The following is a 225,025-nucleotide window of genomic DNA, read 5'->3' on the forward strand; positions in this document are numbered from 1 at the left end:
CAGGCCATGATGATTGGCGTGGGCGCGGCGGTGCTGGCCTTCAATCTGCTGATTTTGCGCAACCCGGCCTGGCACAGCCGCCGCCTGCTGGCCGCGACCCTCCACGATCTGGTGCGCCTGACCCATCGCAGTCTGCGTGGCGCCGAGAGCTGGTTCGGCGGGCGCATGGCCGACCGGCTGTTGCAGTTGGCGCGGCATTACCCCGAATTGCCGGTGCAGGCGCGCAGCCGTTGGGATGATGGTTTGCTTGGGTTGGACATTGGCGATGAACTGTTGCATTTGCGCCTGAGCCTGGCCGTCGCCCAGGTGCCCGATACCCGGGCGCAGCGCCGTTATTTCGAAGCGCTGGAGCAGGTGCTCGAACACGGCCCGACCGGTGACCAGGCCGATGCGCTGGCCCCGGCAAGCGCCGAGCTCCTGAAGGTGTTGTCGAGCCAGCCGCCCGGTGACGCATTGAAGCTGGCCCAGGGCGCGGTGGTGCAATTGCAAAACAGCTGGCGCGCCTGGTGCCACCAGCACGAACCTGAACGACGGGAGCACAGCCATGGGCTTGCGTGAGTGGTCGATTGGCGGGGTGTTGCTCAGCCCGTTCCTGATTTATGTGGTGCTGGCGTTGCTGGTGACCGGTGCGTTGCGCCTGTTGCTCAGCCTGGTGCCGGCCGGGCGCTGGATCTGGCATGAAGCCTTGTTCGACTGCGCCCTGTATGTCTGTGTCCTGACCGTTATTACCGTGGTCCTCGGGCCGCTATAGGAGTTGAACATGCGTACATCCGTACGTGTCGCCGTCACGCTGTGCATGGTGGCCGTGGCGATCTTCGCCGGGTTTCACCTGTGGCAGTACTACATGCTCACACCCTGGACTCGCGATGCGCGGATCCGCGCCGACGTGGTGGTGATTGCACCCGATGTGTCGGGTTGGGTGCGCGAGCTCAAGGCGGTGGATAACCAACAGGTCAAGGCCGGCGATGTGTTGCTGAGTATCGACCGCGAGCGTTTCGAGGCGGCGGTGGAGAAGGCTCGGGCGGTGGTGCAGACGCGCCAGCAGCAACTGAGCCTGCGTGAACACGAAGCCAGCCGCCGTGCGGCCCTTGGACCCCAGGCCATCAGCGCCGAACTGCGGGAAAACGCCCAGATCAACGCCGGCATCGCCCGCGGCGAACTGCGCGAAGCCCAGGCCGAGGCCAAGGTGGCCGAGCTCAACCTGGCCCGCAGCCAGGTCCTGGCCCCACGCAACGGCCACATCACCAACCTGCGCCTGGCCGAAGGCAACTACGTGAATGCCGGGCAGCCAGTGATGGCGTTGATCGACGACTCGACGTTCTATGTGCAGGCCTATTTCGAAGAAACCAAGTTGCCGAGGATCCGCGTGGGCGATCCGGTCAAGATCTGGCTGATGAGCGCCGGCCATGCGCTGGAGGGTCATGTCGAGAGCATCAGCCGTGGCATTACCGACCGCAACACCAATCCCGATGCGCAGTTACTGGCGGAGGTCGAGCCGACCTTCAACTGGGTGCGCCTGGCCCAGCGGATACCGGTGCGGATCAAGTTGGACAAGTTACCGGAGGGGGTGAACCTGAGCGCGGGGATGACGGCGAGCGTGCAGGTGCGCGAAGACCCGCCTTAAATGTGGGAGCAAGGCTTGCCCGCGATGAAGATAACTCAGTCTCTCAGGGAACCGAGGCGCCTGCATCGCGAGCAAGCTCTGCTCCCACACAACGGCTCGCCACAAGTCACTCACCGTAGGCGCCTGTGAATCAACCGACGGTGATCGCCGGCAACGTCGGCAAGGTCACGGTCTGCTGCTTGCGCGGTGCGAGGATTTCGGCTTCGCCGTCCACCACCAGCTCGTCGCGCTGGTTGAACACGCGCGTGGCGATGCGCACACGGAATTTCGGCAGTTTTTCCAGGATCTCCAAGCGCACGGTCAGGGTGTCGCCGATTTTCACCGGCTTCTGGAAGCTCATCTGCTGGCCGATATAGATAGTGCCCGGCCCAGGCAACTCGCAGGCCACCGCGGCGCTGATCAGCGCACCGCTGAACATGCCATGGGCGATGCGCTCCTTGAACATGCTCGCGGCGGCGAACTCGGCGTCCAGGTGCACCGGGTTGTGATCGCCCGACATCGCCGCGAACAGCTGGATGTCACGCTCTTCGACGGTCTTGCTGTAGCTGGCGGTCTGGCCTACTTCGAGGGCTTCGTAAGGAGTGTTGGTAACCTGGGTCATCTGTTTCAAATCCTGTGAAGGAGTAAAGGAAAAATGCTGCAAGCCTACTCGCTGCGTGGCGGCCGCTTGTGGCTCAGGGCCTGGGCAATCCAGGCCAGTACGTCGGCGGTCACTTCATCGCGGTTGGTTTCATTGAACAGTTCGTGCCGGGCCTGCGGGTAAATCGTCAATTGCAGGTGCCGGATGCCGGCGTCACGCAAGGCGTCGGCCAGATCCTTCAGACGCTTGCCTTCGCTCACCGGATCACATTCGCCACCGATCACCAGCACGGGCAGGCCCGGATCGATCTGGGCGAGATTGGACGCTTTGCTGATTTGCTGCAACCCGCCGAGCAGGTCGACCCACAGTTGATTGGTGCAGCGAAAGCCACACAGCGGGTCGTGGACATACTGGTCGACTTCGGCCGGGTCGCGGCTGAGCCAGTCGAAGGGGGTACGCGTGGGTTTGAATTTCTTGTTGAAACTGCCGAACGACAGCCACTCGATCAACGCGCTGCGCCCCGTGGCACCCTGGCGCCGACGTTCGAAGCGGGCGATCAGGCGAGCGCTGCGGTAGAGCGTCACCGGTTGAAAGTTCGATCCGCTGAGAATCGCCCCGTGCAGGCTGGCGCTGTGATGCAACAGGTAACCCTGGGCGATGTAGCTGCCCATGCTGTGGCCCAGCAGCAGGATCGGGGTATCGGGGTATTGCTGGACGATGTGGTGGTTGAGGCTGGCCAGATCGCCCACGACCTTGGCCCAGCCGTCCTCGTCGGCAAAATGGCCGAGAATCGCTTCCTCGCCGGTCTTGCCATGGCCGCGCAGGTCCATGGCGCAGACACCGTAGCCTTCGTCGCACAACGCCTGGGCCAGACGGGCGTAGCGGCCGCTGTGTTCGGCCATGCCGTGGGCCAGCATGATCACCGCCAAAGGGGCGGTTTCGGGCAGCCACTGGTTGACGAACAGGCGGCTATGGTCGGTCGCGGTCAGCCAGAACGTTTGGTGGATCATGGCGATTCCTTTGCACAAAGTCAGACGCAGCGTCGCTGCATTGTATAGCGCATCCGCTGCGTCTCGCCTGATCAGGCCACGCCATGGCAGGAAGATTCACACAATCTATGACGCAGGTTGCCATATTTGCCTGATTGGCCATAGCTGCTAGTGTCCCAGGAGCTCCGCCTCTGCAAGCGATACAGATGCGGCCCGGACATGCTCAGGTAAAGAGGACAAAAACAATGCAGCCTGATTTCTGGAATGACAAACGCCCGACCGGCGTGCCCCTGGATGTTGATCTTGGGGCCTACAAGTCGGTGATCGAGGTGTTCGAACGTTCCTGTAAGAAATTTGCCGACCGTCCGGCGTTCAGCAACATGGGGGTGACCCTCACCTATGCCGAGCTGGAGCGCTACAGCGCGGCTTTCGCCGGCTACCTGCAAGCCCATACCGACCTGGCGCCGGGTGATCGAATCGCGGTGCAGATGCCTAACATCCTGCAGTACCCGATCGCCGTGTTCGGTGCCTTGCGCGCCGGGCTGATCGTAGTCAACACCAACCCGTTGTACACCGCGCGGGAAATGCGTCATCAGTTCAAGGACTCCGGTGCCCGGGCGCTGGTGTACCTGAATATGTTCGGGCAGAAAGTCCAGGAGGTGTTGCCCGATACGGACCTGCAGTACCTGATCGAAGCGAAGATGGGTGACCTGATGCCCACCGCCAAGGGCTGGCTGGTCAACACGATGGTGAGCAAGGTCAAGAAAATGGTCCCGGCCTATTCGCTGCCCCAGGCCATTTCCTTCAAGAGCGCCTTGCGCCTGGGGCGCGGCCAGGGCATCAAGCCGCTGAAAGTCAGCCTCGACGATATTGCGGTGTTGCAATACACCGGCGGCACCACCGGATTGGCAAAGGGCGCGATGCTGACCCACGGCAACCTGGTGGCCAACATGCAACAGGCCCGGGCCTGCCTGGGGCAGCTCGGCGATGACGGCCATCCACTGTTGCGCGAAGGCCAGGAGGTCATGATCGCACCGCTGCCGCTGTACCATATCTATGCGTTCACGGCGAACTGCATGTGCATGATGGTGACCGGCAACCACAACGTGCTGATCACCAATCCGCGGGACATCGGTGGTTTCATCAAGGAACTGAAGAACTGGCGTTTCTCGTTGCTGCTGGGGCTCAACACGTTGTTCGTGGCATTGATGGACCATCCGGATTTCAAGACCCTGGATTTTTCCAGCCTCAAGGTCACCAACTCGGGCGGCACGGCGCTGATCAAGGCCACTGCCGAGCGTTGGGAGCAGATCACCGGTTGTGGCATCACCGAAGGTTATGGCCTGACCGAAACTTCGCCAGTGGCCTGTGCCAACCCTTACGGCGGCAAGTCCCGGTTGGGCACGGTGGGGATGCCGGTGCCAGGCACGCTGATGAAAGTGATCAACGACGATGGCGTCGAGCAGCCCCTGGGCGAGCGCGGTGAGCTGTGCATCAAGGGCCCGCAGATCATGAAAGGCTACTGGAACAAGCCTGAGGCCACGGCCGAAGTGCTGGACCACGAGGGCTGGTTCAAGTCCGGGGATATCGCGGTGATCGACCCGGACGGTTTCGTGCGCATCGTCGATCGCAAGAAGGACATGATCATCGTCTCGGGCTTCAATGTGTACCCCAACGAGATCGAAGACGTGGTGATGGCCCATCCCAAGGTGGCCAACTGCGCGGTAATCGGTGTGCCGGACGAGCGTTCGGGGGAGGCGGTGAAGCTGTTCGTGGTGGCGCGGGAAACCGGCGTCAGCCTTGAAGAACTCAAGGCCTACTGCAAGGAGAACTTCACCGGCTACAAGGTACCCAAGCACATTGTGCTGCGGGAGTCGTTGCCCATGACGCCGGTGGGCAAGATTCTGCGGAGGGAGCTGCGCGATATTGCCTGAGGTCCGCCGGGGTATCTGTCCTGACGAAAACCTGTGGGAGCACAGCTTGCTCGCGATAGCGGTGGAACAGCCTCATTTGTATTGGCTGACATATCCCTATCGCGAGCAAGCTGTGCTCCCACAGTTGTTTGATTCAGAGAGATTTAACAGGCTGTAGATTTTTTACTCTAAAAATGACCATAAAATATTCATGAGTCATGTTTGTGACTGTGGGGGCTGCTTTTGGCTCTAGTCGGCCCCTGGCAAAGCTGCTACTCTCGGCGCGCTTTTGTGACTTCTCGGCCTTGATTCAAGCCAGATTCACCAATAAACACACACCAATAATAATCGCATCAAATGCGGTGAGAATTCGCGTTGCTGAGGAGTGGGCTTCCATGATTGAAGACTTTTGGAAGGATAAGTACCCAGCTGGGATTGCTGCCGACATCAATCCAGACGAGTATCCGAATATTCAGGCGGTGTTGAAGCAGTCCTGCCAACGCTTTGCCAACAAGCCGGCATTCAGCAACCTCGGCAAGACGATCACCTACGGTGAACTCTACGAGTTGTCCGGTGCCTTTGCCGCGTACCTGCAACAGCATACCGATTTACAGCCCGGCGATCGAATCGCCGTGCAACTGCCCAACGTTCTCCAGTACCCGGTGGCCGTGTTCGGGGCGATCCGCGCCGGGCTGATCGTGGTCAACACCAACCCGCTGTATACCGCGCGGGAAATGGAACACCAGTTCAACGACTCCGGGGCCAAGGCGCTGGTGTGCCTGGCGAACATGGCGCACCTGGCCGAGACCGTGGTACCCAAGACGAGCGTCAAGCACGTCATCGTCACCGAAGTCGCCGACCTGCTGCCGCCGCTCAAGCGCCTGTTGATCAACAGCGTGATCAAGTACGTCAAGAAGATGGTCCCGGCCTATCACTTGCCCAAGGCCGTCAAGTTCAACGATGTGCTGAGCAAAGGCCACGGCCAACCCGTGAGCGAAGCGAACCCCACCAGTGACGATGTGGCCGTGCTGCAATACACCGGCGGCACTACTGGCGTGGCCAAGGGCGCGATGCTCACTCATCGCAACCTGGTGGCGAACATGCTGCAGTGCAAGGCGCTGATGGGCTCCAACCTCAATGAAGGTTGCGAGATTCTGATCACGCCGCTGCCGCTGTACCACATCTACGCCTTCACCTTTCATTGCATGGCGATGATGCTGATCGGCAACCACAACATCCTGATCAGCAACCCGCGTGACCTGCCGGCGATGGTCAAGGAGCTGTCGAAGTGGAAGTTCAGCGGTTTCGTCGGCCTCAATACGCTGTTCGTGGCCCTGTGCAACAACGAAGCCTTCCGCAAGCTGGATTTCTCTGCCCTGAAAGTCACCCTGTCTGGCGGCATGGCCCTGCAACTGGCAGCAGCCGAGCGCTGGAAAGCAGTGACCGGTTGCCCGATCTGCGAAGGCTACGGCATGACCGAAACCAGCCCGGTGGCCACCGTCAACCCGATCCAGCACATCCAGATCGGGACTATCGGCATTCCGGTGCCGTCGACGCTGTGCAAGGTGATCAATGACGCGGGTGTCGAACAGCCATTGGGCGAAATCGGCGAATTGTGTGTGAAAGGTCCGCAGGTCATGAAGGGCTACTGGCAGCGCCAGGAAGCCACCGACGAGATCCTCGACAGCGAAGGCTGGCTCAAGACCGGTGACATTGCGTTGATCCAGCCGGACGGCTACATGCGCATCGTCGATCGCAAGAAAGACATGATCCTGATCTCCGGTTTCAACGTGTACCCCAACGAACTGGAAGATGTGCTGGCAACCCTGCCGGGCGTGCTGCAGTGCGCGGCCATCGGCATACCGGACGAGAAGTCCGGCGAGGCGATCAAGATCTTCATCGTCGCCCGGCCGGGTGTCACGTTGACCAAGGAACAGGTGATGGAACACATGCGTGCCAACGTCACCGGCTACAAGGTGCCCAAGGCCGTGGAGTTCCGTGATGCCTTGCCGACTACCAATGTGGGCAAGATCCTGCGGCGCGAGTTGCGGGATGAAGAGCTCAGGAAACTGGGGCTGAAGAAGTAAGACCGTTGCCAATGAAAAGCCCCGCTGATGCGGTGATGCTATTCACTTAAGGAAACGGCGCTTTTCCGAGGGAGGGAAAGCGCCGTTTTCTTTTGGGCTGGATTGGGTACATATCCGTTACCGCAGCAACGGATCTACACACCAAAGCTAGGAAATCGCATTACAACCTGAACTGCGCAAAATCCAGATTGGTACCCCCCGGACGCATGTCCTGCAGGTAGGAATCCTTGTCAGCGCTCAATTCCAGGCTCAGGGCCGCCTTGCGCTTGCCCTGGTTGCGCACTTCCAGGCCTTCCATTTTCTCGCGCAGGAACACGGTCGGCACCTTCAGGTGCAGCAGCTCATCGGTGGCCGGCGTGTGCAGCAGCAGGTGAATCCATTCGTATTGACCAATGGCCAGGCGCCCCACCGGGATATCGAACCAGAAGATGTTGCGGTTACGGTTCAATTCGCTGAAGTGGCAGTTGTTGACGCCCAGTACGGCGCCGCCCAGTTCCTGGTTTCTGCGGGCGATGGCCTGCTTTTTATCGAGTTTCATAACGTTCCTACGGGGTTGGAGCTTCAGGCCGCAGCCTGAATACGTGGGGCATTCTCGGTGGTTGCCGGGCAAACATAAAGCCCCGGCTGTAGGAACAATGAAACTTGGCTTGGCAATCGTCGGTCAATTCAGCGTCGGGCATGAAAGACGAAATTGATCCAACGTCGCCAAACAGGCTACTTTGTTGTGATAACGGCCCCTGAGTCGCCAAGCGACCCCCTTTTTTTGCGGCGAAAGGAGACGCACATGATGTTCCCGGCCTTGAAAGGCTTACCCTTGCATCGTGTGATGATGCGCACCGTGACCGAGTTTCTCGACGACGAGATGTCGACCTACGCCTCGGCATTGGCTTACCAAATGCTGTTTTCGCTGTTTCCTTTCATTCTCTTTTTGATCGCATTGATCGGCTTCCTGCACCTGCCGGACTTCTTCTCCTGGCTGCGCCTGCAATCGGAGCTGGTGCTGCCGCCCCAGGCCCTGGAGCAGGTCAACCCGGTGATCGACCAGCTCCAGCAATCCAAGGGCGGGCTGTTGTCGGTGGGTATCGTCATTGCGTTGTGGACCGCCTCGGCGGGCGTGCGGCTGATGATGAGCGCGATGAACGCCGCCTACGATGTGGTCGAGGGCCGTCCGGCCTGGAAGCGTTTTCCGCTGTCGATTTTCTACACCATCGGCATCGCCGGCATGCTGTTGGCCGCCGCTGCACTGATGGTGCTCGGACCGCAGGTGATGGGCTGGATCGCGGCCCAGGTCGGATTGGAGACGTTCATCGTCACGCTGTGGACGATCGTGCGCTGGCCGGTGATTGTGTTTCTGTTGATGGTGGCCGTGGCGCTGATCTATTACGTGATGCCCGACGTCAAGCAGGAGTTCCGCTTCATCACCCCGGGCTCTGTGCTGGCGGTGGTGGTGTGGATCGTCGCCTCCCTGGGATTCGCCTTCTACGTCAAGACCTTCGCCGACTACAACGCCATGTACGGCAGCATCGGTGCGATCATCGTGTTGTTGCTGTATTTCTATATTTCTTCGGCGGTGCTGCTGCTCGGTGCGGAGATGAATGCGGTGATCGAGCACATGTCCACCGAGGGCAAGAACCCGGGCGAAAAGAGCGCGGGCGAGCACGAAAAACAGCATGTGTCGGGCCTGGGCCGCGACCATTCCATCCCTCATCCCCACCCTGACGAAGCCCGACCATGATCCGTGACATCCTGAAAATGGGCGACGAACGCCTGCTGCGTATCGCCCCACCGGTGCCCGCCGAAATGTTCGACAGCCCAGAGTTGTGGCAACTGATCGACGACATGTTCCAGACCATGGAAAGCGTCGGCGGTGTCGGCCTGGCGGCGCCACAGATCGGCGTGGACCTGCAACTGGTGATCTTCGGCTTCGAGCACAGCGAGCGTTATCCTGACGCCGAGGCGGTGCCCCAGACCATCCTGATCAACCCGCTGATCACCCCACTGGGCCCGCAGATGGAAGAGGGCTTCGAAGGTTGCCTGTCAGTGCCGGGCCTGCGCGGGGCGGTCGAGCGCTACCAGGATATCCGCTACGAAGGCTTCGATCCCAAGGGCGAGCCGATCGTGCGTTACGCCTCGGGCTTTCATGCGCGGGTGGTGCAACATGAATGCGATCACCTGATCGGGCGCTTGTACCCGTCGCGTATCAGTGATTTCAGCAAGTTCGGGTTTACCGAGGTGATGTTCCCGGACCTGGACCCTACGGCCGACGATTGATAACCCACCACAGAACACTGTGGGAGCGAGCTTGCTCGCGATTGCGGTGTGTCAGCCACTATTGATGCAACTGACCTGACGCCATCGCGAGCAAGCTCGCTCCCACAATGGGGTGTGTTGATTTTCAGGATTTTGCAGGCGCAAGCCCCATCGCAATCATCGGCTTGCTACGCGCATACCGGCTCAGGCGTTCGGCCATCGCATAGGGCAGTTCGGGGTCGAAGCTGAAACCACTCCGTTCATAAAAACCGCGCAGATCCGGGTGGCAGAACAGCCACACCGGTTCATTCACGCCGTTCACCGCTTCGGCGATCAACCGTGCGGCGATGCCTTGTACTCGGTACGCCGGGGCGACGAACAACCCTGTCAACCAATGCCCACCCGACACCGGCCGCAGGCACAGGGCGGCGACGATCTCATCGCGCCGCGCCACCCAGAGCTGCGCGTCACGCACCGCTTTCATCGAGGATTGGTGGGCGCGATAGAACTTGTTCATCAGCGGCCAGAGCGACTCTTCGAGCGCTGCATAATGGATTTCGGACATGACAGGGTCGTGGGCGATAAGGGGAGGGCGATTATAAAAGAACGCAGGTGCGGCGATAGGTGTATACCTGACTTCACATCCCGTATGAGTGGAGTACGTATCATGGCCAAAGGCATGGATTCAAAAAAAGCGGCAAAGAAAAAACCGGCGAAAACTGCCGATGAAAAGCGCGCCGACAAAAAAACCAAGAAGGTGAACCTGTTCGGTCATTGAACCGATACTGCTTCGGTTGGCCTCAGGTTTGAGCTGGGGCGCTAACCCCCAGCTCAAATGCTCCGCCATGCGCGAGGCTTAAAGCGAGGCGAGAAACATATCCGTGGCCGAGGCTTTGTCGTCGGTGCGGCTCTGCTGGGCCTTTTCCACCTGTGCGATCGCCGACTTGTCCTGCATGCGCTGGGCAATTTCCTGGCTGACTGCCATCTGCTTCTCGGGCGGCATCGCCTCGAACTCTTCCTCGGTAATGCCCATCTCTTCGAGAATGCTGTCGCGCAGGCGCTCTTCGGGCGTCTTGCTCATGTAGTCCTTGAATTCTGCCGTCGCAGAACCACCCAATGTCGTGGTTTCTTCGGATGCTGGTGAAGCCACGGTCTGCAATTGCACGCGGGTCTTGGCGAACGCCTCGTCGACGTTGTCGCTGATGGCGGTGCTCGCATTGACCTGTTGCGTGGCTCGTTGGGTGAAGGACTCCTGGACCTGGGCAGCGCCCTGGCTGGCCTGGGCCTGGACGTTATCGCGCAAAGCCTGCAACGCGGCACTTTGCAGGCCGCTGGCGGCTTCGGCAGTGGGATCTTCGCCCGGGCGTTTGAGCGGCAAGACCATCGCTTGCTGTTTTGCACTGACCAACATGATGAATACCTGTGGGTAATGACTGAGCGATGGGCAGGAGCAATTCCCATGCCGTCGCCGCGAGGCCCGTATTCCAACGCGATGGGCTGGCGCGGGGCGAGCGGGGCGGCCAATCCTTGCCGTTCGTCGGCATGGATCGACCGCATCGTGCCGGGCTCAGGTGCTTTCGCGGACCTTGAGCTCAAAGCCCATGTCCACCACCGGCTGCGCGATGCGGTTGCCGGCCATTAACGTCAGCATTTGCTCGGCTGCGCGGCGGCCGATGGCTTCCCGTGGGGTGCTGATGCTGCTCAGGCGCGGCACCGTGTGGGCCGAGGCGGGCAGGTCGTTGAAGCCCAGCACCGCAACCTGCTCGGGAATCTTGATGCCGCAGCGAAGGGCCTCGAACAAGGCACCGTGGGCCAGGTCGTCGTTGCCGAAGAAGATCGCATCGACATCGGGGTGGTTGTCCAGCAACTGCAGGAACAATTCGCCGCCCAGGCCTACCGATGACGGGCGCGGGGTCAGCAGTTCCAGGTCCGGGTCATACAGACCGGCTTTCTGCAGGGCGCGGCGAAAACCTTCGCCACGCAGCAGGGTGCGTTGGTCCAGTTGCGCGCCGATGTAGGCCAGGCGCTTGCGGCCCTTGGAGATCAGATGCTCGGCCGCCGTTTCGCCGGCCTTGAGCTGGGAGAAGCCGACGCAATTGAGCCCCGCGCCGGGGTCCAGTTCCATCATGTACACGCAGGGAATATTGCTGGCCTCGATCATGCGTCGGGCGCTTTCGGTGCGGTCGAAACCGGTCAACAGCAAACCACGCGGCTGATAGGCCATGTAGTTGCGCAACAGGTCTTCTTCTTCGTCCCGGGAATAGTGGTAGTTGCCGATCACCACTTCGAAACCCTTGGGTCGCAGGACCCGATGAATGGCTTCCAGGGTGTCGATGAACAACAAGTTGGACAACGACGGCACCAGCACCACCACCGAATGGCTCTGGGCCGAAGCCAGGGCGCGGGCGGCGGGGTTGACGACGTAGTTGAGCTCCACGGCGGCCTGGCGGACTTTTTCCACCAGATCGACGGCTACGGTGCTGACGCCGCGCAGGGCGCGGGAGGCGGTGATCGGGCTGACACCGGCCAGGCGTGCGACTTCGTTGAGCGTAGGGCGACCGGTGGTGCGAGTATTCTTATCGTTTTTAGGGGCGGTCATCAGGGCGGCTTGCCAAACAAAAATCAAGGCACTAAGGTAGCGCTGTCTCGACGCGGCTGCAATTGCGTAAGTGGGGTTTGCCTGATCCCCCGTGTGCTGGTGTCGTGAACGAACATGCTGCAACCACAAAAATGACAAGAAGGCGTCGGCAACTTCTGCTTTTGCTGCGGTGTCATAACTGGCAAAGGTAGCGCTGTCTGCGCGCTGAGGTGTTACATGAATAATCCCATCACCGCCCTGGTCATCATGGGCGTTGCCGGTTGCGGCAAAACTTGCGTCAGCCAGGCGCTATGCGAGCTGAGCGGCGCCACTGCCATTGAAGGCGACACTTTCCACCCAGCGGCCAACATCCAGAAGATGAGCGCCGGTATTCCCTTGAACGACGACGACCGTGCCGGCTGGCTCGACAGCCTGTGCGATGAGTTGCGCCGTGTCGATGCCACGGGCGAGCGCCCGGTGCTGACCTGCTCGGCCCTCAAGCACAGTTATCGCGAGCGTCTGCGCAGTGCCTTGCCTGGCCTGGGCTTCGTATTCCTTGAATTGACCCCCGAAGTGGCCGCCGACCGCGTTTCCCATCGTCCCGGCCATTTCATGCCGTCGACCCTGATCGACAGCCAGTTTGCCACCCTTCAATCCCCTGTCGGCGAGCCCCTGACCCTGGCTCTGGATGCGTCCAGCCACAGCGTTGAAGAGTTGGCGCATCAGGCTTACGTCTGGTGGTTGGACCATGGTTTGAAGCTTGCCGGCTGAGTTTCAAAAAATTTGCGTCAGAAAGATAGCGCTACCCCGACGGCTAACCAATAACTGCTTCAATAACAACAACAAATCAGGAGACACCTCCCATGTTCGGCATGTCCCACGAGACGTTCCTGCTGCTTGATGCAGTGGTCACGGTGATCGGACTCATCATCCTCATCACCAAGTTCAAATTCCACCCGTTCATTGCACTGACCATCGCCGCCGCGTTCCTCGGCCTGACGTCGGGCATGCCGACCGGCACCATCATCAAGGCGTTCCAGGACGGCTTCGGTGGTGTGCTGGGCTTTGTCGGCATCATCCTGGCGCTGGGCACGATGCTCGGCAAAATGATGGCCGAGTCGGGCGGGGCCGATCAGATCGCCCAGACCCTGATCCGCGCCTTCGGCAAGGACAAGGTGCAGTGGGCCATGATGTTCGCCGCGTTCCTGGTGGGCATCCCGCTGTTCTTCGAAATCGGCTTCGTGTTGCTGATCCCGCTGGTGTTCATCGTCGCACGTCGCACCGGCGTGTCGATCATCAAGATCGGTATCCCGCTGCTGGCCGGTCTTTCCGCCGTCCACGGCCTGGTGCCGCCGCACCCGGGGCCGCTGCTGGCGATCGGCGTGTTTGGCGCGGACATCGGCAAGACCATTCTCTATGGCCTGATCGTAGCGCTGCCGACGGCCATCATTGCCGGGCCGATCTTTGGTACGTTCATTGCCAAGCACATCCCCGGCCATCCGAACCAGGAGCTGGTGGACCAACTGGCCCGCGAGACGGACTCCGCCGAACTGCCAAGCTTCAGCATCACCCTGATCACCGTGCTGTCGCCGGTATTCCTGATGTTGCTCAAGACGTTCGCTGACGTAGCGCTGCCCGATGGCAACCTCTTCCGCGCCTGGATGGACATGATCGGCCACCCGATCTCGGCGTTGCTGCTGGCGTTGCTGCTGTCGCTTTACACCTTCGGCTACAAGCAGGGCATCGGTGCCAACCAGATGCTCAAATGGCTGGATGCCAGCCTTGCGCCGACCGCCGCGATCATCCTGATCATCGGTGCCGGTGGTGGCTTCAAGCAGATGCTGGTGACCAGTGGTGTGGGCGACGTGATCGGCCACATGGCGGTGAGTGCGCAGATCTCGCCGATCCTGCTGGCGTGGCTGGTGGCTGCGGTGATCCGCATTGCCACAGGCTCGGCGACGGTGGCGACCATTACCGGTGCCGGGATCGTGGTGCCAGTGGTGGGGATGATGCCGGGTGTGAACCGTGAGCTGCTGGTGCTGGCGACCGGTGCCGGTTCGTTGATCCTGTCCCACGTCAACGACGCGGGCTTCTGGCTGGTCAAGCAGTACTTCAACATGACCGTGGCCGAAACGTTCAAGACCTGGACCGCGATGGAAACCATCCTGTCCGTGGTGGGGTTGATCTTTATCCTGCTGCTGTCGCTGGTGGTCTGAACCAGAGCAATACCCAACTGTGGGAGCGAGCTTGCTCGCGATGGCGGTGTAACAGTCGACAGAGATGCTGACTGTTATGTCGCTATCGCGAGCAAGCTCGCTCCCACACTGGTTTCGGGTGATCAACAGATCCAGGGTGGGAGCAAACTCCCACCGTTGTTTTTGCGTCAGGCGCCAGGTTTGTTTATCAACCCATCCGCCCGGAACATCCCACGTATCCCGCGCACGGCCTGGCGAATCCGGTCCTGGTTTTCGATCAGCGCGAAGCGCACGTGATCATCCCCATATTCCCCGAACCCCACCCCCGGCGAGACGCAGACCTTGGCTTCGGCCAACAGCTTCTTGGCAAATTCCAGTGAGCCCAGATGGGCATAGGCTTCGGGAATCTTGGCCCAGACGTACATCGACGCCTTGGGGTTTTCCACCATCCAGCCCAGTTCATGCAGGCCCTTGACCAGTACGTTGCGGCGCTGGCGGTACTGCTCGGCGATGTCGCGCACGCATTGCTGGTCGCCTTCCAGGGCGGCGATGGCGGCCACTTGCAGCGGGGTGAAGGTGCCGTAGTCGTGGTAGCTCTTGATCCGCGCCAGGGCGTTGACCAGTTCCGGGTTGCCCACCATGAAACCGATGCGCCAGCCGGCCATGTTGTAGCTCTTGGACAGGGTGAAGAACTCCACCGCGATGTCTTTCGCGCCAGGCACCTGCATGATCGACGGGGCTTTCCAGCCGTCGTAGACGATGTCGGCGTAGGCCAGGTCGTGGATCACCAGGACGTCGTACTGCTTGGCCAGGGCGATGACCCGTTCGAAGAAGTCCAGCTCCACGCACTGGGCGGTGGGGTTGGAGGGGAAGCCGAGGATCATCATCTTCGGCTTGGGAATCGAGCCGCGAATGGCCCGCTCCAGTTCAGCGAAGAAATCCACCCCTGGCACCAGCGGTACCGAACGCACCTGGGCGCCGGCGATCACCGCGCCGTAGATGTGGATCGGATAGCTGGGGTTGGGCACCAGCACCGTGTCGCCCTGGTCCAGGGTTGCCAGCATCAGGTGGGCCAGGCCTTCCTTGGAACCGATGGTGACGATGGCTTCGGTTTCCGGGTCGATGTCCACCTCATAGCGGTCCTTGTACCAGCGCGAAATGGCGCGGCGCAGGCGCGGGATGCCTTTGGAGGTGGAATAGCCGTGGGTGTCTTCCCGCTGGGCGACGGTGACCAGCTTTTCCACAATGTGCGGGGGCGTGGCGCCGTCGGGGTTACCCATGCTCAAGTCGATGATATCTTCGCCGCGCCGACGCGCAGCCATCTTCAGCTCGGCAGTGATATTGAATACGTACGGGGGGAGTCGATCGATACGCGCAAAGCGGCGCGGCGAACCTTGTTCGGCCATTGTTGCCTCGAGATACGTGAGCGCCCGGAACCGTCCGAGCGACGTTGGCCACTGCGGTGGCCTGCGGCGCAAGATAATCGGGCGGATGTCGGATTGTCCAGTAGCCGCGCACAACTATTTTCGACGACACTGTCGACCTCGCCACGCAGCCATCAACGCCGGCTGCGGGCAGTTGAATTCGCTGTAGCCCAATCGAACGGAATGAATGATGGAATTTTCCAGCGGTTTCCTGCTGAGTCTCTCCCTGTGCCTGGACATAGGCGTGGCCAATATCGCGATGATCACCCTGGCGATGCAGCGCGGTTACTTCCAGGGTTTCGCCCTGGGCCTGGGCACCTGCGTGGGCGACCTGGTCTACGCCGTCCTGGCCCTGGCGGGCATGACTGTCCTGCTGCAATACGAAGCGGTGCGCTGGGTGCTGTGGCTGGGTGGCTCGGTGCTGTTGCTGTATTTCGCGGCGAAGATGATCCATTCGGCGATCTATCACAGCGCCGTGCTGGCCGAGGCTGGGGAGGTGCAGGGCAACTCCCCGCGCCAGGAGTTCTTTCGCGGGATTTTCCTGGCCATGTCATCGCCCAGTGCCATCCTCTGGTTCGCTGCGGTGGGCGGCACACTGATCGCGCGTTCGGGTGGTGGCACCTTGCTCAGCTCGGCGCTGTTCCTCAGTGGTTTTCTCTGTGCCGGGTTGTTGTGGTGCGCGGCCCTGTGCCTGGCGGCGACCCAGGGCGGCAAATTGTTGGGGGATAAACTGCTGCGTTACTCCTATTGGGCATCCGCCGCGATCTTCTGCTATTTCGCGGTGTACGTGATTGTTTCTGGCTACAACGAGTTTGTCGGAAAAGCCGTCACCAGCGCCTTGCCTGGAATCTGACAAGCGAAACGGCCCTGGCAATCACGGTTTGGCTTCTATACTGCCAAGCCCGACTTCACGTTTGCTGGAGTGTTGCCGCATGGAAAAGCCCAAACGCGATTACATAGCCGAACCACGCTTTGAACAGGGACGTTTTCAGCTTATTGCCGGCTTTGGTGCTCGGTTTACCCAGGACACTGCCCAAGATATTCCTTTGCTCTGGGAAAAGTTCCTGCCCTGGCTCGGCAAGGTGCCAGGGCAGAAAGATGAAGTGACCTACGGCGTGTGTTGCAACCCGGACGGGAAGGGTGGGTTCGAATACATCGCTGGCGTGGAAATCAGCCGGCTCGACGATCTGCCGGAACAATACCGCTGGATCGAAATCCAGCCGGGGTATTACGCCGTCTTCGAACATAAGGGGTCGTTGAAACAACTGCCGGACACGTTCCAATACATCTGGAAGGAGTGGCTGCCGCGTTCCGGTCACACGGCGGCGCAATTGCCGGAGTTCGAGCGCTACAGCGAGGACTTCAACCCCAGGACCGGCGAAGGCACCCTGGAGATCTGGATCCCGCTCAAGCCAAGTTGATCGTCGCTGCTTCAGTACAGGCTGGCCTGCACCCGCGCAGGTGCTTCACGGTCATAAGTCTCGGCATCGAACTGCCCATCATTCAAGCGCTTGTGGATCGCCCCGGCGCTGGGCAGGGCCGAGCGTTCGAGATGGCGAGCCGGATTCCACAGGTCTGAGCGCACGATGGCTTTGGCGCAATGGAAAAACGCCGCTTCGACCGTCACCAGCAGCACCGTGCGAGCCGGCTTGCCGTTGACTGCAAAGCGCTCCAGCAGCGCGGGTTCGGCGCTGATCCGGGCCGTACCGTTGACCCGCAAGGTCTCGCCAATCCCGGGAATGAGGAACAGCAGCGATACCCGCGGATCGTGCAGGACGTTGCGCAGGGTGTCGATGCGGTTGTTGCCGGGACGATCCGGCAAGGCCAGGGTGCACTCGTCGAGGACCTGCACGAAACCCGGCACATCGCCCCGCGGCGAGCTATCAAGGCCGTCGGGCCCTGCCGAACCGATGACCACCAGCGGCGAGGCCCGGACCATCGCCTGGTAATCCTCGTTCAGGAAGGGGATCTGTTTGCGCACTGCCCGTTCGTGGGGCAGGCCATAAAGCGCTTCCAGCTGTTCAATCGACGTCAACATCATCCATTCATCCTGAGTCTATGGGTCAAGGTCCATCAAAACGCCAACCCCATTCGCCGCTCGTAACCGATGCGGCCCTTGTAGGCCTCGCCACTGTCGACCCAGCCCAGCCGGGTGTACAGGCCGATGGCCGAGTCGTTATCGGCGTCAACCGAGAGCTCCAGCCCGCGGATTTCCGGCCAGGCGGCTCGCGCCACGGCGGGCAGCGCCTGCAGGCAGGCCTTGCCATAACCTTTGCCCTGGGCCCGGTGATCGACTTGCAGGGCATGCAGGGTGGCGCTGTGTTCATTGGCCCAGGCGGGCAGTACCGGCGGGCGCTTGAGCAGCAGGAAGGCCACCGGCACCTCTTCAGCCAATAGCGCAAACCCTTTTACCCCGGGGCCGGGCTTGGACAGCAGCGTGTGCAGGGCGCCGTGGATATCGCCGGCGAACTTGATCTGTTCGGGGTGGATTTCGATGGCGCTGACCTGTTCGCGTTGCAGCGGGGTCAGGTCTTCGTAGGGTACGAGCTGAGCGGTCACAAAAACATCCGTTGTTTACCAGCAGAATAGGACCTGGATTCTAGCGAATTTTTTCTTTGAATTATTTTTGTTGGGTTGTCGATTCGCTGTTTCTCCAAACGACAAAGGGTGTCTTCAACAAAAAACCGCGGAGAATCACCATGAATACCCAAGCCACTGAAACCGAAATCCAGGCCCTGATCGACACCTATCGCCAAGCGGTCATGGCCAAGGACGTCGAAAAGGTCATGGCGCTCTATGACGAAGACATCGTCTCGTTCGATGCCATCCAGGCCTTGCAATTCAAGGGCAAGACCGCTTACCGGGCCCATTGGCAAGCCTGCATGGAAATGTGCCCCGGCCCGCACAAGTTCGACTTCCATCAGGTCAAGATTACCCCGGCCGAGAACATCGCCTTCGCCCACTGGCTGGCCTATTGCGGCGGCACCAACGACAAAGGCGAGGAACAAGCCTGCTGGATGCGCGTGACGGCCTGCTACCGGCGTGTAGCCGGGCAATGGCGGATCGTCCATGAACATTGGTCCGCGCCGTTCGACCCGATGGCCGGTACGACGCTGTTCGACCTGCAACCCTGATCGTCGGTTTTTTTGCTGAGCCTCATTCTGCCGTCCATAGTTGATCAGTCCGATCACGGAGCCTTCCATGAAGTACCTATGCTTGGTGTATAGCAACGAACACACGCTGCACAACTCGCCCGACAGCCCGGAGGACGCCGAGTGCATGGCCTATGCCGAATCGATCCAGGGCAGTGGGCGGATGCTGGCCGCCGAGGCCCTGGAGTCGGTGCAGACCGCTACCACGGTGCGCATGCGCGGCGGCAAGCTGTCGATCACCGACGGCCCGTTCGCCGAAACCAAGGAGCAACTGGCGGGCTTCTACCTGATCGATGCCAAGGACCTCAACGAAGCCATCCAGGTCGCCGGCAATATCCCGGCGGCCCGGGTCGGCTGCGTCGAAGTGCGACCGGTACGCCAACTGAACCCCTGAACAACAAATACAAACAGGACTTCATTCATGAACCTTGCAGCTGCCCCTTACGCGTTATCCATCAGCCGAATGATCGACGCTCCGCGTCAGAAGATTTTCCGCGCCTGGACCGAGCCCGCCTTGCTGGTCCAATGGTGGGGCCCCCATGGCATGACCACGCCGGAGTGCGAAATGGACCTGTGGGTCGGCGGTCAGTTTCGCACCCTGATGCGCGCGCCCGACGGCAGTGAATACCCGACCATGGGCGTGTTCCTGGAAATCCTCGCCCCGCAGCGCCTGGTGTTCACTGACGCGTTCGTGCCCGGTTGGATTCCCTCCGGCAAAGCCTTCATGACCGCTGAGGTACTGCTCGAGGAGGTGGACGGCAAAACCCGTTACACCGCCCGTGCGCTGCACTGGAGCGAGGAGGATCGCCAGGCGCACGAAGCCATGGGCTTCCATGAGGGCTGGGGCCAGAGCCTGGACCGGCTTGAAACATTGGTCACCCAAGGCATGCCCGACTGATGTCGGTCGAAGCGGTCAAGGCGCGGGTCGAGCAGGTTTATCGGCAAGACTCGCGGCGGATCCTGGCGACGTTGATTCGCCTGCTGGGGGATTTCGATCTCGCCGAAGAAGCCTTGCACGAGGCCTTCTTCATTGCGGTCGAGCGCTGGCAGCGCGACGGGGTGCCGGACAACCCGCGGGCCTGGCTGGTGTCTGCCGGGCGTTTCAAAGCCATCGACAGTTTGCGCCGGCGCGCGCGTTTCGCCGCGTCCCGGCCGATGTTGATCGCCCAGCTCGAAGAGTTGGAGCAGGGCCAATGGAGTGACGAAGACGTGGAAGACGATCGCCTGCGGCTGATTTTCACCTGTTGCCACCCGGCCCTGGCGGCGGACGCGCAGGTGCCCCTGACGCTGCGGGAAGTCTGCGACCTGACCACCGAGCAAATCGCCCGGGCTTTCCTCGCCGCCCCGGCGGCCATTGCCCAGCGCATCGTACGGGCCAAGGCGAAGATCCGCGATGCCAGGATCCCCTACCAGGTGCCGTCCCGCGCGGAACTGCCGGAACGGCTGGACAGCGTGCTGCGGGTGATCTACCTGGTGTTCAACGAAGGTTATTCGGCCTCGATGGGCGCCGAGCTGACCCGCGAAGACCTGACGCGCGAAGCCATCCGCCTCGGGCGCCTGCTGATGGAATTGCTGCCCGAGGCTGAGGTCTTGGGGTTGCTGGCGTTGATGCTGCTGCACGAATCCCGGCGTCCGGCGCGAACTTCATCGACCGGTGAGCTGATCCTGTTGGATGAACAGGCGCGATCCTTATGGGATGCCGAGCTGATCGCCGAGGGCTGTGCGTTGGTGGAAGCCGCGCTGAAAACTCGCCGGTTCGGGCCGTACTGCCTGCAAGCGGCGATTGCGGCGGTGCATGCCGAAGCGCCGACGGCGCAGGAGACCGACTGGCCGCAGATCGTCGGGCTTTATGATGTGCTGCTGCGCGCCGTGCCATCGCCGGTGATCGAACTCAACCGCGCCGCTGCCCTGGCCAAGCGCGATGGACCGGAAGCCGGCTTGCGCCTAGTCGAGGCGATCCTGGGGCGTGGGGAATTACTCGACTATCACCTGGCCTACTCGGCGCAGGCGGAGTTCTGTCGTCAACTGGGACGCTTGGACGAGGCGAGGTCGGCGTATCGACGCGCGCTTGAGTTGACGCAGCAATTGCCGGAACGGCGGTTTATCGAAGGGCGGCTTGCGGGGTTGCAATGATGAATCACAAGCAACGAAATTCCTGTGGGAGCGAGCTTGCTCGCGATGGCGGTAGACCGGCCAACATGAATGTCGACTGATAGTCCCCAATCGCGAGCAGGATCGCTCCCACAGGTTTGTGGCTTGGCTGGCTGCGTTAACCGTCAGCCAGCCGGCGTTGATCAGAACTCGTGATCAGCGTTGTCCGGGTTCAGGTCGCTGATGCCCAGTTTGCCCGCAGCCTGTTCGATCGAACCGGTCTGCTTGACCAGTGCGGCGATGGCGTCGCGCACGATCTGGTTGCCCGCGGTGTTGCCGGCGGCGATCAGTTGGTCGTAGTGCTCACCTTTGTTGGCGTGATCGACCATGACCTGGATCTTGGCCTCGGTGTCGGCCAGGTCGGCCTTGAGCGCGGTGTCCGCGGCCGGATCGGCCTTGGCGACCAGGGACGACAGGCTCGCGCCGGTCATCTTGGTGCCGTCGACGCGGGTGTATTCGCCCAGGTACACGTTACGTACACCCTTGGCATCGTAGAAATGCGAGTTATGGGTGTTGTCGCTGAAGCAATCCTGCTCGTCTTCTGGCGAGTTGGCTTCCAGGGACACTTTCATGCGTTCGCCCGCCAGTTCCCCCAGGGAAAGGCTGCCCATGCCGAACAGCATCTTGCGCAGGCCGCTTTCGGCGGGCTCGGCTTCCAGGGTGGCGCGGTAGTTGTCAGACACGTTCGGCTTCCAGTTGCCGACCATCTCTTCGAGGTCGTTGACCAGCAATTGGGTCACGGACTTGAGGTAGGCACGACGACGGTCGTTGTGACCGCCGGTGGCGCCAGCGCCTTGCAGGTAGTCCGACGCCGGGCGGTTACCCGCGCCAGGGCCGGTGCCGTTGAGGTCCTGGCCCCACAGCAGGAATTCGATGGCGTGGTAGCCGGTGGCGACGTTGGCCTCGGAACCGCCCAGCTCATTGAGGCTGGCGAGTTTTTCCGGGGTGATGTCCTTCACATCGACCTTGTCTTCGCCGACCTGGACTTCGGTGTTGGCGATGATGTTGGCGGTGGCGCCCGGGTTACCCAAGGCGTGCTCGTAGGATTTGTCGACGTAGTCGATCAGGCCCTCGTCCAGGGGCCAGGCGTTCACCTGGCCTTCCCAGTCGTCGATGATGGTGTTGCCGAAGCGGAACACTTCGCTTTGCAGGTAAGGCACGCGTGCGGCGACCCAGGCAGTCCGGGCGGCCTTCAGGGTCTCGGCGTTCGGCTTGGCCAGGAACGCGTCGACGGCGGTTTGCAGGGTTTTTGCCGTGGATTCGGCATCGCTGTAGACGGCATAGACGATGTCGGCATAGTGCGCGACAACGGCCTTGGCGGCAGCTTCGTCGATTTTGCCGGCGGCAGCAGGGGCGACCGGTGCCGCGGTGCTGGCGGCAGGCGTTGGCGCTTGCGGCGCGGCGGCCTTGTCTTTGCCTTCGCCGCAACCGGCGAGGGAAATAGCGATAGCCAGCAGACTGGCAGTAGCCAGGGGCATACGAATCATGGCAAATCCTGCTTCGATGATGGATGGGACAGGCGCGAGGTGCGCGAAACTGCGACATAATGCGAAAGATTTGCATTATGTGTAAAGGGTTGCAGGTGTAAATATTTCTTATTTAATGATGGGAGATTGCCGCCTTCGGTAGCGTCTGTAGGAGCTGCCGAGCGAAGCGAGGCTGCGATCTTTTCACTGACGCTTGAATCCCAGGCGAACAAACCGAAGATCGCAGCTTCGCCAGCTCCTACAAAGGCTTGGCGCCGGGGGGAGAAATCAGATGATGGAAACCTTGCTGCGCTCGGCCTGCTTCAGGTAAAGGCCCAATTCCCGTGCCGGCAGCGGTTTGCTGTAGTAATACCCCTGACCTTCGTGGCAGCCCTCGGCGATGATGTAGGCTTCCTGTTCGACCGTCTCGACGCCTTCGGCAATGACCTGCATCCCCAGGCTCTTGCCCAACTGGATGATGGCCCGGACGATGGTTGCATCGTCCTCGTCGTCGAGCAGGTCCTGGACGAAGCTCTTGTCGATCTTGATCTTGTCCAGCGGCAGGCTCTTGAGGTAGCTCAGGGACGAATAGCCGGTCCCGAAGTCATCGATGGCAATCAGCGCCCCGGAGCGGCGCAGGCTCAGCAAATGCTGGGCAGCGGTGGTGATGTCTTCCATCAGGCCGGTCTCGGTAACTTCCAGCTCCAGGCTGCGCGGCGGCAGCCGGTACATTTGCAGGAGATTGTTCACCACCCGCGGCAGTTCGGCGTGGTGCAGTTGCACCGTCGACAGGTTGACCGCCATGCGCAGGTCGAGGAAGCCCTGGTCGTGCCATTCGCGCAATTGCCTGCAAGCCTGGTCCAGCACCCATTCACCGATGGCGATAATGGTGCCGTTCTGCTCGGCCAGGGGAATGAACAGATCCGGCGGCACCAGGCCGTGCTCGGGATGGTGCCAGCGGATCAGGGCTTCGGTGCCCACCACCCGCAGGTCGCGGTAGCTGATCTGCGGCTGGTACACCAGGGTGAACTGCTCGCGGGCCAGGGCCTCGCGCAAGTCTTTCTCCAGTTCGCGACGGCGGCGCATCTCGCTGTCGACGCTGGCGATGTAGAACTGGTAGCGATTGCGCGAGCGGCTCTTGGCCAGGGTCATGGTCTGCTCGGCTTTCTGCAACAGTTTCTCGGTGCTGTCGCCGTCTTCGGGGAAGAGGGTGATGCCGATGGTGGCCCGCAGGCGGATTTGTTGATCGTCGATGGCGAACGGCGCTTCCAGGTCATCGAGGATGCTCTGGGCCAGTTCGGCGGCCTCGTAAGGCTGTTCGATGTCGGCCTGGACCAGGGCGAACTGGTCGCCCCCCAGCCGCGCCAGTGCGCCGAGCCGGCCGCTGTGGGCCCGCAGTCGGTCGGCCAGGGCCAGCAGCAACTGGTCGCCGGTCTGATAGCTGAACTGTTCGTTGATGCCCTTGAAGTCATCCAGCCCCACACACAGCACCGCCACCCGGCGTTGCAGGCGCCCGGCGTCCACCAGGATCTTGTCCAGTTGCTGTTGCAGCTGCTGGCGGTTGGGCAGGCCGGTGAGGAAGTCGTACTGGGCCATGCGCAGCAGGCTGTTTTCCGCTTCGTGGCGTAGGTGCGTGTTGCGCTCGATGGATTCGAGCAGTTGGTTGGCCGTATTGATCCACAGGCCCAGCTCGTTTTGTTCGTGACCGCGCAACTGCGGGATTTTGTGCTCGCTGGGGCGATCGGGGTTGATTTCGGTCAGGTGCTGGATGATCCGCGACAATGGTTTGGTCAGCAGCCAGTGATAGACCAGGTACAGCACCAGGCCCATGGCCAGGGCTCGCAGCATCCCGGAAATGAAAATGATCACCGAGTTGACGATGAAGCCTTCGCCGTAGGTGGCGGTGTCGAGGGTAATGCTCAGGTCGCCGTAATATTCGCTATAGGGGCCGCGTCCCACCAGTTGCGTGGTAAAGGTGCGCTCCTTGCCCAGGATCAGGTCGGTCAGCCAGCGGCTTTCGGAGTGCTGCAAGGGCCGGGTTTTTTCGGCGAGCATGGTTTCGCGTGGATGGCCGATGGAAGCCATGCGTACGGCTTCGTCCTGGAACAGGCCCTCGATCACTTGCATGCCCATCTCCCGGTCCAGGCTGTAGACGGCCTGGGTCGAAGGATCACGGAACATGTCGAGGATCCGCTGGGCGTCACTGGCGACGGCCTGGTTGGTTTTGTAGGCATCGTACACGATCTGGGCGCAGCTCAAGACCATGCCAACGATCAATGCCGAGAGGAGCACGACCCGGAGCAACTTCACAGACAAGCTGTTCTTGAGTTCCAGCTTCAAAGAGTGGTTCCTTGTTCCGTGCGGGTAGCGTCAAGTTGCCATGAGTATTGGCAATCCTGTGATGTCAGTCAAAGGGACAATCAAACACAAGGGTTTTCGCTTGAAACCTCACCGATGTACGTTTTTTCCAGAGTGATTGCTCTACGACCATTGTGTCGGTTGGAAGGGGCCGCAACTTGAGGCCTCCAGGGATTTTTTCTTGGGTTCCAGACCCGAGGTATTTTGCCTGCGGTCATTTTTGCCCGGCAAAAAAAACCCGGCACGACGCCGGGTTTTCTTGTCTGGCATCGACGCTTAGGCGGTGAAGGCTTTGCCTTCGAACTGCTCGGCGACGAATTTCCAGTTGACCAGGTTCCAGAACGCTTCGACGTATTTCGGACGAACGTTGCGGTAGTCGATGTAGTAGGCGTGTTCCCACACGTCGCAGGTCAGCAGTGGGGTGTCGCCGCTGGTCAGCGGGTTGCCGGCGCCGATGGTGCTGGCCAGGGCCAGGGAACCGTCAGCCTTTTTCACCAGCCAGCCCCAGCCGGAACCGAAGGTGCCGATGGACGTCTTGCTGAATTCTTCCTTGAATTTGTCGAACGAACCGAAGGCCTTGTTGATGGCTTCAGCCAGCGCGCCGGTTGGTTGACCGCCGGCGTTTGGCGCCAGGCAGTTCCAGTAGAAGGTGTGGTTCCAGACCTGAGCGGCGTTGTTGAAGATACCGCCCGAGGAAGTCTTGACGATTTCTTCCAGGGTCTTGCCTTCGAACTCGGTGCCAGGCACCAGGTTGTTCAGGTTCACGACATAGGTGTTGTGGTGCTTGTCGTGGTGGTATTCCAGAGTCTCTTTGGAGATGTGCGGCTGCAGTGCATCGTGTGGATAGGGCAGCGGCGGCAATTCGAAAGCCATGGTGATTCTCCTAATCAGGTCAGTTGCGGTGAGCGCAAGGCCGATCACGGGCGGCCAGACTAGCGCCGGGGAGTTTGTACTCTTTGCGGCGCAGGAGTCGGATCATAGCACCGGGGGTGCGGCATAACCACGCAACAACTGTGTGGAATAGAGGTTCCAGAGCGGTTTGGAATAATCAGCCGTTCACGATCAATTGCACCGCCACGGTAAACATCATCGTCGCCACGAGCAGGTCGAGGATCCGCCAGGTGCTTGGGCGAGCGAGCCAGGGTGCCAGCCACGCAGCGCCGAAGGCCAGGGTGAAGAACCACAGCAGCGAGGCACTGGCCGCGCCCACGACATAGGCGCCGGGCACGCTCTGCTGGGCACCGAGGGAGCCGATCAGCAGCACGGTGTCGAGGTAGACGTGGGGGTTGAGCAGCGTCACCGCCAGGGCGCTGAGCAGCACCGCCCGCAGCGAGCGCACGGCCTGGTTTCCCCCCTGTTGCAGGCTTTGCTTCGAGCAGGCCCGGCGCAGTGCCAGGCTGCCGTACCAGAGCAGGAAAGCCGCACCGCCCCAGCGGGCTATCGACAGCAGCAACGGACTCTGGGCCAGCAATGTCGCCAAGCCGAAAACCCCGGCGGCGACCAGCAGCGCATCGAATGTGACGCACAGCGCCGCCACGGGCAGATGATGTTCGCGGCGCAGGCTCTGGGCCAGCACAAATGCGTTCTGGGCGCCGATGGCCATGATCAGCCCAAGGGCTACCAGCAGGCCGTTCATATAACTTTGCCACATAGGTTTGATCCCCGGTTTGTGTACGAATGCTGGCCATTCTCCGGGGAAGGGTTGTATAAGAAAAACCAATCCTGCTGATTGCTCATTAGGAAAACTGATGTTCGACTACAAATTGCTTTCTGCCCTGGCTGCCGTGGTCGAGCAGGCCGGTTTCGAACGCGCGGCCCAGGTGTTGGGTTTATCGCAATCGGCCATTTCCCAACGGATCAAACTGTTGGAAGCGCGCATCGGCCAGCCCGTGCTGGTACGTGCCACGCCGCCGGCACCCACGGAGATCGGCCGACGGCTGCTCAATCACGTGCAACAGGTGCGTCTGCTTGAGCGCGACCTGCAAAGCCTGGTGCCGGCCCTGGATGAAGAGGGTCTGCCGGAACGTTTGCGCATCGCCTTGAACGCCGACAGCCTGGCAACCTGGTGGGCGGCGGCCGTGGGCGATTTCTGCGCCGAGCATCACCTGTTGCTCGACCTGGTGGTGGAGGACCAGACCGTTGGCCTCAAGCGCATGCGCGCCGGTGAAGTGGCGGCGTGTGTCTGCGCCAGCGAACGTCCGGTGGCGGGCGCCCGCAGCGTGTTGCTGGGAGCGATGCGCTACCGGGCGCTGGCCAGCCCGGCGTTCATTGCCCGGCATTTCCCCGACGGGGTACGGGCCGATCAACTGGCCCATACGCCGGCATTGGTGTTTGGCCCGGATGACTTCCTGCAGCACCGCTACCTTGCGTCCGTGGGCGTGGAGGGCGGTTTCGAGCACCATCTGTGCCCCTCGTCCGAAGGTTTCATTCGTCTTGCTGAAGTCGGGCTGGGCTGGGGGCTCGTGCCGGAGCTGCAAGTGCGCGAACAGCTGGAGCGAGGCGTGCTGGTGGAATTGCTGGCAGATAAACCGATCGATGTGCCGCTGTACTGGCATCATTGGCGCAATGGCGGGCAGTTGCTCGGCTTGTTGACCGAGCAGTTGATCCGCTCCTCCCGGCAGTGGCTGGTGCCTTGGGAGGCGCAGTAGACGTCAAGCTGCTGGTAAAAGCGGCGCACAGATAAATTTGCAGTTGTAGCGCGAGACTCGTAACCGCATTTCTTAGGAGCATTCATGAAAATTCTGGTCACCGGCGCGAGCGGCTTCATCGGCGGGCGCTTCGCGCGTTTCGCCCTGGAGCAAGGCCTGGATGTACGGGTCAACGGTCGCCGGGCCGAGAGCGTGGAGCACCTGGTGCGTCGCGGTGCACAGTTTGTCCAAGGGGATCTGAGCGACCCGCTGCTGGCCCGGGATTTGTGCCTGGATGTCGAAGCCGTGGTGCATTGCGCCGGCTCCGTGGGGCTCTGGGGCCGCTATCAGGATTTCCACCAGGGCAATGTCCAGGTCACGGAAAATGTCGTCGAGGCCTGCCTCAAGCAAAAGGTTCGCCGGCTGGTTCATCTGTCCTCGCCGTCCATCTACTTCGACGGGCGTGACCACCTCGGGTTGACTGAAGAACAAGTGCCCAAGCGCTTCAAGCACCCTTACGCCGCCACCAAGTACCTGGCTGAGCAGAAAGTCTTCGGCGCCCAGGAGTTCGGCCTCGAAGTGCTGGCCCTGCGCCCGCGTTTCGTGACCGGCGCCGGTGACATGAGCATTTTTCCGCGGCTGTTGAAAATGCAGCGCAAGGGGCGCCTGGCAATTGTCGGCAACGGGCTGAACAAAGTGGATTTCACCAGCGTGCAGAACCTCAACGAAGCGCTGCTCAGCAGCCTGCTGGCGACCGATTCAGCGTTGGGCAAGGCCTATAACATCAGCAATGGGGCACCGGTTCCTCTGTGGGATGTGGTCAATTATGTGATGCGCCAGATGGAAGTCCCACAGGTCCGGCGTTATCGTTCCTACGGCTTGGCTTATAGTGTCGCGGCCCTGAATGAAGGTTTCTGCAAATTGTGGCCGGGCCGCCCCGAACCGACGCTGTCGCGCCTGGGCATGCAGGTCATGAACAAAAATTTCACCCTGGACATCAGCCGGGCCCGGCATTATCTCGATTATGATCCGCAGGTCAGCCTGTGGACCGCCCTCGATGAATTTTGTGCCTGGTGGAAGGTCCAAAGTGCCCGCTGATCGCCCCGTCATGAACCGAGTGCCAGGTTCGGGGTCAATCGGTGCGGCGGGTGAGGGGGTTATACTCACCGCATCAAGCCATCACCGGTTTCCCAAAGGTTGAACCATGCCCATGCGTAACGATGCCAACGACGACTTCGATGATGTACCGAGCCTGCGGATGCGGGCCGACATTCCCGATGACGATGATTTCCTGCCCAACCGCCAGCCTCACGTGCAAGCGCGCCCGGCGCCCGTTGCCGCGGCCAAGGTCAAGGGGCCCAGCACCGGGCCGCTGTGGGCATTGGTCGGCGCGCTGCTGTGTGCGTTCGGTTTCCTGGCCTGGTGGAGCTTCCAGCAGATTTCCCTGATGGAGCAGCAACTGGTGGCCACCCAGGAGAGCTTCGCGCGGATCAGTGAAGATGCGGCGGGACGACTGCAGGAGTTTTCCGGCAAGGTCGTCGCCGGCCAGTCCAACGTGATGAGCGACAGTGAGGCCTTGAAACTGCAGATCAAGCAGTTGGAAAGCAAGCTGCAGGATCAGGGCAAGCAATTCGACAACAAACTGCTGGAGCAGTACAAGCAACAGCAAGCTACCTTCGGTCCGTCTGCCGACCTGGACAAGGAACTGGCCCAGCTCATTGCCCAGGCCACTGAACAGCAGAACACCAACACTCAGTTGCAAGCTTCCAACAAGGAGCTCCAAGCCCAGGTCAAGACGCTGGTGGCTGAAGTTACTGCCCTGAAAAGCCAAGGCGAGGGTGGCGCTCTGGATGCTCAGCTCAAGAGCATCGGTGCCGACATCACCGCCCTGAAAAGAGCCACTTCCAACTCGGCTATCGATCGCCTGGAGCAGGATGTGATCGTGCTCAAGAGCCAGCAGGACAAGGGCGGCAATACCGCCGAGTTCGACGCCTTCCGCGGCCAGGTCACCCGTAATATCAACACCCTGCAGGCGCAGATCCAGAACTTGCAGCAGCAACTCCGCAGTCAATAAGCCTGTTGGCGTTTGTTCGCGATAGTGGCGTGTCAGTGCGCATCATGCTGAATGTGCCGCCGTTATCGCGAGCAAGCTCGCTCCCACAGGGTAAGCACCTCCAGTGTGGGAGCGAGCTTGCTCGCGATGACGTCCTGTCAGTCAGTATCAATACCCACTGATGCACCAGGCCTCCCCAGCAATTCCCTGAATACTCCAACATCACCCCACGCCGTCTACGCTCTTGAAACACCAACAAGAACGAGGGGCGCGCATATGGTTTTTTTTCACAGGATGGCCTGGCTGGGCGCAATGCTTGTGCTGGGGCTGGCACCGGTTCATGCAGCGACACCGGATGACGGCCAGGCGGCCCGCTCGCTGCTGGAAAAGGCCTTGGCCTATTACCACGACAACGGCGACAAAGCCTTTGCCGCTTTCAGTCGCCAGGGGGATTTCGTCGACAAGGATCGCTACGTATTCGTGGTGGATACCCAGGGTGTGATGCTCGCCAGCGGCGGGCCTTCCTCAGCGCTGATCGGGCGAGACGTGTCCGAAGTGCTGGGCCCGGACCTGCGCAAAGCCTTCAAGGACGCCTTGAAAACTCCCGAGGCCAGCGGCATCCAGCAAGCCGAGTACCGTTGGCAGAACTGGGCGGACGGCAAGGTTGAGCGCAAGCATGTGTATTTCCAGCGTGTCGGCGAGCGAATCCTGGCCGTCGGCTACTACCTGCCACGGGCTTCCGCCGAACAGGCCAAGGCGTTGCTGGACAAGGCCTCGAGCGACCTGCTGAAAAACGAGAAAGCCACGCTGACGGCGGTCAACTCCCTCAAGGGCGGTTATCTGCAGGATGACCTGTATGTCTTTGTCGTTGACCTCGATACCCGGCGGTATGTCGGCCATGGCACCAACCTGCGCTTGATCAATACCGATTTTGCCAAGGTCAAGGATCCGGATGGCAAACCGGTGGGGGAGCCGATCCTGACCATGATCGGCAAGCAGGATGTGGGGGAGTATGAGTATCGTTGGAAGAACCCGGTGACTGGCAAGGTTGAGGACAAGCATGCTTACCTGAAGAAGGTTGGGCATTTTCTGGTGGCGGTGGGGTATTACAGTCCTTGAGGGGGGCTTCGTTTGGTGTGTATATCCGTTGCTGCGGTAACGGCGGCTTATGGTTCCGCCCTGACGGCGGGTCACTTTCGAAAAGCCCGGAAGCCGGCCCAGTCGAAAGTAACCAAAGCGCTTCTGCCCCACCACTTGGTGCCTCGCCTAGGCTCGGCATGCCTGAACGAAGGCATTGCTCCGTGGGCCCGCCGCGAAGGGCCATCCATGGCCCAGCGCGGGTATCCCGGCATCCATGCCGGGATACTCACTGCGCAATACCTTCGTTCAGCCAGCGTGGTTAATGGGGCGCCCCAGATCAAAAACAAAACCGAGGCGGCCTGATAGCCGACCTGGTTCTTGGTGAGACCGCGTTTTTCCTGTGGGAGCGGGCTTGCTCGCGAAAGCGGTGGATCAGTTTGCAATGATGTTGGATGGTACCGACGCCTTCGCGAGCAAGCCCACACAGGGTTCTGCGGCGTCTGGGCATCTTGTGACTGCCGAAAATCCATGTGGGAGCGAGCCTGCTCGCTCCCACAGAGGTACTGCGACTCACATGAACTCTGTGACCTCTGAAGATCAAATGTGGGAGCGAGCTTGCTCGCGATGGTGGTGGTTCAGTCACATGGATGTTGAGCTGACTGGCCTCATCGCGAGCAAGCTCGCTCCCACAGGAGAAATGCGGTCCTATCAAGAACCAGGTCGGCTACTAGGCCGCCTCGCGGTGGACGTTGATCTCAGCGCCCCGTTAACCACGCTGGCCGAACGCAGGCATTGCGCAGTGGGCATCCCGGCATGGATGCCGGGATAGCCGCGCTGGGCCATGGATGGCCCTTCGCGGCGGGCCCACGGAGCAATGCCGGAGTGAGGGCATGCCGAGCCTAGGCGAGGCACCAAGTGGTGGGGCTGAAGCGCTTTTGGTTACTTTTGGCGCTCTTCCAAAAGTGACCCGCTGTAAGAGCGGAACCGCCAGCCGCCGTTACCGCAGCAACGGATATACACCCGATAAAACCACCACAGCGGGGACCCATATCGGGCCCCCCCGTCAATCTCAGCCCGCCACCAAAACCCGAATCGCCTCCAAACGCAACGCCGCCTTCTCAAGCATCGCCAGGCCTTGCTCGCGCTGTTGGCGCAGGGCTACCAGTTCGCTGTCGCGCACGGTCGGGTTGACCGCTTGCAGGGCGGTCAGGCGGGCCAGTTCCTCGTCGGTATCGGCGGCCAGGCGACGTTGGGCCTCGGCCACGCGTTCGGCGTGACGCGGGGCGATCTTTTCTTCGCCGGCATTGATCCGTGGCGTGAGCTGGTCGCGCTGGGCCTGGATGAACTTGTTGGCGCTGGCACGGGGCACGCTTTCGAGCTGGTCGTTCAAGGTTTCGAACGAGACCCGGGCGGCGAGGTCGTTGCCGTTGGTGTCCAGCAGGCAGCGCAGGGCGGCCGGCGGCAGGTAGCGGCCCAGTTGCAGCGAGCGTGGGGCCACTACTTCACTGACGTAGAGCAGCTCCAGCAACACGGTGCCGGGCTTGAGGGCCTTGTTCTTGATCAGCGCCACGGCGGTGTTGCCCATGGAACCGGACAGCACCAGGTCCATGCCGCCTTGCACCATCGGGTGCTCCCAGGTGATGAACTGCATGTCTTCGCGCGACAGCGCCTGGTTGCGGTCGTAGGTGATGGTCACGCCTTCGTCGTCGCCCAGCGGGAAGCTGGCGTCGAGCATTTTTTCGCTCGGCTTGAGGATCAGCGCGTTTTCCGAATGATCCTCGCTGTCGATACCAAAGGCGTCGAACAGGGTTTCCATGTAGATCGGCAGGGCGAACTGGTCGTCCTGCTCGAGAATGGCTTCCACCAGCGCATCGCCTTCACCAGCGCCGCCAGAGTTGAGCTCCAGCAAACGGTCGCGACCGGTGTGCAGCTCGGCCTCCAGGCGCTCGCGTTCGGTGCGGGCTTCGTCGATCAGCGCTTGCCACTGGCCATCGTCGGCTTCTTCCAGCAATGGCAGCAGGCGCGGGCCGAACTGATGCTGCAAGGCGTTGCCAGTCGGGCAGGTGTTGAGGAAGGCATTCAGGGCTTCGTGATACCACTGGAACAGCCGCGCTTGCGGGCTGGTTTCCAGGTACGGCGCATGCAGCTCGATGGTGTGCTTCTGGCCGATCCGGTCCAGACGACCGATGCGTTGCTCGAGCAAGTCCGGGTGCGCCGGCAGATCGAATAGCACCAGGTGATGGGCGAACTGGAAGTTGCGGCCCTCGCTGCCGATTTCCGAACAGATCAGCACCTGGGCACCGAACTCTTCGTCGGCGAAATAGGCCGCCGCGCGGTCGCGCTCCAGGATATTCATGCCTTCGTGGAACACCGTGGCCGGGATGCCGGAACGTACGCGCAAGGCGTCTTCCAGGTCCATGGCGGTTTCGGCGTGGGCACAGATCACCAGTACTTTGGTGCGCTTGAGCATCTTCAGGGTGTCGATCAGCCACTCCACCCGCGGGTCGAAACGCCACCAGCGTTCTTCTTCACTGGCGTCCGGCTGGGCCTGGAAGCTGACTTCCGGGTACAGCTCGGGGTGATCGCCCAGGGGCAGCTCGAGGTACTCGTCCGGGCACGGCAGCGGGTAGGCGTGCAGCTTGCGCTCGGGGAAGCCTTGCACCGCTGCGCGGGTGTTGCGAAACAGCACGCGGCCGGTGCCGTGGCGGTCCAGCAGTTCACGCACCAGGCGAGCACTGGCTTCGACATCGCCATCACTGACCGCGGTCAGCAACGCTTCGCCTTCATTGCCCAGGAAGCCTTGGATGGTCTTGTGGGCCTCAGGCGAAAGACGGCCTTTGTCCAACAGCTCCTGCACGGCTTCGGCCACCGGGCGATAGTTTTCGCTCTCGGCGCGGAAGGCCTTGAGGTCGTGGAAGCGATTTGGGTCCAACAGGCGCAGGCGAGCAAAGTGGCTGTCCTGGCCCAGTTGTTCCGGGGTTGCGGTCAGCAGCAGCACGCCCGGGATTGTCTCGGCGAGTTGTTCGACCAGCGCGTACTGCGGGCTGACCTGATCTTCGTGCCACACCAGGTGATGAGCCTCGTCGACCACCATCAGGTCCCAGCCGGCGGCGAACAGCGCGTCCTGGGCCTTCTCGTCGTCCACCAGCCACTCCAGCGCCACCAGGGCCAGTTGAGTGTCTTCGAACGGGTTGCTGGCATCGCTTTCGATGAAGCGTTCTTCGTCGAACAGCGCGACCTGCAGGTTGAAGCGCCGGCGCATTTCCACCAGCCATTGGTGCTGGAGGTTTTCCGGCACCAGGATCAGGACGCGGTTGGCGCGGCCGGACAGCAGTTGACGGTGGATGACCAGGCCGGCCTCGATGGTCTTGCCCAGGCCCACTTCGTCCGCCAGCAATACCCGCGGCGCAATGCGGTCGGCCACTTCACGGGCAATGTGCAATTGGTGGGCGATAGGCTGGGCACGAACGCCGCCCAGGCCCCAAAGCGAAGACTGTAACTGGCGGCTGGTGTGTTCCAGGGTGTGGTAGCGCAGGGAGAACCAGGCCAACGGGTCGATCTGGCCGGCGAACAGACGGTCGCTCGCCAGGCGGAACTGGATAAAGTTCGACAGTTGGGTTTCCGGCAGGGTGACGACTTCGTTCTGCCCGTTGAGGCCGTGATAGACCAGCAACCCGTCGACGTCATCGACTTCGCGCACGGTCATTTTCCAGCCTTCGAAGTGAGTGATCACATCGCCCGGCGAAAACCGTACACGGGTGAGCGGCGCATTCCGTAGCGCGTACTGGCGAGTGTCGCCAGTGGCCGGATAGAGCACGGTCAACAAGCGGCCGTCCTGTGCCAGAACGGTGCCTAAACCCAGCTCGGCTTCGCTGTCACTGATCCAGCGTTGCCCCGGTTGATACTGCTGCGCCATGCTGCCTGACTCCCGCCTTGAAAAAGCCGGTTATCTTAACGGAAGGATCCCTCAGACCAAAGGATTTACGTACGCTGATTAGTTACTGACGGCACGGAACTCAAGCTTGCCCAGCGATCAAACAAGCTCGGCCCTGGGGATCGCTGCAATGCCAACTGGGTCACAAGTTTCAGACCGGCGGTTCAAGCTGCCACTTTCCCAGCCGACAACCTGAAGACAGGAGACCTTTATGTTGCCACCCATGCTCCCTTTGAGCGCCGTACCCATCACCGCTCAACAGGATCCGGTTCGCCAGCGACCGGACATACCGCCCGTGGTCCCGGTGCAGCCAAGCTCCAACGAAAGCACCATCGACCTGCAAAACCGCGACCCGGAAGAGGCCGCGCTGCTGTTGCGCGAGGAACAGCGTCGCCGGCAGGAGCGCGACAAACGCCACCGCGAGGCCAATGAAGACCCTGAAGAACATCTGGCCGTACCGGGGACCGAACTCAACGCCGACAACACCGTGCCGGTGGTGCCGCTGATAGACGAAGAGTCGCGCCAGGGCTTGTGGGTCGATATCCAGATCTGATCCAGGTGTTTGCCGACGTACGCAGGCTGGTCAACTCCGCCAACAGCCCGCATCATGGGCGCATCCGCAATTCACTGCACGATGCCCACACGCCATGAGCCAAGACGACAAGCTGATCGACCTCAGTGCCGAGCGCGCCAAGCGCGTTCACGACCTCAACGAAAAACGCCTCAATGAAGTCCGCCAGGCTTTCGAGCAGGCCATGCCGTTGGGCAAGCCCAAGAAAAAGTCGAAAAACAAACCGAAAAAGCGCTGAACCCCCTCGATCCATTGATGCAGATCAGTTATTTCCCCACCTTTTCGCCCCGTTGCGGGCGTTATTGACCCCGGTCAATTTTCATCCAGGCCTGATTGGTTAACTTGAACCCATCGCAACAGGGGCAAGACCAGGAGGCCAGTCATGTTTTTCGATAATGTGGTGTTTGCCGGGGTGTTGACGGTCGGCCTCATGGTCGTGTTTTTCGCAGGCTTTGGATTATTCATCTGGAAAGACGCGCACAAGCGGAAAAAACCGTAGGTCTTTCCGGCTATAACGAGCACGCAAGGCATTTTGGGCGACTTCGGTCGCCCTTTTTTTTGTTCGTGATTCTCCAGCCAGATACCCAATCAACTGTGGGAGCGAGCTTGCTCGCGATAGCGGTATGTCTGTAGATACATGTGTTGACTGACCCACCGCCATCGTGAGCAAGCCCGCTCCCACAGGTGTCTGGCGTCAGGGCATAAAAAAAGGTGCGAACCGCAAGGATCGCACCTTTTTTTGAGTCGCTGGAATCAGCTACCCAGAGCCTTGGACGCCAGCCAGAACAGCCCGGCCGACAGCGCCACCGTGGCTGGCAGGGTCAGCACCCAGGCCAGCAGGATGTTGCGCACGGTGCCACCTTGCAGGCCGCTCTTGTTCGCGACCATGGTACCGGCCACGCCCGAGGACAGTACGTGGGTGGTGGAAACCGGCAGGCTGAAGATGTTCGCCATGCCGATCATGCACGCGGTGGTGATCTGCGCCGACATGCCCTGGGCGTAGGTCATGCCTTGCTTGCCGATCTTCTCGCCGATGGTCAGTACCACACGCTTCCAGCCGACCATGGTGCCCAGGCCCAGTGCCAGGGCGACCGCCAGGATCACCCAGAACGGGGCGTACTCGGTGGTGCCGGTCAGGTCCTTGCGCAGCTTGTTCAGGTCGTCTTTCTCACGGGCGGCCAGGCCTGGCAGCTTGCCGACCTTCTTCGCCGTGTCGTCCAGGCAGAGCAGGTAGCGACGCACTTCGATACGGCTTTCCGACGGCAGCGAATGGTAGTCGGCGACGCCCTTGAGGGTGTTGAGCAGGGCATCGATGGTGGGTTCGGTCTGCTGCGGGTTGCACCGGAATTTTTCCGGCAGATCGCCTTCCACGCTCTTGCCCAGTGCCAGGAATTCACCCAGGGATTCGCTGTTGCGCTGGTAGAACTGGCTCAGGTGCAGGGTCGCGTCGCGGGTCCGCTCGATCTGATACGTGGTGCTGCTCAGGTCGAGTACGAACTGCGAAGGCACGATACCGATCAGCACCAGCATGATCAGGCCGATGCCTTTCTGGCCATCGTTGGAGCCGTGGACAAAGCTGACGGCCATGGCCGAGATCACCAGTACCAGGCGGTTCCAGAACGGCGGGTGCTTCTTGTCGTCGATCTGGCGGCGCTGTTCCGGTGTCTTGTGCATCTTCGACAGCGGACGCCACCATTTCAGGCCGATCAGCACCAGGGCAGCGATCAGGAAGCCGGCCATGGGCGAGAACACCAGGGAGGCGCCGATATCGATCGCCTTCTGCCAGTTCACTCCGTCGGCCAACGGGATATCGTTGATCAACGCGTTGGCCAGGCCCACGCCGAGGATCGAGCCGATCAACGTGTGGGAACTGGACGCCGGGATACCGAAGTACCAGGTGCCCAGGTTCCAGGTAATGGCCGCTGCGAGCAGCGAAAACACCATGGCCAGTCCATGTCCGGTGTTCACATTGATCAGCAGCTCTACGGGCAGCAAGTGAACGATGGCGTACGCCACCCCCACACCGCCCAGCAGCACACCGAGGAAATTGAACACACCGGAAAAGAACACCGCCAGATGAGGCGGCATGGCTTTGGTGTAGATAACAGTGGCAACCGCGTTAGCGGTGTCATGAAAGCCGTTGATGAACTCGAAGGCGAGGACAAAAGCCAGGGCGAGCAAGAGGCTCACAAGCACCCAAGCATCCAGTCCGCTGAATAAATCGATCATGAAGGTTTTCTGACCCGGTCATAAGGGGGCGCGATTATGCCAGAAAACCATGGCAATCGATGCATTGCCTGCTCGTCGGCAACATTCTTCAACGAAATAATTTGCAGGAATGCCTCTGGCGCGAGGTTTTCCGTGGGGCGCGTAACCCTTTGATTCAGGGGCGCAAAGCGTCCCGGAACCTGATCGCCGCCCGCTGTAGAGCACTTCGAGCGGTTGTATGAAATATCTGAAAAGATGGTCGGCCATGAGCCTTCCCCGGCCGTCGGACGGGAGCGGATGGCGGCCCGCTCATGGCGGGCGTGCGCTGTGGTTTCCGGCCTGGGTGGTGGCCGGAGACCTCCTCACAAGAACATCAGGCCCCGAGCGTCACTGCTCTTCGGCTTTGAGTTCTTTTTCCATTTTCTGGAGTTCCTGGGTGAAGGCCTGGTCCTGAACGGTGGCGCGCTTACGCCAGGGTTTGCGTTCCGGTTCAGGCTGCGCGGCGTAGGTGGTGATTTCCCCGCCGTAAACTTCCTTGTAACGTTGTTCCTGGCGCTCAAGTTCAGCGCGCAGTTCGTCTTTCGTCACAGTTGTACCTAATTAATTGAAATTGAATCTGGTGATACGCACTGCATGTAGACATGCAGACGGCCACGGCACCAGAGCTGACAGCTGACGTAGCATCAGGGCTTCGTGTTGTTGCCAATACAGGGGAAGCGACCCTAAAGGTGCTTCGGGCGCCAGGGTATTAACCAAGGTGCCTGCGTACGGGAGCGGTCGATTGGCCGTACCGTCGCTGAATTGCATTATAGCGGTCCAGCTGAATAACACTATCGGGAAATATTTAAAGGGGCCTGTTGTTGTGTGAAACGATGTTTGTATGTGCAAACTTGTGTCAATCAGGTTTCAGAAGATGCTTGCTAGTGCCGATGTCCTGATGCCATTCAAGGCGACAAGTTCAATATCGCCCACGCCCTCACGTCAAATCGCTTGTTGCTCTCGCTCAACTTGTTATCGAGCGTTCGACGGCTGGCGAACTCATGACACCGGGCAGGATTGCGATTATCGGTTGCCGGTTCGATAATCGAACGCTGTTGGCGGTCCGACCCTTGTCTGTCCGTCGGACAGCCGCTTGTAATAGCCGTCATTCCCGGGGAAGACCAGACATGAACGACCAATTGCGCAATGCTTTCACTTCAGTCGCGCCACCGATCGTCGCCTCGCCGGCCAAGCGGATCCAGGCCCTGACTGGCGATCCTGATTTCATGACGTCCCTGGCCCGCGGATTGGCCGTGGTCCAGGCCTTCCAGGAACGCAAGCGGCACCTGACCATCGCCCAGATCAGCCATCGCACGGAAATCCCTCGCGCCGCCGTCAGACGTTGCCTGCATACCTTGATCAAGCTTGGCTACGCCACCACGGACGGGCGCACTTATTCGCTGCTGCCCAAAGTGCTGACCCTGGGGCACGCCTATCTGTCCTCGACACCCCTGGCCGTTTCTGCCCAGCCGTACCTGGACCGCATGAGCGAGCAACTGCACGAAGCCTGCAACATGGCGACGCTCGAAGGCGACGACATCCTCTATATCGCTCGATCAGCCACCACCCAGCGCCTGATTTCGGTCGATCTGTCGGTCGGCGGGCGTCTGCCAGCCTATTGCACTTCGATGGGCAGGATTCTCCTGGCGGCCCTGGATGATGCTTCGTTGCGCGACTACCTGGACCATGCCGACCTGCAAGCCAAGACCAGCCGCACCTTGCACACCCCCGAGGCGTTGCTTGAATGCCTGCAGCAGGTGCGGCAGCAGGGCTGGTGCATCGTCGACCAGGAACTGGAACAGGGCCTGCGTTCGATTGCCGTGCCGGTGTATGACGCTTCCGGTCAAGTGGTGGCCGCGCTCAACGTCAGTACCCATGCCGGGCGGGTCAGCCGCAATGAGCTGGAACAGCGTTTCCTGCCAGGCCTGCTGGGGGCCAGCCGCGACTTGAGCGCGCAGCTGTTCACTTAAGTTGTTCGATAAACGCACACAGTCGGCGGCGATGAATTGACGGTATTTGCCTGCCCTCATTAATGTCGCGCAGCGTCATCCGGCGTGTTTCGCCGGTCCCTGATCGTTCGCCTGCGTTTATCGCGTGGAATAAAAATAAAATGAATCAGCCCCAGACCTCCGTAGGCAACTGCCTCGATGTGCAGTCCTTCATCAATGCCCAACCCATTTCGCGCTACCAGTGGCGGGTGGTTATTCTTTGTTTCCTGATTGTTTTCCTCGACGGCCTCGATACAGCGGCCATGGGCTTCATCGCCCCGGCGCTGTCCCAGGACTGGGGTATCGATCGCGCCAGCCTTGGCCCGGTGATGAGCGCCGCGCTGATCGGCATGGTGTTTGGCGCATTGGGTTCAGGGCCGCTGGCTGATCGCTTCGGACGAAAAGTCGTACTGGTGGGCGCGGTCCTGCTGTTCGGCGCGTTCAGCCTGGCGTCGGCCTACAGCACCAACGTCGATCAATTGCTGGTACTGCGTTTCCTGACCGGTCTGGGATTGGGCGCCGGGATGCCGAACGCCACCACCTTGCTCTCGGAATACACCCCGGAACGCAAGAAATCCCTGTTGGTGACCAGCATGTTCTGCGGCTTCAACCTGGGCATGGCCGGCGGCGGGTTCATCTCCGCCAAGCTGATACCGGCGTTCGGTTGGCACAGCCTGCTGCTGATTGGCGGGATCCTGCCGTTGATCCTGGCGGTCGTGTTGCTGTTCTGGCTGCCAGAGTCGGCGCGTTATCTGGTGGTGCGCAATCGCGGCACCGACAAGGTGCGCAAGACCCTGGCGCCGATCGAACCGAACACGGTGGCCCAAGCGGCGAGTTTCAGTGTGCCGGAACAGAAAACCGTGAAAGCCCGCAATGTGCTGGCGGTGATCTTCTCTGGCACCTACAGCGCTGGCACCTTGCTGCTGTGGCTGACCTATTTCATGGGCCTGGTGATCGTCTACCTGTTGACCAGTTGGCTGCCGACCCTGATGCGCGACAGCGGCGCGAGCATGGAGCAGGCAGCGTTTATCGGTGCGCTGTTCCAATTCGGCGGCGTGTTGAGCGCCGTCGGGGTGGGTTGGGCGATGGATCGGTTCAATCCGCACAAGGTCATCGGCATTTTCTACCTGATGGCCGGGTTGTTTGCCTACGCAGTGGGGCAGAGCCTGGGCAACATCACTTTGCTCGCCACCCTGGTGCTGGTAGCCGGCATGTGCGTCAACGGTGCGCAATCGGCGATGCCTTCCCTGGCCGCGCGTTTCTACCCGACCCAGGGTAGGGCCACCGGTGTCTCGTGGATGCTGGGCATCGGTCGTTTCGGCGCGATCCTCGGCGCCTGGATGGGCGCGACCCTGTTGGGCCTGGGCTGGAACTTCGAACAAGTCCTGACCGCCCTGGTGATCCCGGCGGCCCTGGCGACCACGGCGGTGGTGATCAAGGGCATGGTCAGCCATGCGGATGCGACCTGAGCCCACGACATAACCCCTGTGGAAGACAAATCTGAGGGCATGCAGGCTCCCACAGGGTCTGCTTCCACAGGGGCTCCGTGTGCTTGGCGAATATAGATAGCCAAACAACAATCTGTTCGATAAACGAACACTCAGTCGATTATCGGATTGTTTGGCTTTTCCCCCAGGCTTAATCTTCAGTCACTCCGGCGCTTAACCTCGCGCCTTTTTCTTCATGTCGGTCTACTGGAACACGGGAGCCTGCCCCATGGCTGAAATCCTTTCGCTGCACGACGCGGTGAAGCAATTCGTCAACGACGGCGATACCGTCGCGCTCGAAGGCTTCACTCACCTGATCCCTACGGCGGCGGGTCATGAAATCATTCGCCAGGGAAAGAAAGACCTGACCCTGGTGCGCATGACACCTGACCTGATCTATGACCAGTTGATCGGCGCCGGTTGTGCTCGCAAGTTGATTTTCTCCTGGGGCGGCAACCCTGGCGTCGGGTCGTTGCACCGCTTGCGCGATGCCGTGGAGAAGCAGTGGCCACACCCGCTGGAGATCGAGGAACACAGCCACGCCGACCTGGCCAACGCCTACGTCGCCGGCGCCTCTGGCCTGCCGTTCGCGGTGCTGCGGGCCTACGCCGGTTCCGACCTGCCGAAGGTCAACCCACTGATCAAGAGCGTGACCTGTCCCTTCACCGGTGAAGTATTGGCCGCTGTACCTTCGGTGCGCCCGGACATCACGGTGATCCACGCCCAGAAAGCCGACCGCAAGGGCAACGTGCTGCTGTGGGGCATTCTCGGCGTGCAGAAAGAAGCGGCCCTGGCCGCCAAGCGTTGCATCGTCACCGTGGAAGAAATCGTCGACGACCTGAACGCGCCGATGAACGCTTGCGTACTGCCGACCTGGGCATTGAGCGCCGTGTGCCTCGTGCCGGGTGGTGCCCATCCGTCCTACGCCCACGGCTACACCGAGCGTGACAACCGTTTCTACCAGGCGTGGGATCCGATCGCCCGGGACCGTGAGACCTTTACCGCATGGATCAACGAATACATCCATGGCACTAAAGACTTCAGTGAATTCCAGGCCAGACTGGCAGCCGCTTCGCAGGTGAAACCATGACTTACTCCACCAACGAAATGATGACCGTCGCCGCGGCGCGTCGCTTGAAGAACAATGCCGTGTGCTTCGTTGGCATCGGCCTGCCGTCGAAAGCGGCCAACCTGGCGCGGCTGACGTCGTCGCCGGACGTCGTGCTGATCTACGAATCCGGCCCGATCGGTGCCAAGCCCAGCGTACTGCCGCTGTCCATCGGCGACGGTGAGCTGGCGGAAACCGCCGATACCGTCGTACCGACCGGTGAGATTTTTCGCTACTGGCTGCAGGGCGGGCGCATTGACGTCGGTTTCCTCGGCGCAGCCCAGGTCGACCGTTTCGGCAACATCAACACCACGGTGGTGGGCGACTACCATCAGCCGAAAGTCCGCCTGCCGGGTGCCGGTGGCGCACCGGAAATCGCCGGTTCGGCCAAGAGCGTGTTGATCATCCTCAAGCAGTCGGCTCGCTCGTTTGTCGACAAGCTGGATTTCATCACTTCGGTCGGCCATGGTGAAGGCGGCGATTCGCGCAAACGTCTGGGCCTGCCCGGCGCCGGTCCCGTGGGCATCATCACCGACCTGTGCATCATGGAACCGGAAGCCGACACCCATGAGTTCGTGGTCACTGCGCTGCACCCCGGCGTGACCCGCGAGCAAGTCATTGCGGCCACCGGGTGGGCGATCCGTTTCGCCGACCAGGTGCAAACCACCGCCGAGCCGACCGAGCTGGAGCTGAGCGCACTGCGCGACCTGGAAGCTCGTACTGCGGCGGCCCACGGTCAGACACCGGGAGAAGCCTGATGCGCGACGTTTATATCTGTGATGCGATTCGAACCCCCATCGGTCGGTTTGGCGGCGGTTTGTCCGCCGTGCGCGCCGACGACCTGGCGGCCGTGCCGATCAAGGCGCTGATGGAGCGCAACCCATCGGTGGACTGGAGCGCAGTGGACGAAGTGTTTCTCGGCTGCGCCAACCAGGCCGGCGAAGACAACCGCAACGTGGCGCGCATGGCGCTGTTGCTGGCGGGCCTGCCGGAAAGCATTCCCGGCGTGACCCTCAACCGCCTTTGCGCCTCGGGCATGGACGCCATCGGTACGGCGTTCCGTGCCATCGCCAGTGGTGAGATGGAGCTGGCCATCGCCGGTGGGGTGGAGTCAATGTCCCGTGCGCCGTTTGTGATGGGCAAGGCCGACGCGGCGTTTTCCCGCAACATGAAGCTGGAAGACACGACCATCGGCTGGCGTTTCATCAACCCATTGATGAAAGCCCAGTACGGTGTGGACGCGATGCCGCAGACCGCTGATAACGTGGCTGATGACTACGCCGTGTCCCGCGCCGACCAGGACGCTTTCGCCTTGCGCAGCCAACAGCGCACGGCAGCGGCCCAGGCGGCAGGTTTTTTCGCCGAAGAAATCGTTCCGGTGCGTATCACCCACAAGAAAGGTGAAACCGTGGTCGAGCAGGATGAGCATCCTCGCGCCGATACCACGCTGGAAACCTTGAGCAAACTCAAACCGGTCAATGGTCCCGACAAAACCGTCACTGCCGGCAACGCCTCGGGTGTCAACGATGGCGCGGCTGCACTGATCCTGGCGTCGGCCGAAGCGGTAAAAAAACACGGCCTGACGCCGCGCGGCAAAGTGCTGGGCATGGCCAGTGCCGGCGTGGCGCCGCGGGTGATGGGCGTCGGGCCGGTGCCGGCGGTGCGCAAGCTCATTGAGCGCCTGGGCCTGGCGGTTGCGGATTTCGATGTGATCGAACTCAACGAAGCTTTTGCCAGCCAGGGCCTGGCGGTGTTGCGCGATTTGGGGCTGGCGGACGATGCGCCCCAGGTCAACCCGAACGGCGGAGCCATCGCCCTCGGCCATCCCCTGGGCATGAGCGGGGCGCGCTTGGTGATGACGGCGCTGCACCACTTGGAAAAGACCGGCGGCAAGAAAGGCTTGGCGACCATGTGCGTCGGCGTCGGCCAAGGGCTGGCGCTGGCGATCGAACGCGTCTGACGCGTCGTTCTACTAATAAGAATCCGAGGAACGCTGCATGACTGACAAGCCTGGTTATCGTCGCCCCCAAGCGGGCACCCAGCCGGAGTATCTGCACCCGCCGTACCAGTCCACCAACCTGCGCTCGCCGTCCAAGCCGTTGGTGTTCCTGCCTCATTCGCTGTCGGAAATTACCGGCCCGACTGTCGGTGCCGACCGCGTGCAAGAGAAGGACCACGACCTGACCGCCCAGCATGCCGGCGAGCCGCTGGGGGAGCGGATCATCATTCACGGGCGCGTGCTGGACGAGCATGGCCAGCCGGTGCCGGGCATCCTGGTGGAGATCTGGCAGGCCAACGCCGCCGGTCGCTACAACCATGACCGCGACAACCATGACGCGCCACTGGACCCGAATTTCACCGGCACCGGTCGCACCGTCACCGACGCCGACGGTTGGTATCAGTTCCAGACCATCAAGCCTGGCGCCTATCCGTGGGGCAACCATCACAATGCCTGGCGCCCGGCGCACATCCATTTCTCACTGTTCGGGCCGAGCATTCTGACGCGCCTGGTGACGCAGATGTATTTTCCGGGCGACCCGTTGCTGGAATACGACCCGATCTACAACTGCGTGCCGGACACCCGCGCCAAGGAACGCTTGATCGCCAGTTTCGACCTGGAAAAAACCGTCCCTCACTACGCCCTCGGTTACCGCTGGGACATCGTCTTGCGCGGCCGCGATGCCACGCCGATGGAGAAATAAGATGACGCTCACCGCCACCACGTCCCACACCGTTGGCCCTTACTACCACATCGGCCTGACCTGGCTGAACCGCGAAGACCTGACCGTCGCACAAACCCTCGGTCAGCGCGTGGCGATCACCGGGCAGGTGGTCGACGGCAATGGCCAGTTCGTCAACGACGCGATGCTGGAAGTCTGGCAGGCCAACGCTGCCGGTAAATACGCCCACCCGGAAGACGACCAGGACAAACCCCTGGACCCGCACTTCGAAGGCTTTGGCCGGGTGCCGGTGGATGCCGAAGGGCGCTTCCGATTCACCACCATCAAGCCGGGCACTGTGCCAGGGTTGAACGGTACGACCCAGGCACCGCATCTGGTGGTGCTGGTGTTCGCTCGCGGGCTGGTCAAGCATTTGCTGACGCGTATCTATTTCGACGGCGAACAGGCCAACGAAACCGACCCGCTGCTGGCCTGCGTACCCGAGGAGCGTCGCGCCACGATCGTGAGCAAGCCCGATGCGTCGGGTGTGTATCAATGGAACGTGATCCTGCAGGGCACGGATGCCGAGACGGTGTTCTTCGATTACTGAGTGAGTCAACACTGGCGCCATCGCGGGCAAGCCTTGCTCCCACAGGGGTACACGACATGCGATGGGCAATGGCAACAACCTCTGTGGGAGCAAGGCTTGCCCGCGATAGCGTCAGTCCAGGCAATGCAATACTGTGGAACGGGACTGTTACTAAGTGTGTCTAGACTTTGTTAAGTCCCCAACGAGCGAGTAACCCATGACCACCCCAACCAGCCACTACACCGGTGAAGAACGCAGCAAGCGCATCTTCGCCATCGTCGGTGCCTCATCCGGCAACCTGGTCGAATGGTTCGACTTCTACGTCTACGCGTTCTGCGCGATTTATTTCGCGCCGGCGTTCTTCCCCTCGGACAACCCTACGGTGCAACTGGTCAACACGGCCGGTGTGTTCGCCGCCGGTTTCCTGATGCGGCCTATCGGCGGCTGGATTTTCGGCCGGGTGGCGGATCGTCACGGGCGCAAGAACTCGATGATGATCTCGGTGCTGATGATGTGCTTCGGCTCGTTGCTCATCGCCTGCCTGCCCACTTACAAGGACATCGGCGTCTGGGCGCCGCTGTTGCTGTTGTTCGCGCGTTTGCTGCAGGGCCTGTCGGTGGGTGGCGAATACGGCACCACCGCCACCTACATGAGCGAAGTCGCCCTCAAGGGCCAACGCGGCTTTTTCGCCTCGTTCCAGTACGTGACGCTGATCGGCGGGCAATTGCTGGCGGTGTCGCTGGTGGTGATCCTGCAACAGTTCCTCAGCGAAGACGAGCTGCGTGCCTATGGCTGGCGGATTCCATTCGTGGTGGGCGCCGTGGCTGCGTTGATTTCCCTGTTCCTGCGGCGCTCCCTGAAGGAAACCAGCAGCAAGGAAATGCGCGAGAACAAGGACGCCGGCAGCATTATGGCGTTGTTTCGCAATCACAAGGCCGCCTTCATCACCGTGCTGGGCTACACCGCCGGTGGTTCGCTGATTTTCTACACCTTCACCACTTACATGCAGAAATACCTGGTGAACACCGCCGGCCTGCACGCCAAGACCGCCAGCTACATCATGACCGGTGCGCTGTTCCTCTATATGTGCATGCAGCCGTTGTTCGGCATGCTGGCGGACAAGATTGGCCGGCGTAATTCCATGCTCTGGTTCGGAGCCCTGGGGGCGTTGTGCACGGTGCCGATCCTGCTGACCCTCAAAAGCATCAGCAGCCCGTTCCTGGCGTTTGTCCTGATTACGTTGGCGCTGGCGATTGTCAGTTTCTACACCTCCATCAGTGGCCTGGTGAAAGCGGAAATGTTTCCACCTGAAGTGCGGGCGCTGGGAGTAGGGTTGGCTTACGCGGTGGCCAATGCGATTTTTGGCGGCTCGGCGGAGTACGTTGCCTTGAGCCTGAAGGCCCAGGGCATGGAGAACACTTTTTACTGGTATGTCACGGTGATGATGGTGGTGGCGTTCCTGTTCAGCCTGCGCCTGCCCAAGCAGCCGGCGTATTTGCACCACGACCTTTGACCCAACCGCGCCGGCCGTGAGGCCGGCGCACCCAAGGACTGTTTATGAGCGAACGACCGGGCAATCAGCTGTTCGATGCCTACTTCACGGCTCGCGACATGCGCGAGGTGTTCTGCGATGCGGGGCGGGTCCAGGCCATGCTGGATGTCGAGGCCGCGCTGGCCCGGGCCGAGGCGCGGGTAGGGTTGATCCCCCAGGATGCGGTGGCGCCGATCGAGAACGCCTGCCGTGCCCAGTTGTACGATTTTTCGGCATTGAGCGAAGCGATTGCCAGTGCCGGCAATTCGGCGATCCCGTTGGTCAAGGCATTGGGCAAGCGCATCGCCACCGAGAGCGCCGAGGCCGAGCGCTATGTGCACCTGGGCGCGACCAGCCAGGACGTGATGGACAGCGGGCTGGTGCTGCAACTGCGCCAGGCGTTGGGCTTGATCGAGGCGGAGCTGGCGCAACTGGCCGGCACCCTGGCCCGCCAAGCCGAACGCTACGCCGCCACGCCGCTGGCCGGGCGCACCTGGTTGCAGCATGCGACGCCGGTGACCCTGGGGATGAAAATCGCCGGTTGGCTGGGGGCGATCACCCGCAGTCGCCAACGTTTGAAAGAACTCAAGCCGCGCTTGCTGGTACTGCAATTCGGCGGCGCCTCCGGAACGCTCGCCGCGTTGGGTGAGCAGGCGCTGCCTGTCGCCGAAGCCCTGGCTGCCGAGTTGCAACTGAACCTGCCGGAACAGCCGTGGCACACCCAGCGCGATCGCCTGGTGGAGTTCGGCGCGGTGCTGGGTTTGATCGCCGGTAGCCTGGGCAAGCTGGGCCGCGACATCAGCCTGTTGATGCAGACCGAAGCCGGCGAAGCGTTCGAGCCGTCGGCGCCGGGCAAGGGCGGTTCGTCGACCATGCCGCACAAACGCAACCCGGTGGGCGCGGCAGTGCTGATCGGCGCAGCGACGCGAGTACCTGGCTTGTTGTCGACGCTGTTCAGCGCCATGCCCCAGGAACACGAGCGCAGCCTGGGCCTGTGGCACGCCGAATGGGAAACCCTGCCGGAGATCTGCTGCCTGGTGTCCGGTGCCTTGCAACAGGCGCGGCTGCTGGCCGAAGGGCTGGAAGTGGACGCGGCGCGCATGGCCCGCAACCTGGAACTGACCCAGGGATTGGTGCTGGCCGAAGCGGTGAGCATCGTCCTGGCCCAGCGTGTGGGGCGCGACACGGCGCACCATCTGCTGGAGCAATGTTGCAAGCGCGCCGTGGCCGAGCAACGGCATTTGCGTGATGTGCTGGGGGATGAACCCCAGGTCACTGCGCAGCTATCCGCGACCGAGCTTGATCATCTGCTCAACCCGGCGCACTACCTCGGACAAGCCCAGACCTGGGTCGCCCGGGCCGTGGCCGAACACCTTTTCTTGAACGCCTGAAAGGAGATTGTTGTGGGATTCGTCAAACTCGCCGAGGGCGATCTGAACTATCGTTTTGATGGGCCGCAAGACGCCCCGGTGTTGGTGCTCTCCAATTCCCTGGGCACCGATCTGCACATGTGGGACGAGCAGGTTGCGGCCTTCAGCGAACACTTTCGCGTGCTGCGCTTCGACACGCGCGGACATGGCCAGTCGCTGGTGACCGAAGGCCCCTACAGCATCGAACAACTGGGCCGCGATGTGCTGGCGATGCTTGATCAGTTGAACCTCGACAAGGTGCATTTCTGTGGCTTGTCCATGGGCGGGTTGATCGGCCAGTGGCTGGGGATCAATGCCGGCGAGCGTCTGCACAAACTGGTGGTGTGCAACACCGCGGCCAAGATCGGCGATCCGTCGGGGTGGAACCCGCGCATCGAAACCGTGCTGCGTGACGGCAAGGCGGCGATGGTGGCGTTGCGCGATGCCTCGATTGCCCGTTGGTTTACCCCTGACTTTGCCGAGGCCCAGCCTGCGACGGCAAAAAAAATCACCGACATGCTCGCCGCCACTTCGCCCCAGGGCTATGCGGCCAACTGTGCGGCGGTGCGTGATGCCGATTTCCGCGAGCAGTTGTCGTCGATTCGCGTCCCGTTGCTGGTGATCGCCGGCACCGAAGATGCCGTGACGCCGCCGTCGGGTGGGCACTTCATCCAGGAGCGGGTCCGTGGGGCCGAGTACGCCGAGTTCTACGCCGCGCACCTGTCCAACGTCCAGGCCGGTGCCGCGTTCAGCGCGCGGGTGTTGGATTTCCTGCTCGATTCTGGCCGTGCCTGAGGAGTTTTTTGTGGACGAGAAACAACGTTACGACGAAGGCATGCAAGTACGCCGCGCGGTCCTGGGCGATGCCCACGTCGATCGCAGCCTCAGTGCCCTGACCGAGTTCAACAGCGAATTCCAGGAGATGATCACCCGCCACGCCTGGGGTGATATCTGGACCCGCCCGGGCCTGCCGCGCCACACCCGCAGCCTGATTACCATTGCCATGCTGATCGGCATGAACCGCAACGAAGAACTCAAGCTGCACCTGCGCGCCGCCGCCAACAACGGCGTGAGCCGCAGCGAGATCAAGGAAGTGATCATGCAGAGCGCCATCTACTGCGGCATCCCGGCGGCCAACGCGACCTTCCACCTGGCCGAATCCGTCTGGGATGAACTGGGCGTCGAATCGCGGGTTTGAGAACCACCGCCGATCCCTGTGGGAGTCAATACTGTGGGAGCAAAGCTTGCTCGCGATGCAATGCCACACTCACCAGAAATGCCACAGACCCACCGCTATCGCGAGCAAGCTTTGCTCCCACACGGGATCTTCAGTGAGCACTGATTTTGTGCTCGGCACCGATTCCTTGTGGGAGCGAGCCTGCTCGCGATGACGGTGGTACTGCCTCCCTCCATGTTGGGTTTTTACAGCAGGCTGATCGGATAGCTGATGATCAACCTGTTCTCATCGAACTCATTGGTGCTGTAATCCCGACGCATCGTCGAGTTGCGCCACTTCACATTGAGGCTCTTCAGCGCGCCGCTCTGCACGGTATAGGCCAGCTCACTTTCACGGCCCCATTCCTTGCCGTCATCAACGGTGGCGGTGTGCACGTTGTCACCGCTGATGTAGCGGTTCATCAGGGTCAGGCCCGGCACGCCGACAGCGGCGAAGTTGAAGTCGTGGCGCACTTGCCAGGATTTTTCCTTGGCGTTGTCGTAGCTGGAGTTGTAGCTGTCGTTGGCCAGGGTGCCGCCGCTGGTGCCGTTGACGCGCATCCAGGCATCATCGCCGCCGACTTTCTGCAGGCCGACGTAGAAAGTGTTGCCGCCGTATTTGGCCGAAAGCATGGCGAACGCGGTTTTGTTGTCCAGGTCGCCGGCCAGGGCGCTGCCGTCTTCCTTGCCGATGAAGTAGCCGAGGTTGGCACCCAGGGTCCAATCGCCGATAGGCTGGCTGTGGGTCAGGTTGAAATATTGTTGCTGGTAGATGTCGGACAGTTCCGAGTACCAGACGCCGACCTGGGTGCGTTTTTCGTTGAAGGCGTATTCACCGCCGCCGAAGTTGAAACGGTCGGAGGTGAACGCACCGCGGCCGTTCATCGACATGTCTTCCATGCTCGCGTCGTTGCGCGGGCTGTTGGCGCGGAACTGGCCGCCGTAGAGAGTCAGGCCGTTGATTTCGGTGGAGGTCACCTGGCCGCCACGGAAGGTTTGCGGCAGGGAACGGCCATCGTCGGAACGCAGGATCGGCAGTACCGGCATCCACTCACCGACTTTCAGTTCGGTCTTCGACACCTTGGCCTTGAGGGCGACACCCAGGCGACCGAAGTCATCGGCGGGGCGCCCGTCATCATGCACCGGCAGCAGTTGCGTACCGGCCGTGCCACGACCGCCGTCGAGCTTGACCGAGTACAGGCCCAGCACGTCCACGCCGAAACCGACCACGCCCTGGGTGAAGCCGGACTTGGCGTCGAGGATGAAACTCTGGGTCCATTCCTCGGCTTTGCCTTGGGCATTGTTCGGGTTGGTGAAGTTGCGGTTGATGTAGAAGTTGCGCAGATTGAGGTTGACCTTGGCATCCTCGACAAACCCCGACTCCGCGGCCAGGACGGGCAGGGCGGCGCTGGTCAGGGCGACGGCGATGAGGCTGGGGAAAAGGTGCTGTGTGGGCTTCATGGGCGTTGTCTCTATTTTTTATGGACGAAGCGAGTTGTTGCCGCACGTTTGAGGTGCAGGCGCTAAGGGTGGAGCCAGGGGCATCAGGGCGATCGGGGATCAGCCGGGTGAGGCGGGGCGTAGGGGCATGGCGTCGAACCTGTTGTTATTGGTTTTGTGCGAGCGATGGTGAAGGGCCGCCCGGGATCGGTTCAATTGCCGTTTGCGGGTTTTGGGCGATTATCGAACGGCAAAACAACTGATTGGATGGACGCATTCCACTGTGGGAGCGAGCTTGCTCGCGATGGCGGCCTAACAGACGACCGGGTTCTGGCAGCTGTACTTCGACCCAACTGTGGGAGCGACCTGCTCGCGAAAGCGGCCTGACAACCGACCTAGCTCTGGCGGCTGTACTTCAATCCAAGTGTGGGAGCGAGCTTGCTCGCGAAGGCGGTATCACAGTCGGTGGAGATGTTGAATTTGCCGGCCTCTTCGCGAGCAAGCCCGCTCCCACAGGAGGAACGCGGTCCCACCAAGAACCAGGTCGGCTACCAGGCCGCCTCGTGGTGGACGTTGATCTCGGGCGCCCCGTTAACCACGATGGCCCTTCGCGGCGGCCCACGGAGCAATGCTTTCGTTCAGGCATGCCGAGCCTAGGCGAGGCACCGAGTGGTGGGGCAGGAGCGTTTTGTTTACTTTTGACTGGGCCGGCTTCCGGGCTTCTCAAAAGTGAGCCGCCGTCAGGGCGGAACCCTAAGCCGCCGTGACCGCAGCAATGGATATGTACCCGATCAACAGAATCTTGGCCAGCCGTAAGGCCGCCATCGCGGGCAAGCCTTGCTCCCACAGGATTTGTGGCCGGTCTGACAGACGCGGCGACTTTTCCGACGAGGTTTTAAGGTTGCTGCTCGGAAGCGGTATCTCTAGCTTGTTCGTGTCGCTGCCCATTCAGCGACCGGGACTGCAAGCCCGCCGAATTCGTTAGGCGCCAGCGCCCGGACCTAATGTCTCGGGCTCCAATTGATGCAGGAGCGCCGTTATGAAAAAACATCATCCTTCTTCGCCATCAGAGAGCACCTTCCCCTACAACGACCCCGATCCAGAAAAGCTCCAAGAGGCCGCAGACCGAGCACTCGATTACCATCTGGGCACCCACCCTGATCCCAAGCCAAAAACCTCAACTCAAGTTTTCACCGTCATCGATACCCTCGACACCGAATGTCTACTGGCGAACCTCAGCGAAACCCTGGCCTCAGCCAGTGCCATGGTCAACGACCTGGCGTTCGATCTGGAAGGCTCGCGGCGGCATGTCGCGCTCGGCGTGGCGCAGATGATTGACTTGAGTGAGTTGTTGGCCAATCGAGCGCTGGATCTCGTCGACCCGCGTTAACCAAGTGTGGCGAGGGGATTTAGCGAAGCGTCGCATCGCCCCGCTGGGCTGTGGGAGCAAAGCTTGCTCGCGAAACAGGCGCCTCGGCTCCTGAAAGCCCGCATCGCCTTCATCGCGGGCAAGCCTTGCTCCCACATAGGCCAGCGTTAAAGCGCACACAAACAAAAAGCCCACCTTTCGGTGGGCTTCGTGTTTCAGTCTTCAGGCATCAAATCAGAACAATTTCATCTTCGGCGCTTCTTCTTTCACCGGTTCGTTCTTGCCCGTCTCGGCATTCCAACCACCGCCCAATGCCTTGTACAGATTGACCTCACTGGTCAGTTGCGCAAGACGGTCAGTGATCAGCGACTGTTGCGCGCTGAACAACTGGCGTTGGGCGTCGAGGAAGGTCAGGTTGCTGTCGACGCCGATACGGTAGCGACGCTCGGCCAGGCGGTAGTAATCCTGGTTGGCGGCGACGAAGTCGGTCTGGGCCTGCAACTGTTCGTTGTAGGTCTGGCGCGCGGCCAGGCCGTCGGAGACTTCCTGGAACGCCGTCTGAATCGATTTCTCGTACTGCGCGACGTTGATGTCTTTCTGGATCTTGGCGTAGTCCAGGCTCGCACGCAGACTGCCGGCGTTGAAGATCGGCAGGTTGATTTGCGGCGCGAAGGTCCAGGTGCCCGAACCACCCTTGAACAGGCCGGACAGGTCCGGGCTCAGGGTGCCGGCGTTGGCCGTCAGGCTGATGCTCGGGAAGAACGCGGCCCGCGCGGCGCCGATGTTGGCGTTGGCGGCCAGCAGGTTGCGTTCGGCCTGGAGGATGTCCGGACGACGTTGCAGCAGGTCCGACGGCAGCCCGGCCGGCACTTCGCTGAGCAGGTCATCGTTCAACGGTTGCGAGCTCAGGTTCGCCGGCAGGCCGGTGCCCAGCAGCAGGGTCAGGCTGTTTTCGTCCTGTGCGACCTGGCGGGTGTAGCGGGCCAGTTGCACACGGGCGTTTTCCACGGCGGTGCGCGCCTGGCTCAGGTCCAGGGCCGAGGACACGCCGACTTCGGCGCTGCGCGAGGTCAGCTTGAAGCTTTGCTCGTAGGCTCCGAGGGTTTCCTGGGTCAGCTTGAGCAGTTCCTTGTCGGCTTGCCAGGTCAGGTAGGCATTGGCGACGTTGGCCACCAGGCTGATCTGGGTGCTGCGACGGGCTTCTTCGGTGGCGAAGTAGCTTTGCAGCGCTTGCTCGCTCAGGCTGCGAACCCGACCGAACAGGTCCAGTTCATAGGCGCTGATGCCCAGGGTGGCCGAGTAGGAGCTGCTGATGGCCGCTTCACCGCTTTGCGAAGCTCGTGCCGGTACCCGCTGGCGGCTGCCGGAGCCGGTGGCCGAGACCGCCGGGAAGAGGTCCGCGCGCTGGATGCGGTATTGCGCGGCATAGGCATCGATGTTCAGTGCCGCGACGCGCAGGTCGCGGTTGTTTTCCAGCGCGACCTGGATCAGCTGTTGCAGGGTCGGATCATGGAAAAACTGCTTCCAGCCTTGCTCGGCGGCGGCCTGGCCGGGCGCATTGGCCGCCTCGTAGGCCGGCCCTTGCGGGTATTGCGCCGCGACCGGTGTTTCGGGCCGCTGATAGTCGGGGATCAGCGAGCAACCGCTGAGCACGACGGCGGCGATGGTCAGGGAGAGTAGCGACTTGCTCATTGGCCAGCCTCTTTAGAAGTTTCAGGAGTGTCGTCCTGGTCGATAGGTTTGCGACGACCCATTGACGACACCGTCACGAAGAACAATGGCACCCAGAAGATTGCCAGGATGGTAGCGGTGAGCATACCGCCAATCACGCCGGTACCGATGGCGTGCTGGCTGCCCGAACCGGCACCGGTGGATATGGCCAACGGGACTACCCCGAGGATGAATGCCAGGGACGTCATGATGATCGGCCGCAGACGCATCCTGCAGGCTTCGATCGCGGCTTCCATCAGCGTGCGGCCCTGCTCATGAAGTTCCTTGGCAAACTCGACGATCAGAATGGCGTTTTTCGCCGCCAAACCGATGGTTGTCAACAAGCCCACCTGGAAGTACACGTCGTTGGACAGGCCGCGCAGGCTGGTCGCCATCAGGGCACCGATGATCCCCAGCGGCACCACGAGCATGACCGCGATCGGAATCGACCAGCTTTCATACAGCGCCGCCAGGCACAGGAACACCATCAGCAGCGACAGGGCGTACAACGCAGGTGCCTGGGAGCCCGACAGGCGCTCCTCGTAGGACAGGCCCGTCCAGGAAATACCAACCCCGGCCGGCAGCTTCTTGGCGATGGCTTCGACTTCGGCCATGGCTTCGCCAGTGGAGTAACCCGGGGCGGGGGCGCCAAGTATTTCCATCGCTTCCACGCCGTTGTATCGGGCCAGTTTCGGCGAGCCATAGACCCACTCGCCCTTGGCGAATGCCGTGAACGGCACCATGGTCCCGGCGCTGTTGCGCACGTACCATTTCTTCAGGTCTTCCGGGCTCATGCGAGCGCCGGGTTGACCCTGTACATACACCTTCTTCACCCGACCACGGTCGATGAAGTCGTTCACGTAGCTACTGCCCAGGGCAATCGACAGGGTGTTGTTGATGTCCGACAAGGTGATGCCCAGCGCGCTGGCCTTCTCGTCATCGATTTCCAGTTGGTATTGCGGCTCGTCGTTCAGGCCGTTTGGACGCACCTGGGACAGGATCTTGCTTTGGGATGCCATTCCCAGGAACTGGTTACGGGCTTGCATCAACTTATCGTGGCCAATGCCGGCACGGTCCTGCAGGAACACGTCGAAACCAGTGGCGTTACCCAGCTCCAGTACCGCTGGCGGAGCAAAGGCGAACACCATCGCATCACGGAACGTGAAGAAGTGCTGCTGGGCGCGGGCCGCGAGTTTGAACACGCTGTTGTCGGCGTTACGCTCTTCCCATGGCTTGAGCATAATGAACGCCATGCCGGAGCTCTGGCCACGACCGGCGAAGTTGAAGCCGGTCACGGTAAATACCGAGGCCACCGCATCGCCTTCACCGCCGTCCTTGCTGGGGCGCAACAGGAACTCGCGCATCTTGTCCACCACCACCTGGGTACGCTCGGCACTGGAGCCCGCCGGCGTTTGTACCTGGGCGAACAGTACGCCCTGGTCTTCTTCGGGCAGGAACGCAGTCGGGATGCGGGTGAACAGCCAGATCATGCCAACCACGATGAGCACGTAGGCCAGCAGGTACGGGGCCTTGTGCTTGAGCATATTGCCCACACCACGCTCGTAGCTGCGCACGCCACGGTCGAAGTTGCGGTTGAACCAGCCGAAGAAGCCGCGTTTCGGCGTGCCGTGCTCACCCTTGGGGATCGCCTTGAGCATGGTGGCGCACAGGGCCGGGGTGAAGATCAAGGCCACCATGACCGACAAGGCCATGGCCGAGACGATGGTGATGGAGAACTGCTTGTAGATCACCCCCGTGGAGCCACTGAAGAACGCCATCGGCAGCAGTACCGCCGAAAGCACCAGGGCGATACCTACCAGGGCGCCCTGGATCTGGCCCATGGATTTCTTGGTGGCTTCCTTGGGTGACAGGCCTTCTTCGCTCATCACCCGTTCGACGTTTTCCACCACGACGATGGCGTCGTCCACCAGCAAGCCGATGGCCAGCACCATGCCGAACATGGTCAGGGTGTTGATGCTGAAGCCGAACGCCGCGAGGATCCCGAAGGTACCCAGCAACACCACCGGCACCGTCATCGTGGTGATGATGGTCGCGCGGAAGTTCTGCAGGAACAGGAACATCACCAGGAACACCAGCACGACCGCTTCGACCAGGGTTTCAACCACACCCTTGATCGATTCGCTCACCACCGGCGTGGTGTCGTACGGGAACACCACTTCCACGCCTTGCGGGAAGAACGGCTTGAGGTCGTCGATGGTCTTGCGCAGGGCCTTGGCCGTGTCGAGGGCGTTGGCACCGTTGGCCAGTTTTACCGCCAGGCCCGACGCCGGGGCGCCGTTGAACTGGGCGCTGACGCTGTAGTTCTCACCACCCAGACCCACTTCGGCAACATCGCCGACGCGCACTTGCGAGCCGTCCGGGTTGACCTTGAGCAGAATCGCCTTGAACTGCTCGGCGGTCTGCAAACGAGTCTTGCCGATGATGGTGGCGTTCAGTTGCTGGCCGGGCAGGGCAGGCAAGCCGCCGAGTTGGCCGGACGAGATCTGGACGTTTTGCGCGGCAATGGCGTTTTTGACGTCCACCGGAGTCAGGTTGAAATTGTTCAGCTTGGCCGGGTCGAGCCAGATGCGCATGGCGTACTGGGCACCGAAGACCTGGAAGTCACCGACACCGGCGGTACGCGAGATAGGGTCTTGCAGGTTGGAAACGATGTAGTTGGCCAAGTCGTCCTTGGTCATGCTGCCGTCGCGCGACACCACGCCGATGACCATCAGGAAGTTCTTCACGGCCTTGGTCACGCGGATACCCTGCTGCTGCACTTCTTGCGGCAGCAGCGGGGTGGCCAGGTTCAGCTTGTTCTGGACCTGGACCTGCGCCGTATCGGAGCTGGTGCCCTGTTCGAAGGTCGCGGTGATGGTCATGCTGCCGTCGGAGTTACTTTCCGAGGACACATAACGCAGGTTGTCGATGCCGTTGAGTTGCTGCTCGATGACCTGCACCACGGTGTCTTGCACGGTTTGCGCGGACGCACCCGGGTAGGTCACCTGGATCGCAATGGCCGGTGGCGCGATACTCGGGTACTGGTTGATCGGCAATTTGAGGATCGATAGAGCCCCGACCAGCATGATCACCAAGGCAATTACCCAGGCGAAAATCGGACGGTCGATAAAAAATTTCGACATGGTTTACTCCCCTTTGCCGCCGGCTGCTTTATCAGCTGCCTGAGCGGGGGCCGGGTTCTTGGCATCGACATTGGTGGCTTCGGTGGCTTTGACTTCCACTCCGGGCCGTACGTATTGCAACCCTTCGGTGATCAGGCGGTCGCCGGCCTTGAGCCCATCTTCGATCAGCCACTGGCTGCCGACGGTGCGACTGGCCTTGAGCTGACGCAGCTCGACCTTGTTGTCCGGGCCCACCACCAGGGCAGTCGGCATGCCTTTGAGGTCGCGGGTCACGCCTTGTTGCGGGGCGAGGATCGCCGCGCTGTTCACGCCGGCCTGCAGTTGTGCATGGACGAACATGCCCGGCAGCAGGGTGTGGTCAGGGTTGGGGAATACGGCGCGCAAGGTCACCGAACCGGTGGTCTGGTCGACCGACACTTCGGAAAATTCCAGCTTGCCTTCGTGTGGGTATTGGCTGCCGTCTTCCAGGGTCAGCTTGACCATGGCTGCATTGTCACCGGCCTTCTGCAAACGACCACTCTGCAGCTCGCGGCGCAGTTGCAGCAGCTCGACCGAGCTCTGCGTCACGTCGACGTAGATCGGGTCCAGTTGCTGGATGGTCGCCAGGGCGTCGGTCTGACCATTGCTTACCAATGCGCCTTCGGTCACCGAGGAACGCCCGATACGGCCGGAGATCGGCGCGTAGACCTTGGTGTAGCGCACATTGATCTGGGCGGTCTGCAGGTTGGCTTCCGACTCCAGGCGGTTGGCCACGGCGGTGTCGTATTCCTGACGGCTCACCGCCTGTTCGTCCACCAGTTGCTTGTAGCGGTCGGCAATCGACTTGGTGGAACGCAGGTTGGCCTCGGCGCTCTTGAGGGTCGCTTCATAGACGGCCGGGTCGATCTGGTACAACTGCTGGCCGGCCTTGACGTCGGCGCCTTCCTTGAACAGGCGCTTGAGAATGATGCCGTTGACCTGCGGACGTACTTCCGCGACGCGGAACGCGCTGGTGCGCCCCGGAAGCTCCGACGTCAGGGTGAAAGGCTGGGTCTTGAGGGTTACGACGCCGACCTGAGGAGGCGGAGGAGCAGGTGCAGCCTCTTCCTTTTTGCATCCGCTGAGCAGCGATGCCAGGGCGATGGCAGTAACCAGGGCAGTAACAGCTGGCTTGAATTGCATGGAAATCCTCGGGTCCAGGCGCGCAACTGGCGCACTCGAAAGGTGGAAAGGTAAAAGGCGCACTATTTCAATTAGTAGGATGCTAAGAAATATACTTACGTACACGGTTGTTTGTAAACAGCCAAATTGCGTAATATCCGGATTTACAAAAGCCTGACAAAGGCCAGCGTAGATCGGGGACGCGTTCCAAGAGACGTCGCCTCATATTTTGTCCAACTGATTCTTACGCATTGCTGACGCATCCTGATTGAGGTGTTTACTGCCATGGTCCGTCGTACCAAAGAGGAAGCCCAGGAGACTCGCAGCCAGATACTCGAAGCCGCCGAAAGGGCGTTTTTCGAGCGAGGCGTGGCGCGTACGACCCTGGCCGACATCGCGACACTGGCCGGAGTGACGCGCGGCGCCATCTATTGGCACTTCAGCAACAAGGCGGACCTGCTCCAGGCCATGCTCGATACCCTGCACGAGCCGCTCGATGAGTTGGCCCGTGCCAGTGAGAATGAAGAGGAGCTTGATCCGCTGGGCTGTATTCGCAAGCTGCTGGTACGGTTGTTCCAGCAGGTGGCCCTGGACCCGAAAACCCGGCGCATTAATGAGATTCTGTTCCATAAGTGTGAATTCACCGATGAAATGTGCGATTTGCGCCAGCAGCGACGCGAGGTCAGCCTCGACTGCAATGTGCGCATCGCCCTGTCGTTGCGCAATGCGATGAAACGCGGCCAGTTGCCGGATGATCTGGATCCCGAAAGGGCGGCAGTTGCCATTCATGCCTACATCGACGGCATCTTGTACCAATGGCTACTGGCCCCCGACAGCTTCGCCCTGGCGGCTGAGGCCGAGCGCTGGGTGGAGATCGGGCTGGACATGCTGCACTTGAGCCCTAGCCTGCGCAAATGAAACAAAATGCGTAATTGCGTCGGTTTGTGTCAATACGTCCACGTAAGGATGCTTTTATAAACCGACACTGGCGCGGTTGATAGGCAATCAGCGGCGAATTTTGTAGGAAATTTGTTTCGCGCCTGTCAAAACGGATGAAAATTCCGCTCAGGCAAGGGCGTCTGAAGCGGTAGGTAGATGCCCCGTCAGACCTATCTGACGGGGTCGCCTGTTCAGCTCAGTGTGATCTCCACGGTAAAACCATACGGTTCCTCATTGGACGAATGAATGATCCGGGTCACGCATTTGATGGGGGTTGTGCCGATAGAGGCCACCTTGTTTGTTCGGACGGGTGTCAGCGTTGGTGAAATAACACCGAAAGAAGTATTGACGCGTAAACCGAAGTCGAAGCGAAAGCCGAGAGCCTGGTCGCCAAATATAATAAAGCGCTTGAATATATCCTTGCTGCGACTGCCCAGTGGTCTGGAATAAAAGAAGTCGAACTTCAGGGCTTGGATATCCCAGGGGAGAATATTCATGAACGCTTGCTCGTCGGCATTCAAGCTGAGATCGTTTTCGCCGACTTCAAGGGGCTGGTCGGTATGATTGATTAACTTCACCAGGAAACGGCTGCGGTTTGGGCGCACGCTTTCCTGTCTCCAGGCTTGAAGCTGCCTGTTGACATCGTCGTTCTGCCTGGCCTTTTCCATCAAGGCCTTGAGCATCTGGGTATAGTCTTGCGTGTCGAGCGACTTGATGTATTCATACAGGATCGTCAGTGGCGCGTAGTTGAATTGGGAGAGTAGGTTTTCGTAAATACTGCTGCTGACCGGTTGAGCGTTTTCAGTGAGGTTGTTCACTTTGAATTCCTTTTCAATATTGGTTGTTAGTGGCTGTGCTGCGACAGCTCGGTTTGTTTTGTTGTTGGCGATAATATGATGAGTTGAACGGTTTTTAGAAAGTTTGGAAGTTTGACCGGATATTTAAAGGTAAATAAAAAGCCCTGGCTCTTTCGAGGCAGGGCTTTTTTTACCGGCTATTAATTAGAGCACAGGGTAATCGATGTACCCCACTGGCCCTTTGCCATAGAAGGTTTCCGGATGTGCTTCGTTCAGTGGTGCATCGGCTTTCAAGCGTGCTGGCAGGTCCGGGTTGGCAATGAACGGCACTCCGAAGGCCACGGCATCGGCCTTGCCCTCGGCCAGCCAGGCATTGGCGCTGTCCTTGGTGAAGCGTTCATTGGCGATGTACGGGCCGCCGAAAGCCTGCTTGAGTTGCGGGCCGATGCTGTCATCGCCTTCCTTTTCACGGGAGCAGATGAAGGCGATGCCACGCTTGCCCAGCTCGCGAGCCACGTAGCTGAAGGTTTCCAGGCGGTTCTCGTCACCCATGTCATGGGAGTCGGCGCGCGGTGCCAGGTGCACGCCAACCCGGCCGGCGCCCCAGACTTCAATGGCCGCGTCGGTCACTTCCAACAGCAGGCGGGCACGATTTTCCAGGGAGCCGCCGTAGCTGTCGGTGCGCTGGTTGGTGCTGCTTTGCAGGAACTGGTCGAGCAGGTAGCCGTTGGCGCCGTGGATTTCCACGCCATCGAAACCGGCAGCCTTGGCATTCTCGGCACCGACGCGGTACGCCTCGACGATGTCGGCGATTTCAGCGGTTTCCAGTGCGCGTGGGGTCGGGTAGTCGGCCAGCGGACGCACCAGGCTCACGTGGCCCTTGGGTTGGATCGCGCTGGGCGCCACCGGGGTTTCGCCGTTCAGGTACGACGGGTGGGAGATCCGGCCCACGTGCCACAGTTGCAGGAAGATCTTGCCGCCAGCGCCGTGGATCGCCTTGGTGACGTTGGACCAGCCGCGCACCTGGTCGTTGGACCAGATGCCCGGGGTGTCCGGGTAGCCCACGCCCATCGGCGTGACCGAAGTTGCTTCGCTGAGGATCAGGCCGGCGGAGGCGCGTTGCACGTAATATTCGGCCATCAGCGCGTTGGGCACGCGACCTGCGTCGGCGCGGCAGCGGGTGAGCGGGGCCATGATGATGCGGTTCTTCAACTCGATGTCGCCGAGTTTGATGGGGTCGAAAATAGTCGCCATGAAATACAACCTCGAAAGTGGAAGGGTTAAAAATCAGTGAGTTGCCGGCACCAGGTCGGCATTACCGCCCTGGCGGAAAGTGATCAGGGTGACCAGCAGCGCCAGCACGGCCAGCGCGCCGGCGGCCAGGGGCACGGAGGTCAGGCCCAGGCCATGGTCGATGACACTGCCGCCGACCCAGGCGCCCAGGGCGTTGCCGATGTTGAAGGCGCCGATGTTCAGGGTGGACACCAGGTTGGGCGCATCTTTGCCGAAGGTCACCACGTTGACTTGCAGGGCCGGCACGGCGGCGAAGCAGGCGGTGGCCCAGAGGAACAGGGTGATTTCGCTGGGGATCAGCGCCACGCTGGTCCAGCTCAATACGGTGGACACCACGGCCATGGTGAGGAAGACGCCCATCAGCGTGTTCGCCAGGCTCTTGTCCGCCAGCTTGCCGCCGATGATGTTGCCCAGGGTCAGGCCCAGGCCGATCAGCACCAGGGTCCAGGTCACGCCGCGGGGCGATACGCCGGTCACTTCACCCAACAGCGGGGCGACATAGGTAAACAGGGTGAACACCGAGGCGGAGAACAGCGCGGTCATGCTCAGGGACAGCCACAGGCCGGCCCCCTTGAGCGCTACCAGTTCCGAGCGCATATCGAGTGTTTCTTCATCGCGCTTGGCCGGCAGGAAGCGGATCAGGCCGATCAGCGCAATTACGCCAATCACAGTCACCGCCCAGAAGGTCGAGCGCCAGCCGGCTTCCTGGCCCAGTGCGGTGCCCAGCGGTACGCCGAGCACGTTGGCCAGGGTCAGGCCGGTGAACATCAAGGCCACGGCCGAGGCGCGCTTGTTGGGTGCCACCAGGCCGGCGGCCACCACCGAACCGATACCGAAGAACGCGCCGTGGCACAGGGCCGTGACGACCCGGGCGAACATCAGCACGTTGTAGTCGCTGGCGATGGCGCAGAGCAGGTTGCCGACGATGAAAATCCCCATCAACACCACCAGGGCGGCCTTGCGCGGCAGCCGGGCGGTGGCCAGGGCCATGAACGGCGCACCGATGGCCACGCCCAGGGCGTAGCCGGTCACCAGCCAGCCGGCGCCAGGAATCGACACGCCCAGGTCGGCCGCCACGTCGGGCAACAGGCCCATTATGACGAACTCGGTGGTGCCGATGGCGAAGGCGCTCAGGGCCAGGATCAGGAGTGAGAGGGGCATGATGAGGTCCTTGTCAGGTCAGAGCTCTTGGCTCATTTGCTTGAGGAACTGCTGGATCACTTCCTCGTTGCGTTTGAAGAAGTGCCATTGACCGACCTTCTGGCTGGTGATCAGCCCCGCCCGTTGCAACACCGCCAAGTGCGCAGACACCGTGGATTGCGACAGGCCGCAACGCTGGTCGATCTGTCCGGCGCAAATGCCGAATTCGTGGTTGTGCAACTGTTCCGGGAACTGGACCTTGGGGTCTTTGAGCCAGTTGAGGATGTCTCGCCGTACTGGGTGCGCCAGGGCTTTTATTATTTCGTCGAGGTCGAGGGTCATGGTTGGCAAGCTCGGGGTTGATAAAACGCTATATCGCGATGGAGCGAACCTTAAATCGTTATTTCGCGATATACAAATATGGATTTGATCTGAATGCCGAACAAATCGCTATATCGGGTTATAACGATATTGGCAGGGTGGTGCTAAGCTGCGGCCATGAACTATCTCGCGCACCTGCACCTCGGCGGCCCTGGCCGGGAACAACTGCTCGGCAGCCTCTACGGTGATTTCGTCAAGGGACCGCTGCAAGGGCTCTACGACCCACGGATCGAAGCGGCGATTGCCCTGCATCGGCGCATTGACATGTACACCGACCGCCATCCCGTGGTGGACATCGCGCTGTCGCGCTTTTCCACCGTGCGACGGCGCTATGCCGGGATCGTGCTCGACGTGTTTTTCGACCACTGCCTGGCCCGGGACTGGACGTTGTACAGCGAAGGGCCGCTGCTGGAGTTCACTTCCCGGGTGTACCAGGTACTCGGCACCGAACCGCAGCTGCCGGGGCGCCTGGCGCACATCGCGCCGCATATGGCGGCGGATGACTGGCTGGGGTCTTATCAAGAGTTCGAGGTGCTTGGGCAGGTGTTGCGGGGAATCTCCCGGCGCCTGTCCCGGCCCGAGGAACTGGCCGGGGCGATGCCGGAGTTGATCAGGCTCTATGAGCCGTTGAGCGAAGATTTTCGGTTGTTCTACCCGCAACTGCAGGATTTTGCTCAAAACCAAGTCACGCTGCAGGACTAATTGTGGGAGCGAGCTTGCTCGCGATAGCGGTGTATCAGCCAGCACATCTGCTGAATGTTAAGCCGCTATCGCGAGCAAGCTCGCTCCCACAAGGGGCTGCGTAGCGATCCGAATCAGGCCGCAATCGCAGCAGGTCGCATCGGCGCTTGCTGTTTCTCTGGAAGCGCCCCGAACAACGCCTTGTGCACCGCCTGCTGCGCCTGGAATGCCAGTGCCGCGCGTTCCTGGCCGTGGCAGGCAATCGGTTCCAGCAGATGGATTTCCACCTCACCCCGATCATTGGCAAACAAGCGCATCAGGTGCGACAGCAAATCATCATCGCCAATGAACGGCGCCAGCGAATCCGGCTCGCCGTTGCGCAGGTAACGGATCGCCACCGGCTGCAACGCGACATCGGCATCGATGGCCGCCGACAACAAGCGGCCGTGGAAGGTGCGCAGGGTGCGGCCATCGGTGGTGGTGCCTTCCGGGAACATCAACAGCGGATGGGCTTGTTCCAGGTGGCGGCTCATTTGCTTGCGAATCAATTGGCTGTCACCCGAACCGCGCCGGATAAACAGGCTGCCGGCCTTGGCTGCCAGCCATCCGGCGACCGGCCAGGTGCGCACTTCGGCCTTGGACAGGAACGACAGCGGCGTGAGCATCCCCAGCAACGGGATGTCGGTCCAGGAAACATGGTTGCTGACCCACAGCATCGGCCGTTGCGGCAGTTGACCGTGGACGGTGACTGAAAAGGGCAGGGCACGGCTCAGCCGTGCCATGAAGAACCGTGACCAGCGCTGGCGACGGACCATCGAGTTGGCGATTCCTGCACGTTCGAACAGGCCGAACACGCTGGCCATGCTCAGGCCCAGCGCCACCACCAGCAATACTCGCGCGATTCGCGCGTACACCCGCAGCCGGCTCATCAGACCGCCGCCTTGAAGTGGCGGGCGTAGCGCGGGCAGAGCTCGTCGCGCTTGAGCAGGATGAACACGTCGGCCACCTGGAAATCCTCGTCCCAGCACGGTTCGCCGCAAATCTTCGCGCCCAGGCGCATGTAGGCCTTGAGCAGCGGTGGCATCTCGGCGATGACGTTGGACGGCACGTCCAGGGTCGGCAAGGGTTTTTTCGGCACGGCTTGCAGGTGTTCGGTGCACAGGTAGCGTTCGCGCAGGCGCTGCATGATCGCCTGGGCCTGGATACCGCCGTCCTGCATCGGAATGCTCGCGCAGCCCATCAGGTAGCTGTAGCCGCCTTCGTTCAGGACTTCGGCCAGTTCGCCCCAGAGCACCGCGATGGTGCCGCCGTTGCGGTAGGCCGGGTCGACGCAGGTACGACCGATTTCCAGGATTGGGCCCTTGAGGTGGACCAGGCCGTGGAGGCTGAATTCTTCTTCGCTGTAGAACCGGCCCAGGCTGCTGGCGGCCTGGTGGTCGAGCAGGCGAGTGGTCGCCACGAGGCGGCCGGTGTTCAGGTCGCGTACGCCGATGTGGGCGCAGTGAACATCATAGTCATCCATGTCCAGACCCATTTCCGCGCCCTTGAGCTTGGCGTTGAATTCGCCGCTGAAGACGTTGAAACGCAGGGCCTGTGCTTCTTGCAAGGCTTGGGCGCCGATCAGGCGTTCGGCTTGCAGGCGGCGTTCATTGCCGGTGTCGCTGATGCGGGCGATCTGGGTCATAGCGAATCTCCGTGCGGGCTGTTCAGTTGCAGCCTGTCGACTTTCTTTATGCAGCCATGTTGTGCAAAGTCAGGCTATGTAGCCCCGGTGTCATCGCCATGAAGCTTTGGTGATGCTTATATGACAGCCCTCGAGGAGCCCCCATGCCCTGGCACACCCTGATCGAACGCGGCGAACGCCTGCCCGCCCATCCGGACCTGGCCGAAGGTTATGCTGCGTTGTTGCAACGCTTGGGGCCGGTGGCGCCGTTCGAACTGGCCGTAACCGGGGCGCGGTTGATGGCGACACCGGGGCTGGCGTTTCTGGTGGGGTATCAGGCGGCGCTGCGGGTGCTTTGGCCCAGCGCGCCCCAGAGCCTCGGCGCCTTGTGTGCCACCGAACAGCGCAGCCTGCGCCCGGCGGACATGCAAACCCGCCTCGACGACTTGCGCCTGAGCGGACGCAAGGATTTCGTCACCGCCGGCGATGCCGCCGAGTGGCTGCTGATTGCCGCTCGCTGCGAAGCACCCGGTGAAACGCCACGGCTGAACCTGGCAGTGGCCTATGCGGGTGAGCCCGGCGTAACCCTGGAAAAACTGCCCGCCATTGCCCTGATGCCGGACATCAGCCATGGCCGGGTCCTGCTCGACGGCGCGTTGTGCGAGTTGCTGGCGGGCGACGGTTGGGACGCCTACGTCAAACCGTTCCGCACCCTGGAAGACCTTTATGTGCTCAGCGCTATGACTGCCTGGTTGTATGGCGTCGGGCAGGAATCTGCCTGGCCCCAGGCACTGCAATTGCGCCTGCTGGCGTTGCTCGCCGGTTGCGCGGAGGTGAGTCGGCATAACCCGTCCAGTGCGGTCGGGCATGTGCTGCTGGGCGGGTTGTTCGCCCAGTTCCAGGGGCTCGACGGCGAACTCAACGCTGCCCTGGCCGCCGGGCCTGCGACGTGGCGCGAGATGTGGACGCGGGATAAAGGCGTGATGGAGATTGGGGCGGGGGCGCGGGCCAAGCGCTTGGCCAAGGCGTTGGGTTAGTCCTTCAAGCGACTGACCCCTGTGGGAGCGAGCTTGCTCGCGATAGCGGAGTGTCAGCTAAGCATATGGCGACTGACAAACAGCTATCGCGAGCAAGCTCGCTCCCACAGGGGGTCACACAAGCCTCGAAACTGTCATCAAGTCTGAATAGGCTCTGAAGGTTCAATCCTGCGAGCCCCAAGCATGTCCAAAGGCTGGTTCCTGATCCCGCTGCTGTTGCTCAACCTGAGCGCCCACGCCGAAGACTGGCCCGGCGAGCAATGGCCAAGTGGCCCGACCCCGAGCGGGCCGGCCATCGAAGCCTTGGAGCGATACGCCTTCCCACCCCGGGACGATGCGAGCCGCGAGGGCATTCGCACCGACGCGCTGCTGGTGATCCAGGACGGTCGGCTGGTCTACGAACGCTATGCCGCTCCGACCACTGCCCAGACCCCGCACCTGACCTGGTCCATCAGCAAAAGCCTGCTGGCGACGGTGTTCGGCGTGGCCTACGGTGAAAAACTGTTTGGCCTGCAAGACCCGGCCGCCAAGTACTACCCGCCACTGAGCCGGCACCCGGGCCTGACCCTGGCCGATCTTTTCCACTGGGCCTCAGGCCTGGACTGGCAGGAAGACTACGAATACGCGCCGCTCAACTCTTCAGTGGTGGCGATGCTTTATACCCGTGGGCGTCATGACATGGCGGCGTTCACTGCGCAGCATGAAAGCGCCAGTCCGCCGGGGCAGGCGTTCCGTTATTCCAGCGGTGACAGCAACTTGCTGGCGGCGGCCTTGAAAACCATCGTCGGCCCGGCGCGCTACCCCGACTACCCCTGGACGGCCTTGTTCGAACCCCTCGGCATCCGCCACGCCACTTGGGAAACCGACGCCAGCGGCACGTTCGTGGGATCGTCCTATGCCTACCTCACCGCACGGGACCTGGCGCGTGTCGGGTTGTTGATGCAGCGGGACGGCCGCTGGGGCGAACGGCAACTGGTACCCATGGCGTGGGTCGCGTTCAATCGCCAGCCTTTTGCCCACTTCCAGGCCGGCCAGGACGAAGCCGTGCCCGGCGGGCATTGGTGGCTCAACCGCGCCGCCGATCCGGCAATCCACCCCTGGCCCGATGCGCCGCCGGATACCTTTGCCGCGCTGGGCCATTGGGGCCAGGCGCTGTATGTCATCCCCAGCGCCAAACTGGTGATTGTGCGCTACGGCGACGACCGCGACGGCAGCTATCGCCATAACGAACTGCTCAAGCGCGCCATGGCGGCGTTCGCCGGGACGGTGCAACCATGAAGCGCAAAGTGTTGCTCACCCTGTTGTCGGTGCTGCTCATCGCCCTGTTCAGTTGGGTCTGGCTGGAGCGGGTGGCATTGCGGGCCTTCCCCGACATCATCAGTGCCTACACCGCCAAGGAATACTGCTCGTGCCGCTACGTGATGGAGCAATCGGCGGACTACTGCCGTGGCTATGTGAAGCAGTCGGTGCCCATCAGCGACTTTCTCGAGACCGCTGAAGCGAAACGCATCACCGTCAGCGGGTTGGGGCGTAGCAACAGCGCGCGGTGGATGGGGGAGCGGCAGGGGTGTCGGTTGGAGCCCTGAACCAACCTTTGGCAAGCCCTGCTCCCATAGATAAACCCCTTCACCCCAGGTTCTCTGTATTCCTGGGCAGTTGTTGAAACAGACAGTTTGCAAGCGCCCTCGGCCCGGTTAAGGTTCGCCACAGGTTTATGTGCCCCTGCGAGTGTGTATGTTCAAGCGGTTTTTCCCTCACGCTGCCGCCAGCTTGCTGCTGGCCTGCGCCGCGCTGCCAGCCCAGGCCGACTGGTACCTGGACGGCGAGTCGTCGCGGCTGTCGTTTATCAGCAGCAAAAACGGCAATGTTTCCGAGGTCCAGCGTTTCCTGGTGCTGCACGGTCAAGTCCAGCCCGAGGGCTTGGCGCGCCTGGAAGTGGAGCTGGAATCCATCAACAGCGGCATTCCTCTGCGCGATGAGCGCATGCGGGCCGAGCTGTTCGAGATCAAACAATTTGCCGAAGCCACCGTCACCGCCAAGATCGACCTGGCGCCGATCCAGGACCTGGCCAGCGGCGCGCAGTTGGAATTGCGCCTGCCGCTGACGGTGAACCTGCACGGCAAGCAGCACGAATACAACGTCGAACTGCTGGCGACGCGCCTGGACGAACGCCGCTTCCAAGTGGTGACCCTGGAACCGGTGGTGCTCAACGCGGCGGATTTCGATCTGGCGCCGGGGCTGGAAAAGCTGCGAAACCTGGCCGGGTTGTCGGCCATCAGCCTCTCGGTGCCGGTGAATGCGGTGCTGATTTTCACGGCGCGCTGACATGAGCGGCGCGGTTTTTCCCTGGCGAGAAGGCAATCGCTTCGAGCTGTTGATCGATGGCCCGCAGTTCTTCCCGCGCATGCTGGTGGAAATCGCCCGTGCCCAGGAACAGGTCGAGCTGGAACTCTATCTGGTGGAGGCGGGTACTTGCGCCGAGGCGATGGTCCAGGCGCTGGTGCAGGCCGCCGAGCGTGGCGTTCGCGTGCGGTGCCTGTTCGATGACTACGGCAGCCTGGCGTTTACCCTGGCCCTGCGCAAGCGTCTGACCGAGGCTGGGGTGGAGTTGCGTTTCTACAATCGCCTGAGCTGGCGCCGCTGGGTGCGCAACCTTTACCGGGATCACCGCAAGCTGTTGTTGGTAGACCAACGCTTGGCGGTGGTTGGCGGCACCGGGGTGACCGATGAATTCTGGAACCCCCTCGACGACCGCAGTGAGTGGCACGAGGTGATGGTGGAAATAGTCGGCCCGCTGGTGCTCGACTGGCAGTTGCTGTTCGACCGCCAGTGGCTCGCCAACCGCCATCGGCGAGCCTGGAAACCGGCGTCCAACTTCGGCTTGCCGCGTCTGCCGCGCGTACCACCGGTGGGTGAGGGCATGGGCCGGGTGGCGTATGCCGACGCCCGCCAGCATCGCGACATCCTGCAATCGCTGTCGCGGGCATTGAACAGCGGCCAGAAACGCATCTGGATGGCGACGCCGTATTTTTTGCCGACCTGGAACGTGCGCCGTTCCTTGCGCAAGGCCGCCGCCCGCGGCATCGACGTGCGCCTGCTGCTGACCGGCCCGCGCACCGATCACCCGTCCGTGCGCTACGCCGGGCACCGTTACTACCCGCGATTGCTCAAGGCTGGCGTGAAAATCTTCGAATACCAGCCGTGTTTCCTGCACCTGAAGATGGTGCTGGTGGACGACTGGGTCAGCATCGGCTCCTGCAATTTCGATCACTGGAACCTGCGCTTCAACCTGGAAGCCAACCTCGAAGCCCTGGATTCCAGGCTCAGCAGTGCAGTGGCGGCCAGTTTCGAGCGGGACTTCACCCAGAGCCTGCAAGTCAGCCTCGACGCCTGGCAGCGCCGGCCATTGTGGAAGCGCTTCAAGCAGCGGGTGTGGGGGTTGGTGGATCGGGTGGTGGTGAACTTGCTGGATCGACGCGGCTAGCCCGAACACCCAGATACAACTGTGGGAGCGAGCTTGCTCGCGATGGCGGTCTGATATTCAACATCTGAGTTGAATGTTAAGCCGCTATCGCGAGCAAGCTCGCTCCCACATGGTTCTTGTGTTGCCTGGGGATCAGAGCAACTCAAAACTCTGCTGCTTCACGTCCTGGGAATCCAGGCCGATCTGCACGTTGAACTTGCCCGGTTCCGCCGCGTACTTGAGTTGGGCATTGAAGAACTTCAGGTCGTCCTCGGTGATGGTGAAGTGGATGACTTTCTTCTCGCCGGCCTTGAGCATCACCTTGCGGAAGTTCTTCAGTTCCTTCACCGGGCGAATGATCGAGCCGGTCACATCCTGGATGTACAGCTGCACCACGGTTTCGCCGTCACGCTTGCCGGTGTTTTCCAATGTCACGCTGGCATCGAGCTTGCCGGTCTTGTTCAGCGTGGTCGACGACAGGGCCATGTCCGACAGGCTGAACTCGGTGTAGCTCAAGCCGTAACCGAACGGATAGAGCGGGCCGGTGGTGTCATCGAAATACTGCGAGGTGTAGTTGCCCGGCTTGCCCGGCGTGAATGGCCGGCCGATGCTCAGGTGGTTGTAGTAGGTCGGAATCTGCCCCACCGAGCGTGGGAAGGTGATCGGCAGTTTGCCCGATGGGTTGTAGTCGCCGAACAGCACGTCGGCGATGGCGTTGCCGCCTTCGGTGCCGCTGAACCAGGTTTCCAGGATCGCATCGGCCTGCTGCTTCTCGTCCAGCAACGCCAGCGGACGGCCATTCATCAGCACCAGCACCAGAGGCTTGCCGGTAGCCTTCAAGGCCTTGATCAGCTCGCGTTGGCTGGCCGGGATGTTCAGGTCGGTACGGCTCGACGATTCATGAGACATGCCACGGGACTCGCCTACGGCGGCCACCACCACATCGGCATCCTTGGCGGCTTTTACCGCTTCGTCGATCAGCACCTGGGCCGGACGCGGGTCGTCTACCACTTCCGGGGCATCGAAGTTGAGGAAGTTCAGGTAGTCGAGCACCTTCTTGTCGCCGGTGATGTTGGCGCCACGGGCGTAGATCAGCTTCGAGTCAGCGCCCAGGGCGCGGGTCATGCCGTCGAACAGGGTGACCGACTGCGCCGGCCGCCCGGCCGCAGCCCAACTGCCCATCATGTCGATCGGTGCCTTGGCCAACGGGCCGACCAGGGCGATTTTCGCCGTCTTCTTCAGGGGCAGGGTCTGGTTGCGGTTTTCCAGCAGGACCAGGCTGCGGCGCGCCACGTCACGGGCATCGGAGCGGTGCAGGCGGCTTTCGGCGTAGGTGTCGGCCGGGTCGTCCTCGGCCTTGCCGATGCGCAGGTACGGGTCCTTGAACAGGCCCATGTCGTATTTGGCCGCGAGCACTTCGCGCACGGCGTTGTCGATGTCGCTCTGCTCGATTTCACCGGCCTTGAGCAAGCCTGGCAGTTCCTTGCCATAGAGCGAGTCGTTCATGCTCATGTCGATGCCGGCCTTGATCGCCAGTTTCGCCGCTTCGCGACCGTCCTTGGCGACGCCGTGCTTGATCAGTTCGAAGATGGCGCCGTGGTCACTGACCGCCAGGCCCTTGAAGCCCCATTCCTTGCGCAGCAGGTCGTTCATCAGCCAGGTGTTGGCCGTGGCCGGCACGCCGTTGATGGAGTTCAGCGCGACCATCACCCCACCGGCACCCGCGTCGATGGCGGCGCGGTAGGGGGGCAGGTAGTCCTGGTACATTTTCAGCGGACTCATGTCCACGGTGTTGTAGTCCCGGCCGCCTTCCACCGCGCCGTACAGGGCGAAGTGCTTGACGCTGGCCATGATGCTGTCGGCCGCGTTGGCGCCGTTGCCCTGGAACGCCTTGACCATCACCCCGGCGATGCGCGACACCAGGTAGGTGTCCTCGCCGAAACCTTCGGAGGTGCGGCCCCAGCGCGGGTCGCGGGAAATATCGACCATCGGCGCGAAGGTGATGTCCAGGCTGTCGGCGGCCGCTTCCTTGGCCGCGATGCGGCCGGAGTGGTAGATCGCGTCCATGTCCCAGCTCGAGGCCAGGGCCAGGGGAATCGGGAAAATCGTGCGGTGGCCGTGGATCACGTCATAGGCGAAGAACATCGGGATCTTCAACCGGCTGCGCATGGCCGCGTCCTGCATCGGACGGTTTTCATCGCGGGTGATGGAGTTGAACGTGCCACCGATGTTGCCGGCGGCGATTTCCTTGCGAATCATCTCCCGGGGCATTTCCGGGCCGATGCTGATCAGGCGCAATTGGCCGATCTTCTCTTCGAGGGTCATCTGCTTCATCAGGTTGCTGATGAAGGCGTCCTTGTTCTCTATGGGGGCTGGCAGGTTGTCGGCAAATACGGGGTGACTGGCCAGACTGACAAACAGGCCCAGCAAACACAGCTTCTTCATGAATAATTTTCTCGCAAGCCTAAAGGGCGGTGATCAGGACACGCCGGTCAGCCAAAATGTGAGGAGCGGCTATTGTTGTTCAGTTAAATGCAGCACACTTTCGAACCCATTGGGCTGAACTTAGTTTCGCACTGCGCATCTTTTAGCCCATCGACCCGTTTCAATCCAGTGCGGCGGCAGATTATGCCCCAGGCGCCGGTGAGATAGGTGGCCGTGTTTTTCCAATGTCATGCAACGGAGAGCTCCACCCGATGAATCCACGACTGAACCACCTTCGCAGCTTGCCGATGCTGGCCCTGATGCTGCTCACTACGTTGCTGGCCGGTTGCGGCATCAATAACATCCCGACCCTGGACGAACAGGCCAAGGCCGCCTGGGGCCAGGTGCAGAACCAGTACCAGCGCCGCGCCGACCTGATTCCCAACCTGGTGGAAACCGTCAAGGGCTACGCCCAGCACGAGCAGGAAACCCTGACCGCAGTGATTGAAGCGCGGGCCAAGGCGACGTCGATCCAGGTCGACGCCAGCACCCTGGACAACCCGGAAAAACTCAAGCAGTTCCAGCAGGCCCAGGACCAGCTGACCGGCGCGTTGAGCCGGCTGATGGTGGTGTCCGAGCGTTACCCGGACCTCAAGGCCAACCAGAACTTCCTGGCGTTGCAATCGCAGCTTGAAGGCACCGAGAACCGCATCGCCGTGGCCCGCCGCGACTTCATCCTGGCTGTGCAGAAGTACAACACCGAGATCCGCACGTTCCCGGGGCGCCTGTGGCACAGCGTGATGTACAGCGACCTGCCGATCCGCGAAACCTTCGAGGCCACCAGCCCCAATGCCGAAAAAGCCCCTGAAGTGAAGTTCTGAAAAAACTGTGGGAGCGAGCCTGTGGGAGCAAAGCTTGCTCGCGATGAACGATAACGCGGTCATTGGAAAGACCGAGGTGCCTTCATCGCGAGCAAGCTCAGCTCCCACACCAGCTCGCTCCCACACAGGAGTTCCAATGCGCGTGTTGAAATTTGGCCTGGTGCTGTTGCTCTGGGTGTTTGCCATCACGGCCCAGGCCGAGCTGAAGTTTCCGGCATTGACCGGGCGGGTGGTGGACGCCGCCCAGATGCTCGAACCGTCGGTGCGCGCACAACTGGAAGCGCAGCTAAAGGCCCATGAACAGGCCACCGGCGAACAGGTGGTGGTGGTCACGCTGGCGGACCTGCAAGGCAGCAGCATCGAAGACTTCGGCTATCAATTGGGGCGCCATTGGGGCATCGGGCAGAAGGATAAAAACAACGGCGCGCTGCTGATCATCGCCCGGGATGACCGTAAACTGCGCATCGAGGTGGGCTACGGCCTGGAGGATCGCCTGACCGACGCGCAGAGTTCGGTGATCATCAACCAGGTGATCACCCCGGCCTTCAAGACCGGCAACTTCAACAAAGGCATCAGCGATGGTGTTGCGGCGATGCTGGTGGTGCTGGGCGGCAGCCCGTTGGACGAGCCGGCGCCGGCATACAGTACGGACGAGCAGCAAGAGCCGAGTGATTTCGTCGAGCGCCATCCCGGGCTGTTCGTCTTCCTGGTGATACTGTTTATTTTGACGATATTGGTCTGCCAGATGCTCGGTATCTTGCCGACCGGAGGCGGTGGCTCCAGCCGTTCGGGCGGTTCCGGTGGAGGCTTCGGCGGCGGAGGCGGCGGGGGCTTCAGCGGTGGCGGTGGCAGTTTCGGGGGCGGCGGTTCGTCGGGCGGCTGGTGACAATAATAATGAGCAGGCACTTTTAACATGGCATTACTGACTGAACACGAACAACGCAAGGTCGCCGAGGCCATCGCCCGGGTCGAGCGGCATACCGACGCCGAGCTGGTCACGGTGCTGGCCGCCCGCGCCGACGACTACGCCTATATCCCGCTGCTGTGGGCCAGCCTGCTGGCCCTGGTGGTGCCCGGCGTGGTCCATTACCTCTCCGGCTGGCTGACGATGCACAGCCTGTTGCTGGTGCAGTGGGTCAGTTTCATTGTGCTGTGCCTGGTGTTTCGCATCCCCAGGATCACCACGCACCTGATCCCCCGTTCCGTGCGTCACTGGCGGGCCTCCAACCTGGCGCGCCGGCAATTCCTCGAACAGAACCTGCACCACACGGTGGGCAGCACGGGGATGCTGATCTTTGTCTGCGAGGCTGAGCGGTACGTGGAAATCCTGGTGGACGAAGGCATTTCCAAGCGCCTGGACAACAAATGCTGGGATGCCATCGTCGCAGCGTTCACCCAGCAGGTTCGCCAGGGACAGACCCTGCAGGGTTTCGTGACCTGCATCGAAGCTTGCGGCGAATTGCTCAAGGAGCACGTGCCGGTGACCCAGGAACGCAATGAACTGCCGAATCGGCTGGTGGTGCTGGGCTGAAAATTTCCTGCCAGCACAAGCCTGTGGGAGCAAAGCTTGCTCGCGATGAACGATAGCTCGGTTTAGCCTGCTGGATCGCGGTGTATTTATCGCGGGCAAGCCTTGCTCCCACCGAGGCTACTGCTCGCCACACGAACTTTTCCGTGCCCTCGCTGCCCATCCCCCCTAAAATACCGCCATTCCCGATTCGCCCCGCCCCGAGGCCGCTTGTCCATGTCTGCCACCGCAACGCCCGTCCGTCCCGCGCCGGATCACCACGCCCAGTTCATCGAGCTGTTGCGCACCAGCCTTGAACAAAACGCTTTCATCAAACTGGTGCTGGCCAAGTACGTGGGTGAAGAAGCGGACCTCCAGCGGCTGATCATCAAGCAGCTGACGGTCAAGGACCAGCCGTGCCTGTCCTTCGTCTACCGCTACAAGACCCGCGACATCACCAAGAATTTCCCGCTGGCCGAAGGGGTGCAAACCATTGCTGCGCTGTTGCCGGCATCGTTCAAGAACGCGCATTTGCTGGCGGTCACCGACGAGGCCCAGCTGGAGTACAGCAAGAAGGGCAAGAGTTCGCTGTTCAAGAGCAAGCCCCAGCAACTGCGGGAAGTGCCATCTGCCGAGCACAACCGTGAGAAAAATCGCTTCCTCGACCTGAACCGGCCATTTCTGGCCGACCTGGGCGTGACCAACCACAAGCACGAGCTGATTCCGGCGATGTCGCGCAAGTGGAAGCAGATCAACAAGTTCATCGAGGTCTTCAGCCATGCGCTGACGTCTTCGCCGCTGGCCCTGGACAAACCGGTGCGGGTTTCGGATTTCGGTTCGGGCAAAGGCTACCTGACGTTCGCCATCCACGATTACCTGCGTAACACCTTGCAGGCTGAAGGCGTGGTGACCGGAGTCGAGCTGCGCGAAGACATGGTCAAGCTGTGCAACGAAGCCGCTGCGCGCCTGGAACACCCGGGCCTGAGCTTCCAGCACGGTGACGTGCGCAGCGTGGCGCCGAGCGCGGTGGATGTGATGATCGCCTTGCACGCCTGCGACATCGCCACCGACTACGCGATCCACATGGGCATTCGCTCGGGCGCCTCGATCATCATGTGCTCGCCGTGCTGCCACAAGCAGATCCGCTTGCAGATCCAGAGCCCGGCCTTGCTCAAGCCGATGCTGCAATACGGCCTGCACCTGGGCCAGCAGGCGGAAATGGTCACCGACAGCTTGCGAGCGCTGTTCCTGGAAGCTTGCGGCTACGAGACCAAGGTCTTCGAGTTCATCTCCCTGGACCACACCAACAAAAACAAGATGATCCTGGCCGTCAAACGCGCCGAACCTGCGGACCCCACCGAGCTGCTGGCCAAGATCCAGGAACTCAAGACCTTCTACCACGTTACCGAGCATTGCCTCGAAACGCTGCTGCGGGCGGATGGTTACCTCGCCTGAAGCAGCTATACCGAACCCTGTGGGAGCAAAGCTTGCTCGCGATGAGGACGACATGGTTTAACTGCTAGAACCGCGCCATCGTTCATCGCGAGCAAGCTTTGCTCCCACAGGACTCGCTCCCACAAGGGGCTGAGGTGCAGCCCGTCAGGTAATGAGCGGTTATCGCTCGCCTGCCAACACTCCGGACTACCTTTAATGCGTTAACCACCCACGCATTCCCAAAGGAGCCCTTCCCATGCCCGCCAAGAAAATCCTCATGCTGGTCGGCGATTACGTCGAAGATTATGAAGTCATGGTGCCGTTCCAGGCCCTGCAGATGGTCGGCCATACCGTGCACGCCGTGTGCCCGGACAAAACCGCCGGACAGACGGTGCGCACGGCGATCCACGATTTCGAAGGCGACCAGACCTACAGTGAAAAACCGGGGCACTTGTTTGCCCTCAACCATGACTTCGCCAACGTCCAGGCCGCCGACTACGACGCGCTGCTGGTGCCGGGTGGGCGAGCGCCGGAGTACCTGCGCTTGAATGAAACCGTCCTGCAACTGGTGCGCGATTTCGATCTGGCGGGCAAGCCGATTGCCGCGGTGTGCCACGGTGCGCAATTGCTGGCGGCGGCAGGCATCCTCGAAGGGCGCGAATGCAGCGCCTACCCGGCGTGTGCCCCGGAAGTCCGACTGGCTGGCGGGACCTATATCGACATTCCCGTGACCCAGGGCCATGTCCAGGGCAACCTCGCAACCGCACCGGCCTGGCCTGCGCACCCGAGCTGGCTGGCGGGTTTCCTGACGCTGCTGGGCACGGCCATTACCTTGTAATGACGCTGCACAGCGGACTGGCGGGGCAAGCGCGGCGGGTCTTTACTCTCGGGGCATGTCTTCATTGCCAGGAGAAAAATCATGTCCGGATGGTACGAAATCAGCAAAAGCAGCAGTGGCCAGTTTCGGTTTGTGCTCAAGGCGGCCAACGCCGAGACAATCTTGACCAGTGAGCTGTACACCACCCGCAGCGGTGTCGACGGTGGCATTGCTTCGGTGCAGAAAAACAGTCCGTTGACCGAGCGCTATGAACTCAAGAACACCAAGGATGGCCATCCGTACTTCAACCTCAAGGCTGCCAACCATGAAGTGATTGGCAGCAGTGAAGCTTATTCATCGGACGCCGCCCGGGACAAGGGCATCGCCAGCGTAAAGGCCAACGGGCCGACGACTGTCATCAAGGACAAGACCGTGGCTGCGCTCTGACGGGACGGCAACAAGGGCGCCTAGCCTGTGGCGGGGGAATTATGTGTGGGGGCAAAGCTTGCTCGCGATGCAGGCGCTGCGGTTGTGCAGGCTAACCGAGTCATCGTTCATCGCGAGCAAGCTTTGCTCCCACACATGGATCCCCTCTCCACACGTGTTTTAAACCTCCACCGGCACCGACAGTTTCGGATCGCCCAGCGGATGGCTCTTGGCATCGAAGAAGCGCAATTGCACTTCCAGTCCCTGGAACACCTTGGCGTAATGCCGCTTCTGATGCTGGATGAACGCCTGGCTACGGGGATAGATTGAAATCGCCACGGTTTTCGGTGCGGCCAGGCGCAAGGCTTGCACAATGTGGTTGTCCTGCTCGCCCAGGGCATGGCCGAACAGGCACAGGTTGTCGCCGTGCTGCAGCAACTGGTCGTAGCAGAACGACAGGTAATCGCTGCTGCGGATGGTCTTGAGCTTGTCCTGGCTTGGGCCTTCATTGACGAACAACGGTACGTCGTCGAGGGTCTTGATCGTGTTGTTGATGGCGAAACTGCCCAGCAGGGTGCCTTCGGTGGACGTGAGCTTGCGTGCCGTGCCGTCCTGGTTGCGCACCAGGTGCAGGCCGCCGTGCAGGTACAGCAGGCGCGGTTTGTCCGTGGTCGCCCGGCTCAGGTCGAAACTGTGGTCTTCGCCGAAGAACAGGTCGCTGATGCTCTCGGGTGCCTGCTGGATCGCCCAGTAGTTGAGCAGGTCGTAGTTGCTGGTGAACACCGTGCGGTAGCGGCTCAGCTCCTGGTTGAGCGTCGCCAGGGTCGACGGTTGCACCAGGCGCCATGGGATGTGCACCGCATGCACGGTGTTGATCAGCGCTTCCTTGATCGCGTAATAGCGGTTACGCGGGGCGGCGGAGCTGACGGCCAGGGCCTTGTTGACCCGACTGGTGGTTTTCAGCGCAGCGAGCACCTGTTCGAAGCTGCGCGTCTGCATCGCATCGAACACGCTCAGTTCCGACGGGCTCAGGGGTTTCTCCTCGACGGTGCGGGCATTTTCGAACAGCGAGTCATAGCCGAAATCATCCCACACTGCGCGGCTGGCCCCATTGCCCACCAACAGGCCGCTGAAGGCGGTGTCGGCGCGCAAGGCCTCCCAGTCTTCGAGCCGGGTGTCGTATTCCTGGAAATCGGTCATCGCAAGGATCATCTCAAAACGTGGCAAAGGCAGGGCGCGACTTTATCACGACCCAGTCTTGAGCCAGATCAAGATGCGTCATGACTACTCGGTCATTCTGTAGGCCCTGCCGATCCGGCCTCAACCAGGAGCGTGACCCCATGAGCAGCACTTTTTTCATTCCCGCCGTGAACATCATGGGGCTCGGCTGCCTCGATGAAGCGATGACCGCTATTCGCAACTACGGCTTTCGCAAAGCTTTGATCGTCACCGACGCGGGGCTGGCCAAGGCCGGCGTCGCCACCAAGGTGGCCGAGTTGTTGGCGATACAGGACATCGACTCGGTGATTTTCGACGGCGCCAAGCCCAACCCAAGCATCGCCAATGTCGAGCTCGGGCTGGGGCTGCTGAAGGAGAGCCAGTGTGATTTCGTCGTATCGCTGGGTGGCGGTTCGCCCCACGATTGCGCCAAGGGCATCGCCCTGTGCGCCACCAACGGCGGGCAGATCCGTGATTATGAAGGCGTCGATCGTTCGAGCAAGCCGCAGTTGCCGCTGATCGCCATCAACACCACGGCGGGCACCGCCAGCGAAATGACCCGTTTTTGCATCATCACCGACGAGACACGCCACGTGAAAATGGCGATTGTCGATCGCAACGTCACCCCATTGATGTCGGTGAACGACCCGGCGCTGATGGTGGCGATGCCCAAGGGCCTGACAGCCGCCACCGGCATGGATGCACTGACCCACGCGATCGAGGCTTATGTCTCCACTGCGGCCAACCCCATCACCGATGCCTGCGCCCTGAAGGCCATCACCCTGATCAGCAACAACCTGCGCCTGGCCGTGCGTGACGGCAATGACCTGGTCGCGCGGGAGAACATGGCCTACGCGCAGTTTCTCGCGGGGATGGCGTTCAACAATGCATCGTTGGGTTTCGTGCACGCGATGGCGCATCAGCTGGGTGGCTTCTACGACCTGCCTCACGGCGTATGCAACGCGGTGCTGTTGCCTCATGTGCAGAGCTTCAACGCTTCGGTGTGTGCCGTTCGCCTGACCGACGTGGCCCATGCCATGGGCGCCGATACGCGCGGCTTCAGCCCGGAAGAGGGCGCCCGCGACGCCATTGCGGCGATCCGTAAACTGGCCCTTGACGTGGATATTCCGGCCGGTTTGCGTGATTTGGGCGTACGCCTCAATGACGTACCGGTGCTGGCCGCCAACGCCTTGAAAGACGCCTGCGGCCTGACCAACCCACGGGCGGCGGACCAGCGGCAGATCGAAGAGATTTTCCGCAGCGCGTTCTAAGCGACCCGGGGCGGCACGAACTTCACACAGAGCATCGCCGCCGCCCCCAACAGTGCGCACAACGCCGCCAGCGGCCAGGCCTGTTGGCTCAACAACAGACTGGCCATGGCACCGATCACCGAGGCCATCAGTTGGTGCAGGAATCCGCTCAACGCCATGGCATACGCGCCGGCCACCGGTGAGCCTTCGTTGGCCAGGGACAGGCTGATGGGGTAGATCAACGACTGGCCAAACACCGCGAAGCAATACGGCAGCCAGAAGAGCAGCGCGATGCTGCTCAGGGTGAGGCTGCCTGCCAGCATGGTCATGCTCCCGCCCAGCACCAGGGCGATGCCCCAACCCATCATTCGCCGTTGACCGGTACGCAGTACAAAAGCGTTCACCACCAGCGCCCCAAGCAAGTACGCGGCACTGACCGGCCAGCCCAGCAGGCCGTATTCAATGGGCGACCAGTGGAAGCTCCCCTGCAGGATCAGCGGCGCGGCGGTGTTGAAGGCGACGATCACGCCGTAACCCAGCCCACCCGCCAAGGCCGGCAGCAGGAACGCGCGTCGACGCAGGATCTGCCCGTAGATGCTCCACGCCGATTGCCCGTTGCCGGCTTGCACCAGCACCGGGAACCTGGCCCGGGACACCGCCGCTGCCATCGCCAGGCTGACGGCGCCCAAGCCCTGGAAAATCGCCTCCCAGCCGAAAGCGGCCTGGATCAGCGAGCCCAGATACTGGCCGATACCGAGGGCAATCACAAAGGCGATCGATATCCAGGACAGCGCCTTGGCCAACAGATCGCCGCTGAAACTGTCCCGAATCAAGACCCGCGCCATCACCGAGATACCGCTGGCGCCGATGCCCTGGATCAACCTGAGCGTCAGGAACGCCTCCACGGTTGTGCCCAGCGGCAGGGCCAGGTTGCCCAAACCGTACAACCCCAAGGCCGCCAGCAAGACCGGCTTGCGCCCCAGCCGCTGGCCCAGGCTGCCCCACAGCAACATCGGCAGCGCCATGCCGATCAGGTACACCGACAAGCCCCAGGAAACCCGGGACGCATCGGCGCCCAGGTTCCGGGCGATATCGGGCAGGGCCGGCAAGTAGATGCTCATGCCCAGTTGGGCCAGGAAAACGGTGGTGCAGGTGACGATCAGGGTTGTACGGTTCTTCATCGAGCGTCCTGTCTCAAGGGCGGATGTCACGCCCGTGGGTCAGCAGCAGTTCGGTGATCTTTTCGCAAAACGAGCGAATCACGTTCGGCTCCATATCGGCGCGCAGGGTAATGCGAATGGCGGCCTTGCCTTGCGGCACCACGGGGAAAAAGACCGCTGAAGTGAAGTACCCCAGTTCGGCCAGTTCGACGGCCAGGCTGTTGGCCAGGGCCGCTTCACCGCAGGGCACCATGCGGATTGCCATGGGATTGCCGCGCTGTTCAGTGCGCACGAGGCTGTCGAAGAAGCGGATATTAGCTTGCAAACGCTCCTGCAGGGCGCTGAATTCTCGACTGCGGTGCAGGCGGATCGACGCCATGCCGGCGCCGATGGCCGCTGCGTTCAGGCTCTGGGACCAATTGCTCGGGCCACCGTAACGCTGCACCAGCGCCTTGTGCCGTTCACTGCCAAACATGACCAGCCCGCCACTGGCGCCGAATGACTTGGCCAATGAAGCAACGATCAGGGTGCGTTCATCCACGGCAGGGACGCGCGAACGGACCAGGCCTGCGCCGGACTCCCCGACCGCAGACAGCGCGTGGGAGTCGTCCAGATAGAGAAACAGGCCATAGCGCTGCTTGAGATACATCAGGCTGTCCAGGTCCGCCAATCCGCCCATGCTATAGGCGCTGTCGGCCACGTACGCCACGCAGCGCTGGCGTTTGCACAGGTCTTCGATGAAATCCATGTCGTTGTGCGGGCAGGTGACGACCTGGGTTTCATCGGCGCAGGCGGCCTTGCTGTGGTTCATCGAGTAATGGGCGTGTTTGTCGAACACCATGACCGGCGAACACTGGTTGGTGAACGCGCCGCTGGCCAGCAGCGGCAGGATACCGGCGCTTGCCGCACTGCACGACAGAGCACTGAGGCAACTGGCGCCAAACAGCTCCGACAATTGGGTTTCGTACTGGTCCAGGATCGCCAGCTTGCAGCGATTCCTTGAGTTGGCGACCCGCAGGGTTCCGGTTTCCCACAGGGCAGTCATGGCGCCGTCCAGCAACGCGGGGTGATAGTCCAGGCCCAGGTAGGACGTGGTACAGAAGTGATGGAAGGTGCGACCGTATTGGTCGACCAGCACATTGGGTGTCTTGACCTCGACATTCAACCCTGAGATTTTTCCGGCTTCGGTGCCCTGCCAGTTCTGGTCTGCGAGGGAAATCACCTTGCGGTAGTGAGTGAAGTGATGGGGCGCTTGAGCAGTCTGGTTCATGGTGCGATTACATTCCTTGATGAGTGGTGCTGTCCGTGGGGTGTTTCGATAGCGGTGTGTTTCCAGACTTTACAGATTGTTGTGCAGGGCTTTGAATCGGCTGTTTCCGGCGTGCTTGAGTGTCACTGGAGAGTTCTGCGTAGGACTTTGCCTAGGGCCTTGGACGGGGAATCCGTCGGCGATGTCGGAGCTTGGAAGTACCCTGGGTTCGCCCCAAGCCCGCTGGGTTATCACTCTTTTCTGAAGGTTGCTTGCTGATGCTCTCAGGCCTCAATCATCTGACCCTTGCCGTCACCGACCTGGATCGCAGTGTGGTTTTTTATGGCGAGCTATTGCAGCTGCGTCTCGAAGCCAAGTGGGACCATGGGGCCTATTTGTCGCTGCCGGGTTTGTGGTTGTGCCTGGCTTTCGACCCGTTGCGCAGGCCTGAGCCGGTGGCGGACTACACCCATTACGCTTTCAGCATCGATGCCGAGAGTTTCCCAGTGCTGGTGGCGCGGCTGAACGCGGCCCAGGTGTCATCGTGGCGCGACAATCGCAGCGAGGGTGATTCGTTCTACTTTCTCGACCCGGACGGGCACAAGCTCGAAGTCCATGTGGGCGACCTGGCGTCCCGGTTGAAGGCCTGCCGGCAGGCACCGTATGCCGGTATGGCGTTTTTTACGGAGTGAAGGGGCTGCGTTGAAGCGAGTAGCTGCATCTCCCGGGCGTTTCGCTCCCTACAGTCGATCCCCTGCGCTATCCTCATCGGTATTGGTGGGGCGCGTCGGTCTCGCTCGTTGTATCGGCGTCACGAACTGACGATCACCCGCTTCGCTCACCGTTGCATTATCCGGATGACCTCCAGCCCCATGGACACTCGAAGTTCCGCGCCGCTGGCCAGCTACATCGACCTTCTGCTGGACGCCGTGTGTGCCGTCGACGGCCAAGGGCGTTTCGTGTTTGTCAGTGCTGCCTGCGAACAGATTTTTGGCTACACCCCGCAGGAGCTGATCGGCCAGCCGATGATCGACCTGGTGCACCCCGCCGACCGTCAGCGGACCCTTGAGGCGGCGCGGGAGATCATGGACGGCGAGCCCAAGCTCAATTTCGAGAACCGTTACCTGCGCAAGGACGGTCGGGTGGTGCACATCCTGTGGTCGGCGCGCTGGTCGCCGGTGGACCAACTGCGCATTGCCGTGGCCCGGGACATCACCGAACGCAAGCAGGCCGAGTCCCGGCAGGCGGCGTTGTATGCGATTTCCGAGGCGGCCCATGCCGCGGCAGACCTGCTGGCGCTGTTCAAGCGCATACACCTGATTATTGGCGAGTGGCTGCCGGCGCTGAATTTTTCGGTGGCGCTGTATGACGAACAATGTTCGCAACTTAACTTCCCCTATCACGTCGACGACCGGGAAGGGCAGCCGGAATTGCCGGGCACGGTCACCGGGCGTTTGTGCGCCGAAGTGATTCGCAGCGGCCAGCCAATCCTGCTGACGCCTGGTTGCAACGACTTGCCGCCGGGGTTCGACGACCTTGTAGCGCGGCCAGATGCGCCGTGTTGGCTGGGCGTGCCGCTGAACTCGCAGAGCGGCACGATTGGCGCGCTGATCGTCAAGAGTGCGCCGCACAACGAGCGCTACACCGAGCAGGACAAGGAACTGCTGCAATACGTCTGCGCACAGATCACCGTCGCCATCGAGCGCAAGCAATTGCACGCCCGGTTGCAGCACATGGCTCAGTACGATCAATTGACCCAGGTGCCCAACCGCGAATTGCTCCGGGAGCGGTTCAAGTGCGCACTGGCAAGCGCGCGCGCGGCGTCCGGGCGCATGGCCTTGCTGTACATCGACCTGGACCGTTTCAAGCAGATCAACGACACCTATGGCCACGGGGTTGGCGACATGCTGTTACAAGCGGTGGCCAATCGTCTCAAGGGCTGTATCCGCGACACCGACACCGTGGCACGTATTGGCGGGGACGAGTTCGTGGTGCTGCTGCACAGCATCCAGGCCTTGGAGGATGCCCAACGCGTGCAGGAAAAAATCCGCCATGCACTGGCCCAGCCGCTGCGTCTGGACGGGCACTGCCTGAGCATCGAACCGAGCATCGGCGTGGCCTGTTTCCCCGACCATGGCACTGAAGATGTTGCCCTGTTCCGCCACGCCGACGAGGCGATGTATGCGGCCAAACGCCAGAATCACAGGGTGTTCGGTATCTGATAGCGTGCCACCGTTCGTCGTGGCACAAGCACCTTTCTCAAACCTTCAGCCCATATCCAATTCGAATACAAGAAGGGCTCTGCGTGCCCTGCATTCGAGAATAGGGAGGGTTGGATCATTCCCGGCCCAAGCGGTATTTATCTGGCAAACATTGCTCATGATCGAACGAAGGTGTCCGAAGCGGGTCGCAGAAGTGGGAGAACCACCATCACGACCGTCGAAAGCCGAGTCGGACATCTCGCTGAGTATTCATGGCTGGTTCTGATTCAACGGTGGATAACCCACCAGAACTTTCATCAGAGGAGGGCGCGACCATGAGCCGTATGGCCAGCTTTTTTCGCACCACCAGTGTTGTCGTGTTGATGGGCCTGGGCGCCAACAGTGCCTGGGCCCAATCGCCTGCCGAATTCATCAACGATGCTTCAGCCAAAGGCATGGCCGACATAGAGACAAGTCGCATGGCCCACGGGAAAGCCGAATCCAGGGAGGTCAAGGACTACACCATCATGGTGATCAACGACCGCACCACGGCCAATCAACACCTGGCGAAGATCGCCAAGAAGCTCGACTTGCCTGTCGCCCCCCGGGAAGAGGTGGCGGACAAGGCCAAGGCCCTGATGCCGCAGGTCAAGGAAGGCGAGTCGTTCGAGGCTGCGTATGCCGCCACCCAGGTCAAGGCCACCGAGGAGGCCATCGCGCAGATCCAGCAAGAGGCCCAGACCACCGAAGTGCCGGAGATCAAGGCCTTCGCCGATGAAACCCTGCCTAAACTGCAGACCCATCTCGAAATGGCCAGGGCCCTGCAAGCCAGCCGCTGATCCGCTGCGTTTTTTGTATTCAGGGCCGGGACGTTCGCGTCCCGGCTGATTTTTGCCCGCCAAAAGGAGAACCTTCCAGCGCGTCTGCGTCAGCACTGGTTCAGGTCTACTTTGTTCTTTTCTTCCAGCCCTTCAAGACTCTTGGCTTCGCCGTGACCCATGGCCTGGTAATGCTTTCTCAGCGCCTCCAGTTGCTTGAGGTCCAGCGACTCAAGGCCGAGCATTGCATTCTGTGCCTCCTTGGTCGCTCGCAATAACTCATCGACCTTGAGGTGCAAGATGTCGGTATCGCGGTTCTGCGTGTTTTGAATCAGGAACACCATCAGGAAGGTAATGATCGTCGTTGATGTATTGATGATCAGTTGCCATGTGTCATTGAAGTCGAAAAGCGGTCCGCTGAGGGCCCAGAGCGCCAACAACACGATGGCCCCCAGAAACGTCTTGGGGCTCCCCGCCCAAAGGGCCAGTTTTTGCGCGATTTTTGCGAAGGTCATTGCTGTGTTCCTTATGGATGCACCTGTCTGGTGTGACAGCAACGAAACGGTGAAAATTCTGCTTACATTTTCAGGCGCCGCTGTTCGGCAGGGTTTTTCGTGCAGCCTGAAAATCATCGCAACCAATTGCCGTGTTGGCGGGTCACTCCTTAAGGCCCTCAGCTTCGGAGTCCACCATGAACCTCGCACGCACTGTTTGCCTTGCCTGCTGTTTGTTTGCCCTGCAAGGCTGCTTCGACAACTCGGGTAACGAGACCAAGGACAACACCGATGGCACCAAGTCCTCGGTGCAGATGCAAGAGTCTGGAGCGGAAAAGAAATAGGCAGCCCGCAACCCCTCGAATGGGCTGTCGCAAAACCCTGTGGGAGCGAGCCTGCTCGCGATGGCGTCGGGTCAGCAACATCAAGGGTGTTGACGTACCGCTATCGCGAGCAGGCTCGCTCCCACAGGCTCTTTTCTCCAGCATTGATTGCTCACCGCCCTTGCTGCAACACCTTGAGCGCTGCCGAAGCCAGGAAGCCGGAACGGCTCTTCTCTTCAGGATGGTGCAACACGTATTCATCAATACGATTGAGCAGATAGCCGGGCAACGTGATGTTGAGTTTCTGCGCCTTGCCCAGGTACTTGGTCACATCGATGTCCACCAGCGCCCAGGTGCAGCCGGCATATGCCGGATTGGCGGCGTGCAAGGTGACGGTGTTGGCCGAAGGAATCGGCGAGCCGTCCTCAGCCAGAACCTCGAAATGCCCCTCGATGGCCTCACGCGCCATCGCCATGGCCTCGTCCAGGTCATCGCCTGCGGAAAAGCATCCGGGAATATCCGGTACTTCAACACCCCAGGCGTGCTTGTCATCGCCCATGGAAATCGCAATCGGGTAAAGCATATTCATCGTCCTCCGGGAACGTCGCGCAACGGGTCGGCTGAAGCAGCGCCTGTTGCAAAATACTGATGGCCGTTTTCTTGAGCAGGTCCTTCTTCGGATGAGGAACCGTGACCAATCCCGGCTTGGTCGGGTGCTTGAAGTGATGGTGGCTGCCCCGAACCCGCACCAGATACCAACCGTCTGCAATGATTTGGCTTATCAAGAATCGGCTATTCACAACACCTCCGTGTGGTGTGCTTGGTGGGTACTATACCTGCTGAAAATGAATGATCAACACTATAACCACCGAAGGTGGCCTCGGCAGGTAAGCGCAGTCATCGCAACGAAGTCTAGAAGCGGCGTCGCACAAGGGCGGCAGAGGGGCAGGGTGGGTTTATTTCGGGATGTGAGACAGGGGGCAAATGCTTGGGTGGCGAGGGAGCTTGCTCCCGCTGGGGTGCGAAGCAGCCCTGGATTTACAGATCAAATAGCAGGAGCCACTTCGCGAAACTACGGTCGCTATGACTGCTGCACAAACGTCAGCCGTACCGCAAAACCAATCAGAAGACTGCCAAACAGCCACTGCTGTACGCGCTGGGCCGAAGGCGAACGCTGAAGCCAGCGACCGAGTGCGACACCCACCAACGCATAGGCGCTATCGAACAGCAGGCCGACGCCGACCAGTACCACGCCCAGGGTCGCGAATTGCCCTAGCACTGGTCCGCCTTGTGGATCGATGAACTGCGGCAACAGCACCGAGCAAAACAGCAAGGCCTTTGGATTGAGCAGATTGGTCAGCAGCCCACGCCGAATCGCCTGGTGCCAACGCCGCTTTCCGGCCTCGACAGCGGCGTTTTCAAAATTCGGCAACAAGGTGGTCCGCAGGCATTGAAAACCGATCCATAACAAGTAGGCCGCCCCGGCCAGACGCACGACATCGAACGTCCACGGCGCGGTCTTGAACAAGGCCGAAAGCCCCAACGCCGCCAATGCAACATGACACCCACGAGCAACCCCCAGGCCCACCGCCGTCGCCAGCGCCGCGCCCCTGCCCTGACGGGCACCGGTTTGCAGCAGCAGAATCATGTCCGGCCCGGGCAACAGATACGCCACCGTCAACGCCATCAAAAACAACCCGAGCTCTGCCATGCCACACCCCTTCATCAACGATTCGCAAGTGCCCAGTCTATGGCTGAGAGGCAGGGCAGGTGGTTGCGAAGTCAGCTTCTAAAGCTTCTCGAATTGGCATAACCTGCCACGTATCTGCATCATCCAATCGGAAAATGCCAACTTATGAAACTGGACGCCTTCGACCGTAAAATCCTCGTCGCGCTGCAACGAGACGGCCGCCTGAGCAACGTGCAACTGGCCGAAGAAATCGGCCTGTCCCCGTCGCCCTGCTTGCGCCGCGTGCGGATGCTTGAAGAAGCCGGTGTCATTCGCGGTTATCAAGCCGTCCTGGACCGCGACGAAGTGGGCCTCGGGCTGACGATCTTCGTCGGCGTCAAGGTCGAACGGCACAACGACGAGCGAGCCGAAGCATTTCGCCAGGCAGTGACGGCATTGCCCGAAGTGATCTCGGCGTTCCTGGTATCGGGCGAGTCGGATTTTCTACTGCAAGTCGTGGTGCCGGACCTGCGGGCTTATGACCGTTTTGTCACGGGGCATTTGTTGAAATTGCCCGGCATCAGCGATATCCGGAGTAACTTTGCGATCAATACGGTGAAGACGCCGGGGGCGTTGCCGTTGGGGCATTTGCCTGGGGCTGAATAGTTTTTACGATGGGGATTTATCCACGTCCTAATAACATTCGCTGTTTGAATGCGTCGGGATTGAATGGGCGAGGGGGCCGCTGGACTCACCGTCTTCAAGGGCCGAGCGGATATCCTTCAGTTCGGCATTACGTTCCTGAGCGCGCTGATTGGCAACGGTTATAGTTTTTCGAACGCTTCCCATGCTTGAGCCTCTAGGGACGTCGGTATTGCTAAGCCCCGCTGCGAAAGAAGCAGGGCTTAGCGCTGCCTATCGGATGGGGTTCCCTATGTCCCCATGCTCAGGACTTACTGTCGATCTACTGCGCCTCGGATTGTTTCTTGGACTCAGCCGCCGGCCTAGGCGTAATGACCTTCACAACGTCATCAATCACCGCCTTGCTCATCTCCAACAAAAAGTGCGCAGCCCAGGCGTATCGGTCGGTGCTCTTTTCAAACGCCGCGTCTTCGGCAAGCCGGTGAGCGAGATGCAAAAGATCTGACGCTCGTTCCAATGCCTCTTGGATGGGGACACCGCCGTTGACACGGAACAGTGCTCGATCAGCGGAATAGTTGAAGGGGGTGTAGCCGATGGTTTTTAGCTCAGTGTTTTCGTTCATGGCCTGCCCCCGTCGATCGAGAAACAGTAGGTTCGAGGCCTGAGCTTTGGCTGGTTTGAATGTGATTTGATTTGCTGCGAGGTACGCATTGTCTAGCTCCCGTGAAGCGCGGTTGCTTGACTCACGGGTTTCCAAGCCCGATCGCCTGATTTGCAGCGACGTCTGGGAGAGTAGCCATCGAAGGACAAGGGCAACAAGGCGAAAACTCGCCGAAAAGCCAATTAAGCGCACCCCCTACGCAGTTTTCGGATTTTGCCTACAAATCTCCCGGGGACATGCGATACGTGGCGAGGGAGCTTGCTCCCGCTGGGTTGCGCAGCAGCCCCTCTTGTGAGCGCTTCGCACTCAAGCGGGAGCAAGCTCCCTCGCCACGGGACTCATTTATTCTCAGTACTATTGTCTATCTTTCCTTCAACGGTCCCGTTGTTGAGGTTGTGCAATGTCTCGTTGGCCGTAGTCAGCTTTCCAAAGCTTGCCGACGAGCCCGTAGGCGCCAGAGCGTGAAAAGCAGGTTAACGACAGAATGAAAAAGCCCGGCGTTAGGCCGGGCAGTTTTGGAATCCAGTAACGTGATCAGGCTTGTTTTGCACGTGCAGCCAACATCACTTCATTCTGTTTTTTGGTAGCTTCGGTCAGCACTTCACTGTAGACGCGTTTTTTTTCTTCCGATTTCGCATTACGAATGAAGTCTGCGAATGGGCTCGTGGACTCCTTTGTGGATCCGAGTTTCATGGTAAACATGGAGTTGCTCCGTCATTTATCCCAAGCATGGCCATCAGCTCGTGTCGCGTATGCTTCTCGGGGATATGGTAGTCGATCTTGTCAACGCCAGCCTTGTAAAGGCGCCCAGAATTATCAATGTGCTTCACAAGCAGATCGACATGTAGATTCTTGCCAAACTCTAGCTTAAGTGTTTACCACGTCACGTGCTGCAAAGTATTGGTCGACGAAATGCTCAGGTCGAATCCTCCGTCCTTCGGCTTCCTCACGGGCCGTTACAAAGGCCCAAGCAAGCCTAGGATCTTGATAGACGTAGAGTATTTGTACAAATCTCCCCTTGTCGAGGCACCGCTGCACATTTTTCCTCGCAATCTCTATATTTGAAAGAGTCCCATCCAGCAGAAAAGACTGCTTTCGATCTAGGGCGAGGTCAATCAGCTTCTCAACAAGAATTGAAACGGCACCTTGGAAAAGCCAGGCATTGCCACCCTGATACGCTTCAAATTCGTTTCTGAGCTCGTCTGGATCAATTCGTAGGATGGGCGTATCACAGAAAAGGTTCAGCAGCGCTAAAGATGCTTCTGTTTTACCCGCGCCCGGCGACCCCGCCATGAAAACCGAAACAGGTTCTTTTTCGGGGGATACTTGGTCTGATCCGTGAGCCGCTTGCCAATAGCCTTCTTGTTTGATCGGGAAAACCTGATCGCGTCATCCCAGATGGCCTGCTCTTCTCCCGTCATTCCAAGCCTTTTGTCTTCTTGCACTGAATGCGGACCCTCTTCGTGTGACTGGTGATTTGCCGTTTGTGCTCCGGGCTTTACCGTACCGCATGCGACAGCTGGGAGGGGGAATTACGACGTAATCCGCCGTGCTTACCTTGTCCAAGTGTTTCTAACCTAGAGGTGGCAAGGCCCCATTGGCCGGTGCGCTTCGCATAGCTAGTAGGTGATGAATCGAGATGTGCGTCACATGACATGACGCAGAGATCCGCCTCAGTCAATGGCTTCACTTTGAGCGTCTCTTGGTGACAACAGATCTGTATTGCGATGAAGAATTTAAAAAGCGCCTGCTGCGCAACGCCTCGCAATAGCCTTCAGCATGCGTCGACGGATAAGCCCGCTGACCGGACGAATCAAATACCAATACGACGTAAAACTTCGCAAGGCATCATCGTCGAGGCAATGCACCCGTGTCTGCGTGGTGACCCTCGTCAAGCCCGGTCGCAGCAACTGGCAGGTGAAGCTAATGACCAGCTTCACATTCCCCGGCTCATTGAACAGCTCGAACGCTTCGGCATCCGCGACAACGACTTGGCCGTAGTCAGCTTTCCACAGCTTGCCGGCGAGCCCGTAGGCGACCTCTACGTCGCCGTTGCGCTGAAGCAACGTGAAATTATCCATGCCGAATGAAGCGCGTTGATCAGCGCCTGGGTGCCGAGATCGACCCAACAGGCGCATGGGGAGTTCGCGAAGCTTGATTGCATACCGAAAAAAACGGTCGTCTTCGGGGCGGTGGGCGAGGATTGCCGCCATGGCATGGGAAGGGTCTGCGGGGATGTCCACGGTATGCAATTCACTGAACTGATACGTAGGCAGATATGAGTCAATCAGGTGCATCCTTGCTCTCCTTCATAGGTACTCGGGCGCCAATCCCACAAAATTCCAGACCAAAAAAAACCGGCCACCAAGAGCCGGTTTTTTTATCCTTCGCCAAAAAACATACAGCGCAGGACCAGAATTCGATTGGAGCGGGTGAAGGGAATCGAACCCTCGTTATCAGCTTGGGAAGCTGGAGTAATGCCATTATACGACACCCGCTCAGAGCGGCTGACTTTGTACCAGATGTGGGCACGGATTTGAAGTTTTTCTTCACACAGCGTGCGGTCAGTCGTCTATGCGAGCCTCAAACCAGAGCGGTCGTTGGCGGGCAAGCCCCGTTGCTGAAGGCGCAGGACGGGGTTTGCTCGCCAGGACTCGGTTTCAGATAGCCAGTGCATGGTAGCCCTGCACGTAGCTATAGCGCGGTCGGCTCTCGTGGTGTTCCGGTGTGAGGAAACCCAGCAAGGCGTTACGGCTGTCGCGACAGGCGGCTTTGTGTTCCATGTCCAGGAAGTGCCCGGTGGCTTGCAGTGTGCTGAAGCTGCTGTGCTGCACGTGATCGGCAAAGAGCCTGGCGTCGTCGGCCGCGGTGTATTCGTCCCATTCGCCGTTCAGGAACAACACCGGTACGTTGATTTTTTTCGCTGCGTTGACGTAGCACAAGCGGTCGCTGTGGAGCACATCGCTGATGTGGAAGTGCATCTGCCCGTACTCATGTTCGGCCAGGCTGCTGACATGACGATAGTTGAAGCGCTTGAACAGCGGCGGCAAATGCTTGCCGATGGTGCTGTTGACCAAGTGCCCGACACGGTCGCCGTCCAGGCTGCCGAGGTAATCCACACCGCGTTCCAGATAGTCGCGCATCGGCGCATTGAGCACCGGCGAGAACGAACTGATCACGGCTTTTTCGATGCGCCGTGGCCGCTGCGCCAAGGCGGTCAGCGTGGCGGCGCCGCCCCAGGAAAACGACAGCACGTGTTCGGCGGCGAAGTGGTCGATCAGTTCCAGGAGAATCTGGCCCTCGATCTCTTTCGTCAGCATTTGCTCATGTCGGTTGTGAGCTTTTGACTTGCCCGCGTAGGGTTGGTCGTACAGCACAACATTGAATTGCGGGTAGAGGTTTTTGGCGGTCTGTGCAAACGACGCGGTAGTGGCCATTGAGCCGTTGACCAGAATGATGGTCTTTTGTGCGGCGTCTGCGCGATAGAACTCCGTGTAAACCCGATACTGACCCTGTATATCCAGCACAGCGATTTCTGGCCTCATGTCATAAGACTCCTGGCAAGCGGGTATGCGCGCAATGAGATTGCACGGGCAATGTGACAGGTAGGCATTCGCCTGGAAGATAAGGCCCATGTCGATCCAAAAAAAACGGTCGACGGGTGTTGTTATAGGCGGGCAGTTCGCCGGCGGGACAAGGCGGAACCTGAGGGTTCCAGCCGGCAAAAGGTTTCTTGGAAGTATGTTGTGACTCATCGGTCACATTTCGGCCGACGGTTTGATTCAAGCAGGGGGGCGACCGTTGCGCAAGTACCTATCGGAAAATTGTTCGACACTTCTGCCCAGCGGTAGCGGGTTCAGATGAGATGGACTTCTTCAGGGCTCAAGGCGCGGTACTGGCCCGGCTCGAGATGGGCGTCCAACGTCAACGGGCCCATGCGCTCGCGGTGCAGGCGCAGCACCTTGTTGTTGAAGTGGCCGAACATGCGCTTGACCTGGTGATAGCGCCCTTCAACGATGCTCAAGCGCGCCGATCTGGGCCCCAGCAGCGTCAGCTCTGCAGGTTGGGTGGTGAGGTCTTCGAAGGCAAAGTACAGGCCCCGGGCGAAGGTATCGGCGTATTCGGCCGTGATGATTTGCTCGGTTTCGACGTAGTAGACCTTGGGCAGTTTGGTCTGCGGTTGGGTCAGGCGCCGCGACCAGCTGCCGTCATTGGTGATCAGCATCAGCCCTGTGGTGTTGAAGTCCAGGCGCCCGGCGATGTGCAGGTCGTTCTTGTCCGGTTCGTCCAGCCAGTCGAGCACCGTGGGGTGTTGCGGATCGCGGGTCGCGCTGACACAGCCGGGTGGCTTGTGCAGCATGAAGTAGCGCGCCGGCCGGCCTGCTTGCAGCACGTCGTCGTCGACTTCTACACGGCTGAATTCACGGACTTGTGCATGGGGGTCGCTGACGGTCTGGCCATCGATCCGCACCCTGCGTTCCACCAGTAGCAGGCGCACTTGTTGGCGATTGAATCGCGGCAGATTACTGAGGAAACGGTCGACGCGCATGGACAGTTCAGGCAAGGCAACGGAGGGCGGGCATCTTACGCGATCGGCTGGGGCTTGGCGCGCAACTGGGCTTCGACCTGGGCGCAGCGTGGGCACAGGCAGGACTGATCACGCAGCTCGGTTGGCAATGCCTCGAGCACGGCCGGGTCGATGCTCACGCTGTAACACCAGCAGGCGCGATCGGCGGTTCGTGGGTCGGCCAGGGTGCAGTCGTTGGCACCGCCGCAGGCCGGGCAAAGGTCGGGTTTATTCATAACTGGAGTGAGGCATTTCCACGCAGGTTCGGTTGCACCCGGTCTGTCGGGCGCGTTGCAGCGCATGATCGGTCCGCGACAGCAGGCTGTGCAAGGTGTCTTCGTCCTGCAAGGTGGTGAGGCCAAGGCTGACGGTGACCAGCAATTGTTTTCCACTGCAGAAATAGCGCTGCTTTTCGATGTGCTGACGAATTTTCTCTGCGATTTTCAGACTGGTCTGTCCATCGGTGTCCTTGAGCAGGACGGCAAAGGCTTCAGTGCTCCAGCGACACACGATGTCCGAATGCCGCAGGCTTTGCGTCAGGTCGCGCGCGAACCCGGTCAGCAGTTGTTCGGTGGCGATATGACCATGGGTGCTGTCCAGCCGCTTGAACTCGTCCAGTTCCACCAGCAGCGCAGTCAAGGGTTTGGGCTCGCGCTGGGCTTCATGCAGGGCTTGCACCGCCAGCAGGTCGAAGCCACGGCGATTCGGCAATTCGGTCAGGCTGTCGAGGGTGGCCTGGGCGTCGATGCGTTGTTGGTAGCTGTTGATCAACCGATAAAGGATTGCCAGGACCGCCAGCGTCACGAGTATGCCGATCAGCAAGTTCAGATACAGCGTCTTGAGGATGTTATCGCGTACCGAGGCATGGGCTGCGTAATAGCCCAGCAACGCAATGATCAGGAAACCAGTACCCAGCAGCGCCACCACGGCCAGGAGCGGCTTGCGCTGGGAATACAACGGCGAACGGAACGACATGGCGATTCCCTTGGCGCAGACCCAATGAAGTCAGTTTAGTGGCCTTGTGGGAAAAGACATTCGGATTTGCAGGTTTGTAGGACCATGGTGAGGGAACAGGCTCCCTCACCACAGATTCGGCTTTATTCCAGGCTACGCAAATAAGCCCGCCATCCCCCCAGATGACTGATGTCCCGTGCGCCTTCCAGGCCGTACGACTCGCAGATGAATCCGCTTTCCCAGCGACCATCGGCCAGTTGCACCTTGCCCAGCCCCAACGGTGCGGGGATGCCGGTCAGGAATGAACCCAGTTCGCTGCTCGGCAGCTCCCAGAGCTCCACCTCGATTGCCACGCCGCCCTCGCTGACCCGAAGCATGCCGGGGCGCAGGGGAGGGCCGCCGGCCAAGGCGTAGAGGCGATAATCCGCTGAGCTTTGGGTGGCCTCGATCAGACGCGCACCGCGTTGCTTGAGCTGCCAGTTCAGCGCCAACCCGTCCAGATGTGCGCCACACACCACCAGCCGTGCCAGGTCGTGGCGCGCCGGGTTGGCGGGCGCTGGCAAAGTCGTGTCCTGTTGACGCTGCAGGGCATCGGCCACGCTCAAGAGGTATTGATCGGTGAAGGCTCGACCGAACAGCGTCACGCCCCAGGGCAAGCCGTTGGCCATGAACGCACTGGGAACGGCGACGGCGGCGTAGTCCAGCAGGTTCATGAAATTGGTGTAATACCCCAGCTCCGAGTTGCGCAGCACTGGTTCGGAGGCCAGTTCGGCGAGGGTCACCGGTCGGCCGATGGTCGGGGTGATTACGCAATCGAGCGCGTCCATGGCCCGGTCGCATTGGGCTTTGAGCGCTTGCAAACGGTAGCGGGCGCGGAAGGTTTGTACGCCATCTACCGTAGGCGCTTTCGCCAGGACGGCGCGGATGACCGGCAGTACAGCCTCCGGCTCACGCTCCATCAAGGGGCCGGCAACGCTGTAGCGTTCGGCCACCCAAGGGCCTTCATAAAGCAGCCGCGCTGCTTCCAGGAACGGCGACAAATCCAGTTCCACGGCTTCGCCGCCCAGGCGTTCGAGTCGCTCGATGGCTTCCAGAAACAGTTGCGGACCTTCCTGGCAGCCGAAAAATGCCAGGTCCTGCTGGCGCGGCACACCGAAGCGAAAGCGCCGGGGCACGCCGAACGCGGCGCCGTCGTTCCACTGCGGGTTGTGGCGGCTGTAGTCGTCACGAGGGTCTGGACGGGCCGTCAGCGCCAAGAGCTGGCTGGCTTCCTTTGCTGTCGCCGTGAAGGTCGTGACGCAGTCCAGCGTGCGACAGGCCGGGACCACGCCCGCCGTGGAGATCAACCCCAGGGTGGCTTTCAATCCCACCAGGTTGTTCAAGGCTGCGGGCACTCGACCGGAGCCGGCGGTGTCGGTGCCCAAGGCAAAACTCGCCACGCCCAGGGCCACGGCCAGCGACGAGCCGGCGCTCGAACCGCCTGCGGGATAGTCGGGCAGCACGCTGTTGCGGCAGGCGCCGTAGGGCGAGCGAGTGCCATTGAGCCCGGTGGCGAATTGGTCGAGGTTGGTCTTGCCCAGGGGGATCGCGCCCAGTGCCAGCAACTGCTCGACAATGGTCGCCGAGCGTGGCGGTACGTAGGCAAATGCCGGGCAGGCGGCGGTGGTCGGAATGCCGGCCAGGTCGATGTTGTCCTTGATGGCAAACGGCACGCCGTACAGCGGCAGGCTCTCCAGGTCGCGGCTTTCCAATGCGGTCAGGTAGGGTTCCAGTTCTTCGGCCGTCAGCAGGTGAATGAACAGGTGATAGTCCGGGTTCAGCGCCGCGGCTTTTTCCCGCAGGCCCAACAGCAATTGGCGTGGCGTCAGTGTGCCGCTGCGGTAGGTGTTGCGCAGGTCGTCCAAGCGAAGAGAGAGGTTCATGGTGTTAATCCTTTGATTGAGTTCAGTCACGGTCCAGCACCACGACGCGCTGTCCGGCGCGCACTGCCGAACCTGGCTGGACGCGCACCTCGCGCACCACGCCGGCCGAGGGTGCAAGCAGCGGGATTTCCATTTTCATCGACTCGAGAATAACCAGCACATCACCGGCGGCGACCCGTGCGCCAACGTCTACCTGCACCTGCCAGAGGTTGCCGGCGATGTGGCTGTCGACACTCAGTTGACCGTCAGTCAGCGGCGAATCTTCGCTCGGTGCGATGGCCGGTTCTTCACTGTCGAAGTGCGCCTGGCCACTGGCGATCCAACGCTCGCGCTCGGCGTCGAAGGCGCCTTGTTGCCGTTGGCGGAACGCGGCGATGCCGTCGGCTTCCTGCACCAGGAAACGCTGGTAGTCAGCGAGGTTGAGCTGGCTGTGCTCGATCTCCAGATCGAAGCGGCCCAGGGGGAAGTCCCGACGGATGCGCAGCAGTTCATCGGCGCTGACCGGATAGAAGCGGATCTGGTCGAAGAACCGCAGCAGCCAGGGCTTGCCGTCGAAGGCGGCGACGTCCCGATAACGGTTCCACATCTGCAACGTGCGCCCGACGAACTGATAGCCGCCAGGACCTTCCATGCCGTACACGCACATATAGGCGCCGCCGATGCCCACCGAGTTTTCCGCGGTCCAGGTGCGGGCCGGGTTGTATTTGGTGGTCACCAGTCGATGGCGCGGGTCGAGCGGCGTGGCGACCGGCGCGCCGAGGTAGACGTCCCCCAGGCCCATCACCAGGTAACTGGCGTCGAACACCGTGCGTTGCACTTCATCGAGGTTGGGCAGGTCGTTGATGCGCCGGATGAACTCCAGGTTGCTCGGGCACCAGGGCGCGTCCTTGCGCACCGTGGTCATGTATTTTTCGATGGCCAACTGACAGGCCGGATCATCCCAGGATAATGGTAGGTGGACGATGCGCGACGGCACTTGCAGGTCCTGCGCGGCGCACACGGCATCCCACTCACCGGCGACGATATTCAGCAGATCGGCCAGGGGCATTTGCTCGGGTTGGTAGTGCACTTGCAGCGAGCGAATGCCCGGCGTCAGGTCGATCACGCCGGGCAGGTATTTGTGTTCCAACGCCTGCATCAAGGCATGGGCGCGAAAGCGCAGCACCAGGTCCAATTCGGGGGCGCCGATTTCCAGCAGCAGGTGGGTGTCGCCGGCCAGGCGCGCGACCAGGCGGGTATCGTCCTGACCGATATCCAACACAACGTGCGACACCATCCCCTGTGGGAGCGAGCTTGCTCGCGATAGCGGCGGGACATCCAGAATCGATGTGACTGACAGATCGCTATCGCGAGCAAGCTCGCTCCCACACTGATCCCATTTCAAGGCCAGAGATCGGGCGGTGGAGATATCCACCGGCACAAACCGCACCTTGTCCCCCGCCTTGAGCTGCCCCAACTGCCAGAGGTCCGCTTCGATCACCGTCACCGGGCAGACGAAACCGCCCAGGCTCGGGCCGTCGGGGCCGAGGATGACGGGCATGTCGCCGGTGAAGTCCACGGCGCCGATGGCGTAGGGGTTGTCATGGATATTGGAAGGGTGCAGCCCAGCCTCGCCGCCGTCGGCGCGGACCCATTCGGGTTTCGGCCCGATCAGGCGGACGCCGGTGCGGCTGGAGTTGAAGTGCACTTCCCAGGCCGTGTCGAAGAACGTCTGGATGTAGCGCTCGGTGAAGTATTCGGGCGCGCCGTGCGGGCCGTAGATCACGCGGATCTGCCGCACGCTTGGCAGTTCCAGGATCGGCGCGCTCGTTGGCGGCAGCATCGCGTGCTCATCCAGCGGTGCCAGGTGCAACACGTCACCGGTACACAACGCCCGTCCGCCATGGCCGCCGAACTGGCCGAGGGTGAAGGTGCTTTTACTGCCCAGGTAATCCGGCACTTGCACGCCGCCTTGCAGGCACAGGTAGCTGCGCGCCCCGGCCCCAGAGATGTTGCCGATGGCGAGGGTGGCGCCGGCAGCAATCGACAACGGCGTGTTCATCGGCACCGGTTCACCGTCGAGCGTGAGGGCAATCACCGCACCGGTCACCGCCACCCGCGCGGCGCAGTTGAAGCGCAGCAGCGGCCCGTTCATGGTGATTTCCAAGGCCGCCGCGCCTTCTGCGTTGCCCAAGAGGCGATTGCCCAGGCGCAACGAACGGCTGTCCATCGGTCCCGACGGCGGCACCCCCACCGCCCAATAACCGAGGCGGCCGGGATAGTCCTGGACGCTGGTCTGGGTGCCGGGGCTGAGCACTTCAACGGTGTTGGCGCGATAGACCAACGCTTCCAGGCAGCGGGTCCAGGGCTGGCCGCTGGCAAACGGTGTGTCGAGGAGAATCTGTTGCAGGTAGTGGCGGTTGGTCTCGACGCCGTACAGCAGGCTTTCGTCCAGCGCTTGATGCAAGCCCAGGCGTGCCTGCTCGCGGGTTGGCGCCCAGCGGATGACCTTGGCGATCATCGGGTCGAAGTAGGGCGGGATCTGGCAACCGGCCTCGACCCAGGTGTCGATGCGCAGTGCCTTGCCGTCGGCCTGGGGAAATCTCACCGCAGTCAGCAGCCCCGGGCTTGGCTGGAAATCCCGGCCTGGGTCCTCGGCATACAAGCGCGCCTGGATCGCGTGGCCCTCGGCTTTCAAACCTTGGCCCAGTTCGCTCAGTGGCGGCAAATCACCGGCCGCCAGTTGCACCATCCAGCGCACCAGGTCCACGCCCCACACCTGCTCGGTGACGCCGTGCTCCACTTGCAGGCGGGTGTTCACTTCGAGGAAATAGAAGCGCCCCGCGTCGCTGTCGAACACGAACTCCACGGTGCCGGCGCTGCGGTAGTTCACGGCCTGGGCCAGTTGGATCGCCGCTGCGCAGAGTTCATCGGCTATGCCCTCGGGCAGGTTCGGCGCCGGGGTCTCTTCGAGGACTTTCTGGTTGCGCCGTTGCACCGAGCAGTCGCGCACGCCCAAGGCGATCACCTGGCCCAGGCCATCGCCGAATACCTGCACTTCCAGATGCCGCGCACGTTCGATGTACTTCTCGATGAACACTCCGGCGTCGCTGAAGTTGTTCTGGCCCAGGCGCTTCACGGTTTCGAAGGATTCGCTCAGGTCGGCGGCGCTGCGGCACACACGCATGCCGATGCCGCCACCGCCCGCGGTACTTTTGAGCATCACCGGATAGCCGAGCTGAGTGCCCGCCAATAGCGCGGCATCGAGGCTGTCGAGCAGTTCGGTGCCTTCGAGCAGTGGCACACCATGTCGGCGCGCCAGGTCGCGGGCGGTGTGCTTGAGGCCGAACACGCGCAGTTGTTCTGGCGTCGGACCGATGAAGGCGATGCCAGCGGCCTCGCACGCTTGCGCGAAGGCGGCGTTTTCCGAGAGAAAGCCGTAGCCGGGATGGATCGCGGTCGCGCCGCTGCTTTTAGCAATCGCCAAAAGCTTGTCCACCGCCAGGTAAGTACCGGCCGCCGCGCCTTCGCCCAGGCAGTGGGCTTCATCGGCCTGCAAGATATGCAAGCTGGCGGCGTCGGCCTGGGAATACACCGCGACGCCTTCGACCTTCAGCTCACGCAAGGTCCGCAAGATGCGGCAGGCGATGGCGCCACGGTTGGCGATCAGGATTTTTTCGAACATGGCATTGCCCCCTCAGGCATGCGTACTGCCTGAACTGGGATGCGGGCCGTCCCGCAGTTTTCGATGGCCAACGGGGTCGTCCCCGTGAGCGAAACCAAAGCCCAGATTCCCCGTGTGGGAGCGAGCTTGCTCGCGATAGCGGCGGTACATCCAACCTTGATGTAACTGACAGATCGCTATCGCGAGCAAGCTCGCTCCCACAGGAGATCAGGGCGTTATTTGATGCACTGCCCCGACCGGCTCTGGCACAACACAAACAACCAGCGGCGCAGGCGGGTGAGTTTCAGTTCCATATCAAGAGCTCCGCTGGCGTGGGGTTGTAGGCGTTGCACGGGTTGTTCAGTTGCGGGCAGTTGGAGATCAACACGATCACGTCCATCTCGGCCCGCAGGTCGACGTATTTGCCTGGCGCCGAGATCCCATCTTCGAAGGTCAGGCCGCCATCGGCGGTGACCGGCACGTTCATGAAGAAGTTGATGTTCGGTCCGATGTCGCCCTTGCCCAGCCGACCGTCGTGGGCGCAGGCCCTCAGGTAGTTGTCGCGGCAGCTGTGCATGTAGCGTTTTTCCAGGGCGTAGCGCACGGTGTTGCTTTCCTGGGCGCAGGCCCCGCCGAGGGTGTCGTGGCGTCCGCAAGTGTCTTCGACGATGGTCAGCATCGGGTGGCCGAGGTTGGAATACAGCACGCTGCCGGTGCTCAGGTAGACGCTGTTCTGCCGGCGCAGGGTGCGCTGCACGTCGTAGCGTTCCTTGGGGTTGGCCAGGCTGTAGAACAACGTGTCGACCGCCTGGTTGCCTTCCAGGTCGAGGATGCGCAGGGTCTGGCCGGCCTTGACCTCTGTCAGCCACGGTTCCCCGGCGGGAATCGTGGCGCGGTAGACGGCGGTATCGGGTTGCTTGTGTGCGGTGGCGATGGTGAGTGACATGGCTACGATCCTCAGGCGAACAGGCGGTCGGTGTTGATGAAGCCGCGCTGGTTTTCCGGGCGCGAATGGCGGCAGTGCTCGGCGACGCTGGCGTCGGCATTCATCCAACTGAGCTTGAGCGGTTGCGGGGCGTATTGCGGGTTCGGGTCCATCGGATGTTGCAGCGCGGTCAGCACCACCAGGGTGTCCATCGGCGCGTACAGCTCGATGTAGTCGCCGGCCTGGGAGTTGCCTTCAACGAAGTGAAAGCCGCCAGCCTCATCGACATCGACCCGGCTGAACAGGTTGAGGGTCATCAGCAGGTCGGACAGGCCCAGACCCCATTTACCCAGCTCCACCAGCAGGTTGTCGGTGCCGTTGCGAAAGAAGCCGTTGCGCAGTTCCTGGTAGCGGCCCTGACCGTATTTTTCAGCGACTTCCTCAGCGCAGAGCACGCCGCCGAGGCTGTCGCTCCAGCCGCAGGTATCGGCGGTGATGGCCGCCAGCACCCGGCCCATGTCGGAGTAGAGGCAATGGCCGGCGGTAAGCTTGGCGGTGTGTTGGCATTTGAGGCTGTCGGGCAGGTTCAGGCGTTCGGTTTTTTCGTTGGCGTTGAGCAGCGTCAGACTCACGTTGGCCCCGCCGCGCAGGTCGGTCAGGCGCAGCAGTTGGCCGCGCTTGAGTACGAAGGAACGGTGGCCGCCGCCGGGCAGCAGTTCTTCGGCGAAGGGTGTAAACAATTGGGTCGAGTCGGTCATGGGGAGAGCTCCTTTCAAGCGATACGCAACGTGCCGGCCAGTTCGGCGGGCAGGGCGTCGACGGCGGCACGGGCGGTGCGGCGGTCGCTGTTCAATGGAATGTCGTAGGTAATGCGTGCGCCATAGGCGCCGGGGGCGTGCGGGTCGCTGCGGACCTTGTCGAACACCAGCAGGCGCGTGCCGAGGCTGAAACCTTCGGACAGGTCATGGGTGACCATGAACACCGTCAGCCGGGTTTCGCGCCACAGCTCAAGCAACAGGACGTGCATGTCTTTGCGAATGCCCGGGTCGAGGGCGCCGAAGGGCTCGTCCAGCAGCAGGACACGCGGCTTCATGATCAGTGCCTGGGCAATCGCCAGCCGCTGTTGCATGCCCCCGGACAGTTGCGCCGGGTATTTATCCAGCGCATGGCCGAGGCCGACCTTGTCCAGCAGTTGCGCGGCTTCTTCGCGGGCCTGGCGCTTGGCGCTGCCGAACAGCCGTCCCAGCAGCGGCGAGCGCGGCAACTCCAGGCCCAGGGCCACGTTGTCCAGCACGCTCAGGTGCGGGAACACCGAATAGCGCTGGAACACCACGCCCCGGCTGGCATCCGGCTCGCCGGCCAAGGGTTCGCCATCCAGGAGAATCTGTCCGCGGCTGGCGCGTTCCTGGCCCAGCAACAGGCGCAGGAAGGTCGACTTGCCACAACCCGAGGCGCCCACCAACGTGCAGAACTCACCCTCAGAGACGCTCAGGTTCAAACGCTCCAGTACCACCTGGTCGGCATACTGTTGCCAGACGTTGTTCACCGTAATGAAGCTCATGCCTTCGCCCCCTCGTACCAGGGGAACGCTTGCCGGGTCAGGCGTTTGAGGCCCCAGTCCATCAGCCAGGCGAGCAGGGTGATCCACACCACGTACGGCAAGATCACGTCCATCGCCAGGTAACGACGCACCAGGAAAATCCGATAGCCCAGTCCATCGGTGGAGGCGATGGCTTCGGCGGCGATCAGAAACAACCAGGCCGAACCGAGCATCAGCCGCAGGGAAATCAACAGGCGCGGCAGCAGTTGCGGCAGCACCACCCGCAGCAGCAGGGTCCAGGTCGACGCACCGAGGGTCTGGGCCTTGATCAGCAGTTCGGGCGGAATTTCCCGGGCGCGCTGTTCCAGGTCGCGAGCCAGGCACGGTGTGATGCCAATCACGATCAGCATCACTTTCGACAGTTCGCCCAGGCCGAAGACGATGAACAGGATCGGCAGGATGGCCAGCGGCGGTACCATCGATACCACGGTGAGCAACGGTGACAGCGGTGCGCCAAACAGTGGCAGCGTACCGGCGGCTATGCCCAGGCATAACCCGGCCAGGGCGCTGATGCCCAGGCCGATGGCCAACCGACTCAGGCTCGACGCGGTGTCTTGCCAGAGCAGGTATTCGCCGCTGCGGGCGTCGGCGGTGAAGGCCAGGCGTTTCACCGCATCGGCCATCTGCACGGCGCTGGGCAGGAGCTTGTCGTTGGGGTTGTCCGTCAACCGTTCGGCCGAGCCCATGAAGTAGGCGGACAACACCAGCGCGAATGGCAGGATCACCAGCAACAAGCGGCTGGGACGATCCGGGTAGCGGTTGATCAGGCGCATGCCAGGTCCTCCGGTTTACAGCTTGGCGTCGGCGGCCAGCTGTACGTAGGTCGGGTCAAAGCGCAGCTTGAGGTTGGCCTTGTCGCCGCGGGTCACGCCATTGGCGAACGTCATGCCGACCGCGTCGGTGCTCTTGGCGCCTTCGCCCAACAAGCCGTGCTGGAACGAAAACTCGGCGACCTTGCCCATGGTCGCGGGCAGTTGTTCGCTGGTGGCGAAGCCCAGGGCTTCCTTGGGGGTGGCGAACAGCTTGGTGGTGTCCAGTTGCGCCTGGAAGCCGGCCAGGTCGGTGCCCGAGGCTTTCGCCATGTGTTCCAGCGCCGTCTTGCTCGCGGCGTTTTTTGCGTTCATCAGCGCCACTACTTCAAACCAGGCGCCGGTCAACGCTTTGCCCAGGGCTGGGTTGTCCTGGAGGGTCTGGGTGTTGACCACCATCATGTCCATGATTTCGCCGGGAACCTGGCTGGAATTGAATACTTCGCTCACGCCTGGCTGGGCCTTGATGTCCGAGAGCATCGGGTTCCAGGTGGTGACGGCCTTGACCTGGTCGGTGTTGAAGGCGGCAGAGATATCAGCGTCGGAGGTGTTGACGACTTTCAGGTCTTTCTCGGCGAGGCCTACCGAATCCAGGGCACGGGCCAGCAGGTAATGGGACACCGACAGTTCCACCAGATTGACGTCCATGCCCTTGAGGTCGGCGACTTTCTTGCCTTCGCCCTTGAGGACGATGCCGTCGTTGCCGTTGGAGAAGTCGCTGACGATCAGCGCGGTGCTGTCCACGCCACCGGCGGCGGGAATGGTCAGGGCGTCCATGTTGGTCATGGTGCAGCCGTCGAACTGACCGGCGGTGTACTGGTTGATGGATTCGACGTAATCGTTGAGCTGCACGACATCGATCTTGATGCCGTATTTTTTTGCCCATTTATCGACGATGCCTTGGCTACCGGCGTATTCCCAGGGCATCCAGCCGGCGTAAATGGTCCAGCAGACGCTGAAGTGGTCTTTTTGGGCGGCGGCGGATGAGAAGCTCGCGAGGGCCGAGAGGGCGGCGAGGAGCAGGGCGGACAGACGAAGCTTGAGCATGGTAGTTCTCCAGTTGATCAAGGGCGGACAGGAGCAACGCGGCACCGCGAACGGTGGCTTGTCTCCCGGGCTTTTGTCCCGCCGTGTAACCTCAACTGGAGGTCGCCAACTCTCGGACCAGCCACTCGCCAGAAGCGAGCCGGAACCCTAGTCAGCCATTGCAAATTGTGGTGCCGCGAACCTGTGATGACTCCTGCACGGAATTTGTTAAAGCGAGAGCCGTGCCAATTCGGGCAAAAGCCCGAGCCAGAGAGGGCAGCTGTTGAGGAGGGATGATTGAGGGCGGGTTTGTGCTTGCTTGTGGTGCCGTCGCGCACCGGAAGAGGGCGACGAACGACATGTTTCTAGTTGTTGCCAGGTCGCACCAGATTCCGATTTTGCTGTCTGAATATGCGTCAGTCACACAAAGTTGGCTGCCGCCCATCAGCGTCGCTGATGTGGCCCATTCGCGGTCCAGGAGGCCGCCATGTATCGACGACTGCTGCTCATTGCGTTTCTCGGTTTGACTCTTTCGGCATGCGTGCCTTATTACGACGGAGACTCGAGCTACTACCGTTCCGATGTCTACACCTCACCGGCGCCGGTCTATTACGGTGGCGGGAGTTATTATTCGGCTCCGCGTGGCTATTACGCACCGCGGTATTACCAACCGGCGCCGCGCTATTACTCGGCACCGCGTTACTATCAACAAGGCCCACGCTACTACTCGCCACCGCGAGCGGCGTACCGGTCTTATCCGAATCGGGGTGGCTGGGACGGCCATAACCGGGGCGGCTGGAATGACGACCGAGGCGGTCGAGGCGGACGTGATCATTGGGGACGCGGCGACCGCGATCGTGGACGTGGCGATCGCGATGGACGCAACAGCCACCGCTGACCTTTGGGCAACAAAAAGCGGCGCATTGAGCGCCGCTTTTTTTGTGCCTGCAATAAACCCGATGGGATAACGCTTGTGGGAGCGAGCTTGCTCGCGATGACAGGGGATCAGACAGCTTCCTGGTGACAGGCATACCGCTATCGCGAGCAAGCTTTGCTCCCACAGATGTCACTTTCACAGAATGTCACTTTCACAGAATGTCACTCTCACAGAATGTCACTCCCACAGGTGTCACCCAGGGCTTTACTCGTTGGACAAATCCGCCAACGGATGCCGCCCCTCCCACGCCTTGTGAAAGTGCGCCTCGACCGCCGCTTCGGGCACATGGTTGATGTCCGGCCAGTGCCAACGGGGCTTGTGGTCCTTGTCGATCAGCCGCGCGCGCACGCCTTCGCTGAATTCCGGATGGCGACAGCAGTTGAGGCTCAAGGTGTATTCCATCCGGAACACGCCGGCCAAGGACAAATGCCGGGCACGGGCGATCTGTTCCCAGACCAGATAAGCGGTCAAGGGCGAACCTTCGGTCATGGTCTTGGCGGCGCGGGCGATCAGCGGGTCCGAGTGGTCCACCAGCAGGCTGAGGGCTTTCCAGGCACAGCGCACATCGCTGACATCCAGCCATTCATCGATTTTCTGCCGACGTGGCAGCCATTGGGCTTCGGGCATTTGGCCGACCGCTTCCTGTTGCAGGGCCTTGAGCAGGCTGTTGAGCTGCATCTCGGTCTGTTCCTGCCAATTGAGTTGCAGCAGGCCTTCGATCAGGTCGTCCTGTTGTTCATCCAGCAAAAAGCGGTCGGCCAGGTCCAGGTCGATGGCGTCCCGGGCATTCATGTGGGCGCCGGTCAGGCCGAGAAACAGGCCGAGCTTGCCGGGCAGGCGCGACAGGAACCAACTGGCGCCGACATCCGGGTACAGGCCGATGCTGATCTCCGGCATGGCCAGGCGACTGCTTGGCGTGACGATGCGGATACTCGCCCCTTGCAACAGCCCCATGCCGCCACCCAGTACATAGCCATGCCCCCAGCACAGCAAGGGTTTGGGGTAGGTGTGCAGGTTGAAGTCCAAGCGGTATTCCGCCGCGAAGAATTGCGCAGCCAGCGGCGGCACTTCGCCGGGATGGGCGCGGCAGGCCTCCACCAGGCTGCGCACTTCACCGCCGGCGCAAAATGCCTTGGCGCCATTGCCGCGCAATAACACACAAACGACCTGCGACTCCCGGGCCCAGGCATCGAGACGTTCACGCAAGGCGTTGATCATCGGCAGGGACAAGGCGTTCAGGGATTTTTCGGCGTCCAGGGTGGCGATGCCGATACGGGCACCGTCGATGCCGGTGAGCTCTTCGAAGTGCAGATTCATCGTGACCTCGATCAGAAATTTGAATAATCAGTATGACCGCTACGCAGGAAAGTGCTGGTTCTGCGTCAGATCAATTGACAAGCCATGTAGGCTTTCCTAGGGTGCGCCCATTGTTTTTACCGGATGCAACCATGACTGCCGACGACCGTATCAAACTCGAACCGAGCTGGAAGCAGGCACTGCGTGCCGAGTTCGACCAGCCCTACATGGCAGAGTTGCGCGAATTCCTGCGTCGGGAATACGCCGCCGGCAAGGAGATTTATCCACCGGCCCCGCTGATTTTCAATGCCCTCAATTCCACGCCGCTGGACAAGGTCAAGGTGGTGATTCTCGGCCAGGACCCGTACCACGGCCCGGGCCAGGCCCATGGCTTGTGCTTCTCGGTACAGCCGGGTGTGCCAGCGCCGCCGTCGCTGGTAAACATCTTCAAGGAATTGAAGCGCGACCTGAACATCGATATTCCCAACCATGGCTATCTGCAAAGCTGGGCCGACCAGGGCGTGTTGCTGCTCAACACTACCATGACCGTGGAGCGCGCCAACGCCAACGCCCACGCAGGCAAGGGCTGGCAGCACTTCACCGACCGAGTCATCGAAGTGGTCAGCGAACACCAGCAGAACCTGGTCTTCCTGCTATGGGGCGCCCATGCCCAGGGCAAGCAGAAGCTGATCGACGCCACCAAGCACCTGGTGCTGACCTCGGTCCACCCGTCGCCGTTGTCGGCTTATCGTGGTTTTCTGGGGTGCGGGCATTTCAGTCGGGCCAACAAGTTCCTCGAACAACATGGCGAGGCGCCTATTGATTGGCGATTGCCGCCGGTTTGATGCGCTAATTGGACAGCCCCTTCGCGAGCAGGCTCGCTCCCACAGGGTTTCAGGACAACCCAAGTCCAATGTGGGAGCGAGCTTGCTCGCGATGGGGGCAACTCGGTCTACAAGTCCGAAGCCGGCTTGCGCATCCAATACCTGAACAACGGCTCCGCCAGAAACAGCACGAACAACAACCGCATCACCTGCAACGCCGTCACCAATGGCACCGACAGTTGCAACGTCTCGGCCGTCAGGCTCATTTCCGCGATACCTCCGGGCATCATGCCCAGGGTCAGTGAACGCAGGTCCAGCTGGGTCAGGGTGCTCAGGCCCAACGCCGCGAGAGTGGCGATCAGCATCGTCAACACCGTGCCGATCAGGGTACGCCCCATGAACGACGGCGCCCGACGAAAGAACTGCCGGTTGAAATGACAACCCAATCCGCTGCCGATCAACCACTGGCCGACCTGGCTGGCGCCGTTGGGCAGGCCGATGTGCAGGTCCCAACCGACGCTCACCGCCGCACTCACCAGCAATGGTCCGAACAACCAGGGATTGGGTTGGCGCAAGCGCTCCCAGACCCAGGCGAGCAGGGCGCCCGCCGGGAACAGCACCGCCAGCCACAGCCAGTCCACCGTCGTGGCGTGTTGCACCGGTGCGCCTTCACCCAACAGGTACTTGAAGGCCGCCGGCACGCACAGCACCACCACCAGCACTCGCAGGCTCTGGCCCGCCGCAACACGACTGAGGTCCGCGCCGTTGCGGGCGCCGAGGTTGACCATTTCGCCGGAACCGCCCGGCATGCTCGAGAAGAATGCGGTGGCGCGGTCCTCGCCGGTGCGACGCATCAGCCAGACACTCACCACGCTGGACACGCTGGTGATCAGCGCGCCGAAGAAGATCAGGCCGAAGTGGCTCAGGACCTGCTCCATCACCACCGGAGTGAAGTGCAGGCCGATACCGATGCCCACCACCCATTGGCCGCATTTACGGCCGCCGGGGATTTCCATCAGTTGCCACGGCGTAAGACAGCGCACCAGGATGATCGCCAGCAACGAGCCGACCATCCAGGGCAAAGGCCAGCCGATCAGGCTGGCCAGGTAACCGCCGGCCAGGCCGACCAGCGGTGTTCCCCACCATTGTCTGAATATCGCCTCAGACATTGGCCAGGGCGCGACGTTGTGCGGCGCGGCGACGCCAGATCCGCACCAGTGGCATGAACAGCATGATCGCCGTCAGCACCCAGCAGCCGAAGGTGATCGGGCTCGACCAGAGGATTTCCAGCGCACCGTTGGAAATCGACAGCGCGCGCCGCAGGTTCTGCTCCATCAGGCCACCGAGGATGAAGCCCAGCAGCACCGGCGACAGCGGGAAGTCCAGCTTGCGCAGGATATAGCCGAAGATACCGATACCGATCATCAGGAACAGGTCGAACGTGGTGGCATGCACCGCATAGACACCGATGCCGGTGATGATTGCGATGACCGGCACCAGCGCCCAGTTCGGCACGGCCAGGATGCGGGTGAAGATGCGGATCATCGGGATGTTGAGGATCACCAGCATGACGTTGGCGACGAACAACGACGCGATCAGGCCCCAGACGATGTCCGGTTGTTGCTGGAACAGCAGCGGGCCAGGGGTGATGTTGTACAGCGACAACGCACCGATCATCACCGCAGTGGTGCCCGAGCCGGGAACGCCGAGGGTCAGCATCGGTACCAACGCACCGCAGGCCGCGCCGCCAATGGCGGTTTCCGGGGCGGCGAGGCCGCGCTTGTCACCCTGACCGAACGTGCCACCAGCGCCGGCAATGCGTTTTTCAGTCATGTAGGCCACGGCACTGGCCAGGGTCGCACCAGCACCCGGCAGCACGCCCATGATGAAACCAAGTACGCCGCAGCGCAGGTTCACGGTGAAGACCGACGCGGCTTCCTTGAAGTTGAACATCATCCGCCCGGTAGCTTTCACTGCCTCCTGGCCGCGATGGGTTTTTTCCAGCAGCAACAGGATTTCGCTGATGGAGAACAGGCCCAGCACCAGCACGACGAACTGGATGCCGTCGGTCAGGTGGATGTTGTCACCGGTGAAGCGGTACACGCCGCTGTTGGCATCGATCCCGACACTGGACAGGAACAGGCCGATCAGCGCCGCGATGAAGGTCTTGAGCGGTCGGTCGCCGGCCATGCCGCCGAGGCAGACAATGGCAAACACCATCAGGACGAAATATTCCGCCGGCCCGAAGGCAATCGCCCATTTGGCCAGCAAGGGTGCGAACAACACCATGCCGCAGGTGGCGATGAACGCGCCGATGAACGAACTCCACGCCGACAGCGACAACGCCACGCCGGCCAGGCCTTGGCGGGCCATCGGGTAGCCGTCGAGGGTGGTCATCACGGTGGAGGCTTCACCCGGGATGTTGAGCAGGATCGAGCTGATACGTCCGCCATATTCGCAACCCAGGTACACCGCGGCCAGCAGGATCAGCGCCGATTCCGGCGGCAGCCCCAGGGCAAAGGCAATCGGGATCAGTAGCGCCACGCCGTTGATCGGGCCCAGGCCCGGCAGCAGGCCGACCACGGTGCCGATCAGGGTGCCGGTCAGTGCCGTGACGAGGTTGTAGGGGGTCAGTGCAACGCCAAAACCCTGGCCGAGATAATTCAGGGTATCCATATCAATTCTCCAGGACGTCGAGCAGGCCCAGGGGCAGCGGCACGTCCATCAGCTTGTCGAACAACAGATAAAGACCGATGGCCATCAGGCTGATGATCACCACGCTCGGCACCCAGCGACCGCCGTAAAGGCGCGCCATCGGCACGCCGATCAGGATGCTGGCAAGGATGAAGCCCAAGGGTTCGAAGGTCCCGGCGAAGACCAGCAGCAGCACCACGCAGATACCGATTTTCTGCAAGGTTTCGCGGTCCAGGTGCGGGTCTTCGTCGCTGTGCACGATGGGCGTAGGGCGAAACAGCATGTACAGCAATGCCAGCCCCATCAGCCCGAGCATCAGCAAGGGAAAGGCGCGGGGGCCGACCGGTTCGTAGGAAAAGGCGGCTTGATAGGGCCAAGCCATCAGCGTCAGGCCGATACAGACCAGTAGCAGCACCGCGGCAAAAATACGTTGGATGGTGAGCATGACTAACTCCTGGGCGGCGCCGACAGTGCCAGCGCCGCCGCGAGAACAGAGACGGTTACTGGATCAGGCCGAACTCTTTGGCCAGCACCTTGTAATCAGCCACTTGTTTCTTCACATAGGCGTCCAGTTCCGGGCCGGTCATGGCGAACGGGAACAGCTCGCGCTGGTCGCGCAACTTGGCGAACTCTTCGGAAGCCAGCAGTTTGTCGAACGCGTCTTTCCACCAGGCGTAGTCTTCATCGCTGACCTTTGGCCCGAGGTAGAAGCCACGGACCACTGGCCAGAGGATGTCGTAGCCTTGTTCGCGAGCGGTCGGGATGTCTTTCATTTCCGGCTCGTCCAGGCGTTTATCGGAGAACACCGCCAACAGACGCATGTCACCACTCTGGATGTGCGGCATGGAGTCGGAAATGTCCGTACTGCCGACCTGAATATGACCGCCGAGCAGGGCAGTGGCGATTTCACCGCCGCCTTCGAGTGCCACGTAGCGCAGTTTGCGCGGGTCGATACCGGCAGCCTTGGCGATCAGGGCGGTTTGCATCCAGTCCTGGCTGCCGACGGTGCCGCCGGAGCCGATCACCACCGAGCCTGGATCTTTCTTCAGGGCCTGTACCAGATCGTCGAGGTTCTTGTAGGGCGAATCGCTCTTCACTGCGATGGCGCCGTAGCTGGTACCAACGGCCGCTAGCCAGCGCACGGCGTTTTCATCGAAACGACCGAACTTGCCTTGCGCCAGGTTCAACAGCGAACCGCTGGACCAGGCCACCAGCGTACCGGCGTCGGCCGGACGCTGGGCGACCACTGCGTTGTAGGCCACCGCGCCGACACCGCCGGGCATGTAGGTCACCCGCATGGGCTTGGTCAGCAGTTTCTGGTTGACCAGCGCGCTTTGCGCCAGTTTGCACGTCAGGTCGAAACCGCCGCCCGGTGCCGCCGGGGCGATGCATTCGGGGCGCTTGGGCTCTTTGGATGGATCAGCGGCGAGCAACTGCCCGGCAAACATCAGGCATCCGGCGGCCAGGGCTACTTTACGCAGTGATAGGTTCATTGTTGTCTCCACAGGATTGTTGTTATGTGTGGTGAAAATGTGTCGTTGACGGATTCCGTCCAGGTCATCGCTGACGGGGTGCGCAGGTCGTTACCGGGATTGAATACAGGGCGACACCGCCCAGGGCGGTCTGGTTGAAGCGAGAAGGGCGAGCAGGCGCTGGGGCCTGGAGCTGCATGGACAGCATGGTGAATACTCCGCTTTTATTCTTCTTATTTAGGACGAAAACGCTTCGTGGCATTTTTCGATTCGCGATCGGGCGTCGCGGCGGTCAGTCGAAACTATCCGTAAAGGGACTCTAACGGCCCAACCTTTCGCTAACCTTTCAAAAGCTTTCAGCGTGTTTTTTGCCTTCACAGTGGCGGATGCGGCTGTAAACTCCGCGCCAAAGAATGGCGTCGGCCATCCCTGAATCGAGGAATAACCCATGCGTGTCCTGCTCGTAGAAGACCATCTGCAGCTCGCCGAAAGCGTTGCCCAGGCGCTCAAGAGCACCGGTTTGACCGTGGACGTGTTGCACGACGGCGTCGCGGCTGACCTGGCCTTGAGCAGCGAGGAATACGCGGTGGCGGTCCTGGATGTCGGGCTGCCGCGCATGGACGGTTTCGAGGTGTTGGCGCGTCTGCGGGCCCGTGGCAAGACCTTGCCGGTGCTGATGCTGACCGCTCGCAGCGACGTCAAGGACCGCGTCCATGGCCTGAACCTCGGCGCCGACGATTACCTGGCCAAGCCATTCGAGCTCACTGAGCTGGAGGCCCGGGTCAAGGCGCTGTTGCGCCGTAGCGTGCTGGGTGGCGAACGCCAGCAGCGCTGTGGCGGGCTGGTCTATGACCTGGACACCCGCCGCTTTACCCTCGACGATGAACTGTTGACCCTGACGTCCCGCGAGCAAGCCGTGCTGGAGGCGTTGATCGCCCGGCCGGGGCGGGTGATGAGCAAGGAGCAACTGGCGGCCCAAGTGTTCGGCCTGGACGAAGAGGCCAGCCCCGACGCCATCGAAATCTACGTCCATCGCTTGCGCAAGAAGCTCGATGGTCATGCGGTGGCGATCGTAACGTTCCGCGGCCTGGGCTACCTGCTGGAAAATCGCAATGCATAAGCCCGACAGTCTGCGCTGGCGGCTGCTTCGCAACCTCGCACTGCTGCTGGTGGTATTGATGCTCGCCAGCGGCTTGAGCGCCTACTGGAACGGTCGCGAGGCTGCCGACACCGCCTACGATCGGACCCTGCTGGCCTCGGCCCGGACCATCGCCGCGGGCCTTTCGGCGCGTGACGGCAGCCTCAGCGCGGATGTGCCCTACGTGGCCCTGGATACTTTCGCCTACGACAGCGCCGGACGCATTTATTATCAGGTCAATGACATCGACAAGAAGCTGATTTCCGGCTACGAAAACCTCCCCGGCCCGCCGCCCGGCACGCCGCGCACGGACGATTATCCAGCCCTGGCGCGCTTTTACAACGCTCGCTATCAGGGGCAGAACGTGCGGGTGGTCAGCCTGCTCAAGGCCGTGAGCGAGCCGAACATGAACGGCATGGCGGAAATTCGTGTAGCGGAGACTGAAGAGGCGCGGGTCAGCATGGCCCGTGGGCTGATGGCCGACACGCTGTTGCGCCTGGGCATGCTGGCCGTGGGCGCGCTGCTGTTGGTGTGGTTTGCGGTCAGCGCGGCGTTGCGCCCGCTGGAGCGCTTGCGCACGGCGGTGGAGGAGCGCCAGTCGGACGATCTGCGGCCGTTGCCGTTGGTGGAAGTGCAGCACGAATTATGGCCGCTGGTGCGGGCCCTCAACCATTTCACCGAGCGCCTGCGGGGGCAATTCGAGCGTCAGGCGCAGTTCATCGCCGATGCCGCCCATGAGCTGCGCACGCCCTTGGCCGCGCTCAAGGCGCGTCTTGAGCTGGGCTTGCGTGCCAGTGAACCGGCGACCTGGCGTGAAACCCTGGAAACGGCGGCCCAGGGCACTGACCGGCTAACCCATCTGGCTAATCAGCTGCTGTCCTTGGCGCGTGTGGAAAACGGTGCCCGGGCCATTGCCGAGGGCGGCGCGCAGTTGCTTGATCTCAGTCAGTTGGCCCGTGAGTTGGGCATGGCCATGGCCCCGCTGGCCCATGCCCGAGGGGTGGCGCTGGCCCTGGAAGCCGACGAACCGGTATGGCTGCGGGGCGAGCCGACCTTGTTGAACGAGTTGTTGAGCAACCTGGTGGACAACGCCCTGGCCCATACCCCGTCGGGTGGCAATGTAATCCTGCGGGTTTCTGCGCCGGCCGTGCTGGAGGTCGAGGACGATGGCCCCGGCATTCCGCTGCACGAGCGGGACCGGGTGTTCGAGCGCTTCTATCGACGCAACCAGCAAGTGGCGGGTTCGGGGCTGGGATTGGCGATCGTCGGCGAAATCTGCCGTGCGCACCTGGCGCAGATCACCTTGCACGACGGGCAGGAGCGCGGGTTGAAGGTGCGGGTGAGTTTTATCCCAGGCGCAGACTGATCCTGTGGGAGCAAGGCTTGCCCGCGATGATGGCGACACGGTCTTTATATAAAACGAGGCGCCTGTTTCGCGAGCAAGCTTTGCTCCCACAAATCCTGTTGCCACAGGTCACAGATTCAGGCTTGACTACGCGTTCGTAGGTGTCCGACCTGCTTAATAGAACATCGACCGCGCTTCTTCGATATCCGCACACCGTGCCTTGTTCTCCGGGTCGATGCCCAGTTTCTTGAAGGCGGGAACCCCGAACACGTCAACCTTGCTCAGGGGATGGTCGGTGTCCTTGTAGCAATACAGCGCCGCGACCTGCACCAAGTCGACATAATCGATTTGCTTGGAGTCCCGGGTGAAATCCAGATACAGCCCTGGCAGCTTCACCAACCGCTCCGGAAACTCCCAGACGCTGAGTAGTTTGTCCCCCAGCACCGGGTGAATCGTTTCGATGACGTGGTTGAGGCTGACCGGGTCCGACAGCAATTCATTGTTGTCTTGCGCATACGTCAGGATCGGCAGCACGCCGATCTGGTGCACCAGCCCACCCAGCGCGGCCTGGTCGGGCTTGAGTTGGGTGTAACCGCGACACAGCGCATAGCTGACGCCGGCGATCTCCAGGCTCTTGCGCCAGACTTCGCGCATCTTCAGCTCCACCACTTCGGAGCGGGCGTGGAAAATCTGCTCCATGACCAGGCCGATGGCCAGGTTGCTGCTGTAGTTGACGCCCAATCGAGTGATGGCCGTGTGCAGGTCAGTGACTTCCTGGGTGGCGCGCAGGAGTGGGCTGTTGACCACCTTTATCAGGCGTGCCGAGAGAGCCGTATCGCGGCCGATCACTTTGCTCAGGTTGCTGACGCTGATTTCCGGGTCTTCGGCGGCCCGGCGAATCTGCAGGGCCACTTCCGGTAATGTTGGCAGAACCAAGTCATCGTTATCGATGGCTTGCACCAAATCCCGTTGGACCTTATCCGCCAAATCGCTCATTTCGGTTCTCTAGGGTATTGCGGCAAATGCTGCGATCAGCGCTGGATTTCGCGGTCGCGATCCAGTTCGTAAGGCAGGTCCAACAATTGAAGGCGTGGGCCTTCCAGGCTACCGAGGTGCAAATTGTCGTCTTCTGCTGCTTCGGCCTGCAATACCGCAAGCAGTTCAATATTCCCCTCGCCGCGGGCGGCAATCACCACTTCGCCGATGGAGCTGCCATGCGTGGGGGAGAACAGCGCGGTGCCAGGCTCTGGCAGTTCGCTGGCGTCCAACTGCAGGCGGTACAGGCGTCGCTTGAGCTTGCCCAGGTATTGCATGCGGGCGACGATTTCCTGGCCGGTGTAGCAGCCTTTCTTGAAACTGACGCCGCCGATGGCTTGCAGGTTGAGCATCTGTGGGATGAACAGCTCGCGGGTGGCCGGCATGACCTGGCCGATTCCGGCGCGGACCTGGCCCAACAGCCAGGGGTTCAGATCCGCTTCGGCCAGTTCTGTGCCCAGGCGGGTTCGCAGCGTTTGCGCTTGTTCGGCGGGCGCCCACAGTTCAGCGCGACCGGGAGATACGCGGATGGCGATCAAGGCTTCATGGCGAGCCACGCTGTCGGTGTCGTCCGGTAGTTCGAGGCCCAGGCCGGCCAGCGCCTTGTCGGCGTTTTCCAGGCCGAAGCGAACCCAGGCCGAGCTTTCGTCGGTGAGCTTGGATTTGGAGAACACGGCATATTTTTTCAGGTCGGCCAGTTGCGGTTCGAGCAGTTCGGCGGCCATGGCCATCAACACGCCGTCGCTTTCGAGCAGGATGCGGAAGCTCGATTGCATCCGGCCTTTCTGGGTGCAGCGGGCGCCGAGGCTGGCCCGGCTGTCACTCAGGTAGTCGAGGTTGCAGGTCAATTGGCCTTGCAGGAATTTGCCGGCATCCACGCCGCGGACCGCAAGGACGCCTTCGTGGGACAGGGTGCAGAAAAAAGCGGAATCAGCCATGGGTCATCGCAGGGTAAAAGGTCTGGTAGACATCATAAGGGGGCGCCCTTGAAATGGGTAGTTCACAAAGGATCGATGGTGCCCTGCCAAAGCTGTCTGTTCCGCTGCGGCGGGGCCTGTATACTTGCGCTCTATTTGAGGAGCGCTCCATGGTCGAAGATGTTGAACTGAATCGCCTCTACTGGCACAGCCGCCGCGGCATGCTTGAGCTGGACGTGTTGCTGGTGCCATTCGTCAAAGAGGTTTATCCCCATCTCAATGAAGTGGACCGCGCGTGTTATGTCCGCCTGCTCGAATGCGAGGATCAGGACATGTTCGGCTGGTTCATGGAGCGCAGCGAATCCGAAGACCCTGAGTTGCAGCGCATGGTCCGGATGATTCTGGACCGTGTCCAACCCAAGTAATCGCTTCGAATGCCGCTGGCAGGCCTCCGGGCAACTGCTGGCGGCCTATCTGCTGGCCCAGGTGTTCGCCCTGGGGTCGTTGTTCCTGTTGTCCGTCCCATCCTGGTTCGCGGCGCTTGGCGTCGTATTGTGCCTGGCCCATGGCGCCTGGGTGATCCCCCGACATCTATTGCTGACTCATCGCCGGGCCATTTCCCGGTTGCGTCGTAATGCCGCTGGCTGGCAACTCTGGAGTCGGGCCGACGGGTGGAGGGCTGTGCAGCTGCGCCCCGATAGCCTGGCGCTGCCGATGATCGTCGTGCTGCGCTTTCGCGTGCAGGGTGAACGGCGGGTCCGCTCGCTGTGTGTGCCGCGCGACGCGCTGGCGCCGGATATCCATCGGCGCCTGCGGGTACAGCTCAGGTTCAGTCGGCGTAGGTGGGCGGCACCAGGATAGTGTCCAGTGCCTCGGGCAGCAGGTTCGGGTAGTCCAGCGTGTAATGCAGCCCCCGGCTTTCCTTGCGCTCCATGGCCGAGCGAATCATCAGTTCGGCCACCTGGGCCAGGTTGCGCAACTCGATCAGGTCGCGGCTGACTTTGTAGTTGCTGTAGAACTCGTCGATTTCATCCAGCAGCAAGCGCACCCGATGTTGTGCCCGTTGCAGGCGCTTGTTGGTGCGCACGATGCCCACGTAGTCCCACATGAATCGCCGCAGTTCGTCCCAGTTGTGCGCGATGATCACGTCTTCGTCCGAATCGGTGACCTGGCTGGCGTCCCACGAGGGCAGGGCGGCAGGAACGGCAATCTGCGGCAATTGCGCCAGGATGTCTGCCGCCGCCGAGCGGGCGTAGACGAAGCATTCCAGCAGCGAGTTGCTGGCCATGCGGTTGGCGCCGTGCAGGCCGGTGAAGCTGGTTTCGCCAATGGCGTACAGGCCAGGCACGTCGGTACGGCCCTGTTGGTCGACCATCACACCGCCGCAGGTGTAATGCGCCGCCGGCACCACCGGGATCGGCTGCTTGGTGATGTCGATGGAAAACTCCAGGCAGCGTTCGTACACCGTCGGGAAGTGACTCTTGATGAACGCTTCGGGCTTGTGGCTGATGTCCAGGTAAACGCAATCGATACCCAGGCGCTTCATTTCGTGGTCGATGGCCCGGGCGACGATGTCGCGCGGTGCCAGTTCGGCGCGCGGATCGAAGCGCTGCATGAAGCGTTCGCCGTTGGGCAGCTTCAGGTGGGCACCTTCGCCACGCAAGGCTTCGGTGATCAGGAAACTCTTGGCCAGCGGGTGATAGAGGCAGGTGGGGTGGAACTGGTTGAACTCCAGGTTCGCCACCCGGCAACCCGAACGCCAGGCCATGGCGATGCCATCGCCGCAGGCGCCGTCGGGGTTGCTGGTATACAGATAGACTTTCGCTGCGCCGCCGGACGCCAGGATGACGAAACGCGCGCCGTAGGTGTCGACTTCACCGGTGCCGCGATTGAGCACGTAGGCACCGAGGCAGCGATCACCGTCCAGGCCCAGGCGTTTTTCGGTGATCAGGTCGACCGCGACGCGCTGTTCCAGCAGTTCGATGTTCGGCCGCAGTCGCGCCTGGGCGAGCAGGGTCTTGAAGATCGCGGCACCAGTGGCGTCGGCCGCATGGATGATGCGCCGATGGCTGTGACCGCCTTCGCGCGTCAGGTGGAACTCGAAACCGCCGTCTTCGGTGCCCGATTGTTCGTCACGGGTAAACGGTACACCCTGATCGATCAGCCACTGGATGGCTTCCCTGCTGTGTTCCACGGTGAAACGCACCGCTTTTGGATTGCAAAGGCCACCGCCGGCGTTGAGGGTGTCCTCGACATGGGATTCAATGGTGTCGGTATCGTCCAGCACGGCTGCGACACCGCCCTGGGCCCAGAAGGTCGAACCGTTGGCCAGGTCGCCCTTGCTCAGTACTGCAATGCGCAAATGCGCAGGCAAAGTCAGTGCAAGGCTCAATCCGGCGGCTCCGCTGCCGATTACCAGAACATCGTGTTGAAACTGTTGGCTCATTCGAATGGTTTCCGCTCAAGGCGACCCGGGTCGGGGTTGGCGCAAGACACCGCTTCAACGGGTCAGGCAGCCACGCAGCCCACTAGTATATAGAGGGGGGGATCGGCACAATAGCCGGGCATTCATGGCAATGTGAAACCAGCGTGACAGAAAAGCGACACGCTTCGTCGGATCGCCGTTTTTGGTACAACGTCGATAAGGCCGCCGTTTCGAGGACAGAACGCTGTTTATCTCGTCACGGTTGCCTGATATTCAGTGTACAGCGCTATAAATAGTGGGAACTTTTGCCAAGCGCCTACGTTCAATAGACGGTTGTCTGCAAAAGGGAGCAGCGTCGGGTTGGTGCAAGATTTCGATTGGAGTCTCTGCCGTCAGGCCCGGTGACAGATTATTCGCGCAGCCGGGGAATCTCCTGCTGCGTTTTTCGTGCGTGCCGAGATCAGAGCGCGCCGGAAACTTGCTTGGAAGGGGGAGAACTTTTGCGAAAAGCCCGAGTCTATGTTTGCAAGCCCGGTCAATTAGTAATGCAAGCCTCCTTCGAGCTTATCGAGGAGTGTTCATGCTAACCCAGGAAGAGGATCAGCAGCTGGTCGAGCGCGTCCAACGCGGCGACAAGCGAGCTTTCGATCTGCTAGTGCTTAAATACCAGCACAAAATTCTCGGGTTGATCGTGCGTTTCGTGCACGACACCCATGAAGCGCAGGATGTCGCTCAGGAAGCCTTCATCAAGGCCTACCGCGCACTTGGAAATTTTCGCGGGGACAGCGCGTTTTATACGTGGCTTTACCGCATCGCCATCAACACGGCGAAAAACTATCTGGTTTCACGCGGCCGTCGGCCGCCGGATAGCGATGTAAGTTCTGAAGATGCCGAGTTCTATGATGGCGATCATGGCCTCAAGGATCTCGAATCACCGGAACGTGCGTTGCTGCGGGATGAGATTGAAGGCACCGTCCATCGAACCATCCAGCAACTGCCCGAAGATTTGCGTACGGCTTTAACTTTACGTGAGTTCGACGGTCTGAGTTACGAAGACATTGCGAGCGTCATGCAATGTCCTGTAGGCACCGTGCGCTCCCGGATCTTCCGCGCCCGGGAGGCCATTGATAAAGCCCTGCAACCTTTGTTGCAGGAAAACTAGAGACAGCGGCGACAGCCAAGAGAGGAACGCCATGAGTCGTGAAGCCCTGCAGGAATCGCTGTCCGCAGTGATGGATAACGAAGCGGACGAACTGGAATTGCGTCGGGTATTGAATGCCTTCGACGATGTTGAAACCCGTGAGACCTGGGCTCGTTACCAGATCGCCCGGGCCGTGATGCACAAGGACTTGTTGCTTCCACGCCTGGACATCGCTGCGGCCGTTTCCGCTGCATTGGCTGACGAAGCCGTACCGGCAAAAGCTTCTCGCGGACCATGGCGCAGCCTGGGTCGCCTGGCAGTAGCCGCTTCGGTCACCGTGGCCGTACTGGCCGGTGTGCGCCTGTACAACCAGGATGAGATTGCTGGCGTGCAGATGGCGCAGCAGTCCAACCAGCCAGGCCTGAGCGCTCCACAGGTCAAGGGTCCAGCGGTACTGGCCGGCTACAGCGAAGGCTCGGAAACCGCAGGCCCAATGGTCAATGGTGTTCTGCAAGGCCAACCTGGCTGGCATGATCAGCGTCTGCCCAACTACCTGCGTCAGCATGCTCAGCAAGCTGCCCTGAAAGGTACTGAAAGCGCGCTGCCTTACGCCCGTGCAGCCAGCATGGAAAACCGTTAATTAAGGAAAACCATTGCGCGCCATACCTCTATTCATGCTTCTGCTTGGTGGCTGGTGTGCGATTCCAGCCCATGCCGATGAGGCTCAGGATTGGTTGAACCGCCTGAGTCAAGCCGAGCAGCAGCAGAGCTTCCAGGGCACTTTCGTTTACGAGCGCAACGGTAGTTTTTCTACCCATAACATCTGGCATCGCGTCCAGGATGGCAAAGTCCGCGAGCGGTTACTCCAGCTTGACGGCTCGGCACAGGAAGTCCTGCGCATTGATGGGCATACTCAATGCGTCAGTGGCTCCTTGATCGCAGGGCTGGGCAATACGCCTGACGGCACCTCACGTACGCTCGATCCGCAAAAACTGAAGAATTGGTATGACCTGGCCGTCATTGGCAAGTCGCGCGTGGCCGGGCGTCAAGCGGTCATTGTGGCGTTGACGCCCAAGGACCAGCATCGCTATGGCTTCGAGCTGCATCTGGACAAAGAGACCGGCTTGCCGCTCAAGTCCCTGTTGCTCAACGACAAGGGCCAGTTGCTCGAACGTTTCCAGTTCACCCGCTTGAATGTCGCCGCGCCGACAGACGGTGATCTGCAAGCCAGCGCCGAATGCAAGGCTGTCGCGCAGGATCCCGCCAAGGTCGTCGCGGTGAAAGCCGCCTGGCACTCGGACTGGCTTCCGCCTGGTTTCGAACTGTCCAGCAGTGTCGTGCGCAAGGACCCGGACACCCAGGTCCAGGTCAACAGCTTGATGTACGACGATGGCCTGGCGCGCTTCTCGGTGTTCCTGGAGCCGCTGAACGGTGCCAACGCCACCGATACCCGTACTCAGCTCGGCCCGACGGCTGCCGTCTCCCGCAGGCTCACGACGCCCCAGGGCGAAATGATGGTCACGGTGGTCGGCGAGATTCCTATAGGCACGGCGGAACGGATTGCGCTTTCCATGCGCTCCGACGTCACGGCGACTCAATAACCTGCTGGCTGCATGGGTGGTTCGATTGCGCGAGAGGCTGATGATGCCAGGGCTTGATCGAAATGCCGAAACTTCCTGTCAGTATTTTCATTTGCAAAAACTCAGCTTTTTTTCTATAGGTCAGAGCCGCTCGGCCCTGGCCTTGTCTGTTTCCGGAACAAAAATACCGGCGTATCTTTTCCTGGTATGCCTTGTTCCATATCGCTTAACCATGCTCGTCGTAACGGGAGCCGTATGTCGATACCACGCTTGAAAACCTATTTTTCTATCCTTGCCACCGTGCTTGTGCTCGGCCAGGCCGTTCCTGCCGTGGCGGTCGAGTTGCCCGACTTTACGCAATTGGTCGAGCAGGCTTCGCCCGCTGTAGTGAACATCAGCACGACCCAGAAGCTGCCGGATCGCCGCGTCTCGGACCAGCAGATGCCGGACCTGGAAGGTTTGCCGCCGATGCTGCGTGAGTTCTTCGAGCGTGGCATGCCGCAACAACCCCGTTCGCCCGGTGGCGGTCGCCAGCGCGAAGCGCAATCCCTGGGTTCGGGCTTCATCATTTCGCCTGATGGCTACATCCTGACCAACAACCATGTGATCGCCGATGCCGACGAAATCCTGGTACGCCTGGCCGATCGCAGCGAGCTCAAGGCCAAGCTGATCGGCACCGATCCACGTTCCGACGTGGCGCTGTTGAAAATCGAAGGCAAGGACCTGCCCGTGCTCAAGCTGGGCAAATCCCAGGACCTGAAAGCCGGCCAATGGGTCGTGGCCATCGGTTCGCCGTTCGGCTTCGACCACACCGTGACCCAGGGTATTGTCAGCGCCATCGGTCGCAGCCTGCCGAACGAAAACTACGTGCCGTTCATCCAGACCGACGTGCCGATCAACCCGGGTAACTCCGGTGGCCCGCTGTTCAACCTCGCGGGTGAAGTCGTCGGCATCAACTCCCAGATCTATACCCGTTCGGGCGGCTTCATGGGCGTGTCCTTCGCGATTCCGATCGACGTTGCCATGGACGTGTCCAACCAACTTAAAAGCGAAGGCAAGGTCAGCCGTGGCTGGTTGGGCGTGGTCATCCAGGAAGTGAACAAGGACCTGGCCGAGTCGTTCGGGCTGGAAAAACCGGCCGGTGCGCTGGTGGCGCAGATCCAGGAAGGTGGCCCGGCTGCCAAGGGCGGCCTGCAAGTGGGGGACGTGATCCTGAGCATGAATGGTCAGCCGATCGTTATGTCCGCCGACCTGCCGCACTTGGTGGGTGCCCTCAAGGCTGGTGCCAAGGCCAATCTGGAAGTGATTCGTGAGGGCAAGCGCAAGAACGTCGAATTGACCGTCGGCGCCATTCCTGAAGAAGGCAAGGAGTTGGATTCGCTGCCCAAGTCTGGCGTCGAGCGCAGCAGCAACCGTCTGGGTGTGGCTGTGGCCGAGCTGACCGAAGAGCAGAAGCGCACCCTGGAGCTTCAGGGCGGTGTGGTGATCAAGGAGGTGCAGGATGGTCCTGCCGCCCTGATCGGCCTTCAGCCGGGCGATATCATTACGCACCTGAACAACCAGGCCATCGGTTCCGCCAAGGAGTTCACCGACATCGCCAAGGCGTTGCCGAAGAATCGTTCGGTCTCGATGCGTGTCCTGCGCCAGGGACGTGCAAGCTTCATCACCTTCAAGCTGGCCGAATGACCGGTTAGCGGCTGAAAAAAACCGCCTCGAGAGAGGCGGTTTTTTATTGCCTGGCAAATACTCAGCCCATCATGTCCTTGACCATGCGTTCCTGCTCCATGAGTTCCCGCTGCCGGGCGTCGATGCGCGACGACAGGGGGAAATTGGTGCCGGCGCGCCGTTTGGCGAAGTCCAGCTGCTGAATGGCCTGACGGTAGTCGCCCACCAGTGCGAAGTACTCGGCACGAGCCTGATGCAGGCCGATGATGTTGCCCGACAGCCCGCGGGTCTCGGCCACCATGTACCAGACGTCCGGATCGTCCGGGCGGGTCTTGAGCAGGTTCTCCAGGGCCTTCTCGGCATCGGCGGGGCGGTTCTGCTTGAGCAGCAGGTCGACGCGTACCTGGTTGAGCGGATAGTTGCCCGGGTATTGGCTCAGCATCCGGTCGACGCGCGATTGAGCGTCGGCCAGTTTGTTGCTGGTGATGTCCAGGTCCACCTGGGCGAGGTTATAGATGATCTCGTTGGGCGATTTGGCCAGCAACGGCTTGAGGTTCTCCCGTGCTTCATTCAACTGGCCACCCTTGATCTGCGCGATCGCCAGGCCGTAGCGCGCCACGTCGTTCTTCGGATTCTCATCCAGCTGTGCCCGGAAACGCTTGGCGCCCAGGCCCGGGGTTTCTTCATAGATCAACTGGACCCGTGCGCGGATCAGTTGATAGCGCACACTGTCCTCGATGCCACCCTGCTTGGCCTGTTCGGCGCGGTTGCGGGTGTCGGCGATCCGGGATTCGGTCACCGGGTGAGTCAGCAGGAATTCCGGGGGCTTGGCGTCGAACCGGTATTGGCGCATCAGGCGTTCGAACATGGTCGGCATGGACCGCGGGTCGTAGCCGGCCTTTTCCAGGTTCTGGATGCCGATGCGGTCGGCTTCCTGTTCGTTCTGGCGCGAGAAACGCCGCTGTTCCTGGATGGCGGCGGCCTGGGTCCCGGCGATGGCCGCGATCCCGGCGTCACCGCCACCGGCGGCGGCAATCACGATGCCGGCCAGCAGTGCGGCCATCATTGGCACCTGCATGCGCTGCTGGGCTTCGACGCCGCGGGCGAAGTGGCGTTGTGACAAATGCGCCAGTTCGTGGGCCATGACCGAGGCGTATTCGCCTTCGGTCTGTGCATTGAGGAACAGGCCGCCGTTGACCCCGACGATTCCACCAGGTGCGGCGAAGGCGTTGAGCTGCGGGCTGTTGATCAGGATGAACTCCAGGCGTCGGTCGTTGACCTGGCTGGTTTCCACCAGTTTATAGACGCTGGATTCGACGTAGTCCTTGAGCTGTGGGTCGTTGAGCTGTGAAACCTGGCTGCGCAGCAGGGCCAGCCAGGCGCGGCCCAGTTGGTGCTCCTGTTCTGGCGAGACGATGGCAGAACTGGCGTCGCCAAGTGACGGCAGGTCGTCGGCGAAGCCCGGTGAGGCAAGCAGGCAAGCGAGCGTCAGCAGGGTGGGGCGCAGAAATGTCATGCACGAAGCCTTAGTCGACAAAGACCTTACTGTAGCCGGACACCGGGCCCGGGACCAGATATTCTAGGCCGCTCAACGATCTGCCGCGGAGTGAACCCATGACTGATGCTGTAGCCCACGATGCCGAACTGGACGCCAGCGGCCTGAACTGTCCGTTGCCGTTGCTCAAGGCCAAGCTGGAACTCAATCGCCTGGCCAGCGGCAGTGTGCTCAAGGTGATCGCCACGGATGCGGGCTCCCAGCGTGATTTTCGCACCTTCGCCCGATTGGCCGGTCATACGCTGCTGCGTGAAGAAGACGATAACGGCGTCTACCGTTACTGGCTGAAAAAGGCCTGAAAACCGACAGCGTCTCTTAAGGATTTTTAATGTTCAAAGTGTTACGCGACTGGATTCAGCGCTACTTCTCCGATGAAGAGGCTGTGGTCCTGGCAGTGCTGCTATTCCTGGCGTTTACCGCCGTGCTCACCCTGGGCGGCATGCTGGCGCCGGTGCTGGCGGGGATGGTGCTGGCGTACCTGATGCAAGGGTTGGTCACGACCCTGGAGCGCTTGCGGTTGCCGGGTGCGGTGGCGGTGGGCTTGGTGTTCGCCCTGTTCATGGGCTTGTTGTTGGTGTTCATAATCGTGATCGTGCCGCTGCTCTGGCACCAGTTGGTGACGCTCTTCAACGAGTTGCCGGGGATGCTTGCCAAATGGCAGTCCGTGCTGTTGCTGTTGCCCGAGCGTTATCCGCATCTGGTCTCCGACGAGCAGGTGTTGCAAGCCATTGAAGTCGTGCGCGGCCAGATCGGCAAGTTCGGCCAGTGGGCGCTGACGTTTTCGCTGTCCAGCCTGCCGCTTTTGGTCAATATCATGATCTACCTGGTACTGGTGCCGATCCTGGTGTTTTTCTTCCTCAAGGACCGGGAAATGATCGGCCGTTGGGTCCGTGGCTACCTGCCTCGTGAGCGGGCGCTGATTACCCGGGTGGCCCAGGAGATGAATCGCCAGATCGCCAACTACATTCGCGGCAAAGTCATCGAGATTTTTATCTGCGGTGGCGTGACCTACATCGGCTTCGTCGCCCTGGGACTCAATTACGCCGCCTTGCTGGCGCTGCTGGTGGGCATCTCAGTGGTGGTGCCTTATGTCGGCACCGTGGTGGTGACAGTGCCGGTGGCCTTGATTGCGCTGTTCCAGTGGGGTTGGAGCGATCAGTTCATCTATCTGATGGCGGTCTACGGGATCATCCAGACGCTGGACGGCAACGTGCTGGTCCCGCTGCTGTTCTCCGAGGCGGTGAACCTGCATCCGGTGGCGATCATCTGTGCGGTGCTGCTGTTTGGTGGGCTGTGGGGGTTCTGGGGGGTGTTCTTCGCGATTCCCCTGGCGACGCTGTTCAAGGCGGTGCTGGATGCGTGGCCGAGCAAGGAGCCGGTGGTGGCGCCGTTGTTGTAGTTTGAGTATGGGGTGGGGCTTATGGCCCCATCGTCGGAACGCCGCCCGGAGCAAGCTCGCTCCCACATTGGATTGAGGGTGTTAATCAAATCCCTGTGGGAGCGAGCTTGCTCGCGAAGGGGCCAGGACAGGCAGTGAAAGATTCAGGCCTTGTTGAGTGCCTGAGCCGCCGCCAACACCGCATCCACATGCCCCGGCACCTTCACGCCACGCCATTCCTGGCGCAGCACGCCGTTCTTGTCGATCAGGAATGTACTGCGATCAACGCCCAGGTATTCCTTGCCATAGAGCTTTTTCAGCTTGATCACGTCGAACAGCTGGCAGACGGCCTCGTCCTTGTCACTGATCAGCTCGAACGGGAACTCCTGTTTGCACTTGAAGTTCTCGTGGGACTTGAGGCTGTCCCGGGAGACGCCGAACACTTCGGTGTTGGCGGCCTGGAACTGTGCATACTGGTCCCGAAAACCCTGGCCTTCGGTGGTGCAGCCCGGGGTGCTGTCCTTGGGGTAGAAGTAGATCACCACCTGCTTGCCCTTGAGGGCGGCGAGGCTGACGGTCTGCCCGCTGGTGGCGGGTGCCTGGAAATCGGTAACCGGCTGGTCGACTGCAACGGCCATGAACGCTTCCTTACATTGGGTTTTGTGGGCGCCACGGTTCGATCAGGGCATCCAGGTTCATCGCATCGGCGAAATCCAGGAACTGATCGCGCAGCCAACTGATCTGGGTGCCGGCGGGCAGGGTCACGGTGAACGTGGCATTGAGCATGGTGCCGCCGGTCTGCGGGGCCTGGTAGGTGTCGCAGGTCAGGTTTTCCAGCTCGACGTGGTGGTCCATGAAGAACTGGCACAGCTCGTTGATGATGTCCGGACGGTAGGCCGAGCTCACATAGGCCACGTAGGGCAGGGCCTGGGGACGGTTCTCCAGCGCGGCGCTACGCACCACGTTGACGGTGAAGGCATGCTTCTTGGCCAGCACCGGCAGGCTGCCTTCCAGGCGAGCCAGGGCGTCCCAGCTGCCGGAGATCTCGAGCACGAGCGCACTGCATTCGCCATGACGGGTCAGGCGTGAGGTCACGACGGCGCAGCGATTTTCATGGCTGGCGCGGCACAGGACGTTAGTCAGCTCCATGGGGTTGGCGCCAAGGGCACTGATAACAAGGAATTGTTCGCGGACTGTGGGGGTGGACATGCAGCATTCCTAAAGCGATGAGCGGTCGGTACTTTTGCCGCTCGACACAGCGCCAGGCCCGGAAAAACGAACGGCTCAAGCCTTGTGCCCAGGGTTGCGCTGCATTCCGCGACAGCAGGAACGCACCAGGACAAACCCGGGATCGGGGCTTGCGGCGACGAAAACGGAGGCTGGAAACCGGCGTATGAGCTTGTCGGTACCGATCAAAGCCTGAAGGGTAGCGAAAACCATCGCCAAGGGGAATGGTAGTTCGCTTGTACAAGCATCTTGGCGCCAGTACCATTACCGCTCTCTTTTTCCGGCAGGAGCGGTTTCATGATTGCGGGCAGTATGGTGGCACTGGTCACACCCATGGATGCACAAGGGCATCTTGACTGGGCCAGCCTCAGCAAACTCGTGGACTTCCACCTTGAGAACGGCACCCATGCCATTGTCGCCGTCGGTACCACCGGCGAGTCGGCAACCCTCGACGTCAATGAGCACATCGAAGTCATCCGTGCCGTGGTCAAGCAGGTCAACGGTCGCATTCCCGTCATCGCCGGCACCGGCGCCAACTCGACCCGCGAAGCCGTCGAGCTGACCCGCAACGCCAAGGAAGCCGGTGCCGACGCCTGCCTGCTGGTCGTCCCGTACTACAACAGGCCGACCCAGGAAGGCTTGTACCAGCACTTCAAGCACATTGCCGAAGCCGTCGACATCCCGCAGATCCTCTATAACGTTCCCGGTCGTACCTCCTGCGACATGCTGGCCGAGACCGTGATCCGTCTGTCCACGGTGCCGAACATCATCGGTATCAAGGAAGCCACCGGCGACATGAAGCGCGCCAAGGCCATTCTCGATGGCGTGAGCAAGGACTTCATCGTGCTGTCTGGCGATGATCCGACAGCGGTCGAGCTGATCCTGATGGGCGGCAAGGGCAACATCTCCGTCACCGCCAACGTTGCCCCACGTGAAATGGCCGACCTGTGCGAGGCCGCGCTCAAGGGCGACGCCGAGACTGCACGGGCAATCAACGAAAAACTGATGCCGTTGCACAAGGACCTGTTCATCGAGGCCAACCCGATTCCGGTGAAGTGGGCCTTGGTTGAAATGGGCCTGATGCACGAAGGCATCCGCCTGCCACTGACCTGGCTGAGCGCCCCCTGTCAAGAACCGCTGCGGCAGGCCATGCGCCAGTCCGGCGTCCTGGTTTAATTGAGGAAGTACAACGCATGAAGCGAATGGCCGGACTTTCCGCACTTGCCTTGATTATCTCCAGCACCAGCGGCTGCGGATGGATCTGGGGACCGGAAGGTTACTTCCGCGACCGTGGTAGCGATTACCTGCAGGCGCAACAGACTGCACCGATGCAAATGCCGCAAGACGTCAACGTTGCCAAGCGTCTGGATCCGCTGCTGCCGATCCCGCGCAACGTAGCCGACGACAGCGTCAAGGGCGAATACATCGTCCCACGTCCACAGCCGCTGTCGGCCGTGGCCGATGCCAGCGACTACACCCTGCAGAAGAGTGGCGACTCCAGCTGGGTCATGGGCCAGCATCCACCGGCCGAAGTCTGGCCTGTGGCGATCCAGTTCTTCCAGGACAACGGTTTCCGCCTGGACGAACAGCGCCCGCAAACTGGCGAGTTCACCACCACCTGGCAGCGTTCGGATGAACTGTCCGCCAGCATGGCCAAGCGCATGAGCGCCGCCGGTGTCGCGGCCGACAGCGAAACCCGCGTGCGGGTGCGTATCGAGCCGGGCGTGCAGCGCAACACCAGTGAAGTCTATGTGGTCAGCGCCGAGCGACCTGCCGGCAGCACCGCCGACGTGGCCTTCACCAACCGTTCGGTCAATACCGGCCTCGACGCTGCACTGGTGGACGACATGCTTGCCAGCATGAGTCGTACCGCGGAGCAGGGCGGTTCGGTCTCGATGCTGGCGTCCAAGGAGTTCGATGCGCCGAGCCGCGTCAGCCTGAGCGAAGACGGCAGCGGCAACCCGGTGCTCAACGTCGGCTCCGACCTGGACCGTGCCTGGTCGAGCGTTGGCCGTGCGCTGGAGCAGGGCGAATGGCGCGTTGAAGACATCAACCGCAGCCTGGGCCTGTACTACATCAACCTCGCTGAAAAGGCCGAGAAGAAAGACGAGAAGCCTGGCTTCTTCAGTGGCCTGTTCGGCAGCAAGCCGGACAAGGAAGAAATCGAAGCCCGCGCCGAGCGTTACCAGGTTCGCCTGAGCAAGGTCGGCGACAGCGTCCAGGTCACCGTCGAGAAGAACATCAACACCGTGGCGCCGGCCGATGTGGCCCGCAAGGTGTTGAGCGTGATTCAGGACAACCTGGGCTGATCCGATGCGTTTTGCCGTTCTCGGCAGCGGTAGCCAGGGGAACGGCACGCTGGTAGCCAGCGCCAGCACGTATGTGTTGGTCGATTGTGGGTTCTCCCTGCGGGAAACCGAGAAGCGCCTGTTGCGCCTGGGTGTGCACCCGGCGCAATTGAGCGCGATACTCGTGACCCACGAACATGCCGACCACGTGCATGGCGTGGGTTTGCTGTCTCGGCGCTACAATCTGCCGGTGTACCTGAGCCGTGGGACACTGGAAGGCCTGCGCAAGCCCATCGAGCCGGCCGGGTTCGTGGCCGGTGGCGAGCAACTGCGCATCGGTTGCCTGGATATCAGCGTGGTCAGCGTGGCGCACGATGCCCGGGAACCGACGCAATATGTGTTCAGTGACGGCGAGCGGCGCTTTGGGCTGCTGACCGACCTGGGGTCGTATTGCGACAGGGTGATGGACAGTTACCGGGACCTCGATGCGTTGATGATCGAGTCCAACCACTGCCGCGACATGTTGGCGCGTGGTTACTACCCGTACTTCCTCAAGCAGCGGGTAGGCGGGGAACACGGACATTTGAACAACCACCAGGCAGCGTTCCTGGTGGCCGAGTTGGGCTGGCAAGGCCTGCAACACCTGGTCCTGGCCCATCTGAGCAGCAAGAACAACCTGCCGCAGCTGGCCCGGCAATGTTTTGTCGACACCCTCGGGTGCGACCCGGACTGGCTGCAACTGGCCGATCAAGATTCAGGGCTCGACTGGCGACATATCGCCTAGCCCACTACTTAGCAAGCGGAGCCCATCATGGAAAAACGTGAAGAACTCTACCGCGGCAAAGCCAAGTCGGTTTACAAGACCGACGACGCTGACCGCTTGATCCTGCTGTTTCGCAACGACACCTCGGCGTTCGACGGCAAGCGCATCGAACAGTTGGACCGCAAAGGCATGGTGAACAACAAGTTCAACGCCTTCATCATGCAGAAACTCGAAGCCGCCGGCGTGCCGACCCAGTTCGACAAGCTGCTGGGCGACAACGAATGCCTGGTCAAGAAGCTGGACATGATCCCGGTCGAATGCGTCGTGCGTAACTACGCCGCCGGCAGCCTGGTCAAACGCCTGGGCGTGGAAGAGGGCTTGAAGCTCAACCCTTACACCTTCGAACTGTTCCTGAAGGACGACGCCAAGGGCGACCCGTTCATCAACGAATCCCACGTCGTGGCATTCGGTTGGGGCACCACCGAGCAACTGGCCCGCATGAAGGAATTGTCCCTCAAGGTCAACGAAGTGCTGACCAAGCTGTTCGACGACGCCGGCCTGCTGCTGGTGGACTTCAAGCTTGAATTCGGTGTGTTCAGTGACGGCTCCATCGTCCTGGGCGACGAATTCAGCCCGGACGGCTGCCGCCTCTGGGACAAGGACACCAAGAAGAAGATGGACAAGGACCGCTTCCGCCAGGGCCTCGGTGACGTCATCGAAGCCTACGAAGAAGTCGCCCAGCGTCTGGGTGTGCCGCTGTAATCGACGCAAGCATCTGATAGCACGGAAAAAATTTCGCTCGGGGGTTCGCTTCCGGCGAATGTGCTGGTATGATGCGCGCCACTGGAGAGATGCCGGAGTGGCCGAACGGGACGGATTCGAAATCCGTTGTACTGGCGACAGTACCTAGGGTTCAAATCCCTATCTCTCCGCCATTATTGTGCATGACTAAGCCCCTGAAATGGTTGAACATTTCAGGGGCTTTTTCGTTTCTGGCGTTTCGTTTGGTTTTTTGGGGGGGCATAACGGAAGCCCATAGCTGCTCAGGGAACTGTGCCAGCCAAATGTGAAATGGAGGCTTGATCCCGTTACGAGATCAAGGTCTTGCATCGTTTGTATTAAAAAACGTAAGGCATCCCCATGCCAAACTCCAACGGGGTAAACTCGGTCAGCGCACGTGCATAACGCCCCACTCCGCAGGAGAATCCGTGAAACTCAGTCATCTATCTTTGCGCGATTACCGCTGTTTTGATGCGCTCGAAATCGATTTTCAGCCGGACCTTACCGTTTTGGTCGCGGCCAACGGTGCAGGCAAAACGTCGATTCTCGACGCTATCGCGATAGCGTTTGGGCCTTACGTTGGTGCCTTTGATGAGGCCGTGGGCAAGCACTTTGAGCCTAGTGATATTCGCCAGTTTCGAGCGAGAGCCACGCTTACCCATGAGATGGAGTACGCCTCCAAGGGAGTCAGACTTGAAGCGAAGGGTGTGATCCCTGGCAGCATCGCGGAGCAACTTGGTGATTTACCCTCCGTCTGGCGTCGAAGCCTCGCAGGTCCGACCAAAACCAAGACGTCGGTCAAAGACGCCAAGGAGTTGAGAGATTACGGCAAGCGTATGCAGGAAGCTGTTCGTACGCCTGGCAGCGATGTGATCTTGCCTCTGCTCGCTTACTATGGCACTGGCCGTTTGTGGCAACAAAAAAATCAGAAGAAGCAGTCGTGGTCCGAGAAAATTGTACGGACGTCTCGTACTGTGGGGTATACCGACTGCCTGGACCCTGCCTCCAAATACAAAGCATTCGTGGAGTGGTTTCGGTACTGGAACTTCAATGCCAAAGAGCTACGCATCAAGGCTCTGGAGTCGGGGGAGACGGCTGGTGTAAGTGAGTTTGATGGGTATATCAAATCAGTCGGTACAGCCGTTAACGCGTGCCTCGAACCCGCCGGTTGGAAGAATATCGAGTACTCGTTCTCACGTGATGCTCTAGTTGCCCACCATGAAGAGTTCGGTGAACTTCCTGTTGAGCTCTTGAGTGATGGTATTCGTAATATGATTGGCATGGTTGCAGATATTGGATTTCGGGCAACCAAACTCAACGGCCATCTAGGACCACACGCTGCGAAATCTACGCCGGGAATTGTGCTCATTGATGAGGTGGATATGCACCTTCATCCTCGATGGCAGCAAACGATTCTTACGCAGCTTAGAGATGCATTTCCCAAGCTTCAGTTCATCGTGACCACTCACAGCCCACAGGTCTTAACGACCGTACCTTCCGAGTGCATTCGTATCCTTCGGGGGAATACGGTTTATTCAGCTCCACCTGGAACGGAGGGGGCGGAACCAGAGCGAATGCTCAAGCAGGTGCTGGGGCTGGAGGAGGTGCGTCCGCCTGATAACCTAGCTACACAAGAGTTAAAGGAATACTTAGCGCTAGTTGACCGGGATCAGTGGAGTAGTGCGCGGGCAAAAACGCTACGCGAACGATTGGATCGGCGCTACCAAGGGCAGGAACCTGCGTTGCTAGATGCAGATTTGCAAATTGAAAACCGTAAATGGGAGTTGGGCGATTGAAGCGGGTGGCAGGGACAGCCGAACCTGATGAACTAAAAAACTATCGTGAGGCCAATCCAACGTGTGGTTGGGAGGCGATGCGCCAGGATGCACACGGGCGTGCGGTCTATGACGTGATTCGCCCACGGCTGATCGAAGGGCAAGGAGGTATTTGCGCCTTCTGTGAAATCGAGATAAATAATGATGATCCGACGCACTGCCGCGTCGAGCATTTTCATCCTAAGTCAGACAGAGCGACACCTCATAACTGGGCGCTGGATTGGAACAACATGATCGCTGTCTGCATGGGAGGGTCACAACGACACCACGCCGAACCATATACGAAGGAGCCTTTACCTGAGAATCTCAGCTGCGATGCGCATAAGGATAAAATGATCCAGAGCCATCGATTAGAGGAGCGCTGCGAGGGATGGATTGTCAATCCGCTAGCTTTACCGGCTTTCCCCAGGCTTTTTTTCTTGGAAAAAAGTACCGGAGAATTATTGGCGGATGAGGCCTGTTGCGCGGAAGTCAGCCTGGAGGGGAATAAACATCCCACTACCCAGGCGCTGGTAGAGCACACGATCAGCATGCTGAATCTAAATTGTGATCGTTTGTGTGAAGCTCGGAAGCGCATACTTTGGCATATCGAGCGTAACAAAAAGCAGCTGCGCGATGCTGCGAAAACACCCCAGCAAGGTATGGATGAGTTGGCTCACCGTTTTTTACGTCAACGGTGGCCGAGCTTCTTCACTACTATCCGTTTCTGCTTGGGGGCAGCAGCGGAACAATATCTACAAAACAACGGGTATCGCGGGTAATAGTATTATCCGTGCGACAAAAGCACTTCATTGTCTAACTGCATGACAGTAGGGCCCGGAAGGTTTCCACCAAGGGTGGCGTTGCCGACGTTGATGCGGATGGTCACCAGCCATGCTGCTCCGGCGTATGCGGGCATGAACGCTGGCATGGTCAATTCGACGCTGCAGGTCGGTAACGCACTCAGCTTCGAGGTAATTGGGTGGGGGCTTCTACACGATCCTCGACGCAAGCATCGATCCGATCGCGATCACCCGTGATACATATCGCTCAGATTGAGCTTTTCATCTCTGCCAAAGATAGCCGGAAGTTTGTCGCACACTTTGTAGTTATAAAAGTGTGCGGCAATATTTTTCCAGTTCTGTGTTTCCTCAAAAAAGTGCGGACATTTTAACGGCTGGCATCCACGCTTACTTTGTAATAGGAAGCTCGCCAGTGATTACAAATTTATCGAACACTTTCTGACCATCACGTGCAGCTTGTCGAACGTCAAGAAATGTCAGCTCTTCGTGAGTGACTTTTCTGCGCGCTTTCTCGACTTTTTTTGTGGTAGCTATCGGAGCCTCCGAGGTGTGTATTTATGCTGATTGGTTATGTGACTAATCGAGTCCGGGTAACCCGGAGGGTTTCGGTGTCATCGAACCATGTTCGTTTGACGAAATGAGCTCCTAGGGTCAACGCCAATCAGTTAAGCAGCAAAGCTTTGCTCCCACAGACTTTATCTCTAGCTGACAAGTATTATCCCTAGGCAGGTTCCGCATCCAAGCGTCGCGCTATGACATCGAGCACGTCGCAGCCATCTCTCAAGGGAATGCAGCACAGCTGTGCAAAGTCCTGGAGGACCACTGAGTCACTCGGAATGTCCCCCCGCATGGCGAGGTTCTCTAAAAGCTGAGTGACCGCGCGAATTCTATAGCCTGCCGTGTCAAGCAAGATGTGCAAAGGCGCAGAAGTATCGACGAAGAGGGGTTGATCGTCGGCATTACTGGTAAGAGCCATGTATCTATTCATTTTTAAATTCCATTTGATTAAGGACCTTCTTAGTCGTCGCCAAACGAATAAGGTGGTAGCTATACGCGGGTTGGCGAACCGGACAAATAGAAAAACCGGCAGATCCGAAGATCTCCCACGCACAGCTACCGAAAAGCAGCATATTGCGCACGGTAGCGTTCCGCAATCCGTGAGAGGTTCCTGCATATTTGTCATGGGTCGCCAAACCCACGCCGCTCTTACGAACGGCACTTGGACTATAGAGCCCTTCTGGAGAAATCATCAATCAGATGATGAGTGAGAAAATTCCCTAAATTATGTGGGCGGGAAATGTCAGAAAATTCCCCGCAGCTATTGCCTCCACCCACCTTTTTTATCCCGCTCAACCCCCTCCGCGACCTGCATAACCCCGGTGTCCGCCAGACCCAAAGCTTTGTAACAATTGGACTAATGGTCTATAGCTCAAGGCAAGGCTGCCGATAGGCAGGTATTCCCCCGTGTAAGGAGTGACACCATGCCGCGGTTTTTTGCCGATCTGGGCTTTCGCTGGAAAATCACCCTGCCCATTGGGTTCCTGGCACTGCTGTTGGTGCTGATGGGGTGGTCGGGCATGCGTGGCATCGGTCAGGTGACGGAGTCCAGCACGCAGTTGACCAAGCGCTACCTGCCGGCCATCAGCCTGTTGCTCAACGCTGATCGTGATCTCTACCAGGCCTTTGTCGCCGAGCGCAGCCTGCTTGGGGGCAATGCGGGCAGTCATGCCGAGGCGCTGCGTGCCAGTCATCGGGACAATCTGAAGCAAGCTTATGATCGTGTGCAGAAATATGCCGCGATGCAGCCAAGTGCCGAGGCGTTGGCGCTGGTCAGTCAGTTCAATGACCGTTTCGCACAGTGGTCGCAGGTTTCGCGGCAGGTGGTCGAGCAGGCCGCGAGCAATCCCCAGGCGGCCAGTGCGCTGAGTTTTGGTGACGGTGAAAGTAAGTTCGACACCATGCGCGATGCCATCGACAAGCTCGGTGAACTGGAAGACGAAGCGTCTCTGCGCGAGGGGCAAGCGGCGATTGACCATGGCCAGGCGGTTGGGGTGCAGCAGGGCGGTATCTTGTTGGTGGGTCTGCTGGGTTGCATCCTGCTGATTGTGGCCTTGCCAATGGTCGTGCTGCGTCCGATGCGTCGGCTGCTGCACCGTGTCGAACAGATCGCCGAGGGCGGTGGGGATCTGAAGGGCCGTCTCGAGGTGCGTTCGGCTGACGAGCTGGGCCAGCTTGGCAGTGCGTTCAACCGTTTTCTCGATAAGCTGCAGCCGTTGATTGCCGAAGTGGGCCGCGTGACCGGGGAGGTGGATGCCGCCGCGCGGGCCATGGCCAATATGGCCGCGACCAATGACAAGTTGATCAGCAGCGAACACGCGGCGCTTGACCAGGTCAGTACGGCGGCGACCCAGATGAGTGCCGCAGTGCATGAGGTGGCACACAATGCCGTGAACGCGTCGGACGCCGCCCAGCAAGCCAGCAGTCAGTCTCGCGACGGCACCGCGGTTGTCAACAGCACCATCGAATCGATCCGTCAGTTGGCCCAGGAAGTGGAGAGCGCTTCGGGCACCATCGAGGCATTGGCCCTGGAAACCTCCAGCATCGGTGCCGTGCTTGAGGTCATCCGGGGCATTGCCGAACAGACCAACCTGCTCGCACTGAACGCTGCCATCGAGGCGGCCCGGGCGGGCGAGCAAGGCCGCGGTTTTGCTGTCGTGGCCGATGAAGTCAGGGCCCTGGCGGCGCGCACCCAGGATTCGACCAAGGACATTCAGGTGCGTATCGAACGGCTGCAAAGCGGTGTCGCCAAGGCCGTGCAAGCCATGCAGGTCGGCAGCAGCAAGGCCCGTGACAGTGTCGAACGTGCGGCGGGGGTCGATCAGGTGCTCAGTGGCACCAGCGGCTCGATTCTGCGGATCAACGACATGGCTGCGCAGATCGCCAACGCCTGCGAGGAGCAAAGCAGCGTCACCGAAGAGATCGCCCGCAACATCTCCGACATCCGCGACTTGTCCAACGAAGCGGCAGCGAACTCTGCCCAGAGCATGCAGGCTAGCCAACAGCTGTCCAGCCTGTCGAGAAACCTGGCAGAACTGACCGGCCGCTTCCGCACCTGAAACAGGGGGTGTCGTGTCTACTGACGAGCAGCTGCAAGCCCTGCATCAGGACGGTTTCGTCCTGATGCCCGGTGTGTTGGATGCCCGGCAGATCGCCGACCTGCGCCATGCCATCGACCAGTTGAAGCCCCAGCATTGGGACTACAGCGGCGTCATTGATCATTACAAATGCGTGTTCAATCGCAAGCCGTTCTGGCTGCCGTTCCTGGATGTGGCCGGGGTGATCGAGCTGGCCGAGGCGGCCCTGGGTGATGATTGCCATGTCATTGGCCAGACAGCCTGGCGCTGCCATCCCGGTTTTACCGGGGCGCCGTTGCACCTGGATTATCTGGCGATGCAATTGCCGCCAGGGCTGTTGGCCGACCCTGCCTTTGAACTGCCGATGCAGGTTTTTACCGCGCAGTTTTACCTGGATGACATCGACGCCGACTTGAGTCCGACCCAGGTCATTGCGGGCAGTCACAAGGCCGGCCGGGCGCCGGTGAAGGGCGAAACGCAGTGGCAAGGGCGCTCTGCGCAGCCGGTGCTGTGCCGGGCGGGCGATGTGTTGATACTGCGCAGTGAGTTATGGCACGCCGGTAGCGACAACCGCACCGCCGACCGCACGCGCTACATGCTCCAGGTGCACTACGGCCGGCGGATGGTCGCGCAGAAGTTCTCACCTTATCTGCACTGGCAGTTCAACCCTGTGGTCTTGGCCGCCGCGACACCTCGTCAGCGGCGGTTATTGGGCGATCACCAGGAAGCTGAATACGATTGAGCCTGGCTCAGTCAGATCCACACATCATTGACCGCCGTTCGCTCGTTGGTTTCCTCGCCGGTATTGAGGACACCACGGGGTTCGATCAGCAGCAGTTTCACTTCGTGTGCGGCGCTGGGCTTGTGCTCGACACCTTTTTTGACCACGTACATTTCGCCCGGCCCTATGGTTACCGCACCGTCGCGAAAGTCGATACGCAACTCGCCCTCCAGCACGATGAAGGTTTCATCGGTGTCGGCGTGGGTGTGCCAGATGAATTCGCCTTCGAGCCGGACGATCTTGAATTGGTAGTCATTCATTTCGGCCACGACTTTCGGTGCCCATTGTTCGTGGAACAGTGCGTATTTCTGAGCGAAGTTGATGGGGGCGTAGCGGGTCATCGAGGCATGCTCCTCAGGTGGGTGGTGAGCTGTACCTTACTGTCGGAGCCTGGGTGCGTATTGGATGATCGTGCAGCTTTTTGCCGTGCGCAGCCTCAGCCTTCAGCGCAGCATTTTCAGCCAGCGTGCCGGTGAAATACCGAAGGCCTGGGTGTGCAGTCGGGTCATGTGGCTCTGATCGAAAAAACCACAGGCCAGGGCTGCTTCGCTCAACGGCATGCCATGCAATACCAGGCGCCGGGCTTCGTTCAAGCGGCGCTGGGTGATGTAGCGATAGGGGCTGGTGCCGTACAGTGCCCGGAAATCCCGGGACAGGCTCCATCGATCCCGGCCGCTGGCCTGCACCAGGTCGTCCAGTGTGATCGCCTGGTGGAGGGCATCGTGGATGAACAGGCGGGCACGCTCCGCTGCCGGGTAGTCGATCAGCCGCCGCCCACGGCGGCTGCCGGCCGCGATGTCGAGCGCCTGGGCCACATCGTAGATGGCGTCCTCTTCCTCCAGCGGATCGAGGGGATGATCCAGGCCGTTCAATAGTCGACGGGTCGCGATGTTGAGGCGAGGGTCGTTGGACAATCCTCCTTCGATGAAGGGCAATGGCTTGCCCCCCAGCACTTGCTGGATCACCGACGGTTCTATGTAGAGCATCCGGTAGCGAAAACCCTCGCTCGTCCCGGCTTCGCCATCGTGCACCTCGTCTGGGTGCAGGACGACGGTGCCGCCGGGCTGGCTGTGGCGTTTGCTGTGGCGATAGTTGAAGCTCTGCACGCCGGAAAGTGTGATTCCGATGGCGTAGGTGTCGTGGCGATGGGTGGTGTAGCCATGCCCGCTGAAATAGGCCTCGATGCGTTCCATTTTCCTCGAATCGGGCGCTCGTACCAGCCAGTCGCGATTATGGATTGATCGAGTCATTGCACCAGCCTCCTGCTTTTGTCCGCATACCCTACCGCAAAAAAAGCTGAACCGGTGTAGGAGCTGTCGAGTGCAACGAGGCTGCGATCTTTCCCCAGACACTTGAATCTCAAGCGAAAGATCAAGACCAAAAGATCGCAGGCTTCGCCAGCTCCTACAGAGCCCTCGTGGCGCTGTTAGATCTCCTTTACAGGCGTTTCACCCTGGACATTCTTGATCAGCCCGATGACATGAAGGCAGTCACTCTTGTTCACATAGGATTCGCCGCTGGCGATCGTTTCGTGGTTGCCGGCTCTCAAGCGCCAGCGCCACTGGCCTTTGCCGGTGCTCTGGGTGCCTCGGGTCTGTCGATAGATTTCAAAATACATCGGTTCGCTCCCTGCGATTCATTCAGTCAAGACATGCGTTGGGCATGTGGCTGCCAGCCTAGCCAAGTGGGTGGTTTTGGCTACGGGAAATTCGTTTCCATTGGTTATCAAATATTGCTGGGGCATGAGCCCGGAGAGGCTGTTCGACTTTCTGTTGGAAAAAAGTCATGTTGCGAACATGCAGTCCGCTGAAGTTCCGGTTTGATCCTTGCGTTGCCCTGCCCGGTCCTGCTTAATACGTTTCGACGCCTAGGGCCGCAAGCCAATGGGACTGAAAACACTATAAGAAAAAGAGCCATCAAGTGACTGAATATCCAGGAACGGATCTGCAGGGTCATCTAGCGCTTTCGCTTGTCATTCCGGTCTACAACGAAGTCCAGTCCATCGATGTGTTCATGGCCAGGATCGACCAGGTCTTTGCCCATGAAGCGCTGGTGAGCCTGGAACTGGTGTTCGTCAACGATGGCAGCGTGGACGACACATTGGTGCTGCTGCTGGAACGGCAGAAGACCGATCCGCGCATCCGGGTCGTCGACCTGAGTCGCAACTTCGGCAAGGAGGCGGCGTTGAGTGCCGGCCTGCAAGCCGCCCGTGGCCAGGCGGTGGTGCCGATCGATGTCGATTTGCAAGACCCTCCCGAAGTGATCCTGGAAATGATTGCCCACTGGCGCAACGGTGCCGAAGTGGTGCTGGGCCATCGCATCAACCGCGACTCCGACTCCTGGGCCAAGCAGGTTTCCGCCAACGGGTTCTACCGGCTGCACAATAAAATCGCCGACCACAAGCTGCCGGAGAATGTCGGCGATTTTCGCTTGATGGATCGCTGCGTGGTCGATGCCCTGCAAACCCTGCCCGAATCGCGCCGCTTCATGAAAGGGCTGTTTGCCTGGGTAGGATTCCGCACCACCTACGTGGATTACGTCAGGCCTGAACGGGCCGCCGGTGAAAGCAAGTTCAATGGCTGGCGCCTGTGGAATTTCGCCCTTGAAGGCATCACCAGCTTCAGCACCGAACCGCTGCGTATCTGGACGTACCTGGGGCTTTGCGTCTCGCTAGTGTCCTTTGCGTTCGCCATCTTTATCGTGCTGCGAACGCTGATTTCCGGGGTGGACCTGCCGGGCTATGCCTCGCTGATGGTGGCGGTCACGTTCCTGGGCGGGTTGCAACTGATCGGTATCGGCGTGCTGGGCGAATACCTGGGCCGCACCTACATCGAATCCAAGCGCCGACCGGTTTTCCTGGTGCGGCGCATCTATGACGCCAAGGACTGACCATGGACCTCAAGGAAACCGATATCCTCGGTCCCGATATCGAGCAGCATTGGTACTACCGGTCGAAAGCACGCGCCATGCTGCACATGCTCAAGGGTTTCTCGGCCAGTACGCTACTGGACGTGGGGGCTGGGTCGGGCTTTTTTTCCCATCACCTGCTGACCCATACCGCAACGGCCCAGGCCTGGTGCGTGGACATCAGTTATCCGGCCGACTCCGACGCCAGCACCGCCGGTAAACCGGTCCGCTACCGCCGTGCCATCGACACGCTGGACGCGGACCTGGTGTTGCTGATGGACGTGCTGGAGCATGTGGACGATGACGTGGGGCTGCTCAAGGCCTACGTCGACAAAGTGCCGTCGGGCAGCCGCTTCCTGATCACCGTGCCGGCGTTCCAGTTTCTCTGGAGCGGGCATGATGATTTTCTCGAGCACAAGCGCCGCTACACCCTCAAGCAGCTGGAAAGTGTCGTGGCGCAGGCCGGTCTGCAGGTCCAGCAAGGTGCGTATTACTTCGGCCTGGTATTTCCGATTGCCGCCGGTCTGCGACTGTTGCAGCGCAAGGCGTCCGGAGCCCCGGCCAAGTCGCAGCTGGCGCGGCATCATCCGCTGGTCAATGGCGTGTTGAAGTCTCTGTGCAGCCTGGAGCGTCCGTTCATGGGCGCCAATCGTATGGCCGGCCTGACGGTGTTCTGCCTGGCGCAGAAGCCGTGATCTGGACGCACTCGCCGTTGCTGCGACGTGCCCTGCGCTTTGCCATGACAGGCCTGCTCGTCACGGCGGTGCATGTGCTGGCTGCGGTGCTGTTCGTGCACCTGATCTTGGCAAACCCGCCACTGGCCAATGGTTTCGCCTTTGTCGTGGCGACCGTGGTGTCGTACCTGGTCAACACCCTCTGGAGCTTTTCCAGCCGCTTGCATGGCCGCACCCTCGGCCGTTTCGTGGTGGTCTCGATCGGCGGGTTGGGGCTGGCGATGCTGGTGGCCTGGGTGGCCCAGCGTGTCGGCCTGGATTACCTGGCGGGCATCGCGGCCGTGGCACTGATTATCCCGGTGTTTACCTTCATCCTGCATAATTTCTGGACGTATCGATGACCGTTCGTGGTGAGCGTTATTGGGTTTGCTTGTTGCCCATACTGTTGGGCGCGCTGGCGTTCCTGCTGGTGATCGGCCCGCGGGTCCTGGATCCGACGAACATCGGCTGGTTGGGGGAGGGCGATGCGGCGACCCACTACATGGGCTGGGCGTTTTTCCGCAATTCACCCTGGACCTTTCCGTTGGGCATGAACCCTTCCTATGGTTTGGAGTTGGGCAACGGCATCATTTTTTCCGACTCCAACCCGCTGCTGGCGTTCCTGTTCAAACCCTTCAGCGCCTGGCTGCCCGAGACGTTCCAGTATTTTGGCCTGTGGTTGCTGGCCTGTTTCATCCTGCAAGCCTGGTTCGCCTGGAAATTGGTCGGCCTGTTGACGCCGTCGCTGTGGATCAGGCTGTTGGGGACAGGGTTGTTTGTGTTTTCGCCGCCGATGTTTCTGCGCATGGGTGGGCATCTGTCGTTGTCCGGGCATTTCCTGATCCTGGCGGCCCTGTACCTGGCGCTGCGGCCGGACTTGCAGAAGCGGCGGCTGGCCTGGGGCGTGCTGCTGGCCGTGACGGCACTGGTGCATGCCTACCTGTTGGCCATGGTGGCGCTGATCTGGCTGGCTGACCTTGCCAGTCAGGCCATCAAGGGCCGGTTGTCCCGGCGCGATGCCTTGATCGAGCTGGGTGGCTTGTTTTTGCTGGTTGCGTTCTGCTGCTGGCAGGCGGGTTATTTCAGCGTGGGCGGCGGGACCGTGGCGGGCGGTTATGGGTTGTATCGCCTGAACGTGATGTCGCTGGTCAACCCCAGCGGCTGGTCACACACCTTGCGCGACATGCCCCAGGGCCCCGGGGACTACGAAGGTTTCAATTACCTGGGATTGGGCATCCTCATGCTGGCAATCTGCGCCGGCGTGGCGTTGCTGCAAGGCAACACCGGTTTGGCGAATGCCGTACGCCACAGGCGACTGTTGCTGTTGGCATTGATCGGGCTGACGCTGTTTTCGCTGACCAACAACCTCGGCATCGGCATGCTGAATCTGCATTACTGGCTGCCCAGGCCCCTTGAGCTGCTGGCGAACGTCTTTCGCGCGGCTGGCCGGATGTTCTGGCCGGTGTTCTACGCCATCGTATTTGCCGTCATTTTCCTGGTGATCCGCGGCAATAAACCACGGGCGGCGGTGTATCTGCTGGCCATTGCCCTGCTGGTGCAAGTCCTGGATACCCGCGCTGGATGGGCAGGCCTGCGCCAGAGCCGGATGATGCCGGCCGCCTCCAGTTGGCCCACGTCCATGACGGATCCGTTCTGGGCCAGTGCGGCCAGCCATTATTCGAAAGTCCGGACGCTGCTGCCGCAGAACCAGCCGGAAAATTGGCTGCTGACCAGCCAATACGCTCTGACGCATGGGTTGCAAACCGATGGCGTCTACCTGGGACGCATGGGCACCCGGGAGATCGAACAAGCCCAGCGACGCGCCGCGCAGATGCTTGCCAGCGGCGAGTATGCAGCGGATTCGTTGTACATCCTCGACCCTGGCACCGCGCTTCAGGCAGCGAAGACCGTCAAGCGCCAGACCGACCTGTTGACCCGTATCGATGGCCTCGTGGTGCTGGCGCCGGGTTGGAAGTCATGTGCCCAATGCCCACCGTTTGCCGATGAGACGCTGGATGTGCAGATGAAGCTCGGCGAGCGCCAGGTGTTCAGCCGAATCAACCCGATGTTGGCCGACGGCTGGGGACGCGTCGAGGGGTGGGGCACCTGGTCGGAAGGGACCGAGGCTGAGATTGTCTTGCGCATACCGCCAGAGGCGCGCGCCCTTTCGATCGAAGCGGCGGCGTTCGTGCAGCCCCAGCACGCGCGCCAGCGAGTGGACGTCTCGATCAACGGTGTGGCGGCGTTGTCGACGCAGTTCACGCGCCTGCAGGACAACACCTTTGAACTGCCCCTGACACCGGCCATTCGTGAAGCGATGGGCGTGGATGGGCCGTTGCGCGTGCATTTCCATTTACCCGATGCCATCAGTCCCAAGGCGCTGGGGTTGGGGGGGATGAGCGCGTCATGGCGCTGGGGTTGAAATCATTGACCGTGAAGTAAGTTTTTATAGGGGCGCCTGAAACCGCTTGCAGGCGCAATGACTATTGTGGCGAGGGGATGAATCCCTCGCCACAAAAGCAGGGGCGCATAGACGCGCAGCCCCTGGCGTTTCTACACTGCATCCAATCAAGGATCGAGGGCAGTGGATGAACCGCAACGAATTGCGCAAGGCCGACATCAACCTGATGGTGGTTTTCGAAACGCTGATGCTTGAGCGTAACGTGACACGGGTGGCGGAAAAACTGTTCCTGGGCCAACCGACCATCAGCTCGGCCCTCAATCGTTTGCGCAAGATGTTCAACGACCCGTTGTTCATTCGCGTCGGCCACCGCATGGAACCGACGGCCCGGGCTGAAGAAATCATCCGGCATCTATCTCCGGCGCTCGATTCGCTGTCTGTGGCCTTGAGCCTGACCCACGATTTCGATCCCACCAACAGCACCATGACGTTTCGCATCGGCCTGTCGGATGACGTCGAGTTCGGCCTGTTGCCGCCCCTGTTGAGCAGCCTGCGGCAAGAAGCGCCGCAAATCGTGTTCGTGGTGCAGCACGTCGATTACTGGCGCATCCCCGATTTGCTGGCATCGGGCGACATCACCGTGGGCATCAGCCAGACGCGCGGTCTGCCGGCCAACGCCAAGCGCAAATTGTTGCGACACATCCAGCCCCGGGTGTTGCGCGCCGATGCCTCGGACACGCCGCTGACCCTGGACGAGTATTGCGCGCGACCCCATGTGCTGGTGTCCCATACCGCGAACGTTGCCGGGTTTGCCGATGAATGGCTGGCCGAGATCGGACGCACGCGCCAGGTCGTGCTATCGGTGCCGCAATACAGCGCATTGCCGGCGTTGCTGGCCGGCACGGACCTGATCGCCAGCCTGCCGGACTATACCGCCGCCGCCATGGCGGCTTCGGGGCAACTGTTCAACGAACCCTTTCCTTTCAAGACCCCAACCCTGGATTTGTCCATGGTCTGGCTGAGCCATGTCGACAGTGACCCGGCCGAGCGCTGGTTGCGGTCGCGGTTGGAGGCCTTCATGGGCGAGCGTGGGGTCTTGGCGCAACCCTGACCCGGCCCGCAGCGAAACAAAACCTGCCCCAACGTTTAAAGTCGAGGTAAGGTTGTGACGGCTGAAATCCCCTTGTCATATTTTCGAATCGGAGTCGAACACATGCCTCACCTGCACATGGAGTACACCGCCAACCTGCCCGAGCTGAAGGCCGATGTCGCATTGCTGCGCCTGAACAATGCGCTGGTGGCCTCTGGCCAATTCGCCGCCGAGCTGGACATCAAGAGCCGGGCCGTGAAACTCGAGACTTTCCGGGTGGGCACGGGGCTGGGCGAGCGGGGTTTCGTCCACGTGAAGCTGGCCTTGCTGAGCGGTCGCTCGCCGGAAATCAAGAAGCAACTGGCCGATAGCCTGCTGGCCGTGATCCAGGAACTGGGGCCATGGCCGGCCGACGTTAGCGTGCAACTGTGCGTGGAAATCCTCGACATCGATCGAGGCCCGTATGCCAAGGCCTTGATCGGTCAATGACGATCAAGTGTCGCGGGCGCCGCAGGCCTTGATGATCTGTTCGCGCAGCCAGGCGTTGGCACTGTCCTGATCGACGGCCAGGCTCCACTGCATGTTCAGGGTGAACCCCGGCAGGCCTTGGGGCACTTCGTGATGATTGAAGATCGCCTCGTTGGCCAGCAGTTTCTGGATACGACGGGGCAGGGTCAGGATGAAGTCGGTGCCGGTGATCATCTTCAGTGCGGCACTGTAGCTGTTGGCGCGAGCGGCAATCTGGCGTTGATGCGCCTGCTGCGACAGCCAGCCGTCCACCATGTTGGTCGCTGACGACCAGGGCGTCGGAAACACGTGTCGACGCCGTACGAAAGACTGAAGGCTCAGTTGCGGCTCAAGTGGCGTCGCCCGTTTATCCACGACACAAACCAGGTCTTCCTCCAGCAACTGCCGGGATTTGAAATCGGCATGGTTGCTGTGGAAGTTCGGGCCGAAGCAGATCACCAGGTCCAGGCTGCCGTCGCGCAACTCTTCGGCGGGAATGTCGGCTTCAAGCTTGTGCACGTTCACCACCACCGGCAGATTGGCGTAATCGAAGCCTTGCAGCAGTTGCGGCAGGATCAACTGCTCGAAGTATTCCGGCGCGCAGATATTGAAGGTAATGGCCTGCCGGGTCGGATCGAAGGTGGGTGTACCGGCATGGCACAGGTTGATGCTTTGCAAAATGGCGCGCACATGGTCGTACATGCCTTCGGCCTTATAGGTAGGGCGCATGCCGGTGCGGGTGTTGATGAATAGCTCGTCTTCGAAACAGGTTCGCAGTTTCTTGAGGCAATAACTGACGGTTGACTGACTGACGCACAATGCCTCGGACACGCCGGTGACACTGCTTTGCTCGTACACGGCGCTAAACACCATGAGGTCTTGCATGTCGAGCTTTCTGAGGGAGTTACTGTTCAGCATCCGTTCTGTCTCTCGCTGTGCTCCTTGCGCGATTTTGCGCAAACCAGGCTGACGATCCTAACGGAACGATGGTGCCAAGAGAATGCCGGGCAGGCGCTTTCATGGTCGGGAACGGGACAGATAATGTAGGGAACACGACGTGTCGATCAACGACTGTTTGGTTTGCCTATGTTTAGTTCGCTGCGATCCAAGCTCCATCAAATCCAGGTTTAACCTCCCAGGGTGCCGTGGGACGCTTGCTCGATGTGTTTTCTGTGATGCGCTCATGGACGGTTGGCTCCTGGCATTCCAATACCCTTCATCTGCCGCGGTCGATCCGGTCGGCCGGTTCACGCCTGCCATGGCCCCAACTCTTAGTGCGTTGCCTTCCGAGCTAGCCTTTTGGGCGCTCTGGCATTGCCGTCACGCCCGTCCTCCAGATACTCGTATTACCTGTTGATCATTCGCAGTGTTCGCTCAATGGCGAGCACAGACTGACGGTGCCTTGTCGCCCGTCCGACATGGAAATACGAGCCTTCTCATGAGCCTTGCCAAGATTTCTTTCGCACCCGTGCAACACGCCCAGGCGTTTCTTGCGCAGAACCCCGATATCGAACTGTTCGAGCTGTTCATTCTCGACAACAACGGCGTGCCCCGGGGCAAGTTGTTGCATCGGGACGAGTTGCTGGCGGTCTTCGAAAGTGGCCGGCCACTGCCCAGTACGATTCTCGGGCTGACGGTCAATGGCGATGATGTGGAAAATTCCGGGCTGGTGTGGGACGTCGGTGACATCGATTGCCGTGCCTATCCCCTCAGCGGCAGCTTGCAGCGCATGCCGTGGCGATTGATTCCCACGGCCGCCGTGCAGGTCAGCATGCATCCCCAGGAAGGAATGCCGGCGACCATCGCCGATCCACGTTATCTGCTCAGCCAGGTGATCGAAGCCTTGCAGGCCGATGGTTATTACCCGGTGATGGCGGCGGAGCTGGAGTTTTATCTGCTGGACGCGCAACGCGACAGCCAAGGCCGGCCACAACCGGCGCGCGATGCCGACGGTGGCCGACCGCGTGCTACCCAGGTCTACGGTTTGCGCGAGCTGGAGCAGATCGAGCCGTTCCTGGCCGATCTGTACGCTGCGTGCAAGGTGCAAGGCATTCCGGCCCGGACCGCCATTTCCGAATACGCACCGGGACAAGTGGAGATCACCCTCGAGCACCGCAGCGATGCCTTGCAAGCCATGGATGAAGCGGTGCGCTACAAGCGACTGGTCAAGGGCGTGGCCCACAAGCACGGCATGCAGGCCTGCTTCATGGCCAAGCCGTTCGATCACTTGGCGGGCTCCGGCATGCACATGCATGTCAGCCTGGCGGACCGCGATGGCCACAATTTGTTTGCCAGTGAAGCCGCCGACGGCACGCCGCTGTTGCGCCAGGCAGTAGGTGGGATGCTCGACACCTTGCTCGATTCGCTGTTGATGTTTTGTCCGAACGCCAACTCCTACCGGCGCTTCCAAAGCAACAGCTACGCACCGCTGGCGGCGACCTGGGGCGTAGACAACCGCACGGTGAGCCTGAGGGTGCCGGGCGGCCCGGCGTTCTCGCGGCACATCGAGCATCGTATCTGCGGCGCCGATGCCAACCCTTACCTGGCTGCGGCGGCGATATTGGCCGGCATTCATCGCGGCCTGCGTGAACAGTGCGATCCCGGGAAGCCTGTCGAAGGCAACGGCTACGCCCAGGCGACCGAGCTGTTGCCCACCGACTGGCTCACCACCCTGCGTGCCCTTGAGGCATCGGCCTGGGCCCGGGAAGCGTTTGGCGATGAGTTTCTTGGCGTTTATCTGGCGGTCAAGCGCGCCGAATACCGTCAATTCATGGGGGAAGTCGGAGAGCAGGACTGGCGCTGGTATCTGAATCAGGCGTGAAATCGGCTGGCCAGTGGTTTCTTAAATAATTATTTAGTAGCAAGTTTTTCACGAAAAATTGATGGTGAGCTACCTAAAGTTTGTGCTGCCGTAGGAAATGAAATTTTCACATTTTCTACGGCACTTCTTTTTCAAAGAGCAACTTTCAGGAAGCCGTCAACCATCATGCTGACCATTAAAGCCGTGCGCCCCGAGTGGGTGACACTGGTCGCCAGTGCCTTTTTATTAGTGGGCTTCAACATCGTTCTCTGGCAACACTTGCTAGCGATCACCACGGCTGATGCTCGTGGCCTGCTGATGTGCCTGGCGTTTGGCCTGATGATTTTCAGCGCGTTCAACCTGGTGTTGACGCTCGTGGCTTTCCGTCCGCTGCTCAAGCCCGTGCTGATGCTGTTGTTCCTGATCAGCGCTGGCGTGGCATATTTCATGGCCCAATACGGCGTATTGATCGACGCTGGCATGTTGCGCAACTTTGCTGAAACCAATGCCACGGAAGTTCGTGATCTGTTGTCGCTGAAGTTGTTTGTTTATATCGGGTTGTTGGGGGTGTTGCCTTGCTGGTTATTGTTCAAGACCCCGATCAACTACCGTCGTTGGCCCAAGGAATTATTAAGTAAGTTGCTGGTCGGCGTGGCGTCGGCCGCGGTGATTGGCGTGGTCGCCCTGGCCAACTACCAAGGCCTGTCTTCGTTGTTTCGCAACCACCACGAGTTGCGCTTGATGGTCGTGCCGAGCAATTACATCGGTGCTTCGTTCGGCTACTTGCGTGAGCAGGTCGCGTCGGCCAAGCAGCCGTTCATCACCCTGGGCGAGGACGCGAGCCGCAACCCCGCCTGGCAAACCCACGGCCGCAAATCCCTGACCGTGCTGGTGGTGGGCGAGAGTGCCCGGGCCGAGAACTTCGGCATCCTCGGCTATAACCGCGACACCACACCGACACTGGACAAAGAGGCCGGCCTGATCGCCTTCACCGACGTGCAGTCCTGCGGCACTGAAACCGCCGTGTCGGTGCCTTGCATGTTTTCCAACATGGGGCGCAAGAACTACGACGCCAGCGTCGCCAAGAATGAAGAGGGGTTGCTGGATGTGCTCAAGCGCGCCGGGCTGGAGGTGATCTGGCGGGACAACCAGTCTGGCTGCAAGGGCACCTGCGACCGGGTCACCGTGCAGGATGTGAGCAATCTGAAGGATCCAACCCTGTGTGCGAGCAGCGAATGTCGTGATGAAATCCTGCTCCAGGGGCTGCAGCATTTCATCGACACGCTCGACAAGGACACGGTGCTGGTGCTGCACCAGATGGGCAGCCACGGGCCGGAATACTTCAAGCGCTATCCCAAGGAGTACGAGCATTTCACCCCGGTCTGCGAAAGCAACGCGCTGGACAATTGCAGTCGCGAGAGCATCGTCAACGGCTACGACAACACGCTGGTGTACACCGACCATGTGCTCTCGACCCTGATCGATCTGCTGCGGGCCAACCAGGACAAGGTCGACACGGCCATGCTGTACCTGTCGGACCATGGTGAATCCCTGGGCGAATACAACCTGTTTCTCCATGGCACACCCTACATGCTTGCCCCGGAGCAACAGAAACACGTGGCGATGCTTGCGTGGTTTTCCGACAGCTATCAGAAGTCTTTCTCGGTCGACACCCATTGCCTGCAACTGAGTCGGCAAAAGCCCTTGAGCCAGGACAACCTGTTTCACTCGATGATCGGGTTGCTGGAAGTCAACAGCCAGGTCTACAACCGGGACCTGGATCTGTTCGCCAACTGCCGCGGTGCGGTGATTGACGGTGTCCTGGCGCGAGAGTGATGGCCTGGACCTTTTTTTCACGCAGCGTTGTTTAACCTGTCATCCATCCAATCCCAAGAGCCGTTCGTATGTCCGGGCTACCCCCATCCACCGTCGAGCTTGAGTTCGCCAGGCAGCATGACCAGGAACATGCACAGGTCTGCTGTCGGCCGGCGCCTCGTCGGTTGCGCCTGGCGTTCTGGCGCGACGAACACATGGTGCGCAACGCCCTGAAGGTGGCGGGCGAACCCGGGTTGGTGCTGGATGTAGCCTGTGGCGCGGGGCGGTTCTGGCCGGTGCTGGCCGAGCACGCCAACCGGGTGATCCTGGCGGCGGACCCGTCGCCGGACATGCTCGAACATGCGCTCACCCACCATGGCGGCGCGTTGCTCCAACGGGTCAAGACGTTCCCGAGTTCGGCGTTCACCATCGGGCTGTCGGCCAACGCGGTGGATTGTATTTGTTGTCTGCAACTGTTTCGCCACGTCAGCGCCAGCGAGCATCGCCTGGCGCTGTTGCGCGAATTTCATCGGGTCAGTCGCGACACGGTGATCGTTTCGGTGCAAATCGAAGGACGCTTCAAGATCGGCCAGGCGCCGCAACGGAGCCTGGCCGATAAGGCCAATCTCGAAGCCGAGTTTCGCCAGGCCGGTTTTAACGTGCTCTGGTATCAGGATTTCCTGCCCGGTTTCGCGCTGACGCGTGTTTATGTATTGCGTAAGACCGGTTAAGTCCTGATGTAGGACTATTCTTGCTTTTTCGCAGGCGATTTCTCTTAGGCTGCTGCTCTATGGATGCTCGCAATCGCCGGCGGCGATATATACTGCGCGCCATTCTTCAAGGGAGAGCCGTGTGGCCATCGATATTCACTGGATTCGCGACAACGATAGCCTCGGTCAGTTTTGCGCCGAGTGGCAGCAGTTGCCATTCGTCGCCCTCGACACCGAATTCATGCGGGTCGACACTTTTTACCCGATTGCCGGTTTATTGCAGATCGGCGACGGCAAGCGCGCCTACCTGATCGACCCCTTGACCATCGACAATTGGCAACCCTTGGCCGCACTGCTGGAAAACCCGGCGGTGCTCAAGGTGTTGCACGCCTGCAGCGAAGACCTTGAAGTGCTGCTGCGCCTGACCGGCAGCCTGCCTGCGCCGCTGTTCGATACTCAATTGGCCGCTGCCTACCTGAACCTGGGTTTCTCCATGGGCTATTCGCGGCTGGTGCAGGAAGTGCTGGGTATCGAGTTGCCCAAGGGCGAGACCCGTTCCGACTGGCTGCAACGGCCCCTGTCCGAGACACAGATCAGCTACGCGGCAGAGGATGCCGTGCACCTGGCAGAAGTTTTCGTACTGCTGCGCCCGAAACTTTCCGACGAAAAATACCGTTGGGTCCTGGAAGACGGCGCCGAACTGGTGGCCAACCTGCGTCGCGAAGTCGACCCGTACGAGGTCTACCGCGAGGCCAAGCTCGCCTGGAAACTGTCCCGCGCCCAATTGGCCGTGCTGCGCGAGCTGTGCGCCTGGCGCGAACGCGAGGCGCGGGCCCGTGACCTGCCGCGCAATCGCATCATTCGTGAGCATTCGCTGTGGCCCCTGGCCCGTACCCAGCCGGACAACCTCGGCGCGTTGGCGAAGATCGAAGACATGCACCCGCGCACCGTGCGCCAGGACGGCCAGTTTCTGCTGGACCTGATCCAGCGCGCCGCCAGCGTGCCGCCCGAGCAATGGCCGCCGGCCGTGGCCGAGCCCTTGCCCATCGAGGCCTCGGCCCTGGTCAAGCGTCTGCGGGCGCTGGGGCAGGCAGAAGCCGAGCGCCTGGAAATTGCCCCGGAGCTGATGCTGCGCAAGAAAACCCTCGAAGCGCTGATCAAGAGCGGCTTCCCCGAGGGCCCTTACCAATTGCCCGATTCGTTGCGTGGCTGGCGCCGCGAATTGATGGGCCAGGCGCTGCTCGACAGCCTGGCCACTGCCGGAGAACAGCCTTGAAACGTATCTGCTCCATCTACCGAAGCTCGAAGAAAAACGAGATGTACCTGTATGTGCTCAAGAGCGATGCCTTGGAGCGTGTACCTGAGCCGTTGATGGCCGCCTTTGGCAAGGCGATCCATGCCTTCGACCTGGTGCTTAGCCCTGAGCGGGCGCTGTCCCGGGAAGACATCAACAAAGTGCTGGAAAACCTCGACACCCAGGGCTATCACTTGCAGATGCCGCCGGCCGAAGACGAGTACATCGAGCATTTGCCCGAAGAGTTGCTGCGCCGCAACGACCCGGTCTGACGGTATTGGAGGCATCTGTCCTGGGTGCCTCCTTGAACACACTGGAATGGTTTATTGACGACGATCGCAGGGATGGAGCGACACTCTGTCGGCGATTGTCTGCACTGTTTTTGAAAGGTTTGATTCATGCGCGTTCTGATTGCCGAACACGACCACCCGGTGTACGCCCAGCTTTTGCGTCAGGCGGCACCCGATATTGAAGTCCTGACCAGCGGCGACTCCGCCGAACTGTCGCGACTGGCCACCGATTGCCCGGTCTGGCTCGGCCAGCCTGATCTGTTGGCCACCCTGTTGCGTCAGGGCCATAGACCCAGCTGGCTGCAATCGACCTGGGCAGGCATCACGCCGTTGCTGGCCGAGGGTTTGACGCGCAATTACCGCCTGACCCGTGCGGTGGGCATTTTCGGCCAGGTGATGGCCGAGTACGTGCTGACCTACATGCTTGGCCATGAGCGCGAGGTGCTGGCACGTCTGGTCAGCCAGGTCGAGCGCAAGTGGGACAACCGCCAGGGGCAAGGGCTGGCCGGGCGCAAGGTGTTGATCGTCGGGACAGGGGATATCGGCCAGCGTGTGGCGCAGTTCCTCGTGCCGTTCGGTGTGCAGCTGTATGGCGTTGCCCGCGAAGCCCGGGCGTTGGCGCCGTTCATCGAGGTCGGGGCGCTGAAGGATCTGCCACGTCTGGTGGGCGAGGCGGATTACGTGATCAATCTGCTGCCCAACACACCCGATACCCATGATGTGTACGACGCGGCGCTGTTCAAGCAATTCAAGCCGACCGGCTTGTTCATCAACGTCGGCCGTGGCGTGGCGGTGGTGGATGCGGACCTGGTGCAAGCCCTGAAGGAAGGGCACCTGGCCGGTGCGGTGATCGACGTCTGCCGCCAGGAGCCGCTGCCGCAGCGCCACCCCTTCTGGACCGCCTGGGGCCTGCTGTTGACTGGCCACAGCTCGGCACCGACCTCGCCACCGATGATGGTGCAGTTGTTCCTGGAAAACCTGCGGGCCTACCAGGCGGGCGACGCGCTGCGCGGTGAAGTGGACTTCACCCGGGGCTACTGAAGCTAACCCCTATCAAACTGTGGGAGCGAGCTTGCTCGCGATAGCGGTGCATCAGTCGACATCAATGTTGGCTGACCTGACGCCATCGCGAGCAAGCTCGCTCCCACAGTGGTTATTTCAGTGATCACAAAACAGGGTTACAGGCTGAAATCGCCTTCTGCCACCAGTTCGCTTAACGGCCGGCGCGGGCTTGGGGTTTCGCGGGCCTGGAGGTATTCGGCCAGTGTCGATTTGTCCCCCAGCTTGCCAATCGCCACGGCGGCGTGCAGGGCGTAGCCTTTCGGGATCTTCAGTTCCTTGCGGGTCAACTCCTGGTCGAAACCGGCCATGCCGTGGGTATGCCAGCCGCTGAGGCTGGCTTGCAGCGCCAGGTGGCCCCAGGCCGCGCCCGTATCGAAGGTATGGGACTGCGCTGGGGTTTCTTCGGTGGCGCCGGGCACGGCGAAGGTGGTTTTCGAAACAATGATCACCAATGCCGAGGCGTGTTGGGCCCAGCCGCGGTTGAATTCATTGAGCAGGCCCAGGAAACGCTCCCAATTCGGCGTGTCGCGACGTGCATACAGGAAACGCCACGGCTGGGAGTTGTACGCCGACGGCGCCCAGCGTGCGGCCTCGAAGAAGCCCAGCAGGGTTTCTTCGGCAATGGTTTCGCCGGTAAAGGCGCGGGGCGACCAGCGCTCGATGAATTGAGGGTGAATCGCGTAATCGGCAATGCGGGGATTGGCACTCATGGGCTTACCTGGCTGGGGTTTGGAAACTCAATGACGCAACCTACGTCCCGCCGCCCGGCCTGACAAGCCCCGGCCTACCGACAGTCGCCAATGCTTGGCCTGAAGAGGCCCGGGCACTAGACTGTCGGCCTTTTCACCACCTGATGTTGATGCTTGAGCCATGGCCGCCAAAGTCGAACCGTTCTGGAAACGCAAAACCCTCGATCAGCTCGATCCGCAGGAGTGGGAATCGCTGTGCGATGGCTGTGGCCTGTGCTGCCTGCAAAAACTCGAAGACGAAGACGACAACAGCGTCTATTACACGCGCATCGCCTGCAAACTGCTGGACCTGAAAACCTGCCAGTGCACCGACTACCCCAACCGCCGCGACTTTGTCCCCGACTGCATCCAGCTCACGCCGGGCAAGGCCGATGAGTTCAAATGGCTGCCGCCGACCTGCGGTTATCGGCTGGTCAGCGAGGGCAAGGACTTGCCGTTGTGGCACCACCTGGTCTGCGGTGATCGCGATGCCGTGCACCACGAACGCATTTCCCAGTCCGGGCGTATGCTGGCCGAAGGCAGCGTGCCGGAAGACGATTGGGAAGATCATCTGATTTTCCGCGCCGGCTGAGCCGTCGGGTGGCGCGCCCCAGGGAGAACCCATGGCTGCAGGATTGAAACGGATGCTGGCCGCCGGGCTGCTGGCGATGTGCGGGCCGCTGTGGGCGGCGCAGAAAGTCGATCTGGATTATCACGTGCACCTGTTGCCCCAGAGCGATCAGGCCGAAGTACGCCTGACACTGGCCCGGGGAGCGGCGGTGCGCAGCCTGGATTTTGACCTCGGCGACGGCAGTCGCTACAGCGATTTCAAGGCCGACGGCCAGTGGCAACTCACCCCCGGCAAAGAGGCGCGAGGTGTCTGGCGGCCGGCAGCCGACAAGGCCAGCCTGAGCTACCGCGTGCGCATCAGCCATGCGCGCAAGAACGCCACCTTCGAAACCCGCATGACCCCGACGTGGGCGTTACTGCGCGGCGACGACCTGGTCCCGTCGGCCAAGCTCGACCAGCAGGACGGCGTCGAACTGGTAGCCCGTCTTGAAGTTGAATTGCCCAATGGCTGGAAAAGCATCGAGACGCCCTGGCCGCGCATCGGCAAGCAACGTTTTCGCATCGACAATCCCTCGCGCCTGTTCGACCGCCCCACGGGCTGGATGCTCGCCGGCAAACTGGGCAGCCGCCGCACCCGCCTGGGCGAAACGGAGGTGACGGTGGCCTCGCCCCAAGGCCAGGGCATGCGCCGGATGGATGTGCTGACGCTGCTGACATTCGTCTGGCCGCAGGTACAAGCGCTGGTGCCGCGCCATCCGGCCAAGTTGCTGATTGTCGGTGCCGGTGATCCGTTGTGGCGTGGCGCCCAGGCCGGTCACGACTCGATCTACCTGCACAGCCGTCCGCCGCTGGTCAGCGAGCGGGGCAGTAGCCCGTTGTTGCGGGAGTTGGTGCAGGCGCTGGCTCGGGTCAATGATCATGATCGCAGCGACTGGATCAGCGAGGGGCTGACCGAGTACTACGCCATCGAACTGCTGCGCCGCGCCGGTGGCCTGAGTGATGAGCGCTATCAGACCCTCAATGACCGGCTCGCCCGCGACAGCAAGGGCGTCACCACCTTGCGCGGCGAACAGATCAGCCCCGGGGCAGTGGCCAAGGCGGTGTTGCTATTGCAGGAACTGGACCGCGAGATTCGCCTGAAAACCCGTAACAAGCGTTCGCTGGATGATGTGTTGCAGGGGGCGATGCGGCTGGAGACAGTGGATACCAAGGAGTTCGTTCAGCTCAGTGAAAGTGTCCTGGATGGGAGCTCTACTGTGCTGGATACCAAGTTAATTCAGTAATACCGCTATCGCGGGCAAGTCTTGCTCTCACAGGATTGAGTCGTACCAAATATCTCATCCGGCGAAGATCCAGTGTGGGAGCAAGGCTTGCCCGCGATGAGGCCATCAGCCTCACCACAAAAAATCAGAGCCCAACCTTCGGCGAATCCAGCGAATCATTCCCCGTCACCGTAGCCGTACCAGTCGCCGCTTCGGCATTGGCCTTCAGGCGACTCAGCTCATCACCGGCCTGTTCGATGCGAGCGCGGGCGTTGCTGAGGTTCTGCCGGTTCTTTTCCAACAAGGCCTTGGCCGAGCAATGCCCGGTGATCCCCCGCGCCAGCGCCATGCCGCCGATCGCCAGTTGAGCCAGGCCGAGCACACCGCCACGGCGCAAGCCCTTGCCCATCATCAGCACACCGCCAGCCAGTGAGCCAATGCGTTCCCAGCCATGCACGTTTTGTGGCGGATGGGATTGGAAAGGGGTGGTCTCAATCGGCTCGAACGGATTGTTATCGCTCATGATCTGTCTCCAGTGTGGGAATTGGTATAAAACTGACTGCCCGAGCGATTGCCTTGTTCAATCGAATGTTGCACCGATCAGCGGAATTGCGGCCCCGAACGGGTGTTGTTGCCTTTGGCCATGCGGTCATACAGCACGACGTTGACGGTGGCGGCCAGGTTCATGCAGCCGGTGGTGGGGATGTACACCACGTCTTCGCACCAGTCGCGAATGTCCTTGTCCAGCGAGCCGTCTTCCGGGCCGAAGATATACAGCGCCCGGTCCGGGTGTGTGTATTCGGGCAGTGGGCGAGCGCCCTCCACCAGTTCCACGGCCACTGGCACACAGCCCAGGGGCAGGATTTTCTTCAGGTCGTCGATACCGATCAGCGGGATGTCATAGTGGACTTTCTTGGTGTCGGTGACGAAGTCGGCGGCACGCTCATAGCGCTTGCCGGTGTAGAACACCGACGCCACGCCGTAGCAGCCGGCGGCACGCATGACCGAACCGACGTTTTCCGGTGACTTGGGGTTGAACAGACCGATGCAGCTATAGCGTTTGTTGGCCACGGGCGGGGTGCCTTTGGGGAAAAGGCGCGATTATACGGGGAATGGGGCTGCGTGTTCAGTTTGTGAGTGGGGGCTGATGGTCGGTTACCCATTCACGAACCTGACCAATCGGTAACGTCCCCGCCAGCGTCGTGAAAGGCACCAGTCGTTATGGTTTGCCTGACAAATGACTGCCGGAGTTCCTCATGAAGACCCTTGATGCCTTGCTCGCCGTTTCGATCCTGTCTCTTTCTTCCCTTGCCTTGGCGGAAGGCGGAGGTGACCGGGTTTATGGCCAGATGATCCAGAACAATCAACTGGCCATGGCGCGATACGCCGCCGAAAACGGCAAAGCCGTCGCCGAAATCGTTCATTACGAATACGGCATGAACCTCGATGTAAAAAAAGTAGTGAGCATTACGCCGGCCAATAAAGGCTGTGGTGTCGGACCGTCGCGCATGACTTACGAAGACTCGAACGGCAAGCTCAATACTGTGGAATATAGGCTCCTGGGTGATAACTGTCCGAATGGCGGCTGATTACCGTCTCGTTTGTTCTCCTTTGGTTTTGAGACGGTCAGGCGCCCTGGTGGCGCCTGTTTTTGGCGCGGATTATTGTGCTGGCGTGTTACGCAACCTCAAGGCATTGAACACCACCGACGCCGAACTCACGCTCATGGCGATCGCGGCAACCATGGGCGAGAGCAAGTGACCGGTCAGGGGATACAGCAGGCCGGCAGCCAACGGAATACCCATCGAGTTGTAGAGGAAGGCAAAACCGAGGTTCTGGCGCATGTTTCTAACGGTTGCAACCGAAAGGGTGCGGGCCCGCAAGATCCCCATCAAATCGCCTTTTACCAAGGTCAGTTGGGCGCTGTTCATCGCCACGTCCGTACCTGTCCCCATGGCAATGCCTACGTTCGCCCGAGCCAGGGCGGGAGCATCGTTTATTCCGTCACCCGCCATCGCGACCTGGCGGCCATCGCGCTGCAGGTCCGCCACCAGACGCTCCTTGTCCTCGGGTTTGACTTCGCCGTGGACCTCTTCAATGCCCATCTCCCTGGCCACGGCGCGTGCAGTGGTGAGGCCGTCGCCGGTGGCCATGATGATTTTTATGTCGTGAGCCTTGAGCCGGCTGACCGCTTCTCTGGAGGTCGGCTTGATCGGGTCCGAGACGGCCAGCAACCCGGCCAGTACACCGTCGACTGCTATGTAGATAATGCTGATGCCTTGCGCGCGTAGCTGCTCGGCCTGTTGTTGCAGTGGGCTGACGCTGATGCTGGCGGCTTTCATCAGGGCGGTATTGCCCAAGTGGACCTGCTTGCCGTCCACCTGGCCACTGACACCGATGCCGCTGCCGGACTCAAATGAAGCCGGCTTGATCAATTCAAGATGCTCGGCTCGTGCGTGATCGACGATGGCGTGGGCCAGGGGATGCTCGCTGCCCTGGTCGAGGCTGGCGGCCAACAGCAGCACCTGGCGGTCGTCGAAGCCCTGGATGGCTTTCACGCTGTGAAAGGCCGGGCGCCCTTCGGTCAGGGTGCCGGTCTTATCGACGATCAGCGTGTCGATCCTGCACAAGTTCTCGATGGCGCTGGCGTCCCGGAAAAGCACGCCCAGGCTGGCAGCCTTGCCGGTGGACACCATGATCGACATGGGGGTTGCGAGCCCCAGCGCACAGGGGCAGGCGATGATCAGCACGGCGACGGCATTGATCAGCCCGAAGACCCAGCCGGGTTCGGGACCTAACAGCCCCCAGCCGAAAAAGGTCAGTACGGCGATGGCAATCACGCCCATGACGAAATAGCCAGCGATCACGTCGGCCATGCGCTGCATAGGAGCTTTCGAGCGCTGGGCCCGGGCGACCATCTGGACAATTTGCGCCAGGACGGTCTCGGCGCCGACCTTCTGCGCCGTCATCACCAAGCTGCCGTGGGTGTTGATCGTGGCGCCGATCAGGCTGTCCCCGGCGCGTTTGATCACCGGAACCGGCTCGCCAGTGAGCATCGACTCGTCAACGGCACTTTCACCTTCGAGCACCGCACCGTCGACCGGGACCTTTTCACCGGGCCTGATCCGCAGGCGGTCACCCTGATGGACGTGGGTCAGGGGGATGTCCTGTTCCTGGCCGTCGGCATTGATCCGGCGCGCGGTTTTGGGGGATAGCCCCAGCAGCGACTTGATGGCGGCCGACATCTGCGAGCGTGCCTTGAGCTCCAGCATCTGCCCCAGCAAGGTAAGAGAGATGATCACCGCGGCGGCTTCAAAGTAGACGCCGATCCGCCCCTCCTGCATGAACGTGGCGGGAAAAGCTCCGGGCCAAAACGTGGCTGCGACACTGTAGAGATAGGCCGCCGCGGTGCCCAGGCCAATCAGGGTCCACATGTTCGGGCTACGCTGGCGAACAGAGGCCACTGCCCGCACAAAGAACGGCCAGCCTGCCCACAGGACCACGGGTGTCGCCAGGAAAAACTCGACGAAATTTTGTGTTGCACCGTGAAACAGCGACAAGGCGTGCCCCGCCATGGCGAGCACGGTGACGATGACCGTCAACGGCAGGGACCACCAGAAGCGGCGGGTGAAGTCCTTGAGTTCTGGATTGTCCTCTTCTTCCAGCGCGGGCATCACCGGCTCCAGCGTCATGCCGCACTTGGGGCAGATGCCGGGGCTGGGTTGGCGTATTTCCGGGTGCATGGGACAGGTGTATTCAGTCGCCATGTCGCCGCTGGGCGCTGAAGCACTGTGGTGAACGTGCACTGGAGTGTCGGGCATGGCTAGGAACCTTCCTGATCCCTGCGGTTGACGGGTGGTTCGCCATGTCGTCCATGACCGCCATGGCCGTGTCCGTGTCCGAAGATATGCATCAAGGGACATATCAGGAGAATCAAGTACGGCCAATTCGCCGCGATGTGGCTGAAGTGTTCTCGCGCCAGATAGAAGAGGCCAATGGCCAACAACATGATCAAGACAATGCCGGTCTTGCCCCGCCAGAATGACGTTGCGCCAGTCGGGGGTTGATGAGTGTTCATGGTGTCGCTCCTTCAGGCCGGGCGAGCCACCGCCACCGATAACCCCAGCATAGGCAGGGAGGGCTTTGGCAGATTGATATTCATCAACCTTGGCTTACTTCACCTGCAAATGAGGGAAGTAGCGGGCATGCTAAAGGTGCGAAGCTGTCAGCGACCTGACGGGGGCATTGCAGATTTGTCAGCGAGGCCATGAAAGCGGCCCAGGCAGCCGCTCCACAGTCGAGTGAGGGGACTGGATCTGTGGAGCAACACTTTGCAGCGCAAGATAAACCGGTTCGCCACAACGGCCAGTTACTCGTCCTTCTTCATCAACCCGGCCAGTGCGGCGAAGGGGTTGTGGGTCGCCTTGGCGATTTTCGGGGTGCTCAGGGAGCCGTCGCCGAAATATTGCTGGTCGGTGTAGCGCGAGTGTTCGTTGTCGTGGCAGTACAGGCACAGCAGTTCCCAGTTGGAACCGTCCTGCGGGTTGTTGTCGTGGTTGTGGTCGCGGTGGTGAACGGTCAGTTCGCTCAGGCGCTTGCCGGAAAACTCACGGGCGCAGCGGCCACAGACATGGGGGTACATTTTCAGGGCTTTGTCGCGGTAGCCCATCTCCCGGTCGCGCTGGGCATCGGCGAGGATGCGGTCCAGCTTGGCGGTGTTGGACGGTGGCGTTGACGAACTCATGGGTTCACCTTTGTAGACAGGACGGATGACGGTTGGACAGAGTTTAGCTCAGCCCTTGAGCTTCTCGGCAATCCAGATGGTGTGGCGGGTGCCTTTGTTGCCATGGGCGAACACTTGCACCTCTTCGGCCTTGAAGCCGGCCTTCTTCAGCTTGTCGGAAAACTGCCGGTCAGCGCTGGCCGACCAGACCGCCAGCACGCCCTTGGGCCGCAGGGCCTTGGCGCAGGCGGCCAGGCCTCCCGCCGAATACAGCCAACTGTTGGCTTTCTGGGTCAGGCCTTCCGGGCCGTTGTCGACATCGAGCATGATCGCGTCGAAACCCTGGGGTTCGGCTTGCAGCACCTTGGCCACGTCTTCCATGCGGATCACCGTGCGCGGGTCCGACAGCGGCCGCCCGGCTTTTTCACCCAGTGGGCCACGGTTCCACTCCACCACGCCGGGCACCAGTTCGGCCACCACCACTTCGGCGGTCTTGCCCAGGTGCTTGAGGGCCGAGGCGAGGGTGAACCCCATGCCGAGGCCGCCGATCAGCACGCGCGAGCCAGGACGACCGGCGACCTTGCGGCAGGGGATCTCTGCCAGGGCGTCTTCGGAACCGTGCATGCGAGTGTTCATCAACTGCCCGCCGTCGCCGCCCTGGATCTTGATGACGAAGTCTTCGCCGTACTCGAACAGGCACAGGGCACCGCCGTTATCAGGGATGGGTGTGGTGTCGAGCAGAACGAAACGTTTCATGGAAATCTCGTAGGAGGGCAAACCGCGCGGTAACGACTAGCCTTAAAGCAGACAATAGCCACGGAGCCATTGATGAAGTGCATCATTCTAACGGCCATTGCCCTGGCGGCGCTCTCAATTAGTTGCGCCCAGGCTCAACAACCGACGATTCCGGTCAACCCGCCCAGCATCCCCGGGTCGCCTGGCACCGCCACTCCCATGCCCTATCCGCCGGTGACGCCCAACGGTGTGCCCAAGGCTGGCCCCGGAAGCGGCGGGCCGCCCTTGCTGCCACCCATCGAAATGCCCAAGCCGCCCAAGGACCAGCCGATACCGGGCATGGAGCCCAAGCCGGTGAAGGCCAAGTCGCCGGGGGGTAGACCTGAAGCCCGTCGGTGAAACAACTGAATGGTAAAAACCTGTGAGTTCGGGCATTGAGGTGGACTCTGTGGGAGCAAAGCTTGCTCGCGATGACGTCGACATATGCAACACCGCTATCGCGAGCAAGCTTTGCTCCCACAGGCTCCCCACAGGTTCTGTGTTTCAACTGACAGAGGGAGGTCAGACCTGCTGCGACAACAACTGCCCATCAGCCATGCGCAGGCGCTTGGACAGGGAGACGGCGAGGGCGCGGATGATCTTGGCGGCGATCTTGGGGGCGTCGTTGAGCATTTTTTCCAGGGAGTCCTTGCCCAGGTTCAGCAACTGGCAATCGCTGGCGGCGATGCAACTGGCCGAGCGCCGTTCGCCGTCGAGCACGGCCATTTCGCCGAATGCCCGGCCGCTGCGCAGCGTGGCGATGGTCACGGGCTGGCCGTCGGGGCCGGTTTTCTGCACGGCCACCTGGCCGGTGTGGATGATGCACATGAAGCTGCCGGCATCGCCCTCGCGGAAAATCGCTTCACCCGCGGCGATGGCGCTGATGCTGAAATAGCCCGACGCCGCGGCGAAGTCGACAGGCAGCAACTGGTCGAACAGACCGCAGTCCATCAACCAGTCGCGGATTTCTTTGTTCAGTAAGGTCGGTTCTGACATGTTGGCACGGTCTTTTTCTTGTGTTTGTTGCAGGTTCAGTTTGGCCCGGGTGTAAGCAGACCTCTGGGACAGACTCTTGCTCCCACAAAGTCTTGCTCCTACATTGGACTGGGGTTTATCTGGGCCCGGCGCATGGAGCTAAGACCCGGCCATCCCACAGAGTTCCTCAGGCCACCCTCAAAACCTTCAAGACAAATGCATATTCGAGCGCTACGTCACGCAATCCCTGGTAGCGCCCACTCATTCCGCCATGGCCTGCGCCCAGTTCGGTCTTGAGCAGCAGGGGGCTGTCGTCGGTTTTGGTGGCACGCAATTTTGCCACCCACTTGGCCGCTTCCCAGTACTGCACACGGCTGTCGTTGTAACCGGCGATCACCAGCAGCGCCGGGTAGGCCTGGGCGCTGACGTTTTCGTACGGGGCGTAGGCCCGGATCCGATCATAAACGTCCGGCTCCTCCGGATTGCCCCATTCGTCGTATTCGGTGACGGTCAGCGGCAAGTCCGGGTCGAGCATGGTGTTGAGCACGTCGACGAACGGCACCTCGGCAATCGCAACCTTGAACAGCTCCGGGCGTTGATTGAGCACCGCACCGATCAGCAGGCCACCGGCGCTGCCGCCGCTGATTGCCAGTTGCTCGGCGGTGGTGAAACCGTTGCTGATCAAATGTTCGGCGCAGGCGATGAAGTCGCTGAACGTGTTGTGCTTGTGTTCCTGCTTGCCGGCGCGATACCAGGCTTCCCCCAACTCGCCGCCGCCACGCACATGGGCGATGGCAAATGCTACGCCGCGGTCAAGCAGGCTCAGCCGCGAATGGGAAAACCACGGGTCGAGGCTTTCGCCATAGGCACCGTAGCCGTACAGGTACAACGGTACCGGCTGGCCGAGGGCTTCGCGCTTGACCACCAGGCTGATGGGCACCTGGGTGCCGTCCGGCGCTGTAGCCCAAAGCCGCTGGCTGACGTAGGCATCGGCGTCGAACGGGCCCAGCACCGGGGTTTGCTTGAGCACGACCTGTGCGCCGCTGGCCAGGTCCAACTGGCGGATCTGCGCCGGACGGTTCAGGGCCTCGTAGCGCAGGCGGATGCGATCGCTGACGAACTCCAGGCTGTTCTGCACATGCAGGCTGTAGGCCGCGTCCGGCAGTTGCACCCGATAGGCCGGCAAGCCCTGTGGGTGAACCTCGATGATCGGCAGGCCGCCTTCGCGCAGGCTCAAGGTCATGGCTCCGGCGTTCAGGCTCAGGCCGTCGATCATCACCGTGTCGCTGTGGGGGATCAGGTTCTGCCAGTCGGCCCCGGTCGGCGCCACACCCGTGTCGGCGGCCTGGTACAGGGCGAAGTTGATCCCGTCGCGGTTGCTGCGGATCAACCAGGTCCATTGGCCATCGAGCAGGCCGTGGTCGACGTCGTATTCATGGTTTTCCACGCGGGGCGCCAGGCAGGTAAAGGGGCGCTGCGGTTGCGCGGCGTCCAGTACCCAGACTTCACTGGTGGTCTTGCTGCCCAGGGACAGGATCAACTGCTTTTCCGAGCTTGAACGGTAGCAGTGCAGGAAGAAACGCCCGTCCGGCTCATGGAACACTTCCTCGGCGGCAGTGCCGTCCAGGCGATAGCGCCAGAGTTTGTGGGGGCGGTGGGTGTCGTCCAACTCGCCGAAAAACAGCGTCAGGCTGTCATTGGCCCAGGTCATGCTGCCGTCGCAATCGGCGAAGGACAGTTCGCTGACCTTGTCGTTGGACAATTCCTTCACGAACAGCGTGTAGATCTCGTCGCCCGTGGTGTCCAGGCTGTAGGCCAGGCGCTGGTGGTCGGGGCTGATGCTGAAGGCGCCCAGGGAAAAGAAGCCGCCGCCAGCCAGCACGTTCGGGTCCAGCAGCAGTTGTTCGCGGCTTTCATCCACGCTCAGGCTGTCATCGGCCGGACGCGGGCAGCGGTAGTGGCGCGGGTATTCGTCACCGGCTGTGGTACGGGTGTAATACAGGTACGGGCCCCAGGGCGAGGGCAGCGACAGGTCGGTCTCGAGGATCCGGCCCTTGATCTCCTGGAACAGGGTTTCGCGCAGTTCGGCCTGGTCGGCGAGTTGCGCTTCCTGATAGCTGTTTTCCGCCTTGAGGTAGTCGAGCACGGCGTCGGTGTCGCGTTCCTGCAGCCAGGCGTATGGGTCAACACCGGGGTCCCTGCGGGCAATCGGGGCGTTGGAAACGTGGGCAGATAGGGACATGAAAGGCTCTCGAACGTTGTACGAAAAGGGACACATGGCCCGGACAGAATCAACCACGCGGGCCATTCGCCAGACGCCGGGGCAGCCTGACGAGCGAAAAGCCGTTACTATAAGCGTCTCTTTGCCTGCCTTGCCATGGACACCATGACCGAGAATGACTATCTGATCGCCTGGGGCCTCTACGCCTTTGCCGCCCTGGGCTGCCTGCTGGTGTGGATGCGCATGACCCGCTGGATGTGGCGCTGGTTGCGCGAACCGCTGCGGTTGCTGATGGCGGTGCTGCTGTTTTGCCCGACCATCGTTGATCCGGTGAAGGACAGGGTCGCCCCGGCCTTGGCCATTGTTGCCCTGGACGTGCTGTTCAAAGTCGGCAACAACGTCTGGCGGGCGGCCTCCGATCTGCTCATGTACGGCATGATCGCCTTCGGCCTCTACTTCATTTTGGTGCTGATCCGCTTCCCTATCGAGCGGGCCGCCAACGCTCGCAAGGAACGGGCCGCCGCCGCAAAAGCCGCCGCCGCGGCCGATGAGCCGGAGGACGAGCCACCGTTTGGCGTGGCCGGTGATGACCGTTACGGTCGCCCGCCCGTGCCGAGCAACCCCCAGCGTTCGCGTATCGAACCGCGCCTGTAACCGGGCCTGCCCCTTGAAGCGAGAGTTCGAGCATGTGTGAGTTATTGGGCATGAGCGCCAATGTGCCGACCGACATCGTGTTCAGCTTCACCGGGCTGATGCAGCGCGGCGGCAAGACCGGGCCGCACCGGGACGGCTGGGGCATCGCCTTCTATGAGGGCCGTGGCCTGCGCCTGTTCCAGGACCCGGCCGCCAGCAGCGAATCGGAAGTGGCGAACCTGGTGCAGCGCTATCCGATCAAGAGCGAAGTGGTGATCGGACATATTCGCCAGGCCAACGTCGGCAAGGTCTGCCTGTCCAACACGCACCCGTTCGTGCGTGAGTTGTGGGGCCGCAACTGGTGTTTTGCCCACAACGGCCAGCTCGCCGATTTCCAGCCGGGCGTGAGCTTCTACCGCCCGGTGGGCGATACCGACAGCGAAGCGGCTTTCTGCGATCTGCTCAACCGCGTGCGCCAGGCCTTCCCCGAACCGGTGGAGGTGGAACAATTGCTCCCGTCGCTGATCGAGGCCTGCGCCGAATACCGTAGCAAAGGCGTGTTCAACTGCTTGCTCAGCGATGGCGACTGGCTGTTCTGCTATTGCTCGACCAAACTGGCCCAGATCACCCGTCGCGCGCCGTTCGGCCCGGCGCGGCTCAAGGATGTGGATGTGATTGTCGATTTCCAGGCTGAAACCACGCCCAACGACGTGGTCACGGTGATCGCCACCGAACCGTTGACCGAAAACGAAACCTGGACCCGCTACGAACCTGGTCAATGGAGCCTGTGGCGACGCGGTGAATGCGTCAGCCACGGCCGGACCGAATAAGGACGTCACGTTATGTTGCTCAGTTATCTACGGCTGGTGTTGTTCGCGGTGGGCCTGTTGGTTGGGGTCCAGGTGCCGGGCTTCATCAATGATTACGCCAAGCGGGTCGAGGCGCACCTGATCGAGGCGCAGACCGGCCTGCAAGGGTTCCAGGGCACCGCCAACCAGTTCTTCAAGGGCGACATGCAAGCCCTGGTGGCCCATTACCGCGCCAGCGAAGACCCGATCTTTCGCAGCGACGCCGACAGCCTGAACACCTTGCTCGTGCGCCAGCAGGCCCTGGACAAGCAATTCCAGGCGATGCAAGGCCCGTGGTACATCCGCATGCTGCAAGTGGCACTGGCCGCCGATCCGGACATCCGCAAGGAAACCTGGAATGGCTACAGCTACCAGATCCTGTTGACCCCCGAGGCCATGATCTGGGGCATCAGCGGTGCGTTGTTGCTGTCGTTCGGCCTGGAATGCCTGTTCCGCCTGATCGACTGGGTGGTGCTGGGCGGCAAGCGCCTGCGCCAGGGCCGGCCGATTGAAGAGCGCGACCTGCGCGGGCTGTAGCGCCGCAGCGAGCCTCTGTGGCGAGGGGATAAATCCCCTCGCCACAACTGTGTTCATTCAGTTCCGGCAATGTCGTTTCTTTATCTCTGTTCCCCCAATCAAGTTTTTCTTATGACCCAGCCAAGGTTTTATTCGTTGGACGGGATCGGCCGCGCGCTCAAGAATCGACGCATCGGTCTCCACGTCAGCGTCGTCGAGACTTACAACAATAAAACTGCGGAGAACCACCATGAGTGCACCCGACACGCTCGGCGTCCCCCAACCCCAGGCCCGTTCCGGCCCATTTGACTGGTATCGCAACATCAACCAGCAGGAACGTCGCACCTTCTGGAGCTGCAAGATCGGCTACGCCCTGGACGGCATGGACACGCAGATGCTCAGTTTCGTGGTGCCGACCCTGATCGCGATGTGGGGTATCACCACTGGCCAGGCAGGCCTGATCCACACCAGTACCTTGATCGCTTCGGCCATTGGCGGCTGGGTGGCGGGCATTCTCTCGGACCGCATCGGTCGGGTGCGCACCCTGCAACTGACGGTGCTGTGGTTCGCCTTCTTCACCTTCCTGTGCGGCTTTGCCCAGAATTACGAACAACTGTTGATCTCCCGCACACTGATGGGCTTTGGCTTCGGCGGCGAATGGACTGCTGGCGCGGTGTTGATGGGCGAGGTGATCCGCGCCAAGGACCGCGGCAAGGCGGTGGGCATGGTGCAGTCGGGGTGGGCCCTGGGCTGGGGCATGACAGCGATCCTGTATGCGCTGCTGTTCTCGGTATTACCGCCGGAAGACGCCTGGCGCGCCTTGTTTATCCTGGGTATTGTCCCGGCGATATTCGTGATATTCGTCCGGCGCCTGGTCAAGGACCCGGAAGTCTATAGCCAGGCCAAGGCCCGGCAAACGCCGAGCAATCCGGCGAAGTTCTACGAGATCTTCGCCCCCGGCATCCTCTTCACCACCTTTCGTGCCTCGTTGCTGACCACCGGTGCCTTGGGCGGTTACTACGCCATCACCTCCTGGTTGCCAACGTTCCTCAAGAATGAGCGTGGCTTGAGCGTGTTGAGCACCGGTGGCTACCTGGCGATGGTGATCGTCGGTTCCTACGTCGGTTACGTCGTCAGCGCGTACCTGTCGGACATCCTGGGTCGGAAAAAGAACTTCGTCCTGTATGCCGTCGGCTCTTTCACCATCGTGCTGCTGTATACCCAACTGCACGTGAGCAATAACGTGATGCTCTGGCTGGGCTTTCCCCTGGGGTTCTTCGCTTCGGGTATGTTCAGCGGCATGGGCTCGTTCCTCACCGAGCTGTTCCCTACGCGCATCCGTGGTTCGGGACAGGGTTTCTGCTACAACATTGGCCGGGCGGTGGCAGCATTGTTCCCGCTGTTGATTGGCCTGCTGAGCCAGAAAGTGCCGCTGAGCGTGGGTATCGGAGCGTTCGCCGCAGTGTCCTATGGCGTGGTGATCCTCGCGGCGTTGAGCCTGCCGGAAACCCAAGGCAAGCAGTTGGAAGCCGAGTAACTGATAACTTGTGGGGCCTGGGCTTCATGGCTTGGCCCCATGATCAAAAGAAAGAACCTACAGGAGCGTTCACCGTGAGCCGCCTGCTATTGAACTGCGACATTGGCGAAAGCTTCGGCAGCTGGACCATGGGTCTGGACGCCGAGGTGATGCCCTTCATCGATTGCGCCAACATCGCCTGCGGCTTTCATGCCGGCGACCCGAGCATCATGCGCAAGACCGTCAGCCTGGCCCTGAGCCACGGCGTACGAATCGGCGCGCACCCGGCTTATCAGGACCTGGCTGGCTTCGGCCGGCGTTCCATGGCCTACGGTGCCCAGGAATTGCAGGACTTGCTGCACTACCAGATCGGCGCCCTCGACGGCATCTGCCGGGCGCAAGGCGGGCGGGTCAGCTACGTCAAGCCCCATGGCGCGATGTACAACGACATGATGTCCAATCCGGCGCAACTGCGCGCGGTGATCCAAGCCGTCGCGGCCTATGATCGGCAACTGCCGCTGATGCTCATGGCGACCCGGGACAACAGCGCCGCCCAGGCCCTGGGCGACGAGTACGGCCTGACCTTGTGGTTCGAAGCCTTTGCCGACCGCGCCTATGACAGTGCCGGTCGCCTGGTTTCGCGGCAAGCGCCGGGTGCGGTGCACCACGATCCCGAGGTGATTATCGGGCAGGCCCTGACCATCGCCCGCGGCGATGCGTTGACCGCCAGTGACGGCAGCGCCTTGAACCTTATGGCCAACACCTTGTGCGTACACGGCGACAACGCCAGCTCCGTGGCGGCCGTGCAACGCATCCGCGAAGCCCTGGACCGGCAGAGTGCGCCATGAGACCACGCTTGGAAGTGGTGGCAGTGGACTGCTTGATGGTGCGCCTGTTCGATGAGATCGCCGAGGCCAACATGCCCTGGATGCTCGCCGCCAGCGAGCGTCTGCGAGCGGTGTTTGCCGAGCATCTGATTGACCTGGTGCCGTCCTATACCACGTTGATGGTGCACTACGATTTGCTCGCCCTGAACCCGGTGCAGGCTCGTGAATTGATCGACGAGGCGTTGAATAACCTTTCACCGGATGCCCGGTCCGCCGGCCAATGCCACGTGCTGCCGGTGTGGTACGACCTCCGTGTCGGGCCGGAGCTGGAGCTGCTGGCGAGCCGCAGCGGGTTGACGGTCGCCCAGGTGATCCGCCGCCACAGCGAACGCGAGTACCAGGTGTTTGCCCTGGGCTTCGCTCCCGGCTTTGCCTTCATGGGGCTGGTGGACGAGGAACTGGCCGCACCGCGCCTCGACACGCCGCGCAAGCGCGTGGCAGCGGGCAGCGTTGGTATCGCCGAGCGCCAGACCGCGGCGTATCCGGTGGTATCGCCCGGTGGCTGGAACCTGATCGGTCGCACCCCGACCAAACTGTTTGATCGCGAGCGCGATGGCTACAGCCTGATGCAGCCGGGGGACACGGTGCGTTTTGCTCCCGTGGACCATGCCGAATTCATCGCGCTGGGTGGCGACGATACACCGTTGGAGGCCCAGGCATGAGCCGATTGTTGATCGAGGCCAGCACCCCGCTGTGCCTGTTGCAGGACGCCGGCCGTTTCGGCGTGAGGCATCTGGGCGTGACCCAGGGTGGCGCGGCGGACTGGTTGTCGATGGCCTGGGCCAACTGGATGCTCGGCAATGCCCTGGGGGCCGCGGTGGTGGAGATTACCCTCGGCGGTTTCACCGTGGTGGCCGAAGAGGATTGCGTGCTGGCGCTGGCCGGGGCGGACCTGGGCGCACGGATAGACGGCCAGGGGGTGGCGTCGTGGCGCTTCTTCAGCTTGCGCAAAGGTCAGGTGCTGGCGCTCACCCAGCCCGTGCTCGGTGCCCGGGCCTACCTGGCAGCTCCGGGCGGTTTCAATGCGCCTGCGGTGCTGGGCAGTCGGGCGACGGTAGTGCGTGAGGAACTCGGTGGCCTGGATGGGCGAGGGCGGGCGCTGAGTCGCGGCGAGCACCTGAGCTATTCAGGCGCGGTGACGCCTCGGCCCATGCCGCACACACGGATTCCGGACTTCCAGCAAGCGCAGCCGCTGGACTTGATCCTGGGAGCACAGAACGGTGCGTTCAGCGGGCAGAGTCTGTTCGACGCGTTCAACACCCCATGGACGCTGGACAGTCGCGCCGACCGCATGGGTATGCGCTTGCTGGGCACGGCGTTGGAGTATCAGGGGGCGGCGATGATTTCCGAGGGCATCCCGCTCGGTGCCGTGCAGGTGCCGCCGGATGGCCAGCCGATTGTGCTGCTCAACGACCGGCAAACCATTGGTGGTTATCCACGCCTGGGCGCCTTGACTCCGTTGGCCCTGGCCCGGCTGGCGCAATGCCTGCCGGGGGCGCAGGTGCGGTTGCGGCCGGTGGTGCAGGAGGTGGCGCATCGGCTGCAGGTGGAGTGCCTGCACGTTTTTCTCGACTGCTAAAAGCATCGCGAGCAGGCTCGCTCCCACACTGGATCTTCGTCATACACAAGATCCCTGTGGGAGCGAGCTTGCTCGCGATGAGGCCCTAAAGGGCACCAAAGATCACTTGGAAAGAAACCGCATTCCTTCCTCCAACCCCCGCAAGGTCAGCGGGTACATCCGGTCCTCCACCAACTCGCGCACGATGTTGGTCGAGGCGGTATAGCCCCAGGTGTCCTTGGGGTACGGATTGATCCAGATGAGCTTCTTGTACTTCTCCATGAAGCGCTGCATCCACACATAACCGGCTTCTTCGTTCCAGTGTTCGACGCTGCCGCCGGCCTGGGTGATTTCATAGGGCGCCATGGCGGCATCGCCGATGAAGATCACTTTGTAGTCGGCGCCGTACTTGTGCAGCAAGTCCTGGGTCGAGGTGCGCTCCGAGGTGCGGCGCAGGTTGTTCTTCCACACCGATTCATAGACGAAGTTGTGGAAGTAGAAATACTCCAGGTGCTTGAACTCGGTCTTGCAGGCCGAGAACAGTTCTTCGCAGATCTTCACGTGGGCATCCATCGAGCCACCGATGTCGAACAGCAGCAACAACTTGACGGTGTTGCGTCGTTCCGGGCGCATCTGGATGTTCAGAAGACCGGCATCGCGGGCGGTGTGGTCGATGGTGCCGTCGATGTCCAGCTCTTCGGCCGCACCCTGGCGAGCGAACTTGCGCAGGCGGCGCAGGGCGATCTTGATGTTGCGGGTGCCCAATTCCACCTGGTCGTCGAGGTTCTTGTACTCGCGCTGGTCCCAGACCTTCACGGCCTTGCCCTGGCGCTTGCCGGCGTCGCCGACCCGGATACCTTCGGGGTTGAAGCCGCCGGAGCCGAACGGGCTGGTCCCGCCGGTGCCGATCCACTTGTTGCCGCCGGCATGGCGTTCCTTCTGCTCTTCCAGGCGCTTCTTGAACTCTTCGATCAGCTTGTCCAAGCCACCGAGGGACTGGATCTGTGCCCGCTCTTCGTCGGTCAGCGAACGCTCGAATTCCTTGCGCAGCCAGTCCTCTGGAATCAGCGCCTGGAGGTGATCGTCGAGTTTCTCCAGGCCGTTGAAGTAGGCGGCGAACGCCCGGTCGAACTTGTCGAAATGCCGTTCGTCCTTTACCAGGATCGCCCGGGACAGGTAATAGAACTCGTCCATGTCGGCGAAGATCACCCGCTGTTTCAGCGCGTTGATCAGGTCCAGCAGTTCGCGCACCGACACGGGCACCTTGGCGGCGCGCATCTCATTGAACAGGTTAAGCAGCATGGCAATCGCCCTCGCTCTTGTTAGACGAAGAGGATCAGCGAGTGCCGCGACGGCTCATGAACGCCAGGCGCTCGAGCAATTGCACGTCCTGTTCGTTCTTGACCAGGGCGCCGGCCAGCGGCGGGATGGCCTTGGTCGGATCACGTTCGCGCAGCACCGCTTCGCCGATGTTGTCGGCCATCAGCAGCTTGAGCCAGTCCACCAGTTCGGAAGTGGAAGGCTTTTTCTTCAGGCCCGGCACCTTGCGCACGTCGAAGAACACGTCCAGCGCTTCGCTGACCAGGTCCTTCTTGATGTCCGGGTAATGCACGTCGACAATTTTCTGCAGGGTGACGCGGTCGGGGAAGGCGATGTAGTGGAAGAAGCAGCGGCGCAGAAACGCGTCCGGCAGTTCCTTTTCGTTGTTGGAGGTAATGATGATGATCGGCCGTTGCTTGGCCTTGATGGTTTCGTCGGTCTCGTAGACGTAGAACTCCATCTTGTCGAGTTCCTGCAGCAGGTCGTTGGGGAACTCGATGTCGGCCTTGTCGATTTCGTCGATCAGCAGGATCACCCGCTCCTCGGACTCGAACGCTTCCCAGAGCTTGCCCTTCTTCAGGTAGTTGCGCACGTCGTGGACCTTGTCCACGCCCAGCTGCGAGTCCCGCAGACGGCTGACCGCGTCGTACTCGTAGAGGCCCTGGTGGGCCTTGGTGGTGGACTTGATGTGCCAGGTAATCAGGCGCGCGCCAAAGGACTCGGCCAGTTGTTCGGCCAGCATGGTCTTGCCGGTGCCCGGTTCGCCCTTGACCAGCAATGGTCGCTCCAGGGTGATGGCGGCGTTCACGGCCAGTTTCAGGTCATCGGTGGCCACGTAGGCGCTGGTGCCTTCGAACTTCATCTGCAATTCCTCGAACGGTGTCGCCGGCCTGGCGAGGCGGGGCGCGCTAAATAAATATCGTGCCCGACTATAACGCGGCGCCCCGCCGACTGTGAACGCAGACGCTGTATTCAGTCTCTGAATGGGGCGTCACATGTTGACTCGGTTTCGGCGCCTTGCCAGTATTGCGTATCGCCAATTTGGCGATACGCTTCCGGGTTCATGTTTTTACTTACGGTCAGCCGCTCTTGTGGCGAGGGAGCTTGCTCCCGCTCGAGTGCGCAGCGCTCGCAGACTTTTGGGGCCGCTTCAGCCCAGCGGGAGCAAGCTCCCTCGCCACAGGGGTACCACATTCGAAGTGATGACGGGCCGGGCGCTGCCATTGATCATCAAGGAAGCGCTGGACTGGGTCAGCGCCCATCAAGCGCAACTGCTGGAGGATTGGCAACGATGCTACCCATGAAACGGCCGCGGCTGTCGGCTGTGCAGGTCTTATTACCGTTCAGTCTCGAATTGACGTTCATTGATGGGCAGCGGCTGACACTGGACATGAGCGCCGATGTGCAACGTTATCCGGGCTTGCAGCCTTTGCTTGAAGAGGGCGCGTTTGGAGGCGCGAGTCTGGGGGACGATGGCTGGAGCGTGGAATGGCCCGAACCGGATATCCAGATCGGTGCCGATACCCTTTATCTGGATGCACTGGCGCAGAACGCCGTGGATGAAAATACCCGCATTTTCATCAATTGGCGCGCCCGCACCGGCTTGTCTTTGAACAAGGCCGCCGAAGCGCTTGGGGTCAGCGCTCGCAGCATCACTCGCTACAGCAGCGGTCGCGAGGCTGTGCCGCGTTCGCTGGCCTTGGCATGCCTGGGCTGGGACTCATTGCAGCATGGAGTGGGAATAGCGGCAGCAGAAGCGCCCGGCCGCTACACCGTCACGCGCAAGCCCTAGTCGGTCGACGGCGGCGGTTGTTCATAACGGGCATTGAAGGCCTCGACGAAACCATTGCGCAGGATCTGCAGGAAGGCTTCGAAGGCGCTGATGTCCTGCTGGTGAACATTGCCGCTGAGTTCCACCCGGGTGGCGAACTGGTTCTTGCGCTGGTTCTTGAGGGCCGTTTCGCCCGTGCCGACCAAGGCTTCCCAGACCGAGCGGAAGATGTTCTTGTTCTGGTTTTCCACGTCCTGCTGCCAGTCGAACACATCGACATCGCGCAGCAGTGGCTTGATGTAGCCGCTGAGCTTGCCGTTGTCGGCTTGCGCCTCGATCACCAGGTCGCCGTGGCCGGCATTGAAATCGAACTTGCCATAAGCCCCGGCGAAGTCGTTCAGGCGCTTGAGTTCGATGTTCCTGGCACGCAGGCGGAAATCGAACTCCTCGAAGTTGCTCAAGGGGTCGAAGGTGGCCTGCATTTCCAATGGCGCGTGTTCGGCCACCAGGGCCTTGCCCTCGAAACGGGCGTCGCGCTTGCCTTTGGTGTCGACCACGTTGGTCAGGTTGTAGAAGCTGGCGTTGACCTCGGTGGCCCGCAGGTTGACCGGCGGCTTGGAGTTGAAATTGCGAAAGGTGACCTTGCCATCCCGGATGCGCACTTCGTTGAGGGTAATGGGCAGCAATTTGCTCAATTGTTCGCGCCAGTTGGTGCCCTGGCCGGTCTGGGAGTTCTGGCGGTTGGCGCCGCCGTCGACGAAGTTCACTTCGGCGCGGGCGAATTCAACCTCGGCGACCACCGCATGGTCGTACCACAGCGAGTGCCAGCTCACAGACAGGTCCACCCGCGGTGCGCTGACGAACGGCACCGGGACCTTGCCGTCGACCTTGACGATTTCCAGGCCATTGATCCGGTAGGCACCGCGCCACAGGGCCAGGTCCACGTCGGTGATCCGGCCGCGATAATCGCCCATGTCGGCCAGTTTGTCGTTCAGGTAGTCGCGTACCAGATAAGGCAAGGTGAAATGCAGGGCCACCAGCACCGCGGCGATGGCGGCGAAAACCCACAATGGCCAACGGTATCGACGCTTCATGTCAGTCAGTCTCCAGCGTTTGTTGAGGGAGCGCCTTCTAATGCCATTGACTGCTGCAACAACGGGAACGTTCGGTGCAACTGGACGCCCATGGGCAACAGGCATACCTTTAAAGGCTTACATTCCCGCTGCATCAAGGACCCAGCCATGAGCCGTATATTCGCTGACAATGCCCATTCCATCGGTAATACGCCGCTGGTGCAGATCAACCGCATTGCCCCGCGCGGTGTGACCATCCTGGCCAAGATCGAGGGGCGTAACCCAGGGTATTCGGTCAAGTGCCGGATCGGCGCGAACATGATCTGGGACGCTGAAAGCTCGGGCAAACTCAAGCCGGGCATGACCATCGTCGAACCAACTTCTGGCAACACCGGGATCGGCTTGGCGTTCGTCGCCGCCGCCCGTGGCTACAAGCTGATGCTGACCATGCCCGCCTCCATGAGCATTGAGCGACGCAAGGTGCTCAAGGCCCTGGGAGCGGAACTGGTGCTCACCGAGCCGGCGAAGGGCATGAAAGGGGCCATCGACAAAGCCACCGAGATCATGGCCAGCGATCCAGCCAAATACTTCATGCCGCAGCAGTTCGATAACCCGGCGAACCCGGCGATCCACGAAAAAACCACCGGCCCGGAAATCTGGAACGACACCGACGGCGCGGTGGACGTGCTGGTGGCCGGCGTGGGCACCGGCGGCACCATCACCGGCGTTTCGCGGTACATCAAGAACACCTGTGGCAAACCGATCCTGTCGGTGGCAGTCGAACCCGAGGTTTCGCCGGTAATTACCCAGGCGATGGCGGGCCAGGAGATCAAGCCCAGCCCCCACAAGATCCAGGGGATCGGCGCCGGGTTCGTGCCGAAGAACCTTGACCTGTCGATCGTTGACCTGGTCGAGCGGGTCTCTGACGACGAGTCCAAGGCCATGGCCCTGCGCTTGATGCAGGAGGAGGGCATCCTCTGCGGGATCTCTTGTGGCGCGGCGATGGCCGTGGCCGTGCGCCTGGCGGAAAAACCGGAGATGCAGGGCAAGACCATCGTCGTGATCCTGCCGGATTCGGGCGAGCGGTACTTGTCGAGCATGTTGTTCAGTGATCTGTTTACCGAGCAGGAGATCCAGCAGTAACTGTCTGCAGGATGTGGCCGGCGGTTAAATCGCATTTGGAAAGGGTGTTGACGGGCGTCAGCCACAGTTCAGGTCACGCATGGTAAGAAGGAAATTATTGCGTGATCCTCAACAGTGAATGTTGCGCCAGACGGTTTCCTGGCCAGGCCATGATCTATAACATGGCCGGCCGCTGCGCTGGGCTGGTGGTGTTGCGTAAGGTGTTTTTGGACAAGGAGTTATAAAATGACCGTTTCGTTCGTCGCCAAGGCCTCGGTGTTGCTGCTGTTTTTGGGCAGTACGCTGTATGTGCATTTGCGTGGCAAGGCGCGTTTGCCGGTGTTGCGTCAGTTCGTCAACCACTCGGCGCTGTTCGCCCCCTATAACACCTTGATGTACCTGTTCTCCGGCGTGCCCTCGAGACCTTACCTGGACCGCAGCAAGTTCCCCGAACTGGATGTGCTCAAGGACAACTGGCAAGTCATCCGCGATGAGGCCATGCACCTGTTCGACGAGGGCTACATTCGCGCTGCCGAGAAGAACAACGACGCGGGTTTCGGCTCGTTCTTCAAGAAGGGCTGGAAACGTTTTTACCTCAAGTGGTACGACAAACCGCTGCCGTCGGCCGAGCTGCTGTGCCCCAGGACGGTCGCGCTGGTCAGCCAGATCCCCAATGTCCGGGGCGCCATGTTTGCCCTGCTGCCGGGTGACAGCCATCTGAATCCCCACCGAGACCCTTTCGCCGGTTCGTTGCGTTATCACCTGGGGCTGTCCACTCCCAATTCCGACGACTGCCGGATCTTCGTCGATGGTCAGATCTACGCCTGGCGCGACGGCGAAGACGTCATGTTCGATGAAACCTATGTGCACTGGGTCAAGAACGAAACCCCGCAGACCCGCGTGATTCTGTTCTGTGATGTCGAGCGACCCTTGAAAAGCCGGTTGATGACCCGTCTCAACCGCACCATCAGCGCGTTCCTCGGCCGCGCCACCGCGCCACAGAACCTGGATGATGAACACGTCGGTGGCATCAACCGGGCCTATGCCTGGAGCAAATCGTTCAGCGACGGCATCAGTGGCCGGGTCAAGCAATTCAAACGCAAGCATCCCAAGGCCTACCGGGTGATGCGGCCCGTGTTGGCAGTGGTGGTGCTGACGGCGCTTGGCTATTGGTTGTTCGGTTAAATATTGCGTTGTCCATCGGGCGCTGGTTATAGTCAGCGCTCTTCGGGTTTTCGAACCCGCTCCTTCAAGAGATCGGCTCATGCCTGCATCCCCTGTCATCGCGGTCGTGGTTCCAGCGTTCAACGCTGGCGTCGTGCCGTGTGGGAGCCAGCAGCCTGCGCAGATCGGTCAATACCCTCCACCTGTCCGTAGCTCATCGGTGTACGCCGTCGTATCACCGCCGGGTGTTGGCATTCAGGGCTGATCGGCAACGGTTGCCTATCCCCTGTGCCCGCCTGAAAAAAACTACTGGACTTCAGCCTCGGCTGAGTTGGCTTTTTGCCTGACTACAGGTGGTATCCATGTTTTCCCTTTCCAAAAACGCCTTGTTGGCGGCGGCTTCCACGAGCCTGTTCGTTTTGCTGTGGAGCAGTGGGGCGATCTTTTCCAAGCTGGGCCTGGCCCACGCTTCTCCCTTCGCCTTTTTGCTGATCCGTTTTGCCATTGCGCTGTCGGCGCTGGTGCTGTTGATTCCGTTGCTCAAGTTCAAGCTGCCCAAGACCGGCAAGCCGATGCTGTACGCGGCGACCACCGGGTTGGTGCTGCTGGGCGCCTATCAGATTTTTTATCTGCTGGCGCTGCAAATGAGTGTCACGCCGGGGGTCATGGCAACCCTGATGGGCGTGCAACCGATCCTGACCGTGGTGCTAATGGAACGGCAGCGTTCCTGGTCGCGGATGTTCGGCCTGATGCTGGGGTTGGTCGGGTTGATCATGGTGGTGTACCAGGGCATCGGCCTGGCCGGCATGTCCCTGGCCGGGATGATCTGCGGGTTGCTGGCACTGGTGAGCATGACGGCCGGTTCGATCATGCAGAAGCGCATCACCGACAACCCCCTGGGCACGCTGCCGGTGCAGTACCTGGCCGGGCTGGTGCTGTGCGCGGTGTTCGTGCCGTTCCAACCGTTCCATTTCGAGTACAGCACGGGGTTTTTCGTGCCGGTGTTGTGGATGGGGCTGGTGGTCTCGGTGCTGGCGACATTGCTGCTGTACCGACTGATCGCCCGCGGCAACCTGGTGAATGTCACCAGCCTGTTCTACCTGGTGCCGGCGGTGACGGCGATCATGGATTACCTGGTGTTTGGCAACCGGCTGGCGTTGTTGAGCTTGCTGGGGATGGTGCTGATCATCGTGGGGTTGGTGTTTGTGTTTCGTAAAAGTCGCTGAGCTTTGGCTGCTCGTTGACTGAGCAACCGCCATCGCGGGTAAGCCTTGCTCCCACAGGTTATGTGTAGTCCTTGTGGGAGCAAGGCTTGCCTGCGATGGCATCTTGCGCCGCGCCGATGAATTACCGGGCAGACACCTCAGCCGGTTTCACCACCCCAGGCTTGAGCACCAACCACAACGCCGCCGCAATCAACACCCCGCCATACAGATGCGCCATCCCCAACGGCTCATCCAGCAACAACGCCCCCCACAGCACGCCGAACGGCGGAATCAGGAAGGTCACGGTCATGGATTTGACCGGGCCGATGGAACTGAGCAGGCGGAAATAAAGGATGTACGCCAGCGCAGTACACACCAGACCCAGCCCCAGCAGCGACAACCAGACGCTCCAGCCACCCCAGCTGGCCGGTGGTTGGCTGATGACGCTGTAGCCAAACAGCGGCAGCAAGAACACCGTGGCGCCGAACATGCTGCCCAGGGCCGAGAGACGACTGTCCAAGCCACCTTGCTGATCGAGCCAGCGCCGGGTGAGGAAACCGGCAAAGCCGTAGCAGGTCGTGGCCAGCAGGCAGGCAAGGGCGCCCATCAGCAGTTGCAGGTCGAACGCTACCGGGCCGGCGCGGGTCAGGATGCCGACGCCGAACAGGCCCAGGCAGACACCGCTGACCTTGGCTGGGGTGAGTTTTTCGCTGAAGAACAAGCCGCCGATCAACACCCCCATCAACGGCGTGGTGGCGTTGAAGATCGCCGAGTAACCGGCCGGCAGCACCTGGGCCGCCAACGAATAGAACGTGGCCGGAATGCCCGAGTTGATCAGGCCCAGCCCCATCACGACTTTGAGCTTGCCGCGAAAATTCCAGTCGACGCGCATCAGGGCCAGGATCACCAACAGCCCGACGAAGGCGATGGACACGCGAAAAAAAGCAGTGGGGATTGTGCCAATGACGGGGGCGATAATGCGCATGAACAGGAAACTGGCGCCCCAGATAGCGGCCAGTGACAGTAAACGCAGGATATCGACGAGGTTCACGAGTCATTCCTTCCTTGATTGGGCGGCAAGTGTCGCCGCCCTGAATAGCGATGGCAATGGTTGCGTTGCCGCGTGATTGGCCTCTAAGCTCAGTCGCCAATAACAAGCATGACCCGCCGAGGTTTACCCTATGCCGCAGCCATGGCCCGCCATCGAAATCGCCCGTTCGATCCTCGACGGCTTCGACGATTATCGTGAGCATTTCCGGCAGATCACCGACGGCGCCCGCGCCCGGTTCGAGCAGGCGCTGTGGCTGGAGGCGCAAGCGGCTTCGGCGGCGCGCATCAACTTGTATGAAGAAAAAGTCTTCGAAACCGTTGCCAGGCTGCACAAGGCCTTCGATGACGAAACCCTGATGGACGTGAGCTGCTGGCCGCTGGTCAAGAGCGCCTACATCAGCCTGATCGACCTGCGCTTCGACGATGAGCTGTCGGAAACCTGGTACAACTCGATCTTCTGCGGGTTGTTCAGCCACGACCTGATCAGCGACGGCACCATGTTCATCCATACCACCCGGCCCAGCCTGCGCCGGGCCCGTGCCGCCCAGACCCGCACCTACAAACCCCAGGGGCAGTTGGATCGGATGCTGGCGAGCGTGTTCGCCGATTACCGTTTCAGCGAGGACTACGCCGACTTGCCGGGTGACCTGCGGCGCCTCGAAGCGCAGTTGCGCGAGAACCTGCCGGACTGGGTCTGCAAGGACCCTGAGCTGACGGTTGAGTTGTTTTCTTCAGTGCTCTATCGCAACAAGGGCGCCTACCTGGTGGGTCGGATCTACACCCGTGAGGACCAATGGCCGTTGGTGATTCCGCTGTTGCACCGCGAGGGCCGGGGTATCCAGATCGATGCGCTGATTACCGACGAGGCGCAGGTGTCGATCATCTTCTCGTTCACCCGCTCATACTTCATGGTGGACGTGCCGGTGCCGGCGGAATTCATCGGCTTTCTCAAGCGCATCCTGCCGGGCAAGCACATCGCCGAGTTGTACACCTCCATCGGTTTCTACAAGCATGGCAAGTCCGAGTTCTACCGAGCGTTGATCAACCACCTGGCGAACACCGACGACCAATTCATCATGGCCCCGGGTGTGCGCGGCATGGTCATGAGCGTGTTCACCCTGCCGGGCTTCAACACGGTGTTCAAGATCATCAAGGACCGTTTCTCGCCGTCGAAAAACGTCGACCGGGCCACTGTGATCGAGAAGTACCGCCTGGTGAAAAGCGTCGACCGGGTCGGGCGCATGGCCGATACCCAGGAATTCGCCGATTTTCGTTTTCCCCTGAGCAAGTTCGAGCCGGCGTGCCTGGAGGAACTGCTGGAAGTGGCGCCGTCCACGGTGTCGGTGGAAGGCGACACGGTGCTGATTCGTCACTGCTGGACCGAACGACGCATGACGCCGCTGAACCTGTACCTGGAAAACGCCAACCAGGACCAGGTGCGCGAGGCGCTGGAAGACTATGGCCTGGCCATCAAGCAACTGGCGGCGGCCAATATCTTCCCCGGCGACATGCTGCTCAAGAACTTCGGCGTGACCCGCCACGGCCGCGTGGTGTTCTACGACTACGATGAAATCTGCTTCCTGACCGAAGCCAACTTCCGCCACATCCCCCAACCCCGCACACCGGAAGACGAAATGGCCTCCGAGCCCTGGTATTCCATCGGCCCGCTGGACGTCTTCCCCGAAGAGTTCCCGCCGTTCCTGTTCGCCGACGCCGGGCAGCGCAAGCTGTTCGACCAGTTGCACGGCGAGTTGTACAACGCCGACTATTGGAAAGGCCTGCAAGAGGCGATCCGGGCGGGGAAGGTGATCGATGTGTTCCCGTATCGGCGCAAGGACCTGGACAACGAATAACCCTTTGGGACGCTCCGCGTCCCAAAGGGCCGAACGCAGAGCGTCCGTTGAGGCATTCCCACGCGGAGCGTGGGAACGAGCCAAAACCTGTGGGAGCAAAGCTTGCTCGCGATACAGGCGCCTCGGTCCCCCGGGAGACCGCGTCATCTTCATCGCGGGCAAGCCTTGCTCCCACATGTACGCAAATCTGCGACAATCGCCCCCTGCTCAAACCGACGACCCTTGCGTACCTGATGACTGACCAAGCCCCCGCTATCGACAAGCTGCTGAAAAACCTCGACCACGCCATGCTCGCCGACCGTCACCGGTTGCGGCGCCAGTTGCTCGAGCTGCGCAAGAAGCCCGACGAGGCCAAGCTGGCCCAGTGGGTGACGCGCATGCAGGCGTCGTGCGATCAGGTGTTGGCGCGCAAGGCGAGCCTGCCGCTGATTCGCTACGACGATAATTTGCCGATTGCCGCCAAGCGCGACGAAATCAAGGACGCGCTGCTCAAGCACCAGGTGCTGATCATTGCCGGCGAAACCGGCTCGGGCAAAACCACGCAGTTGCCGAAGATCTGCCTGGAAATCGGTCGTGGCCAGCATGGCTTGATCGGCCACACCCAGCCGCGGCGGATCGCCGCGCGCAGTGTGGCGAGCCGGGTGGCCGAGGAACTGGCCACGCCGTTGGGCGCGCTGGTGGGTTATCAGGTGCGGTTCGAGGACCAGAGCGACGCCAACACCCTGATCAAGCTGATGACCGACGGCATCCTGCTGGCCGAGACCCAGAACGACCGCTACCTCGAGCGCTACGACACGATCATCGTCGACGAAGCCCACGAACGCAGCCTGAACATCGACTTCCTGCTCGGCTACCTCAAGACCCTGCTGCCGCGCCGTCCGGACCTGAAAGTCATCATCACCTCGGCGACCATCGACCTGGAGCGCTTCTCCAAGCATTTCGATGACGCGCCGATTGTGGAAGTCTCGGGCCGCACCTTCCCGGTGGAAACCTGGTATCGCCCGCTGACCCTGGAGCAAGACGAGGAAGGCAACCGGGTCGAAGACGACTTGACCGTCGACCAGGCAATCCTCGCCACCCTCGACGAAATCGCCGCCTACGAGCGCAGCGAGCGGCGCAGCCCTGGGGACGTGCTGGTGTTCCTGCCGGGCGAGCGGGAAATTCGCGACGCGGCGGAGATGCTGCGCAAGGCCCAGCTCAAGCACACCGAGATTCTGCCCCTGTATGCGCGCCTGTCGCCGGCTGAACAGCAGCGGATCTTTCAGTCCCATCCGGGCCGTCGCGTGGTGCTGGCGACCAACGTCGCCGAAACCTCGCTGACCGTGCCGGGCATCCGCTACGTGATCGACAGCGGCACCGCGCGCATCAGCCGCTACAGCTATCGGGCCAAGGTCCAGCGCTTGCCCATCGAAGCCATTTCCCAGGCCAGCGCCAACCAGCGCAAGGGCCGCTGCGGGCGGGTCGAGCCGGGGATCTGCGTGCGGTTGTACAGCGAAGAAGATTTTCTTGGACGGCCGGAATTCACCGACCCGGAAATCCTGCGCACCAACTTGGCGGCGGTGATCCTGCAGATGCTGCACCTGCGTCTCGGCGAGATCACCGATTTCCCGTTCATCGAGCCGCCGGATGGCAAGGCCATCAGTGACGGTTTCAACCTGCTGCAAGAATTGTCGGCGGTGGACCGCAACAGCCAGTTGACCCCGCTCGGTCGCCAGTTGGCGCGCCTGCCGGTGGACCCGCGCATGGGCCGCATGCTGTTGGAAGCGGCGAAGCTGGGCAGTTTGCAGGAAGTGCTGATCGTCGCCAGCGCCATGTCGATCCAGGACCCGCGCGAGCGTCCGCCGGAGCGCCAACAGGCGGCGGACCAGGCCCACGCCCAGTGGAAGGACGCGGATTCGGACTTCGCCGGGCTGGTCAACCTGTGGCGCGGTTTCGAAGAGCAGCGCCAGGCCCTGACCGCCAGCCCGCTGCGCAACTGGTGCCGCAAGAACTTCCTCAATTACCTGCGCCTGCGCGAGTGGCGTGATTCCCATCGGCAGTTGAGCCTGATCTGCCGCGACATGCAGCTGAGCCTCAACAAAGAACCGGCCGACTTCCCGAAATTGCACAAGGCGGTGCTCTCGGGCCTGTTGAGCCAGATCGGCCAGAAAACCGAAGATGGCGACTACCTCGGTGCTCGCCAGCGGCGGTTCTGGGTCCACCCCTCGTCGGGCCTGGGCAAGAAGCGTCCGCAATGGCTGATGACCGCCGAGTTGGTGGAAACCACCAAGCTGTATGCGCGCATGGTCGCCAAGATCGAACCGGACTGGATCGAACCGCTGGCCGGGCACCTGATCAAGAAAAACCACTTCGAACCCCATTGGGAGAAGAAGCGCGGGCAGGTGGTGGCCTATGAGCAAATCACTCTGTTCGGGCTCATCGTCGTTGGTCGTCGACCGGTGCACTATGGGCCGGTGGACCCGGTGGTCTCCCGTGAACTGTTCATCCGCGAGGCGTTGGTGCGCGGCGAGATCCAGTCCAGGGCCAAGTGCCTGAGTGCCAATACCAAACTGCTGGAACAACTCGACGAGCTGGAAGCCAAGGCCCGTCGCCGCGACATCCTGGCGGACGAGGAAACCCTGTTTGCCTTCTACGACGCGCGCTTGCCGGCCGAGATCCATCAGACCGCGACGTTCGACAGCTGGTACCGGATCAACAGCCAGAAAGACCCGCAACTGCTGATCATGCGCGAAGAAGACGTGCTGGCCCGCGAAGCCAGCGAAGTCACCGCCGCGCATTACCCGGACACCTTGCGCGTCGGCGACCTGACCTTGCCGCTGAGTTATCACTTCGAGCCCAACCATCCCCGCGATGGCGTGACCCTGCGAGTGCCGGCGCCACTGCTGCCGATGCTGCCGCCGGAACGCCTGGAATGGCTGGTGCCGGGGGTGATCGAAGCCAAGTGCATCGCCCTGGTGCGCAACCTGCCCAAGGCCTTGCGCAAGAACTTCGTGCCGGTGCCGGATTTCGTCAAGGCGGCGCTGCAGCGCATCACCTTCGCCGAGGGCTCTTTGCCGCAGTCCCTGGGCCGTGAGCTGCTGCGCATGACCGGGGCGCGGGTCAGTGACGAAGCCTGGACCGAAGCGGCCCAGCAGGTGGAAAGCCACCTGCGCATGAACCTGGAAATCGTCGACGGCCAAGGCAAGTTCCTCGGCGAGGGTCGTGACCTGGCCGAGCTGACGGCGCGTTTTGCCGAAGCCAGCCAGGCCGCCCTGGCCGTACCGCAAACGGCGAAAAGCCAGGCACCGGTGGAGGCGAAGGTCTTCGCCCCGGTGGCCGAGAAAACCCAACAGAAGATCGCCGGGCTGTCGATGACGGTCTACCCGGCGCTGGTGGAAGAGGGCGGCGTGGTCAAGGAAGGGCGTTTCCCAACCCCGGCCGAAGCCGAGTTCCAGCATCGCCGCGCCTTGCAGCGCTTGTTGATGCAGCAATTGGCCGAGTCGGCCAAGTTCCTGCGCGGCAAGCTGCCCGGGCTGACGGAGCTGGGCCTGCTGTACCGCGACCTGGGCCGCATCGACAGCCTGGTGGAAGACATCCTGCTCGCCAGCCTCGACAGTTGTGTGCTTGAAGGCGAAGCGAGCCTGCCTCGTGACGGCGCCGCGCTGGCCACCCTGGCCGAGCGCAAGCGCGGCGGCTGGACCGAGCACGCCGAACGCCTGGCGAAGCTGACCCTGGACATCCTCAAGCTCTGGCATGGCCTGCAAAAACGCTTCAAGGGCAAGATCGACCTGGCCCAGGCCGTGGCGCTGAACGACATCAAGCAGCAACTCAGCCACCTGGTGTACCCGGGCTTTGTCCGCGAAACCCCACATCAATGGCTCAAGGAACTGCCGCGCTACCTCAAGGCCATCGAGCAACGCTTCGAGAAGCTCGGTAGCCAGGTGCAGAAGGACCGGGTCTGGAGCGGCGAGCTGTCGAACCTCTGGGCCCAATACCAGGCCCGCGCCAGCAAACACGCCCAGGAAGGCAAGCGCGATCCGCAACTGGAGCTGTACCGCTGGTGGCTGGAGGAATACCGGGTGTCGCTGTTCGCCCAGCAACTGGGGACCAAGGTGCCGATTTCGGACAAGCGCCTGGGCAAGCAGTGGGGGCAGGTGGAGGGTTGATGGCAAAACCCGTCAACTCCTGTGAAACCCCTGTGGGAGCGAGCTTGCTCGCGATAGCGGTGTATCAGTCAACATCAATGCTGGCTGAACCAGCGCTATCGCGAGCAAGCTCGCTCCCACAGGGTATGGTGTTGTAGTGAAGGGAGAATGGGCCAAACGCCAGCGTTTATGGCAAACTTCGCGGCTATAAATGCCGGTCCCGTGGTTTTGAGCTTCAATGCCCCGGGCGGATCGGAATAAAGCGATGCCAGGGCTGCTTCCCCGGATGGGAAAAGTCCCTTTGTGTATTGGTACGTCGGTGCCAATGCTTTCTGCCTGAACAGATCAGAGACACGACCATGCATAACGTCGTCATCAGCGGCACCGGCCTGTACACCCCGGCCAACAGCATCTCCAACGAAGAGCTGGTGCAATCTTTCAATACCTATGTCGCGCAATTCAACGCCGACAACGCCGACGCCATCGCGCGCGGTGAAGTCGAGGCCTTGACCGAATCCAACGCGGCGTTCATCGAAAAGGCCTCCGGCATCAAGAGCCGCTTTGTCATGGACAAGGACGGCATTCTCGATCCACAACGCATGACCCCACGCTTGCCCGAGCGCTCCAACGACGAGTGGTCGGTGCTGTGCGAAATGGCCATCGGTGCCGCGAAGCAGGCCCTGGAGCGCGCCGGCCGCACCGTCGCCGACATCGACGGGGTGATCGTCGCCTGTTCCAACCTGCAGCGCCCGTATCCGGCCATCGCCATCGAGGTCCAGGAAGCCCTGGGTATCGAAGGTTTCGGTTTCGACATGAACGTGGCCTGTTCCTCGGCCACTTTCGGCATCCAGGCAGCGGCCAACAGCGTGCAACTGGGCCAGGCCCGGGCGATCCTGATGGTCAACCCGGAAGTGTGCACCGGTCACCTGAACTTCCGCGATCGCGACAGCCACTTCATCTTCGGCGACGCGGCCACCGCCGTGATCATCGAGCGGGCGGACCTGGCGACTTCGCCGTACCAGTTCGACGTGGTCAGCACCAAGCTGCTGACCAAGTTCTCCAACAACATCCGCAACAACTTCGGCTTCCTCAACCGCGCCGCGCAAGAGGGCGCCGGTAGCCGCGACAAGTTGTTCGTCCAGGAAGGCCGCAAGGTGTTCCGCGACGTCTGCCCGATGGTGGCCGAGCTGATCGGCGCCCACCTGGAAGAAAACCAGCTGAACGTAGGCGAGGTGAAGCGCTTCTGGCTGCACCAGGCCAACCTGAGCATGAACCACTTGATCGTGCGCAAACTGCTGGGACGCGAAGCCACCGAAGAGGAAGCACCGGTGATCCTCGACCGCTACGCCAACACCAGTTCGGCCGGTTCGGTGATTGCGTTCCACAAATACCAGGATGACCTGCCCAGCGGCTCGGTCGCCGTGCTCAGTTCGTTCGGCGCCGGTTATTCGATTGGCAGCGTGATTTTGCGCAAGCGTTGATCCACTTTAGCGGCCAGAGGATTTATTCCTGCTGGCCTATGGCCTATGGCCTATGGCCTATGGCTTGTGGAACCTGTGGGAGCAAAGCTTGCTAGCGATGCAGGCGCCTCGGTTTCCTGGAAGACCGCGTCACCTTCATCGCGGGCAAGCCTTGCTCCCACAAGCTGCAACAACCGCGATCTATCCAGCAATAGGGCATTGAATGACGGTCACCGATGACAGCCTCCTGCTCCAACGTCTCCTGGCCGGTGAGCAGCAGGCCTACAGGGAACTGGTCAGCGCCTACCAGAGCCCGATGCGCGCCGTGGCCTATGCCATTGTCGGCAGTCGCCATGTCGACGAAGTGGTGCAGGACGCGTGGCTGTCGGTGGTGCGCAATCTCAGTGGGTTCCAGGGGCGTTCCAGCCTCAAGACCTGGCTGTTGACCATCACCGCCAACGCCGCCAAAGGGCGCTACAAGCAGAACCGTCGGGAGGTGTTGCTCGACGATCTGCCGTCACCCCATGGCACCCTCGGCGATGATCGTTTCGCCGCCGATGGTCATTGGCTGCTGGCGCCGTTCGCCTGGCACCAGGACACGCCTGAGGCGCTGCTCACGATGGAGGAATTACGCGATTGCCTGGAGCACACATTGCTCAGCCTGTCGGAACTGCAAGGCAGCGTGCTGAACCTGCGGGAACGCCAGGGGCTGGAGCTGGAAGAAATCTGTAATCTTCTGGATATTTCGCTCTCCAATGTGCGAGTGCTGTTGCATCGCGCCCGGCTGAAAGTCTTCGCGACCGTTGAACATTTCGAGGAAACCGGCGAATGCTGACCTGCAAGGAACAAGTGGCGCGCTCCAGCGATTATCTCGACGGCCAGTTAAGTTTTCGTGAACGCCTGATGGTGCGTCATCACCTGATGTTCTGCCCCAACTGCCGGCGTTTTATCCGCCAGATGCGCCTGATGCAGGCGACCCTCAGGAAACTGCCGCAACCGCCGATCCCCGACCTGGATCACCTCGCCGAGAAACTCGCCGCCGAGCGCCGCAGAAACATCCGCTAAACCGCGATACACACCAACCCCCTGTGGGAGCGAGCAAGCTCGCTCCCACAGGTTCTCCATGGCTGGATTTGTTATTCCCATTCGAAGTAAAAAGTTCCGCTGTCATAAAATCTTTATGTGATAGCAACTCGCCTGACACAACCCGTCGCCAAGATCCCCTCCCAACACCAGCGGGCCCAGTTCCGCGTGTTTTCTAACGCATAGACTACCAACAGGGGAATTCTTCGATGATCCGCAAGCACTTCGCAGGTGTTGCCGCCAGCGCACTGGCAATGGCAGTAACCGCCCAGGCTTTCGCCGGCACCGTCACTACCGATGGCGCCGATATCGTAGTCAAAACCAAGGGCGGCCTTGAGGTCGCTACCACTGACAAAGAGTTCAGCTTCAAGCTCGGTGGTCGTCTGCAGGCTGACTACAGCCAGTTCGATGGTATCTACACCGACAACGGTAAATCGGCCGACGCCGCTTACATCCGTCGCGCCTTCCTGGAACTGTCCGGCGTGCTGTACACGGATTGGGCCTACACCATCAACTACGACATGTCCCACAACAGTGGCGACTCCGATAACGGCTACTTCGACGAAGCGTCCCTGGCCTATAACGGCTTCAAGCCGGTCTCGATCAAGGTCGGTCGTTTTGACCCCGATTTCGGCCTGGAAAAAGCCACCAGCTCCAAGTGGGTGACTGCACCTGAGCGTAACGCCGCCTACGACCTGATCGACTGGGCCAACAGCCATCAGAACGGCCTGGGCATCCAAGCTTCCAGCACCTTCGCCGATTCGTTCTATGCCTCGGCTGGCGTGTTCAGCAAGGACACCGACGACACCGACGGCGACAGCGTCAAGCAAGTCAACGGTCGCTTTGTATTCGCACCGATGCACGAAGCCGGCAACGTGCTGCACTTCGGTTTGAACGTGGCCTCGCGTGACGTTTCGGACACCGCGTTCGACGCACGTTACCGCTCCCGCCTGGGCATGCGTGGCGTTGAAACCCTGGGTGGCAACGACGCCGGCCCTAACGGCAACCGTCCGGTCCTGGGCGGCGCCAACAACTCGCCGGCCGGTTCGTACGACACTGACACCGCCTTCGGCCTGGAAGCCGCTTTCGCCATGGGTCCTGCGTCGATCCAGGGTGAGTACATCTCCCGCAAGACCAAGGCTGACAGCGCCGCCTTCGAAGACATCAAAGGCCACGGCTTCTACGTCCAGGGTGCCTACACCCTCACCGGTGAATCCCGCGGCTATAAAGTCGGCAAGTTTGACGCGATCAAGCCTCAGAACAAATCCATCGGCGCCTGGGAAGTGTTCTACCGCTTCGACAGCATGACCGTCGAAGACGACAACATCACCACTGCCTCGGCGACTCGTGAAGTAGGCGATGCCGAAGCCAAGGTGCACAACCTGGGCGTGAACTGGTACGCCAACGAAGCGGTGAAAATCTCCGCTGCCTACATCAAGGCCAAGACCGACAAAGTCACCAACGCCAATGGCGACGACGATGGCGACGGTTTTGTGATGCGTGCCCAGTACGTGTTCTAAATCGCGTTGACTTGATACACCGCTCTGACTTCATCCGTTAAAGCGCTCCTTTGAACCCCGCCTCTGGCGGGGTTTTTTTATGTGCGCCCGGTCAGGATCGGCGATACTCGCTCCATCCGTCGTCTGGCTATCGAGGAATCGCATGCCGCTTCACGTCTTGGACAGCCTGTCCGCCATCGCGCCGCCCGAGTGGGACGCGCTGGTGCCCGCCAATCAACCGTTCCTGCGCCACGCCTTCCTGAGCACCCTGGAAGACAGTGCCAGCCTGGGCCCGCAATCCGGTTGGCAAGCCGAGCATTTGCTGCACATTGAAGACGGTCATCTGCTGGCGGCCTTGCCCAGTTACCGCAAGTGGCATTCCTACGGCGAATACGTGTTCGACCACGCCTGGGCCGACGCTTGCGCCCGCGCTGGCATCGACTATTACCCCAAGCTGTTGACGGCGGTGCCGTTCAGCCCGGTCAGTGGCCCGCGGTTGCTGGCGGCGCGCGGGGAAGATGGCCTGGAGCTGCTGGGCAGCTTGCCGGGGTACCTGGAGATCGAAGGGCTTTCCAGTGCCCACATCAACTTCACCGATGCCTTCACCGACGCGGCGCTTGCCGGGCAAGAAGGCTGGCTGCAGCGGATCGGCTGCCAGTATCACTGGCAGAATCGCGGTTATCGCGACTTCCAGGATTTTCTCGATGCGCTCAGTTCCCGCAAGCGCAAGCAGATGCGCAAGGAGCGTGAGCAAGTGGCGGGGCAGGGCATCGCGTTCGAATGGCTCGAAGGTCATCAGTTGGACGAGGCGCAGTGGGATTTTGTCTACGCCTGTTACGCCAACACCTACGCGATACGACGGCAGGCGCCTTACTTGACCCGAGCGTTTTTCAGCCTGCTGGCCGAACGCATGCCCGAGGCCATTCGCGTGGTGCTGGCCAAGCAAGGTTCGCGGCCGGTGGCGATGGCGTTCAGCCTGGTGGGTGGCGACAGTTTCTACGGACGTTATTGGGGCTGTCTGGCGGAGTTCGACCGCCTGCACTTCGAGACCTGTTTCTATCAAGGCATGGACTACGCGATTGCCCATGGCTTGCAGCGTTTTGACGCCGGCGCCCAGGGTGAGCACAAATTGATTCGCGGGTTCGAGCCGGTGATTACCCGCTCATGGCATTACCTGCGCCACCCTGGTTTGAAAGCGGCGGTCGAAGATTTTCTCGCCCGGGAACAGGAGGGTGTGCTGGCGTATGCCGAAGAGGCGAAAACAGCACTGCCTTATCGGCAGTGCTGATTTTCGCGGGTGTGACTCAGCGGTTTTCCTGGCCCAGCCAGCGGTACGAGACACCGCCGATGACGGCACCCAGCAGCGGCGCTACCCAGAACAGCCACAGTTGCTCGATGGCCCAGCCACCGACAATCAGCGCCGGACCGGTACTGCGGGCCGGGTTGACGGACGTGTTGGTGACCGGAATCGAGATCAGGTGAATGAGCGTCAGGGCCAGGCCGATGGCAATCGGTGCCAGCCCGGCGGGCGCACGTTTATCGGTGGCGCCGAGGATGATCAGGATGAACATTGCCGTCATGACCAGCTCGGTGACAAAACCGGTCGCCATCGAATACCCACCCGGCGAATGCTCGCCATAACCGTTCGCTGCCAGGCCGGACGCGGCCAGGTCAAAGCCTTCCTTGCCGCTGGCGATGAAGTAGATCAATGCGGCGGCCAGTACACCCCCTATGACTTGGGCAACGATGTAGGCAGGCAACTCCCTGGCCGGAAACCGCCCGCCCACGTACAAGCCCACCGACACCGCCGGGTTCAGGTGGCAACCCGAGATATGCCCGATGGCGAATGCCATGGTCAACACCGTCAGGCCGAACGCCAGGGCAACCCCCAGCACGCCAATCCCGGAGGCGGCCAATACCGCGCTGCCGCAGCCGCCCAATACCAGCCAGAACGTACCCAACAACTCAGTCGTTGAACGTTTGAGTAAAGACATAAGCTTCCTTGATAAAACAGTCGTGATAATCGGTTATGCATCCAGCAGTATTACGACAGGTTCATCTCCAGAACCTGGGCTGAGTACAGCAGAGTGCTGCAACAAATCCAGCGACAAAAAAACCGCCAGCGTCATGGACGGTGGCGGTTTTGGCCGTGGTCGAGGGGAGTATGTCGTTGCGGTGCGGGCTAAATGGATCCTGGACAGAATTTTTCAGAATGGCGCTCGGACACTGGGCTGTGGGAGCAAAGCTTGCTCGCGATACAGGCGCCTCGGGCCATCCGGGAGACCGCGTTATCTTCATCGCGGGCAAGTCTTGCTCCCACACGACCCCACACCACCTGTCTGTAGAAGCTCAGTCGATCCCCACAAACCCCCGGTCTGATGCTGCCACAATCGGGCATACAACCCGCCATGGGCCAGCAGTTCGGCATGGCTGCCGGTTTCGGCGATGCGGCCATTCTCCAGCACCACCAATCGGTCCATCCGGGCGATGGTGGAGAGGCGGTGGGCGATGGCGATCACGGTCTTGCCTTGCATCAAGGTCTCGAGGCTTTCCTGGATCGCCGCCTCGACTTCCGAGTCCAGCGCTGACGTCGCTTCGTCCATGATCAGGATCGGCGCGTCCTTGAGCAGTACCCGCGCGATAGCGATGCGCTGGCGCTGGCCGCCGGACAGTTTCACGCCGCGCTCACCCACATGGGCATCGAAGCCGGTGCGGCCTTCGGCGTCCGACAGCAGTGGGATGAACTCATCGGCCCGGGCCTTGCGCACGGCTTCCCAGAGTTGCGCATCGGTGGCGTCGGGCTTGCCGTAGAGCAGGTTCTCGCGAATCGAACGATGCAGCAGCGACGTGTCCTGGGTGATCATGCCGATGCGTTCGCGCAGGCTTTCCTGGCCGACTTCGGCGATGTCCTGGCCATCGATGAGAATGCGCCCGCCTTGCACGTCATAGAGGCGCAGCAGCAGGTTGACCAAGGTGGATTTACCCGCGCCGGACGGGCCGATCAGGCCGATTTTCTCGCCGGGCTTGATGGTCAGGTTGAGGTCGCCGATCACGCCACTTTTCTTGCCATAGTGGAAATCCACGTGCTCGAAACGCACCTCGCCCCGGGCCACGGCCAGAGGCTTGGCCTGATCGCGGTCGGTGACACTGACCGGCTGGGCGATGGTCTGCAAACCATCCTGGACCATGCCGATGTTTTCGAAGATGCCGGTGACGACCCACATGATCCAGCCGGACATGTTGACGATGCGTATCACCAGCCCGGTGGCCAACGCGATGGCGCCGACGCTGATCAGCGACTGGGTCCAGAGCCACAATGCCAGCGCGGTGGTGCCGACGATCAGCAGCCCGTTCATGCTGGTGATGACCAGGTCCATGCTGGTCACCACCCGGCCAGCCAACTGGGCTTTTTCGGTCTGCTCCTGGATGGCTTCGCGGGCGTATTGCTGTTCGAAATTGGTATGGGCGAACAGCTTCAGGGTGGTGATGTTGGTGTAGCCATCGACGATCCGCCCCATCAGTTTGGAGCGGGCATCGGACGACACCACCGAGCGCTCCTTGACCCGTGGCACGAAATAGCAGAGTGCGCCGATGTAGGCGGCAATCCACATCAGCAGCGGGATCATCAGGCGCCAGTCGGCTTCGGCGAACAGCACCAGGGAACTGACGGCGTAGATCAGCACGTGCCACAGGGCATCCACGGCCTGAACCGCCGAGTCACGCAGGGAGTTGCCGGTCTGCATGATGCGCTGGGCGATGCGCCCGGCGAAGTCGTTCTGGAAGAAATTCAGGCTCTGCTTGAGCACGTAGCTGTGGTTCTGCCAGCGAATCAGGCTGGTCATGCTGGGGCTCAGGGTCTGGTGCACGAGCAGGTCATGCAGGGCCACGAAGATCGGCCGGAAGATCAGCGCCACCACGGCCATCCAGGCCAGCTCCAGGCCATGGACCTTGAAGAAGTCCACATTGGGCGTGCCCTGGGTCAGGTCGATGATGCGGCTCAGGTAGCTGAACAGCGCCACTTCGATCAACGCGCCGATCAGGCCCACCACCAGCAGTACGGCGAAGCTGGGCCAGACCTGTTTCAGGTAATAGGTGTAGAAGGGCAGGACGCGATTCGGTGGGGCCGAGGTCGGGGCGTCGCGGAAGATATCGATCAGTGTTTCGAAACGGCGATAAACCATCAGTCAATGCCCTGGCAAGGGCTCTCCTTTTTGCTATGGGCGGCGCGGGATCACCGCGCCACCCAGGCTTGCCGTGTGCCTCTTCAGTCGACGCGCTTGGCCGACTTGATGAGCACAGGGTCGATCGGCACGTTTTGCATGCCTTGTTTGGTGGTGGTCTGGGAGTTGACGATGATGTCCACTACGTCCATGCCCTTGACCACTTTGGCGAACACCGCGTAACCGGCGTCACGGCCCGGGTCGAGGAACGCGTTGTCGGCCACGTTGATGAAGAACTGGCTGGTGGCCGAGTCCGGGTTGGAGGTGCGCGCCATCGACAAGGTGCCGCGAACGTTGTGCAGGCCATTGCTGGCTTCGTTCTTGATCGGTGCCTTGGTGTCTTTTTGCTGCATCTGTTGGGTAAAGCCGCCGCCCTGGGCCATGAAGCCCGGGATCACGCGGTGAAAAATCGTGTTGTTGTAGAAGCCGCTGTCTACGTACTCAAGGAAGTTCTTGGTACTGATGGGGCCTTGACCGGGTCCAGTTCGATTTCGATCTGGCCGTTGGTGGTGTCCAGCAATACATGCGGTGCCTTGGCGGGTGTCGCAGCCATCAGGTTGGCGGCAAACAGTACGGTGCCGGCGGCAAGGGCGATTTTTTTCAGCATGGGGTCAGTGATCCTGAGTGGTGGAATCGGTTGCGGTCAAAAAGTCGAGCAGGGTTTGGTTGAAGCGTTCGGGTTGATCCAGCGGGGTAGCGTGCCGTGAATCGGCGATGACCACCAGCCGTGCGTCGGGCAGCAGTTTTACATAGGCTTCTTTCAGCGCCACCGGGGTGTAGTCGTGGTCGGCGCAGATGACGAGGGTTGGACAGGCAACCTGCGAAAGTCGTTCCTGAACGCCCCAGCCTACGATCGCATCGAAGCTGGCGAGATAAGCATGTTTGTCGTTCTTTGCCCAGCGCCGGGCCATTTCCAGGCGTAACTCGGTTTGTTCGGGCTTGGGGAACAACTTGGCGCCGAGGGCCTTGCCGATGGTTTCCAGGCTGAGCAGGCGCATCAGGCTCCAGCGCTTGAACCATTGCCAGCAATCGTCGGGCGTGCGGACTTTGACTTCGGGCGCGCTGTTGACGATGCACAGGCTCTTGAGCCGTCCGGGGTCATCCACTGCCAGTTGAAAACAGATCATGCCGCCCATGGACCAGCCCACCAGATGCACCGGGCCCAGGCCCAGGTGTTCGATCAGGGCGCTCAGGTCGGCGCTGAAACCTTCGATGCTGTAGCGCCCGCGCGGCTTGTCGGAGCGACCGTGGCCGCGCACATCCACCACGATCAGGTGATAGTGGGTGGACAGCACCGGGATCTGTTTTTCCCAATCCTGGGTACTGGAACCCAGCCCGTGGACCAATACCAAGGGCGTGCCGTGGCCGTATTCCTCGTAGTGCAGGTTGCAACCTTCGTGCTCGAAATAGGCCATCGGTGAACTCCTTGTCAGGCTTGTTCAGGGGCTGCGAACGGCGCATCCAGTGGCGCGGTGTCGAAGGTGCGCAGCAATTCGATCAGGATCTGCGTGGCCGGGCCCAGGGGTTTTTCCTTGTTCGAATACAGATAGAAGCTCGGGTTGCGGCTGCCGCCCTGATCCAAGGGTAGCTGTTTAAGCGTGCCTTCCTTGAGTTCCCGCTCAATCATGTGCCGGGGCAGCCAGGCGAAGCCCAGGCCGCTGCCTACGAAGGTCGCGGCGGTGGCCAGGCTGCCGACGGTCCAGCGCTGCTCGGCGCCGAGCCAACCCACGTCGCGAGGTTGCTGGCGTCCGGAGTCGCGGATCACCACTTGCAACTGGCTCTCCAGATCCTGGAACGTCAGCTCGCGGTTGAGGCGATGCAGGGCGTGTTCGGGATGGGCCACCGCGACGAATTCAACGTCGCTCAATTCTGCCCCCAGATAGCCAGGAATGCTGAAGCTGCTGATGGCCAGGTCGGCCACGCCTTCGAGCAGCACTTCTTCGACACCCGACAACACTTCTTCGCGCAGCCGCACCCGGCAGCCACGGCTTTGTGGCATGAACGCCGTCAAGGCGCGAACGAGGCGGGCGTTGGGGTAGGCCGCGTCGACCACCAGGCGCACTTCCGCTTCCCAGCCTTGCTCCATGTGGTGGGCCAGGTCTTCCAGTTGGCTGGCCTGTTTCACCAGTTGCCGGGAACGGCGCAGCAGTACGCCGCCGGCCTCGGTCAGCACGGCCTTGCGACCATCGATGCGCAGCAACGGTACGCCGAGCTGATCCTGCATGCGGGCCACGGTGTAGCTCACTGACGACTGGGAGCGATGCAGCACTTCAGCGGCCTGGGCGAAGCCACCGTGGTCGACCACGGCCTGCAAGGTGCGCCATTGATCAAGGGTCACGCGGGGCGCTTTCATATCGAGCTCCTCTTGTCCTAAGCTGGCAGTCCCTTGGTGGAGACTGCCGAATGAAGAAAATCTGTTGTGTGGTGCTGGCCTTGCTGCCACTGACTGCGTTTGCCTACCCGATCGATGTGGAAAAACACCTCAACGGCCTGAGCATCGACTACAACGCCTATGACACCGATGCCGATATCGGTTCCATCCAGGTCAACAACTACGGCAGCACCGACGCGGCTTGTACCGTGGTCTTCAGCAATGGCCCTGAAGCACCTCGCACCCGCAAGATCGAAGTCGCCGCCGGCAAGTTCAAGAACGCCACGGCCAAGTTCAACCGCAACATCATCAAGCTGCGCATCAAGCTGACCTGTCAGCCGAAATAGCCCGGCAGTGGGGCAGGCAATATTGCTTGCTCCGCTTATAAACGAATTTATCGATGCTTTACAGCAGTTATTTGCGCTTTTTCATCGATATGCTCGCGTTTAATCTTCACTCCATCGACTGACAACATTCTCAGATGGAGCCTACAAGCCATGTCCCGCGTTCTGATCATCGAAAGCAGTGCCCGCCAGCAAGACTCGGTGTCCCGTCAACTGACCCAAACCTTTATCAGCCAGTGGAAAGCGGCGCACCCGGCCGACGAAATCAGCGTTCGCGACCTGGCCATCAATCCGGTGCCGCATCTGGATGCCAATCTGCTGGGGGGCTGGATGAAGCCGGCCGAGCAGCGCAGCGACGTTGAAAACGCCTCGCTGGAACGCTCCAACCAACTGACCGATGAACTGCTGGCCGCCGACGTACTGGTGATGGCTGCGCCGATGTACAACTTCGCCATCCCCAGCACCCTGAAAGCCTGGCTCGACCACGTGCTGCGTGCCGGCGTGACGTTCAAATACACCCCCACCGGCCCTCAAGGCCTGCTGGCCGACAAGCGCGCTTTCGTGCTCACCGCCCGTGGTGGCATTCACGCTGGCGGCAGCTCTGACCATCAAGAACCCTACCTGCGCCAGGTGATGGGCTTCATCGGGATCCACGACGTGACCTTCATCCATGCAGAGGGCATGAACCTGGGCGGCGACTTCCAGGAGAAGGGCCTGAATCAGGCCAACGCCAAACTGGCGCAGGTCGCCTGATCCGTTAATCCTCGGATAATCGCCAGGTGGTCTAGTGACTTGGCGCTTCCCTTCAAACCGTTTTGCGCATCGAACCTCCCTTTGCACTTATTGCTCCTGAGTGCATCAGCCCGATTGAACGCGTTAGCGAGATCGGGCTTTTTTTTGGGGAAATGGAAACAACGATCCTTTAAGATGAGCGGCCCTTAAAGCCTTGAGGGGTGGAAGATGTGCAGGCCCAGGCTTCTCCCGGATTTGGCAAGTCTCTCGATGCCTGCTGTGGTAATTTATGCGCGCAATTACAGTAGGGAGACTGTGATATGTTCAAAGTCAGACGGAAAACATGGGCTTTATTCCTGGCCTATCTCATAGGGGCAAGTGGTTATATCTACTACCTCTATGTCGAGACGCAAAGCGTCCTCACTGACAACATCAATAATAAATTGCTGCATGCCGCGCTGGGCGCTTCAGCCATCCTCGGCGACCGTTACCATGACAACCTGGTCGATAAACAATCCAAATCGCAAGCGCAGGACTGGGATACCATCCAGCGGCTTTCCGGCTTCAACGAGTCCATGGGGACTGCTTTTGTCTATAGCGTGATCAAGCGAGATGCAAAGGCCTACCTGATCAGTTCCAGTGCATCGAAAAAAGAAATTCAAGAGAAGAATTTCGTGCGTTTTTTCGACCCTTATCCCGATGCCAGCCAGGCTTTACTCGATAGTTTTAAGCGCACCGAGCCAACCTGGATCGACTACTCGGATCATTGGGGTGATTTTCGCGCGGTCTTTGTCCCGTTAAAATCACAAGACGGTACGGTGTATGTTGTCGGGGCGGAAATTACCTTGGCGGACTACTACCAACAACTTAATCATGACTCCCTTTACCACATCATCCTGGCCATCCTGGTATTTCTCGCTCTCCTCCTTTTGCGCATGCGCACTCATCTGCAGCAATTGCGGGTCAATGAGCAGGTATTGAATCAGGCGAAAAATGCCGCCGAAGACGCTGATCGTTCAAAAACCAGCTTTCTGGCAACCATGAGTCATGAAATTCGCACCCCGATGTACGGTGTCATTGGTGCGACCGAATTACTGGCCCGGTCTGCCCTGGATCCCGAGCAACGCCGTCTTCTTACAACGATTCATTCCAGTGGACGGACCCTGCTGTCTCTTATCGATAACATTCTCGACCTTGCCAAGATCGAAGCAGGCAAACTTGAATTGAAACCTCGTGTTTTCGAAGTGAGAGCACTGGTTTCATCCTGTATGGAACTAATCCGGCAAAATATCCAGGACAAACCCATCGTGCTGGAGGCGCAGTTTTCCCCGGACGTACCGCCTTTGGTCAAAACCGATATGGATTGCCTTCGCCAGATATTGATCAACTTGCTGGGCAATGCGGGCAAATTTACCGAAGCCGGAAAAATATCGCTCCTGGTCACCACCAGCGGCTACGGCTCCCAAGCATGGCTCGACTTCTCCATACGCGATACCGGCATCGGTATCCCCACGGAACGGCAAGACAATCTGTTCAAGCCCTTTGCCCAGTTTAAAGGGCCGGCCAGTCAACGCTTCACTGGGAGTGGGTTGGGTCTTTCCATCTGTAAGAACCTGCTTGAGGCGCAGCAGGGGACTTTATCGTTCACCAGCGAGCCTGGTGTCGGCTCGACATTCTCCTTCTCTCTCCCCCTGGCGCTTTTTTCAGTCTCGGAAATACCCATCAAGGATGATCATGCGGCGGTTGGCTTCGACTCGTCTTTTGCCGAGGATTATCCGCTCGATATCCTTCTGGTGGAGAACCATCCGGTGAGCCAGAAAGTGGCCATGGCGATGCTACAAGAGTTGGGTTATGCACCCGACCTTGCGTCAGATGGCCTGGAAGCGGTCAATCGTTGCATGGCTTCGATGCCAGCGATCATTCTGATGGATATCAACATGCCCGTGATGGATGGGATGGAGGCCGTGCGTAGAATCCGCGGATTGCCCCAGGGCGATACTTGCTACATCGTCGCGTTCACCGCGAGTGTTTTCTCCAGCGAGATAGAGCGTTTCAGGGCCGCTGGTGCCGATGACATCTTGACCAAACCGGCAAACTTCCAGGCGCTGACCCGAGTGCTCCAGCGTGCCGCCAGCCATCGGCACCAGCCTCAGGCCACTTCTTGGGTCGTGGATGAAATTCCAAGTTAGTGGGGAATCTGTGGGAGCGAGCTTGCTGGCGATGGCGGTGGGTCAGAAATACAGAGGCTGACTGACACTCCGCCATCGCCAGCAAGCTCGCTCCCACCGTTCAAAACCGCTATCTTCGCCGCCATTCGAAACGAGGGGCGGTATGGGCTATCTACTTTTTGTGACATTGATCCAGGCGTTTTCCTTCAGCCTGATCGGCGAGTACCTGGCCGGGCATGTGGACAGTTATTTCGCGGTGCTGGTGCGGGTGTTGCTGGCCGGGGTGGTGTTCATTCCGCTGACGCGCTGGCGCCAGGTGGAGCCGGTGTTCATGCGCGGCATGTTGTTGATCGGTGCCTTGCAGTTTGGCGTGACCTACGTCTGCCTGTACCTGAGCTTTCGAGTGCTGACGGTGCCCGAGGTGCTGCTTTTCACCATCCTGACGCCCCTGCACGTGACCTTGATCGAAGACGCGCTGAACCGTCGCTTCAATCCCTGGGCGCTGATCGCGGCGCTGGTGGCCGTGGCCGGCGCGGCGGTGATTCGCTACGACCGGATCAACCCGGATTTCTTCATGGGCTTCTTGCTGCTGCAACTGGCCAACTTCACCTATGCGGCTGGGCAGGTGCTCTACAAACACCTGGTGGCCCGCCACCCGAGCGACCTGCCGCATTACCGGCGCTTTGGTTATTTCTATCTCGGTGCACTGATGGTCGCGTTGCCGGCTTTCCTGTTGTTCGGCAAGGCCAGCTTCTGGCCTGAAGCGCCGCTGCAATGGGGCGTGCTGGTGTTCCTCGGCCTGGTCTCCACCGCGTTGGGGCTGTACTGGTGGAACAAGGGCGCGTGCCAGGTCAATGGCGGTACGCTGGCGGTGATGAACAACCTGCATGTGCCGGTGGGGCTACTGGTGAACCTGCTGATCTGGAACCAGCACGAGGCACTGGGGCGGTTGCTGCTGGGTGGGTCGGTGATATTGGCGGCGGTGTGGATCAGCCGGTTGGGGGTACGCCAACCTCAGCCTTCGCCCTGAACACTGTGGGAGCGAGCTTGCTCGCGATAGTGGAGTATCAGTCAGCATCTATGTTTCTGACACACCGCTATCGCGAGCAAGCTTGCTCCCACAGGGGAATGGGGGTTGGCTTTAGACCACCTGCTTCTGCGGCTCCGGCAGGTGGCTCGCCCCCAGCACCGCCGGCAGCAACCCCGAACGCAGGTCCGTGCCGCTCGGCTGCTGGTACAGGTTCAACCCGAACTCCGGCATCACCGCCAGCAGGTAATCGAAAATATCCCCCTGGATACGTTCGTAGTCGGTCCACGCTGTGGTGCGGGTGAAGCAGTAGATTTCCAGCGGGATGCCCTGGGCGGTGGTCTGCAACTGCCGGACCATGCAGGTCATGTTCGGCTGGATCTCTGCGTGGCTTTTCAAATACGCCAATGCATAAGCGCGGAAGGTGCCCAGGTTGGTCATCCGCCGACGGTTGGCCGACATCGCCGCGACGTTGCCCTGGGCCTCGTTCCAGGCCTTGAGTTCGGCCTGCTTGCGGCCGATGTAGTCGGTCAGCAGGCGCACCTGGGTCAGGCGCTGTTCTTCCTCGTCGTGCAGGAATCGCACGCCGCTGGCGTCGATGAACAGGCTGCGCTTGATCCGCCGCCCGCCGGACTGCTGCATGCCGCGCCAGTTCTTGAACGACTCGGACATCAGGCGCCATGTGGGGATCGAGACGATGGTCTTGTCGAAGTTCTGCACCTTGACCGTGTGCAGTGTGATGTCCACCACATCACCGTCGGCGCCGACCTGGGGCATCTCGATCCAGTCGCCGACCCGCAGCATGTCGTTGCTGGTCAATTGCACGCTGGCGACGAACGACAGCAGGGTGTCCTTGTAGACCAACAGGATTACCGCCGACATCGCACCCAGGCCCGACAACAGCAACAGCGGCGAGCGGTCGATCAGGGTGGCAACGATGATGATCGCGCCAAACACATACAGCACCATCTTCGTCAGTTGCACGTAGCCTTTGATCGAGCGGGTACGTGCATGCTCGGTGCGGGCGTAGACATCCAGCATGGCGCTGAGCAGGGCACTGAGGCTCAACACCATGAACAGGATGGTGAAAGCCAGGGCGACATTGCCCAGGAAAATCATGCTGGTCTTGCTCAGCTCCGGCACCAGGTGCAGGCCGAACTGGATGATCAGCGACGGCGTCATCTGCGCCAGGCGATGAAAGACCTTGTTCTGGCGCAGGTCATTGACCCAGTTCAAGGCCGGTTGGCGCCCCAGCAACTTGGCAGCGTGCAAAATCAGGTAGCGCGCCACACGGCCAAGCACCAGGGCGATGACCAGCAGCACCATCAGGGCGAGGCTGGAATGCAGGAGCGGGTGCTGGTCAAGGGCACCCCAGAGGTCTTGGAGGTTGACCCAGAGTTGTTTGATGTCCATGGACGAAACGGTTCTTCTATAAAGATGCGACGGTGCGATTAGAGCATTTAAGCCCGGTCAAGTGACCGTTGATGCAATAACGGCTGATAAAAATGCACTGATTTACCGCCGTTTGTATAAAGAAACTCGGCCTTCGCGCTCGAAACCGTTACCCTATGCAGCTGTTTTTTTGCATTTCTTCGAGGTAGCACCCGTGTTTTCCCAATTCGCCCTGCACGAACGCCTGCTCAAAGCCGTGGCCGAGCTTAAATTTGTCGAGCCAACGCCGGTGCAGGCAGCGGCTATTCCGCTCGCGCTCCAGGGGCGTGACCTGCGGGTGACGGCGCAAACCGGCAGCGGCAAGACCGCCGCGTTCGTGCTGCCGATCCTCAACCGCCTGATCGGCCCGGCCAAGGTCCGCGTCAGCATCAAGACCCTGATCCTGCTGCCGACCCGCGAACTGGCCCAGCAGACCTTGAAGGAAGTGGAGCGCTTCTCGCAGTTCACCTTCATCAAGTCCGGCCTGATCACCGGCGGCGAAGACTTCAAGGTCCAGGCCGCCATGCTGCGCAAGGTGCCGGACATCCTGATCGGTACCCCGGGGCGGATGATCGAGCAGTTGAACGCCGGCAACCTCGACCTCAAGGAAGTCGAAGTGCTGGTGCTGGACGAAGCCGACCGTATGTTGGACATGGGCTTTGCCGAAGACGTGCAGCGCTTGGTGGACGAATGCGTCAATCGCCAGCAGACCATGCTGTTCTCTGCCACCACCGGCGGTTCGGGCTTGCGCGAGATGATCGCCAAGGTGCTGAACAACCCTGAGCATTTGCAGCTCAACGCGGTCAGCCAACTGAACTCCACCACCCGCCAGCAGATCATCACCGCTGACCACAACCAGCACAAAGAGCAAATCGTGAACTGGTTGCTGGCCAACGAGACCTACGAAAAAGCCATCGTCTTCACCAACACCCGGGCCATGGCCGACCGCATCTACGGTCGCCTCGTTGCCCAGGAATACAAGGCGTTCGTGCTGCACGGCGAGAAAGACCAGAAGGACCGCAAGCTGGCCATCGACCGCCTGAAGCAGGGCGGCGTGAAAATCCTTGTCGCCACCGATGTTGCTGCCCGTGGCCTGGACGTGGATGGCCTGGACATGGTCATCAACTTCGACATGCCCCGCAGCGGTGATGAATACGTGCACCGCATCGGTCGGACCGGTCGTGCCGGCAACGACGGCCTGGCGATCTCGCTGATCTGCCACGGCGACTGGAACCTGATGTCGAGCATCGAGCGCTACCTCAAGCAGAGCTTCGAGCGTCGCACTATCAAGGAAGTCAAAGGCACGTACGGCGGACCGAAAAAGGTCAAGGCGTCGGGCAAGGCCGTTGGTGTGAAGAAGAAAAAGGTCGACGCCAAGGGCGACAAGAAGAAGGCCGGCGCGAAGGCCCCGACCAAACGCAAGACCGCCAACCGCCCGAAGACCGACGCCCCGTCGCTGGTCAGCAAGGACGGCATGGCCCCACTCAAGCGCCGCAAGCCAGAGGCGCCGGCGGCTGAGTAAGTCAGCGTTAGCGTTGTATGAAAAAACCGGACCTTGGGTCCGGTTTTTTTATGGGTGAGTACTCAAACTCAAGTCCAGCGCAGGGCCCCTGTGGCGATGGGAATTTGTGGGAGCAAAGCTTGCTCGCGACACAGGCGCCTCGATTTCTGAAAGACCGCATCGCCTTCATCGCGGGCAAACCTTGCTCCCACAAATAACCTCGCCACAAAAGCGGGTTGGGCTCGGCTGTGGCTAATCATCCCGCTTTCTTCTCCGCGTTCTTCAGCTCTTCCAGGCGCTTATCAATCAGCTGGCACTTATCCGGCACATCCTTGCTGGCAGTCTCCAGGTCCATGGCCTGCAACTCATCGTTGATTTCCTTGGCCTTGGCCGGGTTCTGTTCGGTGAGCTTGGTCACTTCCTGGGCCAATTGTTCACGCTTGGCAGTCGCTTCCTCAGGCGTACAAGTGGCCCAGGCGGGCAGGGCGCAGGTGAGGGCGGCGGCGAGGGTGAGTTTCAAGAGGGTCTTCATGGCAGGGCCTCATATTCCTTGTTGGGCAGGTAATGGGTTGAGGCTGGGGTTGGGGGGAAAGTTCATTAGCCGTCGACTTGTCTGCTGCTTGGCAGATGTTCCATCGCCTGTCCGTTTCGTAGAAAGTTTCAACCTCCGAGCGGGATCCTTCGTACTTCTTTACGGGATGCGTCTGATTTCAGAAGGACAGTTTCGACAGTAGTCTTTGGTCAGAGGTGCGCCGCGTCGAACCATCGGCCTGATCAGTGTGTGGTTGGCGTGGTTGGTTACACCGAACGGCGAGGCGATGAGATCTGCATGTCTGCGCCCGAATAGCCACTAAGCAGGAGGCATACGTTATGTCGGAAACATCGAAAACCGATTGGGAGCGTTTGGCCAAGTTGGACGACTCGGACATCGATACCAGCGATATACCCCCGCTAGGTGAGGATTTCTTCCGCCGCGCCGTGCTGATGAACATGCACAATCCTCCCCATCCCGGGGAGTTCATTGCCGAGACTTACTTGGATCCGAACGGCATCAGCGGCCTTGAACTGGCAGAAAAGCTCGGGATAACCCCCTCAACACTGAACCGTGTCTTGAAGGGCTCTAGCCGCGTTTCGCCTGAAATGGCGTTGCGGCTGTCTGTAGCGCTTGGCCGTTCGCCGGAGAGTTGGCTAGCCATGCAGGATGCTTACGATCTGTGGGTGGCGCAGGGCAAGGGGATTTGAGATAGACGAATCGAGATCGGTCTGTCTTTTTAATCGTGGTCTGGTCCGGTTCTCGTATGGAAGCAGGTCCCCTTAGTTTCCCATCCTTCCATTACCCGCTATTTACGCTGGCAGGCACAGAAGGCGACCGCTACGCAGTCGAGCGGGAGCAAGCTCCCTCGCCACAGGGTTCGCGCTCGACTGGGCGGGTTGGCGCATTAGCTGTGGCAGCAGCCATGAGGCTTGGCCTCTTCGTATTTATCGTGGTGTCGCACCCAGTCCATGATTTCGTCTTCGTTGCGGCCCTTGGGCGTCAGGTCGAGGTAGTTGTAGGTGCCGACCAGGATGTCGAGGCCGCGGGCGTAGGTGGAGTAGGTGTGGAAGATGTCGCCGGCTTCGTCGCGATAGAAGACGCTCAGGCCGGGGAGTTCGCCTTCGGTGGTGTCGGTTGTTTCGTAGTTGTAGGTGGCTTTTCCGGTGACGGTGTCTTCGGTTTTGAAGCTGACGCCGAAGTCGTAGTTGAAGTCGCAGTCTTGCGATGAGACCCAGTCAAACTTCCAGCCCATGCGGCGTTTGAAGGGTTGGAATTCGGCGAAAGGGGCGCGGGAGACGGCGACCAAGGCGACGTCGTGGTGGGCCAGGTGTTGGTTGGCGCCGTCGATGTGGTCGGACAGGAACGAGCAGCCCTGGCAGCCTTCTGTCCAGCCGGGGCCGAACATGAAGTGGTAGATGATCAGTTGGCTGCGGCCGCCGAACAGGTCGGCCAGGCTCAGTTCGCCGTCGGGGCCTTGGAAGCGGTAGGGTTTTTCGATTTTGACCCAGGGCAGGGCGCGGCGTTCGGCGCTGAGTTTGTCCCGTTCGCGGGTGAAGGCTTTTTCGTGGGCGAGGTGTTGGCGGCGGGCGGCGAGCCATTCTTCCCGCGAGACGACTGGATGGTTCTCTACGTTCATGGTGATTTCTCCTGTGGTCAGGGCCGCTAGATCGGCCTTCAACAGTTGGTCGTTTGGCCTCGGAGCAATTCGACAGGCCGTTGGTCGGTTCAAGGTTGGGACCGACTGGAAACCCGGCTGAACGGCGGCGCGGCGCCTCGGTCACAACCTAGGTAGGCATCTCACTCTTTGGAGGATGGACCAGGATGACGACTTATAACTGGGACTTGATCGAACGGTTGTTGCACGAAGTGCAGAACGGCGCCGGTCACAGCTTTGCTCCTCGGGCTTACGCGGAGGAATACGCGGCGGCGAAAGCGGCAGAAGGCGAGCCGATCGAGAACCTCGATCATCTGAAGGCTGTCGCTGGGGAGTATGAAAAGTTGCTGCTTGAACGTGGCTACATTGAGCCGCGGCCGGAGGAAGAGGGCGGCAACGGCGAGAATTTTGTGCTGACGCCGCGTGGCTCGCGGTTGTTGAGCCTGATCGACAGCAGCATCCCGGGTAATGATCATCCGCGCCAGGTGCTGGATGAGCAGGAAGATGCGCTGGATGAGTTTACGTTTGATGATTTGGCTTCCAAGGCGCAGATTGCCTGACAGGCCTGTACTGAATCCCGTGGGAGCTGGGTTTGTGTGGGAGCAAGGCTTGCCCGCGATGCAGGCAACATGGTCTATCAGATGGACCGAGGTGATGCTATCGCGGGCAAGCCTTGCTCCCACACAAGCTCGCTCTCACATGGGATCTCAGTGGTTTTAGGAGCGTGCTGCTTTCAGGCACTTCAAATCAGTGAAATCCTTCTTCACCCCGTCGATTTTCTTCAGCAGCCGTTCGCGCTGGGGCGGGGTGCTTTCGGCCATCAGGTCCACCAGCAGGCTGCGGGCCTGGGCTTCGGTTTTGCTGAAGGCCTCGCGGTAGGCGGGGGTCCAGAGGCTTTCGCGGTTGACCAGCAATTGTTCGATGCGCTTGGGGAAGTCGGGGCTGTGGCGTTGGGCCACGGCTTCGCTGAACTGGTTTTGCCAGTGGGCGCGGTTGGCGATCCATTGCTGGTTCTGGTCCCCCAGGGCGGTGGACCAGGCCGTCACCCGTTGGCGCTGGGCGTCGGTGAGCGGGCCGAGCCAGTCGTCCAGGCGTTTGACCATGCGGTCGCTGCGTTCCTGGATCTGTTCCTGCAACGTCGGCTTGAGGTACTGCTGCTGGCGTTTGCGCTGGTCCTTGACGAAGGCGGCGTCCATGTCATCGACTTGGTCGTCGTTCAGGCCTTGCAGCAATTCGATGGCCGAGGGGGTGATTTCCCGGGCGGTTTCGGCGATGGCGGCCTCGGCTTCCTGGGTGCGTTGTTGCAAGGCTTCGTCGGTTACCTGGTCGGTTTGTACCATGGTCTTGAGGCGATCCAGCCAGTCGAGGTAACCGGGCAATTGGGTGGTGCAATGCCAGGTCAGATGGTCCTTGAGGCGTTCGTTGAACCAGTCTTTTTGCGCGCCTCTGATGTCCAGGTAATCGTTGAGGGTCCAGGGAATGATCAGGTCGAGGTTGCGGTAGGCCAGGCCTATGCGGCTGCAGGCGGTGAGCGTCAGCAACAGGGTGATGAACATGGCAGAGCGGGTCAACCAGCGCGGCATGAGCGAGTCCTTGCGAAGGCGGAGGTGCTTTGTTTGAGCATCGCAGACGCGCGGCAGTTCAGCCGATTAAATGCGTAACGCTTAGTAAAAAGGGTGGGCCATCTTGAGGGTCAGCAGGCTGTCGCATTCGCTGTTGTGGCCGGAGTATGCCGAGCAACTGCTGCCGCTGAGGCTTGAGTCGCTGTAGATCAGGTCCAGGTCGAGGCCCTTCCACGGGCGGGAAATTTTCAATGACCAGTCGCTGAAACTGCCGACATAACCGTTCTCGACGGAGACCGGTGTATTGAGCTGGTGGGTGGTGTATTTGGCGCTGATGCCAATTCCGAACGGTATGTTGCCGCCCAGGTCGGCAAACAGCGTGCTGTTCTGTTTGTCCGGGTCGTTGCTCAGGGCCGCGCCGAAACGGCTGCCAAGCACGGTCAGGCCACCGTAGAACTCCTGGCTGTCGAGGGTATCGACGGTGGGGTAGCTGTAGTGGATCAGGCCGACTTCGTAGCCCAGGGTCTGGTCGAAGGGTTGTTTAAAGCCCATGTAGGAATCGACTTCAAGGTCGGCGGACGGTGTCAGGCCGGCGCTGGGTGACCACTGGCCGACGTACCAGCCGCTGTCGTGGCTCAGGTCCAGGCCACCATGGAACGAGCCGGTGCTCGACGGCGTGACCAGGCCCTGGGCCATGCTGCGGCTGGGCGTGGTGCCAAGCTTGAGGTCGAAGTCGCCGAGCTCGCGCTGGAATACCTGCCCCTGGGCGAGGGAACATGGCAACAGGCTGATCATCAGCACAACAATAGGGCCACGCATGCTTCACTCCATGAAAAGCGGGAAGCAGGATCGGTTATTAAGCTGAAACGCTTGAGCTAGAGAGGTGAAAGCATACCGGCGAATGCTCGGCTGCGAAGGCCGTTCGTCGATTCATGGGAAATGGGTGGGGCGGGGGAGGGTTCCAGTCCAAGCGCTTCGAAGCTCAAAGCGCTTTGGGACCAGGTGACGCGCAGGTTACTTCTTGCCCAGGCTGATCTGCTTGGACGGGCCGAATGTCTGGCCGCTGACGCCTTTGGCAATTTGCTGGATCTCGCCGCCGGACTTGAGGAACGCAGCGATCTGGTCGTTGATCGACTCGCTGGTTTCAACGGCTGGAGCTGGCTTTGCTTTGCTGTTGGATGCTTTTACGCGCATGACGGCCATTAACCTGTAGATAATTAATTGGGCCAGGCATCGTACAGGAAATACTTGACAATTGCTTGGCAAATATCCTTCTGAATTATCACTATCGTGACGGGAATAATGAGCGATTATCCGGCAATTATTGCCCTAAGCCTCTGTTTTAAATAACAACCGTGGACGAAATACGGCGTTGATGGCGAGCTGTACGCACCGTGGTTCGCCTGACGAATGGCCGTGTCTGGGGCGAAAGCCCAGGAAAATCAACGGTTGTGCAGGACCTTGCCGGCAAACCTTGCCTGTGACCACGAATCGCACTGCAAAACCGGGTAGAATGCCGCCCACGCAATGAGGGTATTGGAAATGGCTTTAGTCGGGCGCTACAACAGTTTGCAAGTGGTTAAACACACTAACTTCGGTTTATATCTGGACGGCGGTGCGGACGGCGAAATCCTGCTGCCCAACCGTTATATCCCCAAGGATATTCCCAGCGAAGATGAAGACTGGCTCAATGTTTTTATTTATCTGGACAGCGACGACAAACTGATCGCCACCACGGAAAAACCCAAAGTTCAGGTCGGTGAATTTGCCAGCCTGAAAGTGGCTGAAGTCAACAGCATCGGCGTGTTCCTGGACTGGGGCCTGCCCAAGGATCTGCTGCTGCCGTACTCCGAAGAAAAGCGCCAGATGACCGCTGGCGAGTACTGCGTGGTACACGTCTACCTCGACAAGCACACTCGCCGCATCACCGCCACGGCGCGCCTGGATCGTTACCTGGACAAGACACCGGCCAACTACACGCCGGGCCAGGAAGTGGATTTGCTGGTCGCCGAAGCCACCGACATGGGGTTCAAGGCGATCATCAACAACAAGCACTGGGGCCTGATCCACAAGAACGAAATCTTCAAGTTCATGCGCGCCGGTAAGCAGGAAAAAGGCTTCATCAAGGAAATCCGCCCGGACGGCAAGATCAGCCTGAGCCTGCAGCCCGTGGGCCAGGAAGCCGCCACCAGCCTGAACGCCAAGATCCTCGCCAAGTTGCGTGAAAACAACGGCACGTTGCCGGTCAGCGACAAGAGCGACCCGGTGCTGATCAGCAGCCTGTTTGGCGTGAGCAAGGGCAACTTCAAGAAGGCCATTGGTGCGCTGTACAAGAATGGGCAGATTGTCATTCATGCCGATCGCATCGAGTTGAGCTGATCTTCAGTCGAGCCACTCATCTGTGGCAAGTAAGTGTTTTATGTGGCCAGCGAGGCCAGCTGTGGGAGCAAGGCTTGCCCGCGATGAAGGCGATGCGGTCTTTCTGAAACCGAGGCGCCTGTTTCGCGAGCAAGCTTTGCTCCCACATAGCGGTGCGCTGCGACTTTCCTCTGTATACAAAAACCTGCACCTTTAGCATGCACCCGCGCCCTGTTCGTGGGCGCATGCCTGCTCTTGCTCGGCTTTAACCGCCGCTGCACACCCCGGTTTGTCTCACATTTCGCCGCTATGGCACGCATTCTGCGTAGCAACGCGTATACAAACCATGCCGGCTCCCGTGCGCAGTATGGTGAGCAGGTCGAGGCGGGGGCACGGCGGTACTCAAAAGGAGCCCCGCAATGTCCGAGCAATTGCCCAACGGCTACAGCCCCCGCCTCTATAACGAGGACTTGGGCCCGCTGCCGCAGAAATGGAATTGGTACAACATCTTCGCCTTCTGGATGAGCGATGTGCACAGTGTGGGCGGCTATGTGTTTGCCGCCAGTCTGTTTGCGTTGGGGTTGGCGAGCTGGCAGGTGTTGATTGCCTTGCTCGGCGGGATCTGCATCGTGCAGTTGATCGCCAACTTGGTCGCCAGGCCGAGCCAGCAGGCGGCGGTGCCGTATCCGGTGATCTGTCGGCTGGCGTTCGGGGTGTTCGGGGCGAATATTCCGGCGGTCATTCGCGGCTTGATCGCCGTGGCCTGGTACGGCATTCAGACGTACCTGGCTTCCAGTGCTCTGATCATTGTGGTGCTACGGTTTTTTCCTTCGATGGAAGCCTACGCGACGCCGCATTTTGCCGGTTTGTCCTACCTGGGCTGGTTCGGTTTCCTCAGCTTGTGGTTTGTCCAGGCGCTGGTGTTCTGGACCGGTATGGAATCGATCCGTCGTTTCATCGACTGGGCCGGACCGGTGGTCTATGCCGTGATGTTCCTGTTGGCCGGTTGGATCGTGTGGAAGGCCGGTTGGAGCAATATCAGCTTCACCCTGGCGGAAAAGTCCCTGTCTGGTTGGCAGGCGTTTGGCCAGGTGATCGTGGCGACGGCGTTGGTGGTGTCGTACTTTTCCGGTCCGACCCTGAACTTCGGCGATTTCAGCCGTTACTGCCGGAGCATGTCTGACGTACGCCGGGGCAATTTCTGGGGGCTGCCGGTGAATTTCCTGGCGTTCTCCCTGGTCACCGTGGTGATTGTTTCCGGGACCTTGCCGGTGTTCGGCGAAATGCTTCATGACCCGATCGCCACTGTGGCGCGCATCGACAACAGTGTGGCCGTCTTGCTGGGCGCCTTTGCCTTTGTGACCGCCACCATCGGCATCAACATTGTCGCCAACTTCGTCTCCCCGGCGTTCGACTTCGCCAACGTCGCGCCCAGCAAGATCAGTTGGCGCGCTGGCGGCATGATCGCCGCGGTGGCCTCGATTTTCATCACGCCGTGGAACCTGTTCAATAACCCTGAAGTGATCCACTACACCCTTGACGTGCTGGCGGCGTTCATCGGTCCGCTGTTCGGGATCTTGCTGGTGGATTACTACCTGATCAAAAAGCAGCAGATCGACGTGGATGCGTTGTTCAATGACGGGCCGAGCGGGCGTTATTACTACAGTGGCGGCATCAACTGGACCGCGGTGAAGGCGTTGATTCCGGCCACGTTGATGGGCGTGGCGATCACCTTCACGCCGCTGCTGCAACCGATGGCCAACTTTGCCTGGTTTACCGGTTGCTTCCTTGGTGGGGTGTTGTATTTCGCTCTGGCGCGCCGCGAGCCGGCCGCGCAGCTGAACAAATCGCTCAGCCCGGCCGGCCAGGCCTGATCAACGCAGGGCAGTCTGGGCGCAAGGCCTCGCCGCGCCCTGGCTGGCGGGCCGCAGCAACAGGCCGCCGGCCAGCAGCAGACCGCTGCCGGCGATGATCAGCGCCGGTTGCAGGCCGCCGCTGAAATGGCTGCTCAGCGCCGCCAGCAGCGGCCCGCTGAGTTGGCCCACGGCAAAACAGGCGGTCAACAGGCCAGCGTTGCGCTGGGTGGCGTGGGGCGCCAGTTCCCGGGAGCGCAGCATCACCAGTTGCATGCAGGCCAGGAACGGCGTGCCACACAGAATCACGCCCAACGCCAGGCCCGGGCCGCTGCCCAGCAGGCAGGCAAATACCCCAGCGGCTTGCAGCCAGAGCGTACCGATCAGCCAGCGACCGGTGGTGTTCGGGTTGGGGCGACGCAGGCTGACCAGCAACACACCGGTGGCGGCGGCCAGGCCGAAGCAGGGCCAGAACAGGTCCGCCAGCCATTGCCCGTGGAACTGCGCCGAGGCCATTTGCGACAGGAACGTCGCCGGAATGATGTAGCCCACGCCATACAGGGCGTACACCACACCCAGTCGAGCGATGCCACGGTTCGTCGAGGAAGGAACCGGCGCGGCAACGGTCGCGGTCGCGGCGGGTTGCGGCAGGATCGGCAAAATCACCAATAGCATCGCCAGCGCCACGCCGGCGTACACCAGCCACAGGGTCGCGGAGGTCTGGCCCAGCAGGTTTGAGCCCAGAGCCAATAAGCCTGTCAGAAAAATCCCCAATCCAGGTCCGGCGAATACCAGGGCGCCGAGCCGTGGCCGTCCCGCCGCCGCTGCCAAGGGCTGGCTCAGGGCGGTGATCATCACCAGCACCCAGGCACTCGCCACGCCGGTGCCAAAGCGCAATGCCAGGTGTGGCCAGAAACCCCAGGCCCAGAACGAGGCCAAGGTCAGCAATACACACAGCCACAGGCCGCCGAGCAACCGTCGCCGCACCTGTTCCGGACGGCGGGCGAACATGGCGTCCAGCGCACCGAGGAAATAACCCAGGTAGTTGGCGGCGGCAATCAGACCGGCGGCGGTCAAGTCGAGCTGACCTTCGCCGATCAAATGAGGTAACTGGGGCGTAAGGGCGAAGCGGCCAATGCCCATGGCCATCATCAGCGCGATGAAACTGCCGAGCAGGCGAATAAGAGGTGACATGGTCGTTCTCCAGCGTCGAGGCGAATGACCGTCAGGCTAGGACCGATTGACTTTCATTAAAAATGAATAATAGTGAGTAACTTGTTCTTTTTTGGAGAAGGTTGTGGAGTTCAGCCAATTACGGATTTTCCAGGCCGTGGCCGAGGAAGGTTCCATCACCCGGGCCGCCGAGCGTCTGCACCGGGTGCCGTCGAATCTTTCGACCCGGCTCAAGCAGCTTGAAGAGCAACTGGGCGTGGACCTTTTCCTGCGCGAGCGTCAGCGTTTGCAGTTGTCACCGGCAGGAAAAGTCCTCTTGGACTATGCGGCCAAGCTGTTCGCCTTGCACGACGAAGCCCATGCGGCGGTGCAGGGCGGGCAGCCGGCCGGGGACTTCCTGCTGGGCACGATGTACAGCACGGCGGCGACGCATCTGCCGGACTTGCTGGCGACTTATCACCGGGCGTATCCGGCGGTGAACCTGCAAGTGCAGTCCGGGCCGAGTGGCGAATTGCTCGAGGGCTTGCTCACCAATCGGCTCGACGCGGCGTTGGTGGACGGCCCGCTGGAGTTGGCGGGGCTCGATGGCGTGCCGTTGTGCGACGAGCGGTTGGTGCTGATTACCGAGGCCGATCATGCGCCGGTACGCAGCGCGCTGGATGTGCAGGGCCGCGCTGTGTTCACGTTCCGGCGTGGTTGCTCCTACCGGATGCGGTTGGAGGCCTGGTTTGCCCATGACCACGCGACCATGGGCCGGGCGATGGAAATCGAGTCTTACCAAGGGATGCTGGCGTGTGTGATCGCCGGGTCCGGGGTGGCGTTGATGTCGGAGTCGATGCTCGCCAGCCTGCCGGGCCGCGAGCGGGTGGCGGTGCACCCGTTGGTCGAGCCGTTTGCCAGTGCCACGACCTGGCTGATGTGGCGCAAAGGCATGGTCGGGGCCAACCTCAACGCTTGGATTGAATTGCAACAACAGGCCTGGCCGCGAGCGTCCATGACGACGGCGCAATCGGCTTGAACTCCGGGAGGTGGATTTGGATCAATTCAGTAACAGATCATTGCAAACTGAGACGAGCATTGCGTAGAACATCGGACTATTATCAGTGCGAAGGGGCCACAGTAATTTGCCGCTCGTACCACCCTGAGGGGGCACCACGATGAAAGAGAAAATCCAGAATTGGCTTCACGACCTGGGTGTCGCGCTTGGCCTGATTGAGCCACCGATGCAACCGGTACCGATCCGCACCGATGACGAGCAACGCCGCCGCCAACCGCGCCGCCGGTAAACCCACCAGGATTTGGAGAGATCGCAGTTGCGGACCATTTCAGTCGAGATGGCCCGCAACTGCGATCTTTTTTATGCCTGAAGACAACCAATGTGGGAGATTCTATGTTGCAGGGCAACCCTGCAACATAGGCTTCGGCTGGTATTCGCTCTGATTTTTCATCAAGGCAAATGCCACCCGGCAGAGCTTGCGAGCAAGCACCACCAATGCCTGGGTTTTTGAGAAGCCTCTGACCAGGTACGACTCATAAAACGGTTTCCATCTAGGCGAGCGACATGCCGTCATTGCAGCGATATGAGCTAATCGGCGTATTTCTGGATCCCCCTTTTTGCTCAGGTATCGGGGACCATTCTTTTTTCCAGAATCATCGACCCGCAGGTCCATCCCTAAAAACGCGATAAATGCATCGCTGTCCGCAAAATCACCTCGCATAAAACTCGTCGCCAACCCAGTTGCGACCAGTTCACCAACGCCTTCGATGGCTTTGCAGCGGCCGATATTCGCCTCAATTCCCGACTCTTTGCTAACTTTTTGTAGCAACTTCTGGATGGCCTGAATCGCCTCTTTGAACGCTTTTTGCTGAGCAATCAGCGCTTTTTTTAACAAGGGTTCGTCGGCCCAGCTCAACATAAGACCGGCGTGATTCTTGACCAGCGTCGCGCGCCGATGAAGCAGGCTTTTTAATGTCGTGTAAGCCTTCGGTGGCGGGTTCCAGAGCCGCAGCTCGTGCTGTTCATTGGTCAAATACCGCGCCAGAAGACGGGCATCACAAGGATCGTTCTTAGCTCTTTGGCCGATGCCGCGACGATAGTTGCTCACCCGGTAAGCATCCACGACATAGACCTGATGACCCATCGCGTGAGCCAGCTCGACGGTATCCAGGTGATAGATATTGGTGGCTTCAACGGCAAGAGCGCTTTGGGTGGGCAACGTTTTTAGCCAGCGCTTGAGGGCTGTTCGATCATTCTTGATAGTGTCGATGGCTTGCAGATCAGAGCGATAAACAACAATTTCGGCCTTGGCTATATCGATACCAACAACCGTCTGCGAGGTAAGGATTGTCATGACGAATCCTCGGAGCTAGGGTTTAGGTGCTTGTCGGGGTCTACCTTTGCGCTGGCTTGTCTCTATCGTCGGTTTACCGATGAATTCCTTATTGGCGCTTTGGGTAGAAAGGGCGGGACGAGAAGTCTCCCACGGTCCGTACTGGCTAGAGTCGGAATCGAGCTTTTAGTCCCGCCCACCCCTTCAAGTCTAAACATACAAGCGAGCTTGCTCGCGATAGCGGTGGACCGGCATGCATTCATGTTGAATGTACCGCCGTCATCGCGAGCAAGCTCGCTCCCACAGGGATCTCATTGCCCAGGGTTGTCGGTCAAACCACCTTGGCCACCACGCTCGGCCGTGGCGACAACAAGCTCACCAGCACAAAACTCACCAGCGCCACGCTCAGGCTGTAGTAGATCGGCGTGTTGGCGTCCAGGCCGTCCTTGAGCATGAAGAACAGCGCGGTCAGGAAGCCCAGCGACATGCTGCTGATCGCGCCGGCGGTGGTGGCGCGTTTCCAGTAGATGGCACCGATCAGCGGGATCAGCATGCCGCCCACCAACAGGTTGTAGGCCAGGGTCAGAGCGCTGATGACGTCACTGACCACCAGGGCGATCACCAAGACCACCACCCCCATCAGCAGGGTCGCGATGCGGTTTTCGTGGACGTCGCCGCTGCCGCTTTCACGGCCCTGGCGCAGACGGGGCAGCAAGTCCTGGACGACGGTGGTGGACGCGGCGAGCAGGCCTGCCGCAGCGGTGGACATCAAGGCTGCCAGGGCCGCGGCGATCACCAATCCACGAATGCCGTTGGGCAGGCTGGTCTGGACGATGCTGGCGAAGGCGTTGTTGACGTTTTCCAGGTCCGGCAGCAACACCTTGGCCGCCATGCCGATCAACGCACCGGCCAGGCCGTACAGCACGCAGTACAGGCCGGCGGCGGTGCCAGCCACTTTGGCCACGCCTTCGCTGCGAGCGGTGAACACCCGCTGCCAGATGTCCTGGCCGATGAAGATGCCGAAGAAGTAGATCAGGAAGTAGGTGAGGATGGTGTCCCAGCCAATCGCGGTGAAGTCGAAGTAGCTGGCTGGCAATGCCGCCACCATCGCGTCCCAGCCGCCGGCATCGACGATGGACATCGGCATCAGCAGGAACACCAGGCCAACGGTCATGATCAGAAATTGCACGATGTCGGTGAGGGTCAGCGACCACATGCCGCCGATAGTGGAATACAGCACCACCACGCCACCGCCCACCAGGATCGACACCCAGAACGGCAAGCCGAACAGCACCTGCATCACGGTGCCGATGGCGATGGTCGAGGTGGCGCCGATCATCAGCGCATAAACCAGCATGATCAACGCACTGGCCTGGCGCGCGGCCGGGTTGTAGCGGCGCTCCAGCACCTGGGTCACGGTGTAGATCTTGAGCTTGAGCAACGGCTTGGCGAGGAACAGGCTCAGGCCGACGATGCCCAGGCCGATGGCGCCGCACAGCCAGAATCCGGAAATGCCGTAGACGTAGCCCAGGCGCACGGTGCCAATGGTGGACGCACCGCCCAGCACGGTGGCGGCCATGGTGCCCAGATAAAAGCCCGGGCCGAGATTGCGCCCGGCGACCAGGTAGTCGTCACGGGTTTTGGCGCGGCGCATGCCGTACCAGCCGAGGGCGATCATGCCAGTGGCGTAGAGAAGAACGACGATTAAGTCCAAAGCCATGGTGGCGTGTCTCCGATTGTCTTTTTTGTAGTGAAGTCGGGGCGAAACAGTGCACTGATCGTTCCCACGCTCTGCGTGGAAATGCCGCCCGGGATGCTCCGCGTCCCTGCATGACGCAGAGCGTCACTGGATGCATTCCTACGCAGTGCGTGGGAACGAGCAACACAGGGATTTCGTTTGCTCGGATCAGGCGGTTTGCCTGAGGGCGGGTTTATCGATAGGCACCGAAGCGTCCTTGCTCCGCGGATCCCCTGGCCCATACACCGCCGCCGGCTCTGGAAACAGGCTCAGCAGTACCAGGTACACCACCGAGGCCAGGCCCAGGGTCACCGGCAGGCTGATGTCGATCCCGCCAGCCAGTTCCCCCAGCGGCCCGACGAACTGCCCCGGCAGGTTGACGAAGCACAACCCAACCAGCGCGCTGGGGATCCATGCCCCCAGGCCGCGCCAGTTCCAGCCGTGGCTGAACCAGTAGCGCCCGCCGGTTTCGCCGCGAGTGAACACTTGCAGGTCATCCGGGCAGTAGAAGCCGCGGCGTACCAGCAGGCCGATGATCATGATCACCATCCACGGCGTGGTGCAGGTGATGATCAGCACGGCGAAGGTCGAGACGCTCTGCACCAGGTTCGCCGCGAAGCGGCCGATGAAGATGAACGCAATCGACAGCACGCCGATCAGCAGCGTCGCCTTGACCCGCGACAGCACCCGTGGAAACACGCTGGACATGTCCAGGCCGGTGCCATACAGCGATGTGGTGCCGGTGGACATGCCGCCGATCACCGCGATCAGGCACACCGGCAGGAAGAACCAGCTCGGCGAAACCGCCAGCAAGCCGCCCACGTAGTTGTTGGCCGCGATGTAGTCCGGTGCCTTGATCGCCACGATGGTGGCGGTGGCGAGGCCGAACAGGAACGGGATCAACGTCGCCAGCTGCGCAGCGATCACGGCCAGCATGATGCGGCGCTTGGGCGTGTTGCGAGGGATGTAGCGCGACCAGTCACCCAGGAACGCACCGAAGGAAATCGGGTTGCTCATGGCTACCAGCGCCGCGCCGATGAACGCCGCCCAGAAGCCCGGCTGGCCGAGGCTGACGGTGCCGGCGAACTGGCTGTCGAAGGTCGGTGCGAAAGCCAGGACGCCCAGCAAAAACAGCAGGCTGGCGGCCCATACGGCGATGCGATTGACCCACAGCATGAAGCGGAAGCCGTAGATGCACACCGTCAAGACCAGCAGGGCGAACAGGCCGTAGGCCAGGCCCAGGCTCAGGTCGGTCTCTGGCACGCCGATCAGCCGCTTGGCGCCGCCGATCAACGCGTCCCCCGAACTCCACACCGACAGCGAGAAGAACGCGATGGCGGTCAGCAACGAGAGGAACGAGCCGACGATTCGCCCGTGCACGCCGAAGTGCGCACCGGAAGACACCGCGTTGTTGGTACCGTTGAGCGGGCCGAACAGGCCCATGGGCGCAAGGATGATCGAACCCACCAGGACGCCCAGCACAATGGCCCAGACCCCGGCCTGGAATGACAGGCCGAACAGCACTGGGAAACTGCCGAGCACGGCGGTGGCGAAGGTGTTGGCGCCGCCGAAGATCAGGCGAAACAGGTCGCTTGGGCCGGCGGTTCGTTCGTGGTCCGGGATCTGTTCGACCCCGAAGGTTTCAATTTGCGTAAGGCTGTTGTCGTTATTGTTATGCATGATCTGCTCCGATCATAAAGGCGCGCCCGTCGTGTGCGGGCGTCACCTGTTGCTAAGGGATTGGCAGCCCTTCCGGCATTGCGGACAAATGTTCGTGGCAGGCCAGCCATAGGCCTTGTTGTTCTTGGCGAAACACAATGGTTTCGCGCTCCTGGCTAAAGTGAAGCTCCCCTTGCATGCGCAACTCGGTGGCCACGTCATGGATGAAAATCGCCACGTCCCCTTGCAGGCTGACAAAGGCGTTGCTCGAGGTGCAATTGAGCACCTCGAAGCCATCCTCGGACCGCCAGCGATCCCACAACGCCTGGTAGGCATCGCGCGATAGCAGGGGCTGTTCGAGGGTGTAGAACACGAAACTCGCATCGGTGGTGAACGCGCCGAAGTAGGCGTCGCGGTCATTGCGGGCGAAGGCCGACACCAAATTTGCGGCGGCCTGGAGCACCTGGTCCTGTTCGTTCATGGGCGCACCTCAGCGATGAACCACGCCAGGCAGTACGCAGAGCATCTCGTACAGCAGGTTGGCGCCCAGCAGCGAGGTGTTGCCGGTGGTGTCGTACGGCGGCGAGACTTCTACCAGATCGCAACCGACCAGGTCGAGGCCCTGGCAGCCACGGACGATTTCGATCGCCTGGATGGTGGTCAGGCCGCCGATTTCCGGGGTGCCGGTGCCAGGGGCCCAGGCCGGGTCGATGCCGTCGATATCAAAGCTCAGGTACACCGGGCCGCCGCCGACTTTTTCACGCACTTCGGCCATCAGCGGGGCGAGGGATTTGTGCCAGCACTCTTCGGCCTGGACCACGCGGAAACCCTGGTTGCGGCTCCAGTTGAAATCATCGGCGGTGTAACCCTGGGCCCGCAGGCCGATCTGCACCACGCGGTCGCAATCGAGCAGGCCTTCTTCCACGGCGCGGCGGAAGGTGGTGCCGTGGGCGATCTTCTCGCCGAACATGTGGTCGTTCACATCGGCGTGGGCGTCGATGTGCACCAGGCCGACCTTGCCGTGTTTCTTGTGGATGGCCCGCAGGATTGGCAGGGTGATGGTGTGGTCGCCACCCAGGGTCAGGGGGATGACGTTGTGTTCGAGGATCTTGTGGTACGACTCCTCGATGATCCGCACCGCGTCCAGCAGGTTGAAGGTGTTGATCGGCACGTCGCCGATGTCGGCCACCGACAGCGAGTCGAACGGCGCGGCGCCAGTGGCCATGTTGTAGGGGCGGATCATCACCGATTCGGCGCGGATCTCCCGCGGCCCGAAACGGGTGCCGGCGCGCAGGGAGGTGCCGATGTCCAGCGGCACGCCAACGAACGCAGCGTCCAGGCCGGCAGCGGTTTGCAAATGGGGGAGTCGCATCATGGTGGCGATGCCGCCGAAGCGCGGCATTTCGTTGCCGCCCAGTGGTTGGTGAAGAATCTTGTCCACGGGTAGGGCCTCATCGTTGTTTTATTTATCAGGGGCCGATTCTGCGAAAAGCCTGGGATGGGAAGAATCGCTGGGGGCAAATACTTAGTTCAGATTTTTCTAAACTAATGCGGGGTGGGGCGATAGACTCGCGATTGATCTGTTGAAGCAACACTGTGGGAGCAAGGCTTGCCCGCGATGAAGTTCATGCGGTTTCCTCTAGAACCGAGGCGCCTGTATCGCGAGCAAGCTTTGCTCCCGCAGATAAATCCCCTCGCCACAAAGTTTGCAGTGACCCGTCTGTATGGAGACACCCCCAATGGCCAACGCTCTACCCGACCTGAAACTGCTGCGCATTTTCGTCAGCGTGGTCCGGCACCAGGGTTTCGCCAACGCTCAACACGAGCTCAACCTGTCCACGTCGGCCATCAGCACCTACATGAGCCAGCTTGAGTCGGCCCTGGGCCTGGTGTTGTGTCATCGCGGCCGGGGCGGGTTCAGCCTGACCAGCAAGGGCGAGTTGTTCCATCAGGAAACCTTGCGCCTGTTGGGCGAGCTCGAAGGGTTCGAGCAGTACGCCGCCGCGCTCAAGGGGGAGCTGCGCGGCACCTTGAACCTGGGGGTGATCGACTCCACCGTCAGCGATAAGGCCTTGCCATTCGCCGAAGCCATCGGTGCCTACAGCCAGGAGCATCCGGCGGTGCATTTGCACCTGTCGGTCATGAGCCCTTACGAGTTGCAACTCGGTGTACAGGACAACCGCCTGGACCTGGCCATCGGTGCGTTTTCCACGCGCATGAGCGGGCTGGTCTACATGCCGCTGTACCGTGAGCAGCACTGGTTGTATTGCAGCAACCGTCACCCGTTGTTCAACGAGCGGCGCATCCCCGAGCAGGTCATCACCCAGCAGCGCATGGTCGGGCGCGGTTACTGGAGCCAGGCCGAACTGGCTCGCCATGGCTTCAAGCACAGCGCGGCGACGGTGGAGAGCATGGAGGCGCAGTTGATCCTGGTGTTGTCCGGGGCCTACGTCGGTTACCTGCCTGAACACTACGCCCAGGCTTGGGTCGACAAGGGCGACTTGCGCGTGCTGCTGCCGGCGACCTTCGGCTATCAGGCACCGTTTTCGATGATCGTGCGCCGTGGCCGCAGCCGCGAGCCGCTGATCCAGACCTTCCGCGATTTGCTCAAAGCTCAACTGAATCAGGCCTGATCATGTCCAGAACTCAATGCCCGCGCTGTCAACGACCGCAAAGCCACTGTCTGTGCCCGTTGATCCCCAGCCTCGACAGCCGCACCCGCGTCTTGCTGTTGCAGCATCCCAGCGAAGTGAACCATGCCTTGAACACCGCCCGCTTGGCGGCGTTGGGGCTTAACAACGCTGAACTGATCGTGGGCGAGGTGTTCGAGGATTTGCCCAGGTTGCTCAATCAGCCGGGTTATCAGGCGCAGTTGTTGTTTCCGGCTGACGATGCGCGACCGCTGCAAGCCTATGCGCCCTGCGATGAGCCGTTGCTGCTGGTCGTGCCCGACGGCACCTGGCGCAAGGCGCGCAAGCTGCTGCACCTCAACCCGCTGCTGGCGGCGTTGCCGAGGGTGACGTTGGCCGAGGGCGGGGTGTCTCGTTATCGTTTGCGCAAGGCACCGGGGCCGGGAGCGTTGTCGACGGTGGAAGCGATTGTCCAGGCGTTGCAGGTGCTTGAGGCGCCGGCGAGCTTCGAGGGGTTGCTGAGGCCGTTCGAGGCGTTGATCGAGGGGCAGATAGCGGCGATGGGGGAGGAGGTTTTTCGGCGTAACCATGCTGGGAAATAATGGTTGTCCTCGCTGACGCCATCGCGAGCAAGCTCGCTCCCACAGTTGATCTTCAGTGCACACAAGATTTGTGGTCGCCACAGATCCAATGTGGGAGCGAGCTTGCTCGCGATGGCGGCCTCATGACCAGAGAAGAGCCCAGCTGGAACCTACCGCTCGCGCATTGCCTCGGTCCGCGCCTTCAACACCGGTTTTAGCAAGTAATCCAGGACACTTTTCTCCCCGGTAATGATGTCCACCGTCGCCACCATCCCCGGAATGATCAGCAACGGTTTGGTATCCCCGCCCAAGTGGTTTTTGTCGGTGCGCACCTGGATCAGGTAGAAGCTGTTGCCCTTGTCGTCGGTAATGGTGTCGGCGCCGATCAGTTCGAGTTTGGCGCTCAGCCCGCCATAGATCGTGTAGTCGTAGGCGCTGAATTTGACCATGGCTTTCTGGCCCGGGTGCAGGAACGCCACGTCCTGAGGGCGGACCTTGGCTTCGATCAGCAGGTTGTCTTCCAGGGGCACGATTTCCACCATGTCGTTACCTGGCTGCACCACACCGCCGATGGTGTTGACCTTCAGTTGCTTGATCACCCCATGCACCGGCGAGACTACGGTGGTGCGGGTCACGCGGTCGTCGATGGCGATGCTCGAGGCGGTGATTTTCGACAGTTCGGTGCGCTTCTCGTTGAGGTCCTTGGCTGCCTCGGAGCGAAAGGTCTGCTCCGATTCGTCGATCTTGCTTTTGATCTCGTTGATCGCCGATTCCGCCCGGGGAATGGCCAGGGTGGTGGCGTTGAGCGAACCGCGGATTTCCACCGCGCTGCGTTTGAGCCGCAGGATCTCCACCGGTGATACCGCCCCGGTGCGCACCAGCGGGGCAGACATGTTCATTTCTTCTTGCAGCAAGGCCAGGGCGGAGCTGAACTGGCCTTGCTTGGAGCGAAACTCTGCCAGTTCCTGAGTCTTCTGCCGCAGCTGTTCGGTCAGGGTGCGTTGTTCGCTGGCCAGGCGCCGTTGCCGTTGTTCGTACAGTGAACGCTCGTCCTCGGCCACTTGCGGGGCCTTGGCGATCACCTCGGTTGAAAGCTTGAACGGCCGGCCCTCGGCCTCGGCCGACAGGCGCTCGACCTGGGCGGTCAAGGCATAGCGGTCGGCCTCGCTCTCGCCCTTGTTCGACAGGAAACGCGTGTCGTCCAGGCGCAGCAGGGTGTCGCCCTTGTTCACCATCTGGCCTTCACGGACGAAAATCTCAGTGACGATGCCGCCCTCCAGGTTCTGGATCACCTGGATCTTGCTCGACGGAATCGCCTTGCCTTCGCCGGTGGTGACTTCCTGCAACACCGCGAACTTCGCCCACACCAGCCCAGTGATGATCAACCCGGCGGCCAGCCACACGGTAACGCGCGAGCGGCGGGGCGAATCCTGCAGCGTGGCGCCAGCGGTTTCCGGCATGAACTCGCTTTCGGCGCTTTTGCTGAAACTGCCGAAGTAGCTTCGGGCGGCTGAATCCGGTGTTTGAGCAGACATGGGGCGGTACCCGTCAGTGAGAGAAAATAAAGCCAAACACATACCTGTGGCTTGAGAGGGTTATCTGTGGGAGCAAGGCTTTTGTGGGAGCAAGGCTTGCCCGCGATACAGGCGCCTCGGTTCCAGTGAGACCGCATCGGCTTCATCGCGGGCAAGCCTTGCTCCCACACAAACCTGTTCCCACACAAACCTTGCTCCCACAGGTTGCGGTGTTGTTTCTATACCGCCGCGGAGCCCACCCGGCCCTTGCGCAGCGCATCGATCACCGCCTCTTTCGGGCCATCGGCCACGATCCGGCCGTTATCCAGCACCACCAGGCGGTCCACCAGGCTCAGCATCGAGGTGCGGTGGGTGACCAGCAGCACGGTCTTGCCCTGTACATGGGTATGCAGCTTTTGCCGCAAGACGTCTTCGCTGCTGTTGTCCATGGCGCTGGTGGGTTCGTCCAGCAGCAGGATCGGCGGGTCGAGCAGCAAGGCCCGGGCCAGTAGCACGGCCTGGCGTTGGCCGCCGGAGAGCAGTTGCCCGCGCTCGCCCACCGGGCGGTCGAAACCTTGGGGATGTTGGCGCGCCAGTTCGGTGACACCGGTCAGTTCCGCCACTTCCAGCATGCGCGCGTCGCTGATGTAGCGGGCGCCCAAGGTGAGATTGTCCCGCAGGCTACCGGCCAGCAGCGGCAGGTCATGGGCGACGTAGCCGATCTGTTGGCGCAGGTCGGCGACGTCCAGTTGCCGCAGGTCCAGGCCGTCGAGCAGCAACTGGCCTTCCTCCGGCGCGTAGAAACCCATCACCAGGCGCGCCAGGGTGCTCTTGCCCGAGCCACTGCGGCCGATGATCCCGACCCGTTCGCCGGGCTTGAGGCTGAAGCTGATATTGGCCAGCGCCGGAGTGCTCTGGCCGTTGTAGTGGAAGGTCACGCCACTGACGTCCAGCGCGCCCTGCAACTGGGTGCGATCCAACGGCCGTTGTTTGGCATCGCGTTCCTGGGGCAGCGCCATCAAGGCATCGGTGCTGCGCATGGTGAGCTGGGCTTGCTGGTAACGGGTGATCAGCCCGGCGATCTGCCCCAGCGGCGCCAGTACTCGGCTGCCGAGCATGTAGGTCGCCACCAGCGCGCCGACGCTGAGGTTGCCGGCGATGATGCTGTAGACCCCGGCGACGATGGTCGCCATGCCCGCCAGTTGTTGCAGGAACAACGTGCCGTTGGTCGCCAGTGCCGACAGATTGCGCGCATGGCTGTCCAGGCGGGTGAGGGCGCCGTGGGTGCTTTCCCACTGATGCTGGCGCTCGCTCTCGGCGCTGCAGGCCTTGAGGGTTTCCAGGCCGCCGAGGGTTTCGATCAGCAGTGCCTGGCGCTGGGCGCCCAGGGCCAGGCTTTTTTCCACGGTGTCGCGCAGGCGCGCCTGGATGATCATTGCGAAGACAATGGTGATTGGAAACGCCACCACCGGAATCACCACCAGCCAGCCACCCAGCAGGCCGATCACCACCAGCATCAGCAGGGCGAAGGGCAGGTCGATCAGGCTGGTGAGGGTCACTGCCGTGAGGAATTCGCGCAGGCCCTGGAAGTCGTGGATGCTCTGGGCGAAGCCGCCGATGGTCACTGGCTTGGCCTTCATCGCCATGCCGGTGATGCGCTCGAACAGGGTGGCGGAGAGAATCACGTCGGTTTTCTTGCCGGCGGTGTCCAGCAGATGGGCGCGCACTACCCGTAACACCAGTTCGAAGCCGGTGCCGATCAACAACCCCACGGCCAGCACCCACAAGGTCGACGTGGCCTGGTTCGGCACCACGCGGTCGTAGGTCTGCATGACGAACAGCGGCACCATCAGGCCCAGCAGGTTAATCAGGAAACTCGCCAGGATCGCGTCGCTGTACAGCCAGCGCGACAGTTTCAAGGTGTCGCGAAACCACGCCTCGACCCGCGGCACCAGGGGCGCGCGCAGGTCTTCGAGTTCATGGCGCGGCCGGGCGAACAAGGCCTGGCCACTGTAGTCGAGGTTCAGTTCCTCGCGGCTGACCCACTGCTCGCCGCCGTCGGCTTCGCTGGGCAGGATCAGCGCCTTGCCATCCTCGCCCCAGCGCCTGAGTACCGCACAGCGGCCCCCGCCAGGATCAGCATCACTGGCAGGTTCAGGGGCGAGATATCCGCCAGCTCACGACGCAACAGTCGCGCCTGCAAGCTTGCCCGGGCCGCTGCGCGTGGCAGCAGGTCCAGGCTCAAGCGTTGGTGCGCCATAGGAAGCCCGGCGCTGAGGCTGGCGCGGCTGACCGTCGCACCATGGAGTTTGCAGAGGATCAACAGACCGTCCAGCAAGGGATCATCGAAATTCAGGCGCGGATCGGCGCCAAGGGTTGCGGGTTCCATGCTGGTCACATTGTTCGCTCCCATTTTTTTTGGAGGGGGCTACTTCAGTTCCGGCAGCCGAGCCTGGTTCTTGACTTCGGTCTGCGCGACCGCATCGGCCGGTAGCACGATCCGTTGTTTGTGCAGCAGCAGGCCCATGTTCGCCAGTACCCGGTACATCGAGTACTCCTCGGTGTAGCGCACCTCGGTGTAGCGACGGTTGGCGTTGTACAGCTCGTTTTCGCTGTCGAGCACGTCGAGCAAGGTCCGCTGGCCGAGACCGAACTGATCCTGGTAGGCGGCGCGCACGCGGGAAGTGGTTTCGGCGTATTCGCGGGCGGTGGGGGTCTGTTTACGGGCGTTGAGCATCGCGTTCCAGGCCAGGCGCGTGTCTTCGTTGAGCTGGCGCAGGGCATTGTTGCGGATATCCATGGCCTGGTTGATCTGGTGAGCATTGGACGCCAGCCGCGCCTTGTCGCTGCCACCGCGGAACAGGTTGTAGTTCATCACCACGCCGACCCGCCAGTTGTTGTCGTGGCCTTCTTCACCACCGATGTTGTTATTGGCGCCCACCGCCGCCTCGGCGTCGAAGCGCGGGTAGAACGGCGACTTCGCCACTTCGTACTGGCTCTCGGCGGACTGTATGTCGGCCTGGGCCGATTTCAGGTACGGGTTGTT

At 61.0% G+C, this 225,025-nt stretch carries 212 protein-coding genes, 2 tRNA genes, 7 pseudogenes and 1 riboswitch (2 of these 222 cut by a window edge); of the genes and pseudogenes, 122 read left to right on the forward strand and 99 right to left on the reverse strand.

Annotation, left to right across the window (positions count from 1 at the left end):
• The 3 genes in view from KI235_RS06785 to KI235_RS06795 are tightly spaced (at most 9 nt apart) and all read left to right on the forward strand, a layout consistent with a single transcriptional unit that may run on beyond the window.
• A protein-coding gene (locus tag KI235_RS06785) for an FUSC family protein (RefSeq protein WP_013692439.1) crosses the window boundary here: on the forward strand, positions 1-558 show its 3' end. The gene continues 1,443 nt to the left of window position 1, outside the view; the window shows 558 of its 2,001 coding nt (coding positions 1,444-2,001); its start codon lies beyond the left edge, outside the window; it ends in the stop codon at positions 556-558.
• Positions 545-751, forward strand: a complete 207-nt coding sequence (locus KI235_RS06790; RefSeq protein WP_003198565.1) for a DUF1656 domain-containing protein — start codon at positions 545-547, stop codon at positions 749-751. The genes KI235_RS06785 and KI235_RS06790 overlap by 14 nt, the downstream gene beginning before the upstream one ends.
• Positions 752-760: 9 nt before the next feature.
• Positions 761-1,624 carry an HlyD family secretion protein gene (locus KI235_RS06795; protein WP_013692440.1) on the forward strand — a complete coding sequence of 288 codons (864 nt, stop codon included), beginning with the start codon at positions 761-763 and terminating at the stop codon, positions 1,622-1,624.
• A 130-nt stretch (positions 1,625-1,754) separates the two neighbouring features.
• Here the strand turns inward: KI235_RS06795 and KI235_RS06800 are convergent, their stop codons facing one another.
• Both KI235_RS06800 and KI235_RS06805 read right to left on the reverse strand, forming a co-directional pair.
• The gene (locus tag KI235_RS06800) at positions 1,755-2,225 is read right to left on the reverse strand and encodes a MaoC family dehydratase (RefSeq protein ID WP_003198569.1); all 471 of its coding nucleotides are present in this window, start codon (positions 2,223-2,225) and stop codon (positions 1,755-1,757) included.
• A gap of 44 nt (positions 2,226-2,269) precedes the next feature.
• A complete protein-coding gene (locus KI235_RS06805) occupies positions 2,270-3,214 on the reverse strand; it encodes an alpha/beta hydrolase (protein ID WP_003198571.1) in 945 nt (314 codons plus the stop codon).
• Positions 3,215-3,438: 224 nt separating this feature from the next.
• Here KI235_RS06805 and fadD2 point away from each other — a divergent pair, with 224 nt between their 5' ends.
• Together fadD2 and fadD1 are read left to right on the forward strand one after the other, a co-directional pair.
• The gene (gene fadD2 / locus KI235_RS06810; RefSeq protein ID WP_212795603.1) at positions 3,439-5,127 is read left to right on the forward strand and encodes a long-chain-fatty-acid--CoA ligase FadD2; all 1,689 of its coding nucleotides are present in this window, start codon (positions 3,439-3,441) and stop codon (positions 5,125-5,127) included.
• A gap of 374 nt (positions 5,128-5,501) precedes the next feature.
• Positions 5,502-7,193 carry a long-chain-fatty-acid--CoA ligase FadD1 gene (fadD1, locus tag KI235_RS06815; protein ID WP_003198575.1) on the forward strand — a complete coding sequence of 564 codons (1,692 nt, stop codon included), beginning with the start codon at positions 5,502-5,504 and terminating at the stop codon, positions 7,191-7,193.
• Between the two features lie 160 nt (positions 7,194-7,353).
• On the opposite strand, the gene KI235_RS06820 is transcribed toward fadD1, so the two are convergent.
• Positions 7,354-7,731, reverse strand: a complete 378-nt coding sequence (locus tag KI235_RS06820; RefSeq protein WP_003198577.1) for a hypothetical protein — start codon at positions 7,729-7,731, stop codon at positions 7,354-7,356.
• 246 nt (positions 7,732-7,977) lie between these two features.
• Here KI235_RS06820 and KI235_RS06825 point away from each other — a divergent pair, with 246 nt between their 5' ends.
• Together KI235_RS06825 and def are read left to right on the forward strand one after the other, a co-directional pair.
• On the forward strand, positions 7,978-8,928 hold the full coding sequence (locus tag KI235_RS06825; RefSeq protein WP_003198579.1) for a YihY/virulence factor BrkB family protein: 951 nt from the start codon (positions 7,978-7,980) through the stop codon (positions 8,926-8,928).
• A complete protein-coding gene (gene def / locus KI235_RS06830) occupies positions 8,925-9,464 on the forward strand; it encodes a peptide deformylase (protein WP_003198581.1) in 540 nt (179 codons plus the stop codon). Before KI235_RS06825 ends, def begins: the two co-directional genes overlap by 4 nt.
• Positions 9,465-9,588: 124 nt before the next feature.
• Here the strand turns inward: def and KI235_RS06835 are convergent, their stop codons facing one another.
• The 3 genes from KI235_RS06835 to KI235_RS06845 all read right to left on the reverse strand — a co-directional run bounded on the left by KI235_RS06835 (position 9,589) and on the right by KI235_RS06845 (position 12,042).
• On the reverse strand, positions 9,589-10,008 hold the full coding sequence (locus tag KI235_RS06835) for a GNAT family N-acetyltransferase (RefSeq protein ID WP_003198583.1): 420 nt from the start codon (positions 10,006-10,008) through the stop codon (positions 9,589-9,591).
• Positions 10,009-10,299: 291 nt separating this feature from the next.
• Positions 10,300-10,854, reverse strand: a complete 555-nt coding sequence (locus KI235_RS06840) for a hypothetical protein (RefSeq protein ID WP_003198586.1) — start codon at positions 10,852-10,854, stop codon at positions 10,300-10,302.
• A gap of 156 nt (positions 10,855-11,010) precedes the next feature.
• On the reverse strand, positions 11,011-12,042 hold the full coding sequence (locus KI235_RS06845) for a LacI family DNA-binding transcriptional regulator (protein ID WP_027912033.1): 1,032 nt from the start codon (positions 12,040-12,042) through the stop codon (positions 11,011-11,013).
• 216 nt (positions 12,043-12,258) lie between these two features.
• Here KI235_RS06845 and KI235_RS06850 point away from each other — a divergent pair, with 216 nt between their 5' ends.
• Together KI235_RS06850 and KI235_RS06855 are read left to right on the forward strand one after the other, a co-directional pair.
• The gene (locus tag KI235_RS06850) at positions 12,259-12,792 is read left to right on the forward strand and encodes a gluconokinase (protein WP_003198590.1); all 534 of its coding nucleotides are present in this window, start codon (positions 12,259-12,261) and stop codon (positions 12,790-12,792) included.
• Positions 12,793-12,884: 92 nt separating this feature from the next.
• On the forward strand, positions 12,885-14,237 hold the full coding sequence (locus tag KI235_RS06855) for a GntP family permease (RefSeq protein WP_003198592.1): 1,353 nt from the start codon (positions 12,885-12,887) through the stop codon (positions 14,235-14,237).
• 167 nt (positions 14,238-14,404) lie between these two features.
• Here the strand turns inward: KI235_RS06855 and alaC are convergent, their stop codons facing one another.
• The gene (alaC, locus tag KI235_RS06860) at positions 14,405-15,622 is read right to left on the reverse strand and encodes an alanine transaminase (RefSeq protein WP_003198594.1); all 1,218 of its coding nucleotides are present in this window, start codon (positions 15,620-15,622) and stop codon (positions 14,405-14,407) included.
• A gap of 208 nt (positions 15,623-15,830) precedes the next feature.
• Between alaC and KI235_RS06865 the strand changes: the two genes are divergently transcribed.
• Both KI235_RS06865 and KI235_RS06870 read left to right on the forward strand, forming a co-directional pair.
• The gene (locus KI235_RS06865; RefSeq protein WP_003198596.1) at positions 15,831-16,493 is read left to right on the forward strand and encodes a LysE family translocator; all 663 of its coding nucleotides are present in this window, start codon (positions 15,831-15,833) and stop codon (positions 16,491-16,493) included.
• A gap of 79 nt (positions 16,494-16,572) precedes the next feature.
• On the forward strand, positions 16,573-17,061 hold the full coding sequence (locus KI235_RS06870; protein ID WP_003198597.1) for a GyrI-like domain-containing protein: 489 nt from the start codon (positions 16,573-16,575) through the stop codon (positions 17,059-17,061).
• 11 nt (positions 17,062-17,072) lie between these two features.
• Here the strand turns inward: KI235_RS06870 and KI235_RS06875 are convergent, their stop codons facing one another.
• Positions 17,073-17,678 carry a pyridoxamine 5'-phosphate oxidase family protein gene (locus KI235_RS06875; RefSeq protein ID WP_027912031.1) on the reverse strand — a complete coding sequence of 202 codons (606 nt, stop codon included), beginning with the start codon at positions 17,676-17,678 and terminating at the stop codon, positions 17,073-17,075.
• A 35-nt stretch (positions 17,679-17,713) separates the two neighbouring features.
• Positions 17,714-18,199 carry a GNAT family N-acetyltransferase gene (locus KI235_RS06880; RefSeq protein WP_003198602.1) on the reverse strand — a complete coding sequence of 162 codons (486 nt, stop codon included), beginning with the start codon at positions 18,197-18,199 and terminating at the stop codon, positions 17,714-17,716.
• Between the two features lie 140 nt (positions 18,200-18,339).
• Between KI235_RS06880 and KI235_RS06885 the strand changes: the two genes are divergently transcribed.
• The 4 genes from KI235_RS06885 to KI235_RS06900 all read left to right on the forward strand — a co-directional run bounded on the left by KI235_RS06885 (position 18,340) and on the right by KI235_RS06900 (position 20,925).
• Positions 18,340-18,774 carry an SgcJ/EcaC family oxidoreductase gene (locus tag KI235_RS06885; RefSeq protein WP_003198604.1) on the forward strand — a complete coding sequence of 145 codons (435 nt, stop codon included), beginning with the start codon at positions 18,340-18,342 and terminating at the stop codon, positions 18,772-18,774.
• Positions 18,775-18,841: 67 nt separating this feature from the next.
• Entirely contained in the window at positions 18,842-19,186 is a 345-nt protein-coding gene (locus KI235_RS06890; RefSeq protein WP_003198606.1) for a YciI family protein, read from the forward strand.
• Positions 19,187-19,213: 27 nt separating this feature from the next.
• Positions 19,214-19,690 (forward strand): SRPBCC family protein, encoded by a 477-nt coding sequence (locus KI235_RS06895; protein ID WP_013692446.1) that lies wholly within the window; start codon positions 19,214-19,216, stop codon positions 19,688-19,690.
• Positions 19,690-20,925 carry an RNA polymerase sigma factor gene (locus KI235_RS06900; RefSeq protein ID WP_212795604.1) on the forward strand — a complete coding sequence of 412 codons (1,236 nt, stop codon included), beginning with the start codon at positions 19,690-19,692 and terminating at the stop codon, positions 20,923-20,925. Before KI235_RS06895 ends, KI235_RS06900 begins: the two co-directional genes overlap by 1 nt.
• 161 nt (positions 20,926-21,086) lie before the next feature.
• On the opposite strand, the gene KI235_RS06905 is transcribed toward KI235_RS06900, so the two are convergent.
• From KI235_RS06905 to KI235_RS06920, 4 genes are all read right to left on the reverse strand, one after another.
• Positions 21,087-22,430, reverse strand: a complete 1,344-nt coding sequence (locus tag KI235_RS06905) for an imelysin family protein (protein WP_003198612.1) — start codon at positions 22,428-22,430, stop codon at positions 21,087-21,089.
• Positions 22,431-22,697: 267 nt separating this feature from the next.
• Positions 22,698-24,749: a GGDEF domain-containing phosphodiesterase gene (locus KI235_RS06910; protein ID WP_003198614.1), complete on the reverse strand. Its 2,052-nt coding sequence runs from the start codon at positions 24,747-24,749 to the stop codon at positions 22,698-22,700.
• Between the two features lie 294 nt (positions 24,750-25,043).
• Positions 25,044-25,640, reverse strand: a complete 597-nt coding sequence (locus tag KI235_RS06915) for a Fe-Mn family superoxide dismutase (RefSeq protein WP_003198616.1) — start codon at positions 25,638-25,640, stop codon at positions 25,044-25,046.
• 175 nt (positions 25,641-25,815) lie between these two features.
• Positions 25,816-26,418, reverse strand: a complete 603-nt coding sequence (locus KI235_RS06920; protein WP_003198617.1) for a LysE/ArgO family amino acid transporter — start codon at positions 26,416-26,418, stop codon at positions 25,816-25,818.
• 97 nt (positions 26,419-26,515) lie between these two features.
• Here KI235_RS06920 and KI235_RS06925 point away from each other — a divergent pair, with 97 nt between their 5' ends.
• The 4 genes from KI235_RS06925 to KI235_RS06940 all read left to right on the forward strand — a co-directional run bounded on the left by KI235_RS06925 (position 26,516) and on the right by KI235_RS06940 (position 30,566).
• Positions 26,516-27,415: a LysR family transcriptional regulator ArgP gene (locus KI235_RS06925; protein WP_003198619.1), complete on the forward strand. Its 900-nt coding sequence runs from the start codon at positions 26,516-26,518 to the stop codon at positions 27,413-27,415.
• An 84-nt stretch (positions 27,416-27,499) separates the two neighbouring features.
• Positions 27,500-28,492: an NAD-dependent epimerase/dehydratase family protein gene (locus tag KI235_RS06930; RefSeq protein WP_003198621.1), complete on the forward strand. Its 993-nt coding sequence runs from the start codon at positions 27,500-27,502 to the stop codon at positions 28,490-28,492.
• A 106-nt stretch (positions 28,493-28,598) separates the two neighbouring features.
• Positions 28,599-29,468, forward strand: a complete 870-nt coding sequence (locus KI235_RS06935) for an ATPase (RefSeq protein WP_013692448.1) — start codon at positions 28,599-28,601, stop codon at positions 29,466-29,468.
• A gap of 255 nt (positions 29,469-29,723) precedes the next feature.
• A complete protein-coding gene (locus KI235_RS06940) occupies positions 29,724-30,566 on the forward strand; it encodes a cache domain-containing protein (protein ID WP_003198625.1) in 843 nt (280 codons plus the stop codon).
• Between the two features lie 1,030 nt (positions 30,567-31,596).
• Here KI235_RS06940 and rapA read toward each other — a convergent pair.
• A complete protein-coding gene (gene rapA / locus KI235_RS06945) occupies positions 31,597-34,443 on the reverse strand; it encodes an RNA polymerase-associated protein RapA (RefSeq protein ID WP_212795605.1) in 2,847 nt (948 codons plus the stop codon).
• A gap of 229 nt (positions 34,444-34,672) precedes the next feature.
• Here rapA and KI235_RS06950 point away from each other — a divergent pair, with 229 nt between their 5' ends.
• From KI235_RS06950 to ccoM, 3 genes are all read left to right on the forward strand, one after another.
• Positions 34,673-35,014 (forward strand): hypothetical protein, encoded by a 342-nt coding sequence (locus KI235_RS06950; protein WP_003198629.1) that lies wholly within the window; start codon positions 34,673-34,675, stop codon positions 35,012-35,014.
• Between the two features lie 94 nt (positions 35,015-35,108).
• Positions 35,109-35,270, forward strand: coding sequence for a hypothetical protein (locus KI235_RS06955; RefSeq protein WP_003198631.1), 162 nt, complete (start codon positions 35,109-35,111; stop codon positions 35,268-35,270).
• Between the two features lie 144 nt (positions 35,271-35,414).
• Entirely contained in the window at positions 35,415-35,531 is a 117-nt protein-coding gene (gene ccoM, locus KI235_RS30605; RefSeq protein ID WP_014336959.1) for a cytochrome c oxidase subunit CcoM, read from the forward strand.
• Between the two features lie 254 nt (positions 35,532-35,785).
• Here ccoM and KI235_RS06960 read toward each other — a convergent pair whose 3' ends face one another.
• Both KI235_RS06960 and KI235_RS06965 read right to left on the reverse strand, forming a co-directional pair.
• Entirely contained in the window at positions 35,786-37,261 is a 1,476-nt protein-coding gene (locus KI235_RS06960) for an inorganic phosphate transporter (RefSeq protein WP_003198633.1), read from the reverse strand.
• Between the two features lie 366 nt (positions 37,262-37,627).
• Complete coding sequence (locus tag KI235_RS06965) at positions 37,628-37,828, reverse strand: hypothetical protein (RefSeq protein ID WP_003198635.1); 201 nt, start codon at positions 37,826-37,828, stop codon at positions 37,628-37,630.
• Between the two features lie 578 nt (positions 37,829-38,406).
• Between KI235_RS06965 and pcaR the strand changes: the two genes are divergently transcribed.
• The 11 genes from pcaR to pcaC all read left to right on the forward strand — a co-directional run bounded on the left by pcaR (position 38,407) and on the right by pcaC (position 49,249).
• Positions 38,407-39,249 (forward strand): pca regulon transcriptional regulator PcaR, encoded by an 843-nt coding sequence (pcaR, locus tag KI235_RS06970; RefSeq protein ID WP_003184507.1) that lies wholly within the window; start codon positions 38,407-38,409, stop codon positions 39,247-39,249.
• Positions 39,250-39,389: 140 nt separating this feature from the next.
• Positions 39,390-40,736, forward strand: coding sequence for an MFS transporter (locus tag KI235_RS06975; RefSeq protein ID WP_003198637.1), 1,347 nt, complete (start codon positions 39,390-39,392; stop codon positions 40,734-40,736).
• A gap of 247 nt (positions 40,737-40,983) precedes the next feature.
• Positions 40,984-41,844, forward strand: a complete 861-nt coding sequence (locus KI235_RS06980; protein WP_003198638.1) for a CoA transferase subunit A — start codon at positions 40,984-40,986, stop codon at positions 41,842-41,844.
• Positions 41,841-42,620, forward strand: coding sequence for a CoA-transferase subunit beta (locus KI235_RS06985; protein WP_003198639.1), 780 nt, complete (start codon positions 41,841-41,843; stop codon positions 42,618-42,620). Before KI235_RS06980 ends, KI235_RS06985 begins: the two co-directional genes overlap by 4 nt.
• Positions 42,617-43,822: a 3-oxoadipyl-CoA thiolase gene (pcaF, locus tag KI235_RS06990; protein ID WP_172681394.1), complete on the forward strand. Its 1,206-nt coding sequence runs from the start codon at positions 42,617-42,619 to the stop codon at positions 43,820-43,822. Before KI235_RS06985 ends, pcaF begins: the two co-directional genes overlap by 4 nt.
• Positions 43,823-43,859: 37 nt before the next feature.
• Positions 43,860-44,564: a protocatechuate 3,4-dioxygenase subunit beta gene (gene pcaH, locus KI235_RS06995; protein WP_003198643.1), complete on the forward strand. Its 705-nt coding sequence runs from the start codon at positions 43,860-43,862 to the stop codon at positions 44,562-44,564.
• A gap of 1 nt (position 44,565) precedes the next feature.
• On the forward strand, positions 44,566-45,132 hold the full coding sequence (gene pcaG / locus KI235_RS07000; RefSeq protein WP_013692452.1) for a protocatechuate 3,4-dioxygenase subunit alpha: 567 nt from the start codon (positions 44,566-44,568) through the stop codon (positions 45,130-45,132).
• Between the two features lie 196 nt (positions 45,133-45,328).
• Entirely contained in the window at positions 45,329-46,624 is a 1,296-nt protein-coding gene (locus tag KI235_RS07005; RefSeq protein ID WP_003198647.1) for an MFS family transporter, read from the forward strand.
• A 44-nt stretch (positions 46,625-46,668) separates the two neighbouring features.
• Complete coding sequence (locus KI235_RS07010) at positions 46,669-48,033, forward strand: 3-carboxy-cis,cis-muconate cycloisomerase (RefSeq protein ID WP_013692453.1); 1,365 nt, start codon at positions 46,669-46,671, stop codon at positions 48,031-48,033.
• Between the two features lie 12 nt (positions 48,034-48,045).
• Positions 48,046-48,846: a 3-oxoadipate enol-lactonase gene (gene pcaD, locus KI235_RS07015; RefSeq protein WP_013692454.1), complete on the forward strand. Its 801-nt coding sequence runs from the start codon at positions 48,046-48,048 to the stop codon at positions 48,844-48,846.
• Between the two features lie 10 nt (positions 48,847-48,856).
• On the forward strand, positions 48,857-49,249 hold the full coding sequence (gene pcaC, locus KI235_RS07020; RefSeq protein ID WP_003198653.1) for a 4-carboxymuconolactone decarboxylase: 393 nt from the start codon (positions 48,857-48,859) through the stop codon (positions 49,247-49,249).
• A 224-nt stretch (positions 49,250-49,473) separates the two neighbouring features.
• Here the strand turns inward: pcaC and KI235_RS07025 are convergent, their stop codons facing one another.
• Positions 49,474-50,727: an OprD family porin gene (locus KI235_RS07025; RefSeq protein WP_212795606.1), complete on the reverse strand. Its 1,254-nt coding sequence runs from the start codon at positions 50,725-50,727 to the stop codon at positions 49,474-49,476.
• A gap of 1,018 nt (positions 50,728-51,745) precedes the next feature.
• Between KI235_RS07025 and KI235_RS07030 the strand changes: the two genes are divergently transcribed.
• On the forward strand, positions 51,746-52,096 hold the full coding sequence (locus KI235_RS07030) for a DUF6124 family protein (protein ID WP_028236963.1): 351 nt from the start codon (positions 51,746-51,748) through the stop codon (positions 52,094-52,096).
• A 213-nt stretch (positions 52,097-52,309) separates the two neighbouring features.
• Here KI235_RS07030 and adeC read toward each other — a convergent pair whose 3' ends face one another.
• Genes adeC through KI235_RS07045 form a run of 3 tightly spaced genes read right to left on the reverse strand, consistent with a single transcriptional unit; the run spans position 52,310 to position 58,089 of the window.
• Positions 52,310-53,767: an AdeC/AdeK/OprM family multidrug efflux complex outer membrane factor gene (gene adeC, locus KI235_RS07035; protein WP_003198658.1), complete on the reverse strand. Its 1,458-nt coding sequence runs from the start codon at positions 53,765-53,767 to the stop codon at positions 52,310-52,312.
• Positions 53,764-56,928 carry an efflux RND transporter permease subunit EmhB gene (emhB, locus tag KI235_RS07040; protein ID WP_003198660.1) on the reverse strand — a complete coding sequence of 1,055 codons (3,165 nt, stop codon included), beginning with the start codon at positions 56,926-56,928 and terminating at the stop codon, positions 53,764-53,766. The genes adeC and emhB overlap by 4 nt, the downstream gene beginning before the upstream one ends.
• Before the next feature lie 3 nt (positions 56,929-56,931).
• The gene (locus tag KI235_RS07045; protein ID WP_003198662.1) at positions 56,932-58,089 is read right to left on the reverse strand and encodes an efflux RND transporter periplasmic adaptor subunit; all 1,158 of its coding nucleotides are present in this window, start codon (positions 58,087-58,089) and stop codon (positions 56,932-56,934) included.
• Between the two features lie 264 nt (positions 58,090-58,353).
• Between KI235_RS07045 and KI235_RS07050 the strand changes: the two genes are divergently transcribed.
• On the forward strand, positions 58,354-58,986 hold the full coding sequence (locus KI235_RS07050) for a TetR family transcriptional regulator (protein ID WP_003198664.1): 633 nt from the start codon (positions 58,354-58,356) through the stop codon (positions 58,984-58,986).
• Positions 58,987-59,198: 212 nt separating this feature from the next.
• Here KI235_RS07050 and KI235_RS07055 read toward each other — a convergent pair whose 3' ends face one another.
• The 4 genes from KI235_RS07055 to KI235_RS07070 all read right to left on the reverse strand — a co-directional run bounded on the left by KI235_RS07055 (position 59,199) and on the right by KI235_RS07070 (position 62,579).
• Positions 59,199-59,825, reverse strand: coding sequence for a hypothetical protein (locus KI235_RS07055; RefSeq protein ID WP_013692457.1), 627 nt, complete (start codon positions 59,823-59,825; stop codon positions 59,199-59,201).
• A 183-nt stretch (positions 59,826-60,008) separates the two neighbouring features.
• A complete protein-coding gene (locus tag KI235_RS07060; RefSeq protein WP_003198668.1) occupies positions 60,009-61,058 on the reverse strand; it encodes an alkene reductase in 1,050 nt (349 codons plus the stop codon).
• A gap of 33 nt (positions 61,059-61,091) precedes the next feature.
• Positions 61,092-62,258 (reverse strand): MFS transporter, encoded by a 1,167-nt coding sequence (locus KI235_RS07065; protein WP_003198670.1) that lies wholly within the window; start codon positions 62,256-62,258, stop codon positions 61,092-61,094.
• Positions 62,259-62,276: 18 nt separating this feature from the next.
• Positions 62,277-62,579, reverse strand: a complete 303-nt coding sequence (locus KI235_RS07070) for a metalloregulator ArsR/SmtB family transcription factor (RefSeq protein ID WP_003198672.1) — start codon at positions 62,577-62,579, stop codon at positions 62,277-62,279.
• A gap of 156 nt (positions 62,580-62,735) precedes the next feature.
• Here KI235_RS07070 and KI235_RS07075 point away from each other — a divergent pair, with 156 nt between their 5' ends.
• Positions 62,736-63,320: an ACP phosphodiesterase gene (locus tag KI235_RS07075; RefSeq protein WP_003198674.1), complete on the forward strand. Its 585-nt coding sequence runs from the start codon at positions 62,736-62,738 to the stop codon at positions 63,318-63,320.
• Positions 63,321-63,433: 113 nt separating this feature from the next.
• On the opposite strand, the gene KI235_RS07080 is transcribed toward KI235_RS07075, so the two are convergent.
• Positions 63,434-64,228: a lysophospholipid acyltransferase family protein gene (locus tag KI235_RS07080; protein WP_003198676.1), complete on the reverse strand. Its 795-nt coding sequence runs from the start codon at positions 64,226-64,228 to the stop codon at positions 63,434-63,436.
• Positions 64,228-64,983 (reverse strand): L-ornithine N(alpha)-acyltransferase, encoded by a 756-nt coding sequence (gene olsB, locus KI235_RS07085; RefSeq protein WP_003198679.1) that lies wholly within the window; start codon positions 64,981-64,983, stop codon positions 64,228-64,230. Before olsB ends, KI235_RS07080 begins: the two co-directional genes overlap by 1 nt.
• A 143-nt stretch (positions 64,984-65,126) precedes the next feature.
• Between olsB and KI235_RS07090 the strand changes: the two genes are divergently transcribed.
• From KI235_RS07090 to KI235_RS07110, 5 genes are all read left to right on the forward strand, one after another.
• Positions 65,127-65,999 (forward strand): acyl-CoA dehydrogenase, encoded by an 873-nt coding sequence (locus KI235_RS07090; protein WP_003198681.1) that lies wholly within the window; start codon positions 65,127-65,129, stop codon positions 65,997-65,999.
• A 183-nt stretch (positions 66,000-66,182) separates the two neighbouring features.
• Positions 66,183-67,277, forward strand: coding sequence for a serine hydrolase (locus KI235_RS07095; RefSeq protein WP_027911687.1), 1,095 nt, complete (start codon positions 66,183-66,185; stop codon positions 67,275-67,277).
• The gene (locus KI235_RS07100) at positions 67,274-67,585 is read left to right on the forward strand and encodes a hypothetical protein (protein WP_003198684.1); all 312 of its coding nucleotides are present in this window, start codon (positions 67,274-67,276) and stop codon (positions 67,583-67,585) included. Before KI235_RS07095 ends, KI235_RS07100 begins: the two co-directional genes overlap by 4 nt.
• A gap of 148 nt (positions 67,586-67,733) precedes the next feature.
• Complete coding sequence (locus KI235_RS07105; RefSeq protein WP_003198685.1) at positions 67,734-68,324, forward strand: YceI family protein; 591 nt, start codon at positions 67,734-67,736, stop codon at positions 68,322-68,324.
• Between the two features lies 1 nt (position 68,325).
• Positions 68,326-69,483 carry a phosphatidylserine/phosphatidylglycerophosphate/cardiolipin synthase family protein gene (locus tag KI235_RS07110; RefSeq protein ID WP_003198687.1) on the forward strand — a complete coding sequence of 386 codons (1,158 nt, stop codon included), beginning with the start codon at positions 68,326-68,328 and terminating at the stop codon, positions 69,481-69,483.
• A 132-nt stretch (positions 69,484-69,615) separates the two neighbouring features.
• Here KI235_RS07110 and bglX read toward each other — a convergent pair whose 3' ends face one another.
• Positions 69,616-71,907: a beta-glucosidase BglX gene (bglX, locus tag KI235_RS07115; RefSeq protein ID WP_003198689.1), complete on the reverse strand. Its 2,292-nt coding sequence runs from the start codon at positions 71,905-71,907 to the stop codon at positions 69,616-69,618.
• Positions 71,908-72,158: 251 nt separating this feature from the next.
• Between bglX and KI235_RS07120 the strand changes: the two genes are divergently transcribed.
• The 6 genes from KI235_RS07120 to KI235_RS07145 all read left to right on the forward strand — a co-directional run bounded on the left by KI235_RS07120 (position 72,159) and on the right by KI235_RS07145 (position 76,972).
• On the forward strand, positions 72,159-72,767 hold the full coding sequence (locus KI235_RS07120) for a LemA family protein (RefSeq protein WP_003198691.1): 609 nt from the start codon (positions 72,159-72,161) through the stop codon (positions 72,765-72,767).
• Positions 72,768-72,903: 136 nt separating this feature from the next.
• Entirely contained in the window at positions 72,904-73,653 is a 750-nt protein-coding gene (locus KI235_RS07125; protein WP_212795607.1) for a YgcG family protein, read from the forward strand.
• Positions 73,654-73,680: 27 nt separating this feature from the next.
• Positions 73,681-74,298 (forward strand): membrane protein, encoded by a 618-nt coding sequence (locus KI235_RS07130; RefSeq protein WP_003198695.1) that lies wholly within the window; start codon positions 73,681-73,683, stop codon positions 74,296-74,298.
• 213 nt (positions 74,299-74,511) lie between these two features.
• Positions 74,512-75,729 carry an SAM-dependent methyltransferase gene (locus tag KI235_RS07135; RefSeq protein WP_003198698.1) on the forward strand — a complete coding sequence of 406 codons (1,218 nt, stop codon included), beginning with the start codon at positions 74,512-74,514 and terminating at the stop codon, positions 75,727-75,729.
• Between the two features lie 235 nt (positions 75,730-75,964).
• Positions 75,965-76,546 (forward strand): DJ-1/PfpI family protein, encoded by a 582-nt coding sequence (locus tag KI235_RS07140; RefSeq protein WP_003198700.1) that lies wholly within the window; start codon positions 75,965-75,967, stop codon positions 76,544-76,546.
• An 81-nt stretch (positions 76,547-76,627) separates the two neighbouring features.
• The gene (locus tag KI235_RS07145; protein ID WP_003198702.1) at positions 76,628-76,972 is read left to right on the forward strand and encodes a YegP family protein; all 345 of its coding nucleotides are present in this window, start codon (positions 76,628-76,630) and stop codon (positions 76,970-76,972) included.
• Between the two features lie 159 nt (positions 76,973-77,131).
• On the opposite strand, the gene KI235_RS07150 is transcribed toward KI235_RS07145, so the two are convergent.
• Positions 77,132-78,151 (reverse strand): DUF4917 family protein, encoded by a 1,020-nt coding sequence (locus KI235_RS07150; RefSeq protein ID WP_212795608.1) that lies wholly within the window; start codon positions 78,149-78,151, stop codon positions 77,132-77,134.
• A gap of 140 nt (positions 78,152-78,291) precedes the next feature.
• On the opposite strand from KI235_RS07150, the gene yiaY reads away from it, so the two are divergent.
• Positions 78,292-79,440, forward strand: a complete 1,149-nt coding sequence (yiaY, locus tag KI235_RS07155) for an L-threonine dehydrogenase (protein WP_003198706.1) — start codon at positions 78,292-78,294, stop codon at positions 79,438-79,440.
• Here yiaY and KI235_RS07160 read toward each other — a convergent pair.
• Together KI235_RS07160 and KI235_RS07165 are read right to left on the reverse strand one after the other, a co-directional pair.
• A complete protein-coding gene (locus tag KI235_RS07160) occupies positions 79,437-80,600 on the reverse strand; it encodes an MFS transporter (protein WP_028236969.1) in 1,164 nt (387 codons plus the stop codon). The genes yiaY and KI235_RS07160 overlap by 4 nt on opposite strands.
• Before the next feature lie 13 nt (positions 80,601-80,613).
• Positions 80,614-81,849, reverse strand: a complete 1,236-nt coding sequence (locus tag KI235_RS07165) for an aminotransferase class I/II-fold pyridoxal phosphate-dependent enzyme (RefSeq protein WP_003198711.1) — start codon at positions 81,847-81,849, stop codon at positions 80,614-80,616.
• A 257-nt stretch (positions 81,850-82,106) separates the two neighbouring features.
• Here KI235_RS07165 and fos point away from each other — a divergent pair, with 257 nt between their 5' ends.
• The 3 genes from fos to KI235_RS07180 all read left to right on the forward strand — a co-directional run bounded on the left by fos (position 82,107) and on the right by KI235_RS07180 (position 84,868).
• Positions 82,107-82,520: a fosfomycin resistance glutathione transferase gene (fos, locus tag KI235_RS07170; RefSeq protein WP_003198713.1), complete on the forward strand. Its 414-nt coding sequence runs from the start codon at positions 82,107-82,109 to the stop codon at positions 82,518-82,520.
• A gap of 180 nt (positions 82,521-82,700) precedes the next feature.
• Complete coding sequence (locus tag KI235_RS07175; RefSeq protein ID WP_003198716.1) at positions 82,701-84,050, forward strand: GGDEF domain-containing protein; 1,350 nt, start codon at positions 82,701-82,703, stop codon at positions 84,048-84,050.
• A gap of 314 nt (positions 84,051-84,364) precedes the next feature.
• Positions 84,365-84,868 (forward strand): DUF4142 domain-containing protein, encoded by a 504-nt coding sequence (locus KI235_RS07180; protein WP_027911683.1) that lies wholly within the window; start codon positions 84,365-84,367, stop codon positions 84,866-84,868.
• 89 nt (positions 84,869-84,957) lie between these two features.
• Here KI235_RS07180 and KI235_RS07185 read toward each other — a convergent pair whose 3' ends face one another.
• Entirely contained in the window at positions 84,958-85,362 is a 405-nt protein-coding gene (locus KI235_RS07185; RefSeq protein WP_013692463.1) for a low affinity iron permease family protein, read from the reverse strand.
• A gap of 176 nt (positions 85,363-85,538) precedes the next feature.
• On the opposite strand from KI235_RS07185, the gene KI235_RS07190 reads away from it, so the two are divergent.
• A complete protein-coding gene (locus KI235_RS07190) occupies positions 85,539-85,685 on the forward strand; it encodes a hypothetical protein (protein ID WP_003198724.1) in 147 nt (48 codons plus the stop codon).
• A 151-nt stretch (positions 85,686-85,836) separates the two neighbouring features.
• Here KI235_RS07190 and KI235_RS07195 read toward each other — a convergent pair whose 3' ends face one another.
• From KI235_RS07195 to KI235_RS07205, 3 genes and pseudogenes are all read right to left on the reverse strand, one after another.
• Positions 85,837-86,247, reverse strand: coding sequence for a type II toxin-antitoxin system HicB family antitoxin (locus tag KI235_RS07195; RefSeq protein ID WP_003198726.1), 411 nt, complete (start codon positions 86,245-86,247; stop codon positions 85,837-85,839).
• Positions 86,248-86,287: 40 nt separating this feature from the next.
• Positions 86,288-86,464, reverse strand: a pseudogene (locus KI235_RS07200) (type II toxin-antitoxin system HicA family toxin); the annotation flags it as partial.
• Between the two features lie 281 nt (positions 86,465-86,745).
• Entirely contained in the window at positions 86,746-87,375 is a 630-nt protein-coding gene (locus tag KI235_RS07205; RefSeq protein ID WP_003198730.1) for a LysE family translocator, read from the reverse strand.
• A gap of 144 nt (positions 87,376-87,519) precedes the next feature.
• Here KI235_RS07205 and KI235_RS07210 point away from each other — a divergent pair, with 144 nt between their 5' ends.
• A complete protein-coding gene (locus KI235_RS07210; protein ID WP_003198732.1) occupies positions 87,520-87,999 on the forward strand; it encodes an Lrp/AsnC family transcriptional regulator in 480 nt (159 codons plus the stop codon).
• Between the two features lie 298 nt (positions 88,000-88,297).
• On the opposite strand, the gene KI235_RS07215 is transcribed toward KI235_RS07210, so the two are convergent.
• The 16 genes and pseudogenes from KI235_RS07215 to KI235_RS07290 all read right to left on the reverse strand — a co-directional run bounded on the left by KI235_RS07215 (position 88,298) and on the right by KI235_RS07290 (position 104,103).
• Positions 88,298-88,597, reverse strand: a complete 300-nt coding sequence (locus tag KI235_RS07215; protein ID WP_028236970.1) for a DUF3077 domain-containing protein — start codon at positions 88,595-88,597, stop codon at positions 88,298-88,300.
• A 573-nt stretch (positions 88,598-89,170) separates the two neighbouring features.
• Complete coding sequence (locus KI235_RS07220) at positions 89,171-89,338, reverse strand: hypothetical protein (RefSeq protein ID WP_003198738.1); 168 nt, start codon at positions 89,336-89,338, stop codon at positions 89,171-89,173.
• Positions 89,326-90,057 (reverse strand): annotated as a pseudogene (locus tag KI235_RS07225) (zeta toxin family protein). Before KI235_RS07225 ends, KI235_RS07220 begins: the two are co-directional and overlap by 13 nt.
• A gap of 315 nt (positions 90,058-90,372) precedes the next feature.
• A complete protein-coding gene (locus KI235_RS07230) occupies positions 90,373-90,933 on the reverse strand; it encodes a hypothetical protein (protein ID WP_028236972.1) in 561 nt (186 codons plus the stop codon).
• A gap of 127 nt (positions 90,934-91,060) precedes the next feature.
• A tRNA-Gly gene (locus KI235_RS07235) sits at positions 91,061-91,134 on the reverse strand.
• Between the two features lie 162 nt (positions 91,135-91,296).
• Positions 91,297-92,181, reverse strand: coding sequence for an alpha/beta hydrolase (locus KI235_RS07240; protein ID WP_003198742.1), 885 nt, complete (start codon positions 92,179-92,181; stop codon positions 91,297-91,299).
• Between the two features lie 311 nt (positions 92,182-92,492).
• Positions 92,493-93,185 carry a pseudouridine synthase gene (locus KI235_RS07245; RefSeq protein ID WP_003198744.1) on the reverse strand — a complete coding sequence of 231 codons (693 nt, stop codon included), beginning with the start codon at positions 93,183-93,185 and terminating at the stop codon, positions 92,493-92,495.
• 35 nt (positions 93,186-93,220) lie between these two features.
• Complete coding sequence (locus tag KI235_RS07250; protein WP_027911680.1) at positions 93,221-93,439, reverse strand: cysteine-rich CWC family protein; 219 nt, start codon at positions 93,437-93,439, stop codon at positions 93,221-93,223.
• Positions 93,432-94,043: pseudogene (locus tag KI235_RS07255) on the reverse strand (GGDEF domain-containing protein); the annotation flags it as partial. The gene KI235_RS07250 and the pseudogene KI235_RS07255, both read right to left, overlap by 8 nt.
• Before the next feature lie 257 nt (positions 94,044-94,300).
• Complete coding sequence (atzF, locus tag KI235_RS07260) at positions 94,301-96,079, reverse strand: allophanate hydrolase (RefSeq protein WP_013692475.1); 1,779 nt, start codon at positions 96,077-96,079, stop codon at positions 94,301-94,303.
• Between the two features lie 22 nt (positions 96,080-96,101).
• Positions 96,102-99,743 (reverse strand): urea carboxylase, encoded by a 3,642-nt coding sequence (gene uca, locus KI235_RS07265; RefSeq protein ID WP_028236974.1) that lies wholly within the window; start codon positions 99,741-99,743, stop codon positions 96,102-96,104.
• Between the two features lie 283 nt (positions 99,744-100,026).
• On the reverse strand, positions 100,027-100,668 hold the full coding sequence (locus KI235_RS07270; RefSeq protein ID WP_003198754.1) for an urea amidolyase associated protein UAAP2: 642 nt from the start codon (positions 100,666-100,668) through the stop codon (positions 100,027-100,029).
• A gap of 11 nt (positions 100,669-100,679) precedes the next feature.
• Positions 100,680-101,405 carry an urea amidolyase associated protein UAAP1 gene (locus KI235_RS07275; protein WP_003198756.1) on the reverse strand — a complete coding sequence of 242 codons (726 nt, stop codon included), beginning with the start codon at positions 101,403-101,405 and terminating at the stop codon, positions 100,680-100,682.
• 14 nt (positions 101,406-101,419) lie between these two features.
• Positions 101,420-102,208 carry an ABC transporter ATP-binding protein gene (locus KI235_RS07280; RefSeq protein ID WP_003198758.1) on the reverse strand — a complete coding sequence of 263 codons (789 nt, stop codon included), beginning with the start codon at positions 102,206-102,208 and terminating at the stop codon, positions 101,420-101,422.
• Positions 102,205-103,020, reverse strand: a complete 816-nt coding sequence (locus tag KI235_RS07285) for an ABC transporter permease (protein WP_212795609.1) — start codon at positions 103,018-103,020, stop codon at positions 102,205-102,207. The genes KI235_RS07280 and KI235_RS07285 overlap by 4 nt, the downstream gene beginning before the upstream one ends.
• Before the next feature lie 15 nt (positions 103,021-103,035).
• Complete coding sequence (locus KI235_RS07290) at positions 103,036-104,103, reverse strand: putative urea ABC transporter substrate-binding protein (protein ID WP_027911676.1); 1,068 nt, start codon at positions 104,101-104,103, stop codon at positions 103,036-103,038.
• Positions 104,104-104,163: 60 nt separating this feature from the next.
• Positions 104,164-104,265: riboswitch (guanidine-I (ykkC/yxkD leader) on the reverse strand.
• 304 nt (positions 104,266-104,569) lie between these two features.
• Here KI235_RS07290 and KI235_RS07295 point away from each other — a divergent pair.
• Positions 104,570-104,980 (forward strand): hypothetical protein, encoded by a 411-nt coding sequence (locus tag KI235_RS07295; protein WP_003198764.1) that lies wholly within the window; start codon positions 104,570-104,572, stop codon positions 104,978-104,980.
• A gap of 243 nt (positions 104,981-105,223) precedes the next feature.
• Here the strand turns inward: KI235_RS07295 and KI235_RS07300 are convergent, their stop codons facing one another.
• Complete coding sequence (locus KI235_RS07300; protein ID WP_212795610.1) at positions 105,224-106,336, reverse strand: enoyl-CoA hydratase/isomerase family protein; 1,113 nt, start codon at positions 106,334-106,336, stop codon at positions 105,224-105,226.
• 131 nt (positions 106,337-106,467) lie between these two features.
• Here KI235_RS07300 and ung point away from each other — a divergent pair, with 131 nt between their 5' ends.
• Positions 106,468-107,160, forward strand: coding sequence for a uracil-DNA glycosylase (gene ung / locus KI235_RS07305; RefSeq protein ID WP_013692478.1), 693 nt, complete (start codon positions 106,468-106,470; stop codon positions 107,158-107,160).
• Between the two features lie 107 nt (positions 107,161-107,267).
• On the opposite strand, the gene KI235_RS07310 is transcribed toward ung, so the two are convergent.
• Genes KI235_RS07310 through KI235_RS07325 form a run of 4 tightly spaced genes read right to left on the reverse strand, consistent with a single transcriptional unit; the run spans position 107,268 to position 111,326 of the window.
• Positions 107,268-108,308: an AbrB family transcriptional regulator gene (locus KI235_RS07310; RefSeq protein ID WP_027911674.1), complete on the reverse strand. Its 1,041-nt coding sequence runs from the start codon at positions 108,306-108,308 to the stop codon at positions 107,268-107,270.
• Positions 108,301-109,815, reverse strand: a complete 1,515-nt coding sequence (locus KI235_RS07315; protein WP_003198773.1) for a tripartite tricarboxylate transporter permease — start codon at positions 109,813-109,815, stop codon at positions 108,301-108,303. The genes KI235_RS07310 and KI235_RS07315 overlap by 8 nt, the downstream gene beginning before the upstream one ends.
• A gap of 1 nt (position 109,816) precedes the next feature.
• Positions 109,817-110,278 carry a tripartite tricarboxylate transporter TctB family protein gene (locus KI235_RS07320; protein ID WP_069971097.1) on the reverse strand — a complete coding sequence of 154 codons (462 nt, stop codon included), beginning with the start codon at positions 110,276-110,278 and terminating at the stop codon, positions 109,817-109,819.
• A gap of 55 nt (positions 110,279-110,333) precedes the next feature.
• Positions 110,334-111,326: a tripartite tricarboxylate transporter substrate binding protein gene (locus KI235_RS07325; protein ID WP_003198777.1), complete on the reverse strand. Its 993-nt coding sequence runs from the start codon at positions 111,324-111,326 to the stop codon at positions 110,334-110,336.
• A gap of 427 nt (positions 111,327-111,753) precedes the next feature.
• Between KI235_RS07325 and KI235_RS07330 the strand changes: the two genes are divergently transcribed.
• Positions 111,754-112,425: a response regulator gene (locus KI235_RS07330; protein WP_003198779.1), complete on the forward strand. Its 672-nt coding sequence runs from the start codon at positions 111,754-111,756 to the stop codon at positions 112,423-112,425.
• On the forward strand, positions 112,418-113,809 hold the full coding sequence (locus KI235_RS07335) for a sensor histidine kinase (protein ID WP_013692481.1): 1,392 nt from the start codon (positions 112,418-112,420) through the stop codon (positions 113,807-113,809). The genes KI235_RS07330 and KI235_RS07335 overlap by 8 nt, the downstream gene beginning before the upstream one ends.
• 153 nt (positions 113,810-113,962) lie before the next feature.
• Here the strand turns inward: KI235_RS07335 and KI235_RS07340 are convergent, their stop codons facing one another.
• Both KI235_RS07340 and KI235_RS07345 read right to left on the reverse strand, forming a co-directional pair.
• Entirely contained in the window at positions 113,963-114,784 is an 822-nt protein-coding gene (locus KI235_RS07340) for an HDOD domain-containing protein (RefSeq protein ID WP_003198785.1), read from the reverse strand.
• A 35-nt stretch (positions 114,785-114,819) separates the two neighbouring features.
• Complete coding sequence (locus KI235_RS07345) at positions 114,820-115,761, reverse strand: folate-binding protein YgfZ (RefSeq protein ID WP_003198787.1); 942 nt, start codon at positions 115,759-115,761, stop codon at positions 114,820-114,822.
• 149 nt (positions 115,762-115,910) lie between these two features.
• Here KI235_RS07345 and KI235_RS07350 point away from each other — a divergent pair, with 149 nt between their 5' ends.
• Both KI235_RS07350 and KI235_RS07355 read left to right on the forward strand, forming a co-directional pair.
• A complete protein-coding gene (locus KI235_RS07350) occupies positions 115,911-116,165 on the forward strand; it encodes a succinate dehydrogenase assembly factor 2 (protein WP_003184348.1) in 255 nt (84 codons plus the stop codon).
• Complete coding sequence (locus KI235_RS07355) at positions 116,149-116,601, forward strand: protein YgfX (protein ID WP_003198789.1); 453 nt, start codon at positions 116,149-116,151, stop codon at positions 116,599-116,601. The genes KI235_RS07350 and KI235_RS07355 overlap by 17 nt, the downstream gene beginning before the upstream one ends.
• Here the strand turns inward: KI235_RS07355 and nadB are convergent.
• Positions 116,570-118,186 (reverse strand): L-aspartate oxidase, encoded by a 1,617-nt coding sequence (gene nadB / locus KI235_RS07360; protein ID WP_003198791.1) that lies wholly within the window; start codon positions 118,184-118,186, stop codon positions 116,570-116,572. The two genes, KI235_RS07355 and nadB, sit on opposite strands and share 32 nt — an antisense overlap.
• 559 nt (positions 118,187-118,745) lie before the next feature.
• Between nadB and rpoE the strand changes: the two genes are divergently transcribed.
• From rpoE to KI235_RS07380, 4 genes are all read left to right on the forward strand, one after another.
• The gene (rpoE, locus tag KI235_RS07365) at positions 118,746-119,327 is read left to right on the forward strand and encodes an RNA polymerase sigma factor RpoE (RefSeq protein ID WP_003172477.1); all 582 of its coding nucleotides are present in this window, start codon (positions 118,746-118,748) and stop codon (positions 119,325-119,327) included.
• A gap of 31 nt (positions 119,328-119,358) precedes the next feature.
• Complete coding sequence (locus KI235_RS07370; RefSeq protein ID WP_003198793.1) at positions 119,359-119,946, forward strand: RseA family anti-sigma factor; 588 nt, start codon at positions 119,359-119,361, stop codon at positions 119,944-119,946.
• Positions 119,947-119,959: 13 nt separating this feature from the next.
• Entirely contained in the window at positions 119,960-120,907 is a 948-nt protein-coding gene (locus KI235_RS07375; RefSeq protein WP_003198795.1) for a MucB/RseB C-terminal domain-containing protein, read from the forward strand.
• Between the two features lie 234 nt (positions 120,908-121,141).
• On the forward strand, positions 121,142-122,572 hold the full coding sequence (locus KI235_RS07380) for a DegQ family serine endoprotease (RefSeq protein WP_003198797.1): 1,431 nt from the start codon (positions 121,142-121,144) through the stop codon (positions 122,570-122,572).
• A gap of 61 nt (positions 122,573-122,633) precedes the next feature.
• On the opposite strand, the gene KI235_RS07385 is transcribed toward KI235_RS07380, so the two are convergent.
• Positions 122,634-124,067 carry a M48 family metalloprotease gene (locus tag KI235_RS07385; protein WP_027911673.1) on the reverse strand — a complete coding sequence of 478 codons (1,434 nt, stop codon included), beginning with the start codon at positions 124,065-124,067 and terminating at the stop codon, positions 122,634-122,636.
• Positions 124,068-124,165: 98 nt separating this feature from the next.
• Between KI235_RS07385 and KI235_RS07390 the strand changes: the two genes are divergently transcribed.
• Both KI235_RS07390 and KI235_RS07395 read left to right on the forward strand, forming a co-directional pair.
• Positions 124,166-124,405: a sulfurtransferase TusA family protein gene (locus tag KI235_RS07390; RefSeq protein ID WP_014337032.1), complete on the forward strand. Its 240-nt coding sequence runs from the start codon at positions 124,166-124,168 to the stop codon at positions 124,403-124,405.
• 29 nt (positions 124,406-124,434) lie between these two features.
• Positions 124,435-125,505 (forward strand): AI-2E family transporter, encoded by a 1,071-nt coding sequence (locus KI235_RS07395; RefSeq protein WP_014337033.1) that lies wholly within the window; start codon positions 124,435-124,437, stop codon positions 125,503-125,505.
• Between the two features lie 143 nt (positions 125,506-125,648).
• On the opposite strand, the gene KI235_RS07400 is transcribed toward KI235_RS07395, so the two are convergent.
• Both KI235_RS07400 and KI235_RS07405 read right to left on the reverse strand, forming a co-directional pair.
• On the reverse strand, positions 125,649-126,122 hold the full coding sequence (locus KI235_RS07400; protein WP_003198804.1) for a peroxiredoxin: 474 nt from the start codon (positions 126,120-126,122) through the stop codon (positions 125,649-125,651).
• 10 nt (positions 126,123-126,132) lie between these two features.
• Positions 126,133-126,693, reverse strand: a complete 561-nt coding sequence (locus tag KI235_RS07405; protein WP_003184325.1) for a glycine cleavage system protein R — start codon at positions 126,691-126,693, stop codon at positions 126,133-126,135.
• A gap of 315 nt (positions 126,694-127,008) precedes the next feature.
• Between KI235_RS07405 and dapA the strand changes: the two genes are divergently transcribed.
• From dapA to KI235_RS07440, 7 genes are all read left to right on the forward strand, one after another.
• Positions 127,009-127,887, forward strand: a complete 879-nt coding sequence (gene dapA, locus KI235_RS07410; RefSeq protein ID WP_212795611.1) for a 4-hydroxy-tetrahydrodipicolinate synthase — start codon at positions 127,009-127,011, stop codon at positions 127,885-127,887.
• 17 nt (positions 127,888-127,904) lie between these two features.
• Entirely contained in the window at positions 127,905-129,020 is a 1,116-nt protein-coding gene (gene bamC, locus KI235_RS07415; RefSeq protein WP_003198809.1) for an outer membrane protein assembly factor BamC, read from the forward strand.
• Between the two features lie 4 nt (positions 129,021-129,024).
• Entirely contained in the window at positions 129,025-129,783 is a 759-nt protein-coding gene (locus KI235_RS07420) for an MBL fold metallo-hydrolase (RefSeq protein ID WP_212795612.1), read from the forward strand.
• A gap of 27 nt (positions 129,784-129,810) precedes the next feature.
• Positions 129,811-130,524, forward strand: coding sequence for a phosphoribosylaminoimidazolesuccinocarboxamide synthase (gene purC / locus KI235_RS07425; RefSeq protein ID WP_003198813.1), 714 nt, complete (start codon positions 129,811-129,813; stop codon positions 130,522-130,524).
• Between the two features lie 83 nt (positions 130,525-130,607).
• Positions 130,608-130,697 (forward strand) — tRNA-Ser (locus KI235_RS07430).
• A 273-nt stretch (positions 130,698-130,970) separates the two neighbouring features.
• Positions 130,971-132,338 (forward strand): AAA family ATPase, encoded by a 1,368-nt coding sequence (locus tag KI235_RS07435; RefSeq protein WP_212795613.1) that lies wholly within the window; start codon positions 130,971-130,973, stop codon positions 132,336-132,338.
• Between the two features lie 5 nt (positions 132,339-132,343).
• On the forward strand, positions 132,344-133,138 hold the full coding sequence (locus tag KI235_RS07440; protein ID WP_244864311.1) for a retron system putative HNH endonuclease: 795 nt from the start codon (positions 132,344-132,346) through the stop codon (positions 133,136-133,138).
• 742 nt (positions 133,139-133,880) lie between these two features.
• Here KI235_RS07440 and KI235_RS30350 read toward each other — a convergent pair.
• A complete protein-coding gene (locus tag KI235_RS30350) occupies positions 133,881-134,147 on the reverse strand; it encodes a hypothetical protein (protein WP_013692484.1) in 267 nt (88 codons plus the stop codon).
• A 493-nt stretch (positions 134,148-134,640) separates the two neighbouring features.
• On the opposite strand from KI235_RS30350, the gene KI235_RS07445 reads away from it, so the two are divergent.
• Positions 134,641-136,275 carry a methyl-accepting chemotaxis protein gene (locus KI235_RS07445; RefSeq protein WP_003198822.1) on the forward strand — a complete coding sequence of 545 codons (1,635 nt, stop codon included), beginning with the start codon at positions 134,641-134,643 and terminating at the stop codon, positions 136,273-136,275.
• A 13-nt stretch (positions 136,276-136,288) separates the two neighbouring features.
• Positions 136,289-137,035, forward strand: coding sequence for a phytanoyl-CoA dioxygenase family protein (locus KI235_RS07450; protein ID WP_212795615.1), 747 nt, complete (start codon positions 136,289-136,291; stop codon positions 137,033-137,035).
• 11 nt (positions 137,036-137,046) lie between these two features.
• Here KI235_RS07450 and KI235_RS07455 read toward each other — a convergent pair whose 3' ends face one another.
• The 3 genes from KI235_RS07455 to KI235_RS07465 all read right to left on the reverse strand — a co-directional run bounded on the left by KI235_RS07455 (position 137,047) and on the right by KI235_RS07465 (position 138,692).
• Complete coding sequence (locus KI235_RS07455; protein ID WP_003198826.1) at positions 137,047-137,415, reverse strand: cupin domain-containing protein; 369 nt, start codon at positions 137,413-137,415, stop codon at positions 137,047-137,049.
• A 102-nt stretch (positions 137,416-137,517) separates the two neighbouring features.
• Positions 137,518-138,324, reverse strand: a complete 807-nt coding sequence (locus KI235_RS07460) for an AraC family transcriptional regulator (protein WP_003198828.1) — start codon at positions 138,322-138,324, stop codon at positions 137,518-137,520.
• A 176-nt stretch (positions 138,325-138,500) separates the two neighbouring features.
• Positions 138,501-138,692 (reverse strand): DUF1508 domain-containing protein, encoded by a 192-nt coding sequence (locus KI235_RS07465; protein ID WP_003198830.1) that lies wholly within the window; start codon positions 138,690-138,692, stop codon positions 138,501-138,503.
• 302 nt (positions 138,693-138,994) lie between these two features.
• On the opposite strand from KI235_RS07465, the gene KI235_RS07470 reads away from it, so the two are divergent.
• The 6 genes and pseudogenes from KI235_RS07470 to KI235_RS07495 all read left to right on the forward strand — a co-directional run bounded on the left by KI235_RS07470 (position 138,995) and on the right by KI235_RS07495 (position 144,674).
• Positions 138,995-139,963, forward strand: coding sequence for a glycosyltransferase family 2 protein (locus KI235_RS07470; protein ID WP_013692486.1), 969 nt, complete (start codon positions 138,995-138,997; stop codon positions 139,961-139,963).
• Positions 139,964-139,965: 2 nt separating this feature from the next.
• On the forward strand, positions 139,966-140,676 hold the full coding sequence (locus tag KI235_RS07475; protein WP_003198834.1) for a class I SAM-dependent methyltransferase: 711 nt from the start codon (positions 139,966-139,968) through the stop codon (positions 140,674-140,676).
• Between the two features lie 44 nt (positions 140,677-140,720).
• Positions 140,721-141,056 (forward strand): GtrA family protein, encoded by a 336-nt coding sequence (locus KI235_RS07480; RefSeq protein WP_043042647.1) that lies wholly within the window; start codon positions 140,721-140,723, stop codon positions 141,054-141,056.
• Positions 141,053-143,136: pseudogene (locus KI235_RS07485) on the forward strand (DUF6311 domain-containing protein). Before KI235_RS07480 ends, KI235_RS07485 begins: the two are co-directional and overlap by 4 nt.
• 146 nt (positions 143,137-143,282) lie before the next feature.
• A complete protein-coding gene (locus KI235_RS07490; protein WP_003198839.1) occupies positions 143,283-144,206 on the forward strand; it encodes a LysR family transcriptional regulator in 924 nt (307 codons plus the stop codon).
• Positions 144,207-144,308: 102 nt separating this feature from the next.
• Positions 144,309-144,674 carry a 5-carboxymethyl-2-hydroxymuconate Delta-isomerase gene (locus tag KI235_RS07495; protein ID WP_003198841.1) on the forward strand — a complete coding sequence of 122 codons (366 nt, stop codon included), beginning with the start codon at positions 144,309-144,311 and terminating at the stop codon, positions 144,672-144,674.
• Positions 144,675-144,677: 3 nt separating this feature from the next.
• Here the strand turns inward: KI235_RS07495 and KI235_RS07500 are convergent, their stop codons facing one another.
• On the reverse strand, positions 144,678-145,610 hold the full coding sequence (locus KI235_RS07500) for a LysR family transcriptional regulator (RefSeq protein WP_003198843.1): 933 nt from the start codon (positions 145,608-145,610) through the stop codon (positions 144,678-144,680).
• A gap of 535 nt (positions 145,611-146,145) precedes the next feature.
• Here KI235_RS07500 and KI235_RS07505 point away from each other — a divergent pair.
• The 6 genes from KI235_RS07505 to KI235_RS07530 all read left to right on the forward strand — a co-directional run bounded on the left by KI235_RS07505 (position 146,146) and on the right by KI235_RS07530 (position 152,642).
• A complete protein-coding gene (locus KI235_RS07505; RefSeq protein ID WP_212795858.1) occupies positions 146,146-147,513 on the forward strand; it encodes a glutamine synthetase family protein in 1,368 nt (455 codons plus the stop codon).
• Between the two features lie 165 nt (positions 147,514-147,678).
• Positions 147,679-149,328 (forward strand): phosphoethanolamine--lipid A transferase, encoded by a 1,650-nt coding sequence (locus KI235_RS07510; protein ID WP_003198847.1) that lies wholly within the window; start codon positions 147,679-147,681, stop codon positions 149,326-149,328.
• 68 nt (positions 149,329-149,396) lie between these two features.
• Positions 149,397-150,038 (forward strand): class I SAM-dependent methyltransferase, encoded by a 642-nt coding sequence (locus KI235_RS07515; RefSeq protein ID WP_003198849.1) that lies wholly within the window; start codon positions 149,397-149,399, stop codon positions 150,036-150,038.
• 121 nt (positions 150,039-150,159) lie between these two features.
• Positions 150,160-151,293 (forward strand): ribonuclease D, encoded by a 1,134-nt coding sequence (gene rnd, locus KI235_RS07520; RefSeq protein ID WP_003198851.1) that lies wholly within the window; start codon positions 150,160-150,162, stop codon positions 151,291-151,293.
• Positions 151,290-151,583, forward strand: coding sequence for a YcgL domain-containing protein (locus KI235_RS07525; RefSeq protein ID WP_003198853.1), 294 nt, complete (start codon positions 151,290-151,292; stop codon positions 151,581-151,583). Before rnd ends, KI235_RS07525 begins: the two co-directional genes overlap by 4 nt.
• A gap of 126 nt (positions 151,584-151,709) precedes the next feature.
• Positions 151,710-152,642: a D-2-hydroxyacid dehydrogenase gene (locus KI235_RS07530; RefSeq protein WP_003198855.1), complete on the forward strand. Its 933-nt coding sequence runs from the start codon at positions 151,710-151,712 to the stop codon at positions 152,640-152,642.
• 137 nt (positions 152,643-152,779) lie between these two features.
• Here the strand turns inward: KI235_RS07530 and KI235_RS07535 are convergent, their stop codons facing one another.
• Positions 152,780-153,373 carry a nitroreductase family protein gene (locus KI235_RS07535; RefSeq protein WP_212795616.1) on the reverse strand — a complete coding sequence of 198 codons (594 nt, stop codon included), beginning with the start codon at positions 153,371-153,373 and terminating at the stop codon, positions 152,780-152,782.
• 160 nt (positions 153,374-153,533) lie between these two features.
• Here KI235_RS07535 and KI235_RS07540 point away from each other — a divergent pair, with 160 nt between their 5' ends.
• A complete protein-coding gene (locus tag KI235_RS07540) occupies positions 153,534-153,983 on the forward strand; it encodes a YcgN family cysteine cluster protein (RefSeq protein WP_003198858.1) in 450 nt (149 codons plus the stop codon).
• Positions 153,984-154,014: 31 nt separating this feature from the next.
• Complete coding sequence (locus tag KI235_RS07545; protein WP_013692490.1) at positions 154,015-155,244, forward strand: hypothetical protein; 1,230 nt, start codon at positions 154,015-154,017, stop codon at positions 155,242-155,244.
• A gap of 124 nt (positions 155,245-155,368) precedes the next feature.
• Here KI235_RS07545 and KI235_RS07550 read toward each other — a convergent pair whose 3' ends face one another.
• Together KI235_RS07550 and KI235_RS07555 are read right to left on the reverse strand one after the other, a co-directional pair.
• On the reverse strand, positions 155,369-155,746 hold the full coding sequence (locus tag KI235_RS07550; protein WP_003198860.1) for a DUF2892 domain-containing protein: 378 nt from the start codon (positions 155,744-155,746) through the stop codon (positions 155,369-155,371).
• Positions 155,747-155,823: 77 nt separating this feature from the next.
• Positions 155,824-156,294 (reverse strand): RNA methyltransferase, encoded by a 471-nt coding sequence (locus tag KI235_RS07555; RefSeq protein ID WP_003198862.1) that lies wholly within the window; start codon positions 156,292-156,294, stop codon positions 155,824-155,826.
• A gap of 185 nt (positions 156,295-156,479) precedes the next feature.
• Between KI235_RS07555 and KI235_RS07560 the strand changes: the two genes are divergently transcribed.
• Positions 156,480-156,812 (forward strand): DUF2790 domain-containing protein, encoded by a 333-nt coding sequence (locus KI235_RS07560; RefSeq protein ID WP_039010821.1) that lies wholly within the window; start codon positions 156,480-156,482, stop codon positions 156,810-156,812.
• A gap of 72 nt (positions 156,813-156,884) precedes the next feature.
• Here KI235_RS07560 and KI235_RS07565 read toward each other — a convergent pair whose 3' ends face one another.
• From KI235_RS07565 to KI235_RS07580, 4 genes are all read right to left on the reverse strand, one after another.
• Positions 156,885-158,990 carry a copper-translocating P-type ATPase gene (locus KI235_RS07565; RefSeq protein WP_244864312.1) on the reverse strand — a complete coding sequence of 702 codons (2,106 nt, stop codon included), beginning with the start codon at positions 158,988-158,990 and terminating at the stop codon, positions 156,885-156,887.
• Between the two features lie 56 nt (positions 158,991-159,046).
• Positions 159,047-159,301: a DUF2933 domain-containing protein gene (locus KI235_RS07570; protein ID WP_028236984.1), complete on the reverse strand. Its 255-nt coding sequence runs from the start codon at positions 159,299-159,301 to the stop codon at positions 159,047-159,049.
• A 291-nt stretch (positions 159,302-159,592) separates the two neighbouring features.
• Entirely contained in the window at positions 159,593-159,967 is a 375-nt protein-coding gene (locus tag KI235_RS07575) for a YajD family HNH nuclease (protein WP_003184246.1), read from the reverse strand.
• Between the two features lie 48 nt (positions 159,968-160,015).
• A complete protein-coding gene (locus tag KI235_RS07580; protein WP_003184244.1) occupies positions 160,016-160,702 on the reverse strand; it encodes a hypothetical protein in 687 nt (228 codons plus the stop codon).
• Between the two features lie 72 nt (positions 160,703-160,774).
• On the opposite strand from KI235_RS07580, the gene KI235_RS07585 reads away from it, so the two are divergent.
• Positions 160,775-161,080 (forward strand): hypothetical protein, encoded by a 306-nt coding sequence (locus KI235_RS07585; protein WP_212795618.1) that lies wholly within the window; start codon positions 160,775-160,777, stop codon positions 161,078-161,080.
• A gap of 162 nt (positions 161,081-161,242) precedes the next feature.
• Here the strand turns inward: KI235_RS07585 and KI235_RS07590 are convergent, their stop codons facing one another.
• Positions 161,243-161,716 carry a cyclic nucleotide-binding domain-containing protein gene (locus KI235_RS07590; protein WP_003198869.1) on the reverse strand — a complete coding sequence of 158 codons (474 nt, stop codon included), beginning with the start codon at positions 161,714-161,716 and terminating at the stop codon, positions 161,243-161,245.
• Between the two features lie 166 nt (positions 161,717-161,882).
• The gene (locus KI235_RS07595) at positions 161,883-163,937 is read right to left on the reverse strand and encodes a S9 family peptidase (protein ID WP_212795619.1); all 2,055 of its coding nucleotides are present in this window, start codon (positions 163,935-163,937) and stop codon (positions 161,883-161,885) included.
• Between the two features lie 135 nt (positions 163,938-164,072).
• Between KI235_RS07595 and KI235_RS07600 the strand changes: the two genes are divergently transcribed.
• The 7 genes from KI235_RS07600 (at position 164,073) to KI235_RS07630 (ending at position 169,895) form a co-directional block, all read left to right on the forward strand.
• Positions 164,073-164,570 (forward strand): hypothetical protein, encoded by a 498-nt coding sequence (locus KI235_RS07600; protein ID WP_003198873.1) that lies wholly within the window; start codon positions 164,073-164,075, stop codon positions 164,568-164,570.
• A 32-nt stretch (positions 164,571-164,602) separates the two neighbouring features.
• A complete protein-coding gene (locus KI235_RS07605; RefSeq protein ID WP_003198875.1) occupies positions 164,603-165,379 on the forward strand; it encodes a class II glutamine amidotransferase in 777 nt (258 codons plus the stop codon).
• A gap of 12 nt (positions 165,380-165,391) precedes the next feature.
• Positions 165,392-165,934 carry a DUF2937 family protein gene (locus KI235_RS07610; protein WP_003198877.1) on the forward strand — a complete coding sequence of 181 codons (543 nt, stop codon included), beginning with the start codon at positions 165,392-165,394 and terminating at the stop codon, positions 165,932-165,934.
• Positions 165,935-166,163: 229 nt separating this feature from the next.
• Positions 166,164-167,450, forward strand: a complete 1,287-nt coding sequence (locus tag KI235_RS07615) for an MFS transporter (RefSeq protein ID WP_003198880.1) — start codon at positions 166,164-166,166, stop codon at positions 167,448-167,450.
• 74 nt (positions 167,451-167,524) lie between these two features.
• Positions 167,525-168,277 carry a 5-oxoprolinase subunit PxpA gene (locus tag KI235_RS07620; RefSeq protein WP_003198881.1) on the forward strand — a complete coding sequence of 251 codons (753 nt, stop codon included), beginning with the start codon at positions 167,525-167,527 and terminating at the stop codon, positions 168,275-168,277.
• On the forward strand, positions 168,274-168,978 hold the full coding sequence (pxpB, locus tag KI235_RS07625; RefSeq protein WP_003198883.1) for a 5-oxoprolinase subunit PxpB: 705 nt from the start codon (positions 168,274-168,276) through the stop codon (positions 168,976-168,978). Before KI235_RS07620 ends, pxpB begins: the two co-directional genes overlap by 4 nt.
• On the forward strand, positions 168,975-169,895 hold the full coding sequence (locus KI235_RS07630) for a biotin-dependent carboxyltransferase family protein (RefSeq protein ID WP_212795620.1): 921 nt from the start codon (positions 168,975-168,977) through the stop codon (positions 169,893-169,895). Before pxpB ends, KI235_RS07630 begins: the two co-directional genes overlap by 4 nt.
• Positions 169,896-169,997: 102 nt before the next feature.
• Here the strand turns inward: KI235_RS07630 and KI235_RS07635 are convergent, their stop codons facing one another.
• Complete coding sequence (locus tag KI235_RS07635; RefSeq protein WP_003198888.1) at positions 169,998-171,176, reverse strand: VWA domain-containing protein; 1,179 nt, start codon at positions 171,174-171,176, stop codon at positions 169,998-170,000.
• Positions 171,177-171,210: 34 nt separating this feature from the next.
• Entirely contained in the window at positions 171,211-172,056 is an 846-nt protein-coding gene (locus KI235_RS07640) for a MoxR family ATPase (protein WP_003184225.1), read from the reverse strand.
• A gap of 328 nt (positions 172,057-172,384) precedes the next feature.
• Between KI235_RS07640 and KI235_RS30670 the strand changes: the two are divergent.
• Both KI235_RS30670 and KI235_RS07645 read left to right on the forward strand, forming a co-directional pair.
• Positions 172,385-172,498 (forward strand): annotated as a pseudogene (locus tag KI235_RS30670) (DUF4160 domain-containing protein); the annotation flags it as partial.
• Positions 172,486-172,986, forward strand: a complete 501-nt coding sequence (locus KI235_RS07645; protein WP_060613482.1) for a helix-turn-helix domain-containing protein — start codon at positions 172,486-172,488, stop codon at positions 172,984-172,986. The pseudogene KI235_RS30670 and the gene KI235_RS07645, both read left to right, overlap by 13 nt.
• On the opposite strand, the gene KI235_RS07650 is transcribed toward KI235_RS07645, so the two are convergent.
• Complete coding sequence (locus KI235_RS07650) at positions 172,983-174,059, reverse strand: DUF748 domain-containing protein (RefSeq protein ID WP_003198892.1); 1,077 nt, start codon at positions 174,057-174,059, stop codon at positions 172,983-172,985. The two genes, KI235_RS07645 and KI235_RS07650, sit on opposite strands and share 4 nt — an antisense overlap.
• Positions 174,060-174,206: 147 nt before the next feature.
• Between KI235_RS07650 and cysK the strand changes: the two genes are divergently transcribed.
• The 3 genes from cysK (at position 174,207) to KI235_RS07665 (ending at position 177,550) form a co-directional block, all read left to right on the forward strand.
• On the forward strand, positions 174,207-175,181 hold the full coding sequence (cysK, locus tag KI235_RS07655; RefSeq protein WP_003198893.1) for a cysteine synthase A: 975 nt from the start codon (positions 174,207-174,209) through the stop codon (positions 175,179-175,181).
• Between the two features lie 225 nt (positions 175,182-175,406).
• Positions 175,407-176,345 (forward strand): aspartyl/asparaginyl beta-hydroxylase domain-containing protein, encoded by a 939-nt coding sequence (locus KI235_RS07660; protein ID WP_003198894.1) that lies wholly within the window; start codon positions 175,407-175,409, stop codon positions 176,343-176,345.
• A gap of 341 nt (positions 176,346-176,686) precedes the next feature.
• Positions 176,687-177,550 (forward strand): DMT family transporter, encoded by an 864-nt coding sequence (locus KI235_RS07665; RefSeq protein ID WP_013692498.1) that lies wholly within the window; start codon positions 176,687-176,689, stop codon positions 177,548-177,550.
• 121 nt (positions 177,551-177,671) lie between these two features.
• On the opposite strand, the gene KI235_RS07670 is transcribed toward KI235_RS07665, so the two are convergent.
• On the reverse strand, positions 177,672-178,580 hold the full coding sequence (locus KI235_RS07670) for a DMT family transporter (RefSeq protein ID WP_003198898.1): 909 nt from the start codon (positions 178,578-178,580) through the stop codon (positions 177,672-177,674).
• Between the two features lie 130 nt (positions 178,581-178,710).
• Here KI235_RS07670 and aceK point away from each other — a divergent pair, with 130 nt between their 5' ends.
• From aceK to KI235_RS07705, 7 genes are all read left to right on the forward strand, one after another.
• Positions 178,711-180,432 carry a bifunctional isocitrate dehydrogenase kinase/phosphatase gene (aceK, locus tag KI235_RS07675; protein WP_003198900.1) on the forward strand — a complete coding sequence of 574 codons (1,722 nt, stop codon included), beginning with the start codon at positions 178,711-178,713 and terminating at the stop codon, positions 180,430-180,432.
• Between the two features lie 233 nt (positions 180,433-180,665).
• On the forward strand, positions 180,666-184,577 hold the full coding sequence (gene hrpA, locus KI235_RS07680) for an ATP-dependent RNA helicase HrpA (protein WP_013692499.1): 3,912 nt from the start codon (positions 180,666-180,668) through the stop codon (positions 184,575-184,577).
• A gap of 338 nt (positions 184,578-184,915) precedes the next feature.
• Positions 184,916-186,037, forward strand: a complete 1,122-nt coding sequence (locus tag KI235_RS07685; RefSeq protein ID WP_003198905.1) for a beta-ketoacyl-ACP synthase III — start codon at positions 184,916-184,918, stop codon at positions 186,035-186,037.
• A gap of 202 nt (positions 186,038-186,239) precedes the next feature.
• Complete coding sequence (locus KI235_RS07690) at positions 186,240-186,851, forward strand: RNA polymerase sigma factor (RefSeq protein WP_003198907.1); 612 nt, start codon at positions 186,240-186,242, stop codon at positions 186,849-186,851.
• Complete coding sequence (locus KI235_RS07695) at positions 186,845-187,081, forward strand: zf-HC2 domain-containing protein (RefSeq protein WP_003198910.1); 237 nt, start codon at positions 186,845-186,847, stop codon at positions 187,079-187,081. Before KI235_RS07690 ends, KI235_RS07695 begins: the two co-directional genes overlap by 7 nt.
• A gap of 227 nt (positions 187,082-187,308) precedes the next feature.
• On the forward strand, positions 187,309-188,619 hold the full coding sequence (locus KI235_RS07700) for an OprO/OprP family phosphate-selective porin (RefSeq protein WP_003198912.1): 1,311 nt from the start codon (positions 187,309-187,311) through the stop codon (positions 188,617-188,619).
• 142 nt (positions 188,620-188,761) lie between these two features.
• Positions 188,762-189,886: a GNAT family N-acetyltransferase gene (locus tag KI235_RS07705; RefSeq protein ID WP_003198914.1), complete on the forward strand. Its 1,125-nt coding sequence runs from the start codon at positions 188,762-188,764 to the stop codon at positions 189,884-189,886.
• 16 nt (positions 189,887-189,902) lie between these two features.
• Here KI235_RS07705 and aqpZ read toward each other — a convergent pair whose 3' ends face one another.
• The 5 genes and pseudogenes from aqpZ to KI235_RS07730 all read right to left on the reverse strand — a co-directional run bounded on the left by aqpZ (position 189,903) and on the right by KI235_RS07730 (position 195,171).
• The gene (gene aqpZ, locus KI235_RS07710; protein WP_028236988.1) at positions 189,903-190,592 is read right to left on the reverse strand and encodes an aquaporin Z; all 690 of its coding nucleotides are present in this window, start codon (positions 190,590-190,592) and stop codon (positions 189,903-189,905) included.
• 300 nt (positions 190,593-190,892) lie between these two features.
• Positions 190,893-192,779 carry an ABC transporter ATP-binding protein gene (locus KI235_RS07715; RefSeq protein WP_244864289.1) on the reverse strand — a complete coding sequence of 629 codons (1,887 nt, stop codon included), beginning with the start codon at positions 192,777-192,779 and terminating at the stop codon, positions 190,893-190,895.
• Between the two features lie 83 nt (positions 192,780-192,862).
• Positions 192,863-193,425 (reverse strand): annotated as a pseudogene (locus KI235_RS07720) (peptidylprolyl isomerase).
• Positions 193,426-193,429: 4 nt separating this feature from the next.
• The gene (locus KI235_RS07725; RefSeq protein ID WP_003198922.1) at positions 193,430-194,233 is read right to left on the reverse strand and encodes an alpha/beta hydrolase; all 804 of its coding nucleotides are present in this window, start codon (positions 194,231-194,233) and stop codon (positions 193,430-193,432) included.
• A 14-nt stretch (positions 194,234-194,247) separates the two neighbouring features.
• On the reverse strand, positions 194,248-195,171 hold the full coding sequence (locus KI235_RS07730) for a LysR family transcriptional regulator (RefSeq protein ID WP_003198924.1): 924 nt from the start codon (positions 195,169-195,171) through the stop codon (positions 194,248-194,250).
• Between the two features lie 50 nt (positions 195,172-195,221).
• Here KI235_RS07730 and KI235_RS07735 point away from each other — a divergent pair, with 50 nt between their 5' ends.
• The 4 genes from KI235_RS07735 to KI235_RS07750 all read left to right on the forward strand — a co-directional run bounded on the left by KI235_RS07735 (position 195,222) and on the right by KI235_RS07750 (position 199,463).
• Positions 195,222-195,536: a hypothetical protein gene (locus tag KI235_RS07735; RefSeq protein ID WP_003198925.1), complete on the forward strand. Its 315-nt coding sequence runs from the start codon at positions 195,222-195,224 to the stop codon at positions 195,534-195,536.
• 150 nt (positions 195,537-195,686) lie between these two features.
• Positions 195,687-196,286, forward strand: coding sequence for an FMN-dependent NADH-azoreductase (locus KI235_RS07740; RefSeq protein WP_003198927.1), 600 nt, complete (start codon positions 195,687-195,689; stop codon positions 196,284-196,286).
• Positions 196,287-196,585: 299 nt separating this feature from the next.
• Positions 196,586-198,454 carry an ATP-binding protein gene (locus KI235_RS07745; protein ID WP_039010834.1) on the forward strand — a complete coding sequence of 623 codons (1,869 nt, stop codon included), beginning with the start codon at positions 196,586-196,588 and terminating at the stop codon, positions 198,452-198,454.
• A gap of 142 nt (positions 198,455-198,596) precedes the next feature.
• A complete protein-coding gene (locus KI235_RS07750; protein ID WP_212795621.1) occupies positions 198,597-199,463 on the forward strand; it encodes a carboxylate/amino acid/amine transporter in 867 nt (288 codons plus the stop codon).
• Positions 199,464-199,574: 111 nt separating this feature from the next.
• Here KI235_RS07750 and KI235_RS07755 read toward each other — a convergent pair whose 3' ends face one another.
• On the reverse strand, positions 199,575-200,873 hold the full coding sequence (locus KI235_RS07755; RefSeq protein ID WP_212795622.1) for a mechanosensitive ion channel family protein: 1,299 nt from the start codon (positions 200,871-200,873) through the stop codon (positions 199,575-199,577).
• A 193-nt stretch (positions 200,874-201,066) separates the two neighbouring features.
• On the opposite strand from KI235_RS07755, the gene KI235_RS07760 reads away from it, so the two are divergent.
• Entirely contained in the window at positions 201,067-202,413 is a 1,347-nt protein-coding gene (locus KI235_RS07760) for a DEAD/DEAH box helicase (protein WP_212795623.1), read from the forward strand.
• Between the two features lie 235 nt (positions 202,414-202,648).
• On the opposite strand, the gene KI235_RS07765 is transcribed toward KI235_RS07760, so the two are convergent.
• The gene (locus KI235_RS07765) at positions 202,649-202,924 is read right to left on the reverse strand and encodes a hypothetical protein (protein ID WP_212795624.1); all 276 of its coding nucleotides are present in this window, start codon (positions 202,922-202,924) and stop codon (positions 202,649-202,651) included.
• A gap of 452 nt (positions 202,925-203,376) precedes the next feature.
• On the opposite strand from KI235_RS07765, the gene KI235_RS07775 reads away from it, so the two are divergent.
• Entirely contained in the window at positions 203,377-203,634 is a 258-nt protein-coding gene (locus tag KI235_RS07775) for a HigA family addiction module antitoxin (RefSeq protein WP_038856043.1), read from the forward strand.
• Between the two features lie 197 nt (positions 203,635-203,831).
• Here KI235_RS07775 and KI235_RS07780 read toward each other — a convergent pair whose 3' ends face one another.
• Complete coding sequence (locus KI235_RS07780) at positions 203,832-204,563, reverse strand: thioredoxin family protein (protein ID WP_212795625.1); 732 nt, start codon at positions 204,561-204,563, stop codon at positions 203,832-203,834.
• Between the two features lie 185 nt (positions 204,564-204,748).
• Here KI235_RS07780 and KI235_RS07785 point away from each other — a divergent pair, with 185 nt between their 5' ends.
• Positions 204,749-205,141, forward strand: coding sequence for a transcriptional regulator (locus tag KI235_RS07785; protein WP_212795626.1), 393 nt, complete (start codon positions 204,749-204,751; stop codon positions 205,139-205,141).
• 156 nt (positions 205,142-205,297) lie between these two features.
• On the opposite strand, the gene KI235_RS07790 is transcribed toward KI235_RS07785, so the two are convergent.
• The 3 genes from KI235_RS07790 to KI235_RS07800 form a co-directional block, all read right to left on the reverse strand.
• Positions 205,298-206,164, reverse strand: a complete 867-nt coding sequence (locus KI235_RS07790) for a DUF6279 family lipoprotein (protein WP_212795627.1) — start codon at positions 206,162-206,164, stop codon at positions 205,298-205,300.
• Between the two features lie 81 nt (positions 206,165-206,245).
• On the reverse strand, positions 206,246-206,962 hold the full coding sequence (locus KI235_RS07795) for a TorF family putative porin (RefSeq protein WP_212795628.1): 717 nt from the start codon (positions 206,960-206,962) through the stop codon (positions 206,246-206,248).
• Positions 206,963-207,157: 195 nt separating this feature from the next.
• Positions 207,158-207,346, reverse strand: a complete 189-nt coding sequence (locus tag KI235_RS07800; protein WP_018607615.1) for a hypothetical protein — start codon at positions 207,344-207,346, stop codon at positions 207,158-207,160.
• A gap of 339 nt (positions 207,347-207,685) precedes the next feature.
• On the opposite strand from KI235_RS07800, the gene KI235_RS07805 reads away from it, so the two are divergent.
• Positions 207,686-208,522 carry a S1-like domain-containing RNA-binding protein gene (locus KI235_RS07805; protein WP_013692512.1) on the forward strand — a complete coding sequence of 279 codons (837 nt, stop codon included), beginning with the start codon at positions 207,686-207,688 and terminating at the stop codon, positions 208,520-208,522.
• Positions 208,523-208,920: 398 nt separating this feature from the next.
• Positions 208,921-210,375 carry an NCS1 family nucleobase:cation symporter-1 gene (locus KI235_RS07810; RefSeq protein WP_013692513.1) on the forward strand — a complete coding sequence of 485 codons (1,455 nt, stop codon included), beginning with the start codon at positions 208,921-208,923 and terminating at the stop codon, positions 210,373-210,375.
• Here the strand turns inward: KI235_RS07810 and KI235_RS07815 are convergent, their stop codons facing one another.
• Complete coding sequence (locus KI235_RS07815) at positions 210,376-211,548, reverse strand: MFS transporter (RefSeq protein ID WP_212795629.1); 1,173 nt, start codon at positions 211,546-211,548, stop codon at positions 210,376-210,378. It abuts the gene before it with no gap.
• A 103-nt stretch (positions 211,549-211,651) separates the two neighbouring features.
• Here KI235_RS07815 and KI235_RS07820 point away from each other — a divergent pair, with 103 nt between their 5' ends.
• Together KI235_RS07820 and KI235_RS30610 are read left to right on the forward strand one after the other, a co-directional pair.
• A complete protein-coding gene (locus tag KI235_RS07820; RefSeq protein ID WP_003198970.1) occupies positions 211,652-212,545 on the forward strand; it encodes a LysR family transcriptional regulator in 894 nt (297 codons plus the stop codon).
• 139 nt (positions 212,546-212,684) lie between these two features.
• A complete protein-coding gene (locus tag KI235_RS30610; RefSeq protein ID WP_003198971.1) occupies positions 212,685-212,813 on the forward strand; it encodes a PA1414 family protein in 129 nt (42 codons plus the stop codon).
• Positions 212,814-212,915: 102 nt separating this feature from the next.
• Here the strand turns inward: KI235_RS30610 and KI235_RS07825 are convergent, their stop codons facing one another.
• The 5 genes from KI235_RS07825 to speB form a co-directional block, all read right to left on the reverse strand.
• Entirely contained in the window at positions 212,916-213,878 is a 963-nt protein-coding gene (locus KI235_RS07825) for an IS110 family transposase (protein WP_013692479.1), read from the reverse strand.
• Between the two features lie 310 nt (positions 213,879-214,188).
• The gene (locus KI235_RS07830) at positions 214,189-215,577 is read right to left on the reverse strand and encodes a sodium:solute symporter (RefSeq protein ID WP_003198973.1); all 1,389 of its coding nucleotides are present in this window, start codon (positions 215,575-215,577) and stop codon (positions 214,189-214,191) included.
• Between the two features lie 186 nt (positions 215,578-215,763).
• Complete coding sequence (locus tag KI235_RS07835) at positions 215,764-217,278, reverse strand: cytosine permease (protein WP_223522968.1); 1,515 nt, start codon at positions 217,276-217,278, stop codon at positions 215,764-215,766.
• 49 nt (positions 217,279-217,327) lie between these two features.
• The gene (locus KI235_RS07840) at positions 217,328-217,735 is read right to left on the reverse strand and encodes a nuclear transport factor 2 family protein (RefSeq protein ID WP_013692515.1); all 408 of its coding nucleotides are present in this window, start codon (positions 217,733-217,735) and stop codon (positions 217,328-217,330) included.
• A 9-nt stretch (positions 217,736-217,744) separates the two neighbouring features.
• On the reverse strand, positions 217,745-218,695 hold the full coding sequence (speB, locus tag KI235_RS07845; RefSeq protein ID WP_003198979.1) for an agmatinase: 951 nt from the start codon (positions 218,693-218,695) through the stop codon (positions 217,745-217,747).
• Positions 218,696-218,993: 298 nt separating this feature from the next.
• Between speB and KI235_RS07850 the strand changes: the two genes are divergently transcribed.
• Both KI235_RS07850 and KI235_RS07855 read left to right on the forward strand, forming a co-directional pair.
• Positions 218,994-219,887 (forward strand): LysR family transcriptional regulator, encoded by an 894-nt coding sequence (locus tag KI235_RS07850; RefSeq protein ID WP_003184133.1) that lies wholly within the window; start codon positions 218,994-218,996, stop codon positions 219,885-219,887.
• Positions 219,888-219,889: 2 nt separating this feature from the next.
• A complete protein-coding gene (locus tag KI235_RS07855) occupies positions 219,890-220,486 on the forward strand; it encodes a DTW domain-containing protein (RefSeq protein WP_003198983.1) in 597 nt (198 codons plus the stop codon).
• 149 nt (positions 220,487-220,635) lie between these two features.
• Here KI235_RS07855 and KI235_RS07860 read toward each other — a convergent pair whose 3' ends face one another.
• From KI235_RS07860 to KI235_RS07870, 3 genes and pseudogenes are all read right to left on the reverse strand, one after another.
• Positions 220,636-222,000: an HlyD family type I secretion periplasmic adaptor subunit gene (locus KI235_RS07860; RefSeq protein WP_003198985.1), complete on the reverse strand. Its 1,365-nt coding sequence runs from the start codon at positions 221,998-222,000 to the stop codon at positions 220,636-220,638.
• Between the two features lie 218 nt (positions 222,001-222,218).
• A pseudogene (locus KI235_RS07865) lies at positions 222,219-224,377 on the reverse strand (type I secretion system permease/ATPase).
• A 30-nt stretch (positions 224,378-224,407) separates the two neighbouring features.
• Positions 224,408-225,025 carry the end of a TolC family outer membrane protein gene (locus tag KI235_RS07870; RefSeq protein ID WP_003198989.1) on the reverse strand. Its footprint extends 741 nt past the window's final position, so only the last 618 of its 1,359 coding nucleotides appear in the window; its start codon lies off the right edge, out of view; it ends in the stop codon at positions 224,408-224,410.

This window comes from Pseudomonas sp. St386, from assembly GCF_018325865.1.
GTDB classification, from domain to species: domain Bacteria; phylum Pseudomonadota; class Gammaproteobacteria; order Pseudomonadales; family Pseudomonadaceae; genus Aquipseudomonas; species Aquipseudomonas brassicacearum.

What these genes read in the sequence shown, in the direction of transcription:
- KI235_RS06790 (WP_003198565.1), top strand. Translation starts at nt 545, where the DNA reads ATGGGCTTGCGTGAGTGGTCGATTGGCGGGGTGTTGCTCAGCCCGTTC.
- KI235_RS06795 (WP_013692440.1), top strand. Translation starts at nt 761, where the DNA reads ATGCGTACATCCGTACGTGTCGCCGTCACGCTGTGCATGGTGGCCGTG.
- KI235_RS06800 (WP_003198569.1), bottom strand. Translation starts at nt 2,225, where the DNA reads ATGACCCAGGTTACCAACACTCCTTACGAAGCCCTCGAAGTAGGCCAG.
- KI235_RS06805 (WP_003198571.1), bottom strand. Translation starts at nt 3,214, where the DNA reads ATGATCCACCAAACGTTCTGGCTGACCGCGACCGACCATAGCCGCCTG.
- fadD2 (WP_212795603.1), top strand. Translation starts at nt 3,439, where the DNA reads ATGCAGCCTGATTTCTGGAATGACAAACGCCCGACCGGCGTGCCCCTG.
- fadD1 (WP_003198575.1), top strand. Translation starts at nt 5,502, where the DNA reads ATGATTGAAGACTTTTGGAAGGATAAGTACCCAGCTGGGATTGCTGCC.
- KI235_RS06820 (WP_003198577.1), bottom strand. Translation starts at nt 7,731, where the DNA reads ATGAAACTCGATAAAAAGCAGGCCATCGCCCGCAGAAACCAGGAACTG.
- KI235_RS06825 (WP_003198579.1), top strand. Translation starts at nt 7,978, where the DNA reads ATGATGTTCCCGGCCTTGAAAGGCTTACCCTTGCATCGTGTGATGATG.
- def (WP_003198581.1), top strand. Translation starts at nt 8,925, where the DNA reads ATGATCCGTGACATCCTGAAAATGGGCGACGAACGCCTGCTGCGTATC.
- KI235_RS06835 (WP_003198583.1), bottom strand. Translation starts at nt 10,008, where the DNA reads ATGTCCGAAATCCATTATGCAGCGCTCGAAGAGTCGCTCTGGCCGCTG.
- KI235_RS06840 (WP_003198586.1), bottom strand. Translation starts at nt 10,854, where the DNA reads ATGTTGGTCAGTGCAAAACAGCAAGCGATGGTCTTGCCGCTCAAACGC.
- KI235_RS06845 (WP_027912033.1), bottom strand. Translation starts at nt 12,042, where the DNA reads ATGACCGCCCCTAAAAACGATAAGAATACTCGCACCACCGGTCGCCCT.
- KI235_RS06850 (WP_003198590.1), top strand. Translation starts at nt 12,259, where the DNA reads ATGAATAATCCCATCACCGCCCTGGTCATCATGGGCGTTGCCGGTTGC.
- KI235_RS06855 (WP_003198592.1), top strand. Translation starts at nt 12,885, where the DNA reads ATGTTCGGCATGTCCCACGAGACGTTCCTGCTGCTTGATGCAGTGGTC.
- alaC (WP_003198594.1), bottom strand. Translation starts at nt 15,622, where the DNA reads ATGGCCGAACAAGGTTCGCCGCGCCGCTTTGCGCGTATCGATCGACTC.
- KI235_RS06865 (WP_003198596.1), top strand. Translation starts at nt 15,831, where the DNA reads ATGGAATTTTCCAGCGGTTTCCTGCTGAGTCTCTCCCTGTGCCTGGAC.
- KI235_RS06870 (WP_003198597.1), top strand. Translation starts at nt 16,573, where the DNA reads ATGGAAAAGCCCAAACGCGATTACATAGCCGAACCACGCTTTGAACAG.
- KI235_RS06875 (WP_027912031.1), bottom strand. Translation starts at nt 17,678, where the DNA reads ATGTTGACGTCGATTGAACAGCTGGAAGCGCTTTATGGCCTGCCCCAC.
- KI235_RS06885 (WP_003198604.1), top strand. Translation starts at nt 18,340, where the DNA reads ATGAATACCCAAGCCACTGAAACCGAAATCCAGGCCCTGATCGACACC.
- KI235_RS06890 (WP_003198606.1), top strand. Translation starts at nt 18,842, where the DNA reads ATGAAGTACCTATGCTTGGTGTATAGCAACGAACACACGCTGCACAAC.
- KI235_RS06895 (WP_013692446.1), top strand. Translation starts at nt 19,214, where the DNA reads ATGAACCTTGCAGCTGCCCCTTACGCGTTATCCATCAGCCGAATGATC.
- KI235_RS06900 (WP_212795604.1), top strand. Translation starts at nt 19,690, where the DNA reads ATGTCGGTCGAAGCGGTCAAGGCGCGGGTCGAGCAGGTTTATCGGCAA.
- KI235_RS06905 (WP_003198612.1), bottom strand. Translation starts at nt 22,430, where the DNA reads ATGATTCGTATGCCCCTGGCTACTGCCAGTCTGCTGGCTATCGCTATT.
- KI235_RS06915 (WP_003198616.1), bottom strand. Translation starts at nt 25,640, where the DNA reads ATGGCTTTCGAATTGCCGCCGCTGCCCTATCCACACGATGCACTGCAG.
- KI235_RS06920 (WP_003198617.1), bottom strand. Translation starts at nt 26,418, where the DNA reads ATGTGGCAAAGTTATATGAACGGCCTGCTGGTAGCCCTTGGGCTGATC.
- KI235_RS06925 (WP_003198619.1), top strand. Translation starts at nt 26,516, where the DNA reads ATGTTCGACTACAAATTGCTTTCTGCCCTGGCTGCCGTGGTCGAGCAG.
- KI235_RS06930 (WP_003198621.1), top strand. Translation starts at nt 27,500, where the DNA reads ATGAAAATTCTGGTCACCGGCGCGAGCGGCTTCATCGGCGGGCGCTTC.
- KI235_RS06935 (WP_013692448.1), top strand. Translation starts at nt 28,599, where the DNA reads ATGCCCATGCGTAACGATGCCAACGACGACTTCGATGATGTACCGAGC.
- KI235_RS06940 (WP_003198625.1), top strand. Translation starts at nt 29,724, where the DNA reads ATGGTTTTTTTTCACAGGATGGCCTGGCTGGGCGCAATGCTTGTGCTG.
- rapA (WP_212795605.1), bottom strand. Translation starts at nt 34,443, where the DNA reads ATGGCGCAGCAGTATCAACCGGGGCAACGCTGGATCAGTGACAGCGAA.
- KI235_RS06950 (WP_003198629.1), top strand. Translation starts at nt 34,673, where the DNA reads ATGTTGCCACCCATGCTCCCTTTGAGCGCCGTACCCATCACCGCTCAA.
- KI235_RS06955 (WP_003198631.1), top strand. Translation starts at nt 35,109, where the DNA reads ATGAGCCAAGACGACAAGCTGATCGACCTCAGTGCCGAGCGCGCCAAG.
- ccoM (WP_014336959.1), top strand. Translation starts at nt 35,415, where the DNA reads ATGTTTTTCGATAATGTGGTGTTTGCCGGGGTGTTGACGGTCGGCCTC.
- KI235_RS06960 (WP_003198633.1), bottom strand. Translation starts at nt 37,261, where the DNA reads ATGATCGATTTATTCAGCGGACTGGATGCTTGGGTGCTTGTGAGCCTC.
- pcaR (WP_003184507.1), top strand. Translation starts at nt 38,407, where the DNA reads ATGAACGACCAATTGCGCAATGCTTTCACTTCAGTCGCGCCACCGATC.
- KI235_RS06975 (WP_003198637.1), top strand. Translation starts at nt 39,390, where the DNA reads ATGAATCAGCCCCAGACCTCCGTAGGCAACTGCCTCGATGTGCAGTCC.
- KI235_RS06980 (WP_003198638.1), top strand. Translation starts at nt 40,984, where the DNA reads ATGGCTGAAATCCTTTCGCTGCACGACGCGGTGAAGCAATTCGTCAAC.
- KI235_RS06985 (WP_003198639.1), top strand. Translation starts at nt 41,841, where the DNA reads ATGACTTACTCCACCAACGAAATGATGACCGTCGCCGCGGCGCGTCGC.
- pcaH (WP_003198643.1), top strand. Translation starts at nt 43,860, where the DNA reads ATGACTGACAAGCCTGGTTATCGTCGCCCCCAAGCGGGCACCCAGCCG.
- pcaG (WP_013692452.1), top strand. Translation starts at nt 44,566, where the DNA reads ATGACGCTCACCGCCACCACGTCCCACACCGTTGGCCCTTACTACCAC.
- KI235_RS07005 (WP_003198647.1), top strand. Translation starts at nt 45,329, where the DNA reads ATGACCACCCCAACCAGCCACTACACCGGTGAAGAACGCAGCAAGCGC.
- KI235_RS07010 (WP_013692453.1), top strand. Translation starts at nt 46,669, where the DNA reads ATGAGCGAACGACCGGGCAATCAGCTGTTCGATGCCTACTTCACGGCT.
- KI235_RS07025 (WP_212795606.1), bottom strand. Translation starts at nt 50,727, where the DNA reads ATGAAGCCCACACAGCACCTTTTCCCCAGCCTCATCGCCGTCGCCCTG.
- KI235_RS07030 (WP_028236963.1), top strand. Translation starts at nt 51,746, where the DNA reads ATGAAAAAACATCATCCTTCTTCGCCATCAGAGAGCACCTTCCCCTAC.
- adeC (WP_003198658.1), bottom strand. Translation starts at nt 53,767, where the DNA reads ATGAGCAAGTCGCTACTCTCCCTGACCATCGCCGCCGTCGTGCTCAGC.
- emhB (WP_003198660.1), bottom strand. Translation starts at nt 56,928, where the DNA reads ATGTCGAAATTTTTTATCGACCGTCCGATTTTCGCCTGGGTAATTGCC.
- KI235_RS07045 (WP_003198662.1), bottom strand. Translation starts at nt 58,089, where the DNA reads ATGCAATTCAAGCCAGCTGTTACTGCCCTGGTTACTGCCATCGCCCTG.
- KI235_RS07050 (WP_003198664.1), top strand. Translation starts at nt 58,354, where the DNA reads ATGGTCCGTCGTACCAAAGAGGAAGCCCAGGAGACTCGCAGCCAGATA.
- KI235_RS07060 (WP_003198668.1), bottom strand. Translation starts at nt 61,058, where the DNA reads ATGGCGACTATTTTCGACCCCATCAAACTCGGCGACATCGAGTTGAAG.
- KI235_RS07065 (WP_003198670.1), bottom strand. Translation starts at nt 62,258, where the DNA reads ATGCCCCTCTCACTCCTGATCCTGGCCCTGAGCGCCTTCGCCATCGGC.
- KI235_RS07070 (WP_003198672.1), bottom strand. Translation starts at nt 62,579, where the DNA reads ATGACCCTCGACCTCGACGAAATAATAAAAGCCCTGGCGCACCCAGTA.
- KI235_RS07075 (WP_003198674.1), top strand. Translation starts at nt 62,736, where the DNA reads ATGAACTATCTCGCGCACCTGCACCTCGGCGGCCCTGGCCGGGAACAA.
- KI235_RS07080 (WP_003198676.1), bottom strand. Translation starts at nt 64,228, where the DNA reads ATGAGCCGGCTGCGGGTGTACGCGCGAATCGCGCGAGTATTGCTGGTG.
- olsB (WP_003198679.1), bottom strand. Translation starts at nt 64,983, where the DNA reads ATGACCCAGATCGCCCGCATCAGCGACACCGGCAATGAACGCCGCCTG.
- KI235_RS07090 (WP_003198681.1), top strand. Translation starts at nt 65,127, where the DNA reads ATGCCCTGGCACACCCTGATCGAACGCGGCGAACGCCTGCCCGCCCAT.
- KI235_RS07095 (WP_027911687.1), top strand. Translation starts at nt 66,183, where the DNA reads ATGTCCAAAGGCTGGTTCCTGATCCCGCTGCTGTTGCTCAACCTGAGC.
- KI235_RS07100 (WP_003198684.1), top strand. Translation starts at nt 67,274, where the DNA reads ATGAAGCGCAAAGTGTTGCTCACCCTGTTGTCGGTGCTGCTCATCGCC.
- KI235_RS07105 (WP_003198685.1), top strand. Translation starts at nt 67,734, where the DNA reads ATGTTCAAGCGGTTTTTCCCTCACGCTGCCGCCAGCTTGCTGCTGGCC.
- KI235_RS07110 (WP_003198687.1), top strand. Translation starts at nt 68,326, where the DNA reads ATGAGCGGCGCGGTTTTTCCCTGGCGAGAAGGCAATCGCTTCGAGCTG.
- bglX (WP_003198689.1), bottom strand. Translation starts at nt 71,907, where the DNA reads ATGAAGAAGCTGTGTTTGCTGGGCCTGTTTGTCAGTCTGGCCAGTCAC.
- KI235_RS07120 (WP_003198691.1), top strand. Translation starts at nt 72,159, where the DNA reads ATGAATCCACGACTGAACCACCTTCGCAGCTTGCCGATGCTGGCCCTG.
- KI235_RS07125 (WP_212795607.1), top strand. Translation starts at nt 72,904, where the DNA reads ATGCGCGTGTTGAAATTTGGCCTGGTGCTGTTGCTCTGGGTGTTTGCC.
- KI235_RS07130 (WP_003198695.1), top strand. Translation starts at nt 73,681, where the DNA reads ATGGCATTACTGACTGAACACGAACAACGCAAGGTCGCCGAGGCCATC.
- KI235_RS07135 (WP_003198698.1), top strand. Translation starts at nt 74,512, where the DNA reads ATGTCTGCCACCGCAACGCCCGTCCGTCCCGCGCCGGATCACCACGCC.
- KI235_RS07140 (WP_003198700.1), top strand. Translation starts at nt 75,965, where the DNA reads ATGCCCGCCAAGAAAATCCTCATGCTGGTCGGCGATTACGTCGAAGAT.
- KI235_RS07145 (WP_003198702.1), top strand. Translation starts at nt 76,628, where the DNA reads ATGTCCGGATGGTACGAAATCAGCAAAAGCAGCAGTGGCCAGTTTCGG.
- KI235_RS07150 (WP_212795608.1), bottom strand. Translation starts at nt 78,151, where the DNA reads ATGACCGATTTCCAGGAATACGACACCCGGCTCGAAGACTGGGAGGCC.
- yiaY (WP_003198706.1), top strand. Translation starts at nt 78,292, where the DNA reads ATGAGCAGCACTTTTTTCATTCCCGCCGTGAACATCATGGGGCTCGGC.
- KI235_RS07160 (WP_028236969.1), bottom strand. Translation starts at nt 80,600, where the DNA reads ATGAAGAACCGTACAACCCTGATCGTCACCTGCACCACCGTTTTCCTG.
- KI235_RS07165 (WP_003198711.1), bottom strand. Translation starts at nt 81,849, where the DNA reads ATGAACCAGACTGCTCAAGCGCCCCATCACTTCACTCACTACCGCAAG.
- fos (WP_003198713.1), top strand. Translation starts at nt 82,107, where the DNA reads ATGCTCTCAGGCCTCAATCATCTGACCCTTGCCGTCACCGACCTGGAT.
- KI235_RS07175 (WP_003198716.1), top strand. Translation starts at nt 82,701, where the DNA reads ATGGACACTCGAAGTTCCGCGCCGCTGGCCAGCTACATCGACCTTCTG.
- KI235_RS07180 (WP_027911683.1), top strand. Translation starts at nt 84,365, where the DNA reads ATGAGCCGTATGGCCAGCTTTTTTCGCACCACCAGTGTTGTCGTGTTG.
- KI235_RS07185 (WP_013692463.1), bottom strand. Translation starts at nt 85,362, where the DNA reads ATGACCTTCGCAAAAATCGCGCAAAAACTGGCCCTTTGGGCGGGGAGC.
- KI235_RS07190 (WP_003198724.1), top strand. Translation starts at nt 85,539, where the DNA reads ATGAACCTCGCACGCACTGTTTGCCTTGCCTGCTGTTTGTTTGCCCTG.
- KI235_RS07195 (WP_003198726.1), bottom strand. Translation starts at nt 86,247, where the DNA reads ATGCTTTACCCGATTGCGATTTCCATGGGCGATGACAAGCACGCCTGG.
- KI235_RS07205 (WP_003198730.1), bottom strand. Translation starts at nt 87,375, where the DNA reads ATGGCAGAGCTCGGGTTGTTTTTGATGGCGTTGACGGTGGCGTATCTG.
- KI235_RS07210 (WP_003198732.1), top strand. Translation starts at nt 87,520, where the DNA reads ATGAAACTGGACGCCTTCGACCGTAAAATCCTCGTCGCGCTGCAACGA.
- KI235_RS07215 (WP_028236970.1), bottom strand. Translation starts at nt 88,597, where the DNA reads ATGAACGAAAACACTGAGCTAAAAACCATCGGCTACACCCCCTTCAAC.
- KI235_RS07220 (WP_003198738.1), bottom strand. Translation starts at nt 89,338, where the DNA reads ATGTTTACCATGAAACTCGGATCCACAAAGGAGTCCACGAGCCCATTC.
- KI235_RS07230 (WP_028236972.1), bottom strand. Translation starts at nt 90,933, where the DNA reads ATGCACCTGATTGACTCATATCTGCCTACGTATCAGTTCAGTGAATTG.
- KI235_RS07240 (WP_003198742.1), bottom strand. Translation starts at nt 92,181, where the DNA reads ATGAGGCCAGAAATCGCTGTGCTGGATATACAGGGTCAGTATCGGGTT.
- KI235_RS07245 (WP_003198744.1), bottom strand. Translation starts at nt 93,185, where the DNA reads ATGCGCGTCGACCGTTTCCTCAGTAATCTGCCGCGATTCAATCGCCAA.
- KI235_RS07250 (WP_027911680.1), bottom strand. Translation starts at nt 93,439, where the DNA reads ATGAATAAACCCGACCTTTGCCCGGCCTGCGGCGGTGCCAACGACTGC.
- atzF (WP_013692475.1), bottom strand. Translation starts at nt 96,079, where the DNA reads ATGAACCTCTCTCTTCGCTTGGACGACCTGCGCAACACCTACCGCAGC.
- uca (WP_028236974.1), bottom strand. Translation starts at nt 99,743, where the DNA reads ATGTTCGAAAAAATCCTGATCGCCAACCGTGGCGCCATCGCCTGCCGC.
- KI235_RS07270 (WP_003198754.1), bottom strand. Translation starts at nt 100,668, where the DNA reads ATGTCACTCACCATCGCCACCGCACACAAGCAACCCGATACCGCCGTC.
- KI235_RS07275 (WP_003198756.1), bottom strand. Translation starts at nt 101,405, where the DNA reads ATGACCGACTCGACCCAATTGTTTACACCCTTCGCCGAAGAACTGCTG.
- KI235_RS07280 (WP_003198758.1), bottom strand. Translation starts at nt 102,208, where the DNA reads ATGAGCTTCATTACGGTGAACAACGTCTGGCAACAGTATGCCGACCAG.
- KI235_RS07285 (WP_212795609.1), bottom strand. Translation starts at nt 103,020, where the DNA reads ATGCGCCTGATCAACCGCTACCCGGATCGTCCCAGCCGCTTGTTGCTG.
- KI235_RS07290 (WP_027911676.1), bottom strand. Translation starts at nt 104,103, where the DNA reads ATGCTCAAGCTTCGTCTGTCCGCCCTGCTCCTCGCCGCCCTCTCGGCC.
- KI235_RS07295 (WP_003198764.1), top strand. Translation starts at nt 104,570, where the DNA reads ATGTATCGACGACTGCTGCTCATTGCGTTTCTCGGTTTGACTCTTTCG.
- KI235_RS07300 (WP_212795610.1), bottom strand. Translation starts at nt 106,336, where the DNA reads ATGAATCTGCACTTCGAAGAGCTCACCGGCATCGACGGTGCCCGTATC.
- ung (WP_013692478.1), top strand. Translation starts at nt 106,468, where the DNA reads ATGACTGCCGACGACCGTATCAAACTCGAACCGAGCTGGAAGCAGGCA.
- KI235_RS07310 (WP_027911674.1), bottom strand. Translation starts at nt 108,308, where the DNA reads ATGTCTGAGGCGATATTCAGACAATGGTGGGGAACACCGCTGGTCGGC.
- KI235_RS07315 (WP_003198773.1), bottom strand. Translation starts at nt 109,815, where the DNA reads ATGGATACCCTGAATTATCTCGGCCAGGGTTTTGGCGTTGCACTGACC.
- KI235_RS07320 (WP_069971097.1), bottom strand. Translation starts at nt 110,278, where the DNA reads ATGCTCACCATCCAACGTATTTTTGCCGCGGTGCTGCTACTGGTCTGT.
- KI235_RS07325 (WP_003198777.1), bottom strand. Translation starts at nt 111,326, where the DNA reads ATGAACCTATCACTGCGTAAAGTAGCCCTGGCCGCCGGATGCCTGATG.
- KI235_RS07330 (WP_003198779.1), top strand. Translation starts at nt 111,754, where the DNA reads ATGCGTGTCCTGCTCGTAGAAGACCATCTGCAGCTCGCCGAAAGCGTT.
- KI235_RS07335 (WP_013692481.1), top strand. Translation starts at nt 112,418, where the DNA reads ATGCATAAGCCCGACAGTCTGCGCTGGCGGCTGCTTCGCAACCTCGCA.
- KI235_RS07340 (WP_003198785.1), bottom strand. Translation starts at nt 114,784, where the DNA reads ATGAGCGATTTGGCGGATAAGGTCCAACGGGATTTGGTGCAAGCCATC.
- KI235_RS07345 (WP_003198787.1), bottom strand. Translation starts at nt 115,761, where the DNA reads ATGGCTGATTCCGCTTTTTTCTGCACCCTGTCCCACGAAGGCGTCCTT.
- KI235_RS07350 (WP_003184348.1), top strand. Translation starts at nt 115,911, where the DNA reads ATGGTCGAAGATGTTGAACTGAATCGCCTCTACTGGCACAGCCGCCGC.
- nadB (WP_003198791.1), bottom strand. Translation starts at nt 118,186, where the DNA reads ATGAGCCAACAGTTTCAACACGATGTTCTGGTAATCGGCAGCGGAGCC.
- rpoE (WP_003172477.1), top strand. Translation starts at nt 118,746, where the DNA reads ATGCTAACCCAGGAAGAGGATCAGCAGCTGGTCGAGCGCGTCCAACGC.
- KI235_RS07370 (WP_003198793.1), top strand. Translation starts at nt 119,359, where the DNA reads ATGAGTCGTGAAGCCCTGCAGGAATCGCTGTCCGCAGTGATGGATAAC.
- KI235_RS07380 (WP_003198797.1), top strand. Translation starts at nt 121,142, where the DNA reads ATGTCGATACCACGCTTGAAAACCTATTTTTCTATCCTTGCCACCGTG.
- KI235_RS07385 (WP_027911673.1), bottom strand. Translation starts at nt 124,067, where the DNA reads ATGACATTTCTGCGCCCCACCCTGCTGACGCTCGCTTGCCTGCTTGCC.
- KI235_RS07390 (WP_014337032.1), top strand. Translation starts at nt 124,166, where the DNA reads ATGACTGATGCTGTAGCCCACGATGCCGAACTGGACGCCAGCGGCCTG.
- KI235_RS07395 (WP_014337033.1), top strand. Translation starts at nt 124,435, where the DNA reads ATGTTCAAAGTGTTACGCGACTGGATTCAGCGCTACTTCTCCGATGAA.
- KI235_RS07400 (WP_003198804.1), bottom strand. Translation starts at nt 126,122, where the DNA reads ATGGCCGTTGCAGTCGACCAGCCGGTTACCGATTTCCAGGCACCCGCC.
- KI235_RS07405 (WP_003184325.1), bottom strand. Translation starts at nt 126,693, where the DNA reads ATGTCCACCCCCACAGTCCGCGAACAATTCCTTGTTATCAGTGCCCTT.
- dapA (WP_212795611.1), top strand. Translation starts at nt 127,009, where the DNA reads ATGATTGCGGGCAGTATGGTGGCACTGGTCACACCCATGGATGCACAA.
- bamC (WP_003198809.1), top strand. Translation starts at nt 127,905, where the DNA reads ATGAAGCGAATGGCCGGACTTTCCGCACTTGCCTTGATTATCTCCAGC.
- KI235_RS07420 (WP_212795612.1), top strand. Translation starts at nt 129,025, where the DNA reads ATGCGTTTTGCCGTTCTCGGCAGCGGTAGCCAGGGGAACGGCACGCTG.
- purC (WP_003198813.1), top strand. Translation starts at nt 129,811, where the DNA reads ATGGAAAAACGTGAAGAACTCTACCGCGGCAAAGCCAAGTCGGTTTAC.
- KI235_RS30350 (WP_013692484.1), bottom strand. Translation starts at nt 134,147, where the DNA reads ATGAATAGATACATGGCTCTTACCAGTAATGCCGACGATCAACCCCTC.
- KI235_RS07445 (WP_003198822.1), top strand. Translation starts at nt 134,641, where the DNA reads ATGCCGCGGTTTTTTGCCGATCTGGGCTTTCGCTGGAAAATCACCCTG.
- KI235_RS07455 (WP_003198826.1), bottom strand. Translation starts at nt 137,415, where the DNA reads ATGACCCGCTACGCCCCCATCAACTTCGCTCAGAAATACGCACTGTTC.
- KI235_RS07460 (WP_003198828.1), bottom strand. Translation starts at nt 138,324, where the DNA reads ATGACTCGATCAATCCATAATCGCGACTGGCTGGTACGAGCGCCCGAT.
- KI235_RS07465 (WP_003198830.1), bottom strand. Translation starts at nt 138,692, where the DNA reads ATGTATTTTGAAATCTATCGACAGACCCGAGGCACCCAGAGCACCGGC.
- KI235_RS07475 (WP_003198834.1), top strand. Translation starts at nt 139,966, where the DNA reads ATGGACCTCAAGGAAACCGATATCCTCGGTCCCGATATCGAGCAGCAT.
- KI235_RS07480 (WP_043042647.1), top strand. Translation starts at nt 140,721, where the DNA reads ATGACAGGCCTGCTCGTCACGGCGGTGCATGTGCTGGCTGCGGTGCTG.
- KI235_RS07490 (WP_003198839.1), top strand. Translation starts at nt 143,283, where the DNA reads ATGAACCGCAACGAATTGCGCAAGGCCGACATCAACCTGATGGTGGTT.
- KI235_RS07495 (WP_003198841.1), top strand. Translation starts at nt 144,309, where the DNA reads ATGCCTCACCTGCACATGGAGTACACCGCCAACCTGCCCGAGCTGAAG.
- KI235_RS07500 (WP_003198843.1), bottom strand. Translation starts at nt 145,610, where the DNA reads ATGCTGAACAGTAACTCCCTCAGAAAGCTCGACATGCAAGACCTCATG.
- KI235_RS07510 (WP_003198847.1), top strand. Translation starts at nt 147,679, where the DNA reads ATGCTGACCATTAAAGCCGTGCGCCCCGAGTGGGTGACACTGGTCGCC.
- KI235_RS07515 (WP_003198849.1), top strand. Translation starts at nt 149,397, where the DNA reads ATGTCCGGGCTACCCCCATCCACCGTCGAGCTTGAGTTCGCCAGGCAG.
- KI235_RS07530 (WP_003198855.1), top strand. Translation starts at nt 151,710, where the DNA reads ATGCGCGTTCTGATTGCCGAACACGACCACCCGGTGTACGCCCAGCTT.
- KI235_RS07535 (WP_212795616.1), bottom strand. Translation starts at nt 153,373, where the DNA reads ATGAGTGCCAATCCCCGCATTGCCGATTACGCGATTCACCCTCAATTC.
- KI235_RS07540 (WP_003198858.1), top strand. Translation starts at nt 153,534, where the DNA reads ATGGCCGCCAAAGTCGAACCGTTCTGGAAACGCAAAACCCTCGATCAG.
- KI235_RS07545 (WP_013692490.1), top strand. Translation starts at nt 154,015, where the DNA reads ATGGCTGCAGGATTGAAACGGATGCTGGCCGCCGGGCTGCTGGCGATG.
- KI235_RS07550 (WP_003198860.1), bottom strand. Translation starts at nt 155,746, where the DNA reads ATGAGCGATAACAATCCGTTCGAGCCGATTGAGACCACCCCTTTCCAA.
- KI235_RS07560 (WP_039010821.1), top strand. Translation starts at nt 156,480, where the DNA reads ATGAAGACCCTTGATGCCTTGCTCGCCGTTTCGATCCTGTCTCTTTCT.
- KI235_RS07565 (WP_244864312.1), bottom strand. Translation starts at nt 158,990, where the DNA reads ATGGCGACTGAATACACCTGTCCCATGCACCCGGAAATACGCCAACCC.
- KI235_RS07570 (WP_028236984.1), bottom strand. Translation starts at nt 159,301, where the DNA reads ATGAACACTCATCAACCCCCGACTGGCGCAACGTCATTCTGGCGGGGC.
- KI235_RS07575 (WP_003184246.1), bottom strand. Translation starts at nt 159,967, where the DNA reads ATGAGTTCGTCAACGCCACCGTCCAACACCGCCAAGCTGGACCGCATC.
- KI235_RS07580 (WP_003184244.1), bottom strand. Translation starts at nt 160,702, where the DNA reads ATGAAACGTTTCGTTCTGCTCGACACCACACCCATCCCTGATAACGGC.
- KI235_RS07585 (WP_212795618.1), top strand. Translation starts at nt 160,775, where the DNA reads ATGAAGTGCATCATTCTAACGGCCATTGCCCTGGCGGCGCTCTCAATT.
- KI235_RS07590 (WP_003198869.1), bottom strand. Translation starts at nt 161,716, where the DNA reads ATGTCAGAACCGACCTTACTGAACAAAGAAATCCGCGACTGGTTGATG.
- KI235_RS07595 (WP_212795619.1), bottom strand. Translation starts at nt 163,937, where the DNA reads ATGTCCCTATCTGCCCACGTTTCCAACGCCCCGATTGCCCGCAGGGAC.
- KI235_RS07600 (WP_003198873.1), top strand. Translation starts at nt 164,073, where the DNA reads ATGGACACCATGACCGAGAATGACTATCTGATCGCCTGGGGCCTCTAC.
- KI235_RS07605 (WP_003198875.1), top strand. Translation starts at nt 164,603, where the DNA reads ATGTGTGAGTTATTGGGCATGAGCGCCAATGTGCCGACCGACATCGTG.
- KI235_RS07610 (WP_003198877.1), top strand. Translation starts at nt 165,392, where the DNA reads ATGTTGCTCAGTTATCTACGGCTGGTGTTGTTCGCGGTGGGCCTGTTG.
- KI235_RS07615 (WP_003198880.1), top strand. Translation starts at nt 166,164, where the DNA reads ATGAGTGCACCCGACACGCTCGGCGTCCCCCAACCCCAGGCCCGTTCC.
- pxpB (WP_003198883.1), top strand. Translation starts at nt 168,274, where the DNA reads ATGAGACCACGCTTGGAAGTGGTGGCAGTGGACTGCTTGATGGTGCGC.
- KI235_RS07630 (WP_212795620.1), top strand. Translation starts at nt 168,975, where the DNA reads ATGAGCCGATTGTTGATCGAGGCCAGCACCCCGCTGTGCCTGTTGCAG.
- KI235_RS07635 (WP_003198888.1), bottom strand. Translation starts at nt 171,176, where the DNA reads ATGCTGCTTAACCTGTTCAATGAGATGCGCGCCGCCAAGGTGCCCGTG.
- KI235_RS07640 (WP_003184225.1), bottom strand. Translation starts at nt 172,056, where the DNA reads ATGAAGTTCGAAGGCACCAGCGCCTACGTGGCCACCGATGACCTGAAA.
- KI235_RS07645 (WP_060613482.1), top strand. Translation starts at nt 172,486, where the DNA reads ATGCTACCCATGAAACGGCCGCGGCTGTCGGCTGTGCAGGTCTTATTA.
- KI235_RS07650 (WP_003198892.1), bottom strand. Translation starts at nt 174,059, where the DNA reads ATGAAGCGTCGATACCGTTGGCCATTGTGGGTTTTCGCCGCCATCGCC.
- cysK (WP_003198893.1), top strand. Translation starts at nt 174,207, where the DNA reads ATGAGCCGTATATTCGCTGACAATGCCCATTCCATCGGTAATACGCCG.
- KI235_RS07660 (WP_003198894.1), top strand. Translation starts at nt 175,407, where the DNA reads ATGACCGTTTCGTTCGTCGCCAAGGCCTCGGTGTTGCTGCTGTTTTTG.
- KI235_RS07665 (WP_013692498.1), top strand. Translation starts at nt 176,687, where the DNA reads ATGTTTTCCCTTTCCAAAAACGCCTTGTTGGCGGCGGCTTCCACGAGC.
- aceK (WP_003198900.1), top strand. Translation starts at nt 178,711, where the DNA reads ATGCCGCAGCCATGGCCCGCCATCGAAATCGCCCGTTCGATCCTCGAC.
- hrpA (WP_013692499.1), top strand. Translation starts at nt 180,666, where the DNA reads ATGACTGACCAAGCCCCCGCTATCGACAAGCTGCTGAAAAACCTCGAC.
- KI235_RS07685 (WP_003198905.1), top strand. Translation starts at nt 184,916, where the DNA reads ATGCATAACGTCGTCATCAGCGGCACCGGCCTGTACACCCCGGCCAAC.
- KI235_RS07690 (WP_003198907.1), top strand. Translation starts at nt 186,240, where the DNA reads ATGACGGTCACCGATGACAGCCTCCTGCTCCAACGTCTCCTGGCCGGT.
- KI235_RS07695 (WP_003198910.1), top strand. Translation starts at nt 186,845, where the DNA reads ATGCTGACCTGCAAGGAACAAGTGGCGCGCTCCAGCGATTATCTCGAC.
- KI235_RS07700 (WP_003198912.1), top strand. Translation starts at nt 187,309, where the DNA reads ATGATCCGCAAGCACTTCGCAGGTGTTGCCGCCAGCGCACTGGCAATG.
- KI235_RS07705 (WP_003198914.1), top strand. Translation starts at nt 188,762, where the DNA reads ATGCCGCTTCACGTCTTGGACAGCCTGTCCGCCATCGCGCCGCCCGAG.
- aqpZ (WP_028236988.1), bottom strand. Translation starts at nt 190,592, where the DNA reads ATGTCTTTACTCAAACGTTCAACGACTGAGTTGTTGGGTACGTTCTGG.
- KI235_RS07715 (WP_244864289.1), bottom strand. Translation starts at nt 192,779, where the DNA reads ATGGTTTATCGCCGTTTCGAAACACTGATCGATATCTTCCGCGACGCC.
- KI235_RS07725 (WP_003198922.1), bottom strand. Translation starts at nt 194,233, where the DNA reads ATGGCCTATTTCGAGCACGAAGGTTGCAACCTGCACTACGAGGAATAC.
- KI235_RS07730 (WP_003198924.1), bottom strand. Translation starts at nt 195,171, where the DNA reads ATGAAAGCGCCCCGCGTGACCCTTGATCAATGGCGCACCTTGCAGGCC.
- KI235_RS07735 (WP_003198925.1), top strand. Translation starts at nt 195,222, where the DNA reads ATGAAGAAAATCTGTTGTGTGGTGCTGGCCTTGCTGCCACTGACTGCG.
- KI235_RS07740 (WP_003198927.1), top strand. Translation starts at nt 195,687, where the DNA reads ATGTCCCGCGTTCTGATCATCGAAAGCAGTGCCCGCCAGCAAGACTCG.
- KI235_RS07745 (WP_039010834.1), top strand. Translation starts at nt 196,586, where the DNA reads ATGTTCAAAGTCAGACGGAAAACATGGGCTTTATTCCTGGCCTATCTC.
- KI235_RS07750 (WP_212795621.1), top strand. Translation starts at nt 198,597, where the DNA reads ATGGGCTATCTACTTTTTGTGACATTGATCCAGGCGTTTTCCTTCAGC.
- KI235_RS07755 (WP_212795622.1), bottom strand. Translation starts at nt 200,873, where the DNA reads ATGGACATCAAACAACTCTGGGTCAACCTCCAAGACCTCTGGGGTGCC.
- KI235_RS07765 (WP_212795624.1), bottom strand. Translation starts at nt 202,924, where the DNA reads ATGAAGACCCTCTTGAAACTCACCCTCGCCGCCGCCCTCACCTGCGCC.
- KI235_RS07775 (WP_038856043.1), top strand. Translation starts at nt 203,377, where the DNA reads ATGAACATGCACAATCCTCCCCATCCCGGGGAGTTCATTGCCGAGACT.
- KI235_RS07780 (WP_212795625.1), bottom strand. Translation starts at nt 204,563, where the DNA reads ATGAACGTAGAGAACCATCCAGTCGTCTCGCGGGAAGAATGGCTCGCC.
- KI235_RS07785 (WP_212795626.1), top strand. Translation starts at nt 204,749, where the DNA reads ATGACGACTTATAACTGGGACTTGATCGAACGGTTGTTGCACGAAGTG.
- KI235_RS07790 (WP_212795627.1), bottom strand. Translation starts at nt 206,164, where the DNA reads ATGCCGCGCTGGTTGACCCGCTCTGCCATGTTCATCACCCTGTTGCTG.
- KI235_RS07795 (WP_212795628.1), bottom strand. Translation starts at nt 206,962, where the DNA reads ATGCGTGGCCCTATTGTTGTGCTGATGATCAGCCTGTTGCCATGTTCC.
- KI235_RS07800 (WP_018607615.1), bottom strand. Translation starts at nt 207,346, where the DNA reads ATGGCCGTCATGCGCGTAAAAGCATCCAACAGCAAAGCAAAGCCAGCT.
- KI235_RS07805 (WP_013692512.1), top strand. Translation starts at nt 207,686, where the DNA reads ATGGCTTTAGTCGGGCGCTACAACAGTTTGCAAGTGGTTAAACACACT.
- KI235_RS07810 (WP_013692513.1), top strand. Translation starts at nt 208,921, where the DNA reads ATGTCCGAGCAATTGCCCAACGGCTACAGCCCCCGCCTCTATAACGAG.
- KI235_RS07815 (WP_212795629.1), bottom strand. Translation starts at nt 211,548, where the DNA reads ATGTCACCTCTTATTCGCCTGCTCGGCAGTTTCATCGCGCTGATGATG.
- KI235_RS30610 (WP_003198971.1), top strand. Translation starts at nt 212,685, where the DNA reads ATGAAAGAGAAAATCCAGAATTGGCTTCACGACCTGGGTGTCGCGCTT.
- KI235_RS07825 (WP_013692479.1), bottom strand. Translation starts at nt 213,878, where the DNA reads ATGACAATCCTTACCTCGCAGACGGTTGTTGGTATCGATATAGCCAAG.
- KI235_RS07830 (WP_003198973.1), bottom strand. Translation starts at nt 215,577, where the DNA reads ATGGCTTTGGACTTAATCGTCGTTCTTCTCTACGCCACTGGCATGATC.
- KI235_RS07840 (WP_013692515.1), bottom strand. Translation starts at nt 217,735, where the DNA reads ATGAACGAACAGGACCAGGTGCTCCAGGCCGCCGCAAATTTGGTGTCG.
- KI235_RS07850 (WP_003184133.1), top strand. Translation starts at nt 218,994, where the DNA reads ATGGCCAACGCTCTACCCGACCTGAAACTGCTGCGCATTTTCGTCAGC.
- KI235_RS07855 (WP_003198983.1), top strand. Translation starts at nt 219,890, where the DNA reads ATGTCCAGAACTCAATGCCCGCGCTGTCAACGACCGCAAAGCCACTGT.
- KI235_RS07860 (WP_003198985.1), bottom strand. Translation starts at nt 222,000, where the DNA reads ATGTCTGCTCAAACACCGGATTCAGCCGCCCGAAGCTACTTCGGCAGT.